Genomic DNA, 223,471 nt, shown 5'->3' on the forward strand with positions numbered 1-223,471 from the left:
CGCAGGTCTTCCTCGCCGGCACGGTTATAGGCCACCACGCGCTGGGCGAGCTCCACCCGGCCCTGCAGCGCGCGCACCTTCTCATCCTTCGGCGCCAGGGTCAGCAGCACCAGTGCCTGGCGACTCGCCTCGGCCAGCGCCTCGCGCTGCCGTAGTGGCCGAACCAGCAGAGCATCGGCCTGCTGCTGCAGGCGCTGGCGAGCACGCTGCAGGCCGCTGCGGGCCAGGCGATCATCCGGATCTTCCTCCTGCACCGCCAGCCACAGCGGAACCGCCGCGTCGGCGTCCTCGTACAGGTGCCCTTCGCTGAACGCCTTTTCGGCTGCGCGGCGCAGCTGGGCGACGCTGCGGCCCTGCCGGTCGACCCGTGGCGGTGTCCACCGCTGCACGTCCTCGGTGGCATCCTCACCGGCAATGGTGACGCTACCCTGCCCTGCCCCCGGTGTCGGCTCCGCCAGTGAACCTTCCTGCGGCCGCGCGTCTTCGCCAGCAGCCGGCCCCGGCTCCGGTGTTGCCGAGGGCGACGGCGTGCAACCGGCCAAGGCCACGGCCAGAGCGGTGCACAGCACGGACGACAGCGGAAAACGCAAGCAGGATCTCCTTCGGCACGGACGCGAACCGACGTTAGGCTATTCTCCCCTGCCTGAGCAAACCCGAGTAGTAGGCCCTGACCCGTGGCAACCTGGATCACCACCCCCGCCGAGCTGGATGCGTACTTCCAGCAGCGTCCGGCCCGCATCGGCCTGGACACCGAATTCATCCGTGAACGCACGTTCTGGCCGCAGTTGGCTCTGGTGCAGATGGCGGTCGGGCAGGACATCCTGCTGATCGATCCGCTGATTCCCGGTATGGCCGAGGCACTGGCGCCGTGGCTGGCCGATGAGTCGATCACCAAGGTGATGCACAGCGCCAGCGAAGATCTGGTTGCCTTCAAGTGGACCTGCGGCGTGTTGCCGCGACCGCTGTTCGACACACAGATCGGCGCCTCGCTGGCCGGCATTGGTGGCGGCATGGGCTACCAGAAGCTGGTCGCGGAAATCACCGGCGTGGCGCTGGCCAAGGGCGAAACCCGCTCGGACTGGATGCGCCGTCCGCTCTCGGAGTCGCAACTGCAATACGCCGCCGACGACGTCGAGCACCTGTTCGCGCTGCATGACGCCATTGATGCCAAGTTGCAGGCGCTGGGCCGCCAGCAGTGGCTGCACGACGACGGCGAGCGCCTGCTGGCCAGCGTCGCCAATGACGAGGACCGCTGGCCGCATCTGGCGATGCGCTCAGCGCAGTTTCTCGATGCTCCCGCGCAGCGCCGCCTGCTGCGCCTGCTGCGCTGGCGTGATGTGCAGGCACGCAGCAGCGACCGCCCGCGCAGCTGGATCCTGGACAACGAACTGGCCGCCACGCTGGCACGCACGCCACCGGCCGATGCCGCCGCGCTGGCCACGCTGTTTGAACAGTTCCCGAAGGCACCGCGCAAGCTCGCCGGCGCGGTGTGGCAGGCGCTGGACACGCCGCTGGCCGATGAGGCCGAGGCACCGTTGGCATTGCCCGCCAACGACACCAACAAGCAGGCACTGAAGAGGCTGCAGGATGCCGTTGCCGAGCGCAGCCGCGAGCTGGGTCTGCCGGATGGCGTGCTGGCCTCGCGCAAGCATCTGGAAAGCTACCTGGAGCACCGCCAATGGCCGGCTGCACTGGCCGGCTGGCGTCAGCAGGAACTGGAGTCGCGGCTGCAGGCGCTGCTGCCTGCACGCTGAAGCGCCGAGCGCGGCGCGGGATTGCGTTCCGGTCACCGTCGAAGGCCATGAAAAAGGGCGACCCGGATCACTGGGCCGCCCTTTGCATTCCAGCAGTACGATGGCGGGAAGACCCGCCACCGTGGCAACGCATTACCAGTTCATGTTCAGCGAGACACCGACGGTGCGCGGTTCGTTGTAGACCGCAGCCATATAGTTCTCGATCACACCCTTGAGGTTCTTCTCGTTGGTGATGTTGCGCGCGAACAGCGCCACTTCGTAGGCACCATAGTTGCCCGAGTAGCCGATCTTCAGGCCGCCTTCGAAATCACCCTTGGAGTTGAACTCCTTGCTGTCGTACAGCACGAAGCTGGTGTAGCCCTGCTTGTTCCAGTCGGTGGACACGAACATGGTGCCCGCGTCGCTGACCGGGAAGTCGTAACGGGCGGCCAGGTTGACGTTGTACTTCGGCGCGTTCGGCAGCGGGTTGCCGTCGATCTGCGCGAAGGTGTTGGCACCGACCTTGATGGTCGGGTCATTCACCGTGCACACCACCTGGCCGTTGAGGCCGCAGACCTGCGCGTAGACGCGCTTGTCCTTGATCTCGCTGTGCAGCAGGCTCAGGCCGGCGCTCAGGGTCAGGTTCGGGATCGGGCGCAGCTCCATGTCGGCTTCGAAGCCGTAGGCCTTGGCCTTGTCGGCGTTGAACAGCACGCCGTTGCCGTCCGAATCGTTGCCGTTGAGCTGGATGTCGTTGACGGTGTAGGTGAACGCGGTGGCGTTCAAGCGCAGGCGGTTGTCCCACAGGCTGCTCTTCACGCCCGCTTCCCAGGACAGGATGGTCTCGGAATCGGCGGTGGTGAAGTCGGCATTGAACACGGCCGAGCGGCCCTGGATGGTCGGGCCGCGGAAACCGCGGGCGACCTTGGCATAGACGCTCACGTCCGGCGTGATCTGATACATCGCGCTCAGATCCCAGCTCGGGGTGGTGTCGGACATCTTGACGTCGGTGCGGCCCTTGTAGGTGACCACGCCAGCGGCAGTGTCAGCCGTCTTCAGCAGGCGGGTGTGCTTCTCGTCGCGGGTCTGGCGCAGGCCGGCCGTGACGGTGAACTTGTCGGTGAAGGCATAGCTCAGCTGGCCGAAACCGGCCCACGAGGTGTTCTTGTTGCGCAGGCGCACCCAGTTGTTCGGGTTGCGGGCCGCGCCCTGCAGGAACCAGGCGCGCTGGTAGAAGTCGGTGGTGTCGCTGCCGTTGAAGTAGAAGGCACCGGCCTGCCACTGCAGCGCGCTGTCGTCATGGCTGGCCAGGCGGAATTCCTGGGTCCACTGGTCCAGGTCGCGGATGCGGCCCATCGACTGGCCGTAGCCGTTCGGCACGCCGTTCACCGGGAAGTTCACCGCAGCGCCGCCGTCGGTGTCGCCACGGCTGTAGCCGGAGGTGGTTTCGTAGGCGGTGATCGAGGTGAAGTCGATCGCGCCGAAGTCGTAGCGCGCCTTCACCGAGCCGCCGTAGGTCTTGTAGGCCTGCGGGTTGTTGTCGGCTTCGTCGTAGGCAACCTTGTCGCGCGGCACGTCGGTCTTGTTCGAGCCCTTGGTCAGCGCACCGCGCAGGAACAGGGTCGAGGTGCCTTCGTAGTCACGGGCGTGGGCCGAGGCCAGGATCGAGAACTGGTCGCTCGGGGTCAGCAGCAGCTGCGCGCGCACGTTGCGGTCATCGAAGCCGCCCATCGCGTTCTTCTTCGGGCTGACCGTGCCGTCGGCACTCGGGCCCTTGTAGGTGTTGTCGACGTAGTCATCGCGGTGCTGGTACAGCGCCGACACGCGGAACGAGGCGATGTCATTGATCGGACCGCCGAAGCCGCCGTCGATCGACACGCTGTTGTAGGTCGCGTAGCTGGCGCTGACCCGGCCGGTGTAGTCCTGGGTCGGCTTCAGGGTGTCGAACTTGACGATGCCGGCGGTGGTGTTGCGGCCGAACAGCGAGCCCTGCGGGCCACGCAGCACTTCCACCTGGTCCACGTCATAGACCGGGTTGGACTTCAGCACCACGTGCTCCAGCACCACATCGTCCTGGATGATCGACACCGGCTGCGAGGCCCCCAGGTAGAAGTCGATATTGCCGAGGCCACGGATATAGAAGCGCGGGAAGATGCGGCCGGTGGTGGTTTCCGCATACAGGCTAGGCACGCGGCCGGACAGTGCCAGCAGGGTGTCGTCGCCGCCGGCGGTGAAGTCGCGCATGCGCTCGCCCTGCACCACGCCCACCGAGACCGGCACTTCCTGCAGGTTCTGCTCGCGGTGCTCGGCGGTCACGGTGATCGTGTCCAGGCCGGTCGGGGTCGGCGCGCTGTCCTGCGCGGCGGCACCGAAGCTGCCGACCAGGGCCAGGCCGGCGCAGGCCAGGGCCAGCGGATGGCGACGGAAGGAAACGAAGGAAGACGACAGACCCGACAGGCGGCGGGAATCGGAATGGGAGGGCATGGAATGCTCTGAGGAGGCGTCCGTGCGGCCTGCGCGAGCCGGGCGGCAAAAAGGGGGAAAACTGCGCAAGCGGCCATTATCCCCCAAATTGTTACGATTTCGTTGCGCGGCACCCGAACCCGGCGAAACAAGCGGTTTCGGCACAGTCAGCCGGCAGCGCCTGGGGTCAGATCCGTTTTCCAAGGGAAAACGGATCTGACCCCGAAGCTCCTGGCAGCCGGGTCAGCGCGACATCGACCCTCGCAAGTCGCCCGCATGCGCGCTGCGAAACCAACTCTCGCCTTTACTTCTACGGCGCCACGGCTTCGCGGGACGACTGCTCATTGCTGCCGCCCCCGGCATTGCCTTGCGCAACGCCTGGTCTCTGTCGAATTCGCCCTGCTGCGCCATGCACTGGCCCGAATCCGGCCGGCACGGCGGTGGATCCAGGCCTTGCGTCGTCCCTGCCCGGCGCTTGGCAAGCGCGGCAGGCGGCGCTACACTGAAAGCCTGCCGTGGGGCCATAGCTCAGCTGGGAGAGCGCGTCGTTCGCAATGACGAGGTCAGGAGTTCGATCCTCCTTGGCTCCACCACTATTCAGAAGAACCCGTAGATCCTGGCGATCTACGGGTTTTTTCTTGTCTGGAATCCGCCTAGCCGGGTTCCTGGCCGCCATCCTTGCGGCGCGGGCTGCGCGAATGCGCATCACGCACCTGTTGGTCGCACTGGCCCGGCCGCTGCTTCGCCACGTTGTCCTGCTTCCGGTCCTGGCGGCTTTCCTGGATGCCCTGCTTCGGGTCCTGATCCTTGTCTGGCTCGTTCATCTGATTACTCCCTCATCGGCATCAGGCCGACGTTCTGCCCCACGCTAGAGGCCGGCGGGTAATCCACAGGTCAGTCCCGCGCCAACAGCGTGTGCACGAACCCACTTGCTGCGACGGTGAACACACGCCCAGAATCCGATGCAGCACGAATTCCGCGTACACCCATGCCCCCGCCCGCCCAGCACGCGGCACACACCGTGCCGATGAACTTCAATCCAACCGACGGCAGCATCCAGCTCGGCACGCTGCCGAACCTGATCTGTCCCAGCCTCTCACTGCAGGAGGCGCGCATCGCCTTCGCCACGCTGACGCATGGCGAGCGCGATGTCGGCACCGGCTATGTCTGGCTGAGCCTGCACCGGCTCAGCCTGGGCGGTGCACCCGCTGGCATCAGCCTGTGCTTCCACGGCCAATACCTCGACATTGTGACCATGAGTGTCGACCTGCCTGGTGCGACGCTGGACGACGGCTGGCCGAGCCAGGCTGCGATCAATGCCGAAGTTGCCTTCATGCGCCGCACGCTGGGTGCAGCGCTGGGTCGCACGTTGAGCGGCGGCCACGCCCGCTTCAGCTGGGGCGAGGCTTGGGCCCGGTTTGACCCGAAGGGATTCATGGCGAGCAGCGGCCTCCGCTACTCGCCTCGCACGTGACGGCGCTCAGGTTCGGGTGATCGACACGCCGCCTTCAACGCGCATTGCGGTACCGGTAACGAAGCTGCTTTCATCGCTGGCCAGGAACAACGCCGCATTGGCGATCTCCTCCGGCTTGGCCATGCGCTTGAGTGCATGCAGCGAGCGCACGAAATCACGCGCATCACCGGTCGGTGCCGCCTGCCGGCCCATCTCGGTATCGGTGCCCCCGGGCAGCAGCACGTTGCTGCGCACGCCACGCGCGCCGTATTCGGCGGCGATCACCTGGCTCAGGCCGATCAAGCCGGCCTTGCTCGACGCATAGGCCGCCATTCCCGGGAAGCCGACGGTGTGGCCGACGAAGGTGCCGACAAACACCAGTGAGCCACCGCCGCGTGCCAGCAACGCCGGCAACTGGGCGCGTGCGGCATGGAAGGCGGCATCGAGATTGGTGGCCATCACCTCGCGCCACGCATCCACCGGGAACTCTGCTGCCGGTGCACCGGGGCCGAGCATGCCGGCATTGTTGAGCGCGATGTCCAACCCACCGAATGACTGCTGGGCCAGTTCCACCAGCGCCGGTGCCGTGGCCGGATCAGCCACGTCCGCGGCATGCACCACCACCTCGCCACCGGCGGCGCGGATCTGCTCGGCCAGCGCCTGCAGCGGCTCTGGCCGCCGTGCGTTGAGCACCAGCTTTGCCCCTTCTGCAGCGAAGCGCAGCGCGCTGGCGCGGCCGATGCCGGCGCTGGCACCGGTGATGAGAGCGATCTTGTTGTTCAGCCGCATGGTCGTGGTACCGGTTGTGAAGTGGCCGCCACGATGCCGCACCTCTCGCCTGCCAACACTCCGTTTCCGGGCCCGGCCCATCGGTGCAGGAAACGGAGTTTCCGCAGAACCAGCACGTGCCAGAATCCGGCCATGGACAGCACCGCCACCACCGCCCTCGATGCCCGCGTCGAACGAGTTTGCCGCCACCTTCAAGCCAGCCACGACGAACCCTCGCTGCAGGAACTGGCCGGGATCGCGGGTTGCAGCCCAACCCGTCTGCATCGCCTTTTCAAGGAAGCAACCGGGTTGACCCCGAAGCAGTACGCTGCCGCGCTGCGCGCCGACCGCCTGCGCACCGGGCTGGAACAACAGGAACGCATCACCGACGCCTTCCACGATGCCGGCTTCGGCTCCAGCGGTCGCTTCTACGAGAACGCGCCGAAGCTGCTGGGCATGACGCCGAAGCAATGGCGTGCCGGTGGTCGCGGCGAAGTCATCCACTTCGCGCTTGCCGAAAGTTCGTTGGGCAGCGTGCTGGTGGCCAGCAGTGCCACCGGCGTGGTCGCGATCCTGCTCGGCGACGATCCGGAAGCGCTGCTGCAGTCACTGCAGCAGCGCTTCCGCCAGGCCGAACTGGTCGGGGCCGACAGCGGCTATGAACAACTGGTGGCACAGGTGGTGGGCCTGGTCGAGGATCCCTCGCGAGGCGCCACGCTGCCGCTGGACATCCGCGGCACGGCCTTCCAGCAACGTGTATGGCAGGCGCTGCAGCAGATTCCGCGCGGACAGACGGCCTCATATGCCGAAATCGCCGCGCGTATCGGCGCGCCGCGATCGAGCCGCGCAGTGGCACGCGCCTGCGCAAGCAATCCGCTGGCCGTGGCGGTGCCCTGCCACCGGGTGGTGCGCCGCGACGGCGACCTGTCCGGCTATGCCTGGGGCGTGGCACGCAAGCGCGAACTGCTGCGCCGGGAAAAGCTCGCCAACGGCTGACGCGACCCGCAAGCCGCCGACCTTGTCGGCGCCCCCAACCTCCGGTAGCCGCCAACCTTGGCCGGCATCGGCCAAGCCCTCAGTCCAGCTTCACCACCAGCTTGCCGAAGTTGCGCCCCTGCAGCAGGCCAAAGAAGGCTTCCGGCGCCTTCTCCAGCCCTTCCACCACGTCCTCGCGGTACTGGACGCGGCCCTCGCGCAGCCACTGCGCCATCTCGCGCTCGAAGTCCGGCCACAGGTGCTTGAAGTCGTGCACGATGAAACCGCGCACGGTCAGGCGCTGGCGCAGGATCTGGCTGAACAGCGCCGGCAGGCGGTCCGGGCCAGGCTGCGCGACGCCACGATTGTTGTAGGTGGCGATGGTGCCGCACACCGGAATGCGGGCGAAGTCGTTGAGCAACGGCAGCACCGCATCCAGTACATGGCCCCCGACGTTCTCGAAGTACACGTCGATACCCGCAGGCACCGCCGCGCGCAGCTGCTCGGCAAAACCAGCAGCGCGATGATCCAGCGCCACGTCCACGCCCAGCGTCTGCAGATAGGCACGCTTGGCCTCGCCACCGGCGATGGCCACCACGCGCGCGCCCTGCAGCTTGGCCAACTGCGCCACGGTCGCGCCGACCGGCCCCGTTGCGGCGGCCACCACCAGCGTCTCTCCCGGCTGCAGGCGGGCGATTTCATGAAGGCTGGAATAGGCGGTGAAGCCCGGCATGCCATACACCCCCAGCGCCGTACTTAACGGCAGCCCGGCCGGGTCCAGGCGGCGGCCCAGCGCCTTGGCCGGCAGCACCGCGTGGGTCTGCCACCCGCCCGGCGCCAGCACCCGTTCGCCCACTGCGACACCCGCAGCCCTGGACTGCAATACCTCGGCCACGGTCTGGCCTTCCATCACAGCTTCCACTGCCACCGGCGCGGCATACGACGGTCCCTCATCCATGCGTCCACGCATGTACGGGTCCAGTGAGAGGTAGCGATTGCGCAGCAGCACCTCACCGTCGCCCAAGGGCGGCAGCGCGGCCTGCTCCAGGCGGAAATTGGCTGCAGTGGGCGCCCCCTGCGGACGCGACGCCAGCACGATGCGGGTGGTGGTCGATGAGTCGGACATGACGACGGTCTCTGCTGTTGCCAGCATCAGGAAGGAACGCCGACACTACGCCGCAGCGTTCCCCCATGGGGGTCACGAAAACAGCGTTCCATGTCCGGTATCGGTGCCGTCCACGCGCAGGCCGCGCCACGCCGCGTTTGTCGATCACGGTGGCCCGCTGAATTCCGCCGCACGCGATGACCACCGCGCCACCGCGCACGGATGAATCGGCATCCAGCGCCCCCCTGCCCAGCGACGGCGGATCAAGTACTTGCGTCTGCGCAGACGGCAATGTGAAGGTTTTTTGCCAAAATGCTTGCCGTAGCCGGCTGACCTCCGTAATATGCGCGTCCTTGGCAGCGACCTCGCTGCAATGAACTACGTGGCCGAGTAGCTCAGTTGGTAGAGCAGGGGATTGAAAATCCCCGTGTCGGCGGTTCGATTCCGTCCTCGGCCACCACGTTCGACAGCCTGCAGAAATGCGGGTCTTTTTTTCGGGAATCGCAGTTGATCGTGATTGCCACACAGTTTGGCCGAGTAGCTCAGTTGGTAGAGCAGGGGATTGAAAATCCCCGTGTCGGCGGTTCGATTCCGTCCTCGGCCACCACGTTCGACAGCCTGCAGAAATGCGGGTCTTTTTTTCGGGAATCGCAGTTGATCGTGATTGCCACACAGTTTGGCCGAGTAGCTCAGTTGGTAGAGCAGGGGATTGAAAATCCCCGTGTCGGCGGTTCGATTCCGTCTTCGGCCACCATCTTTCGAGACCTGCAGAGATGCAGGTCTTTTTTTGTCCGTGCTTCGCGCACTGCACGAGTGGCGGATGCGGCGCCCGCGCACACGCCCGGTTGACGAAACATTTACACCGGCATGCGCGGCGGCACCTACGCTCCAGACTCCTGCCTGGAGCCTACCGATGCCTCTGCGCCCCGCCCTGTTCGCCTGCCTGCTGCTGGCCGCTTTCCCGGTGATCGCCACTGAACCTGTGCGCGCGGTCGAGCGCCTGGACATCGATCGCTACGCCGGCCAGTGGCACGAAATTGCGCATCTTCCGGTCTCGTTCCAGAAGCAGTGCGTGGGCGAGATCACCGCCAACTACGGACTGCGCAGCGATGGCCGCATCAGTGTCACCAACGCCTGCCGCAACGGCGACGGTGAGCGCGTGGTCGCCGAAGGCGTGGCACGCGCGGTGGCCGGCCATCCCGGCCAGTTGCAGGTGCGCTTCGCGCCGGACTGGCTGAGCTGGGTCCCGCTGGTCTGGGCCGACTACTGGGTGCTGGCGCTGGACCCGGACTATCAGTGGGCACTGGTCGGTGAACCGGACCGGAAGTACCTGTGGATCCTCTCGCGCCTGCCGGAAATGGATCGCGCACGCTTCGAAGCGCTGAAAGAAAAAGCCGAGGCCATGGGCTACGACCTGCGCCCGCTGCGCCTGATGGCCCCGCTTCGCGATACGCCCGCCGATTGAACCGCGTCGCAACCGCGGCGCCGCGCGCGCGCCGTCCGGCACCGCGCACGCCCGGCCGCCATCTTCACGCGCTACCCTCTGCGACGGGTCGCCACAGGCGATCCAAACAACCATACGCCGTAGTATGCTTATCCAAACGCACCCCTCCAGAGGACTTGCGCCCATGCTCCACCGTTTCCGTATCGCCTTGATTGTCCTGTGCACCCTCGCCCTTGTTGCCTGCAACAACGGCATCGTCAAGCGTGTTTCGGAACCGGCGGCCAGCCTGCAGCAGCTGACCGTGCGTGCCGACGGCAACTGGACCGTGGCCCTGCGCCTGCAGAACTTCAGCTCGATGCCGATGACCTTCGATGACGTCTCGCTGGCGCTGACCGTCGGCGACAACGAAGCCGGCACCCTGCACGCGCAGCCTGGCATCTCCATCGGCGGCACCTCCGCCGACGTGATCAATGTCGACCTGGTGCCCAGCTCGGCCGCGCGCCTGGTGGTGGCCGATGCGCTGGCCAGCAACCGCACCCTGGCCTATGGCCTGAAGGGAACGGTGGCGGCCACGCCGCAGGAAAAGAAGCAGCGCAGCTTCGACATCAGCAGCCGCAGCACCCTCAACCAGGCCCCCGGCCTGCCCGGCGTGCTGCGCTGAACGCGCCTTTCGTGGCGGCGCCCGGCGCCGCTCTCCCCTGCCCTGATCAAATCGAGACGTACCGATGAGCAGCTACACCGCCCCGCTTTCCGACCTCCGTTTCGCCCTGCACGACGTGCTCAAGGTCGAACTCCTGTTCGCCCGCCTGGGCTTCACCGACGCCACCGCCGACGTGGTCGATGCCGTGCTGGAGGAAGCCGGCCGCTTCAGCGCCACCGTACTGGCCCCGCTCAACAGCGTCGGCGACGAGATCGGCTGCGTGCTCGACCAGGCCACCGGTGAAGTGACCACCCCGCCCGGCTTCAAGCAGGCCTACGACCAGTTCGTCGATGGCGGCTGGACCGGCCTGACCGCCTCGCCGGAGCTGGGCGGCCAGGGCCTGCCGCACACTCTGGGCGTGCCGCTGAACGAAATGATCAATGCCGCCAACCTGGCGTGGGGCAACTTCCCGCTGCTCTCCCACGGCGCCATCGAAGCACTGAAGCAGCACGGCGAGGCCTGGCAGCACGAGGCTTTCCTCAAGCCGCTGATCGAGGGCCGCTGGACCGGCACCATGTGCCTGACCGAACCGCACTGCGGTACCGACCTCGGCCTGCTCAAGACCAAGGCCGAGCCGAACGCCGATGGGAGCTATTCGATCACCGGCACCAAGATCTTCATCACCGCCGGCGAGCATGACCTGACCGGGAACATCGTGCACCTGGTGCTGGCCAAGCTGCCCGACGCTCCCCCGGGTGCCAAGGGCATCTCGCTGTTCGTCACCCCGAAGTTCAAGGTCGACCGCGACGGCAACGTCGGCGAGCGCAACGCACTGCGCTGCGGCTCGATCGAGCACAAGATGGGCATCAAGGGGTCGGTCACCTGCGTGATGAACTTCGATGGCGCGCAGGGCTACCTGGTCGGCCAGCCGCACAAGGGCCTGCAGGCGATGTTCACCATGATGAACACCGCGCGCCTGGGGGTCGGCCTGCAGGGCATCGGCCTGTCCGAGCGCGCCTACCAGAACGCGCTGAAGTACAGCCGTGAGCGCCTGCAGTCGCGCGCCCTGAGTGGTGCCAGGTTCCCGGACAAGCCGGCCGACCCGATCCTGGTCCACCCGGATGTGCGCCGCATGCTGCTGACGGTGAAGTCGCTGGTCGAAGGCAGCCGCCTGCTGGCGCTGCACGCCGCCACCCTCATCGACGTTGCCCACCATGCCGAGGATGCCGCTGAGCGCGAGCGCGCCGACACCCTGGTGAGCTTCCTGACCCCGATCTCGAAGGCCTGCCAGACCGAATGGGGCATCGAGAACACCTACAACGCCCTGCAGTGCTTCGGTGGCCACGGCTACATCCGCGAGCACGGCATGGAGCAGCTGGCCCGCGACGCCCGCATCACCACGCTGTATGAAGGCACTACCGGCATCCAGGCGCTGGACCTGATCGGCCGCAAGACCGCGTCCAGCCAGGGCGCCGGCCTGAAGCTGATGCTGGCCGAGATCGAAGCCTTCGCCAAGGAACACGAGGGCAACGAAGCGCTGGCCGAGTTCATTGGCCCGCTGCGCGCCAAGGCCGCCGAATGGGGCAAGCTGACGATGGATGTGCTCCAGCGCGCGGCCGGCAATCCGGACGAACTGGGCGCGGCCAGCTACGACTACCTGTTCTATTCGGGTTACGTGGTGCTGGCCTACTGGTGGGCCCGCAGCGTCGCCGCCGCCGACGCCAGCGCACACGGCGCCGCCTTCGCCCAGGGCAAGCGCGAGACCGCGCGGTTCTACTTCGCCCGTGTGCTGCCGCGCACGCTCAGCCACGCCGCTGCGATCCAGTCCGGCGCCGCCCCGCTGATGGCGATGGACGACGAGCGCTTCGGCGTCTGAGCCGGGCTGCCGCCCGGCACCGGTAGTGCGGGCCGCTGGCCGGCAACCGCAACAGCAACAGCTGCATCCCGGTGGATGGCGGGGCGGTGTGGGCTGGCAGGACACGCCGTAAACCCATCCATGGGGGCTCGATGGCGCCATCCATGGCGCCAACGGTCCTGCCACCCCACACCACCCCGCCTCTGACAGTTCCCCGCGAACTGCGTAGATCCACGCCATGCGTGGATGGTCCCCCCCCGAAATCCATCTGGAGAAGAGCCCCCTTTTGTTAAAGGGGGCGCGCCGACAGGCGCGGGGATTAGGAGGAATGCGCGGACCTGAATGTTGACGATTTGTGTATCGCCTGTCGGCGATACACAAATCGTCAACATTCAGGTATAAGCTGTTCTCCCGATGGAGACAGACACTACACGCTTGGGTCTGATCGAAGCCGGAGCTCCGTTTTCTGCTCCGGGCGCCGAAGCATCGCCCAACGCCACGACGCTGCATCGCCCCGGTTCGGTCCGGCTGCTCTCGCTTGATGCCCACGGACGCGTACTGGACTGGATCACCTGGCAGGATGCGGCCTGCCTCTACGCCCGCGAGGCAGTGGCCTGGACGCTCGGCGATCCCTGCCTGCACATCCACGGTGGCACCAACCGCTTCAGCGGCCTGCAGAGCGGCATGGACCTGCACCCGATCATCGCCGCCCGCGGCCACGCCCGCTCCCGCGCGATCGACCCCACGCCGAACCTGACCAATCAGGCCCTGTTCGCCCGCGACGCCCATCTGTGCATGTACTGCGGCCAGCAGTTCACCCGCCCGACGCTTACCCGCGACCATGTCATGCCGCTGTCCAAAGGTGGCCTGGACTGCTGGGAAAACGTGGTCACCGCGTGCTTCCACTGCAATTCGCGCAAGAGCGACCGCACCCCGCAGCAGGCCGGCATGCCCCTGCTGGCAGTGCCCTACCGGCCCAGCTGGATCGAGCACCTGATCCTGTCCAACCGCAACATCCTGGCCGACCAGATGGCCTTCCTGAAGGCGCAGTTGCCCAAGCGCTCGAAACTCAGCACCTGAACGCCCGAAAATGCAACCCTCACCGTCCTGTCACGGACGGCGGCGTTTGCTTGCCCCACCCCCGTTTGAGGGCGAAAATGGGCGTTCAGAAAAAGTGCGAACATGATGATCGACTCTGCCCGCTATCCCCGCCTCGCGCGCATCCAGACACCGGATGACCTGCGCACGTTCGACGAATCCGAATTGAGGGCGGTCGCCGACGAACTGCGCGCCTACCTCATCGAATCGGTGGGCAAGAGCGGAGGTCACTTCGCCGCCGGCCTGGGCGTTATCGAGCTCACCGTGGTCCTGCACTATCTGTACCAGACCCCGGTCGACCAGCTGGTGTGGGACGTCGGCCATCAGACCTACCCGCACAAGATCCTGACCGGCCGCCGCGACGAGATCCATACTGTCAAGCAGAAGGACGGTGTCGCGCCGTTCCCGAAGCGCGAGGAAAGCGAGTACGACACCTTCGGCGTCGGCCACTCCTCCACCTCGATCTCGGCCGCGCTCGGCATGGCCATCGCCCGCCAGTCCGAAGGCGACGACCGCAAGGTTGTGGCAGTGATCGGTGACGGCGCGATGACTGCCGGCATGGCATTTGAGGCGCTGATGCACGCCGGTGGCATGGAGCCGGAGCCGAACCTGCTGGTGATCCTCAACGACAACAACATGTCGATCTCCGAGGCAGTGGGCGGCCTGACCAAGATGCTGGGCCGAGCGACCGGCAACCGTACGCTCAACGCGCTGCGCGAAGGTGGCAAGAAGATCCTCGGTGACAAGAAGAACAACCCGGCGCGTTTCGTGAAGCGCTGGGAAGAACACTGGAAGGGCATGTTCGTGCCCTCCACGATGTTCGAGGAAATGGGCTTCCACTACACCGGCCCGATCGACGGCCACGACATGCCGGCCCTGTTGTCCACCCTGAAGACGCTGCGCGCCTCCAAGGGCCCGAAGCTGCTGCATGTGATGACCACCAAGGGCAAGGGCTACGAGCCGGCAGAAGGCGATCAGATCGGTTACCACGCCGTGGGCCCGTTCGATCCGGACAAGGGCCTGGTGGCCAAGGCCGGGGCCAAGAAGCCGACCTATACCGATGTATTCAGCGACTGGCTGTGCGATGCCGCCGCCGCCGAGCCGCGCCTCTACGGCATCACTCCGGCGATGCGCGAAGGCTCTGGCCTGGTGCGCTTCAGCAAGGAATACCCGCAGCGCTATTTCGACGTGGCGATCGCCGAGCAGCACGCGGTCACCCTCGCCGCCGGCATGGCCACCCAGGGTGGCAAGCCGGTGGTGGCGATCTACTCCACCTTCCTGCAGCGAGCGTACGACCAGCTGGTGCACGACGTGGCGATCCAGGATCTGGACGTGCTGTTTGCGATCGACCGCGCTGGCGTGGTCGGTCCGGACGGCGCGACCCACGCCGGCAACCTCGACCTCAGCTTCCTGCGCTGCGTGCCGAACATGGTGGTGATGGCACCCTCCAATGAAGCCGAGTGCCGGCAGATGCTCAGCACCGGCCTGCAGCACCCGGGTCCGGCGGCCGTGCGCTACCCGCGCGGTACGGGTACCGGCGTTGCGGCCGGCACCGACCTGTCGACCCTGCCGATCGGCAAGGGCGAGCTGCGCCTGCAGGGCAACCGCATCGCCCTGCTTGCCTTCGGCAGCACCGTGCCCGCCGCCGAGCAGGTCGGCCGCGAACTGGGCCTGAGCGTGGTCAACATGCGCTTCATCAAGCCACTGGATCGCGAGCTGGTGCTGACCATGGCCGCGCAGCACGAGGGCCTGGTCACGATCGAAGACAACGTCGTGGCCGGCGGTGCCGGTTCCGGTGTCGGTGAACTGCTCAATGCCGAAGGCGTGCTGCGTCCGATCCTGCACCTGGGCCTGCCCGACAGCTACCAGCACCACGCCAGCCGCGAGGACCTGCTGGCCGAAGCCGGTATCGATGCGGCCGGCATCCGCGCCGCCGTGCTCAAGCGTTGGCCACAGCTGGCCGCAGGCAGCCCACCGCTGAGCGCAGCGGGCTGAGGCCGATCAGGAATCCACGCATCACGGGAAGGTGCAGCCGAAGGCTCGCACCTTCCATGGTGGAAGCAGGTGGTTCCACGCCATGCGTGGATGGCCGGACCCCGCAGGCCTGCCCCGGCAGGCGCCCCACGCTCAACCGTAACTGACCGCTTCCACGAACGCCCCGCTGGCCTCCACGCGCACGGCGGCGCGCTGCCCGGTGTCGACGAAGTGCAGGCGGGCCAGGGTCTCGGCAAAGTCATAGGCTCGTGCGCCATCACGGAACTCGATCGGCTCCGGCCTATCCGGGTGCAGCACGCGCCACTGGCGCTGTTCGCATTGCAGGCGGATCAACATGCAGCTCACTCCTTGAGGCAGCGTATCGACGGCGGCGCGATGCTGATGCCGGCTACGGCAATCGACATCGGGAATCAGGGCACGCAAGGCGCCCTGATCACAGACGATACGGCGTTCAAAATGTGAGCTGTATCAGATTATTCTGATTTTCATGGGTTGAATCCGTAAAGCTCAGTTCACCTGGAACTGCGCCCTGCAGCCATCGCTCACCCAGATGCCGCGGCGATCCCAGCCCCAGCTCTGGCCTTCGATGCAGGCACTGCGCGAGTCCTGGCGGATCAGGCGCACGCCCCGGCGGATGCGGGCATCGCAGTACTCCTGCCGGTGGCCATTGGAATGGCAGGTAACCACATCGCCACCGCCCCATCCGTTGCCATTGCCCCAGCCGCCGCCATTGCCGCCCCAGCCGCCGCCGCGGCGGTATTCACCGACGAATTCGGCACGGCACCCCTGTGTGACCCAGACGCCGTTGCGCGACTGCCCCCAGGTCTCACCTTCCACACAGGGCGAACCGGACAACTGGCGGATCAGCCGCGCGCGGCCATCCAGGCGGCACTCGTTGCTGCGGTTCTTGACCGACTCGCAGCGCACGATGCCACTGCCATCGCGGCCGCCATAGCGGTCGTCGTCGTAGCCGTAGCCATAGCTCTGCGCCTGGGCGCCGCCGGCGGCCGCCAGCATCGGCAACAGGGTGCAGGCCAGGGTGCGCCAGGTGAGTGCCTTGCCCATCGAGATCTCCAGATGAATACGATGGCGCAAGCATCCGGGATTCACGGCCCGGCGCACAGAGGGAGGCGCGATGGCAGTTGTTCCCCCATTCAAACAACTCAACCGTGGCTGACTGCACTACGGGGGGGCTGGCGTCACTCTCCAACGTAAAGCGCGTCTACCGTGTTGCCAAGCGCCTCGACCCGCACCGTGCTGCGCTGGCCGGTGCGGCGGTGATGCTCCAGGGCCAGCGCGGCGGCGGCATCAAAGGCGTCGGCGCCCCGGGCGTAACCGGTGGTGTCGCTCACCTGCGGATGCAGTACGGACCAGCGCTGGGCATTGCATTGGACGGTGATGACCATCGGGAGGCTCCTGCGGATGAAAGGGTGCAGTGGCAGGCAGCGGGCCGCTTGCCGTTACACCATCAGGCTAGCGACCGCCTCCGGGATGGCCCATCAGATTTGTACGAAAATGCCGCGCCTTCGCGTCGGATCTTGGCTTTCCTCACATCCCTGAGTCCGTTTAGCCCGTTCATTCCGTGATCCTTGTCACGGAGTCAGGCTGGCTTCACACTACCGTCATCAACAGGGGCCCCTTCCACATGCGCACCTTCTTCTCACAGCAACGCTGGACGTTGCTGAAGTTCTATTTCGTGGCCAGCTATCTGATCCTGATCGAAGAGTTGATCCGCGCCGCCGTGCATTGAGCGCTTGCTGGCGAGCTATTTGCGACAGAAAATGTCGCTTTAGGCACGGAGCTCGCACATGAAGGTGCTTCTTCTGATCCCGGCCCTGCTGGCTCTGGCCGGCTGTGCCAGCCAGGACACGGCGACCGCGCGCGCTGATGCCGCTGAGGCGTCGCCAGCGACGCCGGTGGTGGGGGGCGACCGTGATGCGCACGGCTGTATCGGCTCTGCCGGGTATCAGTGGTGCGAACACAGCCAGCGCTGCGAGCGCCCCTGGGAGCTGGCGCAGGCGCAGGGCCTGGCCAACACGGCCGAGGCCATCGACGCGTACTGCGCCAAGCCCGCCAGCCCGGCGCGCAAGTGAGCACGCCCTGCCATGGCTGAGCTGACTCCCCTGCCCGATCTCGCCCGTGGCCGGTATCGCCACTTCAAGGGCGGCGACTACGAGGTGATCGACATCGTCCGCAGCAGCGAGACGTTGGAGCCGATGGTGCTTTATCGCGCACTCTATGGCGAAGGCGGCCTGTGGGTACGCCCCTACCCGATGTTCATCGAGCAGGTTCCGGGCGAACACGGCCCGCAGGCGCGCTTCGCTCGCATCGACGACTGATCCGGTGCGACCCGCAGTGACCCGGAGCTCACGATGAACCCCTATATCTACCTGGCCGCCGCCATCGTGCTGGAAGTGATTGCCACGTCGCTGCTGAAGGCCTCGGACGGCATGAGCCGGCTGTGGCCGACAGTGGGCGCGCTGATTGGCTATGGGCTGTGCTTCTACCTGCTGTCGGTCACCATGAAGTCGGTGCCGACCGGCATCGCCTATGCAATCTGGTCCGGCGTCGGCATTGTGCTGATCTCGCTGATCGGCCTGGTGGTGTTCAAGCAGCGGCTGGATGCACCGGCATTGATCGGGATCGGCCTGATCTGCGCCGGCGTACTGGTGATCAATCTGTTCTCGCGCAGCAGCGCGCACTGAAGACGCTGCTGCGCGAACGGCGCTAGCTGACCTTCTTCAGCTGACCTTCTTCGCCACGCTCATGCCGATCAGGAACAGCACCACGGCGATGATGATGCCTGCCCAGAACAGGAACTTGGCGATGCCCACGGCGGCGCCAGCGATGCCGCCGAAGCCCAGCACGCCCGCGATGATGCCGATGATGGCGAAGATGATGGCCCACTTGATCATGTCGATCCTTTCCCAGCAGGGAATGCAAACGGTGCGATCAGGCTAGGCCGCCACCGATGCGGCGCTCGTGAACGGGCCGCGTGTGCGGCGTGAATCAACGCGGCCGGAAGCGCAACAACGCCACGGCGAAAGCCAGGAACACGCTTCCCACCAGCCGCTCGAACCAGCGCCGTGCGAATGGCTTGGCGAGCCAACGGCGCAGGCCGTGACCACCGGCCGCATACATCACGTACCAGAACAGTTCGCAGGCCGCGAAGGTCGCCACCAGCACGCTGTACTGCACGGCCTGGCTGCGCGACGGGTCGACGAACTGTGGCAGGAACGCTGCGGCGAACAGCAGTAGTTTGGGATTGCTCAGGCCGACCCACAGGCCGCCGCGGAACACCGTTCCTGCGCCATGTACCGGCGCCAGTGTGACCTCGTCAGCATCGGCCACCGCGGGTGCGGGCCGGCAACTGTCGCGCCAGGCCTTGATGCCGAGCCAGGCCAGGTAGGCCACACCGAGATAGCGCAGCACCTCGAACAGCATGGGCGAGGAATGCAGCAGCGCACTCAGGCCCGCTGCGGAAGCCGCCAGCACAAGCAGCATCGCCAGCAGGCAGCCGGCCATGGCCGGCACGCTGCCGCGAAATCCCAGCCCGACGCTGCGGCCAAGGATGTGCAGCATGTTGGGCCCAGGCGTCCCGCACAGCACGAAGACCGTGGCCAGGAACCACCACCAGGTATGCAGGGCCATATCGGGCGTCCACTTCAGAACATCCAACCAGCATAGAGTGCGCCGGCCTGGCGCGGCACACACAGTGCAGCATGGATGCGGTGGTTACAGAGGCAGGCTCAGGCCGCGAGCGCGTCGCGCCGTACCAGTACCTGGTCGATCAGGCCCCATTCGCATGCCTGCTCGGCGCTCATGAACCGATCGCGGTCCAGGGTCTGTTCGACCTCCTCGAAACTGCGTCCGCAATGCCGCGCATACAGCTGGGTGATGCGCTGCTTGGTGCGCTGCATCTCCTCGGCGTGGATGAAGATGTCCGAAGCCTGGCCCTGCACCCCGCCCAGCGGCTGGTGCACATGCAGGCTGGCATTGGCCAGCGCCGCGCGGTGACCCGGCTCGCCGGCCATCAGCAGGAACGAACCCATCGACCGCGCGGTGCCCATGCACAGCGTATGCACCGGGGCCGAGATGTATTGCATCGTGTCGTACATCGCCAGGCCGCTGGAGATCACCCCACCCGGCGAATTGATGTACAGATGGATCGGCTTCTCCGGATTTTCAGATTCAAGGAACAGCAGTTGCGCGCAGACCAGCGCCGATACGGTGTCATCGACTTCGCCGTTGAGAAAGATGATGCGCTCGCGCAGGAGCCGCGAGTAGATGTCATAGGAGCGCTCACCGCGCTCGCTGCGTTCCACCACCATCGGTACCAGCTGCATTCTGTCCCGCATGTGCCTGCTCCCTGTAGCGTTCGATCCAGGCGCCGGCTCACGCCGCGCGCATCACCGTGCGATGGTCATCGTTGGACGCCGGCGGTATCAGCGCGCGCCGGTCGGTGAGCCGATGCACGATGGTCAGCACCGTTCCCCCATCCTCATCACCGCGCAGCCGGAAACATACCAGGCTGTGCAGATGTGGGGGCTGTGCGTCGCGCAAGCGGAATCCGAGCTCCCGCCCCTCCTCGAACAGGCAGGGCTTTGGATCGGCAAGATCGGCGGCAGGCAACCAGCGCTCACGCAGTGCCGGATCGAACAGTGCGCGCCAGACCCGTTCCGGTGGCGCAGGCAACCGCTGCTCCATCACCAGCGCGGGAGCCGCTTCCTTCAGAACATCGTCCATCAGTCCATCTCCTCCAGCAGGTTCTGCAGTGCGGACATCCGCGCCGGCCAGTAGGCCCGGTAACGCTGCAGCCAGCGTCCGATGTGGGCCAGCCCGCGCGGATCGACTTCATAGTGGACGAAGCGCCCCTGGCGCTGCTCACGCACCAGCCCTGCATCGCGCAGCACTGCCAGGTGCTGGGACATCGCAGACTGGCTGATCGCAATGCCCTCGCGCAGCGCGCTGGCATGCCGCCCGCCATCGGCCAGCTTTTCGAAGATGTGGCGGCGGGTGGGGTCAGCCAGCGCCTTGAACAGGGCGTTCTCGATCATGATCAACACATTAGCAGTCACTAATGTATCGTGCAACTGCCACAGCTGCTGTGCTGCAATGACGGCTTCCTGGCATGGAGCAGTGCATGAAGACCCTTGGCCTGATCGGCGGCATGAGCTGGGAAAGCTCGGCGCAGTACTACCGGCTCATCAACGAGGCGGTGCGGAATCGCCTCGGTGGCGCGCATTCGGCGCAACTGCTGCTGTGGTCGGTGGATTTCGCCGGCATCAAGCAGTTGCAGCACGACGGTCAGTGGGATGTGCTGGGCAACCACATGCTCGATGCCGCGCGGCGACTGCAGGCCGGTGGCGCCGAGCTGCTGGTGATCTGCACCAACACCATGCATATGCTGGCCGGCCGGATCGAAGCCGAATGCCCGCTGCCCCTGCTGCATATCGCCGACCCGACCGCCACGGCGATCCTGCAGGCAGGCATCCGCAAGGTGGGACTGCTCGGCACCGCCTTCACCATGGAGCAGGCGTTCTACCGCGACCGGCTGCAGGACCGCTTCGGGCTGCAGGTACTGGTTCCGGAGGCTGATGATCGCCGCTGCGTGCACGACATCATCTACCAGGAGCTGATCGCCGGCGTGGCCAGCGAGCACTCGCGGCAGGTGTACGCCGGCGTGATTGCGCGGCTGGTCGCGCGCGGCGCCGAAGCGATCATCCTCGGCTGTACCGAGATCATGCTGCTGGTGCGCCCCGAGGACAGTGCGGTGCCGTTGTTCGACACGACCACCCTGCACGCGCTTGCGGCGGTGGACGCTGCGCTGGCCTGACCGCGCGCAGCGTCAGCCTTCGCCCTGGACTTCCAGTGCGGTGATCAGCCAGTCGACCACAGCCTGCGAATCACACAGGAAGAAGATGGCATCGCCCGAACGCGCTTCGGTCAGCAGCCGATAGACGGTAATCGCCACCGCCGACTGGTTGGCGATGAACACCTCCGGGCTGCGCGGCCCTTCGCTGTGGCCGGCCACGGCGTGCAACGCCTTGCGCGCAGCCACGGTGGCGGGCGGGTCTGCGCTGCGGGTCAGTTCCGGCCCGCGCAGGCCCCACGCAATGAACACATGCTTGCCCTTGAACGTGGTGTCCAGGACACGCACCTGCCCGGCCTCTGCGCCAGCCGAGCGATGAATGACGGTACTGCTGATCAACGCAACCCCCTGTGGTCGTCGTGGTCCGCGCATCCTCCTCCGCAAGCCGGCTGCACGCCAGTGACGGCAGCCACAGGCTGCGCCGGCATGCGTGGGAGACATGTAAGAAGGTGTAAGCCGATGCGATCGGATGTGCCGCGATGATAAGGGATGTATGGCCCTGCATGGGCCGGTGCGCACTACTAAATCCCCACTGAGCCAGCGCCGGAACGATCCGTTCCGACGGCCTCGGGCTGGTCCATTCTTGCGGCCCATTCCCCCTGCCGAGGCTCTCCATGACCCATCGCCTGTTGCCGCCCATTGCCACCTCCGCCCTGGCCCTGCTGCTGGTGGCCACCACGGTGGCCGCCCAGGACTACGACAGCGATCACATTCCGCCGCTGCGTTGCGAGTCGCAGTTCAACAAGACCCAGCAGTGCCCGATCGAAGGCCGCATGCGCATGGCCAGGCAGCTGTCGGTCACCCGCTGCGTCGAGGACCAGAACTGGGGCCAGAGCCGCCGCATGCTCTGGGTCACCGAAGGCTGCCGCGCTGAGTTCGTGGCAGACGAACAGGGACGCGGCCGCTGGCCGGGGCGCGGCCGGGATCGTGATCGGGATGACGACGGCGAGCGCCTGGTCTGCGAGTCCTACGAGCAGAAGGACAAGGAATGCCGCATCCGGGTGCGCCATGAAGTGCGCCTGGTCAAGCAGAAGTCGGTGACGCCGTGCGTCGAGGACCGCAACTGGGGCTGGGACCGCCGCGGGGTGTGGGTCAGCGACGGCTGCCGTGCCGAGTTCCGCGTGTATTGACTGCCGACCACACGCTGGCTTTGGCGGATACGCAGACACGGCCGACGTGATCGATGGACTGGGCGCATCCAGTCCAGGAGCCTGCGATGGCACCACCCGATCCTTCCTCGACGATGCTGCATATCCGCGAGGTGATGCCCGCCTCGGGTTTCATCGACAGCGGCATCGTGCATGGATTGGACGAAGGCGATCCGGAGCTGATCTACCGCTTTTCCGGCAGCTGATCGAGATACGTGGTCACCTTTGCGTCCAGCAGGTCCATCAACACCGGATCCATGCAGCGATAGTCGTCGGGGATGTCCAGGCAATGCAGGCGCTTGTGTTCCAGCAGGCGCGCGTACGCGGCCCGCAGGCGATGCTGGTGCTTGGCCTCCATCACGAAGATGACATCGGCCCAGCGGATATCCGCCGGGCCGATGGGGCGTCGTGCGTGCGGGCTGGTGCCGGCCGACAGCGCGTTGAAGCCGGGCCGCCGTCGCCACATGGCTTCGGCGGTCGGGCTCCGCAGCTGGTTGCGGCTGCAGACGAACAGCAGGTTGATCATTCCTGTTCCTGCAGTTGCCGGGCGCTGAGGACCGGATAGGTGAAGCCCAGCTGGCGTGCACGCGCGAGCTTGGCATCGCGCGTATACAACAGCTTCCAGCTCTTCTCGGGCTTGTAGCGGTAGGCGGTCGTGGCGCGGTCGCCACCACGATTGCGGGCCTGGCTGCGACGCCAGGCACGGTTTCTTGCAGATTCCATGATGTGTTCTCGTGAGTACCGGGTTCAGCAGCCGCGGTAGTACGAGTGGCGCGCAGCATACACCGCACGCACAAAAAAGCCCACGCATCGCTGCGCGGGCTTCTTGATTCATCACAGTGGTCGGGACGGCCGGATTCGAACCGACGACCCTCTGCCCCCCAGGCATCGTTCCAGATAGGCCCATCCCGTTGATCTGTAAGGGTTTCAGGCCTTCGCAGGGCATCCCAAAAGTGCAAATTGCGCCCCAATCCGATCAATCACTTACGAGCCGATAGGGTGCATATGGCGGCTCTACCCGACGCCATCCGAACGGCGGCGATGCGATCCCCCCTTCAGCCAATTCCCCTTCCCTGTCCCGCCAATCGAGGATCTTCTCCGGGTGCTCCCCGCCGCGCCCCGTATCTAGCGCCCCACGGCCAGCATCCCCTTCCTCGGCGAGCGTACATGCAGCGGATCGCGACGAGCCTAGGCAGGTGTCACGAACTGCTGCCCGTCGGCGTCCTTGCTTCGGGTGGGGCGATTCCGGCCCCACAGATACCCGAAAAGGACCCATTAAAATGAATCGAGCGAACTGGTTCGTAGTCTCTCCCGAGGGCGCCAAAGCCGTGGGGCAACTGCATCACTTTGTGACCGCGGGCACCTCTCTGCCGCCGAAACTGGTGCATCTGGTGTTTTTGCGTGTGTCGCAGCTAAACGGCTGCGCCCACTGCATCGACATTCATACCCGTGATCTGCTTAAGGAAGGCATGCCGTTCGACACCATCGCTCTCCTACCTGTTTGGCACGAGGCCGCCTATCTATTCTCGGAACAAGAGCGCGCCGCACTGGCATGGGCAGAGGAAGTGACGCTCGTGAGCGAAACCCATGCATCTGATGAGGCGTACGAAAAAGTAGCCGCAGTATTCGGCGAGAAAGACCTGGTCGACCTCACGCTCACCATTGCGGCCATGAACGCGATCAACCGGATGGGCGTGAGCTTCAGATTGAAGCCCCGCGCCAAGCCCGCTGCGGAGAAGTAGCGTACGGCACGCCGGAGATCGTCCTGGCTTTGTCCGGGCCGAGGCGCTCGTAGGAACCATCGGTGGCCTACTCACCGCAAGGAACGGGCGGAGCAAGCCCCGCCCACATAGTGCCTTAACCCTGGACTTCCGCCCGGAAGGCAATCTCAATCAGCTGCTCGGGGAAGGCCAACGCCGAGACCCCGATCAGGTTGCTGGCCACCTGCGGCACCGGCTGGCCATACACGGCCGGCCGGACTTTGCTACTGGCCGCGAAAGCGGCCGGAACGTCGATGACGAACAGCGTTTCCTCGACCACGTCCGCGATCGACCCACCCAGCTCTGCCAGCAGCACCTGCGCGTTCTCGTAGGTGCGCCTCATCTGGGCTTCCATGGTGTCGAAGTTGGCGGGCTTGCCGTCGGCCCCCAGCTCCGCCGGCGCAACCAGCTCGCCCTGCGGCGTGTGCGAGAGCTGGCCGGACACGAAGATCGTGTTGTTGACGCGGACGGCCTGTACGTACCCGTAGGCCGATTCCCACGGCACTCCGAAGCTGGCGGTCTTTCGATTGGTAGCGTTCATCATTGCTCTCTCTGGTGAAAGGGCAAGTGTGGCAAGCATTTTGAGTCGACCGCCTCCCCTGAACGGGGGATCAGATTCGAGCGCGGGACAGCTGCTCTCTACCTGCCTTGACCCACGCCTTCATCGGATCCCTCGCCCTGGGCTTGGTCTCCTTCGGCGGTTGGCGCGGTTCCAGCGCTTCCTTGATCCGCGCCAGTTCCAACCGCCCGGCCTCGGCCAGACGCCGGGCCTGTTGCTGCTGCTCACGGGTTGGCGGCAGGCCTGGCAGCGGCGGCTCGGGCTGGATCGGAGTGCTGTCGGTCAGCCGGGCGACCGCCTGGCGCAGGGGAAGATCGGGATACAGCCTGGCCGCGCACCAGCGCCCGGCGTACCGCTTCGCCTGCCGGACGTTGGCCGCGCGCACTTCCTTCACCTGCCACATCTTCTGGCCTTCCATCCATAGCCGGCCCCCGGGACCACCGTCGGGCGTGACGCTGGCCGTCTCGCGGCCGTTGTACCAAAGCGCCCAGCGCTCGCCGGTCTGGACCCAGCCAGAGGGGATTGGGGCGGTGCGGAAGCCGTGGGAAGAACGCATGGCCGGAAGGATACGGCTGGTGACGGTGAAGTTTGCCGACGTGCGCGACGGCCACCTGTGGGTAGTGCCGTCGAAAACCGAGGGCTCGACGAACGTTCGACTACAGATCGCCGTGGCCGGGCCGCTGCTCGACCTGCTGGCCAGGTGCCGCGATGACGTGGTTTCGCCGTTCGTGATCCACCGCCTGCCGGAAAAGGCCAGGCCCAGCGACAAGCGCGCGAAGGACCGAGCGCACCACACGCAGGTGCTGCCCGAGCAGCTGTCGCGTGCGTTCGCAAAGGCACGCGATGCTGCCGGCGTGGGTGGCGAAGCACCGCCAACATTCCATGAGATCCGCAGCCTGGGCGGTGCGCTGCTGCGCGATGCGGGCTGGACCACGGAACAGATTCAAGCGCTGATGGGACACGGCAACGCGTCGATGACTGAGCATTACCTGGGTGGCCATGAAGCGCCGTGGCAGCCGGTCACCACGGGTATCGCGCTACCTCGATAGGGTGGCGATAGGGGGGTAATAGGGTGCACAACGAAAAAGGGCCTGCACCGCATGGCGCAAGCCCTTGTTCTATCGCTGCTTTTGGTCGGGACGGCCGGATTCGAACCGACGACCCTCTGCCCCCCAGGCAGATGCGCTACCAGGCTGCGCTACGCCCCGACTGATGCTGCGATGTGCCCGCCAGTGCGGCGGGCCGTGAAGTATAGCGGATTACGATGGAAATTGGATCAGCGGCGCAGCAACTGCAGCACTTCTTCCAGCTCCATGCGCACCTGCTTGATGATCTGGTTGCTCAGCGCCGATTCCTCGCGGGCATCGGGACCATCCAGGCGCAGGCGTGCACCACCGATGGTGTAGCCCTGTTCGTACAGCAGGCTGCGGATCTGCCGCACCATCAGCACGTCATGGCGCTGGTAGTAGCGGCGGTTGCCTCGGCGCTTGGCCGGCTCAAGGCTGGGAAACTCGGTTTCCCAGTAGCGCAGGACGTGCGGCTTGACGTCGCACAGCTCGCTGACCTCACCGATGGTGAAGTAGCGCTTGGCCGGGATCGGCGGTAGTTCGCGATTACTGCCCGGATCCAGCATAAGCTTCCACCCTCTCCTTGAGCTTCTGGCCCGGACGGAAGGTGACCACCGTACGGGCGGAAATCGGAATTTCCTCGCCGGTCTTCGGGTTGCGACCCGGGCGCTGGTTCTTGCGCCGCAGATCGAAATTACCGAAGCCCGACAGCTTCACCTGACGTCCCTGTTCCAATGCTTCACGCAGCACATCGAAAAACGCGTCGACGAATTCCTTGGCTTCCCGCTTGTTCAGACCGACTTCGTCGAACAGCTTTTCCGCCATCTCCGCCTTGGTCAATGCCATTGCCTGCTACCCCCGAGTGCCGCCCGCTCAGCCGCGGATCCGGGCGTGGTGTTCACGCTCGATGGCAGTGACCGCCTCGGCCACCACCGCATCCACGTCGCGGTCCGTCAGAGTGCGCGACTTGTCCTGCAAAATCAAGCCCATAGCGAGACTCTTGAATCCCGGCTCGACGCCCTGGCCGACGTAACGGTCGAACAGGTTCAGGTCGCGCAGCAGCGGGCCGGCGGCCTGGCGCACGGTCGCCGCCAGATCGGCCCAGGCCACCTGTTCAGGCACCAGGAACGCCAGGTCGCGACGCACCGCCGGGAAGCGCGACAGCTCGCCGGCACGTGGCAGGCGACGGGCGGTCAGCGGTTCCAGATCCAGCTCGAAGGCGTAGACATCGGCCTCGATATCCATCGCCTTGGCCAGACGCGGGTGGATCTGGCCGATCCAGCCGATCGCCACGCCATCGCGGTACACCTCGGCCGACCGCGCCGGGTGGCCGTAGGCACGGGCCGACGGGCGGAACTCCAGTACCGCACCACTGGCAGCCGCCAGCGATTCCAGGTCGCCCTTCAGATCATGGAAGTCGACCTTGCGAGTCGGCAGGCCCCACTGCACCGCCTGCGCGTCACCGCAGACAGCTGCCGCCACGCGCGGCGTTTCCAGCGGTGCCGGTTGGCCATCTCCGGCCTGCTGGGCGAACACGCGGCCGAGCTCGAACAGGCGCACGCGGCCGAGCTGGCGGGCGGCGTTGCGGCCCAGTGTGGCGACCAGGCCCGGCAGCAGCGACGGACGCATTACCGCCAGTTCGGCCGACAGTGGATTGGCCAGTGGCACCAGGCCGTCGCGCAGCTGCCACTGGGCCAGCAGCGCATCGTCGACGAAGGCGAAATTGACGGTTTCCTGCTGGTCACGGGCGATCAGCTGGCGGCGCACGCTCAGCGCGTCCAGCTGGGTCTCGCTCGGCATCGCCACGCGGGCGGCACCGCCCGGCAGCGTGGTCGGGATCTGCTCGTAACCGTGGATGCGGGCCAGCTCTTCGATCAGGTCTTCTTCAATGGCGATGTCGAAGCGGCGGCTCGGCGCGACCACCTGCCAGCCGTCGGCAGCAGCAACCACGTCCATGCCCAGCGCGCGCAGGATGCGCTCGACTTCCGCATCGTCGATGGTGATGCCGAGCACGCGGGTGATGCGGGCGCGGCGCAGCACGATGGTTGCCGGCTGCGGCAGATCGGCTTCACGCACGGCCTCGGTAACCGGCGCCGGGGTGCCGCCCGCCAGGTCCAGCACCAGGCGAGTGGCGTACTCGATCGCGATGCGCGGCAGCGCCGGATCGACGCCGCGCTCGAAGCGGTGGCCGGCATCGGTGTGCAGGCCCAGCTTGCGGCCACGGCCCATGATCGCAGCCGGCGCGAAGTGCGCGGCTTCCAGGAACACGGCGGTGGTTGCGTCGGTGACACGGGTGTCGAAGCCGCCCATCAGGCCAGCCAGGCCGATCGCACGATCGGCGTCGGTGACCACCAGGAAGCTGTCGTCCAGCGCGGCATCGCGGCCGTCCAGCAGCTTCAGCGTCTCGCCCGCGCGCGAACGGCGCACGGCAATGCTGCCCTGCAGGGTGCCGAGGTCGTAGGCATGCATCGGCTGACCCAGCTCCAGCATCACATACTGGGTGATGTCGACCAGCAGCGAGACCGGACGCACGCCACTGCGGCGCAGGCGCTCGGCCATCCACAACGGAGTCTTGGCGGCGGCGTTGACGCCCTCGATGACACGGCCCAGGTAACGCGGCGCTTCGGCGCCGGCGTCGAGCTGGATGCTCAGCTCACGGCTGCCGACTGCCGGAATGGCCTCGGCAGCGAAGTCCAGCACTTCGCTGCGGGTGGCGGCGGCGACGTCATAGGCGATGCCGCGCAGGCTGAAGCAGTCGGCGCGGTTCGGGGTCAGCTTGATCTCGATGCTGGCGTCCGGCAGGCCCAGGTAGTCGACCAGGGCCTGGCCGACCGGCGCGTCATCGGGCAGCTCCAGCAGGCCGGAGGCATCGTTGTCCAGGCCCAGCTCCTTGGCCGAGCACAGCATGCCGTTGGACTCGACGCCGCGCAGCTTGGCCGGCTTTATCTTCAGCTCGCCGATCTGCGCACCCACCATGGCCAGCGGCGCGACCAGGCCCGGGCGCGCGTTCGGTGCGCCGCAGACGATCTGCAGCAGTTCGCCCTGCCCGGCATCGACCCTGCACACCTGCAGGCGATCAGCTTCGGGATGGCGCACGGCCTCGACGATGCGCGCCACGACCACGTGATCGAGGCCTTCGCCCAGCGCGGTCACTTCTTCCACTTCCAGGCCGATGGCGGTCAGCACTGCACTCAGTTCATCGCGCGAGGCGCCGGTCGGGACATGGCTGCGCAGCCAGTTTTCGGAGAATTTCATGGTGTCACCCTGGTGGGCCCGGCGCATGCGCCTGGGCCTGCGAATTTAGGAGCAGCCGAGCATGGCTCGGCTCTACATGGTTGCGGCTTACGCGAACTGTTTCAGGAATCGCACGTCGTTCTCGAAGAACGCGCGCAGATCGTTGACGCCGTAACGAAGCATCGCGAAACGCTCCACGCCCATGCCGAACGCGAAGCCGGTGTAGCGCTCCGGATCGATGCCGACGTTGCGCAGCACGTTCGGATGGACCATGCCGCAGCCCAGCACTTCCAGCCAGCGGGTGCTGCCGTCGGGCTGCTGCCAGGCAATGTCCACTTCCGCGCCCGGCTCCACGAACGGGAAATAGCTGGGGCGGAAGCGCATCTCGAAGTCGCGCTCGAAGAACGCGCGCACGAACTCGGCCAGCGTGCCCTTCAGGTCGGCGAAGGTCGAATGCTCGTCCACCAGCAGGCCTTCCACCTGGTGGAACATCGGCGAATGGGTCTGGTCGCTGTCGCTGCGGTACACCTTGCCGGCGGCGATCATGCGCAGTGGCGGCGCGTGGTCGCCCATGTAGCGCACCTGCACGCCGGAGGTGTGCGTGCGCAGCAGGCGGCCGTCGCCGAAGTAGAAGGTGTCGTGCATGGCGCGCGCCGGATGGTGCGGCGGGAAGTTCAGCGCCTCGAAATTGTGCCAGTCGTCCTCGATCTCCGGCCCTTCCGACAGCTCGTAGCCCAGCCGGCCGAAGATGCCGGTGATGCGCTCCAGGGTGCGGGTGATCGGGTGCAGGCCGGCACGGTCGCCGTTGCGGCCCGGCAGGGTGATGTCGATGGCTTCGGCGGCCAGGCGCGCATCCAGCGCCGCGTCCTCCAGCAGCGCCTTGCGCTCGCCCAGCGCGCGGGTCAGCGCGTCGCGGGCCTGGTTGATCGCTTCACCAGCGACCTTGCGCTCGTCCGCCGGCAGGGCGCCGAGCTGCTTGAGCTGCGAGGTGATGCTGCCACTCTTGCCAAGCAGGGCCACGCGCAGCTGTTCCAGCACGTCGGGACTCTGTGCGGCGGCCACATCGGCCAGCGCCTGGGTGGTGAGGGATTGGATGTCGCTCATGGGGGGCCGGAACTCCAGTCGATCTGCCATCGCGATGCGCGAAGGGCCGACCCCTGTCGCCACCGCCGTCCCCGCGCTGCCGCCATGGCCTCGCCGGAACCCAAAAAAGAATGGGGAAGGACTTGCGCCCTTCCCCATGCATTGCCTTGACCTGACACCGTTCCGAGTGAACGGTTACGGCATCGGGAAGGACTTATGCCGCCAGCGCGCCCTTGGCCTTTTCGGCCAGCGCAGCAAAACCGGCTGCGTCGTGCACGGCGATGTCAGCCAGGACCTTGCGATCCAGGGTGATGCCAGCCTTCAGCAGGCCGTTCATGAAGCGGCTGTAGCTCAGGCCGTTGATGCGGGCAGCCGCATTGATACGGGTGATCCACAGCGAACGGAAGTTGCGCTTCTTCTGCTTACGGCCGATGTAGGCGTACTGCTGTGCCTTGATGACCGCCTGCTTGGCGACGCGGAAGACCTTGCGACGGGCGTTGTAATAGCCCTTGGCGAGATCCAGAATCTTCTTGTGGCGGCGACGCGCCTGTACGCCACGCTTAACTCGTGCCATTTTTCAGTTCCTCAGAGGTAAGGGAGCATGCGGTCCAGACGGCCTGCGTCTTCTGCACGGACATGGCCCGTCTGACGCAGATTACGCTTACGCTTGGTCGCTTTCTTCGTGAGGATGTGGCTACGGTTGGCGTGGCCGCACTTGTACTTGCCCGAGGCGGTCTTGCGGAAACGCTTGGCCGCTGCCCGGTTGGTCTTGATCTTGGGCATTGCAATGTCCTTGATGGGATATGACCCTGGTTTCTGACTGATCTGGCGGCGGCCTGGGCCGCTCTTTCCGTCCTGCCATGATCGGCGTACGACCCGTCCTGGGTGGGTCGAGCCGGGCATGATACAGGCAAAACCGCCCTGCCACCAGCCCCTGCAGCCCTTTCGCCGGCACTTCACCGGCATCCTGCAAAAGCAAAGGGACGCCAGCGGCGTCCCTTTATCCTGAACCATTCAGCCAGGCGCCCCGGAAGGCGGCCCGTCCGGCCTCAGGTCTTCTTCTTCGGCGCGATCATCATGACCATCTGACGCCCTTCCAGGCGCGGACGGGATTCAATGACGATGTCCTCGCCCAGATCGGCCTCGATCCGGTTGGCCATTTCACGACCCAGTTCCTGGTGGCTCATTTCACGGCCACGGAAGCGGATGTTGACCTTGATCTTGTCGCCTTCTTCAAGGAACCCGCGCATCTTGCGCAGCTTGATCTGGTAGTCGCCCTCGTCCGTGACCGGACGGAACTTCACTTCCTTGATCTCGACCTGCTTGGTCTTCTTCTTGGCCTCGCTGGCCTTCTTCTGCGCTTCGAACTTGAACTTGCCGAAGTCCATGATCTTGCAGACCGGCGGATCGGCCTGCGGCTGGATCTCGACCAGGTCCAGGCCTTCATCTTCGGCCATGGACAGCGCTTCGTCGCGCGACAACACGCCGATCATTTCTCCGTCACTGCCGATCACGCGGACGCGCGGCACACGGATTTCCTGATTCTTGCGGTTCTGTTTGTTGTCAGGGGTGCTGATATTACGTTCTCCCAAGGGTATCGAACCGGTCCGGGTGCCTGTGCGCCCGGACCGGACCTTTGCTTACGCGCCCTCGGCCTGGAGCCGCTCGATGAAGGCCTGCAGGCTCATGCTGCCCAGGTCTTCGCCAGAACGCGTACGCACCGCCACAGCCCCATTCTCCTTCTCGCGGTCACCGATGACCAGCAGGTAGGGCACGCGCTGCAACGTATGCTCGCGGATTTTATAGCCGATCTTCTCGTTACGCAAATCCGAGCTGACGCGGAAGCCTTGCTCCGCAAGGGTTTTGGTCACGCCCGAGACGTAGTCGGCCTGGGCGTCGGTGATGTTGGCCACCACCACCTGGGTCGGTGCCAGCCAGGCCGGGAACTGGCCGGCATGGTGCTCGATCAGGATGCCCAGGAAGCGCTCCATCGAGCCGACGATGGCGCGGTGCAGCATGACCGGGTGCTTCTTCTGGCTGTTCTCGTCCACGTACTCGGCGCCCAGGCGGCCCGGCATCATGAAGTCGACCTGCATGGTGCCCAGCTGCCAGGTACGGCCGATCGCGTCCTTCAGGTGGTACTCGATCTTCGGGCCGTAGAAGGCACCCTCGCCCGGCAGCTCCTGCCATTCCACGCCACAGGCGGTCAGCGCCGAGCGCAGCGCGCCTTCGGCCTTGTCCCAGGTGGCGTCGTCACCCAGGCGCGACTCCGGACGCAGCGCGATCTTGATCTGGATCTCGTCGAAGCCGAAGTGCCGGTAAACCGCCAGCGCCTGCTGGTGGAAGGCCGTCACTTCCGACTCGATCTGGTTTTCCGTGCAGAACACGTGGCCGTCGTCCTGGGTGAAACCACGCACGCGCAGGATGCCGTGCAGCGCGCCGGACGGCTCGTTGCGGTGGCAGGAACCGAACTCACCGTAGCGGATCGGCAGGTCGCGGTAGCTGTGCAGGCCCTGGTTGAACACCTGGATGTGGCCCGGGCAGTTCATCGGCTTGACCGCGTACGTGCGCTTCTCCGATTCGGTGAAGAACATGTTGTCCTGGTAGTTGTCCCAGTGGCCGGACTTCTTCCACAGGCTCACGTCCAGGATCTGCGGGCAGCGCACTTCGCCGTAGCCGCTGCTGCGGTAGACCTTGCGCATGTACTGCTCGACCACCTGCCACAGTGCCCAGCCCTTCGGGTGCCAGAACACCAGGCCCGGGGCTTCTTCCTGCAGGTGGAACAGGTCCTGCTGCTTGCCGATGCGGCGGTGGTCGCGCATCTCGGCTTCCTCGATGCGCTTGATGTACGCCTCCAGCTGCTTCTTGTCAGCCCAGGCGGTGCCGTAGATGCGCTGCAGCTGCTCGTTCTGCGCGTCGCCGCGCCAGTAGGCGCCGGAGATGCGGGTCAGCTTGAAGGCCTTCAGGAAGCGCGTGTTCGGCACGTGCGGGCCCCGGCACATGTCCACGTATTCCTGGTGGTAGTACATGCCCATCGCCTGGATGTCGTCGGACATGTCTTCGATCAGGCGCAGCTTGTAGTCCTCGCCACGGGCCTTGAAGATCTCGATCACCTCGGCGCGCGGCGTCATCTTCTTGATGACGTCGTAGTCCTGGGCGATCAGTTCACCCATGCGCTTCTCGATCGCGGCCATGTCGTCCGGCGTGAACGGGCGCTCGGAATAGATGTCGTAGTAGAAGCCCTCGGCGATCACCGGGCCGATCACCATCTTCACGTCCGGGTACAGCTGCTTGACGGCGTGGCCGACCAGGTGGGCGCAGGAGTGGCGGATGATCTCCACGCCCTCCTCGTCCTTGGCGGTGATGATGCGCAGGCTGGCATCGTGGTCGATGACGTCGCTGGCATCGACCAGCACGCCATCGACGGAACCGGCGATGGTGGCCTTGGCCAGGCCGGCACCGATCGACTGGGCGACGTCCATGACGCTGACGGGATTTTCGAACTCGCGGCGGCTGCCGTCGGGAAGGGTAATGTTGATCATCGCAGTGGCTTCGTGCGGGGCCCGCGGGGCGGGCTGGAAAGCGTTCCCGGGCCGCGGCCCGGGCAATAAAAAAGCGCCGCGAGGGCGCCTGGAACACAGGGCCTTCGGGGGCAGGTCAACAGTGGGCGGTGGTAGTACTCATGTCGCACGCTCGGCCGGCGCTGGGCGCGGGCCACCTTGTTCCAGTCAGGAGTCTGCGACGATCTTAAACCAGCGCACCGGAAAGCCCAAGGGCTGCCGTGCGGTCCGCTGAATGGCCGGCGCTGGCGGCGTGAAAACGCAATGATTACCATGTCCGTGCAGCCCGCCCCGTGCCAGCCTGCCCGCTTCCCCCCAGGACCTCGTGATGCGCCACCCGCTCCGACCGGCTCCCGCCGGCCCCGCCCGTGCCCCGCGTTCGCCGGCCCACTGCCGCGGCGCCCGCCCGCAATGATCACCGTCGGCCTTTCCACCCTGGGCTTCTGCAGCCTGGGCATGCTGGCAGCGATGTTTTCGGCACTGGCCTTCTATGCCGCCTCGCCGCACTGCCGTTGGCCCCGCCTGCGCCGTGCCGGTCGTCTCGGCCGCCAGATCGGCCTGGTCGCCGCCGCTGCTGCCCTGTGGTTGTGGATGGCCGAACTCGGCTTCGCTGCCGGCCTGGTGGCGATGCTGTGCACCTGGATGCTCGCTGCGATGCTGTTGCCGGCGCTGGCCGCCTGGCATCGCCCGGGCACGGAGTCACCCTGATGTGGCCGCGCGCCTTCGCCGGCATCATCGCTGGCTTCCTGCTTGCGGCCGCCGCTACCGGCCTGCTGGCCTGGCTGCCGCCCGGCCCGTGGCAGCGCGCACTGGTGCCGACCCTGATCGCCTTCATCCCGTTATGGATGCTGGCCGCCCTGTGGGCGTTCAGCTTCCGCAGCGCACTGCGCGCCTGGCTGGTTCTGGGTGGCAGCGCCGCGGCCGGCTTCGCCGTGCTCGGGCTGCTGCGCCTGACCGGCGCGGTGCAATGAGAGCTCCCCCATGAAGTTCAGTTCGCAGACGCTGCGCACGTTCACCACCCTGCACACCTGGGTCGGCCTGGTCGCCGGCTTCGGCCTTTTCGTGGCCTTCTATGCGGGTGCGCTGACCCTGTTCCATCACGACTTGCCGCTGTGGCAGACCCCGGGCGCAGCCACCGCCTTGCCGGCGGGCCTGGACGATGCGCAGTACCTGCTGGAAGACGTACTGGCGACACACCCGGAGGCCCGCCGCCACGTTGGCATGACCTTCCCCGGTACCGAACACCCGCAGCCCCTGGCGTACTGGCAGGCCGATGACGGCAGCTGGCGCTACGCCTGGCCGGGCCAGATCGCCGGCAGCCCCGCGCCGCCGCAGACCGGACTGGCAGAACTGGTCAACGAACTGCACTACAGCCTCGGCCTGCCGGTGGCCGGCATCTATGTGATGGGCATCGTCAGCCTGCTGTATGGCATGGCGCTGCTGAGCGGCCTGGTGATCCACCTGCCGAGGCTGTTCGGCGACCTGTTCGCGCTGCGCCCGGGCCGCAACCTGAAGCAGCTGTGGCAGGACGCGCACAACGTGATCGGCGTGCTCAGCCTGCCTTTCCACCTGATGTTCGCAGTCACGGGCGCCCTGCTGTGCCTGGTGTTCGTGCAGATGGCCCTGCTCAATCCGCTGATCTACGACGGCAAGGCGCTGCAAGCGGTACCGACCGCGATGGACACTGCGCCGGTGCGCGATGCCAGCGGGATTCCGGCACCACCGGGCAGCCTGCGCGTGCTGCATGCGCGCGCACTTGAAGTGGCCCGCGCGCAGGGCGTGGCCAACTTTGAACCGGCCTACCTGAAGCTGGCCAATGGCGGCGATGCCAACGCCACGATCGAGATCACCGGCGAGGCCAGTGGCACCCTCGGCCCGCTTGGTGCCGTGGCATTGGACGTCGCCACCGGCAACCTGCTCGCGTCGCAGCTGCCGGGCCAGCGCGACGCCAACCACGCCACGCTCAGCGCCGCCTACGCGCTGCACTTCGGTGAGTTCGGCAACGGCGTGGTGGTCTGGCTGTACTTCCTGCTCGGCCTCGGCGGTGCGTTCCTGTTCTACTCCGGCAACCTGCTGTGGATCGAGTCGCGGCGCAAGCGTCGCCAGCCACAACAGCCACGTGCCGGTGTGAACATGGCGCGGGCCACGGTCGGGGTGTGCATCGGCCTGTGCGTGGCGATCTCGGTCGCGTTCGTCACCGCACTGGTGCTGGAGCGGCTGGCACCGTCGGCGGTCGACCACGGCATCCGCTGGGCCTGCTTCGGCAGCTGGGCAGCCTGTGCGCTGTGGGCTGCACTGCGCCGCCCCGCGCAGGCCGCGCGCGAACTGCTGTGGGCCGCAGCGATCAGCACTGCACTGGTGCCGGTCCTGCACGGTGCACTCAATGGTGACTGGCTGTGGCGCGCCGCCGCGCGTGGCCAGTGGCCGCTGTTCTGGATCGATGCCATCGCGCTGGCCATGGCCTTCGGCTTCGCCCGCCTGGCCGTCGCCAGCCAGCGCCGCGCCCGCAACGGCGATCCGAACAGCGTCTGGGCGAACTGAAGCGTCGCCGGACACGGGCCGGCGCTACCGCTGCGGGCGCTCTTCGCCCGGGTAACGACTCACTTCGATCAGGTTGCCATCCGGGTCGCGGAAGTACACTGATTCGATCGGTCCCAGCGCACCGGTACGCGCGACCGGCCCCTCCTCCACCACAATGGCCTGCGCCTGCAGGTGTGCCAGCACATCGACCATCACTGTGCGCGTGACCAGGCACAGATCGGCACTCCCCGGCGTGGGTCGCAGCGCATGCGGCTGCAGTGGCGCATTGGCCGGATGCAGGTTGATCTTCTGCTGGCCGAACTGCAGCGCGCTACGTCCCGCGCCGAAGCGTACGACCTGCATGCCGAGCACGCGCTGGTAGAAGTCACAGCTGCGTTCGATGTCGGCGACGGTGAGAACCAGGTGGTCCAGGCGTTCGAGATGGATCATGCGCAAAGCGTAGCGCCGCCGGCGTCATCGCACTGTGCGGTGTCGGGTCGCTGGCGTTGCGGCATGGCGCCGGGCATCGGCCCGGTGCCAGCAGGCGACTCAATCGCCGATGCGCGCCTTCTGCCACGGGCCGAGCATGGCGTTGAGCAGGCTGGCCTGATCGTCGTCACCGGTCAGCTCCCACATGAACACTCCGGCCAGGCCCTGCTCGCGGGCGAACTGCGCACGCAGGCCGATCGAACGCGGGTCCTCATAGCTGATGAGGATTTTCTGCCCGGCGTTGTACAGCCACGGGCTCTGCGCCTGCGGCTGCCAGTGCCTGGTCCAACCCGGCTGGTCGAGATAGCGCGCCTTGATCACCCGCCAGTCGCCGGCATCGGCCGGTGCACTGTAGGGCTGATACAGGCCGTCCGGTGCATCGCCGGTGACCTTGAAGCCGCGCCCGTAGAACGGCACGCCCAGCACCAGCTTGTCGGCCGGCACGCCATGTTCACGGTAGTACTGCACGGCGCCGGCCACGTTGTTCCAGCGGCGCAGCTCCGGCGCCAGCGGATCGGCCGGCACTTCATGCAAGGGCGCATTGAAGGTCGACACCGACGAAAAGCCGGTGCCCATGTCGTAGCTCATCAGGTTGATGAAATCGAATACCCTGGCCAGCGCCGGCAGGTCGTAGCTCGCCGCTGGATCATAGGGACCGTCGGTCTGCAGGCGGCCGGCGGCCAACGCGGCGGTCAGCAGCATCGGCTGGCCCACCTTGCGACCGCGTGCATCGAGTGCCTGACGGAAGGACTGCGCAAGCCGGGTCAGGTTGGCGCGATCCTGCGGGCGATGCGCCAGCTCCTTCGGTCCGCCACTGACCGGGAATTCCCAGTCGATGTCCACGCCATCGAAGCTGCCGGCGTGGCGTTCGAAGAACAGCGCCATGCACGAATCGACCAGGCGCCTGCGGCTGGCCTCGGTCAGCGCTGCATCGGAGAACCCACCCGCGCCCCAGCCACCGATCGAAATCAGCGTGCGCAGGTGCGGATGCGCCTTCTTGAGTTCGGCCAGTGCGGCGAAATTCTTCGGCGCTTCCGCACCGACCGTGCAGCGGCCGTCCTCGATGGTGGAGAACGCGTAGAACAGGTGGGTCAGGCGCTCGGCCGGAATGCTCGACACCGGATAGCGCTCGGCCGATCCGCCAGGGTAGTAGGCGCCGAAGATCGGCGGCTGTGCGGGCGCTGCGTGCGCGGCAATGGGCAGGGCACCGGCAATCAGCACGGCAAGGACGGCCACGGTCTGGCGGAACATGGGATCTCCCGGTTCAAAGGCGCCGTCACGTTAGCAAACCGATGGGGCTGTGGTGCGGATGTCGCGGCATGTCGTCCCATGGACAGGTGCGATCCGTGCAACCGTGACAGAACGATGGCCGCGTGGCGGCGATCATGCACTGCAGCAGGACATGCAGCGACCTGGATGAGCTTCCCTTCACAACATCGAGGCAAAGAAAAAGCGGGCCGAAGCCCGCTTTTTCATTTGCGAAAGCGTGAGGACCAACGGTCCTCACCCACCGCACGATCAGCAGTACCGATTATTCGGCGCTGGCGCCTTCGCCCTCTTCGACTGCCTTCATCGACAGGCGGATACGGCCCTGCTTGTCGACTTCCAGCACCTTGACCTTGACCACATCGCCTTCCTTCAGCTTGTCGCCGACCTTCTCGACGCGCTCGCTGGAGATCTGCGACACGTGGACCAGGCCGTCCTTGCCCGGCAGGATGGTGACGAACGCACCGAAGTCCATGATCTTGGCGACCTTGCCTTCGTAGATGCGGCCCGGCTCGACGTCCGAGGTGATCTGCTCGATGCGGGCCTTGGCAGCCTGGGCAGCGATGGCGTTGACCGACGCGATGACGATGGTGCCGTCGTCCTGGATGTCGATCTGGGTGCCGGTTTCCTTGGTGATGGCCTGGATGGTCGAGCCACCCTTGCCGATCACTTCGCGGATCTTGTCCGGGTGGATCTTGATGGTCAGCAGGCGCGGCGCGTAGTCCGACAGCTCCTCACGCGGAGCGGTCAGGCCGTGGGCCATTTCACCCAGGATGTGCAGACGACCAGCCTTGGCCTGCTGCAGGGCCTGCTTCATGATCTCTTCGGTGATGCCTTCGATCTTGATGTCCATCTGCAGGGCGGAAATGCCCTCAGCGGTACCGGCCACCTTGAAGTCCATGTCGCCCAGGTGATCTTCGTCACCCAGGATGTCGGACAGGACCACGAAACGGTCGCCTTCCTTGACCAGACCCATGGCGATGCCTGCCACCGGAGCCTTCACCGGCACGCCGGCGTCCATCAGCGCCAGCGACGAGCCGCAGACCGAGGCCATCGACGAGGAACCGTTCGACTCGGTGATTTCCGAAACGACGCGGATGGTGTACGGGAAGGCTTCCAGCGACGGCATGACAGCCAGCACGCCGCGCTTGGCCAGACGACCGTGGCCGATTTCGCGGCGCTTCGGGCCCATCATGCGGCCGCACTCGCCCACCGAGAACGGAGGGAAGTTGTAGTGGAACAGGAAGTTTTCCTTGTACTCACCGGCAACGGCATCGATGACCTGGCCATCACGGGCGGTGCCCAGGGTGATGGTCACGATGGCCTGGGTTTCGCCGCGGGTGAACAGCGAGGAACCGTGGGTACGCGGCAGCACGCCAGTCTTCACGGCGATCGGGCGGACGGTGTCCAGCGCACGGCCGTCGATACGGACCTTGGTGTCCAGCACCGAGTCACGCATGGTGCGGTATTCCAGCTCGCCGAATTCCTTCGACAGCTCAGCCGGGTTCCAGCCTTCGGCGGCCACGCGGCCCGCCAGGGCTTCGAACACGTCCTTCTTGATCGCCGAGATGGCGTCACGGCGCTGCAGCTTGTCGCGCACCTGGAAGGCTTCGCCCAGGCGCGGGCCGATGGCTTCCTTCAGCGCGGAGATCAGCGCGTCGTTCTTGGCCGGGGCTTCCCAGGTCGACGGCTTGGTGCCGGCTTCGACGGTCAGCTCGTTGATCGCGTTGATGACCTTCTGCATTTCGCGGTGACCGAAAGTCACGGCGCCCAGCATCACTTCTTCGGACAGCAGCGCGGCTTCGGATTCGACCATCAGCACGGCGTTGGAGGTACCGGCAACGACCAGTTCCAGCTGCGAGTCAGCCAGTTCGCTGACGGTCGGGTTCAGGATGTACTCGCCGTTCTTGTAGCCGACCTTGGCAGCGCCGATCGGGCCCATGAACGGGGTGCCGGCCAGGGCCAGGGCAGCCGAGGCGCCGATCAGGGCCGGGATGTCGCCGTCCACGTCCGGGTTCAGCGACATGACCGTGGCGATGATCTGCACTTCGTTCTTGTAGTCTTCCGGGAACAGCGGACGGATCGGACGGTCGATCAGACGCGAGATCAGCGTTTCCTTCTCGGTCGCACGGCCTTCACGCTTGAAGAAACCACCCGGGATGCGGCCGCCGGCGTAGAACTTTTCCTGATAATCGACGGTCAGCGGGAAGAAGTCCTGGCCTTCGCGCGCGCTCTTGGCGGCGACGGCGGTGACCAGCAGTACGGTGTCGTCCATCTTGACGATGACCGCGCCGCTGGCCTGGCGGGCGACTTCGCCGGTCTCAAGCGTGACGGTGTGCTTGCCGTACTGGAAGGTTTTGGTGATTTTTGCCACGGAGGGTGTCCTTGGGGATGCTGTCTGCGAATTTGGACCGTCGGCGACCCTTGCCGCCAGCGGGTGGCCGGATCGTTCCGGCCTGAATCGGGGATTGCGGTGCTACAAAACAAAACCGCGGCGCATCGCTGCGCCGCGGGGGATTCGTTGCTTAGCGACGCAGGCCAAGCTTTTCGATCAGGGCCTTGTAACGCTCGACGTCCTTCTTCTTCAGGTAGTCGAGCAGGCTGCGACGGCGGTTGACCATCTGCAGCAGGCCGCGGCGGCTGTGGTGATCCTTCTTGTGGGTCTTGAAGTGGCCGGTCAGCAGTTCGATGCGGGCGGTCAGCAGGGCAACCTGGACTTCCGGGGAGCCGGTGTCAGCGGCGCTGCGCTTGTTGTCTTCAATGACCTTCTGGGTGTCGATCGACATTTCTTTTTTCTCTGTGATGCGTGGCCGGCAGGAACGCGCTTCGCGCACCGCCAGGCTCGCCGTGGACTACGAGGATGAAACCTGCGCGAGGCAGGTTGCCGGAAAACGGCCGCGAAATTGTAACGGCCAGGGGCTTCCGGGACAAGGACCGGGGCTGAACCACCCAGCCCCGGTCAGAGGTTGAAACGGCGCTGCGGGGCCAGCAGGCCACTGTCGTCGACCTGGCCCAGGCCCTGGACAGCATCGTCCGGACCGAACACGGCCACCAGGCCATGCGGCCAGGACGCGTCACGCTGGCGCTGGCCGACGCAGAAGCGGTGGGTCTGCCCGGCATCGAGGTCGACCCGCGGGTATCCAGCCAGGCCGGCTGCCAGCGGCAGCAGCAGCGCGTCCATGCCCGCCTCGTCGTCGGCCTCGGCCATCGCCCGCAACTGGTCCAGGGTGACCATCGCCGGCGCGCGGAACGGTTCGACCCACAGCCGGCGCAGCGCGCTGATGTGGGCGCCACAGCCCAGGCGTTCGCCGAGATCGCGGGCCAGGCTGCGGATATAGGTGCCGGAGCCACAGGTCACGCGCAGGTGCAGGCGCCCGGGCAGCTGTTCGAGCACCTCGATCGCGTGCACCTGGACCTCGCGCTCCGGAGCCTCGATGGCCTCGCCGCGGCGGGCCTTCACATACAGCGGTTCCCCGCCCTGCTTCAGCGCCGAATAGATCGGAGCCCGCTGACGGATGTTCCCCGTCAGTGGCGCCAGCGCAGCCTGCAGGGCCTCGGCGCTGATCGCCGGCACCGGGCGCTGCACCAGCACCTGGCCCTCGGCATCATCGGTATCCGTGGTCTGGCCGAGGACGATCTCGGCATCGTACGCCTTGGCCGAACCCAGCAGCAGGCCGGCGATCTTGGTGGCCTCGCCGAAGCATAGTGGCAGCAGGCCGGTGGCCAACGGGTCGAGGCTGCCGGTGTGGCCACCCTTCTCGGCACGGAACAGGCGGCGCGCCACCTGCAGGGCGGCGTTGGAGCTCATGCCGGTCGACTTGTCGAGCAGCAGGATGCCATCCAGGCGGCGGAACTGAATTCGGGTCATGACAGGATGTTGTAGAGCCGAGCCATGCTCGGCTGCAGCGGCGCGGCCCGCACAGGCATCGCGTTGCCGGAATGGAAAGACGCCGGGCATGGGCCCGGCGCTAGCTTATTCTTCGTCGCTCTCGCGACGCTTTTCCGCGGCCAGCGTATCGGGCAGGTCGCGCAGGATGTTGTCGATGTGCTCACCACGGTCGACCGAGTCGTCGTAGTGGAAATGCAGCTCCGGCACGTGGCGCAGCTTCATCGCGCGGGCCAGGTCCATGCGCAGGCGGTAGCCCAGCTCCTTCAGGCCGGCCACGGCTTCAGCCGAGCGCTCCGGCATCAGGGCGGTGACGAACACCTTGGCATGGGCCATGTCGCGGGTGATTTCCACGTCGGACACGCTCACCGAGGGCAACCCGTGCTCGCGCACGGCGTTGTGCACCAGGGTGCCGAGTTCACGGCGCAGCTGGGCGGAGACACGGTCGGTTCGATGGAAAGTCTTGGGCACGAGCAGCTCTTGGTTCAGTTGTCGCCCGACCAACGGTCGGGCGCTACAGGTACATGGTAGGGCCCGACCGTTGGTCGGGCCACCTTGCAGCATTACAGGGTGCGCGGCACTTCGATACGCTCGAAGCACTCGATCTGGTCGCCCGGCTTGACGTCGTTGTAGGCCTTCACCGCGATACCGCATTCGGTACCGTTGCGGACTTCCTCGACGTTCTCCTTGAAGCGACGCAGCGATTCCAGCTCGCCCTCGAAGATCACCACGCTGTCGCGCAGCACGCGGATCGGCTTGTTGCGCTTGACCACGCCCTCGATGACCATCGAGCCGGCAACGGCGCCCAGCTTGGAGCTGCGGAAGACGTCGCGGACCTCGGCGATACCGATGATCTCTTCGCGGATCTCCACGCCCAGCAGACCGGATGCCACCTGCTTCACCTGATCGATCACGTCATAGATGATCGAGAAGTAACGCAGGTCAACGCCGTTGGATTCAATGATGCGACGGGCCGAAGCATCCGCACGCACGTTGAAGCCGATGACGGTGGCCTTCGAAGCAGCCGCCGAGTTGGCATCCGATTCGGTGATGCCGCCGACGCCGGAGTGGATCACGTTGATGCGGATGTCTTCGTTGGACAGCGCGACCAGTGCCTGGCTCAGGGCCTGCACCGAACCCTGCACGTCGGCCTTGATGACCAGGTTGAGGACCTGCTGGCCCTCGCCCTTGCCCAGGGTCGCCATGATGTCTTCCATGCGGCTGCCAGCGGTGGCGACCAGGCGCGATTCACGGCGCTTGGTCTCACGCTGCTGGGCAACATCCTTGGCCAGGCGCTCGTCCTCGACCACCACGAAGTCGTCTCCGGCTTCCGGCACACCGGACAGGCCCAGGACCTGCACCGGGATCGACGGGCCGGCGAACTCCGGCTGCTTGCCGGTTTCGTCGAACAGCGCACGCACGCGGCCGTACTGGATACCGCACACCAGGTAGTCGCCCTTCTTCAGGCGGCCCTGCTGCACCAGCACCGTAGCGACCGGGCCGCGGCCCTTGTCCAGCGACGATTCGATCACCACGCCCGAGGCGCGACCTTCGTCGACGGCCTTCAGTTCCAGCAGTTCGGCCTGCACCGACACCGCGTCCAGCAGGTCGTCGATGCCCAGGCCGGTCTTGGCCGAGATCTCCACCATCTGGATGTCACCACCGAACTCTTCGGCCACGACCTGCTCGGAGAGCAGCTCGTTCTTGACCCGCATCGGGTCGGCACCGGACTTGTCGATCTTGTTGATCGCCACGATCAGCGGCACACCCGCCGAACGGGCGTGCTGGATCGCTTCCTTGGTCTGCGGCATGACGCCGTCGTCGGCAGCAACCACCAGCACCACGATGTCGGTCAGCTTGGCACCGCGGGCACGCATCGAGGTGAACGCGGCGTGGCCCGGGGTATCCAGGAAGCTGATGACGCCCTTGGGCGTCTCGACGTGGTAGGCGCCGATATGCTGGGTGATGCCGCCGGCTTCGCCGTGGGCAACCTTGGTGCGGCGGATGTAGTCCAGCAGCGAGGTCTTGCCGTGGTCCACGTGACCCATGATGGTGACCACCGGCGGGCGCTGTACGGCTTCGCCCTGGTTTTCACCGGTCGAAGCCAGCAGCGCGTCTTCGGCATCGTTGTCGTTGGCACGGATCGCCTTGTGGCCGAGTTCTTCGGTCACCAGCGCAGCGGTGTCGTGGTCGATGGACTGGGTGATGGTCGCCATCACGCCCATCTTGAACAGCGCCTTCACCACCTCGCCGCCCTTCAGCGCGAGCTTCTGCGCCAGGTCGGCCACGGTGATGGTCTCGCCGATCGCGACTTCACGCACGACCGGTGCGGTCGGGCGTTCGAACGCGTGCGGACCGGCATTGTTGCCACCACGCGACATGTCGCGACGGCCACCGGTCTGGTTGCGGCCACCCGGACGTCCACGCGAATTGCTGTTGTTGCTGTTGCCACGACGCGCACGGTCGGCGGCCGACAGGTGCATCTGGCCGGCGAAGCGGTCGCCCGGGCCACGCTCGTTGCGCGGCGCGCTGCGGTTGTTGCGCTCGTCGTTGCGCGGCGGCGGCGGCGGAGCACCACGCGGCGCAGCCGGGGCGGCGGCCGGGGCGCGCGGCGGGCGCGGCGCGGTTTCGTCGATCGGAGCACGCTTGGGCTTGCTGGCGGCCAGTGCCTCGGCCGCCTTGGCCGCAGCCGCAGCTTCCTCGGCGGCCTTCTTCTCGGCCTCGGCGCGTTCCTTGGCGGCAGCCTCTTCCTCACGGGCACGGACGATGGCCTCGTCGCGCAGACGATCCTTCTCGGCCAGGGCCTGCTGTTCGGCGAGGTTGCGCGCACGCGACTCTTCCAGCTTGCGCAGGATGTCGGCGCGCTCTTCGTCCGGCGTCATGGCGCGAGCACCATCCTTGACGTAGGTACGCTTCTGGCGCACCTCGACATTCACGGTCGTCTTGCTGCGACCGGAATTGACCGTCACTTCCTGCTGCTTCCGGCGGTTGAGCGTGATCTTCTTTGCAGACTGATCGGTCTCTTCCGGGGCCTGCTCGGGCTTGCCGTGCGAACGACGAAGGAAGCCCAGGAGCTTTACCTTCTCGGAGCTGGTCACGACCTGGTCGGGACCGCTGAACTTCATGCCGGCACCGGCCAGCTGTTCCAGCAGTTTTTCGACCGGCGTGTTGACCAGTTCGGCAAGCTTGCGGATGGTGGTTTGCTGCGACATTCGGATCCTATGATCTTGTGGGCGCCCCCCCGCATCTGGAGGTGGCGCGGATTCTACGCCCTGAGCGGCTCAGGGCCCTGTTCATTGCCGGCTCATTCGCCGCGTTCCAGTCGGGCGATCTCCTCGGCACGGGCGGCCAGGATCAGCGCAGCGGCGCGCGCCTGATCCAGTCCTTCGATGCCGAAGTCCATGACCTCGTCGGCGGCCAGGTCGGACAGGTCCTCGCTGGTACGCACGCCGTGGCCGGCCAGCTCATATGCGGTGGCTTCGTCCATGCCCTTCAGGGACAGCAGGTCCTGCGCCGGCTGGCCGTCTTCAAGGCCTTCCTCGACTGCCAGGGCCTCATTGAGCAGCGCATCGCGGGCACGAGCGCGCAGCTCTTCGACGATGTCCTCGTCGAAACCTTCCACGGCCAGCAGTTCGCCGACCGGGACATATGCGATTTCCTCGACAGTGCCGAAGCCTTCGCTGACCAGGATGCCGGCGATTTCCTCGTCCACTTCCAGTTTGTCCATGAACAGCTGGCGGGCGGCAGCCTGCTCGGCCTCCGACTTGGCAGTGACCTGGTCCTGGGTCATCACGTTGAGCTGCCAGCCGGTCAGGCGGCTGGCCAGGCGCACGTTCTGGCCGCCCTTGCCGATCGCCTGGGCCAGGCGGTCTTCGGCAACGGCCAGGTCCATCGAGTGCTTGTCCTCATCGACGATGATCGACTGCACTTCGGCCGGCGCCATCGCGTTGATGACGAAGTTGGCCGGGTTGTCGTTCCACAGCACGATGTCCACGCGCTCGCCATTGAGCTCGTTGGACACGGCCTGCACGCGCGAACCGCGCATGCCGATGCAGGCACCGATCGGATCGGTGCGCTGGTCGTGGGCCAGCACGGCGATCTTGGCGCGGTCGCCCGGATCGCGGGCGCAGGCCTTGATTTCCACCAGGCCCTGGCCGACTTCCGGCACTTCCAGCTTGAACAGCTCGATCATGAACTCCGGCGCGGCGCGGCTGATGAACAGCTGCGGGCCACGCGGCTCCGAGCGCACTTCGGCCAGGTAGCCGCGCACGCGGTCGCCGGCACGCAGCACGTCGCGCGGAATGCCCTTGTCCTTCGGAATGAAGCCTTCGGCATTGCCACCGAGGTCGACGTAGATGTTGCCGCGCTCGGCGCGCTTGACCACACCGGTGATCAGCTCACCCACGCGATCCTTCCATGCATCCACGACCTGCTGGCGCTCGGCTTCGCGCACGCGCTGGACGATGACCTGCTTGGCGGCCTGGGCAGCGATGCGGCCGAAGTCCGGGTTCTCGATCTGCTCTTCGATGTAGTCGCCGACCTCGACGCCTTCGGCCTCGTCGACGGCGTCCATCAGGCGGATCTGGCGATCCGGGGATTCCATGACCACGTCATCAGCCACCACTTCCCAGCGGCGGAAGGTTTCGTAGCTGCCATCCTTGTGGTCGATGACCACGCGGGTCAGCACTTCCTCCTCGGGATAGCGCTTCTTCGCTGCCGAGGCCAGGGCGGCCTCGATGGCATCGAAGATCACTTCACGCGGCACGCCCTTCTCGTTGGCGACTGCGTCGACTACCAGCAACAGTTCCTTGCTCATTGGCTCACTCCGCGCGCGGCTTCTTTGCCGCCGGCTCGTTGGAAGAAGAATTCGTGTTCGGCTTCGGACGCTTCGGCGCCGGACCGGTCGGCTTGCTCGGGGCCAGCCCCAGCGCCACCCAGTCGGGCATGATCCGTGCCTTGTCGATGTTGTCGGCCGACACGACCACTTCAGCCTTGTCGACGATGAAGGTGACGGTGCCCGCGGCCTCGTCGATCGCTTCGATGCGGCCCTGCAGGCGACGACGGTTGTCCTGCGGCAGCTTCAGCGTGACCTTGGCCGATTCACCCTGGTGGCGGCCGAACTGCTCCAGGTTGAACAGCGGGCGGTCCACGCCCGGCGAGGACACTTCCAGCGTGTAATTGCCGCTGATCGGGTCTTCGACGTCCAGCTGCGCCGAGACTTCGCGGCTGACCCGCTCGCAGTCGTCGACATTGATGATGCGCTCGGGCTGTTCAGCCAGCGGCACGTCGATGTAAAGGCGCAGGGTCGCACCGCCGGGGGCCGGCAGATACTCAACGCCCAGCAGCTCCAGGCCCAGCGACACAACGGTCGGGGCGAGCAGATTCGCGATGTCGGTTGCCTTGTCGCTCACAGCCTGCCTTGATCTCTATGGTTGGGTGCCGGCCTTGGCCGGCGTGGAAACATGACGCCCCGGAAACGACAAAGGGCCCGTTGGGCCCCTTTTCCGGAAAGACTCCGGTGACTGGATTCCGGTTGCAACCTGCATTGCCTGCCGGTTGCGGCCCTCCTTCCGGGTCCGGACTCCCGCTGGGAGGCCGCCTTCAGGGGTACTGCTAGGCCGCTGATGATAGCGGCTGCACCGCGCTGGTGCAAGGTGCGGACCTGGGGTCAGATCCCTTTTCCACGGGAAAAGGGATCTGACCCCGATCACGCAGAAACGACGCAGACCCCAAAGAAAAACGCCCTCGAAGCAGCACTTCGAAGGCGATTTCTCTACTTGGTAGCGGGGGCAGGATTTGAACCTGCGACCTTCGGGTTATGAGCCCGACGAGCTGCCAGACTGCTCCACCCCGCATCAGAAGCGGAATTATGAGCGGTTGCTCCAAAAACTGCAAGCTTCCCCTCATTCATCAAATCGGTTGGCGCCGATCCGAAGTTGGTAGCGGGGGCAGGATTTGAACCTGCGACCTTCGGGTTATGAGCCCGACGAGCTGCCAGACTGCTCCACCCCGCACCAGAAGCGGAATTATGAGCGGTTGCTCCAAAAACTGCAAGCTTCCCCTCATTCATCAAATCGGTTGGCGCCGATCCGAAGTTGGTAGCGGGGGCAGGATTTGAACCTGCGACCTTCGGGTTATGAGCCCGACGAGCTGCCAGACTGCTCCACCCCGCACCGGAAGTGTTTGAACTGCTGCCCTGCTCTTTCGAGGGGGGCTACCGCAACGATGTTCTGGCTGAACCGCTGCAGTGACAACTCAGGCTGCGCATATTACACGAATCGCGCAGCTTTGTGTCAACTTTCATGCAAGATGCGCAAATGCCTGCTGGCACCAGACCATGATCGGGTTCCAGGCCAGGCCCAAGGCCAGCAGCGCCAGGGCATTGACACCCAGCACCACACCCAGCACGCGGTCGTTGTTGCGCGGCATGGCCTCGCCCACCGGCTCATCGAAGTACATGACCTTGATGACGCGCAGGTAGTAGAAGCAGCCGACCACGGCGCACAGCACGCCCAGGATGGCCAGCCACAGCAGGCCGCCGTTGACGGCCGCGCCCAGCACCGCCAGCTTGGTCCAGAAGCCCAGGAACGGCGGGATGCCGGCCAGCGACGCCATGATGCACAGCACCAGGCCGGCCATCCACGGGTTGCGGGCATTGAGGCCCTTGAAGTCCTCGATGTTCTCGGCTTCAAAGCCGGCACGCGACAGCGCGATGATCGCGCCGAAGGCGGCGGTCGACATGATGGCGTAGGCCAGTGCGTAGAACAGCGCAGCGGCATAGCCCTGTGCGCCACCACCGGCGATGCCCATCAGCAGGAAGCCGATGTGCGAGACGGTGGAGAACGCCAGCATGCGCTTGAGATTGCTCTGCGCGATGGCCATCAGGTTGCCGATGACCAGCGAGACTGCGGCCAGGCCGGCGATCAGCAGCTGCAGTTCGGTCGACAGCGGACCCACGCCCATTTCCAGCAGGCGGTAGGCCATGCCGAAGGCGGCCAGCTTCGGCGCCGAGCTGATGAACAGCGCGATCGGTGCCGGGGCACCCTGGTACACGTCCGGCAGCCACATGTGGAACGGTGCCGCACCCAGCTTGAAGGCGACGCCGGCGATCATGAACACCGCACCGGTGATCAGCAGCACGCGCTCTTCCGAGTGCGGGATGGCGTCACGGATGACGTCCAGGTGCAGGCTGCCGGTAGCGCCGTAGATCAGCGACATGCCGTACAGCAGCAGGCCAGAGGCCAGCGAGCCGAGCACGATGTACTTCATCGCCGCTTCCGAGGCCAGGCCGTTTTCGCGGTTGCTGGCGACCAGGGCGTAGGAGCACAGCGCCAGCAGTTCCAGGCCCAGGTAGACCATCAGCAGGCTGCCGGCCGACACCAGGATCATCATGCCGGCGGTGCCGAACAGGATCAGCACCGGGATCTCGCCCTGGAACAGGTTGCGGTCACGCAGATAACGCCAGCCGTAGACCAGGGTCAGGCCGCTGAGCAGCACGATCCCGGTCTTCATCACGTCCGCGGCGGTATCGCGCACGAACATGCCATGGAAGACCTCGCCCTGCCCGCCCACGCCGGTGGCCAGCATGAACAGCACCACGGCCAGCGCAGCGAGCGAGAACAGGTGGGTGACGATCTTGTTCCGGTTGCTGACGAACAGGTCGAGGATCATCAGGGCGAAGGCGCTGCCGATCAGCACCAGCTCGGGAGCGAGCGGTGGCAGGTCAGCGGCGGTCAATGGCAGCAGCGGCGAGGTGGTCATCATCAAATCCTGGAATTACAGCAGCTTGCTGGATGCGATCTGCATCGCCAGCTTCGCGATCGAGGGCTCCATCAGGTCGGTCAGCGGCTTGGGATAGATGCCCAGGGCCAGCACGCCGATGGCGAACACGCCCAGCACCAGCCATTCGCGGCCGTTGATGTCCTTCAGTTCGGCAACATGGCTGTTGGCCACTTCACCGAAGAAGATGCGCTTGTACAGCCACAGGGTGTAGGCGGCGCCGATGATCAGGGTGGTGGCCGCGCCCAGCGCGATCCACGGATTGCGCTGGAAGGCCGACAGGATGACCATGAACTCGCCGACGAAACCGCTGGTACCGGGCAGGCCCGCGTTGGCCATGAAGAACAGCATCGCGAAGGTGGCGAACCACGGCATCACGTTGACCACGCCGCCGTAATCGGCGATGCGGCGGCTGTGCATGCGGTCGTACAGCACGCCGACACAGGAGAACATCGCGCCGGAGACGAAGCCGTGCGAGATCATCTGCACCATGGCGCCCTGCAGGCCCAGGCGGGCGGCATCGGCGTTGCCGGCTTCACGGACCAGCCACAGGGCAATGAAGGTGCCCAGGGTGACGAAGCCCATGTGCGCGATCGACGAATAGGCGATCAGCTTCTTCATGTCGTCCTGCACCAGGGCGACCAGGCCAACGTAGATCACTGCGATCAACGACAGCGCAATCACCAGCCAGGCCCATTCCTGCGACGCGTCCGGGACGATCGGCAGGTTGAAGCGCAGGAAGCCATAGCCACCGATCTTCAGGGCGATGGCGGCCAGGATCACCGAACCGGCGGTCGGCGCTTCCACGTGGGCGTCCGGCAGCCAGGTATGGACCGGGAACATCGGCACCTTGACCGCGAAGGCGATCAGGAACGCGAAGAAGATCCAGGTCTGTTCCTTGGCCGACAGTGGCAGTGCATACAGGTCGGCCAGCTGGAAGCTGCCGCCCTTCATGTACAGGTAGATCAGTGCCACCAGCATCAGCACCGAGCCGAGGAAGGTGTACAGGAAGAACTTCAGCGCAGCGTAGATGCGACGCGGGCCGCCCCAGACACCGATGATCAGGAACATCGGGATCAGCATCGCCTCGAAGAACACGTAGAACAGCATCGCGTCCGTCGCCGCGAAGATACCGACCGTGACGCCTTCCAGGATCAGGAAGGCCGCCACGTACTGGTTCACGCGCTTGTCGATGGCGCTCCAGGCGCCGATCAGGGCAAGCACGCTGACCAGGGTAGTCAGCAGGATCAGCGCCACGGCAATGCCGTCCACGCCCAGGTTGTAGCCGATCTTGTACGCCGGGATCCAGGCATGGGTCTCGACGAACTGCAGACCGTCGATGCCCGCGTTGTAGCCGCTCAGCAGCGAGAGGCTCGCCACGAACGTCAGCACCGCTACGCCCAGCGACGCCCAGCGGGCGGTCTGCGCATCACGGATCGCAAGGATCAGGGCACCACCGATGATCGGCAGCCAGATGAGGACACTGAGTAGAGGCCAGTTCGACACGTCTTCTTATTCCGTACAGGTCATCAACGCAGGTAATGCATCAGCACGCCCAGCAGGGCAATCAGGCCGATGATCATCGCGAAGGCGTAGTGATAGAGGAAACCGGATTGGGTACGACGCAGCACGCCGGCTGCAACGTCCACAACACGTGCCGAGAGATTGACCACGCCGTCGACGATGTTGCTGTCGATCCAGCGCGAGACCTTGCCCAGCTTGACGCTGCCACCGGCAAAGCCATCGATCCACAGCTTGTCGAAGCCGTACTTGTTTTCCAGCACCGACACCAGCGGAGCGAAGGTCTTGCGCGCCTTGCCCGACAGGTCCGGCTTCCACAGGTAGAACAGTGCGGCCAGCAGGAAGCCCGCAACGGTCAGCATGAACGCCGGAGCCATCATGCCGTGCAGCGCGAAGGCGACCGGGCCGTGGAACTCCTCACCCAGGAAGCCGATGGTGTTCTTGGCCGGATCGTAGAAGTCGACGATTCCGGTGAAGAACGTATGCGCCTGGCCCTTGATGGCATCGTGGGCATGATGGCCGGCCCAGTCGGTGCCGTACAGCATCGGACCGATGCTGAAGAAACCGATGGCGATCGACGGGATGGCCAGCAGGATCAGCGGCAAGGTCACCACCCACGGGGTTTCGTGCGGCTCATGCGGACCGTGGCCATGGCCGTGGTCATCGTGATGCGCATCGCCGTGGTGGGCGTCGGCGGCGTGGTGAGCGTCATGGCCGTGACCATGATCGTCATGATGCACGTCGCGGAAACGCTCCTTGCCGTGGAAGGTCAGGAACAGCAGGCGGAAGCTGTAGAAGCTGGTGACGATCACGCCACCCAGCACTGCCCAGTAGCCGTAGGTGGCCACCCAGTTGTCGGACAGGTGCGCGTGCAGCTCGGCGGCCTCGATGATGGTGTCCTTCGAGTAGAAGCCGGAGAAGAACGGCGTACCCACCAGTGCCAGCGTACCGATCCACATGGTGATGAAGGTGATCGGCATGTACTTGCGCAGGCCACCCATCTTGCGCATGTCCTGCTCGTGGTGCATGGCAATGATGACCGAGCCGGCACCCAGGAACAGCAGCGCCTTGAAGAAGGCGTGGGTCATCAGGTGGAACACGGCTGCCGAGTAGGCCGACACGCCCAGTGCAACCGTCATGTAGCCCAGCTGCGACAGCGTGGAGTACGCGACGACGCGCTTGATGTCGTTCTGCACGATACCGATCAGGCCGGTGAAGAACGCGGTGGTGGCACCGATGAACAGCACGAAGTTCAGCGCGGTCTGCGACAGCTCGAACAGCGGCGACATGCGGGTGACCATGAAGATACCGGCGGTCACCATCGTCGCGGCGTGGATCAGTGCCGAGATCGGGGTCGGGCCTTCCATCGAGTCGGGCAGCCACACGTGCAGCGGGACCTGGGCCGACTTGCCCATGGCACCAATGAACAGACAGATGCAGATGACGGTAGCGATCGACCAGATCACCGGCTCGTTGAGCAGCTGCATGCCCAGGATCGTGCCGTCCCAGATCTGCAGCTGGGCGCGCGGATCAGCCAGCATGCCGGCCTGCGAGAACACCTGCGAGTAGTCCAGGGTGCCGAACACCCACAGCACGCCGGCGATGCCGAGCAGGAAGCCGAAGTCGCCGACGCGGTTGACCAGGAACGCCTTCATGTTGGCGAAGATCGCGGTCGGGCGCTTGAACCAGAAGCCGATCAGCAGGTACGACACCAGGCCCACCGCTTCCCAGCCGAAGAACAGCTGCAGGAAGTTGTTGCTCATCACCAGGGTGAGCATCGAGAAGGTGAACAGCGAGATGTAGCTGAAGAACCGCTGGTAGCCCGGATCGTCCTGCATGTAGCCGATCGTGTAGATGTGGACCAGCAGCGACACGAAGGTCACCACCACCATCATCATCGCGGTCAGCTTGTCGACCATGAAGCCGACGTGGGCCGAGTACTGGCCGACTTCGAAGAACGTGTAGATGTTCTGGTTGAACGGCTGTGCGCCGCCCCACAGCAGCTGGTAGAGCGTGTACATCGACAGGCCGCAGGCCACCGCGACGCCGAGGATGGTGATGGTCTGCGCGCCGAAGCGCTTGACCTGGCGACCGAACAGGCCGGCGATGATGCTGCCGAACAGCGGCGCAAGCACCACTGCGATCAACAGACTCTTGGAGAGAGTGATTTCCATCTGTGGATCAGCCCTTCAACGAATCGACTTCGCCGACATTGATCGTGCGGCGGGTACGGAACAGGGTCACCAGGATCGCCAGGCCGATGGCGGCTTCCGCGGCGGCGACGGTCAGGATGAAGAACACGAACAGCTGGCCGGACGGATCGCCCAGCTGGCGCGAGAAGCCGACGAAGTTGATGTTCACCGACAGCAGCATCAGTTCGATCGACATCAGCAGGACGATGACGTTCTTCCGGTTGAGGAAGATGCCGGCCAGGCTGATGGCGAACAGCACCGCGCCAAGCGCAAGGATGTGGCCAAGGGTAATCACGGCTGGGTCTCCTCGCCGGTGGCCGGCTTGCTGTTGCTGTGCACGACCGGTGCTTCGGCACCCATCTTGACCATGCGCAGGCGCTGGCCGGCCTTGACCATGGTCTGCTCGCCCGGGTTCTGGCTCTTGACGCCGGTACGGCGGCGCAGGGTCAACATCACGGCGGCAACCACGGCCACGGTCAGGATGACGGCGGCGAACTCGAACGGCAGCAGGTACTCGGTGAACAGCGTGCGTGCCAGCCAGGTGATGTTGGAACTGTCGGCGGCGACCGCAGCGGCGTTGTCGGCCGGGAACGGCGTGACCGAGCGTGCCTTGACGCCGATCAGGATCAGCATCTGCGCCAGCATCGCCACCGCGACGATGAGGCCGACCGGCAGGTAGCGCACCCAGCCCTCACGCAGCTTGGTGGGGTCGATGTCCAGCATCATCACCACGAACAGGAACAGCACCATCACCGCGCCAACGTAGACCAGCACCAGCGCCACGCCGAGGAACTCGGCGCCCACCAGCAGCCACACGCAGGCAATGGAGAAGAAGGTCAGCACCAGACAGAGCACGGCGTGAACCGGGTTGCGCACGCTGATCACCGCACCGGCCGAAACCGTTGCCGCGATGGCGAACACCCAGAAAGCGATATTTACCCAATCCATCTCTCGACCTCAGCGGTAAGCGGCATCGGCGGCACGACGCTCGGCGATCTCGGACTCGAGACGGTCGCCAAGGGCCAGCAGCTGCGGCTTGGTAACGATGTTTTCGCCACGGTTCTCGAAGTGGTACTCGAGGATGTGGGTTTCGACGATCGAGTCCACCGGGCAGCTTTCTTCGCAGAAGCCGCAGAAGATGCACTTGAACAGGTCGATGTCGTAGCGGGTGGTGCGGCGGGTGCCGTCCTCGCGCTTGGCCGAGTCGATGGTGATGGCCAGCGCCGGGCACACCGCTTCACACAGCTTGCAGGCAATGCAGCGCTCTTCGCCGTTGGGATAACGGCGCAGGGCGTGCAGGCCACGGAAGCGCGGCGACTGCGGGAACTTCTCCATCGGGTACATCATCGTGTACTTCGGCTTGAAGCTGTACTTCAGCGTCAGCCAGAGGCCGGCCAGCAGTTCGAGCAGCAGCAGGCTCTTGAAGTAATGGGTAATCCTGTTCATCACTTAGACGCCCTTTTGAATCACGCCGAAGAACACCATGACGGCGGTAACCGCGATCCACAGAATGGCCAGCGGGATGAAGACCTTCCAGCCCAGGCGCATGATCTGGTCATAGCGGAAGCGCGGGAAGCTGGCACGGAACCAGATGTAGGCACTGGCGAAGAAGAACACCTTGACGAACAACCACGGTGCACCGCCCTTCCAGATCCAGTCGACCAGCGGCGAAACATTGCCGAAATCGACCCAGCCCTGGACCGGGCTCAGCCAGCCGCCCAGGAAGAAGATCGAGATCAGGAAGCTGATCAGGATCATGTTCGCGTATTCGGCCAGGAAGAACAGGGCGAACGCACCGCCGGAGTACTCGACCATGTGGCCGGCAACGATTTCCGACTCGCCTTCCACCACGTCGAACGGCGCGCGGTTGGTTTCAGCCACGCCCGACACCCAGTAGATGACGAACAGCGGGAACAGCGGCAGCAGGAACCAGTCGAAGAAGCCGGAACTGCCGGCCTGCGCAGCGACGATGTTGCTCAGGTTCAGGCTGCCCGAGGCGATCATCACGCCGACCAGGGCGAAGCCCATGGCGATTTCGTAGCTGATCATCTGCGCCGAGGCGCGCATGGCGCCCAGGAACGCGTACTTCGAGTTGGACGCCCAACCGGCCAGGATGATGCCGTAGATGCCCAGCGAGGTCATCGCCAGCAGGTACAGCAGGCCGGCGTTGGCATTGGACAGCACGATCTGCGAATCGAAGGGCACCACCGACCAGGCCGCGAAGGCCGGGGCCAGGGTGATCAGCGGGGCCAGCAGATAGATCGCCTTGTTGGCGCTGCTCGGCTGGACCACTTCCTTGAACAGCAGCTTGAAGACGTCGGCGAAGGCCTGGAAGATGCCCATGCCCACGTACATCGGGCCGTGGCGGACGTGCATCCAGCCGATCAGCTTGCGTTCCCAGACCACGTAGAAGGCCACCGAGATGATCACCGGCACGGCGATCACCAGGATCTTCAGGATGATCCAGATCAGCGCGCCGATGTCACCGAGGCCCAGCAGCCACTGGTGCAGCGGGTCGACCGCGTTCAACAGCAATTCGTTCATGCAGCCACCACCGATACGCGAGCGGCACCCAGCGGCGCGGTCGCGCCGTGGCCCGATTCAATCCAGACCGAACCCGCAGCGACGCGGGCGTCGACCACCACCGGCAGGGTGGCCTTGCCGGCGTCGGTGCCGACCTTGGCCATCTGCCCTTCCTGCAGCTGCAGGCGAGCGGCATCTTCTGCGTTCAGCACGATGCGCGGGGCGTTGTTGAGCGGATGCGACTGCAGTGCCGGCGCGCGACGGACCACCGCATCGGTGCGGTAGATCGCGGCGGTCGAAGCCACTTCCAGGCCTTCACCGGCAACTGCCGGCTGCGCCGAAGCAGCGACGGTGACCGACACCGGGGCCAGGCTGGCACGCAGGCCGGCCAGGTCGGTGAAGTCGAAACCGGCCAGGGCCATGTCGCCGCCCAGTGCGCGCAGCACGCGCCAGCCTTCGCGGGCCTCGCCCGGCAGCTTGCCGCCGGCACGGGCCGACTGCTCGCGACCATCGAGGTTGGTCAGGGTGGCATCGATTTCCGGCAGCGCACCGATCGGCAGGATCACGTCGGCAACGTCGCGGGTCGAGGCGCAGGCGAACTGGCTGAAGGCCACCACCTGCGCACCGTCCAGCGCCTTGCGGGCGGCCGGGGCGTCGGCGAAGTCCAGGCCCGGCTCAAGGCCGTACACCACGTAGGCCTGGCGCGGCTGCGCCAGCATCGCGGCGACGTCCTTGCCAGCCGGCAGCACGCCGGCGCGGGTCAGGCCAACGGCGTTGGCGCCCTGCGGGATGCGGCACAGCTTGGCACCGGTAGCGGCAGCGAAGTCACGCGCGGCAGCGCGGATCGCGGCAGCCTGCGGGTGGTTCTCGGCGATGCCACCAACGATCAGCACGGTGTTGTTGCCGCCCTGCACTGCCGAACGCAGCTCGGCGTTGGCCAGCGCGTCGACGAACTTCGACGGGGCAACGATCTGCTTGCCGGCGACACTGAAGGCGAAGTCGAAGTCCACCGGATTGACGACGTGGATCTTCGCGCCCTTGGTGGTCTGCGCCTTGCGCAGGCGAGCGTGCAGCAGCGGCAGTTCGTGGCGGATGTTGCTGCCCAGGACCACGATGCGGTCGGCGCCCTCGATCTCGGCTAGCGGCAGACCGAACACTTCGGCGGTTGCGGCGTCGGAGAAATCGCGGTTGTTGATGCGGTGGTCGATGTTGCCCGAGCCCAGGCCCTTGGCCAGGCGGGCCAGCAGTGCGCCTTCCTCGTTCGAGGTCGACGGGTGCACCAGCACGCCCAGGTTGTCGCCCTGGTTGGCCTTGAGGATTTCGGCGGCCGCGGCCAGGCCTTCGGCCCAGCTCACTTCCTTCCACTCGCCGTTGACCTTGCGCAGCGGCTTGACCGCACGGTCTTCGCTGTACAGGCCCTGGTGCGAGTAGCGGTCACGGTCGGACAGCCAGCACTCGTTCACGGCTTCGTTGTCGCGCGGCACGGTGCGCAGCACTTCGCCGCGACGCACGTGCAGGAACAGGTTCGAACCCATCGCATCGTGATAGCCCAGCGACTCGCGCGCGGTCAGTTCCCACGGGCGGGCGCGGAACTGGAACACCTTGTTGGTCAGCGCGCCGACCGGGCAGACGTCGACGACGTTGCCGGACAGCTCGGTGGTCAGCGGCTTGCCGTCGAAGGTACCGATCTGCAGGTTCTCACCGCGGTACATGCCACCCAGTTCGTAGGTACCGGCAACGTCGGCGGTGAAGCGGACGCAGCGGGTGCACTGGATGCAGCGGGTCATCTCGGTGGCAACCAGCGGACCCATGTCCTCGTCAGGCACCACGCGCTTGCGCTCGTTGAAGCGGCTGACCGAACGGCCATAGCCCAGCGACACGTCCTGCAGCTCGCACTCGCCGCCCTGATCACAGATCGGGCAGTCCAGCGGGTGGTTGATGAGCAGGAACTCCATCACCGAGCGCTGGAACTTCAGCGCCTTCTCGCTGCGGGTGGCGACCTTCATGCCGTCCATCACCGGGGTGGCACAGGCCGGCGCCGGCTTCGGCGACTTCTCCACGTCCACCAGGCACATGCGGCAGTTGGCGGCGATCGGCAGCTTCTCGTGATAGCAGAAGCGCGGAATCGGAATGCCGGCCTTGTCGGCCGCCTGGATGATCATCGAGCCCTTGGGCACGACCAGCGACTTGCCATCGATCTCGATGGTGACGTGATCGGGTGGGACGCTCGGATTTACGGGTTGCGCGCTCATGCAGCGGCTGCCTCCACCTTCTTGCCGTCAACCATCGAATGACCGTTGACGATGTAGTACTCGAACTCGTCCCAGAACTGGCGCAGGAAGCCCTGGATGGGCCATGCAGCCGCTTCGCCGAACGCACAGATGGTGTGGCCTTCGATCTGCCCGGCCACTGCCTTCAGCTGGTGCAGGTCTTCCATCGTGGCCTTGCCGGCGACGATGCGCTCCAGCACGCGGTGCATCCAGCCGGTGCCTTCACGGCACGGGGTGCACTGGCCGCAGGATTCCTTGTGGAAGAACTGGCTGATGCGGCAGGCGAACTTGACGCAGCAGACGCTGTCGTCGAGCACGACGATCGCACCCGAGCCCAGGCCGGAGCCCAGCGCACGGATGGTGTCGTAGTCCATCGGCAGGCCCTTCAGCTCGGCCGCGGTCAGCACCGGCATCGACACGCCGCCCGGGATCGCGCCCTTGAGCTTGCGGCCCGGACGCAGGCCACCGGCCATTTCCAGCAGGTCGTCGAAGGTGGTGCCCAGCGGTACTTCGAAGTTGCCGCCGTTCTGCACGCAGCCGGACACCGAGAAGCACTTCGGGCCGCCGTTGGCGGTCAGGCTCAGGCCCTTGAACCACTCCGGGCCGTTGCGGATGATCGCCGGTACCGAACCATAGGTTTCGGTGTTGTTGATCGTCGACGGCTTGCCGTACAGGCCGAAGTTGGCCGGGAACGGCGGCTTGTAGCGCGGCTGGCCCTTCTTGCCTTCCAGCGATTCCATCAGCGCGGTTTCTTCGCCGCAGATGTACGCGCCGGCGCCCAGCGCGCCGTAGATGTCGATGTCCACGCCGCTGCCGAGGATGTTCTTGCCCAGCCAGCCGTTCGCATAGGCGTCGGCCAGGGCCTGCTCGAAGTGCTCGAACGGCTCGTGGTGGAATTCACCGCGCAGGTAGTTGTAGCCCACGGTCGAACCGGTGGCGTAGCAGGCGATCGCCATGCCTTCCACGACCGAATGCGGGTTGTAGCGCAGGATGTCGCGATCCTTGCAGGTGCCCGGCTCGGATTCGTCCGAGTTGCAGAGGATGTACTTCTGCATGTTGCCCTTGGGCATGAACGACCACTTCAGGCCGGTCGGGAAGCCTGCGCCACCGCGGCCGCGCAGGCCCGAGGCCTTGACCATCTCGATGACCTGCTCCGGCGGGATCTTCTCTTCGAGGATCTTGCGCAGGGCAGCGTAGCCACCGGTCTTCAGGTAGCTTTCGTACGACCACGGGGTGTCGTAATGCAGGGTGGTATAGACCACCTGGTGCGGCAGCGGCGCGGGGCCGACCGGACCCTTGGATTCGTGGTGATGTGCCATGCCCTTACTCCAGCCCGTCCAGCAGCTCGTCGACCTTTTCCAGGGTCAGACGCTCATGGTAGTGACCGTTGATGACCATCATCGGCGCGCCACCGCAGCCGGCCAGGCACTCTTCCTCGCGCTTGAGGTAGACGCGGCCGTCAGGGGTCGATTCACCGTGCTTGATGCCCAGCTTCTTCTCGCAATGGCGCACGATGTCCTCGGCGCCATTGAGCCAGCAGCTGATGTTGGTGCAGATGGCCACGTTGTTGCGGCCCACCTTCTCGGTCTCGAACATCGAGTAGAAGCTGGCGACCTCGTAGGCCCACACCGGCGGCAGGTCCAGGTACTTGGCCACGCCGGCGATCAGTTCGTCGGTCAGCCAGCCCTGGTTCTGCTCCTGGGCCGCATGCAGGCCCTGCAGCACGGCAGAGCGCTTGCGGTCCGGCGGGAACTTGGACAGCCAGTGATCGATGTGAGCGCGGGTCTTGTCGCTCAGCACCACCATCGGGTCGACGTCGCGCGCCGCCTCGAAATTACCTGTCGCCTTCATCGGCCGACCTCAGCGAAATGCATAACGTGAAATTCCAGAAACTGCGGCGCCGGCTTGCGCCGGCTGCCTGCAGCGGGCGTTGGCGTGGCGGACGGCATTACCGGTCAACCTCGCCGAACACCAGGTCGTAGGTGCCGATCATCGCCACCACGTCAGCCAGCATGTGGCCGCGCACGACCGAATCGATCGAGGACAGGTGGGCGAAGCCCGGCGCACGCAGGTGCACGCGGAACGGCTTGTTGGCGCCATCGGAGACCAGGTAGCAGCCGAATTCACCCTTCGGGGCTTCCACCGCCGAGTAGGTCTCGCCGGCCGGCACGCAGTAGCCTTCGCTGAACAGCTTGAAGTGGTGGATCAACGCTTCCATGTCGTCCTTCATGTCCTCGCGCCTGGGCGGAGCGACCTTGAAGTTCTTCACCATCACCGGGCCCGGGTTGGCCTTCAGCCACGCCACGCACTGCTTGATGATGCGGTTGGATTCGCGCATTTCGGCAACGCGGACCAGATAGCGGTCGTAGCAGTCGCCTTCCTTGCCCAGCGGGATGTCGAAATCGACGGCATCGTACTTGGCGTACGGACGCTTCTTGCGCAGGTCCCAGGCAATGCCCGAACCGCGCAGCATCACGCCGGTCATGCCCCACTGGTGGGCCAGTTCGGGAGTGACCACGCCAATGCCGACGGTACGCTGCTTCCAGATACGGTTGTCGGTCAGCAGGGTTTCGTATTCGTCGATGCGCTTGGGGAACTCGACGGTGAAGTTCTCCAGGAAGTCCAGCAGCGAGCCTTCGCGCGAAGCATTGAGCTGCTTCAGCGCCTTGCCCTTGTGCCAGCGCGATTCCTTGTACTTCGGCATGTGGTCCGGCAGGTCGCGGTAGACACCGCCCGGACGGTAGTACGCCGCGTGCATGCGCGCGCCGGAAACCGCTTCGTAGCAGTCCATCAGCTCTTCGCGTTCGCGGAAGGCGTACAGCATCACCGCCATCGCGCCCAGGTCGAGCGCGTTGGAGCCCAGCCACATCAGATGGTTGAGGATGCGGGTGATTTCATCGTACATGGTGCGGATGTACTGGGCACGCTCCGGCGCCTCGATACCCATCAGGGTCTCGATCGCGCGCACGTACGCGTGCTCGTTGCACATCATCGACACGTAATCCAGGCGATCCATGTAGCCGATCGACTGGTTGAACGGCTTGGACTCGGCCAGCTTCTCGGTACCACGGTGCAGCAGACCCACGTGCGGATCGGCGCGCATGATGGTTTCACCGTCCATTTCCAGGATCAGGCGCAGCACACCGTGAGCGGCCGGATGCTGCGGGCCGAAGTTCATGGTGTAGTTGCGGATTTCCTGCCGGCTCTCGGCGGCGTTGCTGGCGAATGCTTCGCCGGCCTGGTGTACGTGGCTCACTTCACTGCCTCCTGCGCGCGCTCACCTTCTGCGGTCTGCAGACGGGCGTCGTCGCGGATCACGCGCGGCACGCCGACGCGCGGCTCCACCGAGGTGACCGGTTCGTAGATCACGCGCTTCTTTTCTTCGTCGTAGCGGACTTCGACATTGCCGATCAGCGGGAAGTCCTTGCGGAACGGATGGCCGACGAAACCGTAGTCGGTCAGGATCCGGCGCAGGTCCGGGTGGCCTTCGAAGATCACGCCGTACAGGTCGAACGCCTCGCGCTCGAACCAGTTCAGGCCCGGCCAGATGCCGGTCAGCGAGGACACCACCGGCAGTGCTTCGTCAGGGGCGAAGCAGCGCAGGTGCATCATCAGGTTGTGCTGGTAGGAACGCAGCTGCGCGACCACCGCAAAGCGCTGGGTCGGCATGTGCTGCGGGCGGGCACCGTCGGCACCGTTTTCCTCGGTGGGGAACTCGCCCCACGCGAAGCGGCCCTGGGCCTTGCCTTCGACGCCTCGGCTGAAACCCTGCGAGGACACGTCAGCGGTGTCCCATTCGTCGGAGCCATAACCGAGGTAGTCGACGCCGCACAGATCCACGGCCTGCTCGAAACCAAACTCGTCACGCAGCGCCAGGGCGGTGGCGTGCCACTCGGCGGCAGGCACTTCCAGCGTCACTTCGCCGCGGGGTTCGACCACGATGACCTTCGCACCAGCGAAACGTGCGGAGAGTCGGTCGATGAAGGATGCTTGCTCTGCCATGGGGGCTTGGCGCGCTCTAGTCAGGTGAAGGGGTCAGCGGGCGATGGTCTGTGTACGCCAGATCTTCTTCTGCAGCTGCAGGATCCCGTACACCAGCGCCTCGGCGGTCGGCGGGCAGCCCGGGACGTAGACGTCCACCGGCACCACGCGATCACAGCCGCGCACCACAGAATAGGAGTAGTGGTAGTAGCCGCCACCGTTGGCGCAGCTACCCATCGAGATGACCCACTTCGGGTCCGGCATCTGGTCGTAGACCTTGCGCAGCGCCGGGGCCATCTTGTTGACCAGGGTGCCGGCCACGATCATCACGTCGGACTGACGCGGCGACGGGCGGAACACCACGCCGTAGCGGTCCAGGTCCAGGCGCGCGGCGCCGGCATGCATCATCTCGACCGCGCAGCAGGCCAGGCCGAAGGTCATCGGCCACATCGAGCCGGTGCGCGCCCAGTTCAGCAGTGCGTCGACGCTGGTGGTGACGAAGCCCTTTTCCAGCAGCGGGTTGTCGCCTTCCGGCCGCAGGATGTCATCAACCCGGCCTTCCGGCGACGGGTTGTTCATGAGGCCATCGAGAGTCTGAATCACTCCCATTCCAGCGCTCCCTTCTTCCAGACGTAAATGAAACCGAGGAACAGCATGCCGACGAACAGGCCCATGGTGACCAGCGAACGGGCGCCCAGTTCCATGAAGACCTGGGTCCACGGCACGATGAAGATGATTTCCAGGTCGAAGACGATGAACTGGATCGCGATCAGGTAGTAGCGCACGTCGAACTTCATGCGCGCGTCTTCGAAGGCTTCGAAGCCGCACTCATACGGCGACAGCTTTTCCAGATCGGGGCGGCGGGGACCGAGGAATCGACCAACCAGCATCAGCGTAACGCCGATACCGGTGGCAACGATCAGAAACAGCAGAGACGGCAAATATTCGGCCAGCACAGCGATTCTCTCTTGCCTCTGCCGCCGCGCCTGCAGGCGCTTTGGCATGGGGGAGTGGACGGGAACCTGCCTGGCGCCTTGCGCGCCAGACGAACCCGCTTTACTTACAAATGGTGCCCAAGAGGGGACTCGAACCCCTACGACTTGCGTCGCTACCACCTCAAGGTAGTGCGTCTACCAATTCCGCCACCTGGGCAAACGATCACATCAGACTATCTTTCCGATGCGCCGCGTATTGTAACCGGCTTCAGTCTTTCTGGGAGCCTTCTGAAGGCTTTTCTTCACCAGAAACCGAAGATTCCGCCTGAGCCGGCACATTCGCGGCCGGAACCGGGGCTGCCGGGACCGCATCGGCCTTCGGGACGGCCGGCAGCTCGCCCGCCGGAGCCGCCGGAGCAGCCGCTGCCGGGGCGGACATCAGACCCAGATCCTGGTCGGCTGCCGGACGGGTGCCGTGACCGGCATACCAGGCCATGAAGAGGCTGATGCCAAAGAACACGACAGCCAGCCACTTGGTCGACTTGGACAGGAAGTTCGAGGCGCCACGCGCACCGAACACCGTACCCGAGGCACCAGCACCAAAGCCCGAACCTGCCGCCGCACCCGAGCCACGCTGCATCAGGATCAGCGCGATCATGGCCACAGCGACCAGCACGTAGACGACATTGAGGATCAACATCAGCATTGGAAACCGCCCTCGGACAATACTTCTAGGATTAGTTCGCGGCCGCCGCCCGTGCGATGGCCAGGAAGTCCGCGGCCACCAGGGAGGCGCCGCCGACCAGCCCACCATCGACATCCGGCTGCGCGAACAGTTCCCCGGCATTGTCGGGCTTCACGCTACCGCCGTAAACAATGGGCAGTGAATCGGCGATTCTAGCATCGATACGCGCGACTTCGCCACGGATGAACGCGTGCACCTGCTGCGCCTGCTCCTTGCTGGCGGTACGGCCGGTGCCGATGGCCCAGACCGGCTCGTAGGCGACCACGGCGTTGGCGAAACCGGCCGCACCGACCAGTTCCAGTACCGGCGCCAGCTGGCTGGCGATGACCGTTTCGGTCTGCCCGGCCTCTCGCTGTTCCAGGGTCTCACCCACGCACAGCACCGGGACCAGGCCGGCATGCTGGGCAGCGGCGAACTTGCGCGCGACCAGCTCGCTGCTTTCATGGTGGTACTGGCGGCGCTCGGAATGGCCGACCAGGCCATAGCGGGCCCCGACCTCGACCAGCATGGCCGCGCAGACTTCGCCGGTGTAGGCGCCCTTCTCGTTGCTGCTCACGTCCTGTGCGCCAAAGGCCAGGCCGGTCGCGCCGAAGTCCTCGACCAGCTCGCCCAGGTACGGCAGCGGGGGCAGGATCACCACGTCCACGCCCTCCAGCGGCAGCCCGGCGGCCACCTGCCCCAGCAGTTCATTGGCGAATTGACGGCTGCCATGCAGCTTCCAGTTTCCGGCGACGATCTTGCGGCGCATGAGCGGGTGGCTCCTGTGTGAAGTCAGCCGGTCATGATACCCGTTGCGGCAAAAATCCGTTTCCTTGTAAGCGGTTACATGGATTTTCAGCCAACGGCGCAGCCCCTCGTGGCGGAGGGGGGGGGGGCGGGGTTTGGGTGGTCGCGGAGAGCCCGGCTAGATCTGGGGCTTGGCCGGGCGGGTAGGACTGCGCAGGGGGCGCTGCAAGTACGTCCATGTAAGCTCGGTCGCCGCATCCATGCGGCTCACGCCCCTGCGCAGCCCCACCCGCCCGGCCTCTGACACAGTCCGGCGGTTCCGCCCGCCACGGAAAGAAAAAAGAAGAACAAGAGCAAAGGCAAAAGCTGCATTCCGGGTTGATGCTGGCTGGACCAACCCCCTGCCCCACTTCGATCCGAGAGATCTCATCCACGCATGGCGTGGATCTACCGTGTCGACCAAGGTCGATACACACCGGGAATCGCGATTTACCCGCCGTCACCGGGAAGCTGTCGGGGGTGGGCGGTGTGAGTTGGCAGGACCGTTGGCGCCATGGATGGCGCCATCGAGCCCCCAGGGGTGAGGGCGCTTTGCTTGCGAGGCACTGCGTCGCAAGCGCCCGAACGCCCAGCCGCCAGCGGCTGGGCCGGCCTGGGGGTTTACGGCGTGTCCTGCAGCCCCACACCGCCCCGCCCAACCCTCAGCAACCCAGAGCCGCTTTGGCTTTGGCGTTGGCCTCTGCAGGTGCAGGGCTGCAAGCCCTGCACAACAACTACGTCACCCAGCCTGCAATCACCAGCAACGCGAGGATCGCCAGCCACAGCAGCAGCATCCGCCACACCAGGCTCATCGCATCACGCAGGTCCGGCAGCCGCTGCCACACCGGCAACAGCCCCGCCTCGGTGTAATCGTGCGCGTCCTCGCGCAGCTCGGCGTTGACGCTGGCCCGCGCCACCGCGCCCAGGAACCCGATGGAGCCGGCCAGGCGTTCGCCATGGGCCTGGCGCCAGGCCTTCCACGCCGTATCGAAGTTGCCGACCAGCGCCATCGAGAACGCCATCAGTTGCGCTACCGGCCACTCGATCCAGCCCAGCAGGCGCTGCGCCAGCGCCAGCGGCTCCACCGGCACGCGTGCACGCATCGGGCTTTCCGCCATCAACGCCAGCAAGCGGTAGCCCAGCGCACCGGCCGGGCCCAGCAGCAGGAACCAGAACAGCACCGCGAACCAGCGACGCAGCGCATTGAGCACGGTCGCCTCGACCAGCGACGGCACGTCTTCGCGCAGGCTGCCACCGGCAGCCTGCAGGTTGCGCACGGCTGCCTGCCGCGTCGCGGCGTCGTCCGCATCAATGATCGCTTCGATATCACGATCCAGGTCGCGCGGCCCCCAGCACCAGGCCAGCACGGCCACACCCAGCAGCAGCGACGGCAGGCCGAACAGCACTCCGCGCAGCAGCCACGCCAGCAGCCCCATCAGCAGCAGCGGCGGCAGCAGCGCCAGCGCCACTCCAGCCGGTCCCTGCCAGGCCTTGCCACCACGCGCATCCAGCCAGCCCAGCCAGCGCCGGAAGCCGTCGAAACGGCGCATCGAGGCGGCAGCGGCCGGGGCAACGTGGCCCAGGGCCAGCGCCACCAGCACGGCGGCCAGAGTGGTGAACATGGCAGGTCTCCCTACGAAACAGAACGCTCGGCGCCGCTACCTTACCTGTCGCAGCGGTGCCCTCGCGGGTGAACCGGACTGTAACCCGGGCCGTGTTCAGGTGGCGGCAATACAGCTGCCACGATCGGCCCGGCCGAAACGCCGGCTCAGCCTCGCTGCTGGCGGTACCAGTGTTCGATCAGGCTCCGCGAAATCGAGATCGGTGGCGACAGGCGGATGCCCTGGCCGTCGTCCTCCACATCGCGCGCCAACGCGGCGCCGACCTCGTCGGCACTGAACCAGCGCGCGTCTTCCAGCTCGCCATCCACGGTCGGCAGGTCGTCTTGCGCCTGTGCACGGAAGCCGACCATCAGCGCGCCGGGGAACGGCCACGGCTGCGAACCGAGGTACTGGCAGGCGGTCACCCGCACCTTGCTCTCCTCATGGACTTCGCGCACCACGGTCTGCTCGAAGGTCTCGCCAGGTTCGACGAAGCCGGCCAGCACCGAGTAACGGCGCGGGGCCCAGTTCGACTGCCGGCCAAGCAGCAGCCGGCCCTGGTTTTCCACGGCGACGATCACCGCCGGATCGACGCGCGGATAGTGTTCGGTGGAACACTGCGCGCAACGGCCGACGAAGCCGCCACGGGCAAACGCCACCGCGCCGCCGCATACGCCGCAGAAGCGGGTGCGCGAGTGCCAGTAGGACATGCCACGGGCATAGCTGAAAGCGGTGGCATCGGCCATCGGCCACAACAACGCAGCCTGGCGCAGATCCAGTCGGCGTGGCGCGCTCACGGTGACATGGGTGGCTTCGACCGAGAACCATGCCTGATCACCGCGAAGCCCCAGGAAAACTGCGGCGCCCGGGCCACCGCCGACGTCGGCGCCGGTCAGCGCCAGCGGCTGGTCGTCATCGCCGGTGAAGGCGCTGCCATCGTGATCGAGGACGAGGATGCGCGCGCCCGGCCACAGGCGCGCCAGTACATCAGCATCTTCGCGCAGGGCATCGGCGCGCTCCAACGGTTCGCCAACAAAGGCGAAACCGGAAAGCGGCGAAGGAGTATTGGGCATCCGCCAAGCGTGCCGCCAATCGATGCAGGTGGCAAGCCGCAGGCTTTGCGGAAACCGCCTGTGGGTGTGGAGCTTGCTCCACACACCTTGTCGCGCGGGACACAGGCCCCGCGCCCTGCTTACATGCTGAAACTGCTGCCGCAGCCGCAGGTGGTCTTTGCGTTCGGGTTGCGGATCACGAACTGGGCACCCGTCAGGCTCTCGGTGTAATCCACCTCCGCGCCCATCAGGTACTGCAGGCTCAGCGGGTCGACCAGCAGGGTCACCCCGCTGGTCTGTACCGCCAGGTCATCCTCGGCACGGTTCTCGTCGAACTCGAACCCGTACTGGAAGCCCGAACAGCCGCCTCCCTCGATGTACACACGCAGGGCCAGGTCGGGGTTGCCCTCTTCCTGGATCAGGGATTTGACCTTGGCGGCCGCCGACTCAGTGAAGTTCAGCGGGCGCTCCAGCGATTGGTAATCGGGCGCGGCAACCGGGGTGGCGCCGGGCAGGGAGACTAGCGTGCTCATGCTGCCAGCATGGGGGTGCCGACGACGGCTTTCAAGCCATCGCCTCGGCCAGCTTGCGACGCGCGGCGGTATCGCCCTTGCCATCATGGGCGTCTTCGCCTTCCGGCGCCGGCAAGGCTGCCATCGGGGCGCTGGCATGGATCAGGCGGCCGTTCAGCTGCGCGCCCGCGTTCATCTCCACCACCTGGTAATGGACGTTGCCATTGACCCGTGCGCTCGGGGTCAACTCGACCTTCTCGGTGGCGTGTACATCGCCGTCCAGGCGGCCGCTGATGACCACCACCTGGGCCCGGATCTCACCTTCGATCACGCCGTGCTCGGCAACCGTCAGGGTCGCACCACTGGCGCCTTCGGCGGCGATCACCTTGCCGTGGATGCGGCCTTCCACATACAGGCCACCACTGAATTCCACATCCCCGCGGATCACCACCTGGTTGCCGATCAGGGCATCCACCACCAGCTGGCCTTCACGGTTGGATTTGCTGCTTCCGAACATCTGCCTACTCCCCTTTGCTGGCCGGCGCACCGGCCTGTTTCCAGTCGAATACCTGGGTGGTACCCCCCGTACCACTCCCCAATGTCACCCGCACGCGTTGCGGGGTGAAGTCAGCCGGCAGCATCACGCTGCCGGTGAGCTGCTGGAAGTACCGGAACGAGTAGTCCTGTCCCGGCACCTTGCTGCGCTGGTGCAGATCATCCCAGCTGATCGTGGCCAGCTTGCCGTTCTTCACGCCTTCCACGGTGAAGCGCATCTGCCCCTGGCTGATGGCCCCGCGGTTGAGGTTCTGGGTCAGCACGGCGGTGTACTGCCAGGTGCCGGCCGCTTCCGGGCTGAACTCGATCGAATGGGTGTTCAGGCCCTTGCGCTGGCTGGTCGAGCCGACCAGCCGCTCATAGAAGGCAACATCGGCGCGCAGCCCGGCGATTTCCTCATCGCGCTCGGCCAACGAGGACTGCACCTCGGTATTGGCGGCACGGCTGATGCGGTCGGAGGCTTCCAGCGTGGCCTGCTTCTGGCGCAGCTCGGTCAGCTGCGCCTGCAGCGCCTCGGCACGCTTCTCGGCGGCCTGCAGGCGCTGGCCCTGGGCATCGCGCGGGGTGGACATCCAGCAGCCGCCAAGCACCGCCAGCACCAGGCTGAGCAGCCAGATGCCGCCGATCACCAGCAGGCGGCGACGGTCGGCAGGCGGTTGCGGCGCGCCGGGCAGGCGGACCTGCACGCGCATGGGAGGACGGTTGGTCATGGGTGGTTTCCGGGGTATCGCAAGGGCGACACCGGTACGGCCCCTGTGGCAAACGACGGGCTAGTGTATGACAGGACGGGTGGGTTTCCTGCGCAGTGGCCGGCCACGGTCGGTGGCGTTCAGGCACGCCATCGTCGATAGTGTGGCCCCCTGCACAGTTCCGTCGCCGGAGCACCGCCATGACCGAAGCCCACCTGTTCGTGATCGGCATCCTGCTGGCCTGGCTGGCCGGTATCCGCGTCTACCTCACCGTGTTCGGTGTCGGCCTGGCCGGGCTGCTTGGCTGGGTCGACCTCCCCCCCGCCCTGCAGGCCACCGAATCCTGGTGGGTGCTGGGCACCTCGGCGGCGCTGGCGGTGGCCGAATTCTTCGCCGACAAGATCCCTGGCGTGGATTCGGTGTGGGACCTGGTGCAGACGCTCGCGCGCGTACCGGCCGGCGCATTCCTTGCGGCGGCCACGCTGTCGCCGGATGGCCAGCTGGGCACCGGTGCGCTCGCCGCCGGCGCCGGCGTCGCCCTGGCCAGCCATGGCCTGAAGGCCGGTACCCGCGCCCTGCTCAACACCTCGCCGGAACCGGCCAGCAACTGGGTCGCCTCTGCGGCCGAAGACACCGTCGTGATCGGTGGCCTGGCCCTCGCCCTGGCACACCCGTGGATCGCGCTGATCGTGGTACTGGCCTGCAGCCTGGCCGGTGCGCTGCTGGTGTGGCTGGTCTGGCGCGCCCTGTGGAAGGGCGTGCGCTGGCTGGCGCGCGGTGCATCGGCAGCACCGCCAGGGCACAGCGGTACCGGCTGAGCACCGGGCTTGTCGCATAATGGACGCGAACACCAGGAGCACCGATGGCCGCAAACGAATCCCCCGCGGGCGCCCGCCCGGGACGCGCTGAAACCCCTCCGGCCGACCATTGGCAACGCTGGGCCCCCGAGACGGCACCTCCGGCCGTGGACCCACCGATGGCGGCGACCCCATCCCCTGTCGCGGCCGATGCGTCCACGCCGGCCAACAGCGCGCCGCCGCCGCTGCCCGGCCCGATCGCACTGGCCGACGCCGGCAACAACGATCTGGCCCCGTCGCCATCGGACTCGCCCTACCGCGTGCTGATCGTTGAAGACGATCGGGCGCAGGCCCTGTTCGCGCAGAGCGTGCTGCACGGCGCCGGCATGCAGGCGATCGTCCACAACGATGCCGATGCCGCGCTGCAGGCCATCAAGGAGCATCGCCCCGACCTGATCCTGATGGATCTTCACCTTCCCGGCCTGGACGGCATGCGCCTGACCGCGCTGATCCGCCAGCAGCCCGGCCTGCAGCTGCTTCCGATCGTGTTCCTCAGCGGTGATCCGGATCCGGAGCGCCAGTTCGAAGTCCTCGACAGCGGCGCGGACGACTACCTGAGCAAACCGATCCGGCCCCGCCACCTGATCGCAGCGGTGGCCAACCGCATCCGCCGCGCACGAGCCCAGGCCGCGACCCTGCCCGGCGCCACCGGCGCACCGGCCACCAGCAATCCGGAAACCGGCCTGCCGACGCGCCACCACGTGCTGCAGCAGCTCAACACCGCACTCGCCCACCGCGATCAGGGCGGCGTGTTCTTCATCGAAGTGGCCAGCGCGCTGGGCCTGCGCGAACGCTATGGCTATGCCGCGTTTGAACGGCTGATGGTGCAGGCCGGGCAGCGCCTGGCCGAAGCCGGCCATCCGCACCTGCTGGCACGCCTGAACGACAACAGCTTCCTGCTGCTGGCCCGCAGCGCCGACGAGGACGCCCTTGAAAGCATCGCTGCCAGCCTGCGCGAGCAGCTGTCGGCACGTGCCTTCGTGATCCGCGACGACGAATCCGTGCACCTGCGCGGCGTAGTTGGCTATGCACCGCTGTCACCGGGCTTCGAGGATGCCAACAGTGCGTTGGAAGCCGTCGAGCGCACCACCCTGCAGGCGCGCCTGCTCAGCGCCGGGGTGGCCGGCCATGTGCACCGCCAGGCAGTCACCGAACAGGAACACCTGGCGCTGCTGGAAGGACAGCTGGAACTGGCCTATCAGCCGATCGTCGCTGTTGCCGGCGGCAACACCGCGCAGTACCAGTTGCTGTTGCGCCTTCGCCAGGCCGACGGCACCGTGCTGGCGGCCGGGCAGGTGATCCCGGCCGCGGAAGCCGCGGGCCGCATCGCCGATCTCGACCAGCAGGTGATGGACCACGCGCTGGGGCTGCTGGACCTGTACCGCCACGCGACGCAGCCACTGAACCTGTTCGTCTCGCAGTCGCTGCGCACCCTGCAGCGCGACGCCTTCGCCGACTGGCTGCTGGAATCACTGCAGCAGCGCGACCTGCCGGGCAGTGCACTGGTGATCGACGTGCGCCTGCCGGACGCACTGATCCACACCGTGCCGCTGCAGCAGTTCTGCCAGCGCATGGCCAGTGCCGGGGTGCGCTTCTGCCTGAGCCAGTTCGAACCCAGCGGCGAGGCCGATGCCCTGCTGAACCAGCTGCCGCTGTCGTTCGTGCGCATGGCTGCGCGCTTTTCCAGCAGCCACGCCAATCCGGCCACGCGCGAGGAGCTGCGCAAGGCGATCGATCAGGCCCATGCCGCCGGGCTGCAGATCATCGGCCAGCAGATCGAGGATCCGCAGGCTGCGGCGGCGATGTGGGTCGGCGGCGTCGACTACATCCAGGGCAACATGGTGCAGTCGGCCGGCAGCGACCTGAACTTCGACTTCCACAACGCGGTGCTCTGACGTGCCGCTGTGGGGCGTGCTGCTGGTTGCCCTCGCCGCGGCCACCATCGCGCTGATGGTGCTGGGCCTGCGGCTTCGCGCGCGCGACCGTGCGCTGGCGCAGCTGCAGCGCACGCACGGAGCGCTGGCCGCTGAACGGGACCAGCTACGCCATACCACTGAACGCCAGGGCCAGCTGGAACAACAGCTGCTGCAGGCCAAGCAGGCCGCCGAGGCGGCCGTGCTGGCCAAGGGCGAGTTCCTGGCCACGATGAGCCATGAGATCCGCACCCCGCTCAATGGCATCCTGCCGATGCTGGAGCTGATCGCACGCGGGCCACTGAGCGAGGACCAGCGGCAGATGCTGGCCACCGCCTCGGCCAGCTCGCAGCAGCTGCTGCGCATCGTCGACGACATCCTCGACTACTCCCGGCTGGAAGCACAGGCGCTGGAGCTGGAAATCACCAGCTTCAACCTGCGCGATCTGCTCGATGGCGTGGTGCAGCTGATGCAGCGCGCCGCCGACGCCAAGGGCCTGGCACTGGGCCTGCAGCTGGATCCATCGGTGCGCCTGCCGGTGCGCGGCGACCCGGTGCGCCTGCGCCAGGTGCTGAGCAACCTGCTGGCCAATGCGATCAAGTTCACCGCCCGCGGCCAGGTGCAGCTGCGCGTGCTGCGCCTGGGCGAAGGTGCCGCGCAGCACCAGCTGCGCTTCGAGATCATCGATACCGGCATCGGCATCGACGACGCGCTGCAGGCACGCCTGTTCCAGTCTTTCAGCCAGGCCGACGCATCCACCACGCGCATCTACGGCGGCACCGGCCTGGGCCTGGCCATCTGCAAGCGCATCATCGACCTGATGCATGGGCGTATTGGTGTGCAGTCCACGCCCGGCCAGGGTGCTACGTTCTGGTTCGAGATCCCGCTGCTGAAGGTTCCTGGCGACCTGCCGGCGATGACGCGCGCGCCGGCACCGCTGCTGCTGTTCAGTGCCGATGCATCGCTGCAGGCACGCATCGAGCGCATCGCTGCCCACCATGGACTGCAGGTGCAGGTGCTGGCGCAACTGGACAGCGTGGTCGAGCGCCTGCGCGCTCCCGCGCGGCCCGGAAAACCGGCACCCGCCTGGCTGCTGGTCGATGCGCGCGCACGCCGCAACGGCGAGGCCACGCTGCAGCTCGCACTGGGGGAACGCGGCGACGACGATGCACTGCAGGTACTGTGGCTGCAGGAGGATGCGATTGCGCAACGCCCCCGCCAGCGCCAGCTGCCCTCCCACTTCGACGACGCCGCCCTGCATGCACTGCTGGCGGCACCGGTCGCCTCTGCCCGCCCCGCTGCGCTGCTGGCCAGCGCGGAACACGAGCAACCGGCTGCCACGCTGCCGCCGCTGCATCTGCGCGTGCTGGTGGTGGAGGACAATACGGTGAACAGGATGGTGGCCGAGCAGCTGCTGCGGGTGTTCCAGTGCGAGGTGCGCAACGCCGCCGATGGCGAACAGGCCCTGGCCGCCCTCCGCGAAGGCGGGCTGGACATCGTGCTGATGGATTGCCAGATGCCAGTGCTGGACGGCTACGCCGCCACGCGCCGCTGGCGCGCCGAAGAAGCGGAAACCGGGCATGCGCGATTGCCGATCATCGCGATGACCGCCAATGCGATGGCCGGCGACCGCGAGCGCTGCCTGCAGGCCGGCATGGACGATTACCTGTCCAAGCCGATCGCGCGCGCCACGCTGCATGCGCTGCTGCAGCGCTGGGGTGGCGGTAAAGCTGCAGCACCTGCACGGCCTTCTGTAGAGCCGGGCCATGCCCGGCTGACGGCCAATTGCAGTCGCACGCCATCAGCCGAGCATGGCTCGGCTCTACCGAATCCGGAAAAGCAGGTCGCGCCAGCACCACAACCGGTGCTCGACCGCGATGTGCTGGATGAACTGCACGCGGTGATCGGCGATGCTGCCACCCAGATCGTCACGGTATTTCTTGAAGATGCGCCGGCGATGGTGCAGCAGTTGCAGCTGGCCGCGCGGAACAGCGATGAACCGCGCATGCAGGCCGTCGCGCACAGCCTGAAATCATCAAGCGCGAACGTGGGGGCATTGTCGCTGTCGGCGATCGCGCAGCGGATCGAGCACGAGGCCCGTAGTGGCAGCCTGCAGCGCCCCGCAGTCGCGGTGGCGCTGCTGGTTGCGGAATTCGCCCGGGCGCGCGTTGCACTGACGGGCTACCTGGCACAGCATCGCGCCGGCCAGGACCGCTGATTCACTCTTCCAGCTTGCTCAGCAGGTACTTCGGCTCGCCGATACGCTCGATCAGGTCGAGCTGGGTTTCCAGCCAGTCGATGTGTTCTTCCTCCGAGTCGAGGATCTTCACGAACAGCTGGCGGCTGACATAGTCGCCAACCGAATCGGAATAGGCCACCGCCTCGCGCAGGGTGACCACGCCATCGCGTTCCAGCGACAGGTCGCACTGCAGGATTTCAGTCGGGTTCTCGCCGATGCGCAGCTTGCCCAGCGCCTGGAAGTTCGGCAGGCCTTCGAGGAACAGGATGCGGTCGGCGAGCATGTCGGCATGCTTCATCTCGTCGATCGATTCCTTGTACTCGTGTTCGGCCAGTTCCTTGATGCCCCAGTTCTTCAGCATCTTGGCGTGCAGGAAGTACTGGTTGATCGCGGTCAGCTCGTTGTAGAGGACCTTGTTGAGGAATTCGATGACCTTGGTGTCGCCCTTCATGGGGATGCTCCTGCACGCTGAAAACGCAGGCACTGTACCGCCTTGCGTGCGGTGGTGAAGGAACGCGAATCGTGCGCATTGGCCTGCGCGACTGCAGGTGAAGGACGCGAAAGCGCGGCGTCAACACGCCGCGAGGAAACGATCAGGCAACCTGGGCCAGGCCCAATACCGGCAGCGGCAGATCGTGCGTCGCGCGTGCCTTGGCCAGCAGGTCGCCGGCCATGTCCAGGCAGGAACCGCAGGTGGCACCGCAACCGGTCCGCATGGTCAGTTCGGCCACCGTGCTGACACCATGGTGGGCGGCTTCGCGGATCTGGTGGTCGGTGACTCCGTTGCAGATGCAGACGTACACAGGCGGGAACCGGGCTGGCAGGCCAGAAGCGGCCTGTTGCCTATTCCAATGGAAACGAGAATGGTTGTCAATCAGAGACCTGAACCATTCTCGATACCGTTCACAGTCGGATTGACCGGCCCGCCGGACAGCCCGGTCCTGCTGGAAACAGCCGGCGGGGACGCGTTGTGACGGATCGGCCCGCAGCCTGCGTGGGCTCCCATTCAAACCGCCCCGGACTCCCCCTTGGCCTTGCGCGGCCAGTAGCCGCCGCGCTTGGGCGTGCGCTTCCGGGGCCTGTCGTGGCCGGCCGCGTGGCCCGGCATCCAGGCCTCGGCGGCACTCTTGGGCATGGCGCTGACGCCCTGCCCGGCCACCCCACGCGCCAACGGCGCCAGGTGTCGCAGCGCGCGCGCATAGACGCCACGCTTGAACATCACTACGTGCTCCACCGGGTACCAGAAGTCCACCCACCGCCAGTGGTCGAACTCGGGCGAGTCGGTATGGTCCAGCTGCACATGCGATTCATCGCCGGTCAGGCGCAGCAGGAACCAGACCTGCTTCTGCCCGATGCAGACCTGCCGTTCATTGCGGCGGATGGCCCGCGCCGGCAGCTTGTAGCGCAGCCAGCCGGGCGTCGCCCCGAGCACTTCCACGTGCTCAGGCAGCAGGCCGGTCTCTTCCTGCAGTTCACGATACATGGCCTCGACAGGCGTCTCGTCGGTGTTCATGCCGCCCTGCGGGAACTGCCAGCCGTCCCGGCGCACGCGTCGTGCCCAGAACACCTGGCCGTCCTGCCGCATCAGCACGATGCCGACGTTCGGTCGATAGCCGTCCGGATCGATCACGATGCGGACTCCTAAGAAAATCTACTGGTCGGGACTATCCCATGCCCTCTGTCGGCCCACAAGCACGGCACAAAAGTGTTGACAGGGCCGATACACATCCGCAGAATAGCGGGCTCACCAAGGCTATGTAGCTCAGCCGGTTAGAGCACAGCACTCATAATGCTGGGGTCGGTGGTTCGAGTCCACCCATAGCCACCACATTGAAAATCAAGTTGTTTTTCAGTGTGAAAAGTGAGAAAATAGTTGCACGTTTTGCCCCGTCGCCAAGCGGTAAGGCACCTGACTCTGACTCAGGCATTCGGTGGTTCGAATCCATCCGGGGCAGCCAAACAAAAAAGAAAAAAGCCTGATCGAAAGATCAGGCTTTTTTCTTTTTTGTTTTGGTCGCGCATCCCCACCTTATCCCCGCGCCTGTCGGCGCGCCCCCTTGAACATCAAGGGGGCTCTCCTCCAGAGAGGGATCCGGGGTCGGATCCTTTTCCAAAGGAAAAGGCTCTGACCCCACCCCATCGCCGGCCACTGGCCGGCAACCTCGAAATGCACAGCCCCAGAACGACAAAAGCCCGGCCGAAGCCGGGCTTTTGCTTTCCCATCCAGCGGGCTCCCGAAGGAGCCCAACCAGGCGCGGTAGATCAGCGCTTGGAGAACTGGGTGGCGCGGCGGGCCTTGTGCAGACCAACCTTCTTACGCTCGACTTCACGGGCGTCACGGGTCATGAAGCCAGCCTTGCGCAGCTCGGACTTCAGGGTTTCGTCGTACTCGACCAGAGCACGGGCGATGCCCAGACGGATCGCACCGGCCTGGCCGGTGGTGCCGCCGCCAGCGGCGGTGACCAGGATGTCAAAGCTTTCGGTGTTCTTGGTCAGCTCGAGCGGCTGGCGCACGATCATGCGCGCGGTCTCACGACCAAAGAACTCGTCCAGCGGACGACCGTTGACGGTGATGTTGCCCGAACCCTTGCGCAGGAACACGCGAGCGGTGGAGGACTTGCGGCGGCCAGTGCCGTAGTTTTGAGTGATAGCCATGATTAGATATCCAGAACCTGCGGCTGCTGTGCGGCGTGCGGATGCTCAGTGCCGGCGTAGACCTTGAGCTTGCGGTACATCTGGCGACCCAGCGGGCCCTTCGGCAGCATGCCCTTGACGGCGATCTCGATCACGCGCTCCGGGTGGCGCTCCAGCGCCTGGGCCAGGGACTCGGTCTTCAGGTTGCCGATGTAACCGGTGAAACGGTGATACATCTTGTCCTGCAGCTTCTTGCCGGTGACGGCAATCTTTTCTGCATTGATGACGACCAGGTAGTCGCCGGTATCAACGTGCGGGGTGTAGACCGGCTTGTGCTTGCCACGCAGACGGCGGGCCAGCTCGGTGGCGAGACGGCCCAGGGTCTTGCCCTCGGCGTCGACGAGGTACCAGTCGCGCTGGACGGTCTCGTTCTTGGCAGTGAAAGTGCTCATGAAGAACTCTATGTTAGGTCGGGCTCATTGCGGCGAACGGCTCGCCGGAACTCTGCCACGCGTTGTGAAAGGTGAAGCGTAAGAGGCGGGATTGTACGCAGGTCAAGCCCCCGGTGCAAGCCGGCCATGTCCCGGGTTGGCAGGGGGCCGGAGCCGGGGGAGAATCGAGGGGTCTTCCGTCCCACCGCGTACCGCCATGACCGTGCTCCGCCAGACCACACCGCTGGACCATCTGCTGACCGAAGCGCAGCGCGCCTTGGACACGGTGTTCGGCAACCCGCCGGCAGCCCGCCCCTACCCGGCCGCGGACACCAGCGAGCCGGGCATGGACAACGCTGAACGCCGCCACGCGGCCGGGCTGATGCGGATCAACCACGTCGGCGAAGTCTGCGCACAGGGCCTGTATTTCGGGCAGGCCGCCGTGGCCCGCGACCCTGCCACGCGTGAACACCTGCTGGAAGCGGCCCAGGAGGAGACCGACCACCTGGCGTGGTGTGCCACCCGGCTGGGCGAGCTGGACAGCCGCCCGAGCCTGTTCAACCCGCTGTGGTACGCCGGCAGCTACACCATCGGCACCCTGGCCGGGCTGCGCGGCGACGGCTGGAACCTCGGCTTCGTGGTCGAAACCGAGCGCCAGGTGGAAGCCCATCTGGACGAACACCTGGTCGATCTGCCGGCCGGCGACCTGCGCAGCCGTGCGGTCATCGAGGTGATGAAGGAAGACGAAGCCCGCCATGCGGAGCACGCCGAGCAGGCCGGCGCACGCCGCCTGCCGTTCCCGATCCCGGGCGTGATGGCGCTGGCCTCCAGGGTGATGAAGACCATCGCCTACCGCATCTGAAGGGTCGCCCGCACCAACGGTGCGGGCCTACCAGGAGGTGCGGGGGGCGACGGTGGGGGCCCGACCGTTGGTCGGGCCATCAATCAGTTGGGCGAGACCAGCTTCAAGCCGATCACGCCGGCCACGATCAGGCCCACGCAGGCCAGGCGGGCCGGCGACGCACTGTCATTGAACAGGTAGATGCCGAGCACAGCCACGCCCATGGCACCGATGCCGGTCCAGATCGCGTAGGCCGTACCGACCGGGATGCTCTTCATCGCCTGGCTCATCAGGTACAGGCTGATCAGGGCCGATACCACCGTGGCAACGGTGGGCAGGGGTTTGCTGAAGCCTTCGGAGTACTTCATTCCGAGGGCGAAACCGATCTCGAACAGGCCGGCCAGCAGCAGGTAGATCCAGGGCATGGGTGGGGGCTCCTTACCTTTTTTTGAGAAAAACGAAACGGCCCGGTGTTTTCACACCGGGCCGTGGGTCGGTACATCACCGTGGAACTGTAACGCGTGCGGGGCACTGGTTCCACGGGGCGGGTCGTCCCGCCTGGGTGGCGATGCCTGCGGGCATCGCACATGGGGCTTACTCGGACAGGTTCCGGCCGTGGAACAGCTCTTCGATCTCGCGCTTGAGCAGCGCTTCGATCTTCATGCGTTCCTTGAACGACAGGTTCTTGGCCTTTTCCTCGAACAGGTACTGGTCCAGGTCGAAGTCCTTCAGGTGCATCTTCGTGTGGAAGATGTTCTCCTGGTAGACGTTGACGTCGAACATCTCGTAACGCGACTTGATGTTCTTGGCCAGGAAGTTCTGGATCGAGTTGATCTTGTGGTCGATGAAGTGCTTCTTGCCCTTCACATCGCGGGTGAAGCCACGGACGCGGTAGTCCATGATCACGATGTCCGACTCGAGGCTCTCGATCAGGTAGTTCAGGGCCTTCAGCGGGGAAATGACGCCACAGGTGGCCACGTCGATGTCCGCGCGGAACGTGGCGATACCTTCCTGCGGATGGGTTTCCGGGTAGGTATGGACCGTGATGTGGCTCTTGTCCATGTGCGCGACCACGGCGTCGGAGATCAGCTCCTTGCCGGCCAGCTTCTTGTCGATCACCGGTTCTTCGGAGATCAGGATGGTCACCGAGGCACCCTGCGGATCGTAGTCCTGGCGGGCCACGTTCAGGATGTTGGCGCCGATGATCTCGGCGACATCGGTCAAGATCTGAGTCAGCCTGTCGGCGTTGTACTCTTCATCGATGTATTCAATGTAACGCTGACGCTCCTCTTCGGTGCGCGCGTAACACACGTCATAGATGTTGAAGCTCAGCGCCTTGGTGAGGTTGTTGAAACCCTGCAGCCTCAGGCGAGGCAACGGCTTGACCACGGCGGTCGATTCCTGTGTAAGAAGGGAAAGGGGGAATTATGGGGCAAACTGCCCCCGGGGGGAACGTGAAGACGCAAGAGTTCTGGCACACTGTTTGCCCTTAACAATTGCGCTGGTTAAGCTCCGCTATCGACCCCGTGAATCCGTTCATGCGCAGAGGGAGCGCTCCTATCGTGTCAACCGTGCGCCTAGCTAGCAGTCCACTGGCCCTGGATATCGCCACAATCGATCGTTTCCTGGCGCACAGCCACAGGCGGCGATATCCCACCCGTACCGACGTCTTCCGGCCCGGAGACCCGGCGGGAACCCTGTATTACGTCATCAGCGGCTCGGTTTCGATCATGGCCGAGGAAGATGACGATCGCGAGCTTGTGCTGGGCTACTTCGGTGCCGGCGAGTTCGTCGGCGAGATGGGCCTGTTCGTCGAATCGGACCGCCGGGAGGTGATCCTGCGGACCCGTACCGCCTGCGAGCTGGCTGAAATCAGCTACGAGCGCCTGCATCAGCTGTTCCTCGGCCCGCTGTCGGCCGATGCCCCGCGCCTGCTGTACGCGCTGGGCCAGCAGATTTCCAAGCGCCTGCTCGACACCAGCCGCAAGGCCAGCCGCCTGGCATTCCTGGACGTGACCGACCGGATCGTGCGCACCCTGCACGACCTGGCGCAGGAACCGGAGGCGATGAGCCACCCGCAGGGCAGCCAGCTGCGCGTATCGCGACAGGAACTGGCGCGACTGGTCGGCTGCTCGCGCGAAATGGCCGGCCGCGTGCTGAAGAAACTGCAGACCGACGGCCTGCTGCATGCCCGCGGCAAGACCGTGGTGCTGTACGGCACCCGTTGATTGCAAGGCAACCCAAGGCTGCCGAGCCATCCTGTAGAGCCGAGCCGACGCTCGGCTGCTGTCCGTCGAAGGCAGCCACGCATGGGTTCAGCTCTACACGGCCCCTGCGCGGCCCGCTGGGCTAGGCTCGGTGCATGGAGCTGAGCAGCGAATTCTGGTGGTTCATCCTCATCGGCCTCGGCGCACAGCTGGTGGACGGTGCATTGGGCATGGCGTTCGGCCTGGTGTCCTCGTCGGTGCTGCTGAGCATGGGCCTGCCCCCGGCGCAGGTCAGCGCCAGCATCCACACCGCTGAAGTGTTCACCACGGGCGCCTCGGGGGTGTCGCACCTCGCAGCCGGAAATGTCGATAAACGCCTGTTCCTGCGCCTGGCCCTGCCCGGCGCAGTGGGCGGTGCACTGGGCGCGTACGTGCTCACGCAGGTCCCGGGCGAGATCATCCGGCCACTGATCTACCTGTACCTGCTGGTGCTGGCGATCATCATCCTGGCCCGCGCCGCTGGGCGCTGGATGCCCCAGGGCGAGATCCGCCGGGTACCGGTGCTGGGCTTCTTCGCCGGCCTGCTCGACGCCAGCGGCGGCGGTGGCTGGGGGCCGATCGCGACGTCCACCCTGCTCGCCCGCGGCGGCCAGGCGCGCACCACCATCGGAACAGTCAACGCAGCCGAGTTCGTGGTCACGTTGACGGTGTCAGCGACCTTCCTGTTGTCGATGGGCGTGCAGCACCTGCAGATCGTTGCCGGCCTGCTGATCGGCGGCATGATGGCCGCTCCGGTGGCAGCAATCCTGGTCAAGCGGGTGAAGGAGCGCTGGGTGCTGGTGGCCGTGGGCGTGCTGGTACTGGGCATCAGCCTGTTCCAGATCGGGCATGCGGTGCACGGGTACCTGGGGCGCTGAGCGCTTGCCGGCCAGCGGCCGGCACTACCGGAACGGAGAAGGGTCGGCACAACCGCGACGGAGAAGGGTAGCGCCGGCCGCTGGCCGGCAGATCCGTCATCGTGCGATGGGGTCAGAACCCCCATGGGATCTGGCCCCGGGCTACGCCTTGTCGCCGCCGCGATCCACGCATCCCCAGTTGAGGATGCGGGTGCCGGCCGGCAGCACGCGGCGGAAGAACGCCACCCGCCCCGGCTTCGGGTTCACCACCACCGGCGCCTTGGCCGCCAGCAGCAGCGGCAGGTCGGCGGTGCTGTCGGAATAGGCGATATCGATGTCGCCATAGCCGCGCTCGCGCAACATGCGCATCTTCTCTTCGTTGTGGCAGTGACGGGTGGGACCGACGCCGCCCAGCCGCGGGCCGACCTCGGTGCCGATCACCGGCACATCCTGATGGGCCACGAAGGCCAGGATCGCGCGGGCCAGCTCCGGCGGCGCGCCGGTGGCAACCACCACGCGATCGCCTTTGGCGCGGTGCGCGGCGAACACTTCCAGCGCCTGCGGCAGCAGCTTGGCGCGCATCTGCGCCTGGTTGCGCAGCACGTAGGCGTCGATCACCTTGTTGAAATCGCGCGCACGGTGCAGGCCGAAGCTGCCGATCCACACATAGACCGAGATGCCCGCGCGACGGGTCGGCAGCATCGCCACCATCGGCCCGGCGATCGGCGTGACCAGCAGCGCCGCCAGCATGCGCAGCGGGTTGCGCTTGATCAGCGAGGCGAACAGGTGGGTACCCGAATCGCCGTCGTAGAGGGTGTGGTCGAAGTCGAAGACCACCAGCGGCGCATCCTCGCGCGGCGTCGGATAGTGCGTTGTCATGTTGCGAAGAATAGCTGACGCAGGCCCTCGCCCGGCTCTTCCACGCGCATGAAGGCCTCGCCGACCAGGAAGGCATGGATGCCGGCGTCGCGCATCAGCGCCACGTCCTGCGGGCCGAGGATGCCGCTTTCGGTGACCAGCAGGCGGTCACGCGGCACGGCCTGCTGCATATCCAGCGTGGTCTGCAGCGACACCTCGAAGGTGCGCAGGTTGCGGTTGTTGATGCCGATCATCGGCGCCGGCACCTGCAGTGCGCGCTCCAGTTCGTCGATGTCGTGCACTTCCACCAGCACGTCCATGCCCAGCGACAGCGCCAGTTCCGACAGCGTGGCCAGCTGGGTGTCGTCCAGCGCGGCGACGATCAGCAGGATGCAGTCGGCGCCCAGCACGCGTGCCTCGTACACCTGGTAGGCGTCGATCACGAAGTCCTTGCGCAGCACCGGCAGCGTGCAGGCTTCACGGGCCTGCTGCAGGTAGGTATCGGCGCCCTGGAAGAAGTCCACGTCGGTCAGCACCGAAAGGCAGCTGGCACCACCGAACTCGTAGCTGACCGCGATGTCGGCCGGTCGGAAGTCGGGGCGGATGACGCCCTTGGACGGGCTGGCCTTCTTCACCTCGGCAATCACCGCCGGGTCGCCGTTGGTCACGGCCGCCTGCAACGCGCGCACGAAGCCACGTACCGGCGGGGCGCTGGCCACGGCGGCCTGCAGCTCCTCGAGCGGGCGCTGGGCGCGGCGCTGGGCCACTTCTTCGGCCTTGCGGGCCAGGATCGTCTGCAGGATGTCGCTCATCGTCTTCGATTCGGTGCGGGGGCGCTGAGGACGGCCATTATCGGCCATCGACGGGGTCAGGCTGAACCGCGCGCTCAGGCAACCAGCGCGCGGGTGGTCTCCACATACTGCTGCAGGCGCTGGCGGGCGCTGCCATTGGCGATGGCGGCACGGGCACGGGCCAGGCCATCACTGATGTCGCTGGCCACGCCGGCCACGTACAGCGCGGCGCCGGCATTGAGCGCGACGATGTCCAGCGCCGGGCCGGGCTCGTTGTCCAGCACCGCGCGCAGCATCTGGATGGACTGCTCCGGGCTGTCCACGCGCAGGTTGCGGCTGGCCGACATGGCGATGCCGAAGTCCTCCGGGTGGATCTCGTACTCGCGCACCTTGCCGTCGCGCAACTCGCCCACCAGGGTGCCGGCGCCGAGCGAGATCTCATCCATGTTGTCGCGGCCCCAGACCACCATGGCGCGCTCGGTGCCCAGCTCGCGCAGCACGCGCGCCTGGATACCCACCAGATCAGGATGGAACACGCCCATCAGCACCGACGGCGCGCTGGCGGGGTTGGTCAGCGGACCAAGGATGTTGAAGATGGTGCGCACGCCCATCTCGCGACGGACCGGCGCGACGACCTTCATCGACGGATGATGGATCGGCGCGAACATGAAGCCGATACCGGTCTGCTCGATGGCAGCGGCCACCTGCGCTGGCTGCAGCTCGATGGCCGCGCCCAGTGCTTCCACCGCATCGGCGCTGCCGGACTTGGACGACACGCTGCGGTTGCCGTGCTTGGCCACGCGCGCACCGGCCGCAGCCGCCACGAACATCGCGCAGGTGGAGATGTTGAAGGTGTGCGAGCCATCGCCACCGGTGCCGACGATGTCGACCAGGTGGGTGCTGTCGGCCACCGGCACCGCCAGCGCGAATTCGCGCATGACCGTGGCGGCGGCGGCGATCTCGTCGATGGTTTCCTTCTTCACCCGCAGGCCGGTGAGGATGGCGGCGGTCATCATCGGCGACACGTCGCCGCGCATGATCTGCCGCATCAGGTCGACCATCTCGTCGAAGAAGATCTCGCGGTGCTCGATGGTGCGTTGCAGGGCTTCCTGGGGGGAGAAGCTCATGGGAATGCTCCTTGGATCAGGCCGCCGGGCGCTGCAGGAAATTGCGCAGCAGGGCGTGGCCGTGTTCGGTGAGGATGGATTCGGGGTGGAACTGCACGCCTTCCACCGGGAACTGGCGGTGGCGCAGGCCCATGATCTCTTCGATCGAGCCGTCCTCGTTCTCGGTCCAGGCGGTCACTTCCAGGCAGTCCGGCAGACTGTTCTTGTCCACCACCAGCGAGTGGTAGCGGGTGGCCTGGTAGCGGTCCGGCAGGCCGGCGAACACGCCCTTGCCTTCATGGCGGATCGGCGAGGTCTTGCCATGCATGATGTTGCCGGCGCGGATCACGGTGCCGCCGTAGACCTGGCCGATGCCCTGGTGGCCCAGGCACACGCCGAGGATCGGCGTGGTCGGGCCCAGCCGCTGGATCAGCTCCAGCGACACGCCCGCTTCGTTGGGGGTGCACGGGCCGGGCGAAATGACGATGCGCTCGGGCTTCTGCGCGGCGATCTCGTCCACGCTCATCGCATCGTTGCGCACCACCTTCACCTCGGCGCCCAGCGTCTGCAGGTACTGCACGAGGTTGTAGGTGAAGCTGTCGTAGTTGTCGATCATCCACAACATGGTCAGGTTCCGTCGCTTATCAGGAAAATGGCGTACACGTTTTCGGTGTAGGTGATGGGGCCGGCTTCGACCGACTCGGGCAGGCGGGAGCCCGTGGTCTCGATGCTGTTCATCGGTGCCTCGGGCGCGGGCGGCGAAGGCGGCGTCACCAGATCCCCACTGCTCGGCCAACTGCCGGCCTGGATGCCATAAGCAAAGTTCGGCGCTACGTCGGAGATGCTGTACAGGCCGCGCAGCCGGGTGCCGTAGGCCTTGGCCAGGCCCTGCGCGGACTGGCGGGTCTGGGCTGCGGCCTCGCCCTTGAGTTCGCGCCGCAACGCCGCTTCGTCCGAGTAGGTCGGCGCCATGCTGCTGACCTGCACGTTCTCGTTGGCCTTCAACGCACCCAGCACGTCCTGCATCGCCTTCACGCTGGCGAAGCTGGCGCGCAGCTGGCGCGACACGCGGGTACCGATGAAGACCTGCCGGTTCTGCTCATAGCGCGTCGCCGGGCCGATCCGCAGGTTGTCCGCACGCACGCTGCCCTCCACCGCCTTGTGCTGCTTGAACAGCGCCAGCACGCGGGCCACGTTGCCCTGCACGCGGCGCCGCGCGGCGTCGGCATCCATGTCGGTCTCTTCGATGTTCAACTGCAGGCCGAAGCGGTCGGGCATCACTGTGCGGGTGCCCTGCCCCTTCACCAGCAGGTGCGGCTGCGAGGGGATCGTGTTGGCCTGCGCCCAGGCAGACGGGGCCATCGTGGCCAGCAGCGACGACCACAGCAATGCGCTCAGCAGCTTCATGCGGTACTCCTTGTCTTGAATGGGAACAGCGGAAGATGCCGCGGCGCAGGCCACGGCACGGGGAGCGTCACAGGCCCTTGGCGGCCTGGGCGACGGCGCGGAACAGCGCACGGCCCTTGTTCATCGTCTCGTCCCATTCCTTGTCCGGGTCCGAGTCGTAGACGATGCCGGCGCCGGCCTGCACGTACAGGCGGCCATCCTTGATGACCGCAGTGCGGATCGCGATCGCGGTATCGGCATCGCCGTGCCAGCCGATGTAGCCGATGCTGCCGGCGTAGACGTTGCGCTTGATCGGTTCCAGTTCGCGGATCACTTCCAGCGCGCGGATCTTTGGCGCGCCGCTGACCGTGCCGGCCGGGAAGGTGGCGCGCAGCACGTCGGCATAGCTCAGGCCCGGCTGCAGTTGGCCGGTCACTTCGCTGACGATGTGCATGACATGGCTGTAGCGTTCGATCACGAACTGCTCGCCCACTTCCACGGTACCGGCCCTGGAGACGCGCCCGGCATCGTTGCGGCCGAGGTCGATCAGCATCAGGTGCTCGGCACGTTCCTTCGGATCGGCCAGCAGCTCGGCTTCCAGTGCCAGGTCCAGCTCGGGCGTGGCGCCACGCGGGCGGGTGCCGGCGATCGGGCGCACGGTCACTTCGCCATCCTGCAGACGCACCAGGATTTCCGGCGAGGAACCAACCACCTGCAGGTCGCCGACATCGAGGAAATACATGTACGGCGAGGGATTCAACGCGCGCAGCGCGCGGTACACATCCACCGGGCGCGCCTTGAACGGCACGCTCAGGCGCTGGCTGAGCACCACCTGGAAGATGTCACCGGCGCGGATGTATTCCTTGCTGCGCTGGACCGCATCGACGAAGCCTTCGCGGGTGAAGCCGGAGACGAAATCCGATTCGTCCAGCACGTCGCTGTTGAGCGGCGCCGGATAGCCGGCACCCGGCGCACGCAGCTTCGCAGTCAGGGCATCCAGGCGCGCCTGCGCCTGCTCGAAGGCACCGTCGACACGCGGGTCGGCGTGCACGATCAGGTACAGCCGGCCCTTGAGATTGTCGAATACCGCCAGCTCGTTGGAGTCCAGCAGCAGGATGTCCGGCGTGCCCAGCTCATCACGGCCAGCCGGCGGGGCCAGGCGCGGCTCGATGTAGCCGATGCATTCGAAGCCGAACCAGCCGACCAGGCCGCCGGTGAAGCCCGGCAGGCCTTCCAGCTTGGGCACCGAGTGGGCGCTGCGCAGCGCCTCGACTTCGGCGAAGGGATCGGCTACCTCGCGGGTGTCCACCACCTGGCCGTCTTCGCGCACGGTCAGCGTATGGCCGTGGAAGGCATACACGCGGCGCGCCGGCAGGCCGATGATCGAGTAACGACCAAAGCGCTCGCCGCCTTCGACGGATTCAAACAGGTAGGTATTGGGGCCGTCGGCGAGCTTCAGATAGACCGAAAGCGGCGTGTCCAGGTCGGACAGCACTTCGCGGACGACGGGAATGTGGGTGTGGCCTTCAGCGGCCTGCTGCTGAAACTGAGCGTGCGAGTTCAAGACGACTTTCCTTCCGGGACACAGCGTTATGGGGGCGGACGACGGCAACGGGCCACCATCGCCACCAACGGCGTGCGGAAGAAAGAGTATGCGGGGTCGTCAGGCTGGACACCCCTCGACTGTATCGCAGCTTGCGCGGCAGGGGAACCCTGGGAAACTGAACCACCGGACGCCCGCAGTGGCCAAGGGGACTGATGACTCTACCCCTGCCCCTCCAGCAACGGGCATCCGGTCGGCAGATGCATCCGCACTCTGCCCGGCACGCACTCGACGCGGAACCGGCGAGCCTGCACCGGTTCGCCGTCCAGATTCAGGGTCAGCGCCTTGGGCGCATCGATCTGCAGCCACGACAGCCGCGCCCGTGTGGCCAGCTGTTCCAGTGCGGCCTGGGTACCGGACTTCAGCATCTGGCCGAGGGTGGCGGCGACCTCCCCTTCCAGTTCCGGAAGCACGGTCACATCCAGCAGTCCATCATCGATCAGTGCCTGCGGGCACAGCTGCTGGCCACCGCCGGCCTGCCGGCCATTGCCGATGCCGAGCGCGATGAAGTCACCTTCCCACGCGAAATCCGGGCCGGACAGCCGCGCGGCGATCGGCTCGATGCGACCCAGCTTGGCGATGCCGGTGATCACGTAGGCCAGCCCACCGAGCATCTTCTTCAATCCGGCATCGGTCTCCACCGTCACCTGCGTACCGAAGCCACCGCTGGCGAGGTTGGCGCACCACCAGGGCGTGCCATCGGCATCCACGCGCAACAGGTCGATGGACCGTGCCGGCACCTGGCCGATCAGCGCGAGGGCATCGCCGGGCTCAGTGGGAATGCCTGCCGACGTGGCGAAGTCGTTGGCGGTCCCCATCGGAATCAACGCCAGCGAAGGCAGCGCTTCCGCCGGTTCCTCACGATGGGCCAGCGTCTCGGCCACCGCGCTGAGCGTGCCATCGCCACCGGCCGCCACGATCACGTCCACACCATGATTGATGGCCTCGGCAACGTAGCGTTCGGCGTCACCGTCTTCCCAGGTCACCCGCACCTCCAGCTGCACGCCCTGCCCGCGCCAATGGCCCACGGCGTCGCGCAGTTCATCGTTGCCAGCCGATTTGCCGTTGAGGATCAGGCGCCAGCGCGGGGTGGTCATGCGGTACTTCCAGGTCAGGGCGGCACAGGCTAGCAATGCACTGTTTGCCCGCAGTGAATGTCACGCAGGTGTCATTCAGCTGCTGGAGAATGGAAGTCCATAGCAGGGACGACGGATGGAGGCAGGATCAGCCTCCCACGCATGCAGCGAGGCCACGCCAGTGATTGGCGTGGCTTTTTTTTGGGAGTGGGTACCCAGGGAGCGAACCAAGGTTCGCACCCACCGGGTTGCGGTTCGCACCCACCACACGCCTCACCCGTTGGCGAAATCGTGCAGCGCCTGCCCCTGCAGCCGGTACACGGTCCACTCGTCCTGCGGTTTCGCGCCAGCAGCGGTGTAGAACTCGATGGCCGGAGTGTTCCAGTCCAGCACCGACCATTCGAAACGACCGCAACCCTCGGCCACGGCCTGGCGTGCGATGTACTTCAGCAACGCTTTGCCGGCACCGGCACCGCGCTTTTCCTGGCTGACGTACAGGTCTTCCAGGTAGATGCCCTTGCGGCCCAGCCAGGTGGAGTAGTTGTAGAAGTACACCGCATAGCCGATGGCCTCGCCGTCGGCCTCGCAGATCAGCGCGCGGGCGGTGGCGTCGGCGCCGAACAGGCTCTCGGCAATGCCGATCTCATCGGTCTGCACCGAATGCTCGGCCTTCTCGTAGATGGCCAGCTCGCGGATGAAATGCAGGATCAGGCCAGCATCGGCCATGGTGGCCGGGCGGATGTTCAACACGGCCACCGTACTCATGGCTCAGCCCCGTGCCGCAGCGACGTTCGCGCGCATCTGCGCGATCACGTCCTGGTAGCTGGTCCTGGCGTTGAAGATGGCCGATCCGGCAACGAAGGTATCGGCGCCGGCGGCAGCGATCTCACCGATGTTGTCGGCCTTCACGCCACCGTCGATCTCCAGGCGGATGTCCTTGCCGCTGGCATCGATCATCTTGCGCACCACGCGCAGCTTGTCCAGCGCCGAGGGGATGAAGGCCTGGCCGCCGAAGCCCGGGTTGACCGACATCAGCAGCACAAGGTCCAGGTCATCCAGCACCCAGTCGAGGATGTCCACCGGGGTGGCCGGATTGAGCACGATGCCCGGCTTGCAGCCCAGCGAGCGGATCAGCTGGATGGTGCGGTGCACGTGCCGGCTCGCCTCCGGGTGGAAGCTGATGTAGGTGGCACCGGCCTCGGCGAAGTCCGGGATGATGCGGTCCACCGGCTCGACCATCAGGTGCACGTCGATCGGCGCGGTGACGCCGTGCTTGCGCAGGGCCTGGCAGACCATCGGGCCGATGGTCAGGTTCGGCACGTAGTGGTTGTCCATCACGTCGAAGTGGACCCAGTCCGCACCGGCAGCGAGGACGTTGTCGACTTCCTCGCCGAGGCGGGCGAAGTTGGCGGACAGGATGGAGGGGGCGATGAGGCAGTGGGACATGGCCGGGCCTTGCAACGAGGGGAAAGTGGGTCAGCGCTTGCGCAGGGACTTGATGCGGTCGTAGGCGGCATTGATCCGCCGCGACTTCTGCTCGGCCTGCTGCTGCAGCTCGGGGGCGGCGCCGCCAAGCTTGTCGGGGTGGTACTGCGAGATCAGCTTGCGGTAGGCGCGTTCGATCTCGGCATCGGTGGCTTCGGAAGTCAGCCCCAGCTCCCGGTACGGGTTCTCCTTGTTCAGGCGGAACCAGTCCGAATCAAAGGCATGGCCGATCAGCAGGCCGACCACCGCGCCGAACAGCGGATTGGGCCGGAACAGCAGGGCGCCGGCGATGAATCCGAGCAGTTTTCCGTACCAGCGCATGGCGCTCCGGGGTCGACCGACGAAATGGACGCTCATTTTACGTCACAGCGGGCCCGGACGGCTTTACACTAGGCCGCCCGCTGGTCAGCGGGCCCGCCGGGTCCGTTGGGCAGCAGCCGTATCGACAACGCCCCAGGAGTGCCCGTGCCAACCACGCTGTTGCAATCCGATCTCCCCGGCCTGCCCTTGCGCCATCGCGGCAAGGTGCGTGATGTGTTCGATATCCCGCGCGAGCGGCTGCCAGCCGGAACCCCGCCGGGCGACTACCTGCTGATGGTGGCCACCGATCGCCTGTCGGCGTTCGACGTGGTCCTGCCCGACCCGATCCCGGGCAAGGGCGAGATGCTCTGCCAGGTCTCCAACTTCTGGTTCGCCAAGACCGCGCACCTGATGCCCAACCACCTGACCGGCATCGACGTGGCCAGCGTGCTGCCCGAAGGCGTGGACCCGGCCCTGTACGCCAAGCGCGCGGTGGTCACCCGCAAGCTGAAGCCGGTGCCGGTGGAAGCGATCGCCCGCGGCTACCTGATCGGCAGCGGCTGGAAGGATTACCAGCGCACCGGCAAGGTCAGCGGCATCGACCTGCCCGATGGCCTGCGCCAGGCCGAACAGCTGCCCGAGCCGATCTTCACGCCCTCGACCAAGGCCGCGGTCGGCGACCATGACGAGAACATCGATTTCGACGCGATGGTGAAGCAGGTCGGTGCGGAACTGGCCGAGCGGGTGCGCGACGCCACCCTGCGCATCTACAAGTTCGCCGCCGATTACGCCCGCGAGCGCGGCATCATCCTGGCCGACACCAAGTTCGAGTTCGGTACCGACGCCGATGGCCGGCTGTACATCATGGACGAGATGCTGACGCCGGATTCCTCGCGTTACTGGCCGGCCGACGAGTACGAAGTGGGCACCAGCCCGCCGAGCTACGACAAGCAGTTCGTGCGCGATTACCTGGAGACGCTGGACTGGGGCAAGACCGCCCCGGGTCCGAACATCCCGGCCGACATCATCGAGCGCACCCGCGCCAAGTACGCTGAGGCGCTGCAGCGCCTGGCCGGGATCAGCGTCGACTGACCCGCCTGCGCCCCCGGCCGGAAAGGCTGGGGGCGCGTTCGGTAGTGCCGGCCGCTGGCCGGCAACGTCGACGAACACCTGCAGCCAGGCATGGCCTGGCTCTACTGACGGGCCCGGCGGGAGTATGCTGGCCGCATGCAGACATCCACCGAGCTTGCGCGGCCGATCGACCGCTATTTCGCCAGCTACTCCGACGACCACCGCAACGTGATCAACCAGCGCATCCACGTGGTGGCGGTGCCGGCGATCCTGTGGTCGGTGGTGGCCCTGCTGTGGTGCCTGCCGCCGCTGATCACCTGGTTCCAGTACGGCATCTGGTCGGCGTTCGCGATGTTCAGCGCCTGGTGCTTCTACAACAAGCTGTCGCGCCCCCTGGGCATCGGCATGCTCGTCCAGTTCTTCGTATTTGGCTGCCTGTGCCGCCTGCTGGAGGCCGAGATCGGCCTGCATGCGCTGCGCTGGCTGGCGGTGGGCGTGTTCGTGGCGGCCTGGATCGCGCAGTTCATCGGCCATACGTTCGAGGGTCGCAAGCCCAGCTTCCTGACCGACCTGACCTACCTGCTGATCGGCCCGGCCTGGGTGATGGCGAAGTTCTATCGCAAGCTCGACTGGCGCTACTGATCGCGGGCGGCCGACAGCGGCCGTCGTTTCCTGAACGGGCGAATTCCATCACCCACACTCCACGGTGGCCCTGCCAGCCTGCGCCGGTGACTCGCTCCCCGCTTCCCGTCCGTTGACGGCAGCCCCTGTGCGACAGGGCCTGCGGTCTCCCTGCGTGGGCGTAGGGTGTCCCCCGAGAGCAACCCGGGAGGGACCGCAGGAACGTGATGTTGCGCCGCAGAAAAAATGAATCAGCGAACGTTACATGCAATTGATCGCTGTTCGATGGGTTTCGGCGACATTTCGCAGCCTGTTATTCTCCCTGACCTGCTCGTGAATCATGGATTCCCTGCATGCTCCCCAGCCTGCCCCTGCTGCTGGCCCTGCCGTTCCTGATGGCAGCGGCTGTTGCGGCCTTCCCCCGTAGTTCGCGCTCGACTGCTGCCTGGCTGGCGGCACTGGCGCCGTTGGGCGGGCTGGCCATCCTCGGCTGGCTGACCCCGGCGGTACTCGATGGCCGGGTGGTCCGCACCCTGGTCCCCTGGCTTCCACAGATCGGGCTGGACTTCACCCTGCGCCTGGACGGGCTGGCCTGGATGTTCGCCGGGCTGGTGCTCGGCATCGGCGCCCTGGTGGTGCTGTATGCGCGCTACTACCTGAGCCAGCAGGACAACGCGCACCGCTTCTACTGCTACCTGCTGCTGTTCATGGGCGCCATGCTGGGGATGGTGCTGTCGGGCAACCTGCTGTTGCTGATGATCTTCTGGGAGATGACCAGCATCAGCTCGTTCCTGCTGATCGGCTTCTGGTCGCACCGCCAGGACGCACGCGAAGGCGCGCGCATGGCGTTGGTGATCACCGGCGGCGGCGGCCTGGCCCTGCTCGGTGGCGTGCTGCTGATCGGCCGCATCGTCGGCAGCTTCGACCTGGATGTGGTGCTGGCCGCCGGCGAGCAGATCCGCGCCAGCACGCTGTACCCGTACGCCCTGTTCCTGGTGCTGGCCGGCATCTTCACCAAGAGCGCGCAGTTCCCGTTCCACTTCTGGCTGCCGCACGCGATGGCAGCGCCGACCCCGGTCTCGGCCTACCTGCACTCGGCCACCATGGTGAAGGCCGGCGTGTTCCTGCTGGCGCGGCTGCATCCGGCGCTGGCCGGCAGCGACCTGTTCTTCTATACGGTCAGCGGCATCGGCGCGCTGACCCTGCTGATCGGTGCCTGGAACGCGATCTTCCAGCACGACCTGAAAGGCCTGCTGGCGTACTCGACCATTTCCCACCTGGGCCTGATCACCCTGCTGTTCGGCCTGTCCACGCCGATGGCGGTGGTCGCCGGCGTGTTCCACATCCTCAACCACGCCACCTTCAAGGCCTCGCTGTTCATGGCCGCCGGCATCATCGATCACGAAACCGGTACCCGCGACATGCGCAAGCTGGGGGGGCTGCGCAGGCTGATGCCGTTCACCAGCGCGCTGGCGATCATCGCCTCGCTGGCGATGGCCGGGATCCCGCTGCTCAACGGCTTCCTGTCCAAGGAAATGCTGTTCGCCGAAGCGATTACGGCCGGCGGCCCGGGCATCATGCGCACGGCGGTGTCGATCGCGGCGTTGCTGGCAGGCGTGTTCGGCGTGGCGTACAGCCTGCGCTTCGTGCACGACACCTTCTTCGGCGCTGGCCCGCACGACCTGGACCGCGTGCCCCACGAGCCGCCGCGCTGGATGAAGGTGCCGGTGGAGCTGCTGGTGGTGATCTGTGTGGCGGTGGGCGTGGCACCCGCACTGACCGTCGCGCCGGTGCTGCACGCCGCTGCGGCCTCGATCCTCGGCACCGCCATGCCCGAATACAGCCTGGCGGTGTGGCACGGCTTCAACCTGCCGCTGGCGATGAGCGCGATCGGCGTGGTCGGTGGCGTGGCGCTGTACTTCGGCCTGCGCAGGCTGATCAACCTGCATGCCGTGACCAATGTCAGCACGGGCCGCAATGTGTTCCACGCCCAGCTGGACGCCGTGTCCGCGCTGGCGATGCGCCTGACCAATGGCATCGCCAATGGCAGCCTGCAGCGCATGCTGCTGGGCCTGGTGCTGGTGGCGATCGTGGTTGCCGCTGCGCCGTTCGTGGCCAACCCAGCCTCGCCGAACTGGACCGCGCCGCAGCCGATTCCGCTGCTGGGCTGGGCCCTGTGGCTGGTGATGATGGCCTGCGCGGTCGCCACCCTGCGCATCTACAAGCAGCGCCTGCTGGCGGTGCTGCTGGTCGGCGGCGTCGGCCTGATGGTGGCGCTGACCTTCGTGTTCCTGTCCGCGCCCGACCTGGCCCTCACCCAGCTGCTGGTGGAGATGGTGACGCTGGTGCTGATGCTGCTGGGCATGAACTACCTGCCTGCGCAGTCCGGCCCGGAGCGGCCGCGCTGGCGCAAGCGCCGCGATGCGGTGATCGCGATCATCGCCGGTGCCGGGCTTGGCGCGCTGGCCTATTCGGCGATGACCCTGCCGCCGAACACCATGGCCGGCGAGCTGCTCGCCCGCGCGTTGCCCGAGGCCTACGGCCAGAACGTGGTCAACGTGATCCTGGTCGACTTCCGCGGCTTCGATACCTTCGGCGAGATCACCGTGTTCGGCATCGCCGCGCTGGTGGTGCATGCGCTGCTGCGGCGTACGCGGATGGCACCGGAGCAGATCATGCCCGGCCCGCCGATCAAGCTGCCGGTGCCGGCCGACCTGGCGCAGATCATGTTCCCGCTGACCCTGACCGTGTCGATTTTCCTGTTCCTGCGCGGGCACAACGCACCGGGTGGCGGCTTCATCGCCGGCCTGGTGTTGGCAGTGCCGCTGCTGATCCAGTACGTGATCCAAGGCACTGCATCGGTGGAGTCGCGCTTCGGCTTCGACTACATCCGCTGCATCGGCATGGGCCTGCTGATCGCCCTGCTCAGCGGCAGCGCCTCGATGCTGTTCGGCGTGCCGTTCCTGACCAGCGGCCATCTCGACCTGCACCTGCCGCTGATCGGCGACGTACCGCTGGCCAGCGCAATCGGCTTCGACATCGGCGTCTATCTGGTGGTGTTCGGCGGCGCCATGCTGATGCTGTCGATGATGGGCACGATCAAGCCGTCGCGAACCCGCACCGCCCGCAAGGGTGAGATCGACCTGCAACGCCGCTCGGCACGCACCGGGGAGATGCACTGATGGAACTGGCCCTGGCTACCGCGATCGGCGTGCTGACCGCCATCGGCATCTACCTGCTGCTGCGTGCGCGCAGCTTCGATGTGATCCTCGGCATGACCTTCCTGTCCTACGCCACCAACCTGCTGATCTTCGCCGGCGGCCGCGTGGTGCTGGGCAAGGCGCCGGTGCTGCAGGAAGGCGTGGACAGCCACCTGGGCAACTACACCGACCCGCTGCCACAGGCGCTGGTGCTGACCGCGATCGTGATCGCCTTTGCGATGACCGCGGTGAGCATTGTGCTGGCCATGCGCAGCCGCAGCGACAACCACAGCGACCACGTGGATGCCCACGAGCCGGATGACGACCTGCAGGATGAGCGCGTGCCGCCGCGCCAGGGCGAGGACCGCGCATGAACCACCTGGTGATCCTGCCGATCCTGATTCCGCTGCTGGGTGCGGCGCTGTCGCTGTTCGTCGAACACCGCCGCTATGGCCCCAGGGTGCAGCGGGCGGTGGCCTGGACCGCGCTGTCGGCGCTGGCGCTGGCGGTCGGGTTGCTGTTTGCCACCACGGCCAGTGGTGAAATCAACGTCTACCTGCTTGGCGACTGGCCGTCGCGGCTGGGCATCGCGCTGGTGGCCGACCGGCTGTCGGCGTGGATGCTGCTGACCACCCTGCTGCTGGCCATTCCCTGCCTGCTGCACGCCTGCTCGGGCTGGGACCGCCGCGCGCCGCACTTCCATGCGCTGTTCCAGTTCCAGCTGGTCGGTCTCAACGGTGCGTTCCTGACTGGCGACATCTTCAACCTGTTCGTGTTCTTCGAAGTGATGCTGATCGCCTCCTACGGCCTGCTGCTCAGTGGTGGCCGCGGCCTCCGCATGCGCATCGGCCTGCACTACGTGGTGTTCAACGTCACCGCCTCGACCCTGTTCCTGGTCGCGCTGGGCCTGCTGTATGCCTCGCTGGGCTCATTGAACATGGCCGAGCTGTCGCAGCGCATCGCCGAGGTACCGCCGGCACAGCTGACCCTGGTGAAGGCGACGATGGGCCTGTTGCTGCTGGTGTTCTGCGCCAAGGCCGCGTTGATGCCGCTGTACCTGTGGCTGCCGGAAGCCTATTCGCGCGCGCCGGCCGCCGTGGCCGCACTGTTCGCGATCATGACCAAGGTCGGCCTGTACTCGGTGCTGCGCATCCAGATGCTGTGGTTCGGCGACGATGCCGGCGCGATGGCCGGCTATGGCCGCGACTGGTTGCTGTGGGCCGGCGTCGCGACGCTGGTGCTGGGCGGCCTCGGCGCGCTGGCCGCGACCCGCCTGCGCGTACTGATCTCCTACCTGGTGATCGTGTCGGCGGCTACGCTGTTCATCGCCTTCTCGGTGGGCACGCCACAGGTGCTCTCGGCTGGCCTGTACTACCTGCCACACAGCAGCTTCGTCGCTGCCGCGCTGTTCCTGGTTGCCGACCTGATCCGCCGCCGTCGCGGTGGCGCCAGCGACCGCAAGGAAGTGGTCGCGCCGATGCCAGGCAAGGAGACGCCCGCCGTGTTGTTCCTGATCGGCGCGGTGTCGGTGGCCGGCCTGCCGCCGCTGTCCGGCTTCCTGGCCAAGGCTGCGCTGCTGGCCGGCATGCCGGCGCAGTACACCGGCCCGGTCTGGACCGCCGTTCTGGTCAGCAGCCTGCTGGTGATCATGGGCCTGACCCGGGGGGGCATCCGCCTGTTCTGGCGCGTGCCACCGGTCGATCCGGAAGCGCCGGTACCGCGCAAGGCGCGGCTGCGCCGGGTCGAGCTGTACGCGGCCTGCATCCTGCTGGCCTACGGCATCGGCATGACCCTGGCCGCAGCACCGCTGATGCGCTACACCGACGCCACCGCCGCGCAGCTGCTGCACCCCAGCGAGTACGTGCAGCAGCTGCGTGCGACTGCACCGGAGATCCGCCAGCCATGACCGCCCAGCGCTCCCTGTTCCGTCGCCTGATTCCGTCGCCGATGCTGAGCATCATGGTGGTGGCGTTCTGGCTGCTGATGTCCGACAGCTTCACCCTTGGCCAGATCGTGCTGGGCCTGCTGCTGGGCGTGGTGGTGCCGCTGTTCGCCGCACGCCTGGACCGCGAGTTCGCCCGCATCGGCACCCTGCGCCCGTTGCCGAAACTGCTGTGCGTGACCCTGTGGGACATCCTGATGTCCAACATCCGTGTCGCCCTGCAGGTACTGGGGCCGGAGAAGAACATCCACCCCGGTTTCATCTGGCTGCCGCTGGACATTGCCAACATCCATGGCATCGCTGCGCTGACCAGCATGATCACGCTGACCCCGGGCACGGTCTCGGCCGCGCTCAGCGACGACCGCAAGTACCTGCTGGTGCACGTGCTGCACCTGGAGGACCCGCAGGACCTGATCGATACGATCAAGCGCCGTTACGAGGCGCCGTTGATGGAGATCTTCCCATGACCGGTTTTGAAGTCATCCAGACCACCCTGGTGGTGTGCATGCACGTGGTCGGCCTGGCGATGCTGCTGGCCACCTGGCGGCTGTTGCGCGGGCCGACCGTGCCCGACCGCATCCTCGCGCTGGACACGCTGTCGGTGACCGCGATCGCTGAGCTGATGCTGTTCGGCATGTACCTCAACTCGCCGATCTACTTCGAGGCGGCGCTGATCATCGCCATGCTCGGCTTCGGCAGCACCGTGGTGCTGAGCAAGTTCGTGCTGCGCCGGGACATCGTCGAATGATCACCGCGATCCAGATCGTCCTGTCGATCCTGCTGCTGTTCGGCTGCTTCTTCATCCTGGTCGGCGCACTGGGCCTGGTGAAGCTGTCCACCTTCTTCAAGCGCCTGCACGCACCGACCAAGGCCAGCACGCTGGGCGTGGGCTGCGTGCTGGTGTGCTCGGTGTGCTACCACATCTTCCTCGGCCAGGACCCGCAGCCACGCGAGCTGCTGATCACCGTGTTCCTGTTCATCACCGCACCGATCAGCGCGCACATGATGGCCAAGGCGGCGTTGTCGCTGCTGATGGAAACCCGCCCCAGCCTGCCGGGCAACGAGCCGGCCGCCGAGGAGCAGCTGCCGCCGCCGGAACCGGTGCGGGAAGAAGAAACCACGCAGAACCGGTAGTGCCGGCCGCTGGCCGGCAGGGTGACGCCCCGTGGGTGCCGACCGTTGGTCGGCACGAAATCGACTGCATCCACGCATGGCGTGGATCTACAACGCCGGTGCGCCGACCAGCAGCAGCTCCAGCACGAACCAGCCTACGAACGCGACCAGCAGGATCCCGCCTTCGCCACGACTGATCTTCAGGTCGCCGCGCAGCATCGGGTACAGCACCAGCGCGAACGCCAACAGCGCAGGCAGTTCCAGGCGCACGAACGAGGCCGGCAAGGCCAACGGCTGCAACATCGCCATCGCGCCGATCACCAGCAGCAGGTTGACCACGCTGGAACCCAGCACGTGGCCGAGCACCATGTCGCCATGCCCGCGACGCGAGGCGGCAATGGCGGTGGCCACCTCGGGCAGTGCGGTGCCGATCGCCACCGGCAACAGGCCGACCAGCAACGGCGTCCAGCCCAGTGCGGCACCGAAGTCGGCGGCAGCCCCCACCACCAGGCGCGCGCCCCAGTACAGGGTCAGTGCGGCGATCAACACGCGCAGCACGTTCAACGGCAGGCTGGTGCGGCTCAGCGCGGATTCGGCGATGGCTGCCTGCACCTCGGCGCTCTCGACGCGGCCGCGGCGCAGCAGCAGCACCTGCACGACGATGAAGCCCGCCACCAGCACGCCGCCTTCCCAGCGCACCAGGTGACCATCCAGGCCGAACAGGATCAGCAGCACGGCGGCCGCCAGCAGCGACCACCACAGCACCGCCTGCAGGCGCGCGCGCAGCAGCAGGGGGGCGGCGACGGCGGCCACCGCCAGGGTCAAGCCCAGATTGACGATGCTGCTGCCCACTGCATTGCCCAGTGCCAGCTCCGGTTGGCCGACCGCCAGCGCACGTGCGTTGACCGCCAGTTCCGGCAACGAGGTGGTCACGCCGAGCAGCAGCAGCCCAGCAGTGAACGGGCTGGCCCCGAAGCGCTGGGCCAGGCCAGAGACGGCCTTGACGATGGAGTCCCCGCCCAGTGCCAGCAGCAGCAGGCCGAGCAGGAACCAGGCAATGGCAATGGCGATCATCGAGCACTCCCCAGCAGTGGTGGCGCGATTCTACGCTTGGCCCGAGCGCATGGCTGGGCGATGGATCAAGGATCAGCCACAGCCTTCCGCATAGTCGACCTGCGGGGTCTGCCCGACCCGCCAGGCCCCCACCCGGCCATCGGCACCGAGCGCGAAGTCGATCACTGCCCCGCCCTCCTGCGCCGGCCGCACGCGCAGGTGCTGGGCCTTCTCGTCGTACTTGTCGGGACCGACGTCTGCGCGCTCGGGATACAGCACCTGCAGCTCGCCCAGGGTCATGCCGACCTTGCCGCCGCCCGGTGCGGTGATGGCGGCGCTGCGCACGTCGTAGCGCACCAGCTTGCGGCCTTCGATCATCAGCCGCGGGTCCTCGGCATCCTGCGGGCGAAGGAAGTAGCAGCCGTCGTTGCCGTCGTCGGCGGGCAGCGGCTTGCCGGCGGCATCGGTGCCCAGCCCCTGCAGTGGCGTGCCAAAACCACTGCGGACTTCGGCGATGCCGGTGCCCAGCTTCGCACCCGCGAAGCCGTCCAGGCGGGCCGGACTGTCCTTGCGGAGGTCGTTCGCCGGGCGGGCCGCCAGGTCGGGATCGGTCGACTGGGCCGGCCCGGTCGCCGAGGCGGTTTCCGCCGGAGTGTCGCTACCGCTGCCGGCCGCCCCCTGCTTGTCGGGGCCGCCACTGCAGGCGGCGAGCGAAAGGAGCAACAGACCAGCAATCGGGAGGTGCTTCATCGGTGCGGTTCCCTGGCACGAAGGTAGCTGCACGCTAGCGCAGCGCGCGTGCAGGCGCTGCATTGTCATCGCGGTTTCATCGCCCTCGTTCAGGCTCGGCATGCACCGACCTGGCTGTCCCTTCCATGCAACCGCGCAAGACCGAACTCGCCCGAACCGCGCTGCAGGCCCATCGCGCGCCGCTGGACATGCGCCAGCGCCGGTTGCTGATCCTGTGCGACGGCCAACGCAGCATCACCGAACTGACCGGTCTGCTCGGCCAGGATGCGCCCGCGATGGTCATCCAGCTGGTGCAGGCCGGCTACCTGAGCACCGGCACCGGCACCGGCACCGGTGCCGCAGCCCCGCCACCGCCGCCACCGGCAACACCTGCCACAGCGGCGGCCACAGCGGGCGAGCGCCGCCGCTCGCTGGTGGCTGCGCGCATCTATGTGCTGGGCATCCTGGAAATGCAGCGCCACCCGCAGGCGGCGGCGCTGTTCCGCGACCTGCAGCAGGCACGCGCCGAAAGTGAAGTGCTGCAGGTGCTGCACTCGGCGATGCAGATGCTGCCCGGGCTGACTTCGGAAGGCTATTGCCAGCGTGTACGCCAACGCCTGCTGGAAGCGCTGCCGTTGGAGCACTGCGACGCGTTCGCCGAGGTGGCCTGAAGAAAAAGGGGACGGAGGGGATTAAGTCGTTTCAAGCACACGTGTGCTGATTGCGGCTTAATCCCCTCCGTCCCCTTTTTCGGGTCAGCGGAAGTTGTTGCGCAGGCCGTTCCAGCACTGCTGGTAGTCGCCCTGGCGGTGGCCGGCGGCCAGTGCCTGTGCGGTCGGGCGGATCACCGCGCGGGTCTCGAACATGAAGGCCATCGTGTCCTTGATCACGTCCGCCTTGGACAGATCGGCATTGGACGCCTTGTCGAAGGTCGGCGCGTCCGGGCCGTGGCCGCTCATGCAGTTGTGCAGCGACGCGCCACCCGGCACGAAGCCTTCGGCCTTGGCATCGTAGGCGCCATGCACCAGGCCCATGAACTCGCTGGCGATGTTGCGGTGGAACCACGGCGGGCGGAAGGTGTTCTGCGCCACCAGCCAGCGCGGCGGGAAGATCGCGAAGTCCATGTTGCTGGTCCCCGGCGTGTCGCTGGGCGAATGCAGCACCAGGAAGATCGACGGGTCCGGATGGTCGTAGCTGATCGAACCGAGGGTGTTGAAGCGGCGCAGGTCGTAGCGGTACGGCGCGTAATTGCCGTGCCAGGCCACCACGTCCAGCGGCGAATGGTCGATCGGCGCACGCCACAGGCGGCCCTCGAACTTGGCGATCAGCTCGAAGTCACCGTCGATGTCCTCGAACGCTGCGTGCGGGGTCTCGAAGTCGCGCGGATTGGCCAGTCCGTTGGAACCGATCGGGCCCAGGTCGGGCAGCTTCAGCAGCGCACCGTAGTTCTCGCAGATGTAGCCGCGACTGGGGCCGTCCGGCAGCTCGACGCGGAAGCGCACGCCGCGCGGAATCACTGCGATCTGCTGCGGCTCGATCTCGATCACGCCCAGCTCGGTCAGCAGGCGCAGTGCGCCCAGCTGCGGCACGATCAGCAGTTCACCGTCGGCGTCGTAGAAGTAGCGGCCGACCATGTCGCGGTTGGCAGCGTAAAGGTGGATGCCCACGCCGGCATGCGCGTCGGGCGAGCCGTTGCCACCCATCGTGTACAGGCCTTCGACAAAGTCGGTCGGCAGCTCCGGCAGCGGCAGCGGGCTCCAGCGCAGCTGGTTCGGTGAAGGCGGCTGTGCGCCGAAATCACACTGCAGCTGCGACTGCGCGAACGGAGTGAACTCGCCATGGGTCACCGCCGGGCGGATCCGGTATAGCCAGCTGCGGCGATTGCTGCCACGCGGCGCGGTGAAGGCGGTGCCGGTCAACTGTTCGGCGTACAGGCCGTGGGCCACCTTCTGCGGCGAGTTCTGCCCGACCGGCAGCGCGCCGGCGACGGCCTCGGTGGCGAATTCGTTGCCGAAGCCGGACTGGTAGCCGCGGGCGATGATGGCGGGGGACATGGGAACTCCAGAGATGGCCGGCCAGCGGCCGGCACTACCATTCGGACAGGCAATGTCAACCGGAAGCCGACATTGCCTGCAGACCTTACAGCACGCCGCGGCGGATCTGGTCGCGCTCGATGCTCTCGAACAGCGCGGTGAAGTTGCCTTCGCCGAAGCCCTCGTTGCCCTTGCGCTGGATGATCTCGAAGAAGATCGGGCCGATGCAGTTCTGGGTGAAGATCTGCAGCAGCTTGCGCTGGTGGGTTTCCGGATCGGCATCGATCAGGATCTTGTTCTTGGCCAGGCGCGGTACGTCTTCACCGTGGTTCGGCACGCGCTGGTCGATCACGTCGAAGTAGGTCTCCGGCGTGTCGAGGAAGTCCACGCCCTGCGCGCGCATCGCTTCAACGGTCTCATAGATGTTCTCGGTGAAGCAGGCGATATGCTGGATGCCCTCGCCCTTGTACGCGTCCAGGTACTCGTTGATCTGGCTCTTCGGGTCGGACGATTCGTTCAGCGGGATGCGCACGATGCCGTCCGGCGCGGTCATCGCCTTGGACACCAGGCCGGTCTTGAGGCCCTTGATGTCGAAGTAGCGGATCTCGCGGAAGTTGAACAGGCGCTCGTAGTAGTCCGACCACTGCTGCATGTTGCCGAAGTACAGGTTGTGGGTCAGGTGGTCGATGAAGGTCAGGCCGAAGCCCACCGGGTGCAGGTCGGCACCGGCGATCGGCTCGTAGTCGCCGTCGTAGACGCTGCCGGCCGCGCCGTAGCGGTCGACCAGGTACAGCATGCAGTCGCCGATGCCCTTGATGACCGGCGCGCTGACCGCCTTGCTGTCCGGCTTGAAGGCGATGGCTTCGGCGCCGTTGCCCAGCGCGGCCTGGTAGACCTCCTGGCCCGGCTTCTTGAAGCGGATGGCGAAGCCGCAGGCGCACGGACCGTGCTTTTCGGCGAAGTCGGCGGCGAACGAATCGGGGTCTTCATTGACCAGGAAGTTGACGTCGCCCTGGCGATAGACGGTAATCGGACGCTGCTTGTGCTTGAGCACCGCGCTGAAGCCCATCTTCCGGAAGTACTCGTGCAGCTCCTGGCCGCGGCCGGCCGGGGCGGCGAATTCGACGAACTCGAAACCGTCGATGCCCATCGGGTTCTCGAAGGTGGTGACCTGCATGCCGGGGTTGGGGTGCGAGGCGGTCGGGACTGCGGTATTCATGGCGTGGCTCCGAATCGGTACCGCATCGGTACAAACCAGGTGCGGGCAGGTAGGGACCCGGCGAGAATGCAGGGTCTGGACCTACCCCTTATAGTTACACTTGAAACCACCAGCAAGGTGCACCGCAACATGAGCCCCGATCCCGCCTCGACCCGCCTGCGTGCCTCGCACGTCCTGCTCGACCTGGAACAGTTCCTGCCGTATCGGCTGAGCGTGCTGTCAAACCGGGTCAGCGGCAACATCGCCAAGCTGTACGGCGATCGTTACGGTCTGGCGATCCCCGAGTGGCGGGTGATCACCATCCTGGCGCTGTACCCGGGCTCCTCGGCCAGCGAGGTCTCCGACCGCACGGCGATGGACAAGGTGGCGGTCAGCCGCGCCGTGGCCCGCCTGCTGGAGCGCGGCTTCATCAAGCGCGAGACGCATGGCGACGACCGCCGCCGCTCGGTACTGGCGCTGTCGGCCGCCGGTTTCGAGGTGTACGAGACCATCGCGCCGATGGTGATCGAGATCACCCGCAAGCTGATGTCGGTGCTGAGCGAGGAGGAAGAGCAGGTGCTGGAAAAGCTGATCCTGCGCCTGGCCGGCGAAGGCCTGGAGCGGATGGGCGAAGGGGTCTGAAAGAAAAAGGGGACGGAGGGGATTAAGTCGTAATGAGCACAGGTGTGCCTGAAACGACTTAATCCCCTCCGTCCCCTTTTTTCAGCTCAGGTGCTTGCGCCGTGCGTGGATCCACGGCACGGCCAGTGCTGCGATGGCGCCGCCGGCGAAGCCCAGCGAGGCGGCAACCGTGGCGGCTTCGACGGCCCCGGGCAGCGCCAGCGCCGCAGCCACCAGCAGCAGCGACGGCAGGCCGACGAAGGTGCCCAGGAAGAAATGCCAGCGCGGTGACCATGTATTGAGCTGCAGCAGGCTGACCGGTTGCCAGGCGTCGGACGCGGCATCCTCGGCGATCTTCGCCACTACCTTGCCCAGATCCACTTCCGGCAGCGCGCGCCCCGGGCGGACGGTCGCCAGCAGTTCGGCCACGGCCTCCACCGTTGGGAAGCTGGACGGCCACGCCACCGGGGCCGGCACGCCGTAAGCGGTCAGCAGCGGCACGCTCAGCCACGGCGCCACCAGCGGGCGCATGCGGCGGCGGCCATGCACGCACCAGATCTGCGGCTGTCCATGCGCGCTGACGTTGTACAGCGCCAGTTCGTTGGCGGGCGGATAACCCAGCATGGTCACCCGCGCCGCCAGACTGTCCTGGCCCATCGCACGCAGGAAGCCCGGGCGGCTGCGCCCTTCCTGCATCCACGCCAGGCCCAGCGCACCCACCAGGTACGCCTCCGCCACGTCCTTGCTGCCCGCAGTGGCGCGCTCATCACTGGCCAGGTACCACGCCAACGACTTCGGCTCGGCGACATCCTCCAGGCCCCATCGGCTGTCATCCCCCAGCACGTGCCGCACCGGCAGGCGGGCAGGCGCAGTTTCGCCACGCTCCCCGGTCTGCAGGAACGGCAGCACGCCCTGGATGAAGGTGGACAGCTCGATCGCGCGCGCGCCATGGCCCTGCCATTCCGGCGGCAGCAGCCCGGCCAGCTGGCCCTCGGCCGCCAGCGCATCAAGCCGCGCCTTCTGCTCGACCAGATTCTGCACCGCGCCCTTCAGCACCACGTTGTCGGGCAGCGCGATCTGCGGCAGGCGGTGGCGTGGTGGTGCCAGTTCGACGGTTTCCTCGCCGGTGCCGGCGTCGTCCAACAGGGTTTCCTGCGCCGGCAGGGTCACGCCTTCGCCTGCCCCACCCTCGGCCAGGTGGCTGGCAGGTTCGGGCAATCGTTCGGCGTGGTCGCTGTGCATGGGCGTTCCGGTAGGTTGCGTCGACGGGGCGTCGACTGAAGTCCTTGCCGGTAACGGCGTGCTCACGGTGAAGTTGAGACACGGATTCAGAGAGTGTGACGGGGCGCGCAGTAGATCCGCGCAAGGCGTGGATGCGCCCCGATGTCAGTGCCGACCAACGGTCGGCACCCACCGGGGTAGGCGGCCAGCGGTCGACCCCCACCACAGCTGCCGGCCAGCGGCCGGCACTACCCTACTCCGGTTTATCAGGTGCCCACTGCTTGAGGAACGCGCTCACCCGCGCAGGCTGGAAGGCTTCGCCCCTGCGCAGTTCGCCGGTGGCCTGCGAGACCAGCAGGCTGCCATCGGCGTCCAGTACCAGCAGGTGCGGGTAGTCGCGCTCCATCACCGGGAACTGGGCGAAGAAGGCGGTGTTGGGTTGTTCGTCGCTGGCGTTGACCTTCACCCACACGTAGTGGGCGTCGCGGAAGCGGCGCAGGTCGCCGTTGCCCTCGACCATTTCGTCCAGCGCCCGGCAGCGATCGCAGGCGGCGTTGCCGATCTCGAGCAGGATGCGCTTCTTGCCGCGCTGGGCTTCCACCTTGGCGGTGGCCAGGTCATCGGCGGGGTCGCGGGCCGGGTCGAACTGCGCGCCGAGCCCGGCGATGGCGGCAATGTCCGCCGCCACCGGGGTGTTGCCCGAGGCCACCGGTTCGCTGGGGTCAGCGACCGGTGGCTCGGTGGGCCGGGTATCCAGGGGCTGCGTGGGCTCGGCGGTGGCAGGCGGTTGCGGTTGGGAACAGGCGCCGATCAGCGCCGCACAGACCACCACCATTGCACCACCGAGCTTGCTGCGCATGCCTTCTACCCTCGCTTCATTACTTGACGCCGTGCATCAGCTTGTTGATCAGCGGGGCGATCAGGAACAGCACCACGCCGGAGCCGATCAGGGCCCAGAACCCGAAGGTATACCCCTTCAGGGCCGACTCGACCGTCATGCCGCCTTCACCACTGACCACACCAGCGAAGATGCCCGACAGGTTGTTGCCGATGCCGGTGGACAGGAACCAGCCGCCCATGCCGAAGCCGACCAGGCGCACCGGGGCCAGCTTGGTCACCATCGACAGGCCGATAGGCGACAGGCACAGCTCACCCACCGACTGGATGACGTAGACCATGAACAGGGTCCAGAACGGGATCTTGCCGTCCACCACCATCTGCGACAGGGCGAACATCAGCAGCGCGAAGGCGGCGCCGTTGAACAGCAGGCCCAGGCCGAACTTGCGCGGGATGGACGGATTGGCGCGGCCCATCGCCACCCAGATCCAGGCGATGACCGGGGCCAGGGTGATGATCGCCACCGAGTTGACCGACTGGAACCACGCGGTCGGGAAGGTCCAGCTGCCGAACTGGCGGTTGACGATGTTCTCGGCCAGGAAGGTGAACGAGCTGCCGGCCTGTTCGAAGAACATCCAGAACATCACGTTGAAGGCGAAGATGATCAGCATGGCGATCACGCGGTCGCGCTGCACCTTGCCTTCGCGGATGCCCTCGACCAGCAGCAGTACGGCCAGCGCGGTGAACATCGCGCCCAGGATCCAGGCCAGCGCGGTGGCGCCGGTGGCCAGCAGGAAGTACGCGACCGGGATGGCGACCACGGCACCGGCCAGCACCATGATGATGCGGCCGAAACCTTCCGCGCCGGCCGGCGGTGCGCCGATGCCCTTCAGGCCGGCACGACCGATGTAGAACCACACCAGCGAGATCAGCATGCCCACGCCCGAGGCGATGAACACGACCTTGTAGGACGGCATCGCATCGGTACCGAACACCTTGCGGGCCAGGTACTCGGTCAGCACCGGGGCGATCATCGCGCCGATGTTGATGCCCATGTAGAAGATGGTGAAGCCCGAATCGCGGCGCTCGTCCTTCAGGCCGTACAGCTTGCCGACCATGGTCGAGATGTTGGGCTTGAACAGACCGTTGCCGACGATGATCGTGGCCAGGCCGAGCTTGAAGATGTGCTCCTGCGGAAGCGAGATCATGAACAGGCCGGCGGCCATGATGATCGCGCCGGTCAGGATCGAGCGCTGGTAGCCCAGTACCCGGTCGGCCACGTAGCCGCCGAAGATGGCCGCGGCGTACACCAGGGCCAGGTAGGCGCCATAGATGCGGCTGGCGTCGCCTTCACCGGCAGCGCTGCCGTTGTAGAACTGGGCAACGATGTAGAGCACCAACGCCCAGCGGATGCCGTAGAACGCAAAGCGTTCCCAGAACTCGGTCATGAACAGCATCCACAACGGGCGCGGGTGGCCCAGCGTGGTCTTGAAGTCCGGCAGTGCCGGCTCTGGGGTGTTCGCAGTGGCGTTTACGCTCATGCGGATTTCCTGGTTCGGTGGATGACGAGCACGTCCGCTGTGCAGTTGGAGCAACGCGCGAGGATCACCGACTTCTGGCGTTCACGTCAAATACACGCCGTTTGAGGCAGGTGGCAGCCTGCTCCCTGAACTTGCATCTGAAACGATCCAGCCGCAGGCCGGGAACCAAGCTGAATGGGGATCAGCCCAGCGCTGCCGGGGGCGCGGCCTGCAGGCTGGTGCGCACCTGGAACAGCTCGGGGAAGAAGGTCAGTTCCAGCGCCTTGGCCAGGAAGCCCACGCCGGACGAACCGCCGGTGCCACGCTTGAAGCCGATCACCCGCATCACGGTGCGCATGTGTCGGAATCGCCACAGCTGGAAAGCCGTCTCCAGGTCCACCAGGTCCTCGCACAGCGCATACTCGCGCCAGTAGCGGTCGGTGTCCTGGTAGATGCGCTCGAAGACCGGCTGCAATGCGTCGTCGGCCACGTGTGGCTGGGTCCAGTCGTGGGCCTCGTAGACCGCCGGCACGGCATGGCCGAAGCGGGCCAGGTACTTCAGGAATTCCTCGTACAGGCTGGGCGCTTCCAGCACGGTGCGCAGCTGCGCCTGCCCGGCCGGGTCATGCTCGAACACCTGCAGCATCTGCGCGTTCTTGTTGCCCAGCAGGAACTCGATGTAGCGGTACTGCAGCGACTGGAAGCCCGACGACGGGCCCAGCACGTCGCGGAAGCCCATGTACTCGGACGGGGTCAGCGTTTCCAGCACCGACCATTGCTCGGTCAGCTGGCGCAGCACCTGCTTGCTGCGCGCCAGCACCTTGCGGCACTGCCAGACTTCATCGCGCTGCAGGAAGCCGATTGCGGCACGCAGCTCATGGCCCAGCAGCTTCAGCCACAGCTCCGAGGTCTGGTGCTGGATGATGAAGAGCATCTCGTCATGGTGCGGCGGGCTGGACAGCGGCTGCTGCGCGCTGAGCAGCTGGTCCAGCCGCAGGTAGCCGCCGTAGGTCAGGCGTCCCTGCAGGTCGGTGTGGATGCCGGCTTCGAGATCGCGTTGGTTGTTGTCGACGGACATGGGCGGGACCAGATCGGGGGCGGCAAGGGTAGCGCGTTGCCGCCGCGCTGGCAGCCGCCCGGTCCATACCGGGGCGTGCGGCTGGCCGTGGAGCATCGGCCGACCACCGGCCTGCGCGTGGAACCGTCCGCGCCGTTGTACCGGCAGTCAGCCAGAGGCGTATTCTGATGCTTTGCAGCAACGACTGAATACGTTGTTGTTATTGGCCCCCCACCCGCCGGCAGGGGTAAAACGGGGAATCTCCGTGTTGCGGCGCAGGAAGGCTATTCCGTACGCGTTCCTTAACATGGCGATTCATATCATTTGTAACTTCTCTGTCGAAGGTGCAGTACGCAATGACGGTTGCCGCTGAATTCAAGATCGAATACCTGCAGTACCTGGACACGGACGGCACGCTCGTCCGTGACGACCTGCCAGTGTCGCTGCGCGACCCCAAGGTCCTGGTACCGCTGTTCAAGCAGATGCTGTTCGTACGCACGTTCGACAGCAAATCCATCGCGCTGCAGCGCACCGGCAAGCTCGGCACGTATGCCGCCTGCCTGGGCCATGAAGCCGCGCACGTGGGTATCGGCGCGGCGATGCAGAAGGACGACGTGTTCGCGCCTTCGTACCGCGAGTATGGCGCGATGTTCATGCGTGGCGTGCGCCCGCACGACGTGCTGATGTACTGGGGCGGCGACGAACGCGGCAACGATTACGGCGGCAACGCGGCCAGGGACTTCCCGTTCTGCGTGCCGATTTCCACCCAGTGCCTGCATGCGGCAGGTGCCGCGCTGAAGTTCAAGCTCAACAAGGAACCGCAGATCGCCGTGGCCGTGTGCGGCGACGGTGGCAGCTCCAAGACCGACTTCTACGCGGCACTGAACTCGGCCGGCGCCTACAAGCTGCCGCTGATCCTGTGCATCGTCAACAACGGCTGGGCCATCTCGGTGCCGCGTTCGGCCCAGACCGGTGCCGAAACGCTGGCGCAGAAGGGCCTGGCGGGCGGCCTGCACTGCCTGCAGGTGGACGGCAACGACCTGATCGCGGTCCTGGCGGCAATGGAACAGGCGCGCGAACGTGCGCTGGCCGGCGACGGTGGCACCGTGCTGGAACTGATGACCTACCGCCTGTCCGACCACACCACCGCTGATGACGCGCGCCGCTACCGCGACGATGCCGAAGTGAAGGATGCCTGGCAGCGCGAGCCGATGCTGCGCCTGCGCAAGTACCTGATCAACGCCGGGGTGTGGAGCGAGGAAGAAGAAGCCGCCTGGACCGCCGAGTGCGGCGCGCGCGTGGACGAGGAAGTGAACCTGTACCTCAACACGCCGGTGCAGCCGGTCGAGGCGATGTTCGACTTCCTGTATGCCGATCCGCCGCCGGACCTGCTGGCCCAGCGTGCCCAGGCGATCGCCCTGGAGAAGCGCCATGGATGAGATCAAGAACGGCGCGCCCGGCGCGCACACCAACGCCGCCGACAGCGCTGCAGTCGCGCGCGGAGATGACAGCATGACCACCACCCCGATCACCCTCATCGAAGCCATCACCCAGGCGCTGGCCTGGGAGCTGGAACACGATCCGTCGGTGCTGGTGCTGGGCGAGGACGTGGGCGTCAACGGCGGCGTGTTCCGCGCCACTGCCGGCCTGCAGCAGCGCTTCGGCTCGGACCGCATCCTCGACACCCCGCTGGACGAAACCACCATCGCCGGCCTGACCATCGGCCTGGCCGCACAAGGCATGAAGCCGGTGGCCGAAGCCCAGTTCGATGGCTTCATGTACCCGATGGTCGACCACATCGTCTGCCACGCCGCACGCCTGCGTTACCGCACGCGTGGCCGCCTGCACTGCCCGATGGTGCTGCGCGTGCCGTGGGGCGGTGGCATCCGCGCGCCGGAACACCACAGCGAAGCCAACGAGGCGATCTTCACCAACGTGCCGGGCCTGCGCGTGGTGCTGCCGTCGTCGCCGCAGCGTGCCTACGGCCTCCTGCTGGCCGCGATCCGCGAGCCGGATCCGGTGATCTACATGGAGCCCAAGCGCATCTACCGCCAGTACAAGGAAGTGGTCGTCAACGACGGCGAAGCCTTGCCGCTGGACGTCTGCTTCGTGCTGCGCGACGGCACCGACGTGACCCTGGTGACCTGGGGCGCGCAGGTGAAGGAAGCCCTGGAAGCGGCCGACAAGCTGGCCGGGGAAGGCATCAGTGCCGAAGTCATCGACGTGGCCACGCTGCGCCCGCTGGACTTCGCCACCATCGCCGAATCGGTGGCCAAGACCGGCCGCTGCGTGATCGTGCAGGAGGCCCCGAAGACCGCGGGCTTCGGCGCCGAGATCGCCGCGCGCCTGGCCGAGGAATCGATCTACGACCTGCTGGCCCCGGTCGAGCGCGTCACTGGCTACGACACCCACATTCCGCTGTTCCGCCTGGAAATGAAGTACCTGCCGAGCGTTGAGCGGATCGTGGCGGCGGCCAAGCGCGCGGTGGCGGCCGGCTGACATGCGGGCCCGCCTTCTGGGGGCTTACCGCAGCCAGTATCCCAACCCGCTCCGGTTCCACACCGGCCAGATCGTCGAAGTAGGTGTACGTGACGAGGAATGGCCGGCGTTTGCCTGGGTACGCACCAACGATGGGCGCGCTGGATGGGCGCCCATCGCCTGGTTGCAGCTGCTGGACGAGGGTCGCGCCGAAGCCCTGTGCGACTACGACGCCCGCGAGCTGGATGTGGAAAGCGGCGAGATGGTGAAGCTTCATCACGAACACGGCGGGTGGTGGTGGTCCGAGCGCGCCAATGGCGCGACGGGTTGGCTGCCGGCCCGCGAACTGGAACTGCTGGAAGAGAACTGCAAATGAGCCAGACCAAGAACTTCAACCTGCCCGACCTGGGCGAAGGCCTGCCGGACGCGACCATCGTCGAGTGGTTCGTCAAGGAAGGCGATGTGATCAAGCTGGACGAGCCGCTGGTGTCGATGGAGACCGCCAAGGCCGTGGTGGAAGTGCCCTCGCCGTTCTCCGGCAAGGTGCTGAAGCTGTCCGGCGCTGCCGGCGACATCATCCCGACCGGTTCGGTGCTGGCCAGCTTCGAACTGGACCCGAACCTGCCGCAGCGCGCCGATGGCCAGGACACCGGCCACAGCCATGGTCACACCGCACCGGCGGCGCCGGCTGCCGCACCGACCCCGCCGCCGCTGCCGGCTGCGGCCGCTCCGGTTGCCGCCGAGGACGCCAAGCCCGCCGCAGCCGAGCGCGATGACGCCGGTACCGTGGTCGGCGCGATGCAGAGCTCCAATGCCGTGCACGCCGAGCAGGCGCTGGCCGTCGGTGGCGTCAAGGCCGTGCCGGCCGTGCGTGCGATGGCGCGCAAGCTGGGCGTGGACCTGAGCCGCGTGGCCGCTACCGGCACCGATGGCGCGGTGACCATGGCCGACGTCAAGCAGGCCGCCGCCAACGGCACCGCCAAACTCGGCGCCGCCCCGGCACCGGTTGTCGCCGCGTATGCCGCGCCGGCCCCGGGGCAGGTACCTGCCCCGGTGCAGAGCGAAGCCCGCACTCCGCTGTCCGCCGCCGGCAAGCCGATGCGCACCCAGCCGCCGGGCGTGGTCGCCAAGGGCCAGCCGGAACCGCTGAAGGGCGTGCGCCGCAACATGGCCCGCGTCATGGCCGACGCGCACAGCAAGGTCGTGCCGACCACGCTGAACGACGACGCCGACATCCACGCCTGGCTGCCGGGCAACGACGTCACCGCCCGCCTGGTTCGCGCCATCGTCGTTGCCGCACAGAAGGTGCCGGCCATGAACGCCTGGTTCGACGGTGAAGCGCTGACCCGCACCCTGCACGCCCAGGTGGACATCGGCATCGCCGTGGACACCGACGACGGCCTGTTCGTGCCGGCCCTGCGCAATGCCGACATGCTCGATGCACGCGGCATCCGCGAAGGCGTCAATCGCCTGCGCGAGCAGGTGGAATCGCGTTCGATCGCCGCCTCGGAACTGAGCGGCTACACCATCTCGCTGTCCAACTTCGGCATGTTCGCCGGCCGCTACGCGACCCCGGTCGTGGTGCCGCCGTGCGTGGCCATCGTCGGTGCCGGCCGTGCCCGCCACCAGATGACCCCGGTGATGGGCGGCGTGGAAGCGCACAAGGTAATCCCGCTGTCGGTCACCTTCGACCACCGCGCGGCTACGGGTGGTGAAGCCGCCCGCTTCCTGCGCGCGATGATGGACGACCTGGCGCTGGCCAGCTGATCGGCCACCTGACCGGTAGGTGCCAACCGTTGGTTGGCACATGAACTGGAAAAACGCCGGGCACAGCCCGGCGTTTTTTTGTGCCCGCTCCGTCGCGCTCCATCCACGCATGGCGGGGATCTACTGGGCTATCCGACCGTCGGTTGAAAGCCCAACGGAGCATTTTGAGAATAGTTGCATGGATTCCCAAGAGCAGCTCAATAGCATTGAGCCTCTCTGCAGACGTCGAACTTCCGTGATTGAGACACCACCCACACTCGAAGAATTCATGAAGGCGGGCAATGATTTTTTCCGCGCCTCTCCATTCTTCCTACGGTTGACGAGGGATGAGGATCCGTCAGACACGAACTGGGTCCTTGGCATCATCTTCCTGCGCTGGCTCGCCCGAAATCACGCTTTCCTTGACGCATCGGTCGGCTCTACGGTGGCAGCCGCCCCCTCGCCAGCAGATGCCTTGGCATGCATCGAAGGCGCCTTCCAGGACGAAATCCCCGGCGCTGCGTTCGACCCGGAATTGCTGGAGTTCACCGTTCGCTACTTCTGCATGGCCGCTCCCTACTTTTCGGACTTCTTCTCGTTGTTCCCCGAAGACGCCATGCCTTCTCCGGACGCCATGTGGGACAAACAGGAGCAGGTGTACGCAATTATCGACGCCCGCCTGCGGTCATGGCGCAACGGCGAGCCAATCGTCCGCGCGGTCATCCCCAATGCTGATCAACAAGGACATGCCAAACCGGCTACGCCGCTGGATGCTGACGTCTGGATCTCAACGCTGGCAACGCTATCGGATGCTGCGGTCACTCACGAAGCTTGCTGTGCATACGCCGACCACTTCTACAGGGCTCTGACGAAACCAGCGTCAGTAGAAGTCATCCTGGCGGTCATGAGGGAGTTCCTTCGGAACCCGCCACATGATGCGTCGATCATGAGCTCAGCTGAGAACTTCCTGTCGGATATTCCGTTCTCCCGCTACATCAAAGCCTACTCCATCCTCGCGCCTGACCTCTTGGACGTCTCTTCAGATGCCGCGCTCAATCTCTTCAATTATCCAGGTTGTGAATTGACGCCACGTCAGGTCCGGCAGTTCATCAAGGAGCTCAGGCGGTGCAACCCCGAGCGCGATGTGGTCGGAGAACTGGCCCAGCTGGCCATTGCATGGAATTCGGAAGACGACGAGAAATTTTCAATCGTCATCGAAGCCGCACAGAAGCATGGCTAGGTCCAGGAGCCGGAACATACCGGCTCCCTCCCTGAATCAATCGCGCGCGACCAAGCCCTCGGCGCGGCCGTACACGCGCAGGCGGTGCCCATCCGGATCGGCACCGACGAAGGTGTGGCCGAACTCCAGCGTCACCGGCGCCTGCAGGATCTGCACGCCGAGTGCGCGCCACGCATCGTGCATCTGCTGCACAGCCTCCGGGTTGGCCACCACCATCGCCAGTTCCGCGGCGCCGGCCTGCGCGGACACCGGCGGCTGCACGTCATCGCGCTGCCACAGGCCGAGTGCGGCGCCATCGCCGAGCAGGAACAGGGCAAAGCCGGGCGACTGCTCGACCGGTGGTTTGCCGAGAATGCCGCTGTAGAACGTGGCGCTGGTGGCGACGTCGCGCACGTACTGCAGCAGGGTGCTGGGTATGAACATGGGGAACCTCCGTTGTTGGGAGCGTTCATGGTGGAACACGCCTGCTGACATACTCTGTCAGTAGATCAAGCGGATGAAATCGATCGGGTAGAGCCGATCGTCGTTCGAACATCTCGCGTATTTCGGGCACTTCCGCCATCGGATGGAAAAACAGGCGACCCGCTGTGATCTCGCGATATATCGCAAAGCCAAGTCATGATGGGAGCTGTCGTCGGCGATGAACCTTCGCTCGGACCAATCAAAGGGAGACGCAGTTACCAGTTGCAACAGACAGAAGTGATTTAGAGTCAAATGCAGATGGAACGCCACTTCACGTAATACACATGAAAAGGAAAGTTCATGACCACAATACGCAGTTATCTCCCGTTGTTGGCAGCCATCCTCACCGCCTCTCCCGCCCTTGCGGACGACGCCCCCAAGGATGTAGCAATACAGCACTACGCGGAAACCATGCACATAGGCACGTTCGAAGCCGCGCAACGAATGGATGCGGAACGGGCCGCAGGTAAACTCAGCGCACGGCTTCAGAGGGAGAAGCCGGAGACGTTCGCCGGCCTTTACATCGAGCACTCCCCTGAATTCAGGATCGTGGTGAGGTTCACCGGCGATGCCTCACGCCAACTTTCTGCTTACACCAAGGACCGCCTCTACGTCGCAGAAACCGCGCCACGTTCTCTCGAGCTTCTCCGCGCCACCCAAGAGGAGGTGTCCGATCAGCTCGTCAAGGCCGGCATTGAGTTTGCAGCCACGGTAAACACGAAGATCTCTATCGTAGAGGTATATGTACGTGATCCCGATGCCGTACGCGCCAGACTTTCCAAACTTCTCTCTGTCGCCGACTTCATCCACATAAAAGAGACCACAGGTTTCATAGAGCCAACAAACACCGTAGCGGGCGGGCGGCGACTGGAAGGCTACCAGCAGCAGCTCTGCACAGCCGGCTTCAACGTGGTCGAAACTGCAACTCGCGAACTAGGCTTGGCCACTGCCGGTCACTGTGACAATGACAATTATCAGCGCAATCCAACCGCTCGCATTCTGTTCAAGAGTGAACGCAACAAAGGATCTTACGACGTTCAGTGGGGTGCACAGCAGCGTGGCGGCGTCATCTTCTCCCAGTCGAACGAAATCATTGTCGATGGGGAAAAACTGACGATAACCGATGAGGCATCACTTGCCGACATGACACCAGGCACAACGGTCTGCAAGTTCGGCGTAACGACCGGTCGCACATGCGGATCCATCAAAGACGCAGAGTTCGCAGCCAACTGGAATGGGGAAGCCGGCACCTACGTCCAAGTCGTCAGCCTTGATGGAACCGTGATGAACAAAGGCGGCGATAGTGGTGGCCCCGTCTATGCCGGCAACTCGGCCTACGGCCTTGTTCATGGCAGGGGAAACGACGGCTCTCCTTGGGCGAATGACCTTTTCTTCATGCCCATAGAGAGGATGTCCACCCTGGGCGTGGCTACCTTGACGAAGCCATTTCAGCTGGACAGCGTTCCGAACGTGTCTGGAACAGGCGCCAGTGTTACTGCCACGATGAACTTCAGTGGGTATCCGAGGTTTCCGGTATATATCAACCTCGAGATCTTGACTTGTCCTGCCGGATGGATCTGCAGCGGTGGCCGCGCCAAAGTCGACAGGAACATCCCATCCCCCATCACCTTCACTTGGGGTTGTACACCAAGTAAACCTGGTGAACCTCAAGTTTCGAGAGTCAGGACATTCTTGGAAGATGCGTCGGGCCTCGTAACCCAGGCCATAGAGTCGACGATTACCTGTACCACCCCGGCCTCCCCCGGCACATAGCCCACCAGCTGTGTAAGCCCACCGCGTTGACGCACAGCGCCATTCCTCGATGTGGTTACGAGCGGTCCAACCAGTCCGGCGCGATGCCCTGCGCCTTCTGCCAGCGCCGCAGCAGCGTGGCGCGCGGCACGAGGTAGCGATCCTCCAGCACGCGCACCTGGCGGATGCGGTCCAGGCGGAAATGGCGGAAGTCCTCGCGGCCTTCGCACCACGCCGCCAGCATCGGCACTTCATCGAAGTAGCCCAGCGCGAACGGCCAGACAATGCGCTCGGTACGTTGGCCCTGCGCATCCTGGTAGCCGAACTGCAGGCGTTGTTGCGCGCTCACCGCTTCGCGCACAGCCTGCAGGCGTGCAGCAGGTACCTTGGCCGCAGCGCGCGAAGGGCCAACGCGCAGGCCGCTATCACGCAAGGCTTCCCGGCGTGCTGCGGGCAGCACATGCGCGATACGCGCCAAAGCATCACGCGCGGCCTCAGCCAGCGCCGGCTCGGTGCGGGCCGCAACCCAGCGCAGGCCAAGCACCAGTGCATCGATCTCGGCGGGCGGCAGGGTCATCGGCGGTAGGGTATCGCTCGGCGCCAGCTGGTAGCCGACGCCGGCCTCGCCACGCAGGTCGGCGCCCTGCTCGCGCAGGGTCTCGATATCGCGGTACAGCGTGCGCAGGCTGATGCCCAGCGCTTCGGCCAGCGCCTGCCCGGCCACCGGCCGTCGATGACGGCGCAGCAGCTGCAGCAGCTGGGTCAGGCGCAGCGCTCGCGACATCAGCCGACCAGCGTGCTCGACGCCACCACGTGCTCGCCCGGCTGCGGGGCCAACGCAGCCTCGACCAGCGCCCTGGCAATCTCTGTGGCCGGATTGATCCGCCACGCACGCGGCAACACCGGCCCCAAAGCACCCAGCACCGTCAGTGCCAGGCGTTCGCCGCGACGCACCTCGTTGCGCTCGCCCCCGATCAGCCCTGGGCGGACCAGGGTCAACGAGTTGAATCCCAGCGCGCGCAGGTCACGCTCCAGCTCGCCCTTCACCCGGCTGTAGAAGATCGACGACTGCGGGTTGGCGCCGGCGGCGGAATTCAGCACGTAGGCCTGCGCACCCTGTGCCTGTGCCAGGCGGGCGAACGCCAGCGGGTAGTCATGGTCGATGCGATGAAAGGCCTCGCGGCTGCCGGCCTGGGCAATGGTGCTGCCCAGCGCGCAGATGACCGCGTCCACGCGCGCCCACCCCGGTGCGGCCGGCAGCGCGTCGAAGGCCAGCACCGGGTTCTCCAGCGTCCCGTGTGTCAACGCCAGCGGGCGGCGGGTCGGGGCGATCACGGCGCTGCAGCGCGGGTCGTCCAGCAGCCGGGACAGGGTCAGCCCGCCGACCAGGCCGGTCGCCCCCAGCAACATCACGCGCATCACCACCTCCACTGCGGCATCCTGTCGCCCATCCTAGCCGTTCAAGCCGTCGGCGGCCGCGCCGATATGCTGGAACCAGTCCCTGCCAGCCCCAGGATTCGCTCCATGACGGACCAGCCCGACCACCGCCCAGCCCCCGGTGCCGCCCTTGGGCCGCCGGCACGCGTGCGCGCGGTGGTGGACGATGGGCTGGGTGACCGCGTGGTGCTGCAGGGCGGCGGCGGCGTGGCGCTGCAGCAGCTGTTCGCCGGCGCCGACGCACCCGAGCCGCTGCTGGCGGCGTTCGCCAACGGCATGGCCACCCTGCCCGGCGAACTGGGTGACATGGGTGACCGCCTGCAATCGGCGCAGGCCAGTGCCGATTGGCCGCGCTACGGGCGCGCGATGCGGCAGTTGATCGACAAGTACATCCGCACCATCGAACAGCATTCGCCGGACGGCCAGCCGGAAAGCCTGCGCCTGTCCGAGCAGCTGCGGCTGCTGCTGGGCGGCGCGGTGGTGGCCCTGCTGCAGCACGACCCGGATCTGCGCGAGCAAGCGCAGGCCCTGGCCACGCGCCTGCGCCAGTGGCAGCCGGGCACCGCGCTGGAACCCATCGAACAGGGCGTGCGCGAGCTCGGCCACCAGGTTGGCGTGCGCGCCGAGAGCTGGCAGGAGCAGCAGGCGCTGCTGCTGGAGCTGTTCGCCCTGTTGCTGGAGAACGTGAGCGAGCTGCTGGATGACCGCAGCTGGCTGCAAGGCCAGATCGCGGCGGTGCGCCAGCTGCTGGACGGGCCGCTGGAAGCTGAGGCGGTCGAGCGCACCCGCGCCGAACTGCGCGAAGTGATCTACAAGCAGGGACTGCTGCGCCAGGGCATCGACGATTCGAAGGCGGCGATGCGCGGGTTGATGGGCGAGTTCATCGAGCGCATGGATGGCATGGCCACCAGCACCGGTGAGTACCACGACCGCATCGGCAGCTACGCGCTGCAGCTGCGTGAGGCGCGCAGCATCGCCGACCTCAACCAGCTGCTGCAGGAGGTGATGCGCGACACCGGCAAGGTGCAGCAGCAGGCCGCGCAGGCCCGCGATCATCTGGCCAGCGCGCGGCAGGAAGTGGAACGCGCAGAGCAGCGCATTGCCGAGCTGGAGCAGGAACTGCGTGCTGCCGGTGACCTGGCGCGTATCGATCCGCTGACCCAGGCACTGAACCGCCGCGGCCTGGACGAACTGCTGCAGCGTGAGCTGGCGCGTGCCATGCGCAACAACTCGTCGCTGGGCGTGGCGGTGATCGACCTGGATGATTTCCACCTGACCAACGAGGCGCACGGTCACGCCGGTGGCGATGCTTTGCTGCAGCACCTGGTGGCCGTCTGCAAGCTGCTGCTGCGCGCCACCGACGGTATCGCACGGCTGGGCGGCGACGAGTTCGTGCTGGTGCTGCCGGAAACCCAGGGCGCCGACAGCATGGCCACCGTGCAGCGCCTGCAACGTTCACTGGCGCACCGCGTGCTGACCGTGCAGGACCGACGCGTGCCGGTACATTTCAGCGCCGGGCTGGCGCAGTGGCAGCCCGGCGACGATACCGAGACCCTGCTGCGGCGCGCCGATGACGCGCTGTATGCCGCCAAGCGGCAGGGCAAGAACCGGGTGCAGGCGGGGTGATCGTGGAATGGGGTCAGATCCCTTTTCCCGTTGGAAAAGGGATCTGACCCCGAGGGTCTACGGGCTTATTTACCGCGCAGCTTCTGGAAGCCGGTCACCGCCGCCAGCACGATGGCGCCGGCGATGATGCCGACCACCATGTTGGCCGCAGCACTGATCAGCCAGCCCCACTGCCCTTCGCCGCCCAGCGCCTGCACCGCGTGGTGCAGCGCCGGCACGTTGTGCACCAGGATGCCGCCGCCGACCAGGAACATGGCGATGGTGCCGGCCACCGACAGGAACTTCATCAGCCACGGTGCCGAGGCCACCAGGCCTCGACCGAAGGCGGCAATGGCACCGCCCTTGCGCGACAGGTACAGCCCAACGTCATCGAGCTTGACGATGCCCGCCACCAGTCCGTAGACGAACACGGTCATCGCCAGTGCGACCACGCTCAGCGTGAGGATCTGGTTGGTGAACGACGCAGTGGCGACCACGCCCAGGGTGAGCACGATGATCTCGGCCGAAAGGATGAAGTCGGTGCGGATCGCGCCCTTCACCTTGTCCTTCTCCCACGCGACCATGTCCACCTGCGCGTCAGCCAGCGCCTTGCGGCGTTCGGCCTGGCGCTCGGCATCGTCGTCGGAGGAATGCAGGAAGCGGTGCGCCAGCTTCTCCACGCCTTCGAAGCACAGGAAGGCACCGCCGATCATCATCAGCGGCACGATCAGCGGCACGTTCCAGCCGCGGCTGCGCAGCCAGGCTTCCAACGCACTGATCGCCAGGGCCGCCGGCACCAGGATCACCTTGTTGACCAGCGAGCCCTTGGCCACCGCCCACACCACTGGCAGCTCGCGGTTGGCGTTGACCCCGGTCACCTGCTGCGCGTTCAGCGCCAGGTCGTCGCCCAGCACACCGGCGGTCTTCTTCGCGGCGACCTTGGTGAGCACCGAGACATCGTCGAGCAGGGAGGCGATATCGTCGAGCAGGGCGAACAGGCTGGCACCGGCCATGGGGCGTCCAAGAGAGGGAATGCGCCGATTCTGACCGATCCGCCGGTCTCTGCGATAGCCGCGGGGTTCACCGCATGCCCACCTTCCCCCGGCGACACTGCCGAATCCGGACATTGCCGGCCAGCGGCCGGCACTACCGTCCTTGCCGCATGGGAGTTCCGCTTGAGCAATCCGCCCACCGCCAATGGCAATCCCCCGCTGGTCAAAGGCATGAACCGGCGCAGCCAGATCCTGCGCCTGCTGATGCGCTACCGCCATTCGGGCGTGTTCTCCGGCATGAACCTGGACGCCGCCAGCAACCAGGCCGACGTGCCCGCCGATGGCAACCCGGAACAGTTCGTCAGTGACCTGGAGGCCCTGGGGCCGACCTTCGTCAAGCTGGGCCAGATGCTGTCCACCCGCCCGGACATGGTGCCGGTGGAGTTCGCCACCGCCCTGGAGCGCATGCAGGAGAAGGTGGCGCCGATCCCGGTAGAGCGCATCCACGCCATCATCGAGCAGGAGCTGGGGGTGGGGGTGAACAAGCTGTTTGCCTCGTTCGATCCCGAGCCGTTGGGTTGTGCGTCGATCGCGCAGGTACATCGCGCGGTGCTGCACGATGGCCGCCAGGTGGCAGTGAAAGTGCAGAAGCCCGAAGTGGCCGCGCAGCTGCGCTCGGACCTGGAAGCGCTGCGCAGCTTTGCGCTGGCCGCCGATCACCTGACCCAGGTGGGCCGCCGCGTGCGCCTGCGCGACTGGCTCAACGAGTTCGCAAAGACCCTGATGCAGGAGCTGGACTACCACGCCGAGGCCGAGAACCTGGCACGCTTCGGACGGCATCTGCGGCCCTTCCGCCGCCTGTGGGTACCGCAGCCGATCTGGGACTACAGCAGCCAGCGCGTGCTGACCATGGAGCTCGCCACCGGCGTGCGCGTGGATGCGATCTCTGGCGTGCGCCGCACCGAGCAGGACATGGATCCGCTGGCAGCGGCGCTGATCCGCGGCTATCTGGACCAGATCTTCGTGCATGGCGAGATCCATGCCGACCCGCACCCGGGCAACCTGCGGGTGATGCCCGATGGCCGGCTGGCGATCTTCGACCTGGGCATGGTCGCGCACATGCCGCCGCGCCTGCGCGAGCGGCTGCTGAAGATCCTGTTCGCCGCCGTCGATGGCCGCGGCGAAGAAGTGGCCGACGATCTGATCAGCATCAGCACGCGGCTGGAGGCCTTCGACGAAGAGCGCTACCTGCGCGAGACCGGCCAGCTGATCGCGCGCTACGCCGCCAGTGGCAGCTTCTCCGAAGGCCGCGTGGTGCTGGACATGGTGCGCATCGCCACCGCCTGCGGCCTGCGCACGCCGCCGGAACTGAGCCTGCTGGGCAAGGCCCTGCTCAACCTGGAAACCGTGTGCCGGCTGCTGGCACCGGAGCTGGACACGCGCCGCATCGTCGAGCGCCAGCTGCAGCACGTGATGCGCGCGCGCCTGAAGAAATCCCTGTCGGCGGCCAACATCGCCAGCGAGGCGATGGAGCTGCAGCAGCTGCTGCGCGATGGGCCGCGCAAGCTGTCGGACATCATGGCGCTGCTGGCCGAGAACCGCCTGCAGATGAAGGTGACCGGGCTGGAAGAATCGCGATTGATGGAGAACCTGCAGAAGATCGCCAACCGCGTGGCGGCCGGCATCATCAGCGCCGCGTTGATCATGGCTGCGGCAATGATGATGAAGATCGACACCGACTGGCACCTGTTCGGCTATCCCCTGATCGCACTGATACTGCTGTTGATCGGCGTGGTGCTGGGGCTGGGCATCGTTACCAGTGCATTGCTGTTCGATCGTCGCGCGCGGGCGCGCGAGGAACGCGGGCACCGCTGATGCATTGGCGAAAAGCCGCGTATTCATGCGGTTTTTAATGCAATCCAACGAAGCCTTTCACGCTCGTTTTACCTTCGCGGCGTGATTGCGCGCGCGTCATTCCAACAAACATTTCAGTCAGGTTCGTGCATGCACTATCGGGTCATCGGCCTGTCATGTGGATGTGCTTGCAGCAGCGCCGGTCGGATGGACACGCGTCGGTACGACGTCCATCACCACCACCCCGTCACTGCCGAAGCTGCCTATGCTCTGGATACTGCTGCTGTCGTTGTTGCTGCTGTGCTGGCTGTTCCTCGCGTCCGACAAGTGGGTGTGGTGGAAGGCCGGTGCATTCTCGCTGCTACTGCTGATGCTCAGCGCGTGGTGGCTGATCGACAAACTGTCCGGGGATGGGCTCAACGCCGCCACGCTTTATCACCTCGGCGCCGACATGGAAGGCGCTGGTGTCTCCGACTTCAAGGGCTACATCGCCGGCTTCATCGTGCTGGCTCTGGTCTCGCTGCTGCCGCTGTTTGCCACGCGGGTGAAGCGCTGGCGCCGGCCCGGCCACGGTGGTGCGCTGTTCGCCGGTTTCGCGACCGTGTGGGTGGCCACGATCCTGATCAGTCCGCTGGCCCGTGACGGCCAACGCCTCTACCAGCAGCTGCGCCCGGTCGATTTCGCCCGCATCGCCCCCGAGTACCAGGTGCCGACGCAGCCGTTGCAGCGCCCGCGCAACATCGTATGGATCTACGGCGAGAGCCTGGAACGCACCTATCTGGACGAGGCCGTGTTTCCCGGCCTGATGCCCAACCTCAACCGCCTGGCGTCCGAGTCGCTGGACGTGCGTGGCCTGGCCTCGGCCGAAGGCAGCGGTTGGACCATCGCCGGCCTGGTGTCGTCAATGTGTGGCGTGCCGCTGACCACCTCGCAGGGCGACGAGAACAGCATGGACCGCATGGGCAGTTTCCTGCCCAAGGCGGTGTGCCTGGGCGACTACCTGAAGCAGCAGGGCTACACCAACCATTACCTGGGCGGCGCCAACGGCCAGTTCGCCGGCAAGGGCCAGTTCCTGGCCAGCCATGGCTTTGACGAAGTGCATGACCTGGCATGGTTCAAGCAGCAGAAGAAGATCGGCCGCATCCACTACTCGGCCTGGGGCGTGCACGACGACGTGCTGCTGGACACCGCCTACCAGCGGTTCGAGCAGCTCTCGCGCGCCGGTTCACCGTTCATGCTGACCACGCTGACCATGGACACCCACCACCCGGCGGGCCACCTGCCGGTGTCGTGCAAGGGCGAGCGCTACCGCAGCGGGTACGGCAACATCGGCCTGCTCAATGCACTCAAGTGCACCGACCGCCTGATCTCACAGCTGGTCGAGCGTATCCAGGCCAGCCCGTATGGGAAGGACACGCTGATCGTGATCGCCTCCGACCACCTGGCGATGCCCAACGACCTCAGCCACGTGCTGGCCAAGCAGAAGCGCGAGAACCTGCTGCTGTTCCTCGGCGACGGCATTGCCCCGCAGCAGCTCAGTGCCGACGCTGGCACCACCCTGGATTCCGGTGCGACCCTGCTCAGCCTGCTGGACCCGAACCTGAAGACGATGGGCTTTGGCCGCTCGCTGATCGACCCGCAGCGCGCGCCCAGTGCCAGCGTGGCCGCGCGGCGCGATGATGGCCGCGACTACCCGCAGTACCTGGCCTTCGCCCGTTCGCTGTGGCTGGGCCAGCCAACCCGCGAACTGAAGATCGATGGCGATGACCAGGTGGTCGTTGGCCTGCAGCACGTGCAGCCGCCGGTGCTGCTGGAGTACGACAAGGAGTGGGGCTTGAAGTCGGTGTACCTGGAAAACACCTCGCGCCAGTTCGATGATGCCAACCCGGACAACACCCTGGCCTACGTCGACCGTTGCACCGCGTTCGAGGACGGCTCGGCCGATGGTGACTGGTGCGCCCTGCTCGTCAACCGCGACAACGGCTTCAAGCTGTACCGCGACAACGACCTGCGCGGTGGCATCGCGGTGGATGCACCGCTGGATACGCTCCAGGGCCCGCGCCCGAGCGTGCGCCAGGCACACATGATCACCCAGAAGGGACGCCGTACGCGTGCCGGCCAATACATGCTGCAACTGGTGGCGAGCACGCGCCCGGACCGCGGTTTCTGGATCGAAGCGGTGTCCTCGCAGCGCAAGGTGGTACTGGCCCAGCAGTGGGTACAGCCCGATGCCAACGGCAAGATCAACGTGTCGTTCGGGTTGGATCACGAAGTGGACGATCTGGAGATCCGCGCGTGGTTGAACCACGCCGAGAAGCTGGCGGTGGATACGTTCGCACTGGTGCCCTCGCGCAGCCGACCGCGGGGGTAGGGCTATTTGCAGGGCTGCGCCCTGCACCCGTGGTAGTGCCGGCCGCTGGCCGGCAACCTCAGAAGCAACAGCAACAGCTGGCATTCCGTGGGATGGCGGGGCGGTGTGCGTTGGCAGGACACGCCGTAAACCCGTCCATGGGGGCTCGATGGCGCCATCCATGGCGCCAACGGTCCTGCCAACCCACACCGCCCCACCTTTGACAGATTCCGTGTGCTGTTGGTGGGTGTCGACCTTGGTCGACACACTCTGTCAGTTATCGAAAATCAAAATGGGGTCAGATCCGTTTTCCTCCGGAAAACGGATCTGACCCCAAAAGCAATTCCAAAAGATCGCGGAAAACTGTCGAAGGCGGGGTGGGTCCGGTTGCGGGAGTGTCCGCGGCATGGATGCCGCGGCCAAGCCCCCATGGACGGGTTTACGGCGTCTCCCGCAACCGGACCCACCCCGCCATCCCTCAGGAAGCCAGCTTTTGCTGTTGCTGTTGAAGTTGCCGGCCAGCGGCCGGCACTACCGCGGGTGCAGGGCGCAGCCCTGCAAAGAAACCCCTACTCCTGCGGATCGCGGATGATGTGGATGTCGGTCGGGGTCGACAGCGGAATGTTCCGCTCGGCCAGGATCTGCAACAGGCTGAAGTACAGGTCGCTGCGGGTGGCGTACACCTGCCGCGGGCTGGCCACGTAAGCGAAGCTGTTGATGGTGATCTGGCCACCGGCAATGCTGTCGATGTAGACCGTCGGTGCCGGCTGTTTCAGCACGTTGGTGTGCGCGGTGTACGCATCCAGCAGCGCCTGCCGCAGATTGCCGACATCCGTGCTGGGCGGCACCGCGAACTGGATCTGGATGCGGCCCTGGTTGTTGCCCATCGTCATGTTGCGCACGGTCTTGGTGACCAGCTCGGAGTTGGGCACGATCAACGTCGACTTGTCGCCCACCTGGATCTCGGTCGATCGCAGGCTGATGCGGCGGATGTCGCCCTCCTGGTCGCCCAGCTTCACCCAGTCGCCGATCTTCACCGGCCGCTCGGCCAGCAGGATCAGGCCGGAAACAAAGTTCTGGGTGATCACCTGCAGGCCGAAACCGATACCCACCGACAGCGCGCTGACCAGCAATGCCAGCTTGCTCAGCTGCAGGCCCATCGCCGACAGCGCCCAGATCACCGCGATGATGATGCCCACATAGCGGGCAACGGTACTCACCGAATTGCGCGCGCCCAGATCCAGCTCGGTCTTGGGCAGGTAGGTGTCGGTCAGCCAGCGCTGTACCAGCTGGGTAACGGCCAGGCCAGCCAGCAGCACCAGCACCGCCAGCACGATGCGCACCGGCTCCAGCTTGGTTCCGCCAATGTCGAATCCAGAGGTGAACAGCGAGGAGAAGCGCTCCACCACCGCGCCGATGTTGCCGAACGGTGCCACCAGCGCCAGCAGCGCGATCAGTACGACGATGGTGCGCAACGCCGCCGACAGCAGCACGCCCGCCTGTTCCAGCCGCGATACGCTCAGGCCGGTGCTGAGCAGGATGGTCTGGCCGACCTTGCTGTCGGCGTTGAGCATCCAGGTGCTCAGGTCATCGACGAACTTGAACAGCAGGGTTGCGGCCAGCACGACGATGCTGCCGCCGATCAGCTGCTGGTTCACGAACTTGGCGAAATTCAGGTAGCCCAGCAACGTGGCAACGATGGCCGCCACCACCGCGATATTGCCCGCTACCCGGGCCAGCACCAGCCAGCTGCTGCGGCGCACGGGCGTGGTTGCCCCCACGCCATCGGCCTGTGCTTCCAGCTTGGCCTCGGCCTCGGCGGTCTGCCGGCGATGCAGGCGCGCCAGGGTCACCAGCATGGCCATGATCAGGCCGAGGTAAGTCAGGGCAATCAGGCCGTCCAACGCCACCGTGGTGACGTCGCTGGTGCGCGTAGCCTGGTCGAGGGCCACCAGCACCGTGCTCAGCCAGGCCAGCGCCGCCGCGCCCCAGGCATATTTGCGCAGCTTCAGCGCGGCGGTGTCGTCCAGGTTCAACAGCCGCCATGACGGGCGCTTGGGCACCAGCAGGCAGGCGCTGAGCGCGGCAATGAACGCCGCACGGAAGGTGGCGGTCTCCAGGCCGTCGGCCACGACCTGCAAGCGCGGCGCGATGGCATCGATCGCATCCAGCGCCGCCATCAGTACCACCACGGCATAACCGGGCAGCAGCGTGCCCACCAGCAGCAGCCACATCGCCAGGCCAGACCGGCGCAGTCGTCCATCAGGCGCGCGCTCGGACGCGGCGAACTGCCGCCCCAGCCTGCGCAGCCACAACCGCAGCGGGAACATCATCACCAGCGCGGCCAGCAGGCCCAGCAACGGCGTGCCCCAGCCATGGGTGCGGATGCCGGCCACCAGCGCGTCACGCCCCTGCTCGGCCAACGGCGCAACGCGCGCGATATCGATCGGCAGGCGCTCGGCCACCTTGCTCCACAACGCAGGCGACAGCGGCGAGGCGACCTTCTGGCCCAGTTCTTCCGTACGTTGTGCGGTGCGCTGCTGCTCGATGTCCGCCGCCAGCTGCTGTGCACGCACGGCACTGGCCTTGGCCTGCGCTACCGACGCGGCCAGGCCGTCGCGCTGCCTGGTTATGGCCCGTCGCTGCGCTGCCAGCTCCGGCGGCTCCGTGGTGCCCTCGGCAGGCGTCCCCAGCTGCGCCAGCTGCTCGTTGATGCGATCCAGCTGGGGCTGCAGTGCCTTTTCCAGTGCCTCGGCGTCACGCCGTGCCTGCGAGGCATTCTCGGACAGCATCGCCAGCGTCTCGGTGGCTTCCGCATCGCCACGTTTGCGCTCGACATCCTTCAACCGCGAATCGATGTCCGCCAGCTGTTGCTTGGGCGTGGGGTCCTCCTCCTGCGCCAGCACCGGCGCGGACAGCAGGAAGGCAGTGCACAGCAGCAGGGCCCACCAGGGCCCTCGTGCACGGATCGATCGCAGGAAAGAAGACACGCAGCCACACCGGTTCGCGCGGACCACCGCGCCTGCGCGCGACTATACGGCAGAGGCGGTAAAGGACGGATGGGGGACGCGCAGCAGTATCAGTACTTCAGGCGCAGCTCTTCCACGGTCGGCTGCTGCAGCGCGTACCAGTCCTGGAACTCTTCCTCGGTGATCTCATCGGGCGCATATACCGCCACCGGGTGCCACTCGTGGTCGGTCGGCAGTGGCTGGCGCGGGCCGGCCCGCAGGCTGTAGCTGACGCCCTCGTAGTCGACCAGATCATCGACCTGCGGCCACTGTTCGCGTGCGAACGCGGATTCACTCTTCAACAGGATCACCTGGTACATCGGCACCTCCACCTTGGTTGGATCAGGAAAACACGGCGCTGGCGGCAGGATACCGCCATGCCGGTGACAACAGGCACGTCGCAGCGGCGACGGATCGTTCTGGACACGGCCATCGCCCCGGCTTCACCCGCCCATGGCGAGCCCATCGGCATCGTGGAGGCCCGCCCCTGCCACGATGACCGATGACCGAGCACCCGCCGCTGAAGACCGTCGCCGACCTCAAGCTGCCGCGCTACCTGGGCACCTGGTACGAGATCGCGCGCCTACCGATGCGCCACGAGCCGGAAGGCTGCACCGATGTGTCGGCGCACTACACCCTGCTCGACAACGGCAATGTCGGCGTCACCAACCGCTGCCGCATGGACGGCGAGATCGAAGAGGCCACCGGCGAGGCCTGCGCCGTCGACAACGACAGCGCGCGCCTGGAGGTCAGTTTCCTGCCCAAGGGCCTGCGCTGGCTGCCGTTCGCCAAGGGCGACTATTGGGTGATCCAGGTCGCCCCGGACTACAGCGTCTCGCTGGTCGGCAGCCCGGATCGCAAGTACCTGTGGCTGCTGGCGCGCGAGCCACGCCTGGACGCGACCGTGCAGGACCATTATCTGGCCGCGGCCCGCCTGCAGGGCTTCGATCTGTCCGAACTGATCCAGACCCCGCATACCGGCCACCCCACCGCCTGAGCACGACCACGCATGGACCTGAAAAGTGGCTACCCCTGGTGGGCAGTGCGCAACGGACTGCTGCAGGCCTTTCCCCCGCTGGAGCAGGATCTGCGCTGCGACGTGCTGGTGGTCGGTGGCGGCATCACCGGTGCGCTGATCGCCGACGAACTGTCCGCCCACGGCCACGAGGTGGCGGTGATCGAGCAGCGCGACATCGGCTGGGGCAGCACGGCGGCCAGCACCGCGCTGTTGCAGTACGAGATCGATACCCATCTGCTGGAACTGGCCGAGCGCTATGGCAAGGATGCCGCCGCCCTGGCCTACCTTGCCTGTGCCGACGCGATTCCGGCACTGGCTGAAGTGGCACGCGGGCTGAAGGAGGTGGACTTCCGGCAGATGGACAGCCTGTACCTGGCCAGCCGGCGGCGCGACGTGCCGCGCCTGATGGCCGAAGGAGCTGCACGCCGTGATATTGGACTGGACGCGCGTTGGCTGGACCGCGAAGCCCTGCGCGAACGCTTCGACGTGGATGCCGGCGGCGCCCTGTTGACCCGCCAGGCGGCGCGGGTCGATCCCTACTGCCTCACCTACGGCCTGCTCAAACGAGTGCGCCGTCGCGGCGGCCATGTGCACGACCGCACCGTGCTGCACACGCTCAGGCCTGGCGCGCAGGGCGTAACCGCGATGACCGAGGCCGGCGCCACGGTCCGTGCCCGCCACGTGGTCCTGGCCATGGGCTACGCCAACCAGCGTTGGCTTGAACAGCCGGTCGCGCGCAACCGCAGCAGCTACGCCTTCATCACCGACCCGATCGATGCGGACACGCTGGGCCGGCTGCAGCGCACGATGGTGTGGGAGAGCGCACGCCCGTACCTGTACCTGCGCGCCACCGGCGACCGCCGCCTGCTGGTGGGTGGGCTGGACGACGCCATCGATATCCCGGCGCGGCGCGACCGGCGCGTGCAGCGCAAGGCCGAAAAGCTGATGGATCAGCTGCTGCATTGGTTCCCGCGGCTGGACCCGGTGCCCGCCTTTTCCTGGGCCGGCACCTTCGCCGAAACCGCCGACGGCCTGCCCTTCTTCGGCCCGCACGCGCAGTGGGGGCCGCGGGTCCATTTCGCCATGGCCTACGGCGGCAACGGCATCACTTATTCAATGATCGGCGCCCAACTGCTGCGCGCCCGGATCGAGCGGCGCAGGCATGCGCTGGAAGGGCTGTTCGGGTTCGGGCGGCTGTGACCTGCAGCCGGCAGTGGCCGGCTCTACCCCGATCCGGCGCCGACAGGCATCATTCAAGCAACCCCTGCTAGCGTCGGCCTGTACCGCCGCGTGTTGCGTGGCCACCTGTCCGCTGGAGCGCCGTCATGATCCGCCCCCTGACCCTGCTGCTGTGCCTGGCCCTGCCGGGAACCGTGCTGGCCCAGTCCGCCGCCGGCGCCACCGCGCCGCAGGCTGCCGGCCTGGACCTGACGCTGCCGCAGGCGCCGATGCGCTATCTCAACGACCCGGCCCTGCAGCAGGACCCGCCCGGCACCTATTACGGTGACAAGAGCGGCCCGCGCGTGCACGACGACGCGAAGATCGCCGACGTCACCGACGACAAGGTCAAGGTGTCGGGCAGCTTCACCACCGGCATCGGCTATTCCAAGAACGGTGGCAACAGCCACTACAACGCGGCCACGCTGAACCTGAGCAAGAACTACACCACCGATGAGGGCAAGACCCACGGGGTCAACGTCAACATCCACGTGAGCGAAGGCAAGGGACCGGGCTTCTTCGGTCCGTATGGCGGCTATTACGGCCGCGGCCCGGGCTATTGGGACTACCCGCCGCCGTACGGCTGGTAAGCTCCGCGCCGGGCCCGGGCCGACCCAGGTCGGCCGCTACCGCTGCGTACGCTTGGTAGGTGTCGACCTTGGTCGACACGCTTTCTCCCCGTGAGCCGGCCAGCGGCCGGCACCTACCGGCACGCGAATCAATCCAGCCAGCCATCGCGCTCGCTGTGCAGGATGCGGCCGTCATAGCCGCTCAGGCGCACCTCTACCTTCTGGTTGCGGGCATTGCGGGCTTCCAGCGACCAGGTCGCACCATCGCGTTCCAGCGAATGGATCTCGCGCAGGCCATGCGACTGCGCCCGTGCCAGCACCTGCTCGGTAGTCAGCAGCGCGCGGCCGCTGTGCTCGTCGAAGATCTCGCCGGTCTTCGGGTCCACGTAGACCTCGCTGAAGCGGCCATCGGCGCGGCTCACGTCGGCCTCCCACAGGCCATCATCGCGTTCGATCTCGTGGATCTGGGTGTAGCCGGCCTTGCGCAGGGTCTGTTCAACCTGGGCCATGCCCAGCGGCGCGGCCTGTACGGCCGGCGCGACGGCAAGCAGGGCAACAGTGGCGAGGGTGAGCGACTTCAACATGGGGGTTCTCCTGTTCGTGGCCGGACCATCCCGGCAACGCCACGATGCATGCCTCGGTTAACAGCGCCTTAGCCGTGGCTGTTAGCCGGCTGTTAGTCATCCCCGCCACACTCGCGCCTGTTCCCCTCTTTCCTTCCGTACCCGCATGCTCACCACCCTGCCCCTGCTGCTGGCCCTGGCCAACGCCCCGACCGCCGCCGCGCCCCTGCAGGACCCGGCGCAGCAGGTCGCGCGTCGCGCCGTGCAGCAGGGCCGCTACGTGCCGCTGGAAAGCGTGGTGCGCGATGCACTCAAGCGCTACCCCGGCCAGCTGCTGGAAGTGGAGCTGGACGACGGCGTCTACGAAGTAGAGATCCTGCGCGGCGACGGCGTGGTGGTGGAGCTGGACTATGATGCGCGCAGCGGAAAGCTGCTGAAGACGGAGCTCGACGACTGATGCGCATCCTGTTGGCCGAAGACGATGCCGCACTGGCACAGCGCCTGGTGCCCCTGCTGGAACAGGCCGGCTATGTGGTGGCGGTGGTCGCCGACGGTCGCCAGGCCGAGGAGATCGGCCAGATCGAGGACCTGCAGGCCGCCATCGTCGACCTCGGCCTGCCCGGACTGGATGGACTGAGCGTGATCGAGCGCTGGCGCGGCAATGGCCGCAGCTTTCCGGTGCTGGTGCTGACCGCGCGCGGGCGCTGGCACGACAAGCTGGCTGGCTTCGATGCCGGTGCCGACGACTACCTGACCAAACCGTTCCAGGCCGACGAACTGGTGCTGCGGCTGCGCGCCTTGATCCGCCGCAGCCACGGCCACGCAAGCCCGCGCCTGCACTGCGGCCCGCTGCAGCTGGACGTCAACGCCGGTCGTTTCGAGCTGGACGGCAAGCCGTTGCCGCTCAGTCCGCAGGAGTTCCGGCTGCTCAGCTACTTCATCCATCACAGCGGCCAGGTGATCGGCCGTGATCGCCTCGGCGAACAGGTGTTCGACGGTGGCCACGACCCAGACTCCAACGCACTGGACGTGCTGCTCGGACGCGTGCGCCGCAAGCTCGGCATCGACCTGATCCAGACCGTGCGCGGCCAGGGCTGGCGGCTGGCCGCGCCGTGAGCCGGCAACCATCGCTGCGACGGCGCCTGCTGCTGGCCGGCGGCGTCGGCCTGCTGCTGGTCTCGCTGCTGGCCAGCGCGCTGCTGGGCGAGCTGTTCAAGCGCAGTGCGCGTGACCGCCTCGACCACGAACTGCAGCAGGACATGCTGACCCTGCTGGCGCAGGCCGAAGTGGATGCGGACGGACAGCTGCGCCTGCGCCAGGAACCCAATGACGCACGCTTCCAGCGCGTGTTCTCCGGTGCCTACTGGCAGATCGCCGGGGCCGATGGCCGCGTGTTGCTGCAGTCGCGCTCGCTGTGGGATGAAACCCTGCCGGCGCCGGTTGCCGGGCCGGCCACCCGCAACCTGGCCGGGCCGCTGCAGCAATCCCTGCGCGCACGCGTGCAGCAGGTGCGCCTGCCACGCGCCAGCGAACCGTTCGTAGCCGTGGTCGCCACCGATCGCAGCACACTGGATGCGGATGTTGCCGCGTTCCGCAACCGCACCGCCATCGCCCTGGGCGTACTGGTTACGGCGTGGCTGGCGGTGCTGGCCAGCCAGGTGCACTTCGGCCTGCGCCCACTGCATCGCCTCGGTGCGCAGCTGGAACGGGTACGCCGCGGTGATGTGCTGCGCATCGACACGCAGGAACTGGGCGCGGAGGTCGCACCGCTGGGGGAAGAACTCAATGCACTGCTGGACCACCAGCAACGCATGGTCGCGCGTGCGCGCACCAGTGCACAGGATCTGGCGCATGCGATGAAAACCCCGCTGAGCGTGCTGGCCACCGAAGCTGACGGCGACGGCGCGGACTGGCGGGCGACCGTGCGCGAGCAGAGTGCGCGCATGCAGGCCAGTGTCGACCGTTACCTGGCTGCAGGACTGGCCGCCGACCATCGCCAGCGCACCGACGTGGCGGCCGTCGCACAGGCGATGTGCCGGCTGATGGCACGCGTGCATGGCGAACGTGGCATCGCGTTCACGGCGGCGGGCATCGACCCGACGCTGCAGTTCGCCGGTGCCAGTGCGGATCTGGAGGAGATGCTGGGCAACCTGCTGGACAATGCGGGGCGCTGGGCGCAACAGCAGGTCACTGTCGAAGCGGAAACCAGCGAAGGGCAGCTACGCATCGAAGTGCGCGACGATGGCCCCGGCCTGGCCGCAGACGCGCTGGAACGGGTCACCCAGCGTGGCGTGCGGCTGGATGAGCGCGTGGGCAGCAGTGGATTGGGGTTGGCGATCGTGGGCGATATCGCCGCCAGTTATGGCGGACGCGTGGCGCTGGAGAATGTCCAGCCGGGCCTGCGCGCGACGTTGTGGTTGCCGGTGGCGTGAAGCGACCAACCTGACGGTGGGTAGTGCCGGCCGCTGGCCGGCAACCACGTGGTCACAGGGAACGCCCAGCGGAAGCCGGCCAGCGGCCGGCTCTACCAAGCGCCAATCCGACCGGTCGCCGTGCATCAAGCATCAACGGTGGTGCATCCACCAGCAATCAATTGCGTCCAGCACGATGTGGATGATCAGACCGATGCCGAACAACCGCGTTTTCTTCGGCACGCACAGCCCGGCATAGACCGCAATGGCCGGTGCGGTGTGCAGCGGATGGAAACCAATGCTGCAGCGGTTCGGTGCATAGATCGGGTCGGCCAGCAGATGGTCCAGGTCGATGATCCAGCCCAGCAGCATCAACAACCACGCCGAGGCGAAGCGCTTGCGCCAGAACAACCATGCCAGCAACGCTGGCACGGCGGCATGCAGGAACAGGTGGAAGATCGCGCGCGCGCTCATCGGGGCCGGTAGCGCCGGGCCTATGCCCGGCATTCCCGTTTACCTCAGACCAACGGCTCGTCGGAGAGGTAGGTATAACCGGTCAGGCCGGCTTCCAGCGCGTCCGACAGTTCCTGCGCGCGTTCCGGCGACAGCTGCGCTGCAGCCACGCGCTGCGCATAGGTCGCCCGCAGTTCGTCCAAGCGGTAACCCACGTAATCCAGCATCACGTCGGTGGTGTCGCCGCGGCGCTGCTGGGTAATGGCATAGCCATCGGCATCGGCCAGCACTTCCACCGCGTCGGTATCGCCGAACAGGTTATGGATGTCGCCCAGGATTTCCTGGTACGCGCCGACCATGAAGAAGCCGATGCGGTAGCTCTCGCCCGGCTTCATCTTGTGCAGCGGCAGCGAGCTGTCCAGGCTCTCGTTCTCGACATAGGTTTCCACCATGCCATCCGAGTCGCAGGTCATGTCAGCGATGATGCCGCGGCGGTCCGGGGTCTCGTCCAGGCGCTCGATCGGCACGATCGGGAACACCTGGTCGATCGCCCACACGTCCGGGATCGATTCGAACACGCTGAAGTTGACGAAGTACTTGTCGACCAGGCGCTCGTTCAGTTCGTCCAGCACCGGGCGATGGCTCTTCTCGTCATAGCTCAGGCGCGCACGCACGCCGTGGGCGATGGCGTAGAACAGATCGTCGATGCGCGCACGCTGCGGCAGGTCGATCTGGCCCAGCGCGTAGCTGGCCAGGCCTTCGGCATGGAAATGCTGGGCTTCCTGGAACAGTTCCACCGCCGGGCGCACGTCCAGCTCGTCATGGATCTCGCGCAGGTGGCGGATCGCCGCCGGCTCGTCGTCGTGCTGGTCCGGCACGCGGCCTTCCTGCGCCTCTTCCACTTCCGACACATTGGCGATCAGCACCGCGTGGTGTGCGGTCATCGCACGGCCGCACTCGGTGACGATGCGCGGTGGGGTCAGGCCGAACTCTTCGCAGGCATTGGCCAGCGGCTGCACGATGTTGCTGGCGTAGGAATGCAGGCCGTAGTTGATCGAGCAGAAGCTGCGCGAACGGGTGCCTTCATAGTCCACGCCCAGGCCACCGCCCACATCGACGTGGGTGATCTTCGCGCCCAGGCGCGACAGCTCCACGAAGTAGCGGGTGGCTTCGCGCATGCCGTTGGCGATGTCGCGCACGTTGGAGATCTGCGAGCCCATGTGGAAGTGCAGCAGGTTCAGGCAGTCGGCGTACTCGGTGTCACGCAGCGACTTCCACAGGTCCAGCAGCTGGCGCGGCGACAGGCCGAACTTGGCCTTGTCGCCACCGCTGTTCTGCCACTTGCCGGCGCCCAGCGAGGCCAGGCGCATGCGCACGCCCAGGCCCGGCTTCACGTCCAGCGCCTTGGACTCTTCCAGCACCAGCTTCAGCTCGGACGGCTTCTCGATGACGATGAAGGTCTGCAGGCCCAGCTTGCGGCCGATCAGGGCCAGGCGGATGTACTCGCGGTCCTTGTAGCCGTTGCAGACGATCAGCCCGCCCGGGCGCGACAGCGCCAGCACGGCCATCAGCTCGGGCTTGCTGCCCGCTTCCAGGCCGAATCCCTCGCCGTGGTGGCTGGCCAGAGTGCCGGCCACGCCGCGGGTCTGGTTGACCTTGATCGGGTACACGGCGGTGTAGCCGCCGCTGTACTCCCAGTCCTGCTGGGCCTGGCCGAAGGCCGCCTGCAGCTTGCCCAGGCGCTGGCCGAGGATGTCCGGGAAGCGCACCAGCAGCGGCAGCTTGGCGCCCGCCGCGCGCGCCGCATCGACCACCTTGGGCAGCGACACCACCGGGCCGTCCGCCCCGGTCGGTCTCACCACCATGTGCCCGGCCTGATCCACGTCGAAGTAACCGTCCGCCCAATGCGGGATCGAGTAGGTCTTGCGGGCTTGGTCGAGGGACCAATCGGTCATTTCAGTCGGCCTTGTTGGCAATAAAAGGGGGGGCATGATAACGCCTATGTGCCCACAGGTTCGTTATCATGCGCGCCCGCGCCCGTGACAGGTTCCAACCTGAACGGGCCGATCCGTCCGGATGTGGCATCTGTGCCACGCGGCCCCGCCCGCCAGCCCGGCTCCACCCCTCCGAACAGGACCGTTTTCCAATGACTGACAGCAACAACTGGTACATCGAACACTTCGAGCGCACCGGCTCGGCCATCGGCTACCGCATCACCGGCAAGCTGGACGAGGTGCAGTCGCCGTTCCAGAAGATCGAGATCTTCCAGACCACCGACTGGGGCAACCTGATGACCATCGACGGGGCCATCATGTTGACCAGCAAGGACAACTTCTTCTACCACGAGATGATCAGCCACCCGGTGCTGTTCACCCACGCCGCGCCCAAGCGCGTGGTGATCATCGGTGGCGGCGACTGCGGCACCCTGCGCGAAGTGCTCAAGCACACCGGCGTGGAGAGCGTGACCCAGTGCGATATCGACGAGCAGGTCACCGTGATGGCGCGCAAACACTTCCCGGAACTGTGCGACTCCAACGATGACGCCCGCGCCGAGCTGCTGTTCGACGACGGCGTGGCCTACATGGCCAACTGCCCGGCCGGCAGCGTGGACGTGGTGATCGTCGATTCGACCGACCCGGTCGGCCCGGGTGAGGGCCTGTTCAACAAGGCCTTCTACGAGAGCTGCTTCAAGGCCCTGAAGGACGACGGCATCCTGGTGCAGCAGTCCGAGTCGCCGCTGATGCAGCTGGAGCTGATCAACGAAATGCGCACCGAGATGGGCAAGGCCGGCTTCGGTTCGTTCAAGACCCTGCCGTTCCCGCAGCCGTGCTACCCCACCGGCTGGTGGAGCGTGACCATGGCGCGCAAGGGCGACAGCAGCTTCGACTTCCGCCAGGCCGACTCGGCCGCCAAGACCTTCAACACCCTGTACTACACCGCCGCGCTGCACACCGGCGTGCTGGTGACCCCGCCGTTCGTGCAGGCTGCACTGAAGTAAGGCGTGCCGACCAACGGTCGGCACCCACCAAGGCAAAAGAAAAACCCGCGCTGGCGACAGCGCGGGTTTTTTCATGTTCCGGTAGTGCCGGCCGCTGGCCGGCAACCTCATGTAACGATCAAAGCGCCCAGATACCGGCGATCACCGCCACCACCAGGCCCCACTTGATCAGCTGGTAGGCCACCACGCTGCGCTCGCGCAGTGCCTTGGCCTTCAGGCGCACCTTGTAGACGCTGCCGAATGCCTTGTTGACGCCACCGGTCGGGTCACCCGGCAGGTTCGGCGAGGCGCCGCCGGCCAGCAGCGTGGCCGCCACCGCGCGGTTGAACAGCCCCGGCAAGCCGAAGCGCAGCGGGCGGGCGATGTCGCAGAACAGGATTACGCGGTCCTGCTGCGTCTCGTTGTGTGCATGGTGGATGTAGGTCTCATCGAACATCATCCACTCGCCGTCGCGCCAGCTCTTCTTGATGCCGTCCACTTCGATGTAGCAGGCATCGTCGTTGGGCGTGCTCAGGCCCAGGTGCAGGCGCAGCGAGCCGGCGAACGGGTCGCGGTGCGGGCGCAGCTCACTGCCCGGCGGCAGCTGCGCGAACATCGCCGCACGCACATCCGGGATCGACTCGATCAGCGCCGTGGTCTTCGGGCACAGCGTCTTCGCCGACGGGTGCGACGGGCCGTACCACTTCAGGTAGAAGCGCTTCCAGCCACGACGGAAGAACGAATTGAAGCCGGCATCGTTGAACGTGCTGGAGGCGGCGATCTTCTGCGCGTCGCGCAGCGCCAGCGCCTCGTCGCGGATCATCTGCCAGTTCTGGCGCAGCGGCTCCAGCTGCGGGAACTCCTTGCCCGGGTCCAGGAACGGCGTGGTCGGCACCTTCGAGAACATGTACATGACCACGTTGATCGGGGCCATGAAACTGGAGTGGTCCAGCAGCTGGCGCGACCAGCGCGCGCGGACCTTGCCACGGAAGTGGATGTACAGCACGCAGGCTACGAACAGCGCTGCAATGACGATTTTGATGATCAAAGCACTTTCCTCCAGCCGCGGCCGGAACGGGAAACGGGGCGATGCACGGCCAGGCGGCCAGCACCGATGGGGAACGCGGCAGGGGACGGGGACGTGCCGGAGGGGGGGCGGCCGCCGATGTCGCGGGTTAACAGCTTATGGTCGGCAGGCCGTGCGCCGGGGTCAAGTTGCCCGTGCGCCGCGTTCAGCCGATTGTGGACGAGGCGCAGGGCTGAGCGCGCAAGCGGTTGATACTAAAGGCCAACTGGAATAAGTGAGACAGAATTGTCCGATTCTGCGCGACGAACTGTTCCAGCCACGGCCCCGACATTTCTCCGACAAGTCGTGGAATAGCGAACTGGCGAGTACTAAAATTAACGAAAACTTAGTAACTTCCTGTAACACCGGTTCGCTTGACGCTTTGCGCCACCCACCGGGTCGTCCGAGACCCCGACATGCATCTTCCTGCCCTGCCCCCCTCCTCCTGCGGCGATGACGCCGCCTCCCCGCTGCTGCTCAAGCGCGGCGAGCGTTTCCTGGCCCCCGACGTCTACCGCACCTGCCTGGACGGGCGCGAGGCGGTCATCAAGGACTATTCCCGCTACCGCGGCACTCCCGTTTCGCTGATCGCGCGACTGATGGTGCGCCGGGAAGCCCGCATGCTGCAGCGCCTCGGCGGCTGGAAGCATGCCCCCGCGCTGCTCGGCACCCTCGGTGGCCTGGCACTGGGCATGGAGTTCATCCCGGGCCAGACCCTGAGCACCGCGCAGGCCGTGGGCAATGAAGTGTTCGAGCAGCTGCAGCACGCGCTCAGCCGCCTGCACGCCGCCGGCATCACCCACAACGACCTGCATGGCACCAACGTGGTGGTCAGCGGCGGCGTGCCGGTGCTGCTGGACTTCACCTCCGCCTGGCGCGCCCCGCGCTGGCTGCGCCGCAATCCACTGAGCCGGCAGATGCGCCGCAGCGACATGAAGAACCTGCTGAAGATCCGCCAGCGCGTAACCGGCCAGGCTCCGAGTGCCGCGCAGGCTGCGCTGGTGGCCGACCCGGGCTGGGTGGCCGCGGTGCGGCAGGGCTGGAAGCGGTTCTACAAGTGGGCGAAGCGCCGGTAAGCGCTGTTCGCCCTGCATTGCTTGCGCGACTTCTGTTTGCCCCTGCATTTGCCCCGGGCCACACGCCCGATGTGCTCTGCGATACTCGTCGGCACGCCACTCGCAAGGACGCTGGGGATGCCGACACCTGAACACACCCACCTGCTGACTGCAGCCGCAAGATCCATACTGCGCCCCTTGGGCTGCGTGCAGAAAGGCCGTTCGCGCACTTGGCTTGACGACCAGGGCTGGTGGGTCGGGGTGGTCGAATTCCAGCCTTCGGCATGGGACAGGGGCAGCTATCTCAATGTCGGCGCCTGCTGGCTCTGGGAAGAAAAGGACTACCTGTCCTTCGATGAGGGCGGCCGCGTCGCCGGATTCGAGCGCTTCACCGATGCCGTGAGCTTTGCCTCGGTCGCGCAGGCACTGGCCAAGCAGGCCGCAGCCGAGGTACTGGCCCTGCGTGATCGCTTTCCCACCCCGGGGCACGTGCGTACATTAATGAGCCGTCACCCCAATCCGGGCATCCGCGAACACATCCATGCCGGCATCACCGCCGGGCTGGCGGGCGCTTACGACGAGGGTCGCAGGCACTTCGCACTGGCCGCTACGGAGACCCACCCAGCGCCATGGGTCGATGTGCTGAAGCAACGCTGTGCCGAACTCATGCCGCTGCTGCAACCTGATGGCGGCTTCGAGGCAGAGATCGCCGCCATCGTGACGCGCACCCGCCGTGCGCTCGGTCTGCCGGAGTGGCGGTCGTCACCCCTCATTCCGCCGGGCTGATCACACCGGGAGGGCTCTTCATCGCATACGGGTGTTCGCGCCGCCCGATCCCGGCTGTAGACTCGAGCTTGCTCGACTCAACAACAAAGGGGTCAAGCATCCCGTCGCCCAGACTGCGCAGCGGTCCAGCCCCCCCCCCGCGCTGCAGTCGGCCGCCCCCACCCCTACTTACAACGCGTCCGCGTCCAGTTCACCGGTACGAATACGCACCACGCTGCCCAGGTCGTACACGAACACCTTGCCGTCACCGATCTTGCCGGTGCCGGCGGCCTTCACGATGGCCTCAACCACCGCCTCCACCTGGTCATCGGTCACCGCCACTTCCAGCTTCACCTTCGGCAGGAAATCGACCACATACTCCGCGCCGCGGTACAGCTCGGTATGGCCCTTCTGGCGACCAAAGCCCTTCACTTCCGTCACCGTGATCCCGGTAACCCCACGCTCGGCCAGCGCTTCGCGCACGTCGTCGAGCTTGAACGGCTTGATCACCGCCATGACCATCTTCATCGTCTATCTCCTGTCTTCCGGCGTGGAGGATAGCGCCTGAACGCTGCCCGTGCGAAGCCGCTGCGGCCTGTCCGGGCAGTGGGTGCCAGCAGTATCCTTGTGCCCGAATGGCCTGCCCGCGCCGGATGCACGGCCCCCCCCACGGAGCACCTCATGATCGACCTGAATCAAATCGATGACCTCGCCCGTCGCCTCAGCGACCTGGTGCCGCCGGGCCTGCGCGAATCGCGCGAGGAACTGCAGGCCACCTTCAAGAGCGCACTGCAGGCCGGCCTGGCCAAGCTGGACCTGGTCACCCGCGAAGAGTTCGAAGTGCAGCGCGCCGTGCTGCTGAAGACCCGACAGAAGCTGGACGCACTGGAAACCGCCGTGCGCGAGCTGGAAGGGCGCGGCGCCGCAGAATGAAAAAAAAGGAGGCGCACCGCGCCTCCCGTTTACAGATTATTTCCCGGATGGGGCCTTGCAGCAAGGCCCACCGGGCGCCCTAGACTCGCCGGCCTGTCGATCCGGCAGGACACGCAGGGGCAGTGCCGATGGCGCAGGACACCGAATGGACACCCGTTTCGCATGACACCTGCGACCAGGTCGCCGGGCCGTTCTATCACGGCACCCGCGCTGATCTGGCGATGGGCGAGTTGCTGAGTGCGGGCTTCCGCTCCAACTATCGCGACAGTGTGGTGATGAACCACATCTACTTCACCACGATTGCCAAGGGCGCCGGGCTGGCTGCGGAGATGGCCCGGGGCGAAGGGCGACCGCGCGTGTATGTGGTAGAGCCGACTGGACCGTTTGAAGACGATCCGAATGTGACCAACAAGAAGTTTCCCGGGAACCCGACGCGGTCGTATCGGAGTGCGCAGCCGTTGCGGGTTGTGGGAGAGATTGTGGAGTGGGAGCTCTACGACGCGGAGTTCATTCGGCAGTTGAAGGCGTTTGTTGCTTCGGGGAGTGGGGAGATCATCAATTGATGGCCTGCTGGCGCTGGGCGTTGCGCACTTCTTCTTCGGCTTCATAGATGTCCAGCCCGAGCTCGATGCCGCGCTCACCCAAGGCGAGCAGCGCGCGAGGCGAAAGCGAGACACCACCGTTGCTGCTGCCCATGAAAAGACCGCAGAACAGATCAGGTCGGAAGCGTGCCAGAGACTGCCATACGGCGAGATCGCCGGTGAGCTGATCGAGGATCTCGAAGATCTGAGCGTCCAGATCTTCAGGCTCACGACGCTCCGCATCAAGTTGCCAGCTGCCAGTCCTGGCGATACGCACGGTGCCTGATTGGTTGCCTCTGAGTTCCTGGCCCTTGTGATGCGAAGCGGTCGGGGTCGCCCCGAGCAAGGCACTGACTTCTTCGGGCAGGAGGTCGTCCCCGAAGAATCGGAGGGTTACCAGGGAATGATCGAATGCGGCCATTGGAATCCAGTGCGTAGGCATCGTTGATGTCAGATTACGGCCGGAACCGGACGACAGCAGCTTCAGAATAGGCCGAACCGCGGGAATCGGCTTGGGCTCAAACGAAGAGCGGGCCGGTCCCTACTTGAACATGTCCAACAAGTCCTTGTCGTCATGCCGCTGCTCCCACGTGGAGAGAAAGCAAAAGCTGACCCCACTGCGCATGAGAATTAAGTCGCGCCGCGAAGCTGCGTCGGTTTGAAAAATCTGTTAGACGGCGATGCCAGCCTGCTATTTAGCATCGAATGCATGAAAGAACTGGACGCTTCCCCATGTGGCAAGTGCGGTGGCAAGAATAGCTAGCGGGACAGATAGCCAGTACACCATGACCGATTGGCTTTCAGACATCTGAAGAAAGTATGGGAGCGCCCTCATAAGGGTGGCGGCTACCGCAAATAAAGTTGAGATTGCCAACGTGACGAAGAACTGCTTCCTGTGCTTGCGATAGCCACGAACCTGCATGTAAAAAATTACAGATGCACATAGCGCTGCCACGAAAAACTCAATTTTAAAAGCAAAGACCAAAGAGTTCACTGAGCAATCCTTAGCAGTCTAACTACCTAGTAGACGGACCCGTGAGTCCTGCCCTGCGACGTATCCACAAATCACCGTATGCGGGCTTTCTCCTTGATACTGATCGATCTTAGAGCGGCTGGGTCCGGCTAACAAGCACATGCTTCACTGCCGCCCCCCTCCAAACGGTAGGAACGAGCCCTCCGGCGGAGGCCGCCTGATTGTCGAATGTGGAGATCGGCACCGCTTAGGTCGGAAGCTGGCCCAGTGTCCGCTTTCGGTCAAGAGCGGACTCTCGCAGTGCTTCGAACCGGCCCAAGAATCTGCGTGGCCTAGAACGAAGTATCGGGCCGAACCCTACTTGAACATCTCCAACAGATCCTTGTCTTCATGCCGCTGCTCCCACGTGGAGAGAAAGCAGAAGCTCGCGCCGCTTTGCATGGCAGCCTTCTGGAACCCCGCCAGTTCCTCCTTCGTAACCGGGTACTCAACCGGATCAAAGTGCAGAATCCCCCACGGCTTGACGAAAGAGAACCCGGGCATGAGTTCCGAGAAGATCGCCTTGAGCAGGGGCCGGATATTCGAAAAGTCCTTGATAGGACCCGCGCGATTGCCAAGGGCATGACACTGGCGACGGATGGTCCTGTCTCCACCGACCAAGCGCGCAATAAAATGGTCCTGGCGCACTTGGACGTAGATCAGCTGGCGGCGAAAAATTCTCATCTTGCTCTCAACTCCGCACGCTCAATCATCGCCCAAGTGCAACATACCCTTCCATCAATGCGCCGGCTCCGCCTTCAGCGCGCTTGAATCCCTTCGCAGCAGATACAGCGCAACCAAGAATGGCCACAGCGAGTTGATCGACGAGAACACGCGCTGGGTCAGACCCCGGTAGCCCTCCGGATCCGCCCCCACCACGTTCAACCAGAGATAGACGATGCCCGCGATGCTCACCATAGCGGTCACGGCGTATGCCCTTCGGTTGGCAGACCACGCGCTCAATTCGATGTGCGACATCGCCGGTGCAATGATGTTTGCGATGCCGATGGTGTAGAAGCCGTGCATCGGATGGCCCATGGGCCAGAGCCCGTTGGTCAGCATGGAAATGCCAAAGACCAACCAGCAGATTGCACCTACTGCAATCCGGCGACCGGACTCCCGCCATACCCCGATGGAGAACGCCACGAAGCCCACGCCGGAGCCGATAGCCGCGATCCTGCCGCAGAAGCTTGCAAGCGCTGGCGCCTGCAGGAGCTCGCTGGCGTGCTGTGCAAACGTGTTGTAGCCCGGCGCGGCCACGGCGGCAACGCTGGTCCAGAACAGGAACCACGGAAGCGGGACCAGACCCGCACACAGAAGAAGTCGGTTGCGGCGCAACACGTAACGTGATCCTTATAATGGCCTGCGCCAGTGGGTGGAATCCGTTCAAACACCGCAGAACCTTCCTGATCGGGGCAGGATGGCTCCGGCTGACTACAGAGGTAGTCATCTTCTGCACGACGCCCTAGGGGGTCAATAGGCAGAAAGTCACTCATGCCCGCAAGCGATGCAGACAACAACCTCATCATTCTGGTCCAGCCTGAGCTTCCACCATCTCTGGCTGTAAAGTTGACGTGTCCCATGCTCAGGTTTGTCATGTCCGCCGTCGACCAGAATGACATTGTCGGTGCACAGCACGAAGTGCAACGGCTTCTTGGCCGTTGCATTCTGCGACTTCAGCAGTGCGAGCAACTGATGAAGTCCATGCTCGCCTTTCAGAAGTTGTCCGGTACGCCGGAAGCACTCCCAATGGCTTTGGACAAGCGCAAAGCAGAGATCAGCGGCAAGACAATGGGGGTGCTGGTAGGTCACCTGACTGCCGAATGCGTGATCAAAGAGGGCAGCGAAGCCCCTGGCGGCCCATCGGGTTACGACAGCAATTCAAGCTTCGTCGCTCTGCACATGGGGCTAGAGTTTCCAGAGCAATCCCATGTAACGCTGCAAGCCGACCTGCGCGAACTGGTGAACCTCAGGAACGTGCTCGTTCACCACTTCATCGAGCAATACGATATCCAGACTGTCGAAGGATGCCTGAAGGCACAGGCTGCACTCAGCCGTTCCTACGCTCAGATCGACCGCCAATTTCAACGGCTGCGTGCACTTGCGGCAGATGTTGCGCGGGGAGCGAAAGCCTTTGCGGAGCTGGTTCAGTCTCCCCAGTTCCATGAGTTTATGGTCAACGGCATCGCGCCTGATGGACAGATCCATTGGCCGCTCACAGGTATTGTCAGTGCGCTGAGACAGGCCTTCCGAGAAGGGGCGATCGACGGCTGGGTGAGTCTGGACACAGCCGTTCGCTGGGTAGCAGAGCACCACCCGGAACAAACCCCCAAGAAGTACGGCTGTGCCCGATGGCGGCACGTCATTCACGAATCTCGTCAGTTCGAACTGCGCCACTTCGTGCACCACGGCCAGCTCGGGGCTTGGTTCCGCGAGCGGGCAGATTCGACTGGCTAGCCAGGCGCCGCCGTTGGTAATAGCAGCAATACGCTTTCGCCTACCAAGTGCTGTCGCATTTGCCGCTCCCTGCGTCTCTTACAGTAGGTTCTGACGACTCCGTTCCAGAAGTGCCGTTCCGCTTGGCACGCCAAGGCTCTCGCCCCTTTCCTCGCTATGCGACAATGCCAAAAGCGTCTCGGGTTTTGGCGGCATTGACCCCTACCCGTTGGCATTCCGAACAACAGCAGGTAATCGTTACTGCGCCACCGTGCATCGGTGGTCGGGACTCGAAAGCCCGTTTTGTTGGGAAGTAGTTTGCGCTTGCCAGCCGGCACCACCGCGCGTGGTGCCGGCTGGCAATCCGTCTGCCGGCTATGGCGGGCGGGGCGTGGGGGTCTTGTACCCGCCGGTTCCCAACATCCGGTTTTCGAGCCACGCTCTGCCCGCCACCTTTATCGGTGGCGGCGTCCGCCTGCATGCACGGAGCCCGCCATGACCACACCACACTCCCCTCCCCCGCGCCCCATCCAGGAAGCGCCGTCACCCGCGCCTGCTCAGGACCCCAACAGCCTTATCGCCATCCTGCACGCCATCGGTGCGGGCGCTGCGGCCGACGGCCAGCCCTGGCCCGAGCGGCATCACCTGCGCAGCCGGCAGATGCAGTTGTCCGACGCCGACTGCGCCCTCACCGGCCAGCGCGTCGTGCAGGAGATCCTGCTGGCGGCCGAGCGCACGCGCCAGAACGGCGAGCCCGAGCAGTACGTGGGCGACCGGGTGATGGAGGGGCTGGTGATGGCCGATCTCGCGCTGACCGCCTTCATCCACGAGCGGATGCGACCCAAGGACTGAGCGCGCTTATGGCGCGAAGTTTTTTGCCTGTGTGCGGGGTGACGAATGAAGATGCACGGCCTTGCCGCTGCAGCGGCGTGCATCGCGGTGATTGGCGCGATGTGGGTGGAGTGGCCCGAGCCCACTGGCGATCAGGTGTGGGCCTACCAGAAGCTGCAGCCGGCCGATTACCGCCTGCTGCACAGTGATGCGCGCGGCTTCGTGAGCGCGAAAGCCCACGAGGGATTTGAACTGCACGCGCGCCATGCCAGCGCAACGTCCTTCGAGATCCGGTGCAAGGGCGTGCTGGTGATGGACGTGGAGAATGCGCCCTCGCGCGTGCTGATCCGTATGCCTGCCGATGCACGCTGGCGGGCGCCGGACATCGAGCGTCTGCGCACCAGCTTCGAGCGCTGGCTGGATCTGCATCAGAGCCAGGGGCGGTTGCTGGTGGAAAGTGCGGGGCCTTCGTGGGTTGAGGCGCGGTTTGGGCGCTTCAATGGGTTGGTGCTGGATGAGCAGCGGTGTCTGTTTGGGGCGCCAGGCATCCGCCAGCCCGATCCCAGCAACGACTTCAGCGCTGACGTGGCTTCGTAGCCTGACGCCTATAGTGGCGCTGCATCTGCACAGCAATGGGCCGCCCGATGCTCGATTATCAAGGGCGGCGCCAACGTCAGGGGCGGTCTGTACTGATGGAAACCGAGCCGTCTTCCAGCAGGTGGACGTTTACATATGCGTCTGGCGGAGGTATCCGATCGATCGACGCCCCTGCGGGCAGAATGTCCCAACTGGTGATCGGGCCGCAGACTGTCCTATGCACCAATCGGCGGCTATCCAACCCTCGCTTGGCAAGCTCGGCTATAACTACTTCTGGAGGGTGGCGGTCAAAGCCCTTGTAGGCGGTGCACGTCTCTCCCGTCTGACCAATGGGATACGTTGAACTCTCCACCTCATCCCAGCACCCCGGCAGGCCCATGGCGAGCGAGAGGGCCATCAGTACTCGCAAGCCGCGAGGGACTTGAAGTGAACGCAGTTTTTCCAGCAGCCGATGTGGAGATTGGCATGCTTTCACTTGCACGCCGGTAAACCTCCCCGCAAAGAGCACAGGCCGCCCATTGGCCGACTTGTTCTTTGGTGCAAACGAAATCCCGGAACGGTGCACGCCTATCGCCTTCGACGCGAATTTTCCCACCACTGCTTCAGCGCAAGAAACAGTTGAAGGAATAGAAAGATCACCGCGAAGTAGCCCCAAATACGCAATCCCGTGTGCATAGCGTCCGGGTAATTGCGGTACGTGAGAACTGCGAAGTACGAAACGCCAAAGACCGCAGCGAGAAGCTGAGTGCCTATGAAGCCTTTCAACAAGGGACTCATTTCTTCTTCTCCAAGTCCTTCTGTACGATAGTCGCCCCTGCTCCCGCCAGGCCCTGGCCCGCTTGGGACGCCGCACCCTGGAGCGCCGATTGCCTGGGAATGGCAGTTCCGGTTGACGCAGTGGCAGTTGCCATGTTCGGTCCACCTGGGCCGCGGGATTGACTCAGCCGTTGGAGTGATCCCCGTGCAGCTGGCCCTGCGAAATCACCCATGGCAACGCCAACCCCGGAGGCTGCCAATCCACCCGCTGCACTGCCAATCGCGTTTGAAGCGACGCCCTCCGCCGTGATGGGCTGCCCTTTGATTGCGCTCTCTGCGGCGGAGCCGGCACCGCCTGCCACCGCATTGACCACGGTCTGTATAGCAACTGCACGCCCTACCGAAATCGTGCCAGATCCGACTGCCGCAACGGCTACTCCACCGGCGCCTCCGGAGACAGAGCCAACCGCAGCCGCAATGCCAGCCTCCACTTTGTCGATAGGCTTATCCGGATTCATGGCTTTCTGGACCGCGATGTCTGCGAGGCCGCCCAGGACGGCACCGTAGATGAATGGCATTACCGGGACCCTTCCGTCCGGATCGGTGAAGGAGTAGGGATTGCCGTAAGCGTAGCTGTAGCGATTGAAGTGTTTCGGACTTGAATGCGTGGAGATCGGATCCACCGAGAGGAAGAGTCCCAAGTGGGGATCATAGTAGCGCTGCTGCATGTAGCTCAGCCCAGTGGCAGCGTCGCTCACGTGTCCCGTATATCCAGGTCCATCCGCAACCTGCCCACCAACAACGGCCCCATAGGGTTCGTAGTCATAGCGCTTGACCACGTTGCCATTGGCGTCGGTCTCGGCAACCACCGAACCAAGCGCATCAGTATGAATGTAGGTGACCGTCTCGGCGCTTGCCGATGGCGCCAACGCCAAGCTCATCAGTGGTATGCAACTGAGCCAGGTCCCCATGGGGGCCCGTTTAGGAAAGCGCTTCGCCAAGCCCCAAGGAAAGAGGAAAACACGGTGATCGATCTCCTCGAACTTTTCCATCCTTCCAATCCCATTGAAAGAGCCTACAGCAAGATCCCGTCTTCATATCACAGCCCCTGATGGCTGGGGAAGCCACACTGAGACCCGTGCGTGTTGACGTGAATCAAGCGCTGGTTGTTGCCACGCTGATCTTTCAGAAGCATCCGCAGGTAGGGCACCTGGATTCCCCAAGTGAAATTGGCGTGGCGCTAGGAAGTGCGCGGCATGTGAAACCGACGCCCCTCATTGGAGTAGCACAGCGTTAGCGTCGATCCTTCACTTGATGGCAGAGACCCGTGTCCGCAGAGGAAGAAGACACGCTCCAACCATCGGCCGGAATCCCCCTAGTATCCGCACCAGCAATTCCCGATAGTCCCACGCAGATTACCTGCAGCACCATCGAGCGTCCCTCTGCAGGAATCCACACATGAGCCTGGCGCTGGTCCACAGCCGTGCCCGCGCCGGGGTCGATGCCCCGCTGGTGCGGGTGGAAGTGCATCTCTCCGGTGGCCTGCCTGCCACCCAGATTGTCGGCCTGGCCGAGACCAGCGTGCGTGAATCCCGTGAGCGCGTGCGTGCCGCCCTTCTTTGCGCGCGCTTCGACTTTCCGCAGCGACGCATCACGCTCAACCTCGCGCCCGCTGACCTGCCCAAGGAAGGCGGGCGTTACGACCTGGCCATCGCGTTGGGCATTCTGGCAGCCAGTGGCCAGATCGATCCGCAGTCGCTGCTGCAATACGAGTTCCTGGGTGAGCTTGGCCTGACCGGCGAGCTGCGGCCGGTGGCGGGCGCGCTGCCCGCTGCGATTGCAGCGGCTGACGCTGGGCGCATCCTGGTGGTGCCGCCGGGCAATGCCGCAGAGGCCGCGTTGGCCGAGCACGCCGATGTACGTGTGGCGCGCACGCTGCTGGAGTGCTGCGCCGGGTTGGGCAATCCGCGCCTGTTGCCGTCCGTGGAGCGCGTGGACACGACACCGTTGCCACTGCCCGATCTGGCCGACGTGCGCGGGCAAGCGCATGCGCGGCGCGCGTTGGAAGTGGCGGCCGCCGGTGGGCACCATCTATTGCTGATCGGTAGCCCTGGCTGCGGCAAGACACTGTTGGCCTCACGCCTGCCCAGCCTGTTGCCGGACACCGAGGAAACCGAGGCGTTGCAGCTGGCCGCGATTGCCTCAGTGAGCGGTGAGGGGCTGGATCCGCGGCGCTGGCGACAGCGTCCGTTCCGGGCGCCGCACCACAGCGCGAGTGCGGCGGCGCTGGTGGGTGGGGGCAATCCGCCCTGCCCCGGCGAGATCTCGCTGGCCCATCACGGCGTGCTGTTCCTGGATGAGCTACCAGAGTGGAACCGCAGTGCGTTGGAAACCCTGCGAGAGCCGCTGGAATCCGGCCACATCCGCATCGCCCGCGCGGCACGCAGCGTGCAGTATCCGGCGCGATTCCAGCTGGTGGCGGCGATGAATCCCTGCCCCTGTGGCTGGGCCGGCGACCGCAGTAACCGCTGCCTGTGCAGTGATGAGCGCATCAACCGCTACCGTGCGCGGGTTTCTGGCCCGCTGCTGGACCGCATCGACCTGCATATCAGTGTGACGCGCATGGATGCCGTGGAGCTGCGGGAGAGCACGCCACTGGGTGAGCCCAGTGCTGCGGTACGTGCACGGGTGGAAGCCGCCCATGCCCGGCAGCAGGCGCGTGGCGGGCTCAATGCGCATCTGCCGCCAGCGGCGCTGCGAGCCTGTACCCGACTCAGCGAGGCAGATCAGGACATGCTGGAGCAGGCCATCGAGCGTCTGCAGCTTTCCGCACGTGCGATGCACCGGATTCTGCGCGTGGCGCGCACGATTGCGGATCTGGCGGGTTGTGAAACGATCCACACGGCGCATCTGGCTGAGGCGATTGGCTATCGGCAGTTGGATCGGGGAAAGCCTTAGAAATGACGGTCGGGTTGGCTATTGGTAGAGTCGACCGTTGGTCGACTCTCGCGCGAAGCGCGGCCTTCTGAGAGGTAGATGCGAAGAGCGGTCGACTAACAGTCGACCCCACCAAGGGCAGGCATCAGGCTGCCGAATGCAACCGTCCCCGCTTCGCCAGCAGCGCCACCCGACGGCTGACCAGCGCGTGCAGCTCCGCCAGCTCCGACGCCCGGCCAGCCGTCATGTTGTCGCCGAACAGCACCCGCGACAGCCCCGCCGCGTCGCTGTCCTCCGGGTGCTGCCAGCGGTCGCGATATACCTTCTGGCACACCAGCCAGGCCTGCGGCAGCCCACCGCCGGGTAGCGGGCGGACCACGCGTTCGTAGACGTGCCAGAAGTGGTACTCGGCCTGCAGGTCGATCACAGGTGCCACGGACGGCGCCTGCCGGGGCCGTCCTGGGCCTCGGATGCCGAACAACCGGGTTGGCGGGGTCTGCTGTGCCATGCGCACAGGATGACCCAGCAACATTGTGGGAACCTTGCGTCGCCGCCAGAAAATCCCTGTTGATTGCGCAAGGCGGGCTTCAGGGCGGGCTTCGGGGTCAGAGCCCTTTGCCGTGCAAAGGGATCTGACCCCCGATCACGGGATGGCTGCGGGGTCGGATCCCTTTGCGCAGCAAAGGGCTCTGACCCCGCCCTCGTCGCCTCAGAACGCCATCGAGGTACTGAACATCAGCTGCCGTGGCGCGCTGCGCTGCAGGGTCTGGTAATCCCCCGAGAACGACGAGCCGGCGATGGTGGCGGTGCCGATGTTGTGGCGGTTGAACAGGTTGCTCACGTCCAGCCGCAGCTCCAGGCCGGGCACGGCGCTGTCCGCACCGAAGCGGTAAGCGGCGTAGGTGTTGACCTGCCAGAACGTGGGCACGCGGATGTCGTTCTCGTAGGTGAAGGGCTGGCGCAGGTACGAGGTGCTGGTTGCACCAAAGCGCCAGTCACCGAAGTGGGCGGACAGGTCGCTGACCAGCGAGATCTGCGGGTAGCCCGGCTGGGCGTTGCCCTTGATCGGGTACACCGTGTCACCCACCACGAAATCGCTGTCGTAGTACGAACGGGCCACGGCCACGCCCTGGTAGAACTGCAGGTGGTCGGTCAGGTCGGCGGTGATGCCGAGGTCGGCACCGATCACGTGCATCTTCGGCATCAGCCGCACGGTATTGATCTGTGCGAACTGGGTGCCGATGGCGGCCGACAGCAGGCGGTTGCGGATGTCGTTGTAGAACACGTCGCCGGTGATCGTCAGCCGGTCGAAGCGATGCGATGCACCCACGGTGAGGTTCCAGTTCTTTTCCGGACGCAGGGTACCCGCCACGCGGTCGAACTCTTCCTGGTCGGTGATGGTCCACGCCGAGGCGGTGTAACCGATGTTGCCGCGCTGAGCGACGCGATAGCCGTTCATGGTATTGGCCAGGTCGATGAAGGCATCGGTGGATTCGGTCGGGCTCCAGAACAGCGAGACATGCGGCAGGAAGTTGCTCTTCGCGCGCAGCGTGCCGTTCACCGGCCGGTCCTTGGCATCGCCGAGGCCGCCGCCGCGGGTGCGGAAGTCCACGGCCTTGAAGCCGACACCCAGCTTCAGCGTGTCGTTCAGCACGATGTCGTCCTGCAGGTAGAACTGGCGCGAGCGGGTCACCCAGCTCGATGCGTTGTCGGTCTTGAACGCGGGGCCGTACACATCGAACGGGCCGGTGGCCTTCAATGGCGGGCCCTCGCCCAGCAGTGGCTGCTGGTACCACTCGGTCTTGGCGGCGGCCTTGCTCTTCTCCTGCCAGAAGCCGGCGGTGAAGGTGTGCGCGCCGGTCTCGAACTGCAGGTTGACCATGCCACCCAGCCGGTTGAGGCGTGGTGTCTGCACCTGTTCGGAGAACGGTGCGCCGTTGGGTGACGGTACGGTCGGGTCGGTCAGCGTAGCCTGGGTGTGGCTGTTGGCGTTGTACAGCTGCACGTTGCCACTCAGCACCGGGGTGATCTGGAAGCGATGGTTGATCGATGACACGCGGTCGCGGGTGATCTGGCCGGTGTCGTACGGAATCAGTTCGGAAAGCTCGCCGCAAGTGTAGGCGCCGCAGGACTTGTCTGCATTCTCCGGCGAGGCCACGTACCACGCCCACGCATAATCGGGATAGAAGATGTCGGCCTTCCAGCCCAGTTTGCGGATCATGTCGAAGGAGATGTTGTTGTAGCCCCAGACCTTGGCCTTGCTGTCGGACAGGAACACGGTGACATCGCCCCAGGCGACGTCCTGCTGCAGCTTCAGGTCGCCGCGCAGGAAGTTCTGCGTGCCCTCGCCCTGGTACTTGTCGGCAGACACGCGCTGCAGGTCGACCAGTACTTTCGGGCCCTGCTCGCCGAGCTGGCCGCTCTGCCCGGATACGGTGGTGACCAACGTGCTGTTGCTGCCCACGCCCTGCTTCAAACGCAGGCTGGGCGTGTCCTGCAGGTCACGCAGGCGGTACTCCAGGCTGCCGCCGTTGACGCTGCTGGAGAACACGCTGACCGGTGCGCCACCGGGGCTGACCGTGATCGCGCCGATGCCATCGGGCACGCCCACGTTCACCACGCTGGTGCCGGTAAGCGAGAGGAAGCCGTTGTCGTTCAGCGGCACGCCCTCGAAGGTGATGCCCATTTCATTCATGCGGAAGCCGCGCACGAACAGGCTGGTGGCCGAGATATCCAGGCCCAGCCCGTCGGTGGCGGTGTAGCTGGCGCCCGGTACCTGCCTCAGCATCGCCAGGCCGTTGTTGCCGGTGACCATCGCGTCCAGGTCTTCGGCCTTGATGATGTAGCGGTTGGGGCCGACCACCTGGGTCGGTGCCACGGCCGCACCGCGCGGTGTGGCGATAACCTGCAGGGCATTGAGCGTGGTGGGCGTGTCGAGCGCGGTGGCGTGCGTTTCTGCGGCATGCGCTGGCGCGGTGATGGCGGCGATGATGGCCAGGGCGAGGCGCGTCGTGGGTGGGGTGTTCATGGGCAGATCCAGGTGCAGGGAGAGAGCGGCGCAGGCGCACGCCCAGCGCGTTGCAGCACCGGTGTCGGCGCCCTGGCTGGCGGTGCGATTGCGTTGAGAGGGTGACGGCGCGGTGCGCGCCGGTCAGCAGACGAAGACGATCATCTGCCGCAGGATTCGATGGCGTGATTTCGACGTGCGAAATTCTTGCATCGCACTGGCGCATCCGCCATTGCACCGTGGTACAGCGCAGATGGTGATGGGGATGTATGGGCTATACGCAGGTATACATCCAAGCCAGGCTAGCGAGCAGTCGTGGACTGCTTCCACTCATCGATCAGAGCCACAACGGCAGCATGCAGCTGGGCGGCATCAAGCTCATACGCATGGCGATCTACATCTTCGTCGCAATACATGTCGGCAGCACAGAAGATGCTGGACAGGCACGTTGAAAGCGCTACGTCATCCAAAGCCAGCAAGTCGAGATCCCGCTCGATCTTCCATAGCTCGATGTAGGACTCGGAGAAAACGTGCGCCGACATCCGCTCATTGACGAAGGACTGAGCAAACATCATCAAAGTCCAGCTCATGATGTGCGTCCGATCATTGCAGGACGAAACGCTCAATGGCGCGCGCCACGCCTTCGTCAGCATTGCTGCTGGTCTCAAACCGCGCCACCGCCTTCACAGCATCAATGGCATTGCCCATCGCCACGCTGGTACCGGCGTACTGCAGCATGGTCAGGTCGTTTTCCTGGTCGCCGATGGCCATCACGTTGGCGCGGTCGATGCCCAGGTGCGCGGCCAGCTTCTGCAGGCTCGGTCCCTTCCCGGCGCGGCGGTCGAACACTTCCAGGAAGAACGGCGCGCTCTTCAGTACCGCGAAACGTTCGGTCAGCTCGCTGGGCAGGCGCGCGATGGCGGCATCCAGCACATCCGGCGCGTCGATCATCATCAGCTTGATGAAGGACATCGACGGATCCATGTCCTCCACGCGACGATACGACAGCGGCATCCGCGAAAGATGCGAGTCGGCTACGGTGTAGTAGCTGATGTCCTGGTTGGGCGTGTACATGCGCTGGCTGTCCAGCGCCTGGAAGTGCACGCCGAGGTCGCGGGCCACCTGCTCGCAGAACAGGAAGTCGTCGAAGCTGAGCGGATATTCGACCACGGTTTCGCGCGTGCCGATCCGCTGCACCAGGCCGCCATTGCAGGCGATGCAGTAGTCGTCGTTGCCGGTGATGCCCAGCTCGTGCAGGTACGGCGCCAGGCCCGGAACCGGGCGGCCACTGGTCAGCACGATGTGCACGCCCAGCGCCCGCGCCTGCGCGATGGCCTTCCTGGCGCGGGAGGTGAGCTGGTGCGACGGGTCCAGCAGCGTGCCATCCATGTCGATGGCGACCAGTTCGATGGTCGATTGCCGGCGGCCCATGTCCATTGCGTTCAACTCGTGCGGGGCACGCCAGTTTACCCCCTCATGCCCGGTTCACCTCTTTGCCCACGTTGGCCGGGATACTGCGGGAGCCTGTGCGTCCCCCACCGCAGGACGGCCCGTTGACCGCCCTTCCCTGGAGAACCTTGCGACGCATGACCTACCGTGCCCCTGAAACCAATGACAGCGCGCCCCTGGCCCAGCAGATCGAGCAGATGATCGACGAACTGCCCGGCGACCAGGTGAGCGTCGGCACCCTGCTCAGCGCGCTGGGCGATGAGGGCCTGCTGCTGATCGTGATCCTGCTCTCGGCCATCTTCATCATTCCGGTGTCGATTCCCGGGCTGAGTACGGTGTTTGGCGCCTCGATCCTGCTGATCGGCCTGAGCCGGGTGCGCAACCGCCCGCTGTGGGTGCCACAGAAGCTGGCCCGCCGCGAGATCGCCACCGACAAGCTGAAGACCAACCTCGGCCGTGCGCTGAAATGGGTGCACCGCATGGAGCGGCTGTCGCGGCCGATGCGGCTGGCGGTGATGGTGCGCTCGAAGAAGATGATGCGCCTGAACAACCTGATGCTGGTGTTCGCGACCCTGCTGTTGATGGCGCCGGCCGGGCCGATACCCTTCAGCAACACGCTGCCGGCGCTGGCGCTGATGTCCTTCGCCATCGGTTTCATCCAGCGCGATGGCGCGGCGGTGGCGGCCGGTTATGGCTTCGTGGTGGCCACAGTGGTGTATTTCGGCGTGCTGCTGGGCGGCGTGGGGTTTGCTGCGGAGTCGGTGTTCAGCGGGTTCCGCAGCAGTACCGCGGAACTGTAGAGCCGAGCCCACGCTCGGCTGCTCTTCGACCTGTACGCGAAACCCCGCGCTGCGCGCGTAAGCCGAGCATGGCTCGGCTCTACAGAACTACTTGGCCGACACCCGCCAAACCACGTCGCCCACGTCGTCGGCCACCAGCAGCGCGCCCTCGGCGTCCATGGCCATGCCCACCGGTGCGCCCATCAGGGTCTTCTCGTCCTTTGAGGCAAAGCCGCTCACCACGGTCTGCGGGCGCCCGGTCGGCTTGCCGTCCTTGAACGGTACATACACCACTTCGTAGCCGCTCAGCGGTGAACGGTCCCAGCTGCCGTGCTCGCCGATGAAGGCACCGCCGTGGTACTGCGCCGGCAGCGCCTGGCCGGTGTAGAACAGCAGGCCCAGCGGTGCCACGTGGGAGCCGATGGCGTAGTCCGGCACGATTGCCTTGGCCACCAGGTCCGGCCGCTGCGGCTGCACGCGCTCGTCCACGTGCTGCCCATAGTAGCTGTAGGGCCACCCGTAGAAGCCATCTTCCTTCACCGAGGTGAGGTAATCCGGCACCAGATCGGCACCGATCTCATCACGCTCGTTGGCCACGGCCCACAGCTGGCCAGTGCTCGGCTCCCAGTCCAGCCCGGTCGGGTTGCGGATGCCCGACGCAAAGATGCGGCTGCCACGGGTGGCTACGTCCACCTCCAGCACGACCGCGCGGCGGTATTCGACGGCCAGGCCATTTTCAGTAATGTTGCTGTTGGAGCCGACGCCCACGTACAGCTTGCTGCCATCGCGGCTGGCCAGCAGTTCCTTGGTCCAGTGGTGGTTGATGGTGCTGGGCAGGTCGGTGAACTCGCGGCCCTTGTCCGACATGCGGGTTTCGCCGGGCACGTAGTGGTACTGCATGATGTTGCCGGTGTTGGCCACGTACAGCGTGTCGCCGATCAGCTGGATGCCGAACGGCGAATGCAGGCCCTCGATGTAGACATGCTGGGTCCACGTGTTCGTTCCCGGCGTGCGGCGCAGCAGGGTGACCCGGTTCCCGCCCTTGCCGGCCTTGCCCGAGCGCGCTTTGACCTTGCCGGCAATCCACTGCTTGGGCGTGGTGACCGGTTCTTCGCCGGGGCCGTTGCCTTCCACCACCAGTACATCGCCATTGGGCAGGGTCAGCAGGCGCCGCGGATGCTGCAGGTTGGCGGCGATGCGCTCGATCTTCAGGCCCTCGGCCACCGTGGGGGTCTGCCCATCAGCCCAGCCGACGCCCTTGGGCACCTGCATCGGCGGCATCAGGAAGTTGGCCGGCTTGGGCAGCGGCGGCTGCGGGCCCGACTGGTCGGCGGGATGGTATTCAGCCTTGCCGGCGCAGGCCGACAGCATCACGGCCAGCGCCAGGGCGCCCACGGTGGGCAGGATGTGCTTAGCCATGACGACCTCCCTGCAGCACCGGCGGCTGCAGTGACAGCAGGATCAGGCCCAGGGCAATCAGGGCCACGGTCAACGCCGACAGGATCGCGCCCGGCACCGCAACGGCGTACGCGTCGCGGCTGTGCACGAAGGCGTTCCAGATGGCCAGCACCACCGCGACCAGGTTGAGGAAGAAGTCGATGCGGTCGATGCGGGTGGCGGTACCGTTGCGGCGCCAGACCGCGAAGAGGTTGATCAGGCGCGGCACGATGGCGATCAGCAGGCCGAAGGTGATCAGCCAGGCAGCGGCCTTGCCCCACATCACCTCGGCGCTGTTGAGATAGATCGCGTCGAAGATCAGTGCGCCGACGAAGAAGCCGAAAGGTATCGGGTTCAACAGGCTGAACAGCGTGGTGCCGAGGCCGCGATGGGCCTGGGCGAGCGGATTGACCATCATCGTGCTCCGTGCGGAAGGGTGCACGGGCTGTAGTAGCACAGCGCGATGTGAGGACGCGCGATGATGCCCCGGCGGGGCTGCCACACCCTCCGCGCAGGCACCGCGCTAAGTGGATTCGTCCTCGCGCACCTCGTGGAAGGGCAGCATCGTCTCGAAGCCGAATTCGTGTTCCATGCTGGTGCGGACCAGGCCGCCGATGGCGTAGCGGCTGGTGTTGGCATGCACGTCTATGCCACCGGGCCGCCACTCGGTGCGCAGATGCAGCGTCTCTGCGCGACGCATGACGATCCGTTCCTCCTGCAGCAGCGCGCGACGATGCTTCTTCATCAACAGGCGCAGCGGTTTCACCGTGGTGATGCCGAAGGCTGCCAGCTCGGGCAGCAACTCGGCAATATCGGCATAGTCGCCATAGTCGTGGCTGCGCGTATGCACGGACAGCACCACCTTGCGGATGGCGGCAACCGAGAGCGGAGTCTGGTCCGCGCGCGCACGGGCACGCTGGCGTGCGTTCTTCATGTGTGACTTCACTTGTATGTGATTACCCACGTTTCCCGTACCTCGAAGCAAGCGCGCGAAGATGGCGTGAAGGTATTCGCGTGACCTGTCATAACTTGACGTACTAAGCGTTTGTGACGCAATTGGCACATTCGCACATTGCGGGTGTGAAGAGGTAGGGGGTTCTTCGTTGTGTCGCGTTTGGCTCGTTGCGATGGGGCAGTTCCGCCCCGCCGTCCTGCCATGCCGATTCACAACAGAAGGATTCGTGTATGAAGCGACACACGCAACGCACCGCGCCACCGCGCTCCGCGCGCCTGGCTCTCGCCACTGCCTTGGCACTGGGCAGCCTGGCCGTCACCGCCCAGGCCCAACAGGCCGATCCACTGGCGGGGATACAGTGGCACCTGCTCAACACCGGGCAGACGGTCCCGGCTGACACACTGCCGGTGGCAGGCAACGACCTGAACGTGGATGGCCTGTTCCGCAATGGCATCCGTGGCCAGGGCGTCACCATCGCCATCGTCGACGACGGCCTGCAGATCGCGCACCCGGACCTGGCGGCCAACGTGGCCGCTGTAGCCGGCAAGAACTTCACCAATGGCTCGAACAACCCCACCCCGACCAATCCCGATGTCGACAACCACGGCACCATGGTCGGCGGTATCGCCGGTGCGGTGGGCGCCAACAACCTGGGCGTGCGCGGCGTAGCCCCGGCGGCGACGTTGAAGGGCTTCAACCCGATTTCGCGCTCGGCCCTGGGCAACCAGCAGAGCAACATTGAGTACGCCTGGTGGGACGGCGCGGAATCGGTCGACGTGCAGGTGTTCAACAACAGCTGGGGCGCCGGCCCGGGCAATCCGAACCTGCCGCTGGCGTACAGCGAAAACACGATTCGTTCGTACGAGCAGGCACTGTCGGGCACGCGCGGTGGCCGCGGCGGCATCTACGTGAAGTCGGCCGGCAACAACTTCAACAATGCCTCCATCAGCCAGACCCAGGATGTCTGCACCACCGACACCAAGAACCGCAACACCGGCTGCGTGCCGGCCGGCCGTGATCCGCGCAACAACCTGTTCAACGTGATCACCGTGGGCGCGGTGCGCGCCGATGGCGTGCGCTCGTCTTACTCCTCCACCGGCTCGGCCCTGTGGGTTTCGGCCTTTGGTGGTGAGTACGGCCTGCAGGCGCAGTACGCGCCCGGCCTGGTGGCACGCGCGTACGACCCGGCCATCGTCACCACCGACGTGACCGGGTGCGCGCAGGGCAGCAACAAGAACACCAACCGCCAGAACACCCTGGACAGCAACCTGTCGGCCATCGACAGCACCTGCAACTACACCGCCAAGATGAACGGCACCTCGGCGTCGGCGCCGATGGTATCGGGCGTGGCGGCACTGGTGCTGGAAGCCAATCCGAACCTGTCCTATCGCGATGTGAAGTACATCCTGGCCACCACCGCCACGCGCAACCACCCGAACCAGCCGGCGGTGACGCTGGCCGACGGGCGCACGCTGGTGCCGGGCTGGACGGTGAATGCCGCCGGCCGTGCCTACAGCAACTGGTATGGCTTCGGCGTGGTCAACGCTGCACGTGCAGTGCAGGTGGCCGAGAACTTCCAGTCGCTCGGTGCGCTGGTCGACAGCGGCTGGCGCACCACCACGCGTACCGTGGCCATCGGCAATACCTCGGCCGCCGCCGCACGCCTGACCTTCCAGTTGGCCAACGGCGCGCGCAACATCGAAAGCGTGCAGCTGGGATTCCGGGTCAACCACCGCAACACGCGCCAGCTGCAGTTCGTGCTGGTGTCGCCCAGCGGCACCCGCAGCGTGGTGCAACCGGCGTTCACCGCGATCGGTTCGGGCACGGGTGGCGCGCAGAGCAATTTCACCAGCTGGGACCTGCTGTCCAGCAATGCCTTCCTGGATGAGAATGCCAGCGGCACCTGGACGCTGGAAGTGACCGACATGGGGCAGGCCGCGACCGCAGCTTCGCGCGGCAACCTCGAATTCTTCAAGATCCGCGTTCTGGGGCACTGATGATGAAGACCACCATTCTGTTGAGCACGCTCGCCCTCGCGGCGATGACCTCCCCTGCCTGGGCACAGAGCTCGGGGCAGACTCCTCCGGCCAGGACCCTGTCGACCGTGGATGTGCAGGAACTGAAGGCGTCCGCTACCGGCCGCGCGTTCGATGTAGGCGGCACGCGTTTCCAGCTGTCCCCCTCGGCCACGGTGAAGCAGGCCAGCGGCGGCCAGTTCACGATCACCCCGCAGGCGGCGGCGACCACCAGCTCGCGTACCAGGCGTTCGCTGGATGGCGCAGCGGCGGCACCTGCTGATGCCGGTGCCGGCAAGTTCGCGGCGGCGGTCTCCCGTGACGGCGCGCCGGTGGTGGCGACGTCGCGGGTCAAGGTGTTCTTCACCGATGCAGCCTCGGCCCAGCGCGCAGCCGCCGCCACTGGCGGTACCGTGGTGAAGGTCTCCAAGGCTTCAGGCCAGGCCATCGTGGAGTACCCGTCGGTGAACGCGGCGCTGGATGCGACCACCAGGCTGCTGTCCACCGCCGGTATCCGCGCGACCGAGCCGGACGTGGTGCAGTGGGAAGAGACCAAGTAAGGCGTTGAGTGGTGCCCCTGGCCGGTTGGCTCTCCTGGCCGGCCGGGGGATTGATGTCAGGGTGTGCCGACCAACGGTCGGCACCCACCGGACTCATGCATCACGTGTCGACCAAGGTCGGCACCCACCGCGGTAGAGGTGGCGTCAGCGGGCGGCGAGTGTGCCGCTGTGCTTGAGGTGGCAGCTGGCCAGTGCGTCGTTGCCGGCGGCCGGGTGGCCGGGTTCGAGCAGCAGGCGCTGCACGTCGGAGAACAGCTTGTCCACCGGCATGCCGTACGGCGCGAACAGGCGCAGGCGGCCCTTGCGGTCGAACACGTAGCCACCGGCGATGTGGCTCATGGTGTAGGTCTCCGGCACCTGGCCGGGCTCTTTTTCGTAGAACGCCTTGAAGTCACTGGCCATCGCCGCCAGCTGTGCTTCGTTGCCGACCAGCGCGATTGCCTTGGGATCGAAGGCTTCCACATAGGTGCGCGCAACCTCCGGCGTATCACGCGCCGGGTCGACGCTGACGAACACCACCTGCAGCTGGTCGGCATCCCTGCCCATCAGGTGCTTGACCTGGCTCAGCTCGACCATGGTGGTCGGGCACACGTCCGGGCAGCTGGTGAAGCCGAAGAACAGATAGGTCACCTGGCCCTGCAGGTCCTTCGGGCCACGCACGGTGCCGTGGCTGTCGGGCATCGACCACTGTTGGCCAAGTTCTTCGCAGGCAATGTCCTTGGAATAGAAGTCCATGCGCGACTGCGCACTGCAGCCGGCCAGCAGGCCGAGCAGCAGGCCTGCGGCCAGCCGCAGGCCACGATGGGGGAACGTAATGCCTTTCACGGTTCGCAGGCTCAGTTGATCATCATGTGGTAGTGCATGCTCCAGATGATCCAGACCGACAGCGCGACGACGATGAACAGGATCACCAGGGTGAACACGAAGCTGGCCAGGTTCCACCCGCCTTCGGACTTGCGGTCCATGTGCAGGAAATAGACCAGCTGCACCAGGATCTGTGCCACCGCCAAGCCGACCAGCAGGAACAGCGTGAGCGGCCGCGACAGCACCGGGTTCATCACCAGCGCGAACGGCACCACGGTCAGCAGCGCGCACAGCACGAAACCGATCAGGTAGGACTTGGTGGAGCCGTGCGCATTGCCGGCGCGCGAGGTTTCGACGTGGGCCATGTCAGAAGGCTCCGATCAGGTAGACGAAGGTGAAGACGCAGATCCACACCAGGTCCAGGAAGTGCCAGAACAGGCTCAGGCACGAAACGCGGGTGATGTTGGTCGGGGTCAGGCCACGGCGGTAGACCTGGTGCATGACCACCGCCATCCAGATCAGGCCGCTGGCGACGTGCAGGCCGTGGGTGGCGACCAGCGCAAAGAACGCCGACAGGTAGGCACTGGTGCTCGGGCCTGCGCCTTCGTGGATCAGGTGCGAGAACTCGTAGATTTCCATGCCGATGAACGAGGCACCGAGCACGAAGGTCACGCCCAGCCAGCGCAGCACCGCCGACGCATCGTGGCGATGCATCGCCAGCACGGCCTGGCCGTAGGTGATGCTGGACACCAGCAGCAGGAAGGTCTCGGCCATCACGAACGGCAACGAGAACAGCTCCTTGCCGGTGGGGCCGCCGGCATAGGCGGTGCTGAGCACCGCATACGAGGCGAACAGCGAACCGAACAGCACCAGGTCGGACATGAGGTAGACCCACATGCCGAACACCTTCATGCCGCCCTGCTCGTGGCTGTGGTCGTGCTCGTGGTGGTCCTCGTGCGCCTGCGTGTCGCTGGCCAGCTCGGGGCGGGTCAACAGGTTCATGCGCGTACCTCCTTCAGCTTGGCAAGGTTGGCCGCTTCAGTGCGCGCCACCTCTTCGGAACTGACGTAGTAGTCCACGTCCTCGTCGTAGGACCGCACGATCAGGGTGACGATCATCGCGATGAAGCTGGCCGCGGCCATCCACCAGATGTGCCAGACCAGGGCGAAGCACAGCACCAGGATCCAGATGTTGAGGATCACCGGTACGCCGGTGTTCTTCGGCATGTGGATCGGTGCGTACTTCTTCGGCGGCGGCGGCAGGCCGCGCTTCTTCGCTTCATGGAAGGCGTCCAGCTCGTCGGCCTTGGGCACCACGGCGAAGTTGTAGAACGGCGGCGGCGACGGCGTGGCCCATTCCAGCGTGCGTGCGTTCCACGGGTCGCCGGTCAGGTCCAGGTTGCGCTTGCGGTCGCGCACACTCACGTAGATCTGCACCAGCATCAGGATGATGCCCGCGAACACGAACAGCGCCCCGATGAAGGCGGCGATCAGGTACGGCGTCCACGCCGGGTTGTCGTACTGGTTCATGCGGCGGGTCATGCCCATGAAGCCCAGCATGTACAGCGGCATGAAGGCCAGGTAGAAGCCGATCACCCAGCAGGCGAACGACCATTTGCCCAGGCGCTCGTTGAGGGTGAAGCCGAACACCTTCGGGAACCAGTAGGCGAAGCCGGCCAGGTAGCCGAACAGCGCACCACCGATGATGGTGTTGTGGAAGTGCGCGACCAGGAACAGGCTGTTGTGCAGCAGGAAGTCCGCGCCCGGAATGGCCAGCAGCACGCCGGTCATGCCACCGATGGTGAAGGTGACCAGGAAGGCAATGGTCCACAGCATCGGCACACTGAACTCAACGCGGCCACCGTACATGGTGAACAGCCAGGTAAAGATCTTCACGCCGGTGGGAATGGCGATGATCATCGTCATGATGCCGAAGAAGGCGTTGACGCTGGCACCGGAACCCATGGTGAAGAAGTGGTGCAACCAGACGATGAACGACAGGATTCCGATCGCCAGCGTTGCACCGACCATCGACTTGTAGCCGAACAGCTTCTTGCGCGCGAACGTGGCGGTGACTTCAGAGAAGATGCCGAACGCCGGCAGCACCAGGATGTACACCTCCGGATGGCCCCAGGCCCACACCAGGTTCACGTACATCATCGGGTTGCCACCCAGCGTGTTGGTGTAGAAGTTGAAGTCCAGGTAGCGGTCCAGGGTGAGCGCGCCCAGCGCGACGGTCAGGATCGGGAAGGCGGCGATGATGATCACGCTGGTGACCAGCACGGTCCAGGTGAACACCGGCATCTTCATCAGGGTCATGCCCGGCGCACGCATGCGCAGGATGGTGATGAACAGGTTGACGCCGGTCAGCAAGGTGCCGATCCCCGAAGCCTGCAACGCCCAGATGTAGTAGTCGACACCGACGCCTGGACTGAACTCGATGCCCGACAGCGGCGGATAGGCGACCCAGCCGGTCATGGCGAACTCGCCAACGCCGAGCGAGATCATCATCAGCGCGGCGCCGACCACGAAGATCCAGAAGCTGAAGGCGTTGAGGAACGGGAACGCCATGTCGCGTGCGCCGATCTGCAGCGGCACGATGATGTTCATCAGGCCAACCACGAACGGGGTGGCCACGAAGAAGATCATGATCACGCCGTGTGCGGTGAAGATCTGGTCGTAGTGCTCCGGTGGCAGGAAGCCGTCACTGCCCGGCCCGGCCGCGGCCAGCTGCGCGCGCATCATCAGCGCGTCGGCGAAGCCACGCACCAGCATGACCAGCGCCACCACCACGTACATGATGCCGATCTTCTTGTGGTCCACGGTGGTGAACCAGTCACGCCACAGCGGGCCCCACAGCTTGAAGTACGTCACTGCGCCAAGCAGCGCGAGGCCACCCAGCACCATGGCCACCAAGGTGACCACGACGATCGGCTCGTGCAGCGGCACGGCCTCCCACGTCAATTTACCCAACATGTTCGTTACTCCTGGGAAACCTGGGCACCGCCGGTAGCGCCCGCCGGGGTAGCCGCAGCGGTGTTCTCACCGACGCCGATGAACTGGTCGATGACCTTCTTGAACAGCAACGGTTCAACACTGGAGAAGTGCCGCACCGGTGCGTTCTTCGACGGCGCGGCCAGCGCCTTGAACTGTGCGAAGCTGAGCGCGTCCGGCGCGCTGCGCACCTCAGCTACCCAGCGCTCGAATTCTTCGTTGCTGCTGGCGGTGGCGATGAACTTCATGTTCGAGAAGCCATGCCCGCTGTAGTTGCCGGACATGCCACGGAACTGGCCAGGCTCGTTGGCGATCAGGTGCAGCTGCGTGCGCATGCCCGCCATCGCGTAGATCTGCCCGCCCAGCTGCGGGATGAAGAAGGTATTCATCGTCGAGTTGGAAGTGATGTTGAACGCCAGCGGGCGGTTGGCCGGGAAGTTGAGCTGGTTGACCGTGGCGATGCCCAGGTCCGGGTATACGAACACCCACTTCCAGTCCGTGGCGATCACGTCCACGTGCAGCGGTTCACCGGCCACGTCCAGCGGCTTGTACGGGTCCAGTTCGTGGGTCGACTTCCACACGATCACTGCCAGGCCGGCAATGATCAGCAGCGGCACGCCCCAGACCACGATTTCCACCTTGGTGGAGTGCGACCAGTCCGGCGTGTATTTCGCTTGGGTGTTGCCGGCGCGGAAGCGCCAGGCGAATACGAAGGTCAGCACAATGGCCGGTATCACCACGATCAGCATCAGGCCGATGCAGATCAGGATCAGGTCGCGCTGGGCGAGCCCGACCATGCCCTTCGAATCCAGCAGCACCCAGTCACAGCCCGACAGGCCGACGCAGGCCAGGGCGACCAGCGCCAGGCGGATGCGGTTCCAGCAGATATTCATTGGAGGTCAACCCTGTTGAAGAAGCGCGCTTGACCGGCTCGCCTGCGCGCAGCGCCCGGGCGTGGAGCGGCTACACTGTGGGTACGAGGTCGCCTACAAGAAGGCGAACCACTCCAATCAAGCCCATACAAGATACATCATTGTATGGACTTGTGCACCTGCACGTATGGAAAAACCTGACCGATGACGCCACCTGCCGCCGGCCGCCGCCTGAAACACCCCAATCGCACCTGGGTTCGCCCCTTCCGCGAGGGCGCCGGCCCGCTGTACCTGCAGATTGCCCAGCAGGTGCGCGAGGCGGTGGATGACGGCGTGCTGCGCCCGGGCGACCGCCTGCCGCCGCAGCGCGACCTGGCCCAGCAGGTGGGCGTGGACCTGACCACGGTTACCCGGGCGTTCGCCGAGCTGCGCCAGGCCGGCCTGCTCGACGCGCAGGGCGCCGGCGGCACCTTCATCGCGCTGTCGGCAGGCAACCGCAGCACCTCGGTGGACCTGAGCATGAACATCCCGCCGCTGCTGGGCAGTGCGCCGTTCGCGCAGGGCATGGAGGCCGGTTTCCAGCACGTGGGCCAGCAGCTGGGCCAGGGCGAACTGATGAGCTACCACGTCGGCGCCGGTACCCGCGAGGACCGCGCCGCCGCGGTGCAGTGGCTGGCGCCGATGCTGGGCACGGTGGGCGCCGACCAGGTGGTGATCTGTCCCGGTGCGCAGACCGCGCTGTGTGCACTGATCCTGGCCTGCACCCAGCCGGGCGAGCTGATCGCCGCCGAGCAGCTGACCTACCCGGGCCTGCTGGCCGCCGCGCGCGTGCTGCAGCGGGGCGTGGTGCCGGTAGCGATGGACGCCGAAGGCATGCTGCCCGATGCGCTGGAAGAAGCCTGCCAGCTGCGCCGCCCGCGCCTGCTGTACCTGGTACCGACCATCCAGAACCCCACCACGGCAACGATGTCGGCACAACGCCGGCAGGCCCTGTTGGCGGTCGCCAAGCGCCACGATCTGACCGTGATCGAAGACGATCCCTACTGGTTGCTGGCCGGGGACGCCGCACCGCCGCTGGCCGCCCACCGCGACGCTGGCTGCCCGGTGTATTACATCTCCACCCTGTCCAAGTGCCTGGCACCGGGCCTGCGCACCGCCTACCTGGTGGTGCCGGCCGGCGAACCGATGGAACCGGTGCTGGACGCCCTGCGTGCGATCGCGCTGATGCCGACCCAGTCGATGGTGGCGGTGGCCTCGCAGTGGATCCGCAGCGGCAAGGCCCAGGACATGGTGCAGCGCTTCCAGCAGGAGCTGCGCGAGCGCCAGGCGATTGCTGCGCAGTACTTGCCGTCCCGTGCCCAGGCCCATCCGGCCGGCCTGCATGTGTGGCTGCCGCTGCCGCCACGGCTGGACCAGTACCGGCTGATCCAGGCCGCGCAGGAACAGGGGCTGGGCATCGCCAGTTCCGACGCCTTCAGCGTGGAAGAACCGCCTCCGGGCAACGCGATCCGCCTGTCACTGGGCGGCGCGGTTGACCAGGGTGCGCTCGCCGGGGCGCTGGCCAAGCTGAACGAGATCCTGTCGGAGGCCCCCGAGGCCCGGCACAACGCCATCGTCTGAACCGGGTGCATGGCACTTCATCCATACAAAATGATATTTTGTATGCAATGTATGGATGAAGGGACGTGCCTCGATGCGCGCGGAGAAACTGAAGTTCCACCTGGTGATGGCCGGCTGCGGTGGCTTTGTGGTGCTGATGCTGGCCGCGCTGGCCTGGGTCTGCCTGCAGCCGCAGACCGTGGATGTGCAGGCCGCCGAACGCCACGCCATCGAGCAATGCGTGCAGCGCAGCGAGGATCCGTCGCGTAGCGAGATCCAGCGCCGGGCTCAGGCCGATTCCTGCCGCGAGATGCGCAAGCAGTACGTACACAAGTTCGGCGGGGACGCGTCCTGATGGGCGCAGCCGCGCCGCGTCGCCGCTGGTTGCTGCCGACGATGATCGCCCTCGCCTGCCTGTTCATGGCCGGCGTGGCGGCGGCGCTGTGGCAGTACTTCGGCTACAGCGCGCAGTCCACGTTCACCGAACAGGCCATCGTCTTCGACGACTCGCAGCTGCGTCTGCCGGCCGATCTGGCCGGTAATACCGGCCGCATCCGCGTGGTGCATTTCTGGGACCCGGCCTGCGGCGTGTGCAACCGCGAGACTGGTGCGCACCTGAGCTACCTGATCAGCATGTACCGCCGCGCCGGCATCGACTTCTATGCGATCCGCCGCCCCGGCACCCAGGGCGAACTGCCCGAGCCGCTGCGCAACAAGGTGATCAACCTGCCGACCATCGACGGTATCGAGCACATTCCGGCCAGCCCTGCCGTGGCGATCTGGGACCGGCAGGGCCATCTGGCCTACGCCGGGCCGTACAGCATCGGCATGGTCTGCAACTCGGCCAACAGTTTCGTCGAACCGCTGCTGGACAGACTGGTGCGCGGCGAATCCGTGCGCCCGAAAGGACTGCTTGCCGTGGGCTGTTACTGCCCGTGGCAGGCCAAGCGCTGAGGAGCGCAATGACATCACTGGCTCTGGGTGGCGTGGCCGCCGCAAACAACAACGGCGGTCACCTGTCCGAACCGACCGATGGTTATGGACAGGCTCCCGCCGTTGGAAGCAACGATACGCCCCGACATGCTCCGTACATGCCGCGACCGGATGTCGCAGCCCGCGAATGGGTGCAGGACGTGCTCGCGCACAACGGGCCGATCTACCTGCGCATCGTCAATTCGCTGGAACGCACGGTGCGTCGCGGTGGTCTTGCACCGGGGCAACGCCTGCCCTCGCAGCGCGCGTTGGCGCAGCAGCTCGGCGTCGACCTGACCACGGTAACGCGGGCATTCGATGAAGCGCGCAAGCGCGGCCTGATCGAGGCGCGCGGGCCACAAGGCAGTTTCATCGCACCACCCAAGGCCGGCTTCGACCAGGTGGTGGACCTGAGCATGAACGTGCCGCCGGTGCCCGATGCCGATGCGCTGGCCGAAACCCTGCGCCGCGGTGCCGCCGCCGTGCTTGCGCGCAGCAATGCGCCGAACCTGATGACCTACCACCTGGGCGGCGGCAACCCGACCGACCGCCACGCGGCAGCGCGCTGGCTGCAACCGATGCTGGGCACGGTGGACGATGCCTGCCTGCTACTGACCGAAGGCGCCCAGGTGGCGCTGGCCGCGATCCTGCTCAGCCAGGGCCACGATGGCGACGCGATCCTGTGCGATGCGCTGGTCTATCCGGGCCTGCTGCAGGCCGCCGCGGCGCTTGGCCGGCGGCTGCTGCCGGTGGACTGCGACGAACACGGCATGTGCCCCGATGCGCTGGCCCGGCTGGCACGCGAAAGCGGCGCGCGGTTGGTCTATCTCAACCCCACCTGCCAGAACCCGACCGCGCTGACCCTGCCGCTGCAGCGGCGCGAAGCGCTGGCGCGTGTGCTGGAGAGGGAAGGCCTGCTGGCGATCGAGGATGATCCGTACTGGCACCTTGCCGAAGAGGCGCCTGTACCCCTGGCGATGCTGGCACCGCGCCATGTGTTCCATGTGGCGACGCTGTCGAAGGTGATCAGCCCGGGCCTGCGCACCGCCTTCGTGCGCTGCCCGAGTGCCGCGCATGCCGAGGCGATGACCGCCGCGCTGCGGGCGACGCGGCTGATGGGCCATCCATTGGTGTCGGCGCTGGCCAGCCAACTGTTGCTGGATGGTTCGGCACAATCGCTGCTGGCGCAGGTGCGTGCCGAGGCGCGCGAGCGCGTGCGCATGGCCCGCTACCTGCTGGCGCCGTCGCTGCTGCTGCGCGCCGAAGGCCTGCACGCCTGGTGCAGGGTACCAGCGCCATGGACCGACGCCACGCTGGTGCGTACCGCACAGCTGCAGGGGCTGGCGATTGCGCCGTCATCGGCGTTCTGTCCGCCGGGGGTCTCGCTCCAGTACGGCGTGCGGTTGTCGCTGGGGCTGGCGGCGGACCGACGGCAGCTGGAGAGTGTGTTGCGGCGGATTGACCGGTTGCTGTTGTCGGACGCGCTGCCGGCGATCGAGCGGTAGCCCTGGTAGTGCCGGCCGCTGGCCGGCAACGGCGTGCACGGATCATGAGGTTGCCGGCCAGCGGCCGGCACTACCCCAATGCCACCAGCGCCTGTACCAGCACATCCATCTGCGCTGGCCGGGTGAACACCGAGGGCGTCACCCGTACGCAGGCGCCGGAGTCCAACCCGTCACGATGCGTGGTGAACACGCGATGCTCGTCCAGCAGGCGCTTCTGAAGCGCGATGTTGTCAGCCACGCTGGTGCGCCCGCGCAGGCGGAAGCTGGCCAATGCGCTGGCCAGCGCCGGATCAGGCGACGACAGCACTTCGATATGCGCCATCTGCCGCGCAGGGACGGTCCAGCGCTCGCGCAGGTAGCGCAGGCGCGCCTGCTTGTTGGCCGCGCCGATGCGCTGGTGCAGCGCGATCGCTTCCGGCAGCGCCAGGTAAGCGGCGAAGTTGACCGTGCCGGTGTGCACACGGCTGCCCACGCGGCCATCGTCGGTCTCGCCCATGTACGGGTCCAGGTCCGCAACGCGGCCCTTGCGCACATACATCGCGCCGACGCCGACCGGCGCACCGATCCACTTGTGCAGGTTGATGCCAACGAAATCGGCCTTGAGCTGCGGCACCGCGTAGTCGATCTGGCCAAACCCGTGTGCGGCATCAACGATCACGTCGATGCCGCGTGCGCGCGCACGTTCGGCGATTTCGGCCACCGGCAGCACCAGTCCATGGCGATGGCTGACCTGGGTCAGCAGCACCAGTTTCAGGCGAGGCAGCCGCGCGAACGTGGCCTCGTAGGCCTGCAGGATCTGCGTATGGTCGGGCACTGCCGGCAGCGCGATGCGCTCGGCCTGCACGCCGCGGCGCTGCTGCAGCCAGCGCATCGCGCCGATCATGCTGTCGTAGTCGATATCGGCGTACAGCACCTGGTCGCCGGGCTGCAGGCGGTTGTAGCCGCCGATCAGCGCCAGCATCGCCTCGGTGGCACCGCGGGTCAGTGCGATCTCGTCGGCGCCCACGCCCAGCAGTTCGGCCACCTGCCGCTGCACCGCCATGTACTGCGCCGGGAACTCACGGCGGCCATACCAGGCATTGCCTCGGTTCACTTCCGCGGTGTGGCGCTGGTAGCTGGCCAGCGTCTGGCGGCCCATCGCGCCCCAGTAGCCGTTCTCCAGATGGTTCACTTCGTCGGTGACATCGAAGTGGCTGGCCACGGCGGCCCAGTAGTTTTCATCGCGGGCCAGCACGTCCGGCGCCACGGTCGTTGCGGGAATCTGCATGGACGCAGCGTAACGCGTGGCAGCCATGGCCGGCAGTGAAGAAAGTGCGGCTGCGGCCGGCAGCAAGGTGCCGGCACGCAACAGGGAGCGGCGGGCCGGGTCCATCAGAAGCTCAGCCGGTACTGTGCGTACAGGTTGGCGCCGTCGGTGTCGTACGGCGCGTTGCGCGAGTAGACCAGGCCGCGACTGGCCTGGAAGGTGGCTTCGTCCGGATAGCGGTCGAATACGTTGTCGGCACCCACACGCAGGCTGTGATGTTCGTTGATGCGATAGCCGACGGCCAGGTCGAGGAAGCTCATCGCGCCGAAGCGCTGGTAGATATCGCCCACTGCATTGCCGCTGGAATCGGTCCAGGCGCCGTAGTAGCGCATGCGTGCCATCAGCGACCAGGCGCCGATGTCCCAGCTTCCGGTCAGGCTGCCCTTGTGCTCGGGCAGGCGATCCTCGAACAGCACGCGCTGGGTCTCGTTGGTGGCCACCGAGGTGCTGCCGTTGTCCACGCGGGTGCGGTTGTAGTTGTAGGCCAGGGTCAGCGTCATGCGGCCGGCGCCGAGATCGCGCAGGTAGTTGCCGACCACGTCCACGCCGGTAGTGGTGGTATCGAAGTCGTTGGTGAAATAGTTCACCGAGGTATAGCCCAGCGGATTGGGCGTACCGGCCGGAATGGCGAAACTGGCCGACTGGCTGAAGCGGTCGCTGAGCTTGATCTGGTAGACATCCATCGAGCCGGACAGGCCCAGGTCGGTGCGCCAGGTCAGGCCCAGCGACGCGGTACGCGATTGTTCCGGCTTCAGCGGCCTGGCGCCGAGCAGCTGCGCCAGCGGATCGTTCGGCGACAGACGGCCACTGGTGAAGATCTGCAGCGTGCGCGTATCCAACCCCTGGGTGGTGCTGGTGGTATTGAGCTGCGCCGGCGTCGGCGCACGGAAGCCGCTGGACACGGTACCGCGCAGGGCTACGTCCGGGGTGATCGCGAAGCGCGCCGAGAGCTTGCCGTCCAGCGTGCTGCCGAAGCTGGAGAAGTCCTCGTAGCGGCCGGCTGCACCGATGCTCCAGCGCTCGCCCAGCGGTACTTCCATGTCCACGTAGGCGGCCTTGCTGCGCTGGCTCCACTGCCCGGCCTGGCTGGCCGAGAAGCCGGGCGCGCCATTGGAATTGGCCTCCAGGCCCGCCGCAGCGCCCGGACCCACCGCGTACGAGGCCGGGTCGCCGGCATGCACCTGGTAGGTCTCCTGGCGGAACTCGCCACCGAAGGCGACGTTGACCGGCTGGGACAGCGCGGCCACGTCCCACTCGTAGTTGAAGTCTGCGTTGGCGTTCTTCTCGGTCTGGGTTAGGCGGCCAAGATCGAACGCGGTCGGGCTGGCCGGGCCGAGCGAGGCATTGATCGAGTTCTTCAGGCTGTAGTCGATGGCGTTGCGGCCATACGAGGCGCTGACATCCCAGCGCAGCTTGGGCGTGATCTCGCCGCGCAGGCCACCGACCAGCTGCAGGTCGTTCTGGACGTTGCCGTACTGCGGGCTGAAGCCGACCGGATACAGCGAGCGCAGGTTCCAGCCCGGGAAGATGGCGGTGGTGCGGTACGCGCCGGTGGTGGTGTCCGGGTTGCGCCAGTTGAAATCACTGACGCCATCGCTGTGGCTGTACAGGCCGAAGGCATAGAGCTCCAGCGTCTCGCTGGCATTGGCCTTCACGTTGAAGCCGACGCGGCGGCTTTCCAGCTCCGGCTGGCCCCAGCGCTGCACCGGATTGGGCACGTCCAGCTCCGGATGTGCAGCCTGGAAGGTGATCGCGTCCGGGCGCTGGCGCGTGCGCGAGGTGGCGTCGGAGTTGGACGATTCGGCGAACAGCACCAGGCTGCCATAGTCGCCCAGCGACCAGCCGGTGCGCGCACTGAAGTCGCGCGAGGCACCGTCGCCCTGCGCGTACTGCGAATAGCCGGCGGTGATCTCGCTACCCGGGCCATCCTCGAGGATGATGTTGATGACACCGGCGATGGCGTCCGAGCCGTACTGCGCCGACGCGCCATCGCGCAGCACCTCGATGCGCTTGATCGCACTGGTGGGAATCTGTGCCAGATCAGCGGCCTGCGCACCGCGGTTGCCGAGCAGCGCGCTGCGATGGAAGCGGCGACCGTTGACCAGCACCAGGGTCTGGTCCGGCGACAGGCCACGCAGGGTGGCCGGACGCACGAACACCTGGCCGTCCGCCATCGGCAGGCGCTGCACCACGAATGATGGCACCAGCTGCGCCAGCACGTCCTTCAGGTCGGTGGATTCGACGGACCTGATGTCTTCCTTGCTGAACACGTCCACCGGCGCCAGCGTTTCGAACTGGGTGCGGTTGGACGCGCGCGTACCGGTGACCAGCATCGCGTCGAGCTGGGTGGGCACGGCGCGGCTGCCGCCGGCGGCATCGACCTCATCGGCCTCCGCTGCAATCGCGCCTCCTGCGCTGGCCATGCAAAGGGCAAGGAGGATGGAACGCGAAAGCTTCGAACGATGCACGGCAGGGCTCCGGGAGGACGCGACAGGGCCAGCACCTGCGGGGGTAGCGCAGGCCTGGACAAGGCGCGCAGTCTCGGCGCGATCTGTGAAGGAGGCATGACGTCAGTGCGACAGCTTGAATCCGCACAGGCGCAAGAACTGCTAAACGCCGCGCCTGCCGATCCGCTACTGTGCCGGCATTGGATCCGGGGAACGGCAGGATGAGCGCGACAGGCAAGGCATTGTGGTACATCGAAACCCACGCGGATCGGCCACTGGGGCTGGCCGACATTGCCGCTGCGGCGGGCCTGTCGCCATTCCATCTGTCGCGCCTGTTCCAGGCCCGCACCGGCACCTCGGTGGTGCGCTACCTGCGCGGGCGCCGCCTGACCGCTGCCGCGCAGCAGTTGGCCAGCGGCGCCGGCGACATCCTGCAGGTGGCGCTGGGTGCCGGCTATACCACCCATGCCGCCTTCACGCGTGCCTTCAGCGAACAGTTCGGACAGACGCCGGAGCGCGTACGCGAACAGGGCACCGATGGGCTGGCGCTGGTGCAGGCGATCCGCATGGACGAGGCCCCGTCCGCCTGCATTGAAGCCCCCCGCCTGCTCGAGACGCCCGCGTTCCAGGTGGCCGGCATCGGCGTGCGGCATACCCGCGACAGTGGCGGCGCGATTCCCGGCCAGTGGGCGCAACTCAACCGCGAATGGCCGATGCCGGCGCCGATCAGCTTCGGCGTGTGCTGCAACAGTGATGACAAGGGTGGCTTCGATTACATCGCGGCACTGCCGGTAAGCACGGTGCCGAGCGTGCCTGCGCGCTGGCAACGCGTGGACATCCCGGCGCGCCGCTACCTGGTGGCCTGGCACAGCGGGCACATCTCGGCCATCCGCTCGACCTGGTTCTGGTTGCTGGATCATTATCTTCCTGCTTCCAACCTGAGCCTCGCCGATGCGCCGGATCTGGAGCGGTACGACGCCCGGTTCGACGAGCACACCGGCCAGGGCGGCGTGGAAATCTGGCTGCCCGTCGACGACCGTCCCCACTGACAAGGAGTTGAAGATGCGCATGACCGCTGCTGTGCTGGGAGCGATGCTGATGGCGTTCACAAGCACCGGCGCCGCTCGCGAAAGCGGGGTGGCCGGCGAGCGCCACGGCACAACGACGCTGGCCAGCGCCGCCGTGCGCGACGCAGAGCGCCGTGACGCGCTGCGCTACACGGTCTGGTATCCGGCACCTGCAGGCAGCCGGGAAACCGCGCTGACCATCGGTCCACCCGACGCGCCGCTGTTCGACGTCGGCCGGTCGTCCAAGGATGCGCCGGTCGCCGGTGATCGCCTGCCGACCTTGCTGCTCTCCCATGGCAACGGCGGCAGCGCGCGCATGATGGGCTGGCTGGGCACCGCGTTGGCGCGGGCAGGCTATCTGGTGATCGCAGTCGATCATCCGGGCAACAACGGCGTTGACAGCATGACCCTGCCCGGCAGCGTACTGACCTGGCTGCGCGCCGATGACCTGCGTGCCGCACTGGCGGCTGTGCAGGCCGATCCGGTGCTGGGCCCGCATGTCGATCCTGAGCGCCTGGGGGTCGCCGGATTCTCGGCCGGCGGCTACACCGCACTGGTGGCGGCCGGTGCGCGACCGGACCTGCAGCGACTGCTGGCCTTCTGCACGGCGCATCCGGATGACGGCGTCTGCCGGCCCCAGCAGGAAGCGGCCACGCACACGATGGAGGCGCGTGTTGCCGCTGCGGCGTCGCCCGAGCTGTCGCCGTGGATGTCCCACGCCAACGACGCGCGCGCCATTCCCGGCGTGCGCGCGGTGTTCCTGCTGGCACCGGCAATCGTGCAGGCCTTTGCGCCCGAGCAGCTCTCCTCGCTGGAACAGCCCGTGTCGATCGTACTGGGCGAGGCTGACACGGTTGCGCCACCGCAGAGCAATGGCGAGGCTGCGCGTGCGGTGATTGCGGGCGCTGCACTGCAGGCGCTGCCCGGTGTCGGCCATTACGATTTCCTCGCCGCATGCACCCCGACCGGACAGCGGCGGCTGCAGGACCTGTGCAGGACGTCGGTGCCGAAGGCGCAGACCCACGCGCAGGCAGTGGACGCAGCAATACGATTCTTCAACCATTCACTGCGCTAGTGGCCGCCGGGCAGGCCCCAGCGCTACAGTGAGCGCGTCCATGGAGAATCGGTCATGCGCCTGCTTCACCTCACCCTGCCGGTGTCCGACGTCGCCACCGTCGCCGCGTATTTCCACGATGTGCTGCAGCAGCGCGTGGTCGGCAACCATGTGCACATCGGCTGGAGCACGATCGAACTGCAGGCGGCGGGTGATCACCCCGTCGGTGGCGTGCACCTGGCCTTCAACGTACCGGACAACCGCTTCGGCGGGGCGATGGCCTGGTTGCGCGAACGTACCCCGCTGCAACGTAATCCTGAGGGCCTGGATTACTTTGCGCTGGAGAGCAGCTGGCAATCGCAGTCGGTGTACTTCACCGGCCCGGACGGCCTGATCCTTGAACTGATCGGCCGCCGTCGCTTGCCGGCCAGCGCGCGCGAAGGCGTGTTCCATGGCAGCGAGCTGACCTGCCTGAGCGAGGTTGGCCTGCCCAGCCACGATGTCGATGCGGTGCGCGAACAGTCCAGCCAGCGCTTCGGCCTGCAGCCGATCAGCCCGCCGTCGCCACAGTTCGCGCCGATGGGCGACGACGAGGGCCTGCTGATCATCGTCGCCGCCGACCGTCGTTGGTTCCCCGAGCAGAAGGACCTGCCCAATGCGCAGGGCGTGCAGCTGCAGGTGGGTGATGTGAGCGGCAGCGGCGAACTGCGCGATGCCGCGCTGGGCTGGCGGGTGTGGGCGGCCTGAACTACCAGCTGCCCGAAGCGCCGCCGCCGCCGCTGCGACCACCACCACCGGACCAGCTGCCGGAACTGCTTGAGGACGAACTCGACGACGAGGTGCTGGACGAGGAACGGTAGCCTTGGGACGACCTTCGTCCGCTGCGTGCTTTTTCGCCGGGCAGCAGGGTGAACACCCAGATGAAGTACAGGAACAGCGTGCCTACGCTGGACACGATCGTCGCCAACACGCGTGCGTTCTCGTCGCTGGCCCGGTCGATGGCCAGCAGCGCGCCCAGCGCATAGCCGCCGGTCAACAGCACCAGCACCACCAGGCGCACGGCGAAGCTGTTGCGGTTCTTCCGCCAGCGCGCGCGGCCGGCCTGCACCAGGAAGAACACCAGCATGGCGGCAATGGCGACCGCCAGGTTCAGCAACGTGTGCAGGGCAAGGCTGGGCGGCAACTGACCACGAACCAGCATCACCATGAAGAAACCGATACTGACGGCCAACATGCCGGACAGCACGATGCGCACACCACGGCTGCGACGCCAGCACCACCCCAGCAGCGCCGCCACCGGTACGGCCGGTAACAGCACGAAGAACAGCGCAGGCAGCACATGCCGCGGCAGCAGCAGCGTCGCCGAAACCAACCCAGCGGCCATCACTGCCGTTACCAGCAACGGTCTGCCCCAGGCAGGCAATGTCGGCCAATTCGGCCTGGGCATTGCCGCATTGGCTGCCAGTGCCTTGCGCCGCCGCTCACGGCGCTTACCGCTGAACTCGGCCTCGGTCCTGGTGGCCAGCAGGCGTGGCGGTGATCGCCACAGACCGGCCAGGAACCCCACCAGCAACGTCAGGGCAACGACCGAATCCCCTGTACGCCAATCCGCTGGCAACAGGTTGCGTGCGGATGAATCCTGCTCGGGCGGCAGCGGCTCGCCATCGATCAGCGCCACCAGCACCCTGCTGCCGTCCAGCACGCCCTGGTCCAGGTCTCCTTCGCGCAGGCGCGGCACGATCGCCTTGTCGATGATGCGCGCGGCATAGGCATCGGGAATGGTGCCTTCCAGGCCATAGCCGGTCTGGATGCGTACACGCCTGTCCTGCACCGCCACCAGCAGCAACACCCCGTCATCGACACCGGCGCGGCCCAGCTGCCACTGGTCGAAGACACGCTGTGCATAGGCTTCGATGCCGTCATCGCCAACACTGGGCACCACCAGCACCTGCAGTTGCGCGCCTTTGCGTGCCTGCAGCTGCAATGCCTGCTCGCGCAGCGTGGCGCGGGTGCTGGCGGACAGTGCGTTGGCGGTGTCCACCACCGGGTCGTCCAGTGCCGGAATCGGGGCCGCCGCCAGCACTGGCAGCGGCAGCAGGCAGAGCAGCAGTGCCAGCCCTACCCACTGCCATGCGTTGCGCCACGGCAGCACCCGGCTCATGTGGACGCCGTGCCTTGCAATGGCGGTGCTGTGCATCATGCGAAACGGCATCCGTGTATGTCCTTGCCCCATGAACGGAAAAGCCGGCCGGATTACCCCGGCCGGCCTCCTATACCACACACTTCTTCACACGCAGCGGTCAACGGCCCATGGCCACCCGCTGCTGCTCGTCCTGCACGTGTTGCTGCGAAGGCTCATGCTTGGCCAGCATTGCAGCGCTGGTCTCCTGCAGGCTCGGTGCCGCCTGGGTCATGTCCACCGCAGTACGGAAGCCGGGAACGGTGCCCACGACGAAGGCCTTGCCATCCTGCACGGTGACGCCCTGCAGCTTTTCCGGCGAATCGATGCCGGCGGCCTTGGCCTGGGCGGTCACATGCGCGCTCATCTCGTTGCAGATCATGCCCGGCATGTGGCCACGGATCGCATTGTGCAGCGGCGTATCCGGATGCGCCTTGTCGCCCAGCTGCGGCCCCTTCGGCGCCGCCTCGGCATGGCTGCGGCCTTCGGCCAGCTTGCCCAGCGTCGCCGGACCCGCCACGCCGTCGGCGGAGAGCCCGTGCTGCTTCTGGTAGGCGATCAGTGCGTCCCTGGTATTGGCACCGAACTTGCCGTCCTCGCTCAGCGGATTGCCTTGGCCGTCGCGCACGCCCAGGCGGTTGAGTTCCTTCTGCAGCGCAGTCACTTCCTCGCCCTTGGCCCCCTGGCGCAGCACACCGTTGTGGTCGGCATCATGCGAATGGCCACCCTTGCCGGTTTCCTTCAGCTTGCCGTGGTCCCAGAAGTCCTGCGGGCTGAGCAGCTTGCCGTGCGGATCCTTCAACTGGTAATGCACGTGCTGGGCATACTGACCCGCACCGCCCGGGCCACGCCCGCCCATGGTGCCGATCGGCTCGCCCGCCTTGATCGGCTGGCCTTCCTTCACCTGGGTCGACTGCAGGTGCAGGATCTCGTGCGAGTTGCCCTGTGCATCCCTGATCTTCACCGTACCGTAGTCGCCACCGACGAACGTCACCGTTCCGGAGATCGGCGCGTTGACGGTCGGGTGCTGCAGATTACGGCCGTGCTGGCCGCCGACATAGTTGAAGTCGGTGCCACCGTGCGGCTTGTGCGCGCGGTGTTCGCCGAACTCACCGGTAATGTGCGGCTTGACCCCGTTCTGCGGGGGCAGCATCACCTGCATCGTCTGCTCGAAGTTGCGGGTCTGGCCTTCGGCATGCGCCGCTGCCGGCTTGGCCTGCGCGTGCGTGGCCGCAGCTACGGCGGGGGCCGCGTGGCTGCCCTGGGACTGGCCGTGGGTCAGTCCCAGACGCTGCTCCACGAACCGCTCGTACTTGTCCACGTACGGCATCACCTTCCTTTCAGACAGGGTGAGGCCGCCGTAATCGCGGGTCGGGCCGTCGTGATGGTACTTGTAGATGTACTCCTCACCCTGGCCGCGCTTGTGCGCCAGCGTGCGGTTATCGATGTAATGGTCAACCAGTGCATCGGACTGTGCGCCGACGTCGAAGCGGTTGCGGTTGTTGAGGTGGTAGTGGTTGCCGGTCTTGTCGATGAACTGGCCCAGGCCCGAGGCCGAGGTGGTGCCAGCGGCGGCATCGGGGTTGAAACCCGATTCAACGCGGGCGATGGCCAGTACGTGCGCCGTTTCGCGTGGGGTCAGGCCCTTCTCGCGCGCCGACTCGATGATCGTGTCGATCACCCGTGACTGTACTTCCGGGGTCGCATCGCCCCACCGGCGGGAGTTGCCATGCAGGCGGCCATCGCTCTGGTCGATCGGCTCGCGGTAGTGGCTCCACGGTTTGATGCGGTCACTGCTGTAGGCCGCCCCGCGGGGCTGGACCATGTCCTGGTAGATGTCTGCCATGTCTGTGCTATCCATTCTATGAAAAAGGGAATTTCCTTAAGGGGTACTGCTCCTGGTACTTCTGGTACTGCGGTACTGCAGTGCTGCGTTCACAGCGCGCGTGCGACGTCCTGCCGCTGCGCTCAGTCTTCGATGTAGTTCACCTCCGGGTGCTTGATGCCGAGCGAGTCGATCAACTTCTCGTACTCGTCGTTGTTGGGCTCCTGCTCCTCGCCTTCCGCGCCGCGCAGCGGCGGTGTGCTGTGGGTCAACTGGCGGCCACTGGCGTCGTACAGGTAGTACCACTCGCAGAAGCTGCAGCCGAACGGCAGTTCACCGTACTGCACGACGAAGTACGGCGTACCGCTGCGGTCCTGCACGCAGGCCAGGCCAACGGCGGTATAGCCGTCCATCTCCTTGGGCGCAGCAATGGCCTGGCGTGCGCCGTCCTTTTCGATTTCCAGCGTGGTCAGCCGGGAAGCGTCCGTGTCTTGGGTGGGCTGGGCCGCCAGGTGCAGGCGGGTGCCTTGGCAATCGATATGCATGCCGGTCTCGTCGCGCGTAAGAGAGGTGGGATGGTCCGCAACGGCAGCCGCAGGCGCGGCCGGCGTCGCTGCCGGGTCAGTGGAAGCAGGGGCCGCCGGTGCAGCCGCGTCAGGGCCGCTGCAGGCAGCAAGCATCAGGGCCAGTACGGGGGCAACGGGAGACAGACGCATGCGGGGCTCCTTGGGTGAATCACACGACCGCTCGCAGGCGGTCGCTCAGGGATCAGATCGATTCGTCCTCACGCTTGACCAGTTGCCAGCACGGCTTCTGGGCAAAGGTGTAGATCTGCTGGTCACTGGTATCGGGAGTGCGCATCTGCACCTGTACCTGGCCATCGGGCAGGCGGGTGACCTGCATCTCGCGGCCCTGGCGCTGCAGCGTGGCCGGGTCCGGCATCACCGGCCATTCGACCTTGGCAAGCGGCACCTTCTCCTCCACCTTGCGTGGCTCCGGCTCGGCTTCGCTGTCGATGTGGCTGTCCAGCAGCGGATCGGCAGTGGACGTTTCCTGCAGCGCGATCTCGTTGCCGAAATGCTTGAGGAAGTCGTCGAAGACCGGATGGGGGCAGCTGGCAGAAGCCTCTGCCGGGGCCGCGGCAACCGGCGTGGCCGGCGTCGTGGCGGTGGCCGTGCTGGTCGGAGCCGGTACGGCGGCGTCAGCGGGGGCTGCCTGGGGCGCAGGCTTGCAGCCGGACAGCGCAAGCCCCAGGGCAAGCGCAAGCAGGGCAACGGGGCGGAGCTGGTTCACGGGATCCTCCTGATTCCGGGCGGTCGCGCGCGGTTCCGGCGCGGTAGGGAGGCAAGGATAGCCATGCCTCGGTCAATTCAGTTTCAACATCCGCTGTCAGGAATATCCCGACATGCCGAATTGTGACTAATATCACACTAATACTGAAATCAACGTCATCGCAGCAGCCGTTAGACTACGCCGCACACGCTTCGACCCTGGCCCCATGCGCGCATTCCTGCTTGCCCTCTCCCTGCTGCTGCCAACGCTGTGGCCTGGTGGTGCGGCCGCGCTGGAGGTCCGGGAAGGCGATCTGCTGTTCGTCACCGCCGGCCATGCCGGCCTGAGCGCGGCCATCGACGATGCCACCGGCAAGCAGGGCGCACCCAGCTTCGATCACGTGGCCCTGGTCGCTGCGGCGCCAGACGGCTGGGAGGTACTGCATGCGGATGAGAAAGGCTCGCGCCGGCAGACGCTGGATCAGTTCCGCGAGGACGCCCGAGGCAAGCAGCGGCAGGTCGTGGTCTATCGGCTGCGCGCATCGCAGCAGGCTGCCATCAAGGATGCGATCGCGACCGCACGCATGATGCTGGGCAAGCCCTACAACACGTCGTATGTGTTGAATGAGGACAGCTACTACTGTTCGGATTTCATCGAACGTGCGTTCCGTGCGCACCATGTGTTCGCACTGCAGCCGATGAACTTCCGCAACCCGAAGACCGGGCAGATCGCACGGCACTGGGTCGATCTCTACCGCGCCATGGGCATGGAGGTGCCGCAGGATCAGCCGGGCACCAACCCGAACGACATGTCAGCAGCGCCGGTGCTGCAACGCATTGGCGTGCTGGAATAAGCGAAGCCCCGCACGGGGCGGGGCTTCGCGCATCACAGGAAGTGGGTACCGAAGTCACTCCTCCTCGTCCTGCCCACCCTGTTGCTGGTTGCGCTGGTTGCGCTGCTGCTGTTCCTGCTGCTGTTGCTGCTGCTGGTCGCGGCCACGCCCCTGCTGCTGATCCTGCTGGTTCTGCTGGCCCTGCTGCTTCTGGTTCGGGTTCTGGTTCTGCTGTGCCATGTCCGATCTCCAAAGCCACACGCGGAATGCGGTGGACGGGGTCATCGTCTGCAGCGAAGAGTTAATCGCGCGTTGGTGGGCGGCTACATTGGTGTGTACGCGCGTGAATGAACGGGCAAAGCCCCTTGCGGCACAAGCCGATGAAGGATTCATATGGGTTCGGCATGTGCTCATGCCGTCAGCCCGACTGCGCGCATTCATGGCGTGCTCTGCTGGAAACACGCGCTGAACGGAGCTGGCGTCCTGCTCGCGCACGGACGCCAGCCCTGCACTCACGGCATCACCGGCGGCACATACGCCAGGGTCATGCCCAGCAGCCACAACAGGCCCAGCACCAGCGGGATGTGCACCAGCAACTGGATGAAGGTGAAGCCCACGATGTCGCGTGCCTTCAGCCCCAGCACGCCCAGCAATGGCAGCATCCAGAACGGGTTGATCAGGTTCGGCAGCGCTTCGGCCGCGTTGTAGACCTGCACTGCCCAGCCCAGGTGCGCCTTCAGCTCGTTGGCGGCCTGCATCACGTACGGCGCCTCGATGATCCACTTGCCGCCACCGGACGGCACGAAGAAGCCCAGCACCGCCGAGTAGATGCCCATCACCAGCGCGAAGCTATCGGTGCTGGCCACGTGCACGAACAGGCTCGACAGCCGGTGCGCCAGGGTCTGCCCGTCACCACCGGCGGCGTGGGTGAGGATCATCGCGATACCGCCGTACAGCGGGAACTGGATCAGCACGCCGGTGGTGCTCGGCACCGCCTTGGCCACAGCGTTGAGGAAGCTGCGCGGGCGCCAGTGCAGCAGCAGGCCCAGCGAAATGAAAAGGAAGTTGTAGGTGTTGAGGTTGGCGATGGCAGTGACCACCGGCTTGTTGGCGAACTCGTTGAACAGCCAGCCGAACGCCAGCAGCGAGAGCAGCACGGTCAGCAGCGGGCTGTATTCCAGCCATTCGCCCGGGCGCGTGCGTCGCTGCAGCGGTTCCGGCTCGGCCTGCGCAGCGCCGGGAAATTCCTCGGCGGTACGCGCACTGCCGGCTGCAGGCGCGGTCAGCCAGGCGATCAGCAGCGAGACAAGGATCAGCACTGCGGTCAGGGCGATCGACTGCCACAGAAAGATGGTTTCGGTGAACGGCAATACGCCGGTGATCTCCACCAGGCCCGGCGGCATGCTGGCCGGGTTGGCCTGCAACTGTGCGGCCGACGAGCTCAGCCCCATCGCCCACACTGCGCCCAGGCCGAGATAGGCCGACGCACCGGCGGCGCGGTAGTCCATGCGCAGTTCGGTGCGACGGACCAGCGCGCGGACCAGCAGGCCACCGAACACCAGCGAGAAGCCCCAGCTGAGCAGCGAGGCGAGCATGCTGACCAGGCCCACGTACACCACCGCACCGCGACCGGTGCGCGGCACCCGGGCCAGGAAATCGATGAAGCGTGCGACCACCGGCGCGGTCGCCACGGCGTAGCCGCCGATGACCACGAAGGCCATCTGCATGGTGAAGGGGATCAGGCTCCAGAAGCCGTCACCAAAGGCGCTGGCGGTGGCCTGAGGGGTCGAACCGAAGCCCATCGCGGCCAGCGCGACAATGACCACGCCCAGCACCGCGAACACATACGCATCGGGGAACCACTTTTCCGCCCAGGCGGCCGAGCGCAGCGCTGCGCGCGCCATCCAGCCGTCCTGTACTGCTGCCGTCGAGGCCATCGCCTACCCTCCCAGGTTCGATGGACCGATTCTGGGCGGTGGGGTGTGGGCTGTCTGCCACCTATTGGTCGTAGGTGGCGGTAGTGCCGGCCGCTGGCCGGCAAACTCGGGATCGCGCACGGGTGCAGCCGGCCAGCGGCCGGCTCTACCAACCCCTGGGGTCAACGCAGCGCCAGGTCCACGGCGATACCGGCAAACAGCGCGGCGCCGACCCAGTTGTTGTGCAGGAACGCCTTGAAACACGGGCCGCGCTCGCGGTTGCGGCAGATCCAGAATTCGTACACCACCAGCAAGGTGGCCATGGCCACGCCGGCCAAGTAGTAGCCACCCAGCCCGCCGCGCACGCCAACCAGCGCCATGGTGGCCAGGAACAGCGCGTACAGCACGCCCTGGATGACCAGATCGAGATCACCGAACAGGATCGCGGTGGAGTGCGAGCCCATCTTCAGGTCGTCCTCGCGGTCGACCATGGCATACCAGGTGTCGTAGGCGGTGGACCACAGGATGTTGCCGGCATACAGCAGCCAGCCCAGCATCGGCACCTCGCCCTGCACGGCGGCGAACGCCATCGGGATGCCCCAGCCGAACGACATGCCCAGGTAGACCTGCGGCAGATGGGTGTAGCGCTTCAGGTACGGATAGCTGGCGGCCAGGAACACGCCGATGAAGCTCAGGCCGATGGTCAGCCCGTTCAGGGTCAGCACCAGGCCGAAGGCCACCAGCATCAGTACGGCGAACAGCGCCAGCGCGGCGCGACCGCTGATCGCGCCGGTGGCCAGCGGCCGCGCCTTGGTGCGCTCCACATGCGGGTCGAGCCAGCGGTCAGCGTAGTCGTTGATGACGCAACCGGCCGAGCGGGTCAGCCACACGCCGGCGGTGAACACGAACAGCGTCCACAGCGGCGGCAGGCCGCCGGCAGCCAGCCACAACGCCCACCAGGTGGGCCACAGCAGCAGCAGCGTGCCGATCGGGCGATCAGCGCGCATCAGACTCCAGTAATGCCGCCAACGCGGCGTCGCCGGCGACTGCGGCGAAGTGAGGGGGGTATCAGCCATGGCGATAGGATACTCCTGCCCCTCCGGCAGGGCTTTGCCGGTGGGGGGAGATTTGTTCGACGAAACTGGATAGAATGCCGGTCCCGCACCGCCTCATGGCGCTGCGATGCCCGCCCCGGCACTGGCCGACGGCGCGGCGGTTCTACAACGCGCCCGTAGCTCAGCCGGATAGAGTAGTGGCTTCCGAAGCCATTGGTCGGGGGTTCGAATCCCTCCGGGCGCGCCATTTTTCCTTCGTTGCCTGGCCGGCGCGCCGCCAGAAATGTCAGGGAATGAACGTTGCCGAGCGATGCTCGCAACCGGCAGCGTCCTGTACCACGATGGAGTAATTCGCGCCCGCGCTGGATGCGCCGGCCAGGAACAGGCCATCACCATCGAACAGAACGCTCTGCTGTTCATCCTGCCCGATCGACAGCCCGATCGCTCCCGGTGTGATTTCCTCAAGGATCACGTTGTAAGGCCGCCAGGCATCCTCGCCTGTGCGCCTCATCTCTGCGCGAGCGGTCCTTGGGTTCAACCTGCGTCTCTCATCCACCCACAGCTGAAGCGGCTGATCAGCATTGTGGGTGACCTGGAAGCGCCCGTAGGTCAGTCCGTCGACGCTCTCGGTGCCGACGTAGGTGAAATGGGCCGGCGGACACTTCGTGGTGCGGTTCGGATGCGCCGCACAGGATGTCAGTGCAACCACGAGGCAAAAGGCGTTCAGGTGCTTCATGGCTTCGAGGCCTGACGTGGGTGGTTGTCGCGGCGGTGTTCGGCAGTGAGGGCAACCAGCACTACGCCCCAGAGCGGCGTGAGCAGCACGACGCTCATCACCGTCAGCGAAACCGGTACCTGCCAGAGCAGCGATGGGCTGAATCCGCTGAATCTATAGGCTTCCAGTACAAGCACCACGACCTGGGCCAGAAGGCCCGCGAGCAGCCCCAAGCCAGCCCCCTTGGCAAGCCGCCTGATCGTAAGGCGGCCCGCGGCGGGAACCCGTGCGCAGATTCCCAGCAACAAAAGGCTGACGGCATACAGCCAGAAGAAAACCTGATGTGAGTCGAAGGCGTAAAGCGCCCTGCCCACAAAGTGCAGGAACAGCCAGAGTGCTCCACACGACACCGCGTAGGCCAGCCCGTACCGAAGAATCTGCCTGGCTTTCATCTTGTACCTCTCCGAGGGCGTGCAGCCCGATCGCGTTCTTTTGTGGAGGAGTGCGGGAGCTCATGCACCTTGCCTCCCGCTTGGCACCCTACTCGCGCAAGGCATCGCGCAGCGCTCGAGAGTACCTGCCTGCCTCCAGCGTTCGCAGCTGGGCCAGTGGAATCCGATACCTCCTGAACAATGCGACCAGTTCCCAGACGTCCTCCTCCAGTACCGCATCTGGATCCAGGGATAGATAGATGACATCCCCTCTGCCGACCACATTCCCGATGCAGCCGATTCGACCGCGCACCCGAGGCGCTCTACGTCTCGTCGCCCGAAGGCGGGTAAATTTCCACCGCCAAACCGAGGCCCAAAGTTGTGACTCTGGTGAGAACTGCACGATCCAGTTCAAATCCGCCAAGTCCGCCCACAAAGATGCTGATATAGAATTCTGCCCTCCCTCCCGTATCTGTGATGTGGCCAATGAACTCACGCTTGTTTATCAGAAAATCGCACCAACGGGAGATCTCCTCATCCAACTCGACATTCACCTTCCTCGCGAGAGGAATAGATAGATAGGTAAATTCATAGAGCTGCTGATCCTCACCCTGCCGAGCTGGTCTAGGCTCGCCTGCACTGCGGGCAAAGCGGGACTCCAAACCAATTTCCTCCCTAATGGATTCAGCAGAAACAGAGGGATGGAAAAACCTAAGTGAAATATTCACCAAAAGACCACTCACGCATCACCTCCCAAAACCATAATCACTAATATTCCCCTCTATTCTACCTTTGCCGTCCTGCGTCCCAACCCAAATATCGCCATTTGGGGCTATACCAGTCCAGTGCGTCGGGCTAGCAGCGGAACCTTCCTTAATGGTTTCAACGGCACCATGATCAAGCCCGAAGGATTTTTTGGCCGTGTCTATAGGGAGTGTTCCTACTGGACAGTTCGTAGGCTTGGATCGCGCACCGTCCTTTTTCTTGCTGAAGTAGAGGTTGGCGAGAGCATCCACGATTACTGGCAAACTTACCGTCGCACCAATGAAAGCATCGATTGGCGAGTGGATCGGACTCATATCAATGTATGGCGCAGGAGCTTGCCCTTCCCCATAGCCCGGGAGGTCAGGATTCCACTGCTGGTAACCACTTCCAGGCCGATACGCTGGAGGTGGCAATCGCATAGCCCGAGCTGCACCGGACTGTAAGCCAAGACGATCCAAAGCAGACGCAGGGTTCCCACTCACATATGAATAAGTACTGATGCCTCCAACCAAACCAATCGGATCACTCTGCGAGTACCGCCCCACCATTGGTTCATACTCACGCTGGTAGTTGTAGAACAACCCACTCGCATCCGTGGCCTGCTGGCCCGGGAAGCGCAGCGCAAGCCCAAACGCCACACCATCGCCATCCGGGTCAGCCCTCGGAATCTGGTTGCCGAACACTTCGCTCTTGTTGCTCCACTCCCAGATCGAGACATTCCGTACCGGATCGATCACCACGCGCGGCGTGCCCAGATGATCTGGTTGGACGTAGGCAAGTTCCGGCACGCCGGTGCCCGGCACGTTGATCAGCGCCACCGGGTAGTTGTCCAGCCAGATGGCCTGCTGTTGCGCCTGGCCCGTGGCCGAGTAGTTCCCCAGCCACTGCCCAGCTTCGTCGTACAACGTGATCTGTGCTGCGCCACCAGCCGGGGTACGCAGCACGCGCTCGCCGCGATGATTGTAGGCGTAGCTTTCCAGTACGGAATTGCCCTGCTTCACCGCGTTCATGCGGTTGGCATCGTTATAGATGAACGTCTTGCTGCCGATGCTGGTGGTATTCCCCGCTGCGTCATGGTTGCGCGCTTCGCCGTCCACGGCGGTCAGCCGGTGGCTGGTTGCGGGATAGGTGTAGCTGGCGGTGCCTGCCGAGGTGGTCAGCGCGGTGCGATTGCCGGTGGCGTCGTAGGCATAGGTTTCAATCGGCGTGCCTGTCGTCCCGTCCTGGGTCTGGGTCAGGCGACCCAGCGCGTCGTAGGCGTACTTGGCCAGCACCGACGAGCCTGCGCCGTTCTTCAGCTCGGTGATCGAACCGACGGGATCGTAGCCATAGCCCAGCGACAGGCCGCCTGCAGCCGGGTCATGCACCGCCTGAGGGCGATAATCCAGGTCTAACGGACGCTGCAGCTGGCGGCCGTTGCCGTAGGCCCAACCGGTCGCCGGGCCGAAAGCCGCGTAGGTCACGTTGTTCACCACGATCTGGCGGGCTTGGCCGGGCCGGGTCAGGCCGATCTGGCTGATGCGCCCCTGAGTATCGCGCACGTAGTCGGCGACGCTGCCATCGGGATACGTCAATGCCGTCAGGCGACCCGACTTGCTGTACGCATAGCGCAGCGTACTGGCAACGCCGTTGACGGTCTGCACCTTGCGGGTGACCTGGCCGAAGCGGTCATGGCAGTACTGGGTGCTGCCATTGGCATGCAGCACCTGCCCCAGCCGTCCCTTGGCGAAGCGCTCGTCGGCAGCACAGGCGGCCGGCGCCACGTCATAGCTGTAGCCCACGTCCAGATTGGGGTCCGGATAGGCGATACCGATCAGGCGGTTGAGTGCATCGTAGTGATAGGTGGCGGTGACGCCACGCGCATCGGTAGCCGTCTTGCGATTGCCGGCGGCGTCCACGGTGAAGCTGCTGGCGCCACTGTCCGGGCTGACTTGCCCGGTCAGATCACCGAAACCGTTATAGGCATAAGTGGTGTGCAGACCTTTCGGGTCGGTGACCTGGGTGACCTGATCCAGCGCGTTGTACTGGCTGCGGATCTCCGCCGCCACGCCGCCGACGTCCTGCAGAGTCTGCGCCAGGCGGTTCAGCGGGTCGTACTGCTGGCTGGTCACGCGCTGCAGGGCGTCGGTGATCGTCTGCGGGTTGCCGTTGGCATCGTAGGCAAAGCCGGTGGCGTGGTTGCCCGCATCCTTCAGCGCGGTCAGCTGGCCAAGCGTGTTGAACGTCCGCGCCAGAGTACGGCGCAGGGTGCCGCCTGCATCCAGCGTGTCTTCCTTGAGGCGGTTGCCGGCGTTGTCCAGCGCATAGTGAATGGTGTTGCCCGCACTGTCCGCGATGTCCGTCAGCCGCTGGGCGGCGTCATAGACATAGGTAACGCTGCTGCCGTCAGGCTCGGTGATCTGTTGCACCTGGCCGGTCGGCCAGTAGCTGATCTGGGTCACCCGGTCCTCGGCTGTGGTGGCACCGCGCACGGTGACCGAGGTCGGCCAGCCGCGCGCATGGTAAGTGTAATCGGTGACCACGCCGTTGGCATCCTTGACCGACAACGGCCGCCCGAACGCGTCGTAGGCCAAGGTCTCGACCGTCTGGCCCAGCGCATTGGTCACGCTGCGCAGGTCGCCCTTGCGATAACTGCAGGCACCATTGGCCGCGCATCCCGCGTCGTCCGCGGTGTAGTAGGCATAGGTGGAGACATCCGCCACATCACTGCGTGGGCCATCCACGCTACGCAGCAGTCCCACCAGCGGGCACTCCGGCCCTTCGGCCTCACAGTAGGTCTGCGTGGTGATGCGGGTATCACCGGTCACCCTGTCGCGCACGGTGATGGTGGTTGGCTGGAGGCGCACATTGCGTGCGACGCGGACCTCACGGTTACCGACGGTCTGCTGCACCAGCCGATTGCTGTCCATGGCCACGCGCGTTTCGCTGATGCGCTGGTCCGGAGTACCGGCCGCTTCGGTGGTGGTGGTCACACTGACAGCACCTGCGACAGCGTCGCTGGCCTCCGCATAGGCGTAGTTGGTAACAACGCCACGGCGATCGGTCACCGACTGAAGCCGACGCCGGAAATCGGTGCCCTCAGGCAGATAGGTGCGACTGATGCTGCCGTTGCTCTCGGTGATGCCATTGACCTTGCGCGGAAGGCCGCTGGTACCGCTGGCGGTCAAGGCGTAGGTGCTCTGCTTGCCCAGTGCGTCGGTGACGATGGTGGTGCCTGCCGGGGTGTACTCCAGGCGCACGCCATCAATGCCCACGTCGGCTTGGCTGCAATCGCCGGAATGGCGGCTGCAGGTGACTCGCCCTTGCGTGTCATAGCCGTACCAGCTGTAGCGCTGGTTGTCTTCGGCGGTCACGCCGGTTAGGTAGCCCGGGAAGCGGGCGTCCTCATAGTGATACGTACGGCTGGCACCGTCGGCATAGGTCGCGGTGATCAGTTCCCCGGCCGGAGAATAGGCGTAGCTCACCACAGGCTGGCCGGCGATCACCAGGGCCGAGATCAGTGAATCGTCGCCCGGCGCGAGGTACTGGACATCCACGCGCCGACCGGTTGAATGGGTGATGCTGAGCAGGCGGCCGCGGCTGTCGTGTGCATAGGTCAGCGAAGTACCGTCTTCGAAATCACGGCGCTGCATCAAGCCATCAGCATCAAAATAAATGCGCTCTCCGGCACGTGAAAGTTGCCAGTTGGTGCCCTGCTGGACCGCGCGATCGCCGCTTCCGTCCATGGCTTCGTAGCTTGCCCCCACTTTCTGGAATGCGATCTGCCCGCCATCGGCGCCGATCAGCCCAACTTTCAGTTCGGAGCTGGGAGGGAAGGTGGAATCGTCTACGCCTGCGGTAAGCCGCAGATTGTGGGAATGGGTCCAGCCCGTACCCAACGCGCCGCCCGCCGTGCTCGTCAGGGAGTGATAGTGGCGTTGGAAGCTCACCCATCCAAGGTTGAAATCCGGCTCAGGCTGGGATTTATCGCCAGTGGTCGGATCACACGGGTTACCAACAGGACACTGCTGCGGCGGCAGCGGCCCGCTTGTGTAGGAGAGCATGGGCGACATGTGCGGCTCGTCCTGCTGGACCAGAGAGCACATCTGCAGGGCCTCATTCCACGTCAGGGACGGTCGATTCGGACAAAGCGCCGTTCTGGCCCGGCGCACATGCTCCCACCCCACTATCGACGAGCATTCTTGAGTGCTCTGATGATAGAAGTTCAAGGTGTAATGGAAATTCTTCTCCTCGTTGGTGACGCTACCGTCGTCGCCCCTGCCAAGTCCAAGGAGCTCCACCCAAGGATCCTCCGTGAGTGAAGTCGCCGGGCACTGCGGGTCGCTGACGCGGGTAGCGAGGATCACGCTACGAATCTGATCTTCGGATGAGTACTCCTGCCCTGAGTGGATGTAGACCCAGTCGGTAGTAACGATCTTCTCGGGTCTCACCCGGTAATCGTAGATGACCTTCTTTCCAAGGACGCGTTGGCGTTTGACATGCCAATTGAAGGGTTTGTCCTTTTCGTACTGGGAAAAGAGCGACTTGATGTCCTTCTGCACCGCCGCTTCGGTAGCTCGCGGCTGGCCCATCGACAGGTAGCTCTCCCATTTCTTCTGCACCTCCTGCGCCTGCGCAGCCCAAGGAGCCAAGCTCCCCAGCGCGATCATCGCCAGTGCGGCACACGAAATGGTCTTCAGTCGTTCCAACATCCCTGTTCTCCTTCCTGGACAAACACAGCACCGGCAGGAACGAGAACGTGGGGCGGTTGCCTCACCACGTCATGCTTCGGATCGTCCCTGGTCCGGAATGCGGTCTGACCGCATGGGGGACGTTATCTCCGATGTCGTTTACACATTCAAGTCAGAAACTGTGGAGTGGGTCGGATTTCAGAGTTTTCTGATGCAGGGGGGGGAGCGTGTCGGAAATTCAGCCGAGCGTGGGCTCGGCTCTACAAGGCGAATGCCTCCAGAAACAGAAACGCCGGGCATCGCCCGGCATTTCCGTCACAGCATGGAAGGGATGAATCTCAGTATTTACCGTCGAACGCGAAGATCGGCTTGCGCGTCTTCCACGCACCAGCAGTAAAGTCCGGGAACTCCAGCGTCTGGAAACCGTTGGCGATCGACTGCTCGCTCAACGGGGTGATCGCACTCCAGGTCACCGCGTCGTAGATGTCGATCGGCATCGGTGCCTTGGCTTTGAGCGCTTCAACAAATGCATGGATGACGAACCAGTCCATGCCGCCGTGGCCGGCGCTGGCGGCGGTGTCGGCATTCTGCTTCCACAGCGGGTGCTCGTACGCGTCCTGGTACTTCTTGAACTCTTCCCACTGGTGCGGCGGGCTGCGGCCTTCGATGTGGATCGAATGGTTCACGTCCATCCACAGGCCCTTGGTGCCCTGCACACGGAAACCCATTGAATACGGGCGCGGCAGCGAGGTGTCGTGCTGCAGCAGGATGGTCTCGCCGTTCTCGCAGGCCAGCGTGGTGGTGACGATATCGCCGAGCTTGAACTTCACCTTGGTGCTGGGGTGGGTGCTGCCGCCACTCTTGGCCACGGTGTATTCGTGCAGGCCGCGTGCCTTGGTCGCGAAGGCGTTGATGTGGGTGAAGCGGTTGCCACGGTTGATGCCGGTATACATCGCGCAAGGGCCGATACCGTGGCTGGGATACAGCTCGCCGTTGCGCTGCACCGAATGCTCGGTGCGCCAGCGAGCTTCGCTCCAGCCCTTGGGACCGAACTCCACGCCGCTGTCGTACGGCTGGTTGGGGTCGCCGGAATTGAACTTCACGCCGCGCAGGTCGTGCTGGTAGCCGGCCTGCAGATGCACCAGTTCGCCGAACAGGCCCTGGCGCACCATCTGCAGCGCGGCCATCACGTCGCGGCGGTAGCAGACGTTCTCCAGCAGCATGTACGGGGTGCCGGTGCTCAGCTGGGTCTTCAGCACGTCCCAGTGGTCCTGCAGGGTGATGCCGGCCACCACTTCACAGCCCACGGCCACGCCGGCCTGCATCGCGGCAATCGCCATCGGTGCGTGGTACTCCCACGGCGTGGCGATGATCACGCCATCGATGCCCTTCTGTTCCAGCAGGCGCTTCCAGGCGTTGGTATCGCGGTCCTGGCCGTAGGTCTTCGGCGCGGGCTTGCCGGCCTTCGCCACCATCTCCATGGCGCGACCGAGCATGATCGGCTCGATGTCGCACAGGGCAACCACTTCGACGTCGTCGCGACGCACCAGCTCCTTCAGCAGCACCAGCCCGCGCATGCCGGTACCGATCATGGCCAGACGCACCTTGCGCCCGCGTGCCCATGCCGGGGTCTGCGGCAGCAGGCTGCTGGCGGCGACAGCGGCACTGGCCGCGATGAATTCCCTACGCTTCATGGCAGACATCTCTCCTCTTGGCAGCGTGCCGGCCGCAGCCGGCACGCCAGGTCACGCAAACGGAATTACTTGAACCGGTAGCCGATGGTCACACTGTAACCACGGCCGAAGATGGTTGCGTAGTCACTGGAGTCACCCAGGAAGCTGTTCGGATCGTAGAACGGCAGGCGGTTGAACAGGTTCTTGACGGTGAAGCTCAGGTTCCACGCATCGTCCGGGCGCCAGGTGACGCTCATGTTGGCGGTCCACCACGACGGTGCACCATCGCACTTGCTGTTCTGCAGGGCCAGGTAGCCGCCGGTGCAGGTTTCCTTGTTGTTGCTCTCTTCGTCGATCTGGTCGGTAGCCCACTTGGTGCCACCCACGTAGTTGACGAACATGCTGGTGGTCACCTGCTTGTAGGTCCAGTCTGCATTGAGCGTGGCACGCAGGCGCGGGTTGTTGTAGTAGCCCACCACGTCGCCGTAGTACCAGCCGTTCTCCGCATCCATGTAGAAGCGGTTGCGGTTGGCGATGGTGGCGGCCAGGCCGATGTTCAGGTTGCCCCAGTCGCCCAGCGAGAAACGGCTGCGTGCGTCGATGTCGAAGCCGTCGATCAGCGTCTTGCCGCGGTTCTTGTACTGGCCGACCACGCTGGCCACGTTGCCGGCGGAGTAGCCCGGCAGGGTGGCCGGGCAGCTCACGCCGCTGGCCGGATCGGCGCACATTGCCGCCAGCTGCGCCAGGTTGGCGCGGTCGCTGTCGGTGATCGGCGAGCGCGACATCGAGATGATGTCTTCCATGCGGCGATAGTCCGGCGCGACGATTTCATTGTTGCGGTAGATGAACCAGTAGTCGGCCGACACCGACAGCCAGGTTGCCGGCTCGTAGACGAAGCCGAGGGTGGCGATCTTGGCCTTTTCCGGCTTCAGGTCCTTGTTCGGCTGGGTCATGCGCGCCACGGTGCGGCTGCAGTCGACGTTCAGCAGGGTCTTGCCAAGGTCGACGTCACCCGGCCGCTGCGACTTCAGCAGCAGGTTGGCGATGGCGTTGGTCTCGCCGCAGCGCAGTTCGTCACGGAAGCCACCGAGCTGGGCGAACACGCCGCCGTTGCCGGACTCGGCCAGGCTCGGTGCGCGGAAGCCGGTGGAATAGGTGCCGCGCAGCATCAGCTGATCGAACGCCTGGTACTTGAAGCCGATCTTCGGCGCGATGTTGGCGCTGAAGTTCGGGTACTTGTCCACGCGCACCGCCGCATCCAGTTCCAGCTTGTCGGTGATCGGCGCCACGGTCTCGGCGAACAGCGCGTAGGTGTTGCGCTTGCCGTCGAACCACGAGCCGCCCTGCTGGGTGATCAGGCCATTGGCCGCATCGGCATTGCCCGGGGTGTAGAAGGTCTCACGGCTGGCGTTGAAGCCGAACGCGGCGCGCATCTCGCCCGCCGGCAGCTGGAACAGCGGTCCTTCGATCTTGCCGTCCAGGGTATGCAGGCGGGTCCACGACTGGATGTCGAAGGTCGGGAACGCTTCACGTATCAACGCGGCGTTGGCTTCGCTGATCTCGCCGAACTTGTACGCCGGGTGGTCGGAGATGATCACCCGACCGGTGCCCGGATCGATCGTGTACGGCCCGAACGCCTTCTCGAAACCCTTGGTGTTGACGTTGATCGTCTGGTAGGTGGTGGAGTGGGTACCAGCGCTGGCGAATGCGGTTTCCCAGTTCCAGTCACCCGCGTTGCCACGTGCGCCCGCCAGCACACGATAGCTCTTGTCGGTATTGCGCTGGCCGAAGTAGTTCGGGCCGGCATCCTGCAGCAGGTAGTTCAGGCCGACCACGCCGCCCATCATGGCCTTCAACTGCGGGCTGGCGTGGTTGTACTCGTTGTTCGGGCCCAGGAACGGGTACAGGAACTGGTTGACGGTGTTGCCGGTGTTGCGCGAGAACCAGCTGGTCGGGTTGCCGGTCGTGGTGCCGTAGGTGCGCGGCGTGCCGCCGTTGGCGCGCAGGTCGATGTCGGTGTAGGTCGCCTCGGCGAAGATCTCGGTGTTGTCACCGACCAGGAAGGTGCCGTTGAGGTAGGCGGTGTTGCGCTCGGACTTGGCGCCGGCATCGATCTCGTTGTTCATCCAGGTTTCCCAGACGCAACGCGGGCCGGCCGCTTCACTGGTCAACACGTTCCTGCAGCCCGGCGCGGCTTCCTGCACGCGGCGGCCGGTGACCGGATCGAAGGCGAAGTAGGTGCCCGGGTTGAACTCGCCCGGCCTGCTGCCCACGCCCAGGCGCAGGTTGTTGAGGTAGTTCGGGTTGTTGACGTAGTACTGGTCGGGCCGCTTGTCGTAGAAATCGCTCAGCGGAATCGCGTCGCGACGGTACATGTTGACCGCGCCATAGATATTGAAGCGGTTCTCGGCCAGGTCACCGAAGCCGGCGGTGATGCTGGCCTGGCGCTCACCGTAGGAATCGATGCGCGAGGAGGTGTCGTTGGTGAAGCTGATCTCGGCACCCTGGAAGTTGCGCTTGGTGATCACGTTGATCACGCCCGCCACCGCGTCGGTACCGTACACCGCCGAGGCGCCGTCGGTCAGCACTTCCATGCGCTCGATGGCCGCGGCCGGAATCGCATCGATGTTGACGAACTGGGTCTGGAAGCCGGCCGGCGCACCGTAGTACGACAGGCGGCGACCGTTCAGCAGCACCAGTGTGCCCTGTGCGCCCAACCCGCGCAGGTTGGCCTGCGAGGCACCATCGGAACCGGTGAACAGCGAGCGCGCATCCTGCTGCGCGGGGCGCGCGGCCGGCAGGTTGTCGAGCACCTGCAGCAGCGTGCGCGCACCCATGTTCTGGATGTCCTGCTTGCTGATCACCTGCACCGGCGAGGCGGTTTCAACGTCGGTGCGACGAATGTTGGAGCCGGTGACCTCGATACGGGCGAGGTCGGTGGCGTTGTCCTTGCTCTCCTGGGCGAAGGCAGGAGCAGCAAGCGAGAACAGCGCGCCGGCAATGGCCAGCGTCAGCGGAGCGATCGGGCGGCAGGGGGGGCGGTGGTGGCGGGCGGGCAACATCGGGGTTCTCTCCTGGCAGGGGTGCGGCGCAACTGAGTGAGCGCGTGGGCGTTCGGCGGGCAAAACGCTCCCGGGCCACGGCCATGAGGGCCGTAGTCGGGATGGGGCGGGGGAGGAGCGGTGTTACGTGGGGGTCATGGGGCGACGATGCTGGCGGAGTCGCCCTCCTGGCCGATCAGTACGGCGTTGGCCCAGTTGGCACAGACCTGGGCGGGTTGGCTGCCCTGCGCACCCAGCGTGCGCAGGCTCAGGGTGGAAAGGCCACGGATGTCCAGCTCCGGCTTGACCACGCCGGGCGCCTTCACCAGGCCGCTGTCGTACAGCAGGCGGTTGTCGCCCCATACCTGGAACTGCAGGCCGCCGGCGTTGCGGCAGGCGTCGTCGATGCCGAGGTCGGCACGCAGCAGGTGCCAGCCGCCCTGCAGGCGCAGGTCGATGCGGCTGTTGGCGCCGACTCCCAGGCCACGGCGGAACTGCAGGCCGTTCATGCGCATGCCGGCGTCGCCACGGAAGGACTGGTCGGTACGCAGCTGGCTGGCCAGCGCGGCCGGCACCGGCAGCTCGGAGAGATAGCGCTGCCGGGCCGGTCGCTCCGGTTCCTGGTGTTCGAGGATGTGGAAGGTGGACAGTGCGATCGGGCCGACGTCGCGCGGCTGCAGTGCATCGAACGCGCGGGCGCTGCCCTGGGCGGCGGTCACCATCGGGTCGGTGCTGCTGGCGCTGTCGCCTTCGGGGTTCTGCACGCTCAGTACGCGGAAGCGCAGCAGGCGGCCGGCATGGGCCGGGAAGTCGATGCGTTGCACGCCTTCCTTCAGCTGCAGGCGGCCACGGGCGATCGGCTCGCCCCACTCGCCATTGCTGTCGCCCAGGTACACCTCGTAATCGCGCACCTGGCCGTGCTTCCAGTTCTTGTCGTTGCGCGGCGCGATGTCGATGCCATCGATCATCCTGCGTTCGCCGAAGCCGATCACCCACTCGTGCGCGCCAGTGCGCACGGCCTGGTTGCGCACGCTGCGGAACCAGGTGTTGGGATCGTCATCGAAGGCGTTCTCCAGCGCATGGCCGGGCTCCTCGGCCGGGCGGTTGACCACCAGCAGGCTGTCTGCGGGCAGTTCGCGGCCGAGTACCGGCGCGGCCGGATAGGCATCGTCGGCGGCCGCAGCGGCCGCCGCGAAGTCCAGCTGCAGCTGCAGCGGCTGGCGGATGTCCTGGACAGCGGTACGCACGTGCAGCGTGCCACGGCGCTCCTTGGCATCGAAGTACCAGCCTTCAGCCGCACCGTTGAACGCCGCCGCATCGGCCAGCGCTGGCAACGCGCGGCCACCGGCCTGCACTGCACGTGGCGCCTGCCGGCTGAGCACGCGCAGGCCATAACGACGCTGCGCCAGCTGGCCGTTGTACTGGCCCTGCACCGCATCGATCTGCACCTGCACCGGGCCACTGCCCAGTGCAGGCGCCTGCACGCGGATTACCTGCGTGCTCGACTCACCCTGCTGGTAACGGCGCGTGTTGCCATCGTCTTCGTACAACGTGTACTGCGAGTCGCCCTGCGGGTACAGGTCGAAGGTCACTTCATCGAGCGGCTTTTCGCCGTCGAACAGCATCGACGGGTACATCGGCAGGATCGCACCGGCGCGCACGAACACCGGCAGCGTGGCCAGGTCCACCTGGCGGTCCAGCTGGCGGCCGTCGGCACCGGCCTGCACGCGACGGCCGTCCCAGTAGTCGATCCACCCCCCGGCCGGCAGGTGGATGTCGCGGCGCCAGCCACGGCTGGCGGCCTGGCTGCGGTACACCGGCGCCACCAGCAGGTCGCGGCCGAGCAGGAACTGGTACTTGTAGGTTTCATCCTGTGCATGCGGGTCGCGCGGGTAGTCCCACATCAGCCCCCGCACTGGCGGTGCGCCGGTCTGCGCGGCCTCGTGCACCAGCCCGTACATGTACGGGGTCAGGCGCATCTTCAACTTCAGGTAGTCGCGGTTGATGCTGCGGTACGGCTCGTCGTACCACCACGGGTGCTTGCGCGCGTTCGATGACCAGCCGCTCATGCCCATCAGCACCGGGGTGAACGCCTTCCACTGCAGGTCGCGGGTGAAGGTCTCGGCGCTGCCGCCGAAGATTGCATCGACGTCGCCACTGGCGTACGCCATGCCGGACAGGCCCGAACCTACCAGGGTCGGCACGTGCCAGCGGATGTAATCCCAGCTGCTGCTCTGGTCGCCGGTCCACGCTACGGCGTAGCGCTGGATACCGGCCCAGCCCATCACCGTCCACAGGAACGGGCGCGAATCGGAGTTGTCGAGGATGCCGTTGAACGCCTGGCGGTTGGCATCCATCGCGAACTGGTAGCCCTTGCCGGTCCAGGCCACGTCCAGCTTCTGCACGCGGCTGCCGGCCTTGCCGACTTCCCAGGCGATCTTGTCGACGCCGTTCTCGGTCCACAGGCCGGTGCGGAAGCCGTAGCCGGCGAGCCCCTTCACCGTTTCCGGCAACTGCTTGTAGCCGCAGCCGTAGCCATCATTGGGCAGGATCCAGCCACCGGGCATGTCGTGGGCGCGGTACTGCTTGGCCACGCTGTCGATCACATCCGGCGTGGTGCCGGTCGGGCCGTCGCTCCAGCCTTCGGGCACGGTGCCGGGCTTCTTGCTGTTGTCGCTGTCGTTGTAGCAGTCGGCATCGCCATAGGACAGCGCCCAGCGCGCCACCATGTTCGGGCGGCCGGTCAGCTGGGTGTAACGCTCGATCAGCTTGGGCAGGTCCGCGCCGACGAAGTAGTAGGCATCGAAGCGGTCTTCGCGATGCAGCAGCGTGGCCTGGTCGGGCTGGCGCAGGTCGTAGCTGCCATCGCTCCAGGTATTGCGCAGCATGCCCCAGCCACGGCTGCTCAGCAGCATGGGTGCCGGGCTGGGGCGGTCGCCCTCTTCCCAGCCGCCGGAATAGGACACCTCCAGCTCGCGGCCCTTGAACTGATAGCGGCCGTTCTGCTGGCCGCCACCGAAGTAGCCCTCATCGGCCTGCGAGGACAGCACCTGCACGCTCTGCGTGGCCTCCAGGTCCAGCGGCTGCAGTTCCTGCCACAGCGCGGTGGGCTGGCCGTTGTCCAGGCGTTCCAGGCGCAGGCGCAGCGGTTGCCGCTGCACATGCAGGACCAGTGCGTCGGTACGCACGCGGATTTCCTGCGCGTCTTCTTCCAGCTGCGCCTGCACGTTCGCCTTGGGCTGCGGCAGCACGATCGGTGCGGCCTTGTCGCCGGCGCCGGTCAACGTGCCGTTGCGGCCGGCCTGCACGCGGATGATGTCGGTCGCCGGCAGTTCAATGCGGATGCGCGCGCCCTTGTCGGTCTGCAGGTCCCAGCCCTGCACGCCATCGCGGCTGGCGCTGGCGCTGACCAATCGCAGGTTTCCGACCGGCTCGGCCCGGGCCGTCATGGACGCCAGCATCAAGGCCGGCAACAGGGCCAGCATCAGCGGCGAGCGACGTACGCAGTTTTCCACGCGGACTCCCAACCCGTTCACCGGGCGTTTCGAAAGCGATTGGGCCGACTCTAGGGCAGCGATTCGAAAGATGTCAACAAATTGAAAGGAAAAAGGAAGATATATTCCATTGAAACGAAAGTTGTTGCGTCGCAATACTTTGTGTAAGCGCTTGCAGTCGCCTGTTAAGCATTGTGCGATACGGCATTTGACCCGTCCTTTCGTTTTCATGGTCATTCCGCGACTGGGAAAGCCACTCGGCCATTTTCTTTCTTTTTACTTTCGATGTTTGACATTTCGAAAGAAAACACAGATGGTGCGCTGGCCCAACTGGAACCTCCGAATGGACGTCACCCTGCTTTCCGATGTGTCCGCCTGGCAGCGCCTTGGCGGAGCCGATACCGCAATCGAAATCGCCCAGCAGCCTGCGCTGTGGGAAGCACTCGCACAGGACCTGTCGCGTGCCCGCGACCGCCTGCAGGCCTTCCTCGGCGACAGCCTCAACGATCCCAACCAGCGCGTGCTGTTCACCGGCGCCGGCAGTTCCGGCTTCATCGCCGAGATGGTGGCCGACGCGATCAACGCACAGTGGGCGGCCGAGGTGCGCGTGGTGCACACCACCAGCCTGCTGACCCACCCGGCGCTGTACCTGCAGCGTGACCGCCCGACCCTGCTGGTGTCGTTCGGCCGCAGTGGCTCCAGCCCGGAAAGCGTGGCAGCGGTGGATCGCGTGCGCAGCGACGTGGACGACGCGCGCTTCCTCGACATCACCTGCAACGCCGATGGCGAACTGGCCCGCCGTGGCGCCGGCCGTGGCGATACGTGCACCCTGCTGATGCCGTCGGCCAGCTGCGACCGTGCCTTCGCCATGACCAGCAGCCTGACCTGCATGCTGCTGGCGGCACTGACGGTGTTTGATCGCTCGCCGTGGGATGCGCGCGTGGCGCGCCTGAAGCAGATCGCCGCGCTGGCCCGCGAAGGGCAGGCGCAGTGGGACGCACCAGTGGCAACGCTTGCGCAGCGCCCGTTCAACCGCGTGATCTACCTTGGCAGCGGCCCGCTGGAAGCGCTGGCCCGCGAGTGTGCACTGAAGGTGCTGGAGCTGACCGCTGGCCGCGTTCTGGCGCTGGCCAACACGCCACTGGGCTTCCGTCACGGTCCCAAGTCGACGCTGGATGGCAACACCCTGGTGGTGGTGCTGCGCAGCGTGCAGCCGCTCGCGCGCCGCTACGAGCAGGACCTGCTGGACGAACTGCGCCGCGATGGCGTGGCCGGGCAGGTGCTGGCGATCGGTCCACATTCGGACATCGGCGCCGATGACGATTACACCCTCACCGTACCGGCGCTGGACGATCCGTGGCTGGCACCGGTGTGGCTGGGCTTCGCGCAGCTGTTCGCGCTGCAGCGCTCGGCCGCGCTGGGACTGACCCCGGACAACCCGTTCCCGGACGGCACCGTCAACCGCGTCGTCAAGGGCGTCACCATCCACCATGGCTGAGCTGATCGCCCACGCCTGCTATGGCATCGACATCGGCGGCACCAAGATCGAGCTGGTGGCGTGCGATGCGGCGATGCAGGTCACCTGGCGCCGCCGCGTGGCCACGCCGCAGGGCGACTACGATGGTTTCCTGCAGGCCGTGGTGACGCTGGTGGCCGAGGCCGACGCCGCGCTGGGCCGGAATGATGCGGCCATCGGCATTGCCCTGCCCGGCGTGCGTGACCGCCGCAGTGGCCGCCAGCTCAGCGCGAACGTGCCCGCACTGACCGGCCAATGCGTGGCGCAGGATCTGCAGGCGCGGCTGCAACGCTCGCTGCATTTCGGCAATGACCTGCAGTGCTTTGCCCTGTCGGAAGCGCACGGCGGCGCCGCCGACGGCTTCCCCAGCATGTTCGGCGCCATCCTCGGCACCGGTGCCGGCGGTGGCTTCTGCCTGCAGGGCCGGCTGCTGTCCGGCTTCAACGGTCTGGCCGGCGAATGGGGCCACTGGAGCGTGCCCGGCCATCTGCTGCAGCGCCATGGCCTGCCGCTGCTGGACTGCGGCTGCGGCCTGCAGGGCTGCGTGGAGCGCTATGTGTCCGGCAGCGGATTGGCCATGATCGAGCGCCACCTCGGAGGCAGCGCCGTCGATGCCAGTGCGGTGATCACGCTGGCAGAAGCCGGCGATGCCCGCGCGCGCAAGGCGCTGGACATTCATCGTGATCTGCTCGGCCACAGCCTGGCCGCGCTGGTGCTGGCGCTGGACCCGCACGTGATCGTGCTCGGCGGTGGACTCTCGCAGTACGCGCCGCTGTACCGGCAGCTGCCGGCCGCCATCGCCACCCATCTGTTCAATGGCGTGCAGGTCCCGCCGATCGTGCCGCCACGGTTCGGCGATGCCGGTGGCGCACGTGGTGCCGCCCTGCTCGCCTGCCAACCCTCGTTTTCCTGATCTCCGGAGCCTGACCATGTCCCCGTTGCAGACCCTGCTTGCTTCCCACCGCGCCGGCGCCAACGTCGGCCTGTACAGCGTCTGCTGCAGCAACGAGCAGGTGCTGCGCGCGGCCATGCACGTCGCCCTGGCGCATGGCACCGTGCTGCTGATCGAGGCCACCTCCAACCAGGTCGACCAGTTCGGCGGCTACACCGGCATGACCCCGCCGCAGTACCGCGACTACGTGGGCACGCTGGCCGATGAAGAAGGCTTCCCGCGCGAGCGGCTGATGCTGGGCGGCGACCACCTCGGCCCGAATGCCTGGCAGAAGCGCCCGGCGGCCGAAGCCATGACCCACGCGCGCGTGCTGATCGAAGCCTACGTCGCCGCCGGTTTCCACAAGATCCATCTGGATTGCAGCATGTCCTGCGCCGATGATCCGGTGCCACTGCCCGATGCCATCGTCGCTGCGCGCTCGGCCGAGCTGGCCGAAATCGCCGAACGCACCGCCGCCGAACATGGCCTGCCGCCGCCGGTCTACGTGATCGGTACCGAAGTGCCGATTCCCGGTGGAGAAGCCTCGCTTGCCGAGGGCCTGCAGGTGACCACGCCGGCCGCCGCCGCGCAGACCCTGGCCATCCACCGGCAGGCGTTCGACACGCCGCAGCTGCGTGATGCGTGGCAGCGCGTGATCGCGATGGTGGTGCAGCCGGGCGTGGACTTCGACCACAGCAGCGTGCACGAGTACGACGCCGCCGCTGCCAGCACGCTGGCCGATTTCCTCGAACAGCAGCCACGCATCGTGTTCGAAGCGCACTCCACCGACTACCAGCGCGAGAGCGGCCTGCACGCGCTGGTGCGCGACCACTTCGCCATCCTCAAGGTCGGGCCCGCGGCCACCTTCGCCTACCGCGAAGCGCTGTTCGCGCTAGCCGCGATCGAGGCCGAACTGCTGCCGGCGGCACAGTGCTCGCGTCTGCCGCAGGTGCTGGACGAGGTGATGGTGGCGCAGCCGAAGTACTGGCAGTCCTACTACCAGGGCGATGACACTGCGCTGCGCCTGCTGCGCAGCTACTCCTTCAGTGACCGCTGCCGTTACTACTGGGGCGAGCCCGCGCTGGTGCAGGCGGTGCAGACCCTGTTCGCCAACCTGGAACAGCACGCGCCGCCACTGGTGCTGCTCAGCCAGTACCTGCCGGAGCAGTACCGCGCCGTGCGTGAGGGCACGCTGGCCAACACCCCCACCGCGCTGGTGCAGCACCGCATCGGCCTGTGCCTGGGCGAGTACGCGCGCGCCTGCAGCGCCAACCAGGCCGGAACCCGCACGCAGAACGCACGTTCGGCTGCCGCAGTTGCTGCGAACGGCTAATCTCTACCTTTCCCCGCGAAACCGAGAATGGCCATGCGCAACACCCGCTCCCGCCGGCAACAGATCCTGCAGCTGCTGATCGAGCACGGCTCGGTGCAGGTGGCCGATCTGGTCGAGCGTTTCGGCGTGTCGGCGGTGACCATCCGTGCCGACCTGACCCACTTCGAGTCGCAGGGCCTGGCCAACCGCACCCACGGCGGCGCCACCCTGGTGCGCACGCCGCCGCAGGAACAGGACATCCACGAAAAGGACGCACTGAACCTGCCGCTAAAGGAATCGATCGGCGCGTGTGCCGCGCGCCTGGTACGGCCTGGTGACAACATCATCATCGACTCCGGCTCGACCACGATGACCCTGGCCCGCCACCTGCGCACGCAGCGCGACGTGACGGTGATGACCAACGGGCTGAACATCGCCTGGGAACTGGCCAACGCGGCCGGCATCAACGTGCTGCTGACCGGCGGCCTGCTGCGCCAGCAGTCGCTGTCGCTGCAGGGCAGCCAGGCCGAAGCCAGCCTCAACTCCTACAGCTTCGACACGCTGTTCCTGGGCGTGGATGGCCTGGACCTGCAGTTCGGGTTGACCACCCATGACGAAGCGGAAGCCCGCCTCAACCATCGCATGGTCGAGCGTGCACGCCGTATCGTGGTGCTGACCGACGCCTCCAAGTTCGGGCGCGTCAGCCTGCACCGCATCGCCCTGCTGGATCAGATCCACACCATCATCACCGATGCCGGCATCGACGACGCAACCCGCGAGGGACTGCAGCGGCTGGGCATCGAGGTGATCATTGCCGAGCCTCCCGCATGAGCGACACCCGTTCCCTGCATGGCCGCATCCTCACCCCGCTGGGTTGGCGGCGTGGCCACGTCCACTTCGATTCACACGTGCGCCAGCTGCAGGTGGATGACCAAAGTGGTGCTGACGACCTGCAGCTGCCGGTCATCCTGCCCGGCTTCATCGACCTGCATGTACACGGTGCGGCCGGCGTGGACCTGATGCAGGGCGGCGACGTGGCGCGCACCATCGCGCGCACCCATCTGCGCTTCGGCACCACCACGCTGCTGGCAACCACCATGACCGCCGGCCTGGATGAGATCGAGCACGCGCTGCAGGGGGTGGCTGCGACGATGGCGGCGCCCGATGCCGACGCCGCCCGCATCGTCGGCGTGCATCTGGAAGGACCGTTCATCAGCCCGCAGCGGCTCGGTGCACAGCCCAACCGCACGATCGAGGCGACGCTGGCGCTGGTGCAGCAACTGCACGCACTGGCGCCGATCCGAGTGATAACGCTGGCACCGGAAATCGGCGAGCACACCGCACTGATTCCCGCGCTTTCGGCGATGGGCATCCGCGTGCAGCTCGGTCACAGCGCCGGCACCTATGAAGAGGGCGTGGCTGCGCTGCAGGCCGGCGCCTCCGGCTTCACCCATCTGTTCAATGGCATGACCGGTGTCGACCATTACCGACCCGGCATCGCCGCGGCGGCGCTGGCGCATGCACAGTACGCCGAGATCATTCCCGACCTGCAGCACATCCATCCCGGCGTGATCCGCCTGGCCGCGCGCGCGATCCCGCGCCTGTATGCGGTGACCGACGCGACGGCCGCCACCGGCATGCCCGACGGCGAGTACGCGCTGGGCGAGCAGCGCGTGCACAAGTGCGGCGGCTGCGTGCGCCTGGCGACCGGTTCACTGGCCGGCAGCGCGCTGACCATGGACCAGGCGCTGCGCAACCTGGTGCGCGTGGGCCTGGAGCTGGCCGATGCCTCGCAGCGCGTTTCCACCTTCCCGGCCGACTATCTGGGCCTGGGCGATCGCGGCCGCATCGCGCCCGACGCCCGTGCCGACCTGGTGGTGCTGGACGCCGAACTGCGCCTGCAGCAGGTGGTCATTGGTGGGCGCGTGATCGATCTGACCTGACGCAAGCGATGCGGCCCGGATGCCGCGCGGGCTCCCTGTAGAGCCGAGCCATGCTCGGCTCACCGCACGAAGCGCGGCATGGGGAACCTCGATATCGGAACGGAAAGCAGCCGAGCATGGCTCGGCTCTACAGAATGCACTCTGCGACGAACCGCCGCCTGGCCTGGCCCGGCGCTACCATAGGAACTGCCGATGACTGCAAGCACCGCTCCGCGCTGGCCCGTACGTTACCTGCTCTTCATCGGCGGCCTCGGTGGCCTGCTGTACGGCATCGACATCGGCATCATCGCCGGCGCCCTGCCCTATCTTGAAGCCACCGCCAGCCACGCCTGGCAGCTCAGCAGCCAGCAGCTTGGCTTCGTGGTGGCCGCGGTACTGCTGGGCAGCGTGCTGTCCTCGCTGTTCGCCGGCATGATCGCCGACCTGATCGGCCGCCGCGGCGCGATGCTGCTGGCCGGCCTGCTGTTCACCGCCTCGATTCCGATCATGGCGCTGGCCTCCGGTTACACGCCGCTGCTGCTGGGCCGCCTGCTGCAGGGCATCAGTGGCGGTTTGATCGGTGTAGTGATTCCGCTGTACCTGGCCGAAGTGCTCAGCCCCGAGCGACGCGGGCGCGGCGCCGCGATGTTCCAGCTGCTGCTGACCGTTGGCCTGGTGCTGGCAGCCCTGATCGGCCTGTACCACGCCCACGCCGTGGATGCCGCCGCCGAAACCGTGCGCTCGCTGCCGCTGGCACAGCAGGCGCAGGAGCTGTTCACGGTGAAGGACCACGCCTGGCGCACCATCTTCTGGACCTGCCTGGCGCCGGGCCTGCTGTTCTGCGCGGGCATCTTCTGGCTGTCCGAATCGCCACGCTGGCTGGTACGCCGGGGCCGCATTGATGAAGCCCGCCGCAGCCTGCAGCGCGTACTGCCCGCTGCCGATGTGGAGCCCACCCTTGCGCAGATCCAGGCGCCGGAATCGAGCAGCAGCCACAGCAAGCGCGATCCACTGCTCAGCCGCCGCTACGTGGTGCCGTTCCTGCTCGCCTGCGTCGTGCTGGCCTGCACCCAGGCCACCGGCATCAACTCGGTACTGGCCTACGCGGTGAACATCCTCAATCAGGCCGGCCTGTCCGGTTCAGTGGCCAACGGCGCCGACGTGGCGATCAAGCTGCTGAATGCGGTGATGACCGTGGTCGCGTTGCTGCTGGTCGACCGCAAGGGCCGCAAGTTCCTGCTGATGCTCGGCAGCGGTGGTATCTGCGTGGCCCTGCTGGCCGCGGCCACGCTGTTCTTCCAGGCCGAGCGCGGTCGCGCTGATGTGCAGCCGCAGTTGCAGGCGGCGGTCAACGGCGATGGCCTGCAGCTGGTGCTGGATGAAGCCCAGTGGCAGCGCCTCGGTGCTGGCATCGACAGCGAGGGCCGGCCGCTGCAGCTGACCGTGTCGTACGCCTACGGCGACTTCACCAATGTGCGCGCCGTGCGCAGCGACAACCTGATTGATCGCGAACTGCGTATCGACCGCACCGGCACCGTACAGCCGGACAGCGTGATCGGCGCATTCTTCCGCAAGTTGCATCTGAACCCGTTCGCCGACCCCGCCAGTGCCGCGCAGGCGCCGCTGCGCGTCGAACAGGCCCTCATCGGCCCGGTGCCGCCACCGGCACACGGCTGGGCCGTGGCCGCCTGCATCCTGGTGTTCGTCGCGTTCTTCGCGGTCGGCCCCGGCGTGTGCGTGTGGCTGGCACTGTCGGAGCTGATGCCGAACCGCATCCGTTCCAATGGCATGAGCATCGCGCTGCTGATCAACCAGTTCGTGTCGACCACCATCGCCGCCATCTTCCTGCCCACGGTGGGCCACTACGGCTACGCCAGCATGTTCGTGTTCTGGGCGGCGTGCACCTTCGTATTTTTCCTGGTAGCCGCGTTCTGGCTGCCGGAGACCAAGGGCAAGTCGCTGGAGGAGATCGAGGCACGGTTCGCCCGGTAGCGGTCGACCTTGGTCGACCTCCGCGCGTAACGCGGTGGTGTTGGCGCGCCCGTCACTGACCGGTGATGTGCTTCGCCAACGCCTGTGCCTCGGCAATGCTCGGCAGCCCGCTCAGCATCATCGATTCACCGAACGGGCCTTTCACCGTCGCCACCATCAGCACGCGGCCGTCCACGCTGAGCGCCGCGCGCTGGCCCACCAGTGCTGCCGTGCCATCGTGGATGCGCTGGTGCGCTTCGGGTCGATAGCGGATCTGCAGGCCAGGTTGCTTGGCTTCATCCAGCACGTAGCGCACGTCGGCAATGTCGGTGCTGCCGGCAATCGGCGGCTCGCGCAGGGCCAGGGTTTCGCCTTGCCATTGCGCCGGCTTGCCTTTGCCGGAGGCGTCCACCGCGCTCAGGCGCACATCCACGCCAGGGCGCGGCACGTGATCCTTCCCTGCCAAGCCACCGGGCGTGGCGCCCGGCATGCAGCCGGCCAGGGTCAAGGCCACGCCCAGCAACAGCGGAAGCGCAGCCCTCACTTCAGCTTCCGCAGCTTGAATGCCACCAGCACCTGCAGCAGGCCGTACAGCAGGCTGCCGATGCCGATCCACAGCGTAGTTACCGCCACGCCGGCATATGGATTCGCCGCAAACAGCAGGCCCAGCACCACCGCCAGCACGCCGCTGAGGATCAGCAACCATTCGCCCTGGATCTGCTTGCGCACGCGGATCGCGAACACGATGCGATAGATGCCGGCCACCAGCAGCCACGCCGCCAGGAACAGCACCAGCACGCTGGCGGTGGCCAGCGGATTGATCACCGCCAGGATGCCGAAGCCCAGCGAGGCGAGGGCGTACAGCGCCAGCCAGCCGCGGGACGCGCCGCTGCCGCCATTGATCAATGCGAACAGGCTGATGACGCCCTCGATGATGGCCATCACGCCCAGCGTCCAGGCCAATGCCATGGCGGCGGACAGCGGCCAGCCGATGGCGATGATGCCGAAGCCCAGCGCAACCAGCCCATACAGCAGCAGGATCCACCAGCTGCGACCCACCGCCGACAACAAGGGAGACAAGGGGGAATTCATGGCCACTCCTTCGATCCGGAACCGGCCACATCCTAGCCCCCGGCGATGAAGACAGCGATCACGGCACCCGCGCGCACACCCATACCCGCACCTCTTCAGCACCCACGCAGCGCAGCGTTTCGGCAATCTCCATCACCGTACTGCCGGTGGTCATCACGTCGTCAACCACGGTCAATCGGGGTGGCACCGGACCGCGTACATCGAACGCATCGAACAGGTTTTCCCTGCGCTGCTCGGCCGTGCGTTCGGACTGTGGCGCCGTATGCCGCCGCCGGTACAGCCCGTGCCAGACCGGCATTGGCAGCAGCCGGCACAGTTCAGCAGCCTGGTTGTAGCCGCGTTGGCGCAGGCGGCGGCGGTGCAGGGGTACCGGCGCCAGTGGTGGGCATGACCAGGCGGGCGGTGCCCGCTGCATCAACTGCGCCAGCAGGCGGCCAGCCGCCAGGTCCTGATGGAACTTGTAGCGCACCAACAGTTGGTCCACTGGCGGCAGGTACAACAGGCTGGCATGGGTGGCCGTCTGCGGTGGCGCTTCCTCGCGGCAGCTGCCGCAGACGATCAGGGCGGCGTCCGGCAACGGCAGCGCGCAACGCAGGCAGGCGCGGCCGGCCCAGGGTAGTTCGGCGAGGCAGGCGCGGCACAGATCGAGATCATCATGGCCCGGATCGCCGCAGACCAGGCAGCGCAGTGGCAGCAGGACACCCAGCAGTGCGCGGGAGACACGGGTTGCCGAACGCAGGAGATCAACATGCATCCCCCATGCTTTATCGCGCTCCACCCGTGCGGCCATCGGCGTAGGACCGATTGCAGTGTCGGGACTGCCCGCAACAGCGGAGGGGGCTGCCGATCAGGAAAGGCGTCCGCCTTGCCCGGGCCCGGTCGATGCAGCCGCGGGCACCATCAACAGCTCCGCCAACCCACGATAGATCGGCACCCGGCACACCAGCCCGGACACGCCGCGCGCGATCAGCACCGTGGCCAGGATCGGCAGGAGCAGATCACCACTGTCGGTCAGCTCCAGCGAGATCACCGCCGAGGTCAGCGGGGCCTGGGTGACGCCGGTCAGGTAGGCACACATGCCCAGCAGCACGAACGCACGCGGATCCACGCCCGGCATCAACATCGCCAGGTTATGCCCAAGACCGGCACCGACCGCCAGCGCCGGCGAGAACAGGCCGCCGGGGATGCCCGCCACGTAGGACGCCAGATTCGCCAGCAGCTTCATCAGACCGAACTCGTGGCCCACCATCGCCTGCCCCTGCACGAGGCTGCGCGCCTGTTCGTAGCCGGTGCCGAATGCGCCTTCTCCGAACGCCAGGGCCAGCAGCACCACCACCAGCCCGCAGCCTGCGGCCAGCAACACGGGATGCCGCTGCCGCAGTTGCCCGAGCCAACGGGGGCGGCCCGCCGCACTGGCCAACACCGCGCGCGCGAACAATCCGCCCAGCAATCCGGCCACTGCGCCGCACAGCAGGATCGCCAGCCAGCCCTGGCCGAGCGGCAGGCGCGCACTCACATGGCCGAAGTAGGTGTAGTTGCCGAGCAGGCCCAGCGAGACCACGCCACCGACGATCACTGCGGTCAGCAGGGTGCCGGAGAAGCGATGCTCGAAGCGGCCGCTGAGCTCCTCGATGGCGAAGACGATGCCGGCCAGCGGTGTGTTGAACGCCGCCGCGATGCCGGCCGCGCCCCCGGCCAGCAGGAAGTGCGAGAGTTCGCGCGGGTCCTTGAAGCCGAACCAGCGGCCGAACAGGTACATCAGGCTCGCGCCCACATGCACGGTCGGGCCCTCGCGACCAACGGACGCGCCACCGAGCAGGGACAGCGAGGTCAGCAGCAGCTTGCCCGCCGAGACCGCGGGCGACAGGTTGGTCTTGCGGAAGGACTCGTCCGGCCTGTCCAGTGCGGCAATGACCTGCGGAATGCCACTGCCGCGGGTGGGTTTGAGCGCACCCGCGGTCAGCCAGGCCAGCAACGCGAAGATGCCGGGCGTGAGCAGCAGGGCCCACCACGGCGAGTGCGCGGTGATGCGCTGGAACAGATGGAAGGCCGCGTCGCTGGCCCTGGCAAACAGGATGGCCACCAGCGCTACGGCCACAGCCCCGCCCCAGAGCGCGGCACGGCGGCGCCAGGCCTCGCTTAGGACCAGCGCGGTGATGCGGCCGCGAAGGCGATGGAGATCGGTCATGCGGGACAGTCTGGATGCGGCGGGTGCGAGCGGACAGCGGCTACTGTGGCTGAAGGCCTTGCAGGATGCGGTGAAATGCCCCGATACGGGTCGTCCCGACTGCCTGCCCCGTGCGTACATCGCTGGACGCGCAGGCGCTCCCGCCACCGGCGCTTTTGCACCCCGCACTTCCAGTACACCGTGCGCAACCCGTTCGTGCACACGCTGGGCGTAGAAGACATCGGCAATGCCGGGGTGGCGCTGCGGGTCCAGCGACATCGCGTTCCCCACGATGCAGGCGATGTTCGGAACTGTCCATCGCAGTGGAAACGCAGTTGCGCATCGATCCGGGCGATGCCTCCATCGGTCAGCGCGGCGGTGCTTTGCCGCTACTGGTCGGTGAGAGGGACATCGCTGTCAGGACCTTCGTCCGTATCACGCAGGCAACCGTTTATCGCCAACAAGCGAACCAAGACATAGTGACCGAATGCTTCAAGTTCCTCCTTCGGCAGCATCGCCGGATCGAGCTCCCCCGCCGCGTAGTCCTTGAAGGTCACGAAGGTGTGATTCTTCCACTGCCCCGGCGCATCGGCCTGACGCAGATCATCCAGCACCACGCGCAGGCCGCCGTCAGGAAGTGCGGCCAGGCTGCACAGCACCGCGTCGCGGCGGATCGGATAGGACTGGTAGCTGTTCATGGCATGTACTCGCGCGTCCGTATGCAGCAATGAACTTACACCGTAGCGCCCATTCATGGCGGCCGCTCAATGTAAACTTTTCTACATATAATTTGGTTGACAGCACTCACCAACCCACCCACACTGCCGCCCTCGCTCCACTCGTACCCAAGGTCCGCCATGGCTGCTGCCATCCGCCACGACTGGCAACACGACGAACTGCAGGCCCTGTTCGACCTGCCGTTGCCCGAGCTGCTGTTCCGCGCCGCGGCGGTCCACCGTGAGCACTTCGACCCGGCGCAGGTGCAGGTCTCCACGCTGCTGTCGGTGAAGACCGGAGGCTGCCCGGAAGACTGCGCGTACTGCCCTCAGGCGCAGCGCTACAGCACCGGGGTGAACGCGCAGAAGCTGATGGACACCGATGCGGTGCTGGCCAAGGCCCGCCAGGCCAAGGCCGCCGGTGCGTCGCGTTTCTGCATGGGTGCCGCGTGGCGATCACCGAAGGACCGCGACATCCCGAAGGTAGCGGCGATGATCGCCGGGGTGAAGGCGCTGGGCCTGGAGACCTGCGCCACGCTGGGCATGCTCAGTGGCGAACAGGCACGCGCGCTGAAGGACGCCGGCCTGGACTACTACAACCACAACCTCGACACCGCACCGGACTACTACGATTCGATCATCCACACGCGCCAGTACCAGGACCGCCTGGACACGCTGGAGCACGTGCGCGAGGCCGGCCTGAAGACCTGCTGCGGCGGCATTGTCGGCATGGGCGAGACGCGCGCGCAGCGCGTTGGCCTGCTGCTGGCGCTGGCCACGCTGCCGGCGCATCCCGATTCGGTGCCGATCAACAGGCTGGTGCAGGTGGCGGGCACCCCGCTGCATGGCAGCGCGGCGCTGGACCCGTTCGAATTCGTGCGCATGATCGCGGTGGCACGCATCGCCATGCCGCGCTCGATGGTGCGGCTGTCGGCCGGGCGCGAGGCCATGAGTGACGAACTGCAGGCGCTGTGCTTCCTGGCCGGTGCCAATTCGATCTTCTACGGCGACAAGCTGCTGACCACCGGCAACCCGGAGAGTGAGCGCGACCTGGCCCTGTTCGCCCGGCTGGGACTGCAACCGATGGCGGTGCAGGTGGATGCCGAGGGCCACGATCACGGCGGTACAGTGCACGCCGACATCAGCGCCGATGCGCCCGGCTGCGGCTGCGCTCACGCGGCCTGAGACGGGGTACAAGCAGGCGTCGCGGCAACGCGCTACCCTAGCCGCCCCGTCGCCGCATTCAGCCGCCATGGCCCGCCCCGACCTGACCGCCCGCCTCCACGCCCAGCGCGCCCTGCGCGATGCCCAAGGCCGTCGCCGCACGCGGCGCACGGTCAACCGTCGTGATGGCGTCCGCCTGGAAGTGGACGGCCAGTGGCTGACCGGCTTTTGCAGCAATGATTATCTGGGCCTGGCCCAGCAGTTCAGCGTGGTCAACGCGCTGCAGGATGCCGCTGCACGCGAAGGCGCCGGCGCCGGTGCATCGCATCTGGTCTGCGGCCACCACGCCCTGCATGACGCGCTGGAGCGCGAAGTGGCGGAGTGGCTGGGCTACCCGCGCGCGCTGCTGTTCGGTAGTGGCTTCGCCGCCAACCTGGCCGTGCAGCAGGCACTGCTGAGCGAAGAGAGTGATGTCTGCGTGCAGGACAAGCTCAACCACGCCAGCCTCTTGGATGCGACGCGGCTGGCCGGTGCGCGCCTGCGCCGTTATCCGCACCTTGATGCCGAAGGCGCGATGCGCCAGCTCAAGCACGCGCCCGACGGCGCGGCGATGCTGGCTACCGATGGTGTCTTCAGCATGGATGGCGACATCGCACCGCTGCGTGCATTGTCGCTTGTGGCACGCCTGCAGCAAGCGCTGTTCTATGTGGACGATGCGCACGGCGTAGGCGTGGTCGGTGACGGCCGTGGTGCCGTGGCCGCCGCCGGGCTGGGCGTGGACGATGTGCCGCTGCAGCTGGTCACGCTGGGCAAGGCACTGGGCGGTTCCGGCGCGCTGGTGCTGGGCCGCGACGATCTGGTCGAGCACCTGGCTGAAACCGCACGCCCCTACATCTACACCACGGCGATGCCGCCACCGCTGGCCGCCGCTGCACTGGAAGCGGTGCGCCTGGCACGCCGTGACAACTGGCGCCGCTCGAAACTGACCGACCTGATCGCGCTGTTCCGCAGCGAGGCACGCCGCCATGGCCTGGACCTGATGGCTTCGGAAACGCCGATCCAGCCGCTGCTGTGTGGTGACGATCACCGCGCCGTGGCGATGTCCAAGGCACTGGAGCAGGCTGGTTGGCTGGTCGGCGCGATCCGTCCGCCCACGGTGCCCGAAGGCAAGGCGCGCCTGCGTGTGACCCTGTCCGCCCTGCACACGCCGGAACAGGTGCGTGGCCTGGTGGCCGCGATCGCCAGCGCGCGCGATCGCGTGGATCTGGCGGTACGTGACGCCGCGCCACCGCCATTGCCTGTCTTTGCCTGAGCCTGCTGTCGTTTTCCCATGCATATCGACGTCACCGGCCAGGGGCCGGACCTGGTACTGATCCATGGCTGGGCCCTGCAGGGCGGTGTGTTCGCACCGTTGGTGCAGCGCCTGGCCGACCGGTTCACCCTGCATCTGGTTGATCTGCCGGGCCATGGCCACAGCCGCGAAGACACCACGCCGTTGCGCCTGCCGTTCGTGGTGAACGCCATTGCCGCGGCCACGCCGCCGGCGGTGTGGTGCGGCTGGTCACTGGGCGGCCTGTTCGCACTGCACGCCACCGCAACGCTTCCGAAAGTGCGCGGGCTGGCGATGATCGCGGCCACGCCGCGCTTCGTGCGCGGCCACGACTGGCCGCATGCGGTGGAGCCGGCGGTGTTCGAGCAGTTCGGGCGCGAGCTGGCGACCGATTTCGGTGGCACCCTGGAACGCTTCCTGGCGCTGGATGTGATGGGCTCGGCGCACGCCCGCGAGGAGCTGCGCACGCTGCGCCAACGCCTGGTTGAGCGCGGCGCGCCCACCGAACGGGCCCTGCTGGAAGGCCTGCGCCTGCTGGAAAGCACCGACCTGCGCGGCGCATTGCCAACACTGGGTAAACCCAGCCTGTGGATCGCCGGCCAGCGCGACCGGCTGGTGTCTCCGGCGGCGATGCAGGCCGCTGCGGCATTGGCCCCGGGTGCGCAGGCGCTGACCATCGCCCATGGCGGCCACGCGCCCTTCCTCGGCCATGCCGACGAGGTGGCCAGCGCCCTGCAACACTTCGTTGCCGGCCTGTCACCGGCCGATGGCGGACAATGAGCGCCTTCCTCATTCCACGGGATTGACGCATGGATCTAGGTATCAACGGCCGCTGGGCACTGGTCTGCGGCGCAAGCAAGGGCTTGGGCCTGGGCTGCGCGCGTGCGCTGGTGCGCGAGGGCGTCAACGTGGTGATCGTGGCCCGTGGCGAGGCTGCACTGCAGGTCGCTGCCGAAGAGCTGCGTGCACTGCCCGGTGCCGCTGAGGTGCGCGCGGTCGCCGCCGACATCACCACCGACGCCGGTCGTGCCGCGGCGCTGGCCGCGTGCCCGCAGGTGGACATCCTGGTCACCAATGCCGGTGGCCCGCCGCCAGGCGACTTCCGCACTTTCGAGCGCGACGACTGGATCGCCGCGCTCGACGCCAACATGCTGGCGCCGATCGCGCTGATCCGCGCCACCGTGGACGCGATGATTGCGCGTGGCTTCGGCCGCATCGTCAACATCACCTCGTCGGCGGTGAAAGCGCCGATCGACATCCTGGCGCTGTCCAACGGTGCACGCAGCGGCCTGACCGGTTTCGTCGCCGGCCTGTCGCGCCGCACCGTCGCGCACAACGTCACGATCAACAACCTGCTGCCCGGCCAGTTCGACACCGACCGCCTGCGCGCCAACTTCGCCCACACTGCGGGCAAGGACGGCGATGCCGGCGAAGTGGCCGAACGCCGCCGCCAGCAGATTCCCGCTGGCCGCTTCGGCACAGCGGACGAGTTCGGCGCCGCCTGCGCCTTCCTGTGCAGCGCACACACCGGTTACCTCACCGGGCAGAACCTGCTGATCGACGGCGGCGCCTACCCCGGTACGTTCTAAGAGACTTTCGCAATGCCGTCCCACTTCGATGCCCGCCATGTCCGCCGCGCATTCGCGCGTGCCGCCACCAGTTACGACGCTGCCGCCGCCCTGCAGCGCGAGGTGCAGTCGCGGCTGATCGAATCGTTGGACTACCTGGAGGCACGCAAGCCCGAGGTGGTGCTGGACATCGGCGCGGGTACCGGCCACGCCAGCGCGTTGATGAAGAAGCGTTGGCCGAAGGCGCAGGTGATCGCGCTGGATGTGGCACTGCCGATGCTGGACCAGGCCAAGCGCCAGGCCGGCTGGTGGAAGCCGTTCCAACGCCTGTGCGGCGACGCCGCCGCGCTGCCGCTGGCCGACAACAGCGTGGACGTGATCTTCAGCAACCTGTGCCTGCAGTGGGTGGACGACCTGCCGGCGGTGTTCGCAGGCTTCCGTCGCGTGCTCAAGCCCGGTGGCCTGCTGCTGTGTTCCACCTTCGGCCCGGAAACCCTGATCGAACTCAACGAGGCCTTCGCGGCCGCCGATGACCGCCCGCACGTGAGCCGCTTCGCGCAGATCGCCCAGTTCGGCGATGCGCTGATGATGGCCGGCTTCCGCGACCCGGTGCTGGACCGCGATCTGTTCACCTTGACCTACGACGACCTGCCCTCGTTGATGCGCGAGCTGCGCGCGATGGGCGCGACCAATGCGCGGGTGGATCGCCGCCACACGCTGACCGGGCGTGGCCGTTTCGCTGCGGCGGCAGCGGCGTATGAACCGATGCGGCGCGCCGACGGCAAGCTGCCCAGCAGCTGGGAAGTGATCTATGCCCATGCCTGGGCACCGGACCCGGGCGCACCGATCCGCGAAGGCGGGCATGACGTGGCCTCAGTGCCGGTTTCGGCGATTCCGATCCGGCGCAAGCAGACCTGATCGTCTGGTAGTGCCGGCCGCTGGCCGGCAACCTCACGATTCCATGGTGGGCATCTGCCGGCCAGCGGCCGGCACTACCGCATGGCACCCGCCCAAATCAGGTTTCCGCCTCAGGTGTTGGCCGGCGAACTCAGCGGCGGCCGCACCAGGTCGCGGTGGAAGAAATAGATTTCCTGCACCAGGAAGCGCCAGCTGGTGTGGAAGCTGCGGAAGCGCGTGCTGGGCGTGGACGAGGCCAGTGCATCGATGCCCAGCGCCTTGCTCAGGCGCAGCGCGCGCGCCATGTGCAGCGGGTCGCTGACGATGATCACCCGGTGCAGGTTGCGCTGGTCCATCAGCCGCTTGGCTTCCACCAGGTTCTGCACGGTGTTGCGCGAGGCAGTCTCGATCAGGATCGCATCGTCCGGCACGCCGTGCTTGAGCGCATAGCGCCGCGCCACCTGTGACTCGGAAAAGCGCGCGCCGGTACCACCATAGCCGCCGGTGAAGATCAGCAGCGGCGCGAACTGGGCCTCATAGAGATCCAGCCCATGACGGATGCGTTCTTCGAATACCGGCGACGGCTTGGCGTCATAGGCCGCCGCACCGAGCACGATGATGGCGTCGGCCTTGGCCGCCTGGTCACGCTCGCCGACCCAGACGATCCAGGCAGTCACGCCCAGCAGCCAGATCACCAGCAGGACAAACAACCGCCACAGCCAGCCCAGCAGGCCAGTGCGATGCCGGTGCCGGTCGCGGCTCACGGCGCGCCCCAGCGCAGTGCGGGCAGGTCGACGTTGCCGCCGGACAGCACCAGGCCCACGCGCAGGCCGGCAAAACGCTGAGGCTGCGCCAGCACCGCGGCGAGCACGGTCGCCGATGACGGCTCGACCACCTGCTTGAGGACCTCCCACAGCAAGCGCATCGCCGCCATCGTCGCCGCGTCATCGACCACGATCACCTCGGCGTTGGCCGCACGCAGCAGCTCGAAGTTGGGCGCGCCGATCAGGGTGCGCAGGCCATCGCAGATCGTGTCCGGGGTGAACGCCGCCTGGCGCTCGCCAGCGGCCAACGAGCGCGCGGTGTCGTCCGCGCCGGCCGGCTCGGCCAGCACCAGCCGGGTCTGCGGGCTGGCGAGCTGCAGGGCCCGCGCGGTGCCGCTGGCCAGGCCACCGCCGCCCACCGGCACCACCAGCACGTCGAACGGGCCGTCGCTGTGCAGCAGCTCCAGTGCTGCGGTGCCCTGCCCGGCCATCACCGCCGGGTCCGCATAGGGATGGACCAGGGTCGCGCCGGTATCAGCCTGCACTTTGGCGCAGGTGGCCTCGCGGTCGGCGATGGTTGGTGGGCAGCGCCAGAGCGTGGCGCCATGGCGGGCGATGTTGGCCAGCTTGGCCGCCACTGCACCTTCGGGCACCACCACGTGGCAGGGAATGCCACGGGTGCGCGCGGCCAGGGCCAGGGCGGCGCCGTGGTTGCCGGAGGAATGGGTGACCACGCCGGCGCCGGCGCGATCGGCATCCAGCGACCACACCGCATTGCACGCGCCGCGGAACTTGAATGCGCCACCGCGCTGCAGATGCTCGGCCTTGAACGCCAGCTGCGCGCCGGCCAGCGCATCCAGCGTGCGCGAGCGCAGCACCGGGGTCACGCTGGCGTGCGGCGCGATCCGCGCAGCGGCAGCCAGGACATCATCGGCACGGGGCAACAGTGAATCGCTCATGACGCAAGATTAACGTATGGCTCCCTGCTGGCGACCCCGGCACAGGTCATGCCAGCATGGCAGCCTTCACCTCCATTCATCCTGGACAGTGAAGTTAAGGGCCGATTCAACGCCTGCGCATGAAGCTCACTGTACAACCCGTCCTCTGGGGGGACCCACCATGAAAACGCGCCTGATGCTTGCCGGTGGCCTGATGCTGGCCCTGACCGGCTGCACCACCTACGACTATGTCGGCGGTGGCCGCAGCGGCAGCTACTACCACGGTGCGCCGTCGGTGGAGTACCGCTACCCCGCCGGCTATCCCTACAACTACGGCTACCCGTACTACGGCGGCTATGGCGGCTACTACGGCGGCTATGGCAATCCGTATTACTCGCGCCCGATCTACCGCCCGCCGCACAACCACCGCCCGCCACCGCGCCCACCCGGCAACGGCGGCGAGAACCGCCCGCCACCGCCGTCGCGGCCGTCGTACAACGGCGGTTCGCCGTGGCGGAACATGGACTCGATGCGCCGGCCGCCGCAATCGAACATCCAGCCCTCTGCGCCCCCGCCGCCGGCCCGTCCGGCTCCGGCGCCGAGTGCGCCAAGAATGAACGGTTCCCCCTGGCGCAACATGGATCGTGGGACGCAGCGCACAGTTGAGCGCTGAACCGTCTTGCATTTCACACGGTCCAAGCCGCACTCTACGGGGCCAGTGACGGCCCGCGTCACAAAGTGACAAAAACGACACGGGCCGCCGCAAAAAGCTCTACGTCGATATCCGACAGGAACATCTGGATCCCCCCTGTTCCGGCCCTGTCGGATGTCGGCACCTCTGAAAGCGGACGGCCCCGCAGTGCGGGGCCGTTTGTTTTGCGGGGTCGTCAACCGGCGGCCGCAGCTTCCGTAGATCCACGCCATGCGTGGATGGCGGCCTCCCGATAGCGCCAAAAAACAGGGCCGGGCAGTCCCCCGACTGCCGGCCCCCTGCTCCCCCACCGTGCGCCTGTACCGGCCCCTGTTCCAATTCCGGTCACGGGCGCCTGCGGCGCCAGCCACGGTGGGTGCTATTGGGTTATCTGCAAAAATCCTGCCAACTTTAGGGCTGATTTCGACGGGAGCCGGCCGGCGCCGACGTCGCGGCCCCGAATGGCGCTAAAATCGCCACCCCGGTGCCGCCCCGGCCGCGCCCGCCCCCAGCTGAACAGCCCCATGAACCCGTCCTTCCATCGTTACGACGTCATCGTCATCGGCGGTGGCCACGCCGGCACCGAAGCCGCGCTGGCCGCGGCCCGTACCGGCGTGCGCACCCTGCTGCTGACCCACAACATCGAAACAGTGGGCGCGATGAGCTGCAACCCGGCCATCGGCGGCATCGGCAAGGGCCATCTGGTCAAGGAAATCGACGCCCTGGGCGGTGCGATGGCGCATGCCGCCGACCGCGCCGGCATCCAGTGGCGCACGCTCAACGCCTCCAAGGGCCCGGCCGTGCGCGCCACCCGCTGCCAGGCCGACCGCAACCTGTATCGCATGGCGATCCGCGCCATTGTCGAAGGCCAGGCCAACCTGACCGTGTTCCAGGCCGCGGTCGATGACCTGGTCATTGAAGGCGACGCCGTGCGCGGGGTCATGACCCAGACCGGCCTGCGCTTCGACGCCGGGGCCGTGGTGCTGACCGCCGGCACCTTCCTGGCCGGCAAGATCCATGTCGGCCCGACCCAGTACGCCGCCGGCCGCATGGGCGACCCGCCGGCCACCACGCTGGCGGCGCGCCTGCGCGAGCGTCCTTTCCAGGTGGACCGCCTGAAGACCGGCACGCCGCCGCGCATCGATGGCCGCTCGCTGGACTACAGCGTGATGGACGAGCAGCCGGGCGATTCGCCGCGGCCGGTGATGTCCTTCCTCGGCTCGGTGGACGAGCATCCGCAGCAGGTCAGCTGCTGGATCACCCACACCACCGAGCAGACCCACCAGATCATCCGCGACGCGCTGCACCGCTCGCCGCTGTACAGCGGCCAGATCGAAGGCATCGGCCCGCGCTACTGCCCGTCCATCGAGGACAAGGTGGTGCGCTTCGCCGAAAAGGCCAGCCACCAGATCTTCGTCGAACCCGAAGGCCTGGGCATCGTCGAGATCTACCCCAACGGCATCTCGACCTCGCTGCCCTTCGACGTGCAGCTGGAGATGGTGCGCAGCATCCGCGGCTTCGAGAACGCGCACATCACCCGCCCCGGCTACGCCATCGAGTACGACTTCTTCGATCCGCGCGGGCTGAAGGCTTCGCTGGAGACCAAGCTGGTGAACGGCCTGTTCTTCGCCGGCCAGATCAACGGCACCACCGGCTATGAAGAAGCCGCCGCGCAGGGCCTGCTGGCCGGCCTCAACGCCGCGCGCCAGGTGCGCGGGCTGGACGGCTGGTGCCCGCGCCGCGACGAGGCCTACCTGGGCGTGCTGGTGGATGACCTGATCACCCACGGCACCAACGAGCCGTACCGCATGTTCACCAGCCGCGCCGAGTACCGCCTGCAGCTGCGCGAGGACAATGCGGACCAGCGCCTGACCCCGACCGGCCGCGAGATGGGCCTGGTGGATGACCGTCGCTGGGGTGCGTTCGAGACCAAGCAGGCCGCCGTCGCTGCCGAGCGCGCACGCCTGGGCGCGCTGTGGGCGACCCCGGCCAATGCGCTGGGCCGCGAAGTGCAGGACACGCTGGGCGTGGCGGTCAGCCGCGAGACCAACGTGCTGGACCTGATCAAGCGCCCCGAGCTGGATTACGCGCAGCTGATGCAGGTGCCATCGCTGGGGCCGGCCGTGGCCGACGCCAAGGTGGCCGAGCAGGTGGAGATCGGCGTGAAGTACGCCGGCTACCTGGACCGCCAGCGCGAGGAGATCGAGCGCCAGCAGCGGCATGAGGCCACGCCGATCGCCGAGGCGTTCGACTATGCGACCGTGCGCGGGCTGTCGGCCGAAGCACTGCAGAAGCTGGAGCGGGTGCGCCCGCAGACCATCGGCCAGGCGCAGCGTATTCCGGGCATGACCCCGGCAGCGATCTCACTGCTGCTGGTGCACCTGGAGCGCGCGCGCCGCGGCCGCGTGGCGTAACGCGGGACCGTCCGCTTCTGGTGGGTACCGGCCAAGGTCGGCACGCACCGGAGCGGAAGACGCACCCACATTGGCGAACGCGCTAGCGTGCGTCGGCCCCGCCGCCCAGCACCTTGAACAACGTCACCCGGTTGCCCGCCTCCTGCTGCTGCAGCGCGATCAGGTCCTGCTGCGCGGCAAACAGGCTGCGTTGCGCATCCAGTGCCTGCAGATAGCCGTCCAGCCCGGTGCGGTAACGCGCATCGGCCAGCGTGTAGCTGCGCTGGTTGGCGGCCACCCGCGCGCGCTGTGCGTCCATCTGCACGGTCAAGTGATCGCGCGTGGCCAGCGCATCGGCTACTTCACTGAAGGCCTGCTGGATCGCCTTCTCGTACTGCCCGATGCCGATGTCCTTGCCGATCTTCGAGGCATCCAGCGAGGCCTTCAGCGCGCCGGCGTGGAAGATCGGCGCGGTGATGCTGGGCGCGAACGACCAGCCACGGGTGCCGGCCGAGAACAGCGTCGACAACGCGGTGGAGCTGTGGCCGTAATTGGCGGTCAAGGTCAGCGTCGGGAAGAATGCAGCGCGCGCGGCACCGATATCGGCATTGGCCGCCTGTAGTACGTGTTCGGCGGACAACACGTCCGGGCGCTGCAGCAGCACGCTGGACGGCAGGTTGGCCGGCAGCGGCGCCAGTGCCACGCTGCCATCCAGCGCCTGCGCGGTTGGCAGCAAGGCCGGATCCAGCGGCGCCCCTACCAGCAACTGCAATGCATCGCGATCCTGCGCCTGCTGCGTCTGCAGCTTGGCGAGCGCACCGCGCGCGGCTTCGACGCTGGTCTGTACCTGCGACAGGTCCAGGCCCGAGGCCAGGCCTTGGGCGTGGCGGGCCTCGGTGCGCTGCAGGGTCTGCTGCTGGCTGTCCAGGGTCTGCCGGGTGAACGCCAGTGACTGCTCGTCCGCTGCCAACGCCAGCCACGCCGTGGCCACTTCGGCCACCAGGCTGGTGCGCGCGGCGCGCTGGTTCTCGGCGCTGGCCAGCCAGTTCTGCAGGGCCTCGTTCTTCAGGCTGCGGATGCGTCCGAACAGATCCAGTTCCCAACTGCTGATACCCACCTGCACGGCATCAGATTCGGTTACCTGGGTGGCACCGGTCTCGCTGTTGGCATCACTTACCCGCGAGCGGGTGACACTGCCGCTGGCATCCACCGACGGCAGCAGCGCCGCGCGCTGGATGCGGTACTGCGCGCGTTCCTTCTCCACCTGCAGCATGGCCACGCGCAGGTCGCGGTTGTTCTGCAGCGCCAGCGCGATCACCTGCTGCAGGCGCGGCTCGAGGAAGACTTCGCGCCAGGCTGGCACCGCCAGTGCTGGCTCGGCCTCGGCCGTGGCGGCATTGCCGAATTGTGCCGGCACCGGCGCCTCGGGCCTCTGGTAATGCGGCGCCATGCTCACGCAGCCACCCAGCACGGTGGTCATCGTTGCGGCCGCAATGGCGCGCAGCAGCATCGGCTTCATGGGCTTGCCTCCGGGGCAGTGGCTTCGGCAGGCGCGCGGCCCGGGAACAGGCGGCGCACGAGCAGGTAGAACAACGGCACGAAGAACATGCCCAGCACCATCGAGGCGACCGTGCCGCCGGCCACGCCGGTACCCAGCGAGCGGCGCGCGGCCGAGCCAGCGCCGGTGGCGAACACCAGCGGCAGCACACCCATCAGGAACGCCAGCGAGGTCATCACGATCGGCCGCAGGCGCAGATAGACGGCCTGCAGGATCGCCTCGCGGGTGCTCCTGCCCTGCTGTTCAAGGATGCGGGCGAACTCGACGATCAGGATGCCGTTCTTGGCCGCCAGGCCAATCGTGGTCAGCAGGCCGACCTGGAAGTACACGTCGTTGTTGAGGCCACGCAGGTTCATCATCAGCACCGCACCGAACACACCCACCGGCACCGCCAGCATCACCGCGAACGGCACCGCCCAGCTTTCATACAGCGCGGCCAGGCACAGGAACACGAACAGCAGCGAGATGGCGTACAGCATCGGCGCCTGATTGCCCGACAGCTGTTCCTGGTAGGCCATGTCCGACCAGGCATGGCTGAAGCCTTCCGGCAGCGCGTCGGCCAGGCGCGCGATCTCGGCCATCGCCTCGCCGGAACTGACGCCCGGCGCGGGCTGGCCGGTGATCTCCATCGCCGACACGCCGTTGTAGCGCTGCAGCGCGGCCGGCGCGCTGGTCCAGTGCGCGCTGACCAGCGACGACAGCGGCACCATCTGGCCGGCCTGGTTGCGCACGCTCCAGCGCTCGATGTCCTGCGGCTGCATGCGCGCTTCGGCGGCGCCCTGGATGAACACCTTCTTGATGCGGCCCTTGTAGATGAAGTTGTTGACGAAGTCGCCACCCAGCGCCGCGTTCAAGGTGTCATTGATGTCCTGCGGATTCACGCCCATGGCCTGCGCCTTGGCGTCGTCCACCTTCACCGCATACACCGGCGCGTCCTCCAGGCTGGCGTAGCGCACGTTGACCAGCTTCGGATCCCTGGCGGCCTCCTTCAGCAGCGTGTTGCGCGCGGCCACGGCGGCGGCATGGCCGGCGCCGCCTTCGTCCTGCAGTTCCAGGGTGAAACCGCCCGCATCGCCCAGGCCAAGGATGGCCGGTGGCGAGGTGATGAACACCTGCGCATCGGGCACGCTGGCCATGGCCGCGGTCAACCGTGCGGCAATGGTGTCGGCGTCATCCTTGCGGTCATCCCAGTCCTTCAGGCGGATGAAGGCCTGGCCGACGTTCTGGCCGCTGCCGGTGACACTGAAACCGGCGGTGGCCTGGATCGACAGCACGCCGTCGTCCTTCACCGCGGCGGCACTCAGGCGATCCATCACCGCGCGGGTCTGCTCCAGGGTGGCACCGGCCGGCAGCTTCACCAGCGCGTTGAGCATGCCCTGGTCCTCGTCGGGCAGGAACGCGCCCGGCAGGTGCCACAGCAGCAGGCCGGTGGCCACGCTCAGCACCAGGTAGAACCCCACGCCCAGCGTGCGCCGGCCAAGGAAGCCATCCACCCGGCGACGCAGGCCGTTGGAGGTGCGCTCGAAACGGTGGTTGAACCAGATGAAGCACTTGCCCAGCAGGCTCGGCTCACCGCCGTGGTCGCCATGCGGATGGCCGCCCTTGGGAATCTGGTGCAGGATGCTGCCGCACAGGGCCGGGGTGATGGTCATCGCCACCAGCACCGACAGGATCATCGCGGCGGCAATCGTCACCGAGAACTGGCGATAGATCACGCCGGTGACACCGCTGAAGAACGCCATCGGCAGGAACACGGCGGTCAGCACCAGCACGATGCCCACCAGCGCGCCGGTGATCTGGCCCATCGCCTTCAGCGTGGCCGGCTTCGGCGCCAGCCCTTCGAAGGTCATCACCCGCTCCACGTTCTCCACCACCACGATGGCATCGTCCACCAGCAGGCCGATGGCCAGCACCAGTGCGAACATGGTCAGGGTATTGATCGAATAGCCAAATGCCGCCAGCACGCCGAAGGTGCCCAGCAGCACCACCGGCACCGCGATGGTCGGGATCAGGGTGGCGCGCCAGTTCTGCAGGAACAGGTACATCACCAGCACCACCAGGATGATCGCCTCGATCAGGGTGATCACCACTTCCTTCAGCGAGATGGTCACGAACGGCGTGGTGGTGAACGCCACGTGGTAGGTGTAGCCGTGCGGCCAGTACTTCTGCAACTGCTGCAGGCGGGTCTCGATGGCCTTGGACACGGCGATGGCATTGGCGCCGGCGTTGAGCTCGATGCCCAGCGACGCCGACGGCTTGCCGTTGAAGGTGCTGATGCTGTCGTAGCTCTCCGGCCCCAGGCCGATCGTCGCCACGTCGCCCAGGTGCACTACGCTGCCGTTGGCATCGGCCTTCAGCACCACCCGCGCGAACTGTTCGGGCGTGTGCAGGCGGCTGCGCGCGGTGACCGTGGCGTCCAGCTGCTGGCCCTTCAGTGCCGGCTGGCCACCCAGCTCACCGGCCGAGACGTCGGTGTTCTGCGCCTGCAGTGCGGTCTCGATGTCCGACGGCATCAGCGCGTACTGGCGCATCTTCTCCGGGTCCAGCCAGATGCGCATGGCGTATTCCTGGCCGATCGGCTGGATGTTGCCGACACCACTGACGCGGCTGATCTGGTCGTCGATGCGCGCTTCCATGAAGTTGGCGACATCGAAGTTGTCCATGCTGCCGTCTTCGCTGGTGAACGACAGCACCTCGAAGATCGAACCACTGGACTTGGTGATGGTCAGGCCGTTCTGCTGCACCGCCTGCGGCAGCGTCGCCATCGCCGCCTGCAGCTGGTTCTGCACCTGCACCTGCGCGGTGTCCGGATTGGTGC

At 66.2% G+C, this 223,471-nt stretch carries 217 protein-coding genes and 12 tRNA genes (2 of these 229 only partly in view); 90 read left to right on the plus strand and 139 right to left on the minus strand.

Features of this window, described 5'->3' with window-relative positions:
* Positions 1-590: the start of a formylglycine-generating enzyme family protein gene (locus tag PEM_RS16210; RefSeq protein ID WP_005417788.1), read on the minus strand. It extends 1,303 nt beyond the left edge of the window; the window shows 590 of its 1,893 coding nt (coding positions 1-590); it begins with the start codon at positions 588-590; the stop codon falls past the left edge of the window.
* A gap of 84 nt (positions 591-674) precedes the next feature.
* On the opposite strand from PEM_RS16210, the gene rnd reads away from it, so the two are divergent.
* Complete coding sequence (rnd, locus tag PEM_RS16215; protein ID WP_111128633.1) at positions 675-1,754, plus strand: ribonuclease D; 1,080 nt, start codon at positions 675-677, stop codon at positions 1,752-1,754.
* Positions 1,755-1,886: 132 nt separating this feature from the next.
* On the opposite strand, the gene PEM_RS16220 is transcribed toward rnd, so the two are convergent.
* Complete coding sequence (locus tag PEM_RS16220) at positions 1,887-4,217, minus strand: TonB-dependent receptor (RefSeq protein ID WP_111128631.1); 2,331 nt, start codon at positions 4,215-4,217, stop codon at positions 1,887-1,889.
* 496 nt (positions 4,218-4,713) lie between these two features.
* Here PEM_RS16220 and PEM_RS16225 point away from each other — a divergent pair.
* Positions 4,714-4,789: transfer RNA gene (locus PEM_RS16225), tRNA-Ala, on the plus strand.
* Positions 4,790-4,849: 60 nt separating this feature from the next.
* Here PEM_RS16225 and PEM_RS20350 read toward each other — a convergent pair.
* Positions 4,850-5,020, minus strand: coding sequence for a hypothetical protein (locus PEM_RS20350; protein ID WP_005417792.1), 171 nt, complete (start codon positions 5,018-5,020; stop codon positions 4,850-4,852).
* Between the two features lie 164 nt (positions 5,021-5,184).
* Here PEM_RS20350 and PEM_RS16230 point away from each other — a divergent pair, with 164 nt between their 5' ends.
* Positions 5,185-5,670 (plus strand): hypothetical protein, encoded by a 486-nt coding sequence (locus PEM_RS16230; protein WP_111128630.1) that lies wholly within the window; start codon positions 5,185-5,187, stop codon positions 5,668-5,670.
* Between the two features lie 6 nt (positions 5,671-5,676).
* Here PEM_RS16230 and PEM_RS16235 read toward each other — a convergent pair whose 3' ends face one another.
* On the minus strand, positions 5,677-6,438 hold the full coding sequence (locus PEM_RS16235; protein WP_032954356.1) for an SDR family oxidoreductase: 762 nt from the start codon (positions 6,436-6,438) through the stop codon (positions 5,677-5,679).
* A 132-nt stretch (positions 6,439-6,570) separates the two neighbouring features.
* Between PEM_RS16235 and PEM_RS16240 the strand changes: the two genes are divergently transcribed.
* Complete coding sequence (locus tag PEM_RS16240; RefSeq protein WP_065196615.1) at positions 6,571-7,413, plus strand: methylated-DNA--[protein]-cysteine S-methyltransferase; 843 nt, start codon at positions 6,571-6,573, stop codon at positions 7,411-7,413.
* A 79-nt stretch (positions 7,414-7,492) separates the two neighbouring features.
* Here the strand turns inward: PEM_RS16240 and PEM_RS16245 are convergent, their stop codons facing one another.
* Entirely contained in the window at positions 7,493-8,518 is a 1,026-nt protein-coding gene (locus PEM_RS16245; RefSeq protein WP_005417804.1) for an NADP-dependent oxidoreductase, read from the minus strand.
* A 363-nt stretch (positions 8,519-8,881) separates the two neighbouring features.
* Between PEM_RS16245 and PEM_RS16250 the strand changes: the two genes are divergently transcribed.
* The 8 genes from PEM_RS16250 (at position 8,882) to dxs (ending at position 15,529) form a co-directional block, all read left to right on the plus strand.
* Positions 8,882-8,957: transfer RNA gene (locus tag PEM_RS16250), tRNA-Phe, on the plus strand.
* Between the two features lie 71 nt (positions 8,958-9,028).
* Positions 9,029-9,104 (plus strand) — tRNA-Phe (locus PEM_RS16255).
* Positions 9,105-9,175: 71 nt separating this feature from the next.
* Positions 9,176-9,251 (plus strand) — tRNA-Phe (locus tag PEM_RS16260).
* A gap of 159 nt (positions 9,252-9,410) precedes the next feature.
* The gene (locus tag PEM_RS16265) at positions 9,411-9,962 is read left to right on the plus strand and encodes a lipocalin family protein (protein WP_005417806.1); all 552 of its coding nucleotides are present in this window, start codon (positions 9,411-9,413) and stop codon (positions 9,960-9,962) included.
* A 163-nt stretch (positions 9,963-10,125) separates the two neighbouring features.
* Positions 10,126-10,602: an LEA type 2 family protein gene (locus PEM_RS16270; RefSeq protein ID WP_005417809.1), complete on the plus strand. Its 477-nt coding sequence runs from the start codon at positions 10,126-10,128 to the stop codon at positions 10,600-10,602.
* A 64-nt stretch (positions 10,603-10,666) separates the two neighbouring features.
* Complete coding sequence (locus tag PEM_RS16275; protein ID WP_111128628.1) at positions 10,667-12,457, plus strand: acyl-CoA dehydrogenase C-terminal domain-containing protein; 1,791 nt, start codon at positions 10,667-10,669, stop codon at positions 12,455-12,457.
* 393 nt (positions 12,458-12,850) lie between these two features.
* Positions 12,851-13,516, plus strand: a complete 666-nt coding sequence (locus tag PEM_RS16280) for an HNH endonuclease (protein ID WP_032954353.1) — start codon at positions 12,851-12,853, stop codon at positions 13,514-13,516.
* Between the two features lie 105 nt (positions 13,517-13,621).
* Positions 13,622-15,529, plus strand: a complete 1,908-nt coding sequence (gene dxs / locus PEM_RS16285) for a 1-deoxy-D-xylulose-5-phosphate synthase (protein ID WP_119706170.1) — start codon at positions 13,622-13,624, stop codon at positions 15,527-15,529.
* Between the two features lie 132 nt (positions 15,530-15,661).
* Here the strand turns inward: dxs and PEM_RS16290 are convergent, their stop codons facing one another.
* From PEM_RS16290 to PEM_RS16300, 3 genes are all read right to left on the minus strand, one after another.
* Positions 15,662-15,865, minus strand: a complete 204-nt coding sequence (locus PEM_RS16290) for a hypothetical protein (protein ID WP_005417823.1) — start codon at positions 15,863-15,865, stop codon at positions 15,662-15,664.
* Between the two features lie 171 nt (positions 15,866-16,036).
* Positions 16,037-16,594 (minus strand): DUF3011 domain-containing protein, encoded by a 558-nt coding sequence (locus PEM_RS16295; RefSeq protein ID WP_005417825.1) that lies wholly within the window; start codon positions 16,592-16,594, stop codon positions 16,037-16,039.
* A 134-nt stretch (positions 16,595-16,728) separates the two neighbouring features.
* A complete protein-coding gene (locus tag PEM_RS16300; protein WP_005417826.1) occupies positions 16,729-16,935 on the minus strand; it encodes a hypothetical protein in 207 nt (68 codons plus the stop codon).
* 402 nt (positions 16,936-17,337) lie between these two features.
* Between PEM_RS16300 and PEM_RS16305 the strand changes: the two genes are divergently transcribed.
* Genes PEM_RS16305 through PEM_RS16315 form a run of 3 tightly spaced genes read left to right on the plus strand, consistent with a single transcriptional unit; the run spans position 17,338 to position 18,234 of the window.
* The gene (locus PEM_RS16305) at positions 17,338-17,622 is read left to right on the plus strand and encodes a hypothetical protein (protein ID WP_065196609.1); all 285 of its coding nucleotides are present in this window, start codon (positions 17,338-17,340) and stop codon (positions 17,620-17,622) included.
* Positions 17,623-17,634: 12 nt separating this feature from the next.
* Complete coding sequence (locus PEM_RS16310; protein WP_005417832.1) at positions 17,635-17,868, plus strand: DUF1653 domain-containing protein; 234 nt, start codon at positions 17,635-17,637, stop codon at positions 17,866-17,868.
* A 33-nt stretch (positions 17,869-17,901) separates the two neighbouring features.
* A complete protein-coding gene (locus tag PEM_RS16315) occupies positions 17,902-18,234 on the plus strand; it encodes an SMR family transporter (RefSeq protein ID WP_111127794.1) in 333 nt (110 codons plus the stop codon).
* A 36-nt stretch (positions 18,235-18,270) separates the two neighbouring features.
* Here the strand turns inward: PEM_RS16315 and PEM_RS16320 are convergent, their stop codons facing one another.
* The 5 genes from PEM_RS16320 to PEM_RS16340 form a co-directional block, all read right to left on the minus strand.
* Positions 18,271-18,444 (minus strand): DUF1328 domain-containing protein, encoded by a 174-nt coding sequence (locus PEM_RS16320; protein ID WP_005417836.1) that lies wholly within the window; start codon positions 18,442-18,444, stop codon positions 18,271-18,273.
* Between the two features lie 94 nt (positions 18,445-18,538).
* Entirely contained in the window at positions 18,539-19,180 is a 642-nt protein-coding gene (locus PEM_RS16325; RefSeq protein ID WP_005417837.1) for a LysE family translocator, read from the minus strand.
* A gap of 98 nt (positions 19,181-19,278) precedes the next feature.
* On the minus strand, positions 19,279-19,887 hold the full coding sequence (locus PEM_RS16330; protein ID WP_005417839.1) for an ATP-dependent Clp protease proteolytic subunit: 609 nt from the start codon (positions 19,885-19,887) through the stop codon (positions 19,279-19,281).
* A 37-nt stretch (positions 19,888-19,924) separates the two neighbouring features.
* The gene (locus tag PEM_RS16335; protein ID WP_053499234.1) at positions 19,925-20,275 is read right to left on the minus strand and encodes a polyketide cyclase; all 351 of its coding nucleotides are present in this window, start codon (positions 20,273-20,275) and stop codon (positions 19,925-19,927) included.
* Complete coding sequence (locus tag PEM_RS16340; RefSeq protein WP_005417843.1) at positions 20,275-20,586, minus strand: metalloregulator ArsR/SmtB family transcription factor; 312 nt, start codon at positions 20,584-20,586, stop codon at positions 20,275-20,277. The genes PEM_RS16335 and PEM_RS16340 overlap by 1 nt, the downstream gene beginning before the upstream one ends.
* Positions 20,587-20,672: 86 nt before the next feature.
* Here PEM_RS16340 and PEM_RS16345 point away from each other — a divergent pair, with 86 nt between their 5' ends.
* Positions 20,673-21,365 (plus strand): aspartate/glutamate racemase family protein, encoded by a 693-nt coding sequence (locus tag PEM_RS16345; RefSeq protein ID WP_111127796.1) that lies wholly within the window; start codon positions 20,673-20,675, stop codon positions 21,363-21,365.
* Positions 21,366-21,377: 12 nt separating this feature from the next.
* Here the strand turns inward: PEM_RS16345 and PEM_RS16350 are convergent, their stop codons facing one another.
* A complete protein-coding gene (locus PEM_RS16350) occupies positions 21,378-21,773 on the minus strand; it encodes a hypothetical protein (RefSeq protein WP_061478088.1) in 396 nt (131 codons plus the stop codon).
* A gap of 242 nt (positions 21,774-22,015) precedes the next feature.
* Between PEM_RS16350 and PEM_RS16355 the strand changes: the two genes are divergently transcribed.
* Positions 22,016-22,531: a DUF3011 domain-containing protein gene (locus PEM_RS16355; RefSeq protein ID WP_005417847.1), complete on the plus strand. Its 516-nt coding sequence runs from the start codon at positions 22,016-22,018 to the stop codon at positions 22,529-22,531.
* Positions 22,532-22,617: 86 nt separating this feature from the next.
* On the plus strand, positions 22,618-22,755 hold the full coding sequence (locus PEM_RS20355) for a hypothetical protein (RefSeq protein ID WP_005417849.1): 138 nt from the start codon (positions 22,618-22,620) through the stop codon (positions 22,753-22,755).
* On the opposite strand, the gene PEM_RS16360 is transcribed toward PEM_RS20355, so the two are convergent.
* Together PEM_RS16360 and PEM_RS16365 are read right to left on the minus strand one after the other, a co-directional pair.
* Positions 22,734-23,075, minus strand: coding sequence for a hypothetical protein (locus PEM_RS16360; protein ID WP_005417852.1), 342 nt, complete (start codon positions 23,073-23,075; stop codon positions 22,734-22,736). The two genes, PEM_RS20355 and PEM_RS16360, sit on opposite strands and share 22 nt — an antisense overlap.
* Positions 23,072-23,272: a hypothetical protein gene (locus tag PEM_RS16365; protein ID WP_005417854.1), complete on the minus strand. Its 201-nt coding sequence runs from the start codon at positions 23,270-23,272 to the stop codon at positions 23,072-23,074. The genes PEM_RS16360 and PEM_RS16365 overlap by 4 nt, the downstream gene beginning before the upstream one ends.
* Before the next feature lie 557 nt (positions 23,273-23,829).
* Between PEM_RS16365 and PEM_RS16375 the strand changes: the two genes are divergently transcribed.
* Complete coding sequence (locus PEM_RS16375; protein ID WP_019660562.1) at positions 23,830-24,291, plus strand: carboxymuconolactone decarboxylase family protein; 462 nt, start codon at positions 23,830-23,832, stop codon at positions 24,289-24,291.
* A gap of 115 nt (positions 24,292-24,406) precedes the next feature.
* Here the strand turns inward: PEM_RS16375 and PEM_RS16380 are convergent, their stop codons facing one another.
* Both PEM_RS16380 and PEM_RS16385 read right to left on the minus strand, forming a co-directional pair.
* Positions 24,407-24,850, minus strand: coding sequence for a Rid family hydrolase (locus PEM_RS16380; protein ID WP_005417857.1), 444 nt, complete (start codon positions 24,848-24,850; stop codon positions 24,407-24,409).
* 70 nt (positions 24,851-24,920) lie between these two features.
* Positions 24,921-25,424, minus strand: coding sequence for a hypothetical protein (locus PEM_RS16385; protein ID WP_181453223.1), 504 nt, complete (start codon positions 25,422-25,424; stop codon positions 24,921-24,923).
* Between PEM_RS16385 and PEM_RS16390 the strand changes: the two genes are divergently transcribed.
* Complete coding sequence (locus tag PEM_RS16390) at positions 25,318-25,917, plus strand: tyrosine-type recombinase/integrase (protein WP_240431557.1); 600 nt, start codon at positions 25,318-25,320, stop codon at positions 25,915-25,917. The genes PEM_RS16385 and PEM_RS16390 overlap by 107 nt on opposite strands.
* An 82-nt stretch (positions 25,918-25,999) precedes the next feature.
* On the opposite strand, the gene PEM_RS16395 is transcribed toward PEM_RS16390, so the two are convergent.
* From PEM_RS16395 to thrS, 9 genes are all read right to left on the minus strand, one after another.
* A tRNA-Pro gene (locus PEM_RS16395) sits at positions 26,000-26,076 on the minus strand.
* A gap of 68 nt (positions 26,077-26,144) precedes the next feature.
* Positions 26,145-26,501 (minus strand): MerR family transcriptional regulator, encoded by a 357-nt coding sequence (locus PEM_RS16400; RefSeq protein WP_005410431.1) that lies wholly within the window; start codon positions 26,499-26,501, stop codon positions 26,145-26,147.
* Positions 26,482-26,781: an integration host factor subunit alpha gene (locus PEM_RS16405; RefSeq protein WP_005410432.1), complete on the minus strand. Its 300-nt coding sequence runs from the start codon at positions 26,779-26,781 to the stop codon at positions 26,482-26,484. The genes PEM_RS16400 and PEM_RS16405 overlap by 20 nt, the downstream gene beginning before the upstream one ends.
* Positions 26,782-26,808: 27 nt before the next feature.
* Positions 26,809-29,190: a phenylalanine--tRNA ligase subunit beta gene (gene pheT / locus PEM_RS16410; protein WP_005417863.1), complete on the minus strand. Its 2,382-nt coding sequence runs from the start codon at positions 29,188-29,190 to the stop codon at positions 26,809-26,811.
* An 87-nt stretch (positions 29,191-29,277) separates the two neighbouring features.
* Positions 29,278-30,273, minus strand: a complete 996-nt coding sequence (locus tag PEM_RS16415; RefSeq protein WP_111127797.1) for a phenylalanine--tRNA ligase subunit alpha — start codon at positions 30,271-30,273, stop codon at positions 29,278-29,280.
* 193 nt (positions 30,274-30,466) lie between these two features.
* Complete coding sequence (gene rplT / locus PEM_RS16420) at positions 30,467-30,826, minus strand: 50S ribosomal protein L20 (protein ID WP_005410435.1); 360 nt, start codon at positions 30,824-30,826, stop codon at positions 30,467-30,469.
* Between the two features lie 11 nt (positions 30,827-30,837).
* Positions 30,838-31,035: a 50S ribosomal protein L35 gene (gene rpmI / locus PEM_RS16425; RefSeq protein WP_005410436.1), complete on the minus strand. Its 198-nt coding sequence runs from the start codon at positions 31,033-31,035 to the stop codon at positions 30,838-30,840.
* 266 nt (positions 31,036-31,301) lie between these two features.
* Entirely contained in the window at positions 31,302-31,829 is a 528-nt protein-coding gene (gene infC, locus PEM_RS16430) for a translation initiation factor IF-3 (RefSeq protein ID WP_072169143.1), read from the minus strand.
* Positions 31,830-31,892: 63 nt separating this feature from the next.
* Positions 31,893-33,794 (minus strand): threonine--tRNA ligase, encoded by a 1,902-nt coding sequence (gene thrS, locus PEM_RS16435; protein ID WP_005417872.1) that lies wholly within the window; start codon positions 33,792-33,794, stop codon positions 31,893-31,895.
* A gap of 429 nt (positions 33,795-34,223) precedes the next feature.
* Between thrS and PEM_RS16440 the strand changes: the two genes are divergently transcribed.
* The 3 genes from PEM_RS16440 to PEM_RS16450 are packed head-to-tail and all read left to right on the plus strand — an operon-like array spanning position 34,224 to position 36,353.
* Complete coding sequence (locus tag PEM_RS16440; RefSeq protein WP_005410439.1) at positions 34,224-34,520, plus strand: hypothetical protein; 297 nt, start codon at positions 34,224-34,226, stop codon at positions 34,518-34,520.
* Complete coding sequence (locus PEM_RS16445; RefSeq protein ID WP_049413666.1) at positions 34,520-34,783, plus strand: hypothetical protein; 264 nt, start codon at positions 34,520-34,522, stop codon at positions 34,781-34,783. Before PEM_RS16440 ends, PEM_RS16445 begins: the two co-directional genes overlap by 1 nt.
* Before the next feature lie 10 nt (positions 34,784-34,793).
* Positions 34,794-36,353 carry a PepSY-associated TM helix domain-containing protein gene (locus PEM_RS16450; protein ID WP_111127799.1) on the plus strand — a complete coding sequence of 520 codons (1,560 nt, stop codon included), beginning with the start codon at positions 34,794-34,796 and terminating at the stop codon, positions 36,351-36,353.
* 24 nt (positions 36,354-36,377) lie between these two features.
* Here the strand turns inward: PEM_RS16450 and PEM_RS16455 are convergent, their stop codons facing one another.
* The 34 genes from PEM_RS16455 to PEM_RS16620 all read right to left on the minus strand — a co-directional run bounded on the left by PEM_RS16455 (position 36,378) and on the right by PEM_RS16620 (position 69,114).
* Complete coding sequence (locus PEM_RS16455; protein ID WP_196768677.1) at positions 36,378-36,779, minus strand: VOC family protein; 402 nt, start codon at positions 36,777-36,779, stop codon at positions 36,378-36,380.
* 102 nt (positions 36,780-36,881) lie between these two features.
* Positions 36,882-38,072, minus strand: a complete 1,191-nt coding sequence (locus PEM_RS16460; protein ID WP_005417882.1) for a glycoside hydrolase family 18 protein — start codon at positions 38,070-38,072, stop codon at positions 36,882-36,884.
* A 280-nt stretch (positions 38,073-38,352) separates the two neighbouring features.
* Positions 38,353-40,461, minus strand: a complete 2,109-nt coding sequence (gene pnp, locus PEM_RS16465) for a polyribonucleotide nucleotidyltransferase (protein ID WP_049413671.1) — start codon at positions 40,459-40,461, stop codon at positions 38,353-38,355.
* A gap of 151 nt (positions 40,462-40,612) precedes the next feature.
* A complete protein-coding gene (rpsO, locus tag PEM_RS16470; RefSeq protein WP_005417886.1) occupies positions 40,613-40,873 on the minus strand; it encodes a 30S ribosomal protein S15 in 261 nt (86 codons plus the stop codon).
* Positions 40,874-41,046: 173 nt separating this feature from the next.
* A complete protein-coding gene (gene truB, locus PEM_RS16475) occupies positions 41,047-41,955 on the minus strand; it encodes a tRNA pseudouridine(55) synthase TruB (RefSeq protein ID WP_111127800.1) in 909 nt (302 codons plus the stop codon).
* A 105-nt stretch (positions 41,956-42,060) separates the two neighbouring features.
* Complete coding sequence (rbfA, locus tag PEM_RS16480; protein WP_005410447.1) at positions 42,061-42,444, minus strand: 30S ribosome-binding factor RbfA; 384 nt, start codon at positions 42,442-42,444, stop codon at positions 42,061-42,063.
* A 92-nt stretch (positions 42,445-42,536) separates the two neighbouring features.
* Positions 42,537-45,185, minus strand: a complete 2,649-nt coding sequence (gene infB, locus PEM_RS16485) for a translation initiation factor IF-2 (RefSeq protein WP_111127802.1) — start codon at positions 45,183-45,185, stop codon at positions 42,537-42,539.
* Positions 45,186-45,277: 92 nt separating this feature from the next.
* Positions 45,278-46,789, minus strand: coding sequence for a transcription termination factor NusA (gene nusA, locus PEM_RS16490; protein ID WP_111127804.1), 1,512 nt, complete (start codon positions 46,787-46,789; stop codon positions 45,278-45,280).
* Positions 46,790-46,793: 4 nt separating this feature from the next.
* Positions 46,794-47,384: a ribosome maturation factor RimP gene (gene rimP, locus PEM_RS16495; RefSeq protein WP_049413675.1), complete on the minus strand. Its 591-nt coding sequence runs from the start codon at positions 47,382-47,384 to the stop codon at positions 46,794-46,796.
* Positions 47,385-47,751: 367 nt separating this feature from the next.
* Positions 47,752-47,828: transfer RNA gene (locus tag PEM_RS16500), tRNA-Met, on the minus strand.
* 82 nt (positions 47,829-47,910) lie between these two features.
* A tRNA-Met gene (locus PEM_RS16505) sits at positions 47,911-47,987 on the minus strand.
* Positions 47,988-48,069: 82 nt separating this feature from the next.
* A tRNA-Met gene (locus PEM_RS16510) sits at positions 48,070-48,146 on the minus strand.
* A 127-nt stretch (positions 48,147-48,273) separates the two neighbouring features.
* A complete protein-coding gene (gene nuoN, locus PEM_RS16515) occupies positions 48,274-49,734 on the minus strand; it encodes an NADH-quinone oxidoreductase subunit NuoN (protein ID WP_049415243.1) in 1,461 nt (486 codons plus the stop codon).
* A gap of 15 nt (positions 49,735-49,749) precedes the next feature.
* On the minus strand, positions 49,750-51,258 hold the full coding sequence (locus PEM_RS16520; protein ID WP_005410452.1) for an NADH-quinone oxidoreductase subunit M: 1,509 nt from the start codon (positions 51,256-51,258) through the stop codon (positions 49,750-49,752).
* A 23-nt stretch (positions 51,259-51,281) separates the two neighbouring features.
* Positions 51,282-53,447, minus strand: coding sequence for an NADH-quinone oxidoreductase subunit L (nuoL, locus tag PEM_RS16525; protein ID WP_053500855.1), 2,166 nt, complete (start codon positions 53,445-53,447; stop codon positions 51,282-51,284).
* A gap of 7 nt (positions 53,448-53,454) precedes the next feature.
* On the minus strand, positions 53,455-53,760 hold the full coding sequence (gene nuoK, locus PEM_RS16530) for an NADH-quinone oxidoreductase subunit NuoK (RefSeq protein WP_005417921.1): 306 nt from the start codon (positions 53,758-53,760) through the stop codon (positions 53,455-53,457).
* A complete protein-coding gene (locus PEM_RS16535) occupies positions 53,757-54,413 on the minus strand; it encodes an NADH-quinone oxidoreductase subunit J (RefSeq protein WP_005417923.1) in 657 nt (218 codons plus the stop codon). Before PEM_RS16535 ends, nuoK begins: the two co-directional genes overlap by 4 nt.
* 9 nt (positions 54,414-54,422) lie before the next feature.
* Positions 54,423-54,911, minus strand: a complete 489-nt coding sequence (nuoI, locus tag PEM_RS16540) for an NADH-quinone oxidoreductase subunit NuoI (protein ID WP_005417924.1) — start codon at positions 54,909-54,911, stop codon at positions 54,423-54,425.
* 3 nt (positions 54,912-54,914) lie between these two features.
* A complete protein-coding gene (gene nuoH / locus PEM_RS16545; protein ID WP_065186670.1) occupies positions 54,915-56,009 on the minus strand; it encodes an NADH-quinone oxidoreductase subunit NuoH in 1,095 nt (364 codons plus the stop codon).
* Positions 56,006-58,240 carry an NADH-quinone oxidoreductase subunit NuoG gene (gene nuoG / locus PEM_RS16550; protein WP_111127805.1) on the minus strand — a complete coding sequence of 745 codons (2,235 nt, stop codon included), beginning with the start codon at positions 58,238-58,240 and terminating at the stop codon, positions 56,006-56,008. The genes nuoH and nuoG overlap by 4 nt, the downstream gene beginning before the upstream one ends.
* A complete protein-coding gene (gene nuoF, locus PEM_RS16555) occupies positions 58,237-59,577 on the minus strand; it encodes an NADH-quinone oxidoreductase subunit NuoF (protein WP_005417934.1) in 1,341 nt (446 codons plus the stop codon). Before nuoF ends, nuoG begins: the two co-directional genes overlap by 4 nt.
* Before the next feature lie 4 nt (positions 59,578-59,581).
* Positions 59,582-60,109 (minus strand): NADH-quinone oxidoreductase subunit NuoE, encoded by a 528-nt coding sequence (gene nuoE, locus PEM_RS16560; protein ID WP_005410460.1) that lies wholly within the window; start codon positions 60,107-60,109, stop codon positions 59,582-59,584.
* A 97-nt stretch (positions 60,110-60,206) separates the two neighbouring features.
* On the minus strand, positions 60,207-61,514 hold the full coding sequence (locus PEM_RS16565) for an NADH-quinone oxidoreductase subunit D (protein WP_005417935.1): 1,308 nt from the start codon (positions 61,512-61,514) through the stop codon (positions 60,207-60,209).
* Positions 61,511-62,260: an NADH-quinone oxidoreductase subunit C gene (locus PEM_RS16570; RefSeq protein ID WP_005410462.1), complete on the minus strand. Its 750-nt coding sequence runs from the start codon at positions 62,258-62,260 to the stop codon at positions 61,511-61,513. Before PEM_RS16570 ends, PEM_RS16565 begins: the two co-directional genes overlap by 4 nt.
* Positions 62,261-62,293: 33 nt before the next feature.
* Entirely contained in the window at positions 62,294-62,848 is a 555-nt protein-coding gene (locus PEM_RS16575) for an NADH-quinone oxidoreductase subunit B (protein ID WP_005417936.1), read from the minus strand.
* Positions 62,839-63,195, minus strand: coding sequence for an NADH-quinone oxidoreductase subunit A (locus tag PEM_RS16580; RefSeq protein ID WP_005417937.1), 357 nt, complete (start codon positions 63,193-63,195; stop codon positions 62,839-62,841). Before PEM_RS16580 ends, PEM_RS16575 begins: the two co-directional genes overlap by 10 nt.
* Positions 63,196-63,306: 111 nt before the next feature.
* A tRNA-Leu gene (locus PEM_RS16585) sits at positions 63,307-63,391 on the minus strand.
* Positions 63,392-63,442: 51 nt separating this feature from the next.
* Positions 63,443-63,880 (minus strand): preprotein translocase subunit SecG, encoded by a 438-nt coding sequence (gene secG / locus PEM_RS16590; protein ID WP_005417938.1) that lies wholly within the window; start codon positions 63,878-63,880, stop codon positions 63,443-63,445.
* Positions 63,881-63,911: 31 nt separating this feature from the next.
* Complete coding sequence (gene tpiA, locus PEM_RS16595) at positions 63,912-64,667, minus strand: triose-phosphate isomerase (RefSeq protein ID WP_005417939.1); 756 nt, start codon at positions 64,665-64,667, stop codon at positions 63,912-63,914.
* A gap of 751 nt (positions 64,668-65,418) precedes the next feature.
* Positions 65,419-66,306 (minus strand): regulatory signaling modulator protein AmpE, encoded by an 888-nt coding sequence (gene ampE / locus PEM_RS16600; protein WP_005419787.1) that lies wholly within the window; start codon positions 66,304-66,306, stop codon positions 65,419-65,421.
* A 146-nt stretch (positions 66,307-66,452) separates the two neighbouring features.
* Positions 66,453-67,358, minus strand: a complete 906-nt coding sequence (gene nudC / locus PEM_RS16605; protein WP_111129502.1) for an NAD(+) diphosphatase — start codon at positions 67,356-67,358, stop codon at positions 66,453-66,455.
* 119 nt (positions 67,359-67,477) lie between these two features.
* Positions 67,478-67,870 carry an iron-sulfur cluster insertion protein ErpA gene (erpA, locus tag PEM_RS16610; RefSeq protein ID WP_005419789.1) on the minus strand — a complete coding sequence of 131 codons (393 nt, stop codon included), beginning with the start codon at positions 67,868-67,870 and terminating at the stop codon, positions 67,478-67,480.
* Between the two features lie 31 nt (positions 67,871-67,901).
* A complete protein-coding gene (locus PEM_RS16615; protein ID WP_053497672.1) occupies positions 67,902-68,366 on the minus strand; it encodes a polymer-forming cytoskeletal protein in 465 nt (154 codons plus the stop codon).
* A gap of 4 nt (positions 68,367-68,370) precedes the next feature.
* A complete protein-coding gene (locus PEM_RS16620; protein ID WP_111129504.1) occupies positions 68,371-69,114 on the minus strand; it encodes a DUF6776 family protein in 744 nt (247 codons plus the stop codon).
* 179 nt (positions 69,115-69,293) lie between these two features.
* Between PEM_RS16620 and PEM_RS16625 the strand changes: the two genes are divergently transcribed.
* The 3 genes from PEM_RS16625 to PEM_RS16635 are packed head-to-tail and all read left to right on the plus strand — an operon-like array spanning position 69,294 to position 74,081.
* Positions 69,294-69,911, plus strand: coding sequence for a DUF4126 domain-containing protein (locus PEM_RS16625; protein WP_053497674.1), 618 nt, complete (start codon positions 69,294-69,296; stop codon positions 69,909-69,911).
* 44 nt (positions 69,912-69,955) lie between these two features.
* Positions 69,956-71,845, plus strand: coding sequence for an EAL domain-containing protein (locus PEM_RS16630; protein ID WP_032954585.1), 1,890 nt, complete (start codon positions 69,956-69,958; stop codon positions 71,843-71,845).
* Position 71,846: 1 nt separating this feature from the next.
* Complete coding sequence (locus PEM_RS16635; protein WP_111129506.1) at positions 71,847-74,081, plus strand: ATP-binding protein; 2,235 nt, start codon at positions 71,847-71,849, stop codon at positions 74,079-74,081.
* Position 74,082: 1 nt separating this feature from the next.
* On the opposite strand, the gene bfr is transcribed toward PEM_RS16635, so the two are convergent.
* From bfr to PEM_RS16650, 3 genes are all read right to left on the minus strand, one after another.
* The gene (bfr, locus tag PEM_RS16640) at positions 74,083-74,553 is read right to left on the minus strand and encodes a bacterioferritin (protein ID WP_005419804.1); all 471 of its coding nucleotides are present in this window, start codon (positions 74,551-74,553) and stop codon (positions 74,083-74,085) included.
* A 142-nt stretch (positions 74,554-74,695) separates the two neighbouring features.
* On the minus strand, positions 74,696-74,905 hold the full coding sequence (locus PEM_RS16645; RefSeq protein ID WP_065178881.1) for a bacterioferritin-associated ferredoxin: 210 nt from the start codon (positions 74,903-74,905) through the stop codon (positions 74,696-74,698).
* 203 nt (positions 74,906-75,108) lie between these two features.
* Entirely contained in the window at positions 75,109-75,732 is a 624-nt protein-coding gene (locus tag PEM_RS16650) for an RNA pyrophosphohydrolase (protein ID WP_005419809.1), read from the minus strand.
* 121 nt (positions 75,733-75,853) lie between these two features.
* Between PEM_RS16650 and PEM_RS16655 the strand changes: the two genes are divergently transcribed.
* A tRNA-Met gene (locus PEM_RS16655) sits at positions 75,854-75,930 on the plus strand.
* A gap of 55 nt (positions 75,931-75,985) precedes the next feature.
* A tRNA-Gln gene (locus PEM_RS16660) sits at positions 75,986-76,060 on the plus strand.
* A 304-nt stretch (positions 76,061-76,364) separates the two neighbouring features.
* On the opposite strand, the gene rpsI is transcribed toward PEM_RS16660, so the two are convergent.
* Both rpsI and rplM read right to left on the minus strand, forming a co-directional pair.
* Positions 76,365-76,757 (minus strand): 30S ribosomal protein S9, encoded by a 393-nt coding sequence (gene rpsI / locus PEM_RS16665; protein ID WP_005411311.1) that lies wholly within the window; start codon positions 76,755-76,757, stop codon positions 76,365-76,367.
* A 2-nt stretch (positions 76,758-76,759) separates the two neighbouring features.
* Complete coding sequence (gene rplM / locus PEM_RS16670) at positions 76,760-77,188, minus strand: 50S ribosomal protein L13 (protein ID WP_005414692.1); 429 nt, start codon at positions 77,186-77,188, stop codon at positions 76,760-76,762.
* A 196-nt stretch (positions 77,189-77,384) separates the two neighbouring features.
* Between rplM and coq7 the strand changes: the two genes are divergently transcribed.
* On the plus strand, positions 77,385-78,029 hold the full coding sequence (gene coq7, locus PEM_RS16675) for a 2-polyprenyl-3-methyl-6-methoxy-1,4-benzoquinone monooxygenase (protein WP_005419813.1): 645 nt from the start codon (positions 77,385-77,387) through the stop codon (positions 78,027-78,029).
* 83 nt (positions 78,030-78,112) lie between these two features.
* Here the strand turns inward: coq7 and sugE are convergent, their stop codons facing one another.
* Complete coding sequence (gene sugE / locus PEM_RS16680) at positions 78,113-78,433, minus strand: quaternary ammonium compound efflux SMR transporter SugE (RefSeq protein WP_005419816.1); 321 nt, start codon at positions 78,431-78,433, stop codon at positions 78,113-78,115.
* Positions 78,434-78,602: 169 nt separating this feature from the next.
* Positions 78,603-79,397 carry an adenosylmethionine decarboxylase gene (speD, locus tag PEM_RS16685; RefSeq protein WP_005411315.1) on the minus strand — a complete coding sequence of 265 codons (795 nt, stop codon included), beginning with the start codon at positions 79,395-79,397 and terminating at the stop codon, positions 78,603-78,605.
* A 149-nt stretch (positions 79,398-79,546) separates the two neighbouring features.
* Between speD and crp the strand changes: the two genes are divergently transcribed.
* Both crp and PEM_RS16695 read left to right on the plus strand, forming a co-directional pair.
* On the plus strand, positions 79,547-80,236 hold the full coding sequence (gene crp, locus PEM_RS16690; protein WP_010482649.1) for a cAMP-activated global transcriptional regulator CRP: 690 nt from the start codon (positions 79,547-79,549) through the stop codon (positions 80,234-80,236).
* 134 nt (positions 80,237-80,370) lie between these two features.
* Positions 80,371-81,132, plus strand: a complete 762-nt coding sequence (locus PEM_RS16695) for a sulfite exporter TauE/SafE family protein (protein ID WP_065178879.1) — start codon at positions 80,371-80,373, stop codon at positions 81,130-81,132.
* A 141-nt stretch (positions 81,133-81,273) separates the two neighbouring features.
* On the opposite strand, the gene PEM_RS16700 is transcribed toward PEM_RS16695, so the two are convergent.
* The 10 genes from PEM_RS16700 to PEM_RS16745 form a co-directional block, all read right to left on the minus strand.
* Positions 81,274-81,990 (minus strand): haloacid dehalogenase-like hydrolase, encoded by a 717-nt coding sequence (locus tag PEM_RS16700; RefSeq protein WP_005419826.1) that lies wholly within the window; start codon positions 81,988-81,990, stop codon positions 81,274-81,276.
* Positions 81,987-82,781, minus strand: coding sequence for an indole-3-glycerol phosphate synthase TrpC (trpC, locus tag PEM_RS16705; protein ID WP_111129242.1), 795 nt, complete (start codon positions 82,779-82,781; stop codon positions 81,987-81,989). The genes PEM_RS16700 and trpC overlap by 4 nt, the downstream gene beginning before the upstream one ends.
* A 74-nt stretch (positions 82,782-82,855) precedes the next feature.
* On the minus strand, positions 82,856-83,887 hold the full coding sequence (gene trpD, locus PEM_RS16710) for an anthranilate phosphoribosyltransferase (RefSeq protein WP_111129240.1): 1,032 nt from the start codon (positions 83,885-83,887) through the stop codon (positions 82,856-82,858).
* 16 nt (positions 83,888-83,903) lie between these two features.
* Positions 83,904-84,491 carry an aminodeoxychorismate/anthranilate synthase component II gene (locus PEM_RS16715; RefSeq protein ID WP_005419831.1) on the minus strand — a complete coding sequence of 196 codons (588 nt, stop codon included), beginning with the start codon at positions 84,489-84,491 and terminating at the stop codon, positions 83,904-83,906.
* A 2-nt stretch (positions 84,492-84,493) separates the two neighbouring features.
* Positions 84,494-85,273 carry an SIMPL domain-containing protein gene (locus PEM_RS16720; RefSeq protein ID WP_111129238.1) on the minus strand — a complete coding sequence of 260 codons (780 nt, stop codon included), beginning with the start codon at positions 85,271-85,273 and terminating at the stop codon, positions 84,494-84,496.
* Between the two features lie 67 nt (positions 85,274-85,340).
* Entirely contained in the window at positions 85,341-86,816 is a 1,476-nt protein-coding gene (gene trpE, locus PEM_RS16725) for an anthranilate synthase component I (protein ID WP_065178876.1), read from the minus strand.
* 200 nt (positions 86,817-87,016) lie between these two features.
* Positions 87,017-87,952, minus strand: a complete 936-nt coding sequence (gene yegS, locus PEM_RS16730) for a lipid kinase YegS (protein WP_111129234.1) — start codon at positions 87,950-87,952, stop codon at positions 87,017-87,019.
* A 252-nt stretch (positions 87,953-88,204) separates the two neighbouring features.
* Complete coding sequence (locus PEM_RS16735; RefSeq protein WP_111129232.1) at positions 88,205-88,687, minus strand: GNAT family N-acetyltransferase; 483 nt, start codon at positions 88,685-88,687, stop codon at positions 88,205-88,207.
* Positions 88,688-88,699: 12 nt separating this feature from the next.
* Positions 88,700-89,377, minus strand: coding sequence for a ribulose-phosphate 3-epimerase (gene rpe, locus PEM_RS16740; protein ID WP_005419843.1), 678 nt, complete (start codon positions 89,375-89,377; stop codon positions 88,700-88,702).
* A 30-nt stretch (positions 89,378-89,407) separates the two neighbouring features.
* The gene (locus PEM_RS16745) at positions 89,408-89,737 is read right to left on the minus strand and encodes a DnaJ domain-containing protein (RefSeq protein ID WP_005419845.1); all 330 of its coding nucleotides are present in this window, start codon (positions 89,735-89,737) and stop codon (positions 89,408-89,410) included.
* Positions 89,738-89,881: 144 nt separating this feature from the next.
* Here PEM_RS16745 and PEM_RS16750 point away from each other — a divergent pair, with 144 nt between their 5' ends.
* The 8 genes from PEM_RS16750 (at position 89,882) to PEM_RS16785 (ending at position 97,684) form a co-directional block, all read left to right on the plus strand.
* Complete coding sequence (locus PEM_RS16750) at positions 89,882-90,808, plus strand: phosphoribosylaminoimidazolesuccinocarboxamide synthase (RefSeq protein WP_032954595.1); 927 nt, start codon at positions 89,882-89,884, stop codon at positions 90,806-90,808.
* Positions 90,809-90,943: 135 nt separating this feature from the next.
* A complete protein-coding gene (locus tag PEM_RS16755) occupies positions 90,944-91,429 on the plus strand; it encodes an Mpo1-like protein (protein ID WP_069138712.1) in 486 nt (161 codons plus the stop codon).
* A gap of 332 nt (positions 91,430-91,761) precedes the next feature.
* On the plus strand, positions 91,762-94,590 hold the full coding sequence (locus PEM_RS16760) for a monovalent cation/H+ antiporter subunit A (RefSeq protein WP_119706128.1): 2,829 nt from the start codon (positions 91,762-91,764) through the stop codon (positions 94,588-94,590).
* On the plus strand, positions 94,590-94,982 hold the full coding sequence (locus tag PEM_RS16765; RefSeq protein WP_005419863.1) for a Na+/H+ antiporter subunit C: 393 nt from the start codon (positions 94,590-94,592) through the stop codon (positions 94,980-94,982). Before PEM_RS16760 ends, PEM_RS16765 begins: the two co-directional genes overlap by 1 nt.
* The gene (locus tag PEM_RS16770) at positions 94,979-96,514 is read left to right on the plus strand and encodes a monovalent cation/H+ antiporter subunit D (RefSeq protein ID WP_095378393.1); all 1,536 of its coding nucleotides are present in this window, start codon (positions 94,979-94,981) and stop codon (positions 96,512-96,514) included. Before PEM_RS16765 ends, PEM_RS16770 begins: the two co-directional genes overlap by 4 nt.
* Positions 96,511-97,017, plus strand: coding sequence for a Na+/H+ antiporter subunit E (locus tag PEM_RS16775; protein WP_005419867.1), 507 nt, complete (start codon positions 96,511-96,513; stop codon positions 97,015-97,017). The genes PEM_RS16770 and PEM_RS16775 overlap by 4 nt, the downstream gene beginning before the upstream one ends.
* Positions 97,014-97,298 (plus strand): K+/H+ antiporter subunit F, encoded by a 285-nt coding sequence (locus PEM_RS16780; RefSeq protein WP_005411334.1) that lies wholly within the window; start codon positions 97,014-97,016, stop codon positions 97,296-97,298. The genes PEM_RS16775 and PEM_RS16780 overlap by 4 nt, the downstream gene beginning before the upstream one ends.
* A complete protein-coding gene (locus PEM_RS16785) occupies positions 97,295-97,684 on the plus strand; it encodes a Na+/H+ antiporter subunit G (protein ID WP_005419868.1) in 390 nt (129 codons plus the stop codon). The genes PEM_RS16780 and PEM_RS16785 overlap by 4 nt, the downstream gene beginning before the upstream one ends.
* Before the next feature lie 87 nt (positions 97,685-97,771).
* Here the strand turns inward: PEM_RS16785 and PEM_RS16790 are convergent, their stop codons facing one another.
* Together PEM_RS16790 and PEM_RS16795 are read right to left on the minus strand one after the other, a co-directional pair.
* Complete coding sequence (locus tag PEM_RS16790) at positions 97,772-98,737, minus strand: sodium:calcium antiporter (protein WP_065178872.1); 966 nt, start codon at positions 98,735-98,737, stop codon at positions 97,772-97,774.
* Between the two features lie 72 nt (positions 98,738-98,809).
* Positions 98,810-99,466, minus strand: coding sequence for a hypothetical protein (locus PEM_RS16795; RefSeq protein WP_053497705.1), 657 nt, complete (start codon positions 99,464-99,466; stop codon positions 98,810-98,812).
* 125 nt (positions 99,467-99,591) lie between these two features.
* On the opposite strand from PEM_RS16795, the gene PEM_RS16800 reads away from it, so the two are divergent.
* Positions 99,592-100,116, plus strand: a complete 525-nt coding sequence (locus PEM_RS16800; protein WP_111129230.1) for a hypothetical protein — start codon at positions 99,592-99,594, stop codon at positions 100,114-100,116.
* An 84-nt stretch (positions 100,117-100,200) separates the two neighbouring features.
* Here the strand turns inward: PEM_RS16800 and hmgA are convergent, their stop codons facing one another.
* The gene (gene hmgA / locus PEM_RS16805; RefSeq protein ID WP_111129228.1) at positions 100,201-101,499 is read right to left on the minus strand and encodes a homogentisate 1,2-dioxygenase; all 1,299 of its coding nucleotides are present in this window, start codon (positions 101,497-101,499) and stop codon (positions 100,201-100,203) included.
* Between the two features lie 85 nt (positions 101,500-101,584).
* Complete coding sequence (gene hppD, locus PEM_RS16810; protein ID WP_181453257.1) at positions 101,585-102,697, minus strand: 4-hydroxyphenylpyruvate dioxygenase; 1,113 nt, start codon at positions 102,695-102,697, stop codon at positions 101,585-101,587.
* Between the two features lie 129 nt (positions 102,698-102,826).
* Between hppD and PEM_RS16815 the strand changes: the two genes are divergently transcribed.
* On the plus strand, positions 102,827-103,318 hold the full coding sequence (locus tag PEM_RS16815) for a MarR family winged helix-turn-helix transcriptional regulator (protein WP_005419884.1): 492 nt from the start codon (positions 102,827-102,829) through the stop codon (positions 103,316-103,318).
* A gap of 81 nt (positions 103,319-103,399) precedes the next feature.
* Here PEM_RS16815 and PEM_RS16820 read toward each other — a convergent pair whose 3' ends face one another.
* From PEM_RS16820 to PEM_RS16835, 4 genes are all read right to left on the minus strand, one after another.
* Positions 103,400-104,539 (minus strand): hypothetical protein, encoded by a 1,140-nt coding sequence (locus tag PEM_RS16820; protein ID WP_111129226.1) that lies wholly within the window; start codon positions 104,537-104,539, stop codon positions 103,400-103,402.
* A gap of 232 nt (positions 104,540-104,771) precedes the next feature.
* Complete coding sequence (locus PEM_RS16825; RefSeq protein ID WP_069138720.1) at positions 104,772-105,377, minus strand: thioredoxin family protein; 606 nt, start codon at positions 105,375-105,377, stop codon at positions 104,772-104,774.
* 19 nt (positions 105,378-105,396) lie between these two features.
* On the minus strand, positions 105,397-106,896 hold the full coding sequence (locus tag PEM_RS16830; protein ID WP_005419890.1) for an oligopeptide:H+ symporter: 1,500 nt from the start codon (positions 106,894-106,896) through the stop codon (positions 105,397-105,399).
* A 181-nt stretch (positions 106,897-107,077) separates the two neighbouring features.
* Positions 107,078-107,953: a tryptophan 2,3-dioxygenase family protein gene (locus tag PEM_RS16835; RefSeq protein WP_005419892.1), complete on the minus strand. Its 876-nt coding sequence runs from the start codon at positions 107,951-107,953 to the stop codon at positions 107,078-107,080.
* Between the two features lie 335 nt (positions 107,954-108,288).
* Here PEM_RS16835 and pdhA point away from each other — a divergent pair, with 335 nt between their 5' ends.
* From pdhA to PEM_RS16860, 5 genes are all read left to right on the plus strand, one after another.
* Positions 108,289-109,371, plus strand: a complete 1,083-nt coding sequence (gene pdhA / locus PEM_RS16840; protein WP_065186527.1) for a pyruvate dehydrogenase (acetyl-transferring) E1 component subunit alpha — start codon at positions 108,289-108,291, stop codon at positions 109,369-109,371.
* Positions 109,364-110,431: an alpha-ketoacid dehydrogenase subunit beta gene (locus PEM_RS16845; RefSeq protein WP_005419896.1), complete on the plus strand. Its 1,068-nt coding sequence runs from the start codon at positions 109,364-109,366 to the stop codon at positions 110,429-110,431. Before pdhA ends, PEM_RS16845 begins: the two co-directional genes overlap by 8 nt.
* A gap of 1 nt (position 110,432) precedes the next feature.
* Positions 110,433-110,786: an SH3 domain-containing protein gene (locus PEM_RS16850; RefSeq protein ID WP_005411349.1), complete on the plus strand. Its 354-nt coding sequence runs from the start codon at positions 110,433-110,435 to the stop codon at positions 110,784-110,786.
* The gene (locus tag PEM_RS16855; RefSeq protein WP_111129224.1) at positions 110,783-112,177 is read left to right on the plus strand and encodes a dihydrolipoamide acetyltransferase family protein; all 1,395 of its coding nucleotides are present in this window, start codon (positions 110,783-110,785) and stop codon (positions 112,175-112,177) included. The genes PEM_RS16850 and PEM_RS16855 overlap by 4 nt, the downstream gene beginning before the upstream one ends.
* 268 nt (positions 112,178-112,445) lie before the next feature.
* Positions 112,446-113,396, plus strand: coding sequence for a hypothetical protein (locus PEM_RS16860; RefSeq protein WP_111129222.1), 951 nt, complete (start codon positions 112,446-112,448; stop codon positions 113,394-113,396).
* A gap of 36 nt (positions 113,397-113,432) precedes the next feature.
* On the opposite strand, the gene PEM_RS16865 is transcribed toward PEM_RS16860, so the two are convergent.
* Complete coding sequence (locus PEM_RS16865; RefSeq protein WP_111129220.1) at positions 113,433-113,819, minus strand: VOC family protein; 387 nt, start codon at positions 113,817-113,819, stop codon at positions 113,433-113,435.
* Between the two features lie 339 nt (positions 113,820-114,158).
* On the opposite strand from PEM_RS16865, the gene PEM_RS16870 reads away from it, so the two are divergent.
* Positions 114,159-115,631, plus strand: a complete 1,473-nt coding sequence (locus PEM_RS16870; protein ID WP_005419930.1) for a S1 family peptidase — start codon at positions 114,159-114,161, stop codon at positions 115,629-115,631.
* Between the two features lie 55 nt (positions 115,632-115,686).
* Here PEM_RS16870 and PEM_RS16875 read toward each other — a convergent pair whose 3' ends face one another.
* Entirely contained in the window at positions 115,687-116,394 is a 708-nt protein-coding gene (locus tag PEM_RS16875; protein WP_070490182.1) for a YafY family protein, read from the minus strand.
* Complete coding sequence (locus PEM_RS16880; RefSeq protein WP_181453256.1) at positions 116,394-117,029, minus strand: NAD-dependent dehydratase; 636 nt, start codon at positions 117,027-117,029, stop codon at positions 116,394-116,396. Before PEM_RS16880 ends, PEM_RS16875 begins: the two co-directional genes overlap by 1 nt.
* A 105-nt stretch (positions 117,030-117,134) precedes the next feature.
* Between PEM_RS16880 and PEM_RS16885 the strand changes: the two genes are divergently transcribed.
* Complete coding sequence (locus PEM_RS16885; RefSeq protein ID WP_119706129.1) at positions 117,135-118,673, plus strand: GGDEF domain-containing protein; 1,539 nt, start codon at positions 117,135-117,137, stop codon at positions 118,671-118,673.
* A gap of 65 nt (positions 118,674-118,738) precedes the next feature.
* Here the strand turns inward: PEM_RS16885 and PEM_RS16890 are convergent, their stop codons facing one another.
* On the minus strand, positions 118,739-119,665 hold the full coding sequence (locus PEM_RS16890) for a DUF808 domain-containing protein (protein WP_111129215.1): 927 nt from the start codon (positions 119,663-119,665) through the stop codon (positions 118,739-118,741).
* Between the two features lie 162 nt (positions 119,666-119,827).
* Here PEM_RS16890 and PEM_RS16895 point away from each other — a divergent pair, with 162 nt between their 5' ends.
* Positions 119,828-121,519 (plus strand): AarF/UbiB family protein, encoded by a 1,692-nt coding sequence (locus PEM_RS16895; protein ID WP_111129213.1) that lies wholly within the window; start codon positions 119,828-119,830, stop codon positions 121,517-121,519.
* A 244-nt stretch (positions 121,520-121,763) separates the two neighbouring features.
* Positions 121,764-123,869, plus strand: coding sequence for a phosphoglycerol transferase I (locus tag PEM_RS16900; RefSeq protein ID WP_111129211.1), 2,106 nt, complete (start codon positions 121,764-121,766; stop codon positions 123,867-123,869).
* Between the two features lie 548 nt (positions 123,870-124,417).
* On the opposite strand, the gene PEM_RS16905 is transcribed toward PEM_RS16900, so the two are convergent.
* Both PEM_RS16905 and PEM_RS16910 read right to left on the minus strand, forming a co-directional pair.
* Complete coding sequence (locus PEM_RS16905; protein WP_053497450.1) at positions 124,418-126,838, minus strand: DUF3772 domain-containing protein; 2,421 nt, start codon at positions 126,836-126,838, stop codon at positions 124,418-124,420.
* An 89-nt stretch (positions 126,839-126,927) separates the two neighbouring features.
* Positions 126,928-127,176 carry a hypothetical protein gene (locus tag PEM_RS16910; protein WP_005419952.1) on the minus strand — a complete coding sequence of 83 codons (249 nt, stop codon included), beginning with the start codon at positions 127,174-127,176 and terminating at the stop codon, positions 126,928-126,930.
* 182 nt (positions 127,177-127,358) lie between these two features.
* Here PEM_RS16910 and PEM_RS16915 point away from each other — a divergent pair, with 182 nt between their 5' ends.
* The 3 genes from PEM_RS16915 (at position 127,359) to PEM_RS16925 (ending at position 129,682) form a co-directional block, all read left to right on the plus strand.
* Positions 127,359-127,853, plus strand: coding sequence for a lipocalin family protein (locus PEM_RS16915; protein WP_005419954.1), 495 nt, complete (start codon positions 127,359-127,361; stop codon positions 127,851-127,853).
* Between the two features lie 12 nt (positions 127,854-127,865).
* On the plus strand, positions 127,866-129,074 hold the full coding sequence (locus tag PEM_RS16920; RefSeq protein WP_111128627.1) for an FAD-dependent oxidoreductase: 1,209 nt from the start codon (positions 127,866-127,868) through the stop codon (positions 129,072-129,074).
* A 125-nt stretch (positions 129,075-129,199) separates the two neighbouring features.
* Complete coding sequence (locus PEM_RS16925) at positions 129,200-129,682, plus strand: hypothetical protein (protein WP_019661543.1); 483 nt, start codon at positions 129,200-129,202, stop codon at positions 129,680-129,682.
* 128 nt (positions 129,683-129,810) lie between these two features.
* Here the strand turns inward: PEM_RS16925 and PEM_RS16930 are convergent, their stop codons facing one another.
* On the minus strand, positions 129,811-130,245 hold the full coding sequence (locus PEM_RS16930; RefSeq protein WP_065178854.1) for a PepSY domain-containing protein: 435 nt from the start codon (positions 130,243-130,245) through the stop codon (positions 129,811-129,813).
* A 145-nt stretch (positions 130,246-130,390) separates the two neighbouring features.
* Between PEM_RS16930 and PEM_RS16935 the strand changes: the two genes are divergently transcribed.
* From PEM_RS16935 to PEM_RS16945, 3 genes are read left to right on the plus strand one after another with little or no spacing between them, the layout of a single operon-like run.
* Positions 130,391-130,681 (plus strand): PepSY domain-containing protein, encoded by a 291-nt coding sequence (locus PEM_RS16935; RefSeq protein WP_049415131.1) that lies wholly within the window; start codon positions 130,391-130,393, stop codon positions 130,679-130,681.
* Positions 130,681-131,340, plus strand: a complete 660-nt coding sequence (locus PEM_RS16940) for a response regulator transcription factor (protein WP_095378378.1) — start codon at positions 130,681-130,683, stop codon at positions 131,338-131,340. Before PEM_RS16935 ends, PEM_RS16940 begins: the two co-directional genes overlap by 1 nt.
* On the plus strand, positions 131,337-132,656 hold the full coding sequence (locus PEM_RS16945) for a HAMP domain-containing sensor histidine kinase (RefSeq protein ID WP_111128625.1): 1,320 nt from the start codon (positions 131,337-131,339) through the stop codon (positions 132,654-132,656). The genes PEM_RS16940 and PEM_RS16945 overlap by 4 nt, the downstream gene beginning before the upstream one ends.
* A gap of 132 nt (positions 132,657-132,788) precedes the next feature.
* Here the strand turns inward: PEM_RS16945 and PEM_RS16950 are convergent, their stop codons facing one another.
* Together PEM_RS16950 and speA are read right to left on the minus strand one after the other, a co-directional pair.
* Positions 132,789-133,109 (minus strand): DUF6122 family protein, encoded by a 321-nt coding sequence (locus PEM_RS16950; RefSeq protein WP_005411369.1) that lies wholly within the window; start codon positions 133,107-133,109, stop codon positions 132,789-132,791.
* A 44-nt stretch (positions 133,110-133,153) separates the two neighbouring features.
* Positions 133,154-135,043, minus strand: a complete 1,890-nt coding sequence (gene speA, locus PEM_RS16955) for an arginine decarboxylase (protein WP_005419973.1) — start codon at positions 135,041-135,043, stop codon at positions 133,154-133,156.
* Between the two features lie 191 nt (positions 135,044-135,234).
* Here speA and speE point away from each other — a divergent pair, with 191 nt between their 5' ends.
* On the plus strand, positions 135,235-136,086 hold the full coding sequence (gene speE, locus PEM_RS16960) for a polyamine aminopropyltransferase (protein WP_005411371.1): 852 nt from the start codon (positions 135,235-135,237) through the stop codon (positions 136,084-136,086).
* A gap of 118 nt (positions 136,087-136,204) precedes the next feature.
* Here the strand turns inward: speE and PEM_RS16965 are convergent, their stop codons facing one another.
* Complete coding sequence (locus PEM_RS16965) at positions 136,205-137,110, minus strand: aspartyl/asparaginyl beta-hydroxylase domain-containing protein (protein ID WP_032954620.1); 906 nt, start codon at positions 137,108-137,110, stop codon at positions 136,205-136,207.
* A gap of 437 nt (positions 137,111-137,547) precedes the next feature.
* On the opposite strand from PEM_RS16965, the gene PEM_RS16970 reads away from it, so the two are divergent.
* Positions 137,548-138,207, plus strand: coding sequence for an RIO1 family regulatory kinase/ATPase (locus tag PEM_RS16970; RefSeq protein ID WP_005419978.1), 660 nt, complete (start codon positions 137,548-137,550; stop codon positions 138,205-138,207).
* Between the two features lie 117 nt (positions 138,208-138,324).
* Positions 138,325-138,972 (plus strand): hypothetical protein, encoded by a 648-nt coding sequence (locus PEM_RS16975; protein ID WP_240431559.1) that lies wholly within the window; start codon positions 138,325-138,327, stop codon positions 138,970-138,972.
* Positions 138,973-139,140: 168 nt separating this feature from the next.
* Here PEM_RS16975 and PEM_RS16980 read toward each other — a convergent pair whose 3' ends face one another.
* Positions 139,141-139,479 (minus strand): P-II family nitrogen regulator, encoded by a 339-nt coding sequence (locus tag PEM_RS16980; protein ID WP_005411374.1) that lies wholly within the window; start codon positions 139,477-139,479, stop codon positions 139,141-139,143.
* A gap of 153 nt (positions 139,480-139,632) precedes the next feature.
* Here PEM_RS16980 and PEM_RS16985 point away from each other — a divergent pair, with 153 nt between their 5' ends.
* Both PEM_RS16985 and arr read left to right on the plus strand, forming a co-directional pair.
* Positions 139,633-139,884 (plus strand): accessory factor UbiK family protein, encoded by a 252-nt coding sequence (locus PEM_RS16985; RefSeq protein WP_005419983.1) that lies wholly within the window; start codon positions 139,633-139,635, stop codon positions 139,882-139,884.
* Between the two features lie 128 nt (positions 139,885-140,012).
* Entirely contained in the window at positions 140,013-140,447 is a 435-nt protein-coding gene (arr, locus tag PEM_RS16990; protein ID WP_111129559.1) for an NAD(+)--rifampin ADP-ribosyltransferase, read from the plus strand.
* Here arr and PEM_RS16995 read toward each other — a convergent pair.
* The 4 genes from PEM_RS16995 to PEM_RS17010 form a co-directional block, all read right to left on the minus strand.
* Positions 140,440-140,886: a DUF4279 domain-containing protein gene (locus tag PEM_RS16995; protein WP_111129560.1), complete on the minus strand. Its 447-nt coding sequence runs from the start codon at positions 140,884-140,886 to the stop codon at positions 140,440-140,442. The two genes, arr and PEM_RS16995, sit on opposite strands and share 8 nt — an antisense overlap.
* A gap of 270 nt (positions 140,887-141,156) precedes the next feature.
* Positions 141,157-141,459 carry a hypothetical protein gene (locus tag PEM_RS17000; RefSeq protein WP_111129561.1) on the minus strand — a complete coding sequence of 101 codons (303 nt, stop codon included), beginning with the start codon at positions 141,457-141,459 and terminating at the stop codon, positions 141,157-141,159.
* A 336-nt stretch (positions 141,460-141,795) separates the two neighbouring features.
* Positions 141,796-142,161 (minus strand): hypothetical protein, encoded by a 366-nt coding sequence (locus PEM_RS17005; RefSeq protein WP_049417059.1) that lies wholly within the window; start codon positions 142,159-142,161, stop codon positions 141,796-141,798.
* Positions 142,162-142,215: 54 nt separating this feature from the next.
* A complete protein-coding gene (locus PEM_RS17010; protein WP_111129562.1) occupies positions 142,216-142,818 on the minus strand; it encodes a DUF998 domain-containing protein in 603 nt (200 codons plus the stop codon).
* A 255-nt stretch (positions 142,819-143,073) separates the two neighbouring features.
* On the opposite strand from PEM_RS17010, the gene PEM_RS17015 reads away from it, so the two are divergent.
* From PEM_RS17015 to PEM_RS17025, 3 genes are all read left to right on the plus strand, one after another.
* Complete coding sequence (locus PEM_RS17015) at positions 143,074-143,934, plus strand: OST-HTH/LOTUS domain-containing protein (protein ID WP_235646041.1); 861 nt, start codon at positions 143,074-143,076, stop codon at positions 143,932-143,934.
* A gap of 474 nt (positions 143,935-144,408) precedes the next feature.
* Positions 144,409-144,765, plus strand: coding sequence for a hypothetical protein (locus PEM_RS17020; protein ID WP_111129564.1), 357 nt, complete (start codon positions 144,409-144,411; stop codon positions 144,763-144,765).
* Between the two features lie 45 nt (positions 144,766-144,810).
* The gene (locus PEM_RS17025) at positions 144,811-145,341 is read left to right on the plus strand and encodes a cold-shock protein (protein WP_111129565.1); all 531 of its coding nucleotides are present in this window, start codon (positions 144,811-144,813) and stop codon (positions 145,339-145,341) included.
* Between the two features lie 773 nt (positions 145,342-146,114).
* Here PEM_RS17025 and PEM_RS17040 read toward each other — a convergent pair.
* Positions 146,115-147,038, minus strand: coding sequence for an RHS repeat-associated core domain-containing protein (locus PEM_RS17040; protein ID WP_231109122.1), 924 nt, complete (start codon positions 147,036-147,038; stop codon positions 146,115-146,117).
* A gap of 517 nt (positions 147,039-147,555) precedes the next feature.
* On the opposite strand from PEM_RS17040, the gene PEM_RS17045 reads away from it, so the two are divergent.
* Entirely contained in the window at positions 147,556-149,055 is a 1,500-nt protein-coding gene (locus PEM_RS17045) for a YifB family Mg chelatase-like AAA ATPase (protein ID WP_111129567.1), read from the plus strand.
* A 124-nt stretch (positions 149,056-149,179) separates the two neighbouring features.
* Here the strand turns inward: PEM_RS17045 and PEM_RS17050 are convergent, their stop codons facing one another.
* The 4 genes from PEM_RS17050 to yidA form a co-directional block, all read right to left on the minus strand.
* The gene (locus tag PEM_RS17050) at positions 149,180-149,566 is read right to left on the minus strand and encodes a hypothetical protein (protein WP_065179393.1); all 387 of its coding nucleotides are present in this window, start codon (positions 149,564-149,566) and stop codon (positions 149,180-149,182) included.
* Positions 149,567-149,743: 177 nt separating this feature from the next.
* Positions 149,744-152,062: a TonB-dependent receptor gene (locus PEM_RS17055; RefSeq protein ID WP_111129568.1), complete on the minus strand. Its 2,319-nt coding sequence runs from the start codon at positions 152,060-152,062 to the stop codon at positions 149,744-149,746.
* A gap of 281 nt (positions 152,063-152,343) precedes the next feature.
* Complete coding sequence (locus PEM_RS17060) at positions 152,344-152,631, minus strand: colicin immunity domain-containing protein (protein ID WP_032954607.1); 288 nt, start codon at positions 152,629-152,631, stop codon at positions 152,344-152,346.
* 13 nt (positions 152,632-152,644) lie between these two features.
* Positions 152,645-153,478, minus strand: a complete 834-nt coding sequence (gene yidA, locus PEM_RS17065) for a sugar-phosphatase (RefSeq protein ID WP_111129569.1) — start codon at positions 153,476-153,478, stop codon at positions 152,645-152,647.
* Positions 153,479-153,627: 149 nt separating this feature from the next.
* Here yidA and PEM_RS17070 point away from each other — a divergent pair, with 149 nt between their 5' ends.
* The gene (locus PEM_RS17070) at positions 153,628-154,290 is read left to right on the plus strand and encodes an exopolysaccharide biosynthesis protein (RefSeq protein WP_088497379.1); all 663 of its coding nucleotides are present in this window, start codon (positions 153,628-153,630) and stop codon (positions 154,288-154,290) included.
* 87 nt (positions 154,291-154,377) lie between these two features.
* Here PEM_RS17070 and PEM_RS17075 read toward each other — a convergent pair whose 3' ends face one another.
* The 3 genes from PEM_RS17075 to PEM_RS17085 form a co-directional block, all read right to left on the minus strand.
* Complete coding sequence (locus tag PEM_RS17075; protein WP_111129570.1) at positions 154,378-155,688, minus strand: sorbosone dehydrogenase family protein; 1,311 nt, start codon at positions 155,686-155,688, stop codon at positions 154,378-154,380.
* The gene (locus PEM_RS17080; protein ID WP_111129571.1) at positions 155,681-156,121 is read right to left on the minus strand and encodes a DUF2231 domain-containing protein; all 441 of its coding nucleotides are present in this window, start codon (positions 156,119-156,121) and stop codon (positions 155,681-155,683) included. Before PEM_RS17080 ends, PEM_RS17075 begins: the two co-directional genes overlap by 8 nt.
* A 108-nt stretch (positions 156,122-156,229) precedes the next feature.
* A complete protein-coding gene (locus tag PEM_RS17085; protein WP_111129572.1) occupies positions 156,230-156,640 on the minus strand; it encodes a hypothetical protein in 411 nt (136 codons plus the stop codon).
* Between the two features lie 251 nt (positions 156,641-156,891).
* Between PEM_RS17085 and PEM_RS17090 the strand changes: the two genes are divergently transcribed.
* Complete coding sequence (locus tag PEM_RS17090; RefSeq protein WP_111129573.1) at positions 156,892-158,658, plus strand: S8 family serine peptidase; 1,767 nt, start codon at positions 156,892-156,894, stop codon at positions 158,656-158,658.
* Positions 158,658-159,236 (plus strand): hypothetical protein, encoded by a 579-nt coding sequence (locus tag PEM_RS17095; protein ID WP_032954609.1) that lies wholly within the window; start codon positions 158,658-158,660, stop codon positions 159,234-159,236. The genes PEM_RS17090 and PEM_RS17095 overlap by 1 nt, the downstream gene beginning before the upstream one ends.
* A gap of 144 nt (positions 159,237-159,380) precedes the next feature.
* On the opposite strand, the gene PEM_RS17100 is transcribed toward PEM_RS17095, so the two are convergent.
* Genes PEM_RS17100 through cyoA form a run of 5 tightly spaced genes read right to left on the minus strand, consistent with a single transcriptional unit; the run spans position 159,381 to position 163,926 of the window.
* The gene (locus PEM_RS17100) at positions 159,381-160,061 is read right to left on the minus strand and encodes an SCO family protein (protein ID WP_005420028.1); all 681 of its coding nucleotides are present in this window, start codon (positions 160,059-160,061) and stop codon (positions 159,381-159,383) included.
* A gap of 11 nt (positions 160,062-160,072) precedes the next feature.
* Positions 160,073-160,405, minus strand: coding sequence for a cytochrome o ubiquinol oxidase subunit IV (cyoD, locus tag PEM_RS17105; protein WP_005420031.1), 333 nt, complete (start codon positions 160,403-160,405; stop codon positions 160,073-160,075).
* A gap of 1 nt (position 160,406) precedes the next feature.
* The gene (gene cyoC / locus PEM_RS17110; RefSeq protein ID WP_005420033.1) at positions 160,407-161,042 is read right to left on the minus strand and encodes a cytochrome o ubiquinol oxidase subunit III; all 636 of its coding nucleotides are present in this window, start codon (positions 161,040-161,042) and stop codon (positions 160,407-160,409) included.
* Positions 161,039-163,015, minus strand: coding sequence for a cytochrome o ubiquinol oxidase subunit I (gene cyoB, locus PEM_RS17115; protein WP_065197203.1), 1,977 nt, complete (start codon positions 163,013-163,015; stop codon positions 161,039-161,041). Before cyoB ends, cyoC begins: the two co-directional genes overlap by 4 nt.
* Positions 163,016-163,020: 5 nt before the next feature.
* Positions 163,021-163,926, minus strand: a complete 906-nt coding sequence (cyoA, locus tag PEM_RS17120) for a ubiquinol oxidase subunit II (protein WP_119706130.1) — start codon at positions 163,924-163,926, stop codon at positions 163,021-163,023.
* 183 nt (positions 163,927-164,109) lie between these two features.
* On the opposite strand from cyoA, the gene PEM_RS17125 reads away from it, so the two are divergent.
* From PEM_RS17125 to PEM_RS17140, 4 genes are read left to right on the plus strand one after another with little or no spacing between them, the layout of a single operon-like run.
* Positions 164,110-165,525 carry a PLP-dependent aminotransferase family protein gene (locus PEM_RS17125; RefSeq protein ID WP_065179383.1) on the plus strand — a complete coding sequence of 472 codons (1,416 nt, stop codon included), beginning with the start codon at positions 164,110-164,112 and terminating at the stop codon, positions 165,523-165,525.
* Between the two features lie 55 nt (positions 165,526-165,580).
* Positions 165,581-165,859 (plus strand): hypothetical protein, encoded by a 279-nt coding sequence (locus tag PEM_RS17130; protein WP_005420041.1) that lies wholly within the window; start codon positions 165,581-165,583, stop codon positions 165,857-165,859.
* Positions 165,859-166,458 (plus strand): DUF6436 domain-containing protein, encoded by a 600-nt coding sequence (locus PEM_RS17135; protein WP_053497371.1) that lies wholly within the window; start codon positions 165,859-165,861, stop codon positions 166,456-166,458. The genes PEM_RS17130 and PEM_RS17135 overlap by 1 nt, the downstream gene beginning before the upstream one ends.
* An 8-nt stretch (positions 166,459-166,466) precedes the next feature.
* Positions 166,467-167,981, plus strand: coding sequence for a PLP-dependent aminotransferase family protein (locus PEM_RS17140; RefSeq protein ID WP_111128154.1), 1,515 nt, complete (start codon positions 166,467-166,469; stop codon positions 167,979-167,981).
* A gap of 70 nt (positions 167,982-168,051) precedes the next feature.
* Here the strand turns inward: PEM_RS17140 and PEM_RS17145 are convergent, their stop codons facing one another.
* Together PEM_RS17145 and PEM_RS17150 are read right to left on the minus strand one after the other, a co-directional pair.
* Positions 168,052-169,353: an aminotransferase class V-fold PLP-dependent enzyme gene (locus tag PEM_RS17145; RefSeq protein ID WP_005420045.1), complete on the minus strand. Its 1,302-nt coding sequence runs from the start codon at positions 169,351-169,353 to the stop codon at positions 168,052-168,054.
* Positions 169,353-171,755 carry a TonB-dependent receptor gene (locus PEM_RS17150; RefSeq protein WP_111128153.1) on the minus strand — a complete coding sequence of 801 codons (2,403 nt, stop codon included), beginning with the start codon at positions 171,753-171,755 and terminating at the stop codon, positions 169,353-169,355. The genes PEM_RS17145 and PEM_RS17150 overlap by 1 nt, the downstream gene beginning before the upstream one ends.
* A 200-nt stretch (positions 171,756-171,955) precedes the next feature.
* Between PEM_RS17150 and PEM_RS17155 the strand changes: the two genes are divergently transcribed.
* Genes PEM_RS17155 through PEM_RS17165 form a run of 3 tightly spaced genes read left to right on the plus strand, consistent with a single transcriptional unit; the run spans position 171,956 to position 174,602 of the window.
* Complete coding sequence (locus tag PEM_RS17155; RefSeq protein ID WP_111128151.1) at positions 171,956-172,783, plus strand: AraC family transcriptional regulator; 828 nt, start codon at positions 171,956-171,958, stop codon at positions 172,781-172,783.
* 13 nt (positions 172,784-172,796) lie between these two features.
* The gene (locus tag PEM_RS17160; RefSeq protein WP_095378922.1) at positions 172,797-173,876 is read left to right on the plus strand and encodes an alpha/beta fold hydrolase; all 1,080 of its coding nucleotides are present in this window, start codon (positions 172,797-172,799) and stop codon (positions 173,874-173,876) included.
* 54 nt (positions 173,877-173,930) lie between these two features.
* Positions 173,931-174,602: a VOC family protein gene (locus PEM_RS17165; RefSeq protein WP_111128150.1), complete on the plus strand. Its 672-nt coding sequence runs from the start codon at positions 173,931-173,933 to the stop codon at positions 174,600-174,602.
* 1 nt (position 174,603) lies between these two features.
* On the opposite strand, the gene PEM_RS17170 is transcribed toward PEM_RS17165, so the two are convergent.
* The 4 genes from PEM_RS17170 to PEM_RS17185 all read right to left on the minus strand — a co-directional run bounded on the left by PEM_RS17170 (position 174,604) and on the right by PEM_RS17185 (position 179,152).
* Positions 174,604-176,016, minus strand: coding sequence for a TPM domain-containing protein (locus PEM_RS17170; protein WP_111128158.1), 1,413 nt, complete (start codon positions 176,014-176,016; stop codon positions 174,604-174,606).
* Positions 176,017-176,155: 139 nt separating this feature from the next.
* Positions 176,156-177,880, minus strand: a complete 1,725-nt coding sequence (locus PEM_RS17175; protein WP_111128149.1) for a peptidoglycan-binding protein — start codon at positions 177,878-177,880, stop codon at positions 176,156-176,158.
* 122 nt (positions 177,881-178,002) lie between these two features.
* Positions 178,003-178,575 (minus strand): hypothetical protein, encoded by a 573-nt coding sequence (locus tag PEM_RS17180; RefSeq protein WP_240431560.1) that lies wholly within the window; start codon positions 178,573-178,575, stop codon positions 178,003-178,005.
* A 52-nt stretch (positions 178,576-178,627) separates the two neighbouring features.
* Complete coding sequence (locus PEM_RS17185; RefSeq protein ID WP_005420058.1) at positions 178,628-179,152, minus strand: hypothetical protein; 525 nt, start codon at positions 179,150-179,152, stop codon at positions 178,628-178,630.
* Positions 179,153-179,357: 205 nt separating this feature from the next.
* On the opposite strand from PEM_RS17185, the gene PEM_RS17190 reads away from it, so the two are divergent.
* Positions 179,358-179,984: a YiiX/YebB-like N1pC/P60 family cysteine hydrolase gene (locus PEM_RS17190; protein WP_065186583.1), complete on the plus strand. Its 627-nt coding sequence runs from the start codon at positions 179,358-179,360 to the stop codon at positions 179,982-179,984.
* Between the two features lie 54 nt (positions 179,985-180,038).
* Here PEM_RS17190 and PEM_RS20360 read toward each other — a convergent pair whose 3' ends face one another.
* The 3 genes from PEM_RS20360 to ubiA form a co-directional block, all read right to left on the minus strand.
* Positions 180,039-180,203 carry a hypothetical protein gene (locus tag PEM_RS20360; protein WP_005414774.1) on the minus strand — a complete coding sequence of 55 codons (165 nt, stop codon included), beginning with the start codon at positions 180,201-180,203 and terminating at the stop codon, positions 180,039-180,041.
* Positions 180,204-180,475: 272 nt separating this feature from the next.
* Positions 180,476-181,900, minus strand: a complete 1,425-nt coding sequence (locus tag PEM_RS17195; RefSeq protein ID WP_181453247.1) for a TIGR00366 family protein — start codon at positions 181,898-181,900, stop codon at positions 180,476-180,478.
* Positions 181,901-182,061: 161 nt separating this feature from the next.
* Positions 182,062-182,955 (minus strand): 4-hydroxybenzoate octaprenyltransferase, encoded by an 894-nt coding sequence (ubiA, locus tag PEM_RS17200; RefSeq protein ID WP_065186584.1) that lies wholly within the window; start codon positions 182,953-182,955, stop codon positions 182,062-182,064.
* 149 nt (positions 182,956-183,104) lie between these two features.
* Between ubiA and PEM_RS17205 the strand changes: the two genes are divergently transcribed.
* Positions 183,105-183,181: transfer RNA gene (locus PEM_RS17205), tRNA-Arg, on the plus strand.
* Positions 183,182-183,220: 39 nt separating this feature from the next.
* On the opposite strand, the gene PEM_RS17210 is transcribed toward PEM_RS17205, so the two are convergent.
* From PEM_RS17210 to PEM_RS17240, 7 genes are all read right to left on the minus strand, one after another.
* Positions 183,221-183,670, minus strand: coding sequence for an adhesin (locus PEM_RS17210; RefSeq protein ID WP_111128146.1), 450 nt, complete (start codon positions 183,668-183,670; stop codon positions 183,221-183,223).
* Entirely contained in the window at positions 183,667-184,101 is a 435-nt protein-coding gene (locus PEM_RS17215) for a hypothetical protein (RefSeq protein ID WP_005420072.1), read from the minus strand. Before PEM_RS17215 ends, PEM_RS17210 begins: the two co-directional genes overlap by 4 nt.
* Before the next feature lie 302 nt (positions 184,102-184,403).
* Positions 184,404-184,823 (minus strand): hypothetical protein, encoded by a 420-nt coding sequence (locus PEM_RS17220; RefSeq protein ID WP_134955282.1) that lies wholly within the window; start codon positions 184,821-184,823, stop codon positions 184,404-184,406.
* A 3-nt stretch (positions 184,824-184,826) separates the two neighbouring features.
* A complete protein-coding gene (locus PEM_RS17225) occupies positions 184,827-189,536 on the minus strand; it encodes an RHS repeat-associated core domain-containing protein (RefSeq protein ID WP_240431561.1) in 4,710 nt (1,569 codons plus the stop codon).
* A 317-nt stretch (positions 189,537-189,853) separates the two neighbouring features.
* On the minus strand, positions 189,854-191,209 hold the full coding sequence (locus tag PEM_RS17230; RefSeq protein ID WP_111128145.1) for a Gfo/Idh/MocA family oxidoreductase: 1,356 nt from the start codon (positions 191,207-191,209) through the stop codon (positions 189,854-189,856).
* A gap of 65 nt (positions 191,210-191,274) precedes the next feature.
* The gene (locus PEM_RS17235; RefSeq protein ID WP_119706131.1) at positions 191,275-194,250 is read right to left on the minus strand and encodes a TonB-dependent receptor; all 2,976 of its coding nucleotides are present in this window, start codon (positions 194,248-194,250) and stop codon (positions 191,275-191,277) included.
* Positions 194,251-194,384: 134 nt separating this feature from the next.
* Positions 194,385-197,744: a TIM-barrel domain-containing protein gene (locus PEM_RS17240; RefSeq protein ID WP_111174774.1), complete on the minus strand. Its 3,360-nt coding sequence runs from the start codon at positions 197,742-197,744 to the stop codon at positions 194,385-194,387.
* Between the two features lie 322 nt (positions 197,745-198,066).
* On the opposite strand from PEM_RS17240, the gene PEM_RS17245 reads away from it, so the two are divergent.
* From PEM_RS17245 to PEM_RS17270, 6 genes are all read left to right on the plus strand, one after another.
* Positions 198,067-199,221, plus strand: a complete 1,155-nt coding sequence (locus PEM_RS17245) for an SIS domain-containing protein (protein WP_005420100.1) — start codon at positions 198,067-198,069, stop codon at positions 199,219-199,221.
* Positions 199,214-200,152: an ROK family protein gene (locus PEM_RS17250; RefSeq protein ID WP_005420105.1), complete on the plus strand. Its 939-nt coding sequence runs from the start codon at positions 199,214-199,216 to the stop codon at positions 200,150-200,152. Before PEM_RS17245 ends, PEM_RS17250 begins: the two co-directional genes overlap by 8 nt.
* Positions 200,153-200,168: 16 nt before the next feature.
* Complete coding sequence (locus PEM_RS17255; protein WP_111129508.1) at positions 200,169-201,503, plus strand: D-tagatose-bisphosphate aldolase, class II, non-catalytic subunit; 1,335 nt, start codon at positions 200,169-200,171, stop codon at positions 201,501-201,503.
* Between the two features lie 33 nt (positions 201,504-201,536).
* A complete protein-coding gene (locus PEM_RS17260) occupies positions 201,537-202,313 on the plus strand; it encodes a DeoR family transcriptional regulator (RefSeq protein ID WP_065185936.1) in 777 nt (258 codons plus the stop codon).
* Positions 202,310-203,425, plus strand: coding sequence for an N-acetylglucosamine-6-phosphate deacetylase (gene nagA, locus PEM_RS17265; RefSeq protein ID WP_065185866.1), 1,116 nt, complete (start codon positions 202,310-202,312; stop codon positions 203,423-203,425). The genes PEM_RS17260 and nagA overlap by 4 nt, the downstream gene beginning before the upstream one ends.
* 192 nt (positions 203,426-203,617) lie before the next feature.
* Positions 203,618-205,396 carry an MFS transporter gene (locus PEM_RS17270; protein WP_111129510.1) on the plus strand — a complete coding sequence of 593 codons (1,779 nt, stop codon included), beginning with the start codon at positions 203,618-203,620 and terminating at the stop codon, positions 205,394-205,396.
* A gap of 52 nt (positions 205,397-205,448) precedes the next feature.
* Here PEM_RS17270 and PEM_RS17275 read toward each other — a convergent pair whose 3' ends face one another.
* The 5 genes from PEM_RS17275 to PEM_RS17295 all read right to left on the minus strand — a co-directional run bounded on the left by PEM_RS17275 (position 205,449) and on the right by PEM_RS17295 (position 209,332).
* Entirely contained in the window at positions 205,449-205,919 is a 471-nt protein-coding gene (locus tag PEM_RS17275; protein WP_065185868.1) for a hypothetical protein, read from the minus strand.
* Positions 205,916-206,467, minus strand: a complete 552-nt coding sequence (locus PEM_RS17280; protein WP_111129512.1) for an HdeD family acid-resistance protein — start codon at positions 206,465-206,467, stop codon at positions 205,916-205,918. Before PEM_RS17280 ends, PEM_RS17275 begins: the two co-directional genes overlap by 4 nt.
* A gap of 58 nt (positions 206,468-206,525) precedes the next feature.
* Positions 206,526-207,221: a ComF family protein gene (locus tag PEM_RS17285; protein ID WP_111129514.1), complete on the minus strand. Its 696-nt coding sequence runs from the start codon at positions 207,219-207,221 to the stop codon at positions 206,526-206,528.
* Between the two features lie 93 nt (positions 207,222-207,314).
* Positions 207,315-208,655 (minus strand): chloride channel protein, encoded by a 1,341-nt coding sequence (locus PEM_RS17290; RefSeq protein ID WP_111129516.1) that lies wholly within the window; start codon positions 208,653-208,655, stop codon positions 207,315-207,317.
* Between the two features lie 368 nt (positions 208,656-209,023).
* A complete protein-coding gene (locus PEM_RS17295; protein ID WP_005420123.1) occupies positions 209,024-209,332 on the minus strand; it encodes a hypothetical protein in 309 nt (102 codons plus the stop codon).
* 159 nt (positions 209,333-209,491) lie between these two features.
* Between PEM_RS17295 and bioB the strand changes: the two genes are divergently transcribed.
* The 5 genes from bioB (at position 209,492) to bioC (ending at position 214,330) form a co-directional block, all read left to right on the plus strand.
* Positions 209,492-210,535 (plus strand): biotin synthase BioB, encoded by a 1,044-nt coding sequence (bioB, locus tag PEM_RS17300; protein WP_111129518.1) that lies wholly within the window; start codon positions 209,492-209,494, stop codon positions 210,533-210,535.
* A 67-nt stretch (positions 210,536-210,602) separates the two neighbouring features.
* Positions 210,603-211,826 (plus strand): 8-amino-7-oxononanoate synthase, encoded by a 1,224-nt coding sequence (bioF, locus tag PEM_RS17305; RefSeq protein ID WP_069138788.1) that lies wholly within the window; start codon positions 210,603-210,605, stop codon positions 211,824-211,826.
* A gap of 18 nt (positions 211,827-211,844) precedes the next feature.
* Positions 211,845-212,624: a pimeloyl-ACP methyl ester esterase BioH gene (gene bioH / locus PEM_RS17310; RefSeq protein ID WP_111129520.1), complete on the plus strand. Its 780-nt coding sequence runs from the start codon at positions 211,845-211,847 to the stop codon at positions 212,622-212,624.
* Positions 212,625-212,653: 29 nt separating this feature from the next.
* Complete coding sequence (locus PEM_RS17315; RefSeq protein ID WP_111129522.1) at positions 212,654-213,433, plus strand: SDR family oxidoreductase; 780 nt, start codon at positions 212,654-212,656, stop codon at positions 213,431-213,433.
* A 12-nt stretch (positions 213,434-213,445) separates the two neighbouring features.
* Positions 213,446-214,330 carry a malonyl-ACP O-methyltransferase BioC gene (gene bioC, locus PEM_RS17320; RefSeq protein ID WP_005420131.1) on the plus strand — a complete coding sequence of 295 codons (885 nt, stop codon included), beginning with the start codon at positions 213,446-213,448 and terminating at the stop codon, positions 214,328-214,330.
* A gap of 110 nt (positions 214,331-214,440) precedes the next feature.
* Here bioC and PEM_RS17325 read toward each other — a convergent pair whose 3' ends face one another.
* Entirely contained in the window at positions 214,441-215,073 is a 633-nt protein-coding gene (locus tag PEM_RS17325; RefSeq protein ID WP_005420132.1) for a YdcF family protein, read from the minus strand.
* The gene (locus PEM_RS17330; protein WP_111129523.1) at positions 215,070-216,032 is read right to left on the minus strand and encodes a pyridoxal-phosphate dependent enzyme; all 963 of its coding nucleotides are present in this window, start codon (positions 216,030-216,032) and stop codon (positions 215,070-215,072) included. The genes PEM_RS17325 and PEM_RS17330 overlap by 4 nt, the downstream gene beginning before the upstream one ends.
* A 160-nt stretch (positions 216,033-216,192) precedes the next feature.
* On the opposite strand from PEM_RS17330, the gene PEM_RS17335 reads away from it, so the two are divergent.
* Complete coding sequence (locus PEM_RS17335) at positions 216,193-216,684, plus strand: hypothetical protein (protein WP_049415731.1); 492 nt, start codon at positions 216,193-216,195, stop codon at positions 216,682-216,684.
* 542 nt (positions 216,685-217,226) lie between these two features.
* Positions 217,227-219,116 carry a tRNA uridine-5-carboxymethylaminomethyl(34) synthesis enzyme MnmG gene (mnmG, locus tag PEM_RS17345; protein ID WP_005420137.1) on the plus strand — a complete coding sequence of 630 codons (1,890 nt, stop codon included), beginning with the start codon at positions 217,227-217,229 and terminating at the stop codon, positions 219,114-219,116.
* A gap of 82 nt (positions 219,117-219,198) precedes the next feature.
* On the opposite strand, the gene smeC is transcribed toward mnmG, so the two are convergent.
* Positions 219,199-220,614 carry a multidrug efflux transporter outer membrane subunit SmeC gene (gene smeC / locus PEM_RS17350; protein WP_111129525.1) on the minus strand — a complete coding sequence of 472 codons (1,416 nt, stop codon included), beginning with the start codon at positions 220,612-220,614 and terminating at the stop codon, positions 219,199-219,201.
* Positions 220,611-223,471, minus strand: partial view of a multidrug efflux RND transporter permease subunit SmeB gene (gene smeB / locus PEM_RS17355; protein WP_111129526.1) — the 3' portion only. The gene runs 289 nt beyond the window's last position; 2,861 of the gene's 3,150 nt are visible here — the last part of the coding sequence; its start codon lies beyond the right edge, outside the window; the stop codon is at positions 220,611-220,613. Before smeB ends, smeC begins: the two co-directional genes overlap by 4 nt.

Origin of the sequence: Stenotrophomonas sp. Pemsol (assembly GCF_003586545.1) — a bacterium.
GTDB classification, from domain to species: domain Bacteria; phylum Pseudomonadota; class Gammaproteobacteria; order Xanthomonadales; family Xanthomonadaceae; genus Stenotrophomonas; species Stenotrophomonas sepilia.

What these genes read in the sequence shown, in the direction of transcription:
- PEM_RS16220 (WP_111128631.1), bottom strand. Translation starts at nt 4,217, where the DNA reads ATGCCCTCCCATTCCGATTCCCGCCGCCTGTCGGGTCTGTCGTCTTCC.
- PEM_RS20350 (WP_005417792.1), bottom strand. Translation starts at nt 5,020, where the DNA reads ATGAACGAGCCAGACAAGGATCAGGACCCGAAGCAGGGCATCCAGGAA.
- PEM_RS16230 (WP_111128630.1), top strand. Translation starts at nt 5,185, where the DNA reads ATGCCCCCGCCCGCCCAGCACGCGGCACACACCGTGCCGATGAACTTC.
- PEM_RS16235 (WP_032954356.1), bottom strand. Translation starts at nt 6,438, where the DNA reads ATGCGGCTGAACAACAAGATCGCTCTCATCACCGGTGCCAGCGCCGGC.
- PEM_RS16240 (WP_065196615.1), top strand. Translation starts at nt 6,571, where the DNA reads ATGGACAGCACCGCCACCACCGCCCTCGATGCCCGCGTCGAACGAGTT.
- PEM_RS16245 (WP_005417804.1), bottom strand. Translation starts at nt 8,518, where the DNA reads ATGTCCGACTCATCGACCACCACCCGCATCGTGCTGGCGTCGCGTCCG.
- PEM_RS16265 (WP_005417806.1), top strand. Translation starts at nt 9,411, where the DNA reads ATGCCTCTGCGCCCCGCCCTGTTCGCCTGCCTGCTGCTGGCCGCTTTC.
- PEM_RS16270 (WP_005417809.1), top strand. Translation starts at nt 10,126, where the DNA reads ATGCTCCACCGTTTCCGTATCGCCTTGATTGTCCTGTGCACCCTCGCC.
- PEM_RS16275 (WP_111128628.1), top strand. Translation starts at nt 10,667, where the DNA reads ATGAGCAGCTACACCGCCCCGCTTTCCGACCTCCGTTTCGCCCTGCAC.
- PEM_RS16280 (WP_032954353.1), top strand. Translation starts at nt 12,851, where the DNA reads ATGGAGACAGACACTACACGCTTGGGTCTGATCGAAGCCGGAGCTCCG.
- dxs (WP_119706170.1), top strand. Translation starts at nt 13,622, where the DNA reads ATGATCGACTCTGCCCGCTATCCCCGCCTCGCGCGCATCCAGACACCG.
- PEM_RS16290 (WP_005417823.1), bottom strand. Translation starts at nt 15,865, where the DNA reads ATGTTGATCCGCCTGCAATGCGAACAGCGCCAGTGGCGCGTGCTGCAC.
- PEM_RS16295 (WP_005417825.1), bottom strand. Translation starts at nt 16,594, where the DNA reads ATGGGCAAGGCACTCACCTGGCGCACCCTGGCCTGCACCCTGTTGCCG.
- PEM_RS16300 (WP_005417826.1), bottom strand. Translation starts at nt 16,935, where the DNA reads ATGGTCATCACCGTCCAATGCAATGCCCAGCGCTGGTCCGTACTGCAT.
- PEM_RS16305 (WP_065196609.1), top strand. Translation starts at nt 17,338, where the DNA reads ATGAAGGTGCTTCTTCTGATCCCGGCCCTGCTGGCTCTGGCCGGCTGT.
- PEM_RS16310 (WP_005417832.1), top strand. Translation starts at nt 17,635, where the DNA reads ATGGCTGAGCTGACTCCCCTGCCCGATCTCGCCCGTGGCCGGTATCGC.
- PEM_RS16315 (WP_111127794.1), top strand. Translation starts at nt 17,902, where the DNA reads ATGAACCCCTATATCTACCTGGCCGCCGCCATCGTGCTGGAAGTGATT.
- PEM_RS16320 (WP_005417836.1), bottom strand. Translation starts at nt 18,444, where the DNA reads ATGATCAAGTGGGCCATCATCTTCGCCATCATCGGCATCATCGCGGGC.
- PEM_RS16325 (WP_005417837.1), bottom strand. Translation starts at nt 19,180, where the DNA reads ATGGCCCTGCATACCTGGTGGTGGTTCCTGGCCACGGTCTTCGTGCTG.
- PEM_RS16330 (WP_005417839.1), bottom strand. Translation starts at nt 19,887, where the DNA reads ATGCGGGACAGAATGCAGCTGGTACCGATGGTGGTGGAACGCAGCGAG.
- PEM_RS16335 (WP_053499234.1), bottom strand. Translation starts at nt 20,275, where the DNA reads ATGGACGATGTTCTGAAGGAAGCGGCTCCCGCGCTGGTGATGGAGCAG.
- PEM_RS16340 (WP_005417843.1), bottom strand. Translation starts at nt 20,586, where the DNA reads ATGATCGAGAACGCCCTGTTCAAGGCGCTGGCTGACCCCACCCGCCGC.
- PEM_RS16345 (WP_111127796.1), top strand. Translation starts at nt 20,673, where the DNA reads ATGAAGACCCTTGGCCTGATCGGCGGCATGAGCTGGGAAAGCTCGGCG.
- PEM_RS16350 (WP_061478088.1), bottom strand. Translation starts at nt 21,773, where the DNA reads ATGCGCGGACCACGACGACCACAGGGGGTTGCGTTGATCAGCAGTACC.
- PEM_RS16355 (WP_005417847.1), top strand. Translation starts at nt 22,016, where the DNA reads ATGACCCATCGCCTGTTGCCGCCCATTGCCACCTCCGCCCTGGCCCTG.
- PEM_RS20355 (WP_005417849.1), top strand. Translation starts at nt 22,618, where the DNA reads ATGGCACCACCCGATCCTTCCTCGACGATGCTGCATATCCGCGAGGTG.
- PEM_RS16360 (WP_005417852.1), bottom strand. Translation starts at nt 23,075, where the DNA reads ATGATCAACCTGCTGTTCGTCTGCAGCCGCAACCAGCTGCGGAGCCCG.
- PEM_RS16365 (WP_005417854.1), bottom strand. Translation starts at nt 23,272, where the DNA reads ATGGAATCTGCAAGAAACCGTGCCTGGCGTCGCAGCCAGGCCCGCAAT.
- PEM_RS16375 (WP_019660562.1), top strand. Translation starts at nt 23,830, where the DNA reads ATGAATCGAGCGAACTGGTTCGTAGTCTCTCCCGAGGGCGCCAAAGCC.
- PEM_RS16380 (WP_005417857.1), bottom strand. Translation starts at nt 24,850, where the DNA reads ATGAACGCTACCAATCGAAAGACCGCCAGCTTCGGAGTGCCGTGGGAA.
- PEM_RS16385 (WP_181453223.1), bottom strand. Translation starts at nt 25,424, where the DNA reads ATGCGTTCTTCCCACGGCTTCCGCACCGCCCCAATCCCCTCTGGCTGG.
- PEM_RS16400 (WP_005410431.1), bottom strand. Translation starts at nt 26,501, where the DNA reads ATGCTGGATCCGGGCAGTAATCGCGAACTACCGCCGATCCCGGCCAAG.
- PEM_RS16405 (WP_005410432.1), bottom strand. Translation starts at nt 26,781, where the DNA reads ATGGCATTGACCAAGGCGGAGATGGCGGAAAAGCTGTTCGACGAAGTC.
- pheT (WP_005417863.1), bottom strand. Translation starts at nt 29,190, where the DNA reads ATGAAATTCTCCGAAAACTGGCTGCGCAGCCATGTCCCGACCGGCGCC.
- PEM_RS16415 (WP_111127797.1), bottom strand. Translation starts at nt 30,273, where the DNA reads ATGAGCGACATCCAATCCCTCACCACCCAGGCGCTGGCCGATGTGGCC.
- rplT (WP_005410435.1), bottom strand. Translation starts at nt 30,826, where the DNA reads ATGGCACGAGTTAAGCGTGGCGTACAGGCGCGTCGCCGCCACAAGAAG.
- rpmI (WP_005410436.1), bottom strand. Translation starts at nt 31,035, where the DNA reads ATGCCCAAGATCAAGACCAACCGGGCAGCGGCCAAGCGTTTCCGCAAG.
- thrS (WP_005417872.1), bottom strand. Translation starts at nt 33,794, where the DNA reads ATGATCAACATTACCCTTCCCGACGGCAGCCGCCGCGAGTTCGAAAAT.
- PEM_RS16440 (WP_005410439.1), top strand. Translation starts at nt 34,224, where the DNA reads ATGATCACCGTCGGCCTTTCCACCCTGGGCTTCTGCAGCCTGGGCATG.
- PEM_RS16445 (WP_049413666.1), top strand. Translation starts at nt 34,520, where the DNA reads ATGTGGCCGCGCGCCTTCGCCGGCATCATCGCTGGCTTCCTGCTTGCG.
- PEM_RS16450 (WP_111127799.1), top strand. Translation starts at nt 34,794, where the DNA reads ATGAAGTTCAGTTCGCAGACGCTGCGCACGTTCACCACCCTGCACACC.
- PEM_RS16460 (WP_005417882.1), bottom strand. Translation starts at nt 38,072, where the DNA reads ATGTTCCGCCAGACCGTGGCCGTCCTTGCCGTGCTGATTGCCGGTGCC.
- rpsO (WP_005417886.1), bottom strand. Translation starts at nt 40,873, where the DNA reads ATGTCGATCGACACCCAGAAGGTCATTGAAGACAACAAGCGCAGCGCC.
- truB (WP_111127800.1), bottom strand. Translation starts at nt 41,955, where the DNA reads ATGACCCGAATTCAGTTCCGCCGCCTGGATGGCATCCTGCTGCTCGAC.
- infB (WP_111127802.1), bottom strand. Translation starts at nt 45,185, where the DNA reads ATGTCGCAGCAAACCACCATCCGCAAGCTTGCCGAACTGGTCAACACG.
- nusA (WP_111127804.1), bottom strand. Translation starts at nt 46,789, where the DNA reads ATGAGCAAGGAACTGTTGCTGGTAGTCGACGCAGTCGCCAACGAGAAG.
- nuoN (WP_049415243.1), bottom strand. Translation starts at nt 49,734, where the DNA reads ATGACCACCTCGCCGCTGCTGCCATTGACCGCCGCTGACCTGCCACCG.
- nuoL (WP_053500855.1), bottom strand. Translation starts at nt 53,447, where the DNA reads ATGGAAATCACTCTCTCCAAGAGTCTGTTGATCGCAGTGGTGCTTGCG.
- PEM_RS16535 (WP_005417923.1), bottom strand. Translation starts at nt 54,413, where the DNA reads ATGGATTGGGTAAATATCGCTTTCTGGGTGTTCGCCATCGCGGCAACG.
- nuoI (WP_005417924.1), bottom strand. Translation starts at nt 54,911, where the DNA reads ATGAACAGGATTACCCATTACTTCAAGAGCCTGCTGCTGCTCGAACTG.
- nuoH (WP_065186670.1), bottom strand. Translation starts at nt 56,009, where the DNA reads ATGAACGAATTGCTGTTGAACGCGGTCGACCCGCTGCACCAGTGGCTG.
- nuoG (WP_111127805.1), bottom strand. Translation starts at nt 58,240, where the DNA reads ATGAGCGCGCAACCCGTAAATCCGAGCGTCCCACCCGATCACGTCACC.
- nuoF (WP_005417934.1), bottom strand. Translation starts at nt 59,577, where the DNA reads ATGGCACATCACCACGAATCCAAGGGTCCGGTCGGCCCCGCGCCGCTG.
- nuoE (WP_005410460.1), bottom strand. Translation starts at nt 60,109, where the DNA reads ATGAAGGCGACAGGTAATTTCGAGGCGGCGCGCGACGTCGACCCGATG.
- PEM_RS16570 (WP_005410462.1), bottom strand. Translation starts at nt 62,260, where the DNA reads ATGGCAGAGCAAGCATCCTTCATCGACCGACTCTCCGCACGTTTCGCT.
- PEM_RS16575 (WP_005417936.1), bottom strand. Translation starts at nt 62,848, where the DNA reads ATGGGAGTGATTCAGACTCTCGATGGCCTCATGAACAACCCGTCGCCG.
- secG (WP_005417938.1), bottom strand. Translation starts at nt 63,880, where the DNA reads ATGCTGATGTTGATCCTCAATGTCGTCTACGTGCTGGTCGCTGTGGCC.
- tpiA (WP_005417939.1), bottom strand. Translation starts at nt 64,667, where the DNA reads ATGCGCCGCAAGATCGTCGCCGGAAACTGGAAGCTGCATGGCAGCCGT.
- ampE (WP_005419787.1), bottom strand. Translation starts at nt 66,306, where the DNA reads ATGTTCACCACTCTGGCCGCCGTGCTGGTGGCGCTGGCCCTGGGCCAC.
- nudC (WP_111129502.1), bottom strand. Translation starts at nt 67,358, where the DNA reads ATGCCCAATACTCCTTCGCCGCTTTCCGGTTTCGCCTTTGTTGGCGAA.
- erpA (WP_005419789.1), bottom strand. Translation starts at nt 67,870, where the DNA reads ATGAGCACGCTAGTCTCCCTGCCCGGCGCCACCCCGGTTGCCGCGCCC.
- PEM_RS16615 (WP_053497672.1), bottom strand. Translation starts at nt 68,366, where the DNA reads ATGTTCGGAAGCAGCAAATCCAACCGTGAAGGCCAGCTGGTGGTGGAT.
- PEM_RS16620 (WP_111129504.1), bottom strand. Translation starts at nt 69,114, where the DNA reads ATGACCAACCGTCCTCCCATGCGCGTGCAGGTCCGCCTGCCCGGCGCG.
- PEM_RS16625 (WP_053497674.1), top strand. Translation starts at nt 69,294, where the DNA reads ATGACCGAAGCCCACCTGTTCGTGATCGGCATCCTGCTGGCCTGGCTG.
- PEM_RS16630 (WP_032954585.1), top strand. Translation starts at nt 69,956, where the DNA reads ATGGCCGCAAACGAATCCCCCGCGGGCGCCCGCCCGGGACGCGCTGAA.
- bfr (WP_005419804.1), bottom strand. Translation starts at nt 74,553, where the DNA reads ATGAAGGGCGACACCAAGGTCATCGAATTCCTCAACAAGGTCCTCTAC.
- rpsI (WP_005411311.1), bottom strand. Translation starts at nt 76,757, where the DNA reads ATGGCTATCACTCAAAACTACGGCACTGGCCGCCGCAAGTCCTCCACC.
- rplM (WP_005414692.1), bottom strand. Translation starts at nt 77,188, where the DNA reads ATGAGCACTTTCACTGCCAAGAACGAGACCGTCCAGCGCGACTGGTAC.
- coq7 (WP_005419813.1), top strand. Translation starts at nt 77,385, where the DNA reads ATGACCGTGCTCCGCCAGACCACACCGCTGGACCATCTGCTGACCGAA.
- sugE (WP_005419816.1), bottom strand. Translation starts at nt 78,433, where the DNA reads ATGCCCTGGATCTACCTGCTGCTGGCCGGCCTGTTCGAGATCGGTTTC.
- crp (WP_010482649.1), top strand. Translation starts at nt 79,547, where the DNA reads ATGCGCAGAGGGAGCGCTCCTATCGTGTCAACCGTGCGCCTAGCTAGC.
- PEM_RS16695 (WP_065178879.1), top strand. Translation starts at nt 80,371, where the DNA reads ATGGAGCTGAGCAGCGAATTCTGGTGGTTCATCCTCATCGGCCTCGGC.
- PEM_RS16700 (WP_005419826.1), bottom strand. Translation starts at nt 81,990, where the DNA reads ATGACAACGCACTATCCGACGCCGCGCGAGGATGCGCCGCTGGTGGTC.
- trpC (WP_111129242.1), bottom strand. Translation starts at nt 82,781, where the DNA reads ATGAGCGACATCCTGCAGACGATCCTGGCCCGCAAGGCCGAAGAAGTG.
- trpD (WP_111129240.1), bottom strand. Translation starts at nt 83,887, where the DNA reads ATGAGCTTCTCCCCCCAGGAAGCCCTGCAACGCACCATCGAGCACCGC.
- PEM_RS16715 (WP_005419831.1), bottom strand. Translation starts at nt 84,491, where the DNA reads ATGTTGTGGATGATCGACAACTACGACAGCTTCACCTACAACCTCGTG.
- PEM_RS16720 (WP_111129238.1), bottom strand. Translation starts at nt 85,273, where the DNA reads ATGAAGCTGCTGAGCGCATTGCTGTGGTCGTCGCTGCTGGCCACGATG.
- yegS (WP_111129234.1), bottom strand. Translation starts at nt 87,952, where the DNA reads ATGACCACCCCGCGCTGGCGCCTGATCCTCAACGGCAAATCGGCTGGC.
- rpe (WP_005419843.1), bottom strand. Translation starts at nt 89,377, where the DNA reads ATGTCCCACTGCCTCATCGCCCCCTCCATCCTGTCCGCCAACTTCGCC.
- PEM_RS16745 (WP_005419845.1), bottom strand. Translation starts at nt 89,737, where the DNA reads ATGCGCTGGTACGGAAAACTGCTCGGATTCATCGCCGGCGCCCTGCTG.
- PEM_RS16755 (WP_069138712.1), top strand. Translation starts at nt 90,944, where the DNA reads ATGCAGACATCCACCGAGCTTGCGCGGCCGATCGACCGCTATTTCGCC.
- PEM_RS16760 (WP_119706128.1), top strand. Translation starts at nt 91,762, where the DNA reads ATGCTCCCCAGCCTGCCCCTGCTGCTGGCCCTGCCGTTCCTGATGGCA.
- PEM_RS16765 (WP_005419863.1), top strand. Translation starts at nt 94,590, where the DNA reads ATGGAACTGGCCCTGGCTACCGCGATCGGCGTGCTGACCGCCATCGGC.
- PEM_RS16770 (WP_095378393.1), top strand. Translation starts at nt 94,979, where the DNA reads ATGAACCACCTGGTGATCCTGCCGATCCTGATTCCGCTGCTGGGTGCG.
- PEM_RS16775 (WP_005419867.1), top strand. Translation starts at nt 96,511, where the DNA reads ATGACCGCCCAGCGCTCCCTGTTCCGTCGCCTGATTCCGTCGCCGATG.
- PEM_RS16780 (WP_005411334.1), top strand. Translation starts at nt 97,014, where the DNA reads ATGACCGGTTTTGAAGTCATCCAGACCACCCTGGTGGTGTGCATGCAC.
- PEM_RS16785 (WP_005419868.1), top strand. Translation starts at nt 97,295, where the DNA reads ATGATCACCGCGATCCAGATCGTCCTGTCGATCCTGCTGCTGTTCGGC.
- PEM_RS16790 (WP_065178872.1), bottom strand. Translation starts at nt 98,737, where the DNA reads ATGATCGCCATTGCCATTGCCTGGTTCCTGCTCGGCCTGCTGCTGCTG.
- PEM_RS16795 (WP_053497705.1), bottom strand. Translation starts at nt 99,466, where the DNA reads ATGAAGCACCTCCCGATTGCTGGTCTGTTGCTCCTTTCGCTCGCCGCC.
- PEM_RS16800 (WP_111129230.1), top strand. Translation starts at nt 99,592, where the DNA reads ATGCAACCGCGCAAGACCGAACTCGCCCGAACCGCGCTGCAGGCCCAT.
- hmgA (WP_111129228.1), bottom strand. Translation starts at nt 101,499, where the DNA reads ATGTCCCCCGCCATCATCGCCCGCGGCTACCAGTCCGGCTTCGGCAAC.
- hppD (WP_181453257.1), bottom strand. Translation starts at nt 102,697, where the DNA reads ATGAATACCGCAGTCCCGACCGCCTCGCACCCCAACCCCGGCATGCAG.
- PEM_RS16815 (WP_005419884.1), top strand. Translation starts at nt 102,827, where the DNA reads ATGAGCCCCGATCCCGCCTCGACCCGCCTGCGTGCCTCGCACGTCCTG.
- PEM_RS16820 (WP_111129226.1), bottom strand. Translation starts at nt 104,539, where the DNA reads ATGCACAGCGACCACGCCGAACGATTGCCCGAACCTGCCAGCCACCTG.
- PEM_RS16825 (WP_069138720.1), bottom strand. Translation starts at nt 105,377, where the DNA reads ATGCGCAGCAAGCTCGGTGGTGCAATGGTGGTGGTCTGTGCGGCGCTG.
- PEM_RS16830 (WP_005419890.1), bottom strand. Translation starts at nt 106,896, where the DNA reads ATGAGCGTAAACGCCACTGCGAACACCCCAGAGCCGGCACTGCCGGAC.
- PEM_RS16835 (WP_005419892.1), bottom strand. Translation starts at nt 107,953, where the DNA reads ATGTCCGTCGACAACAACCAACGCGATCTCGAAGCCGGCATCCACACC.
- pdhA (WP_065186527.1), top strand. Translation starts at nt 108,289, where the DNA reads ATGACGGTTGCCGCTGAATTCAAGATCGAATACCTGCAGTACCTGGAC.
- PEM_RS16845 (WP_005419896.1), top strand. Translation starts at nt 109,364, where the DNA reads ATGGATGAGATCAAGAACGGCGCGCCCGGCGCGCACACCAACGCCGCC.
- PEM_RS16850 (WP_005411349.1), top strand. Translation starts at nt 110,433, where the DNA reads ATGCGGGCCCGCCTTCTGGGGGCTTACCGCAGCCAGTATCCCAACCCG.
- PEM_RS16855 (WP_111129224.1), top strand. Translation starts at nt 110,783, where the DNA reads ATGAGCCAGACCAAGAACTTCAACCTGCCCGACCTGGGCGAAGGCCTG.
- PEM_RS16860 (WP_111129222.1), top strand. Translation starts at nt 112,446, where the DNA reads ATGAAGGCGGGCAATGATTTTTTCCGCGCCTCTCCATTCTTCCTACGG.
- PEM_RS16865 (WP_111129220.1), bottom strand. Translation starts at nt 113,819, where the DNA reads ATGTTCATACCCAGCACCCTGCTGCAGTACGTGCGCGACGTCGCCACC.
- PEM_RS16870 (WP_005419930.1), top strand. Translation starts at nt 114,159, where the DNA reads ATGACCACAATACGCAGTTATCTCCCGTTGTTGGCAGCCATCCTCACC.
- PEM_RS16875 (WP_070490182.1), bottom strand. Translation starts at nt 116,394, where the DNA reads ATGTCGCGAGCGCTGCGCCTGACCCAGCTGCTGCAGCTGCTGCGCCGT.
- PEM_RS16880 (WP_181453256.1), bottom strand. Translation starts at nt 117,029, where the DNA reads ATGCGCGTGATGTTGCTGGGGGCGACCGGCCTGGTCGGCGGGCTGACC.
- PEM_RS16885 (WP_119706129.1), top strand. Translation starts at nt 117,135, where the DNA reads ATGACGGACCAGCCCGACCACCGCCCAGCCCCCGGTGCCGCCCTTGGG.
- PEM_RS16890 (WP_111129215.1), bottom strand. Translation starts at nt 119,665, where the DNA reads ATGGCCGGTGCCAGCCTGTTCGCCCTGCTCGACGATATCGCCTCCCTG.
- PEM_RS16900 (WP_111129211.1), top strand. Translation starts at nt 121,764, where the DNA reads ATGCTCTGGATACTGCTGCTGTCGTTGTTGCTGCTGTGCTGGCTGTTC.
- PEM_RS16910 (WP_005419952.1), bottom strand. Translation starts at nt 127,176, where the DNA reads ATGTACCAGGTGATCCTGTTGAAGAGTGAATCCGCGTTCGCACGCGAA.
- PEM_RS16915 (WP_005419954.1), top strand. Translation starts at nt 127,359, where the DNA reads ATGACCGAGCACCCGCCGCTGAAGACCGTCGCCGACCTCAAGCTGCCG.
- PEM_RS16920 (WP_111128627.1), top strand. Translation starts at nt 127,866, where the DNA reads ATGGACCTGAAAAGTGGCTACCCCTGGTGGGCAGTGCGCAACGGACTG.
- PEM_RS16925 (WP_019661543.1), top strand. Translation starts at nt 129,200, where the DNA reads ATGATCCGCCCCCTGACCCTGCTGCTGTGCCTGGCCCTGCCGGGAACC.
- PEM_RS16930 (WP_065178854.1), bottom strand. Translation starts at nt 130,245, where the DNA reads ATGTTGAAGTCGCTCACCCTCGCCACTGTTGCCCTGCTTGCCGTCGCG.
- PEM_RS16935 (WP_049415131.1), top strand. Translation starts at nt 130,391, where the DNA reads ATGCTCACCACCCTGCCCCTGCTGCTGGCCCTGGCCAACGCCCCGACC.
- PEM_RS16940 (WP_095378378.1), top strand. Translation starts at nt 130,681, where the DNA reads ATGCGCATCCTGTTGGCCGAAGACGATGCCGCACTGGCACAGCGCCTG.
- PEM_RS16950 (WP_005411369.1), bottom strand. Translation starts at nt 133,109, where the DNA reads ATGAGCGCGCGCGCGATCTTCCACCTGTTCCTGCATGCCGCCGTGCCA.
- speA (WP_005419973.1), bottom strand. Translation starts at nt 135,043, where the DNA reads ATGACCGATTGGTCCCTCGACCAAGCCCGCAAGACCTACTCGATCCCG.
- speE (WP_005411371.1), top strand. Translation starts at nt 135,235, where the DNA reads ATGACTGACAGCAACAACTGGTACATCGAACACTTCGAGCGCACCGGC.
- PEM_RS16970 (WP_005419978.1), top strand. Translation starts at nt 137,548, where the DNA reads ATGCATCTTCCTGCCCTGCCCCCCTCCTCCTGCGGCGATGACGCCGCC.
- PEM_RS16975 (WP_240431559.1), top strand. Translation starts at nt 138,325, where the DNA reads ATGCCGACACCTGAACACACCCACCTGCTGACTGCAGCCGCAAGATCC.
- PEM_RS16980 (WP_005411374.1), bottom strand. Translation starts at nt 139,479, where the DNA reads ATGAAGATGGTCATGGCGGTGATCAAGCCGTTCAAGCTCGACGACGTG.
- PEM_RS16985 (WP_005419983.1), top strand. Translation starts at nt 139,633, where the DNA reads ATGATCGACCTGAATCAAATCGATGACCTCGCCCGTCGCCTCAGCGAC.
- arr (WP_111129559.1), top strand. Translation starts at nt 140,013, where the DNA reads ATGGCGCAGGACACCGAATGGACACCCGTTTCGCATGACACCTGCGAC.
- PEM_RS16995 (WP_111129560.1), bottom strand. Translation starts at nt 140,886, where the DNA reads ATGGCCGCATTCGATCATTCCCTGGTAACCCTCCGATTCTTCGGGGAC.
- PEM_RS17005 (WP_049417059.1), bottom strand. Translation starts at nt 142,161, where the DNA reads ATGAGAATTTTTCGCCGCCAGCTGATCTACGTCCAAGTGCGCCAGGAC.
- PEM_RS17015 (WP_235646041.1), top strand. Translation starts at nt 143,074, where the DNA reads ATGTCCGCCGTCGACCAGAATGACATTGTCGGTGCACAGCACGAAGTG.
- PEM_RS17020 (WP_111129564.1), top strand. Translation starts at nt 144,409, where the DNA reads ATGACCACACCACACTCCCCTCCCCCGCGCCCCATCCAGGAAGCGCCG.
- PEM_RS17025 (WP_111129565.1), top strand. Translation starts at nt 144,811, where the DNA reads ATGAAGATGCACGGCCTTGCCGCTGCAGCGGCGTGCATCGCGGTGATT.
- PEM_RS17040 (WP_231109122.1), bottom strand. Translation starts at nt 147,038, where the DNA reads ATGAGCTTGGCGTTGGCGCCATCGGCAAGCGCCGAGACGGTCACCTAC.
- PEM_RS17045 (WP_111129567.1), top strand. Translation starts at nt 147,556, where the DNA reads ATGAGCCTGGCGCTGGTCCACAGCCGTGCCCGCGCCGGGGTCGATGCC.
- PEM_RS17050 (WP_065179393.1), bottom strand. Translation starts at nt 149,566, where the DNA reads ATGTTGCTGGGTCATCCTGTGCGCATGGCACAGCAGACCCCGCCAACC.
- PEM_RS17055 (WP_111129568.1), bottom strand. Translation starts at nt 152,062, where the DNA reads ATGAACACCCCACCCACGACGCGCCTCGCCCTGGCCATCATCGCCGCC.
- PEM_RS17060 (WP_032954607.1), bottom strand. Translation starts at nt 152,631, where the DNA reads ATGAGCTGGACTTTGATGATGTTTGCTCAGTCCTTCGTCAATGAGCGG.
- yidA (WP_111129569.1), bottom strand. Translation starts at nt 153,478, where the DNA reads ATGGACATGGGCCGCCGGCAATCGACCATCGAACTGGTCGCCATCGAC.
- PEM_RS17070 (WP_088497379.1), top strand. Translation starts at nt 153,628, where the DNA reads ATGACCTACCGTGCCCCTGAAACCAATGACAGCGCGCCCCTGGCCCAG.
- PEM_RS17075 (WP_111129570.1), bottom strand. Translation starts at nt 155,688, where the DNA reads ATGGCTAAGCACATCCTGCCCACCGTGGGCGCCCTGGCGCTGGCCGTG.
- PEM_RS17080 (WP_111129571.1), bottom strand. Translation starts at nt 156,121, where the DNA reads ATGGTCAATCCGCTCGCCCAGGCCCATCGCGGCCTCGGCACCACGCTG.
- PEM_RS17085 (WP_111129572.1), bottom strand. Translation starts at nt 156,640, where the DNA reads ATGAAGAACGCACGCCAGCGTGCCCGTGCGCGCGCGGACCAGACTCCG.
- PEM_RS17090 (WP_111129573.1), top strand. Translation starts at nt 156,892, where the DNA reads ATGAAGCGACACACGCAACGCACCGCGCCACCGCGCTCCGCGCGCCTG.
- PEM_RS17095 (WP_032954609.1), top strand. Translation starts at nt 158,658, where the DNA reads ATGATGAAGACCACCATTCTGTTGAGCACGCTCGCCCTCGCGGCGATG.
- cyoD (WP_005420031.1), bottom strand. Translation starts at nt 160,405, where the DNA reads ATGGCCCACGTCGAAACCTCGCGCGCCGGCAATGCGCACGGCTCCACC.
- cyoC (WP_005420033.1), bottom strand. Translation starts at nt 161,042, where the DNA reads ATGAACCTGTTGACCCGCCCCGAGCTGGCCAGCGACACGCAGGCGCAC.
- cyoB (WP_065197203.1), bottom strand. Translation starts at nt 163,015, where the DNA reads ATGTTGGGTAAATTGACGTGGGAGGCCGTGCCGCTGCACGAGCCGATC.
- cyoA (WP_119706130.1), bottom strand. Translation starts at nt 163,926, where the DNA reads ATGAATATCTGCTGGAACCGCATCCGCCTGGCGCTGGTCGCCCTGGCC.
- PEM_RS17125 (WP_065179383.1), top strand. Translation starts at nt 164,110, where the DNA reads ATGACGCCACCTGCCGCCGGCCGCCGCCTGAAACACCCCAATCGCACC.
- PEM_RS17130 (WP_005420041.1), top strand. Translation starts at nt 165,581, where the DNA reads ATGAAGGGACGTGCCTCGATGCGCGCGGAGAAACTGAAGTTCCACCTG.
- PEM_RS17135 (WP_053497371.1), top strand. Translation starts at nt 165,859, where the DNA reads ATGGGCGCAGCCGCGCCGCGTCGCCGCTGGTTGCTGCCGACGATGATC.
- PEM_RS17140 (WP_111128154.1), top strand. Translation starts at nt 166,467, where the DNA reads ATGACATCACTGGCTCTGGGTGGCGTGGCCGCCGCAAACAACAACGGC.
- PEM_RS17145 (WP_005420045.1), bottom strand. Translation starts at nt 169,353, where the DNA reads ATGGACCCGGCCCGCCGCTCCCTGTTGCGTGCCGGCACCTTGCTGCCG.
- PEM_RS17155 (WP_111128151.1), top strand. Translation starts at nt 171,956, where the DNA reads ATGAGCGCGACAGGCAAGGCATTGTGGTACATCGAAACCCACGCGGAT.
- PEM_RS17160 (WP_095378922.1), top strand. Translation starts at nt 172,797, where the DNA reads ATGCGCATGACCGCTGCTGTGCTGGGAGCGATGCTGATGGCGTTCACA.
- PEM_RS17165 (WP_111128150.1), top strand. Translation starts at nt 173,931, where the DNA reads ATGCGCCTGCTTCACCTCACCCTGCCGGTGTCCGACGTCGCCACCGTC.
- PEM_RS17170 (WP_111128158.1), bottom strand. Translation starts at nt 176,016, where the DNA reads ATGAGCCGGGTGCTGCCGTGGCGCAACGCATGGCAGTGGGTAGGGCTG.
- PEM_RS17175 (WP_111128149.1), bottom strand. Translation starts at nt 177,880, where the DNA reads ATGGCAGACATCTACCAGGACATGGTCCAGCCCCGCGGGGCGGCCTAC.
- PEM_RS17180 (WP_240431560.1), bottom strand. Translation starts at nt 178,575, where the DNA reads ATGCGTCTGTCTCCCGTTGCCCCCGTACTGGCCCTGATGCTTGCTGCC.
- PEM_RS17190 (WP_065186583.1), top strand. Translation starts at nt 179,358, where the DNA reads ATGCGCGCATTCCTGCTTGCCCTCTCCCTGCTGCTGCCAACGCTGTGG.
- PEM_RS20360 (WP_005414774.1), bottom strand. Translation starts at nt 180,203, where the DNA reads ATGGCACAGCAGAACCAGAACCCGAACCAGAAGCAGCAGGGCCAGCAG.
- PEM_RS17195 (WP_181453247.1), bottom strand. Translation starts at nt 181,900, where the DNA reads ATGGCCTCGACGGCAGCAGTACAGGACGGCTGGATGGCGCGCGCAGCG.
- ubiA (WP_065186584.1), bottom strand. Translation starts at nt 182,955, where the DNA reads ATGGCTGATACCCCCCTCACTTCGCCGCAGTCGCCGGCGACGCCGCGT.
- PEM_RS17210 (WP_111128146.1), bottom strand. Translation starts at nt 183,670, where the DNA reads ATGAAGCACCTGAACGCCTTTTGCCTCGTGGTTGCACTGACATCCTGT.
- PEM_RS17215 (WP_005420072.1), bottom strand. Translation starts at nt 184,101, where the DNA reads ATGAAAGCCAGGCAGATTCTTCGGTACGGGCTGGCCTACGCGGTGTCG.
- PEM_RS17225 (WP_240431561.1), bottom strand. Translation starts at nt 189,536, where the DNA reads ATGTTGGAACGACTGAAGACCATTTCGTGTGCCGCACTGGCGATGATC.
- PEM_RS17230 (WP_111128145.1), bottom strand. Translation starts at nt 191,209, where the DNA reads ATGAAGCGTAGGGAATTCATCGCGGCCAGTGCCGCTGTCGCCGCCAGC.
- PEM_RS17235 (WP_119706131.1), bottom strand. Translation starts at nt 194,250, where the DNA reads ATGTTGCCCGCCCGCCACCACCGCCCCCCCTGCCGCCCGATCGCTCCG.
- PEM_RS17245 (WP_005420100.1), top strand. Translation starts at nt 198,067, where the DNA reads ATGGACGTCACCCTGCTTTCCGATGTGTCCGCCTGGCAGCGCCTTGGC.
- PEM_RS17250 (WP_005420105.1), top strand. Translation starts at nt 199,214, where the DNA reads ATGGCTGAGCTGATCGCCCACGCCTGCTATGGCATCGACATCGGCGGC.
- PEM_RS17255 (WP_111129508.1), top strand. Translation starts at nt 200,169, where the DNA reads ATGTCCCCGTTGCAGACCCTGCTTGCTTCCCACCGCGCCGGCGCCAAC.
- PEM_RS17260 (WP_065185936.1), top strand. Translation starts at nt 201,537, where the DNA reads ATGCGCAACACCCGCTCCCGCCGGCAACAGATCCTGCAGCTGCTGATC.
- nagA (WP_065185866.1), top strand. Translation starts at nt 202,310, where the DNA reads ATGAGCGACACCCGTTCCCTGCATGGCCGCATCCTCACCCCGCTGGGT.
- PEM_RS17270 (WP_111129510.1), top strand. Translation starts at nt 203,618, where the DNA reads ATGACTGCAAGCACCGCTCCGCGCTGGCCCGTACGTTACCTGCTCTTC.
- PEM_RS17280 (WP_111129512.1), bottom strand. Translation starts at nt 206,467, where the DNA reads ATGAATTCCCCCTTGTCTCCCTTGTTGTCGGCGGTGGGTCGCAGCTGG.
- PEM_RS17285 (WP_111129514.1), bottom strand. Translation starts at nt 207,221, where the DNA reads ATGCATGTTGATCTCCTGCGTTCGGCAACCCGTGTCTCCCGCGCACTG.
- PEM_RS17290 (WP_111129516.1), bottom strand. Translation starts at nt 208,655, where the DNA reads ATGACCGATCTCCATCGCCTTCGCGGCCGCATCACCGCGCTGGTCCTA.
- PEM_RS17295 (WP_005420123.1), bottom strand. Translation starts at nt 209,332, where the DNA reads ATGAACAGCTACCAGTCCTATCCGATCCGCCGCGACGCGGTGCTGTGC.
- bioB (WP_111129518.1), top strand. Translation starts at nt 209,492, where the DNA reads ATGGCTGCTGCCATCCGCCACGACTGGCAACACGACGAACTGCAGGCC.
- bioF (WP_069138788.1), top strand. Translation starts at nt 210,603, where the DNA reads ATGGCCCGCCCCGACCTGACCGCCCGCCTCCACGCCCAGCGCGCCCTG.
- bioH (WP_111129520.1), top strand. Translation starts at nt 211,845, where the DNA reads ATGCATATCGACGTCACCGGCCAGGGGCCGGACCTGGTACTGATCCAT.
- PEM_RS17315 (WP_111129522.1), top strand. Translation starts at nt 212,654, where the DNA reads ATGGATCTAGGTATCAACGGCCGCTGGGCACTGGTCTGCGGCGCAAGC.
- bioC (WP_005420131.1), top strand. Translation starts at nt 213,446, where the DNA reads ATGCCGTCCCACTTCGATGCCCGCCATGTCCGCCGCGCATTCGCGCGT.
- PEM_RS17330 (WP_111129523.1), bottom strand. Translation starts at nt 216,032, where the DNA reads ATGAGCGATTCACTGTTGCCCCGTGCCGATGATGTCCTGGCTGCCGCT.
- PEM_RS17335 (WP_049415731.1), top strand. Translation starts at nt 216,193, where the DNA reads ATGAAAACGCGCCTGATGCTTGCCGGTGGCCTGATGCTGGCCCTGACC.
- mnmG (WP_005420137.1), top strand. Translation starts at nt 217,227, where the DNA reads ATGAACCCGTCCTTCCATCGTTACGACGTCATCGTCATCGGCGGTGGC.
- smeC (WP_111129525.1), bottom strand. Translation starts at nt 220,614, where the DNA reads ATGAAGCCGATGCTGCTGCGCGCCATTGCGGCCGCAACGATGACCACC.